Source organism: Streptomyces sp. RKAG293, assembly GCF_023701745.1.
Classification (GTDB): domain Bacteria; phylum Actinomycetota; class Actinomycetes; order Streptomycetales; family Streptomycetaceae; genus Actinacidiphila.
In genome coordinates this window covers 7871225-8101910 of the sequence record NZ_JAJOZB010000001.1, presented here as the reverse complement: position 1 = coordinate 8101910, position 230686 = coordinate 7871225, and the positions used below count along the sequence as shown (strand labels likewise).

Below are 230686 nucleotides of genomic sequence, written 5' to 3'. Positions count from 1 at the left end.
GGCCACGTTCCCCTACCTCGGCCAGTTGTCCCCGGAACCGGCCGTCAAGAGCACTCCGGACGGGGAGCGTATCCCGCTGTTCCGGCCCGATCTCGACGCGGTGCTGGCGGCCGACCCGCCGCTGACCGCGGTGCTGGAGACCCGACGGTCCACCCGTACCTACGCGGAGGAGCCGCTCAATGAACGACAGTTGGGCGAGTTCCTCTACCGGATAGCGCGGATCCGTTCGCTGTACAGCAGTATCGGTCTGGAGCCCGCCTCCTATCCCGCCAGTAGCCGGCCCTATCCAAGCGGCGGATCGGCCTATGAGCTGGAGTGCTACATCACGCTCAGCCGCTGCGCGGGACTGGCGCCCGGCAATTACTACTACGACCCCTACGGCCACTGTCTCGTACAGCTGGACGACCCGTCGAACTCAGCCGCCGAACTCCTGGCGCATGCGAGCGCCGCCGCGGGTATGACCACGACACCCCAGGTCCTCATCACCATCACCGCGCGCTTCCGCAGGCTGTCCTGGAAATACAGCGGTATGTGGTACGCCCTCGCGCTCAAGCACGTGGGCGTGGTCCAGCAGACGATGTGCCTGGTGGCCACGGCGATGCGGCTCGCTCCGCTGCCGCTGGGCAGCGGCGACATCGAAACGTCCGCCCAGGCGTTCGGTCTTGACTGGCGCGAGGAATCGAGTATCGGCGAGCTGCTGCTCGGCCCGCTGGCACCGGACGACACCACCGCCGCGGCAGAAAGTGCCATGGGCTACCCGGTCAATGACAGCGATTGGGGCGACAGATGCGCGGCAACAGCAATTCAAGTTCATCCCGTAGCGAGTAGTCTTCCGGCACGGCCTGGTGCTCAGCACGATGACCGCTGATCCATTGCTGCAGGGGAGACAAGTAATGGTCGGTGCACGGGGGCAGGTAGAACACGATCTGTCAGGTGGCGACATTCCTGTGCCCCGGCTCGGCCGGGTCATCGTCGCGCTGACGACGTTCGGTTATCTGGCGCTGGCGATATCGAGCATGTTGGGACGGCATGTCGCGACGCGTGACATCGCGTTGGGGATCCCGATACTGATCCTGCTGTTCCTGCTGCAGAATCTGCACTCGCTGCCCAATCGCGGTGGCGCCAGACCCCGTTACTGGATCTGGACGCTGTCCGCGCAGGGCCTGCTCACCTACATCCCCTTCCTGATCTTCAAGGAGAGCTGGGTGGGGATGCCCGGCTTCTTCTCCGGATCCCTCCTGCTCTGGATACCCGGCGCCGCCGGATGGATCAGCGCGGGAACGGTGTCGGTCACGCTGTTCCTGATCGAGAAACAGCTCGGCGCCGATTCGTTCACCTCCTTCTACTACGGCTGCGGCGCCGCGATCATCGGCCTGTCGATCTTCGGGCTGACCCGGCTGGTGGACCTGCTCGTCGAGGTGCAGCGGGCCCGCGCCGAACTCGCCCGGCTGGCGGTGGCGCAGGAGCGCGACCGGGTCGCGAGGGATCTGCACGATCTGCTCGGCTACAGCCTCTCCGCGATCACCCTCAAGGGAGAGCTCGTCTACCGGCTGGTGAACAGCCAGCCGGAGCGGGCCTGCGAGGAGATCTCCACGATGCTGGCCATCTCCCGTCAGGCACTGTCCGATGTGCGCATGGTCGCCAGCAGATACCGCGACATGTCGCTGGCCGCCGAGATAGCCGCCACCCGGGCCGTACTGGTCTCGGCCGACATCGCCACCGTGGTGACGGTCGACTGCGGGCCGCTGGAGGACCGGGTCAACACGGTGCTGTCCACCGTGCTGCGGGAGGGCGTGTCGAACCTGCTGCGGCACAGCAAGGCGCAGCACTGCGTCATCGAAGTGGTCCTGGACAAGGGCGTGGTGCGCCTGCGGCTGGAGAACGACGGGCTCAACAGCTCGCCGCCGGTCGCGACCCGGCGGGACGGCCGAGGGCTCGACAACCTCTGCACGAGGCTCGGTGAACTGGGCGGCACGCTCAACGCCGCGGCGGCCGAGGACGGCTGGTTCCGGCTGGTCGCGCTGGTACCGCTGGCCGGCGCGGCGGCGTAGCAGACCGACGGTCCGGTACGCGCGGCGGCCGGCGGGGCGGTCCACCCGCCGCCCCAGCGTCCGGTCGTTACAGCCAGCCCGCGTCGCGGGCGATCCTGATGGCGTCGACCTTGTTACGCGCGTTGAGCTTGGCGAGGATGGTCGTCAGATAGTTGCGCACCGTGCCGACCGACAGGAACAGCCGGGCGGCTATCTCCACCGCCTCCGCGCCGTTGGCGGTCAGCCGCAGGACCTCGACCTCGCGCCGGGTGAGCGGGTTCTCGCCGGTGTCCCAGGCCGCCAGGGCGAGATGGGAGTCGATCACCCGCTCCCCCGCGCGCACACTGCGGATCGCCTGGGCCAGCTTGGCCGGCGGCGCGTCCTTGAGGATGAATCCGGAGACATGCGCGTCCAGGGCCCGGCGGAGGTTGCCGGGTCTGCCGAGGCTCGTGAGGATCAACGTCCGGCAGGACGGCATCTGCTGATGCAGTTCCGCGGCGGCGGTCAGACCGTCGATGCCCGGAAGATCGATGTCGATCACCGCTACATCGGGGCGCATCCGGACGGACGTCGGCACGATCTCGTCCCCGGACTCCACCTCGGCAATGACCTTGATGTCGACCTCGAGGTTCAGCAGGGCGACCAGCGCACCGCGGACCATGTGCATGTCCTCCGCGAGGAGAACGTGAATCATGCGTCGCGCCTCCCGGCTCCCAACTGCCCACTTCCGGGTGACAGGATCGCAGATTTGGCCACGTTCAGCACACGGATGAGCAGATTACGTGGAGGGCAGGTGCCCAAGAGCGCAGGATATGACGTCCGGACCATGACGAGGAGTTGGCCGGGACCGGCCGGGAACCGGCTCAGCCGTGCCGCACCAGACGCTTCAGGTCCGGATCGACCACCTCGTGCAGCGGCCGCAGCCGGTCGGCGAGGAACAACTGCCGCATGGCGGCGCGCTGCAGCTTGCCGCTGGTGGTCCTGCGCACGGTCCCGGGCCTGACCAGCACCACGTTGCGCACCGGCATCGCGAACTCCCGCGACACCTTCTGCTGCACCTGCGACACCAGGCCGGGCAGGTCGGCGTCGAAGGTGCGCCCGGACCGTACCTCCTGGACCACCACCACGTGCTCGCGGTCGGAGTCGACGGCGAAGACCACCGTCGAGCTGAACAGGGCGCTCACCCGCTGCACGGTGCGCTCCACGTCCTGCGGGTACAGATTGCGCCCGGCGACGATCATGACGTCCTTCAGCCGCCCGGTGACGAACAGCTCGCCGTCGCGCACCACTCCGAGGTCCCCGGTGCGCAGGAAGCCGCTCTCCCCGCTCGCGGTGACCGCCTGGAAGGCGTACGAGGTCTCGGCGGGCCGGTTCCAGTACCCCTGCGCGACGCTGTCGCCACGGATCCAGATCTCGCCTATGGCGCCGGGCATCTTCACCCGGCCGCTCTCCGGGTCGACGATCCGCAGGTCGAAGTCCCGGACCAGACCGGAGCCGACCAGGGTACGGACGGGCCGGCCGGGCGTGGGGTCCTCCAGCCGGTGGCGCTCCAGCGCGGCGGCGTCCACCGGGAGTTGGGGCGCCCGGCTGCCGGGGATGCCGCCGGACACCAGCAGCGTCGCCTCCGCCATCCCGTAGCAGGGGTAGAGCGCCGAGGGGTCGAGACCGGCGGGCCTGAACTTCTCGGCGAAGGCGCAGAGCGTCTCGGCCCGCACCGGCTCGGCCCCGTTGACGGCGTTCTCCCAGCGGGAGAGGTCCAGTTCGGCGACCTGCTCGTCGGTGACGCGCTGCACGCACAGCTCGTAGGCGAAGTTGGGGCCGCCGCCGGTGGTGATCCCGTACTCGGAGACCATCTGCAGCCAGCGCACGGGACGCCGTACGAAACTCATCGCCGGCATGATCACGCCCTGTGCGCCCAGCCACAGCGGGTGCAGCAGATGGCCGACCAGGCCCATGTCGTGGTGGAAGGGCAGCCAGCCGCCGATCCGGGACCGGGCGCCGGTGCCCATCGCCCGCTGGATCGCCCGCTGGTTGGCGAGCAGATTGCGGTGCGAGATCATCACGCCCTTGGGCTCGCTGGTGGAGCCCGAGGTGTACTGCAGGAAGGCCAGGTCGTCCAGCGAGAGGTCCGGGCGCCGCCAGTCGTCCGGGTCGGCCGGCGCGATGGCGTCGGCGGGCAGCGCGTCGGTCGCCAGGCACACCACGTCGCCGTGGCCTGCCTCGGCCAGCAGCTGGGAGATGACCGGCGCGTGGCGGGAGTCGGTGAGCGCGAACGACGCGGCGGAGTCCTTGACGATGCCGACGACGCGTTCGATGTGCCGGCGGGTGCCGCCGGGCGGCGGGGCGGGCACCGCGACCGCTCCGGCGTACAGACAACCGAGGAAGCAGGCGATGAACAGCGGACCCTGGTCCTGCAGTATCAACACCCGCTTGCCGGCCGCGTTGTGGTCCTGCAGCCAGGCGCCCAGCCGCCGGGCCTCCCGGTCGAGCCGGCCGTAGGAGATCCGGTCGACCTTCGCGGCCCCGTCCCTGGCCTCCCCGATGAAGGCGAAGGCCTCTTGGCCGGTCCGCGCCTCGGCCTGCTGCCGCACTAACTCTGCGAAGTCCGCTTGTCCAGACAAGGCTGCTCCCCCGTTGGCGTCGCCGTACGGGGTCAGAATGGGCGCGTCGCCTCAAACTCGCCTCGAACCTGAGTGGTCAGGAGCGTTCGAACCCGTGCACAAGGCCCAGCTGGCGGGCCGCCTCGCGTTCGAAGGAGCTCAGCGGGACATCCGGACGGAGGGCCTCCGGGTGCCCGGCGACGGGACCGCCGAAACTCGGCACCGGCTGGCGCTGCTGCTGCCGTCCCAGCCCCGCGGTGCGGCCCGACGGGTAGAGGTACGGGGTGATGGGCACGTAGAACGTCCCGTAGGTCACCAACGCCCGGTAGACCGGGCCCAGGAAGTAGGTGACAGACCACTTGGCGAGCTGGCTCATCTAAGGCCTCCGTGGGATTCCGCGCCTCTGTCCGGCGCTGCGTCCATGGTGTCCGCGACCGCTCAAGGACGACTCCAGCACGAGTCATGGAAGTTCTGATCCGCTGCCACCGGATTTCCTTGACGGGACGTCGACCGGATCACGAGCCCCGCGGCGGACGCTCGGCCGGGGCGCGCTCCGGCGCTCCACCGCCCCCGAGGAGTGTCACTGTGACCACCTACCCGCCGCCCCGGCCGTCCGCGACGCAGGTGCCACCGGCCTACCAGGAACTCCGCGCGGGCTGCCCGGTCGCCCGGGTCACCCTGCCCAGCGGCGACCCGGGGTATCTGGTGAGCCGTTACGAGGACGTCCGTGAAGTGCTCGGCGGCGCCGACTTCAGCCGTGCGGCCACCGTCCTCCCGCAGGCCCCGAAACTGACCGCGATGCCGTTCGACGCGGGTGGCCTGTTCACCCTGGACCCGCCCGAGCACACCCGGCTGCGGGCCCTGGTCACCGCCGAGTTCACCGCGGGCCGGGTGCGCGCGCTGCGGCCGCGGATCGAGCAGGCCGCCGAGCGGCTCGTCGACGGGATGATCACCGCGGGTGAGGGCGTCGACCTCATCGGCGCCTACGCGTTCCCGCTGCCCGCCTTCGTCATCTGCGAGCTGCTGGGCGTGCCCTACGAGGACCGGGACCGCTTCCGCGGCTGGTCCGACGCGCTGCTGTCGCTCACCGCGCACTCCCCCGAGGTGATGCGGGCCAACCGTGACGAACTGGTGGGGTATCTCGCGGACCTGGTCGGCGCCAAGCGCCGCGAGCCCGGCGACGATCTGCTCAGCGCGCTGGTGCAGGCGCACGACGAGCACGGCAGCCTCAGTCATCTGGAACTGCTCACGATGGCGATGACGCTGCTGGTCGCCGGGCACGAGACGACCGCCGGAATGATCGGCACCTGCGTGTTCACCCTGCTGCGCGAGCCGGACGGCTTCGCGACGCTGCTGCGCCGGCCCGCCTCCGTGGTGGAGGAGCTGCTGCGCCACAACCCGATGGGCGACGGCGGCCCGCTGCGGGTGACCCTGCGCGACACCGAGGTCGCGGGCGTGCCGATCCCCGCCAACAGCGCCGTCATCGCCTCGATCTGCTCCGCCAACCGCGACGAGCGGGTCTTCCCGGACGCGGACACCTTCCACCCCGGCCGGCCCGGCCCGTCGCATCTGGCGTTCGGTCACGGCGTCCACCACTGCCTGGGCGCGCCGCTGGCCCGCGCCGAACTGGAGATCGCGCTGACGACGCTGGCGCGCGCGCTGCCGAAGCTGCGGCTGGCCGTTCCCGAGCAGGACATCACGATGCACACCGGACTGCTGGTGAACCGGCTGACGGCGCTGCCGGTCACCTGGTGACGTGGCCGGCCGCGTCCCGCGGTCCGTAACCGCAGGCGCGGTCCCAGCCGATGTGCCCGAGCCAGGCGAGACCCGCGACGGCGAGGCGGCGGCGCCCGGTGAGCGCCGCCGCCGTCAGCAGGACGGCCGGGACCGCGGGCGAGTGCAGCAGGTTGTACGGGCGCACCGCGTAGGACGGCATCCGGTGCCAGGTGGGCGCGCCGGCGATGCCGATCAGCAGGGCGGTGTCCGGCGCCACCGCGCAGAACCACAGCACCTTGTCGCGTGTCCCGCCCAGCGCCACCGCCCCGCCCAGCGCGCTCAGGCCCACCGCCAGGCTGACCGCCCGCCCGGCCGGGTGGCGGTGCGCCCAGGTGGCGGGAGCGCCGCTCCAGTGGGCGGGGGCGGGTGCCCGGTCCGGGACGCGGCCCCGCGAGGCGGTGGGCGCGACCGGCGGGACGGTTCCGCTGCCGGGGTTCGGGGGCATCAGGCGGCTTCCGGTACCGCGCCGGGCGCCGCCGGTGCGGCGGCGGCGAGCGCGGCCCCCAGCAGTAGTCCGCGGGTGTGGTCGAGATGGGCGGGCGCACCGTGCACGTCGTCGAGGACCGTCACCTCGCCCGGGACGGCCGCCCTCCGGAGCACGGCGGCCTCGCCCAGCGGCACGATCTCGTCGCGCAGGGCGGCGATGTAGTGGACGGGGATCCGCAGCGCACCGAGCTCCTGGTCGGTGAGGCCCCAGCCGCGGGTGTACCCGAAGACGAGGGACGGCGGGACGCCGGTGGTGTGGGCCAGCGCCGCGAGGGTGGTGCGGGGCACCTGGCGCTGCCAGGCCTCGTCCTCGAAGAACAGCCGCAGCGGGGCACCGACGGTGGCCACACAGGCCAGCCGGGAGTCCACCAGGGCGCAGCGCAGCGCGAGATGGCCGCCGAAGCTGAGCGCGATGGCAGCGGTGCGGCTGACATCGGCGCGGCCGGACAGCGCGTCGAGGATCGCGGAGAGCATGCGCGGGGAGCGCGGTCCGTACGGCACGGTGTTCTCGCCCACGCCGGGCAGTTCGGTGACGGCGAGCGCGACGCCGAACGCCTCGGCGTGCACCAGCAGCGGCGCCCACTGCTCCTTGACGCTGACGATGCCGCCCATGACGACGATCAGCGGTTTCGGGTCGGTGGCCGACAGCCCGGCGGTCCAGCAGACGGCGGTGCCGTCCTCGAGCGGGACCTCCAGCCGCTCGATGCCGGCGTTCTGTTCCGCGCGCCAGGTGTCGAACGCCGCGACACAGCGGCGCTGGGCCTCCTGGCGGGGCGCGTCCCCGGGGTAGGGGAAGCGGGCCATCGCGTAGTGGCGGGAGGCCTCCAGGTGCAGTCCCTGGCCGGCCAGCCGGTCGCCCTCCGCGCACCAGACGCGTCCCCAGGAGCGCGGACGGTCGCCCCACGGCTCGGTGATCCGGGCCAGCAGCTCCTGGGCGGCGCCGGGTTCGATGCCCTGGGCCTGTGCGTGCAGCAGGGACAGCCCGCGCAGTTCCTCCAGGCCGATGGCGTCGTCGGCACCGAGCCGTGTGGTCATGTCCGTGCCTCCTGCTCGTGCTCGTCGTGGTCCTCGCGCCGTGCGCCGCGGGCCCGTTCGGCCCGCTGGTCGGCGAAGTACGCCGGCTCCAGCATCCGGGCGCGCAGCCGGGCGGAGCCGTCGAGCGCCCGGTAGACGCCGCGGCGCACCGCCACGGCGGCCGGGGCCGACCAGGTGAAGATCCGCTCCTGGCGCAGTTGCAGCCGCCGGGAGCGGGCCACCTCGCGGGACCGCTGTCGCTGGAACTGTGCCGTGGCGCGGTCGAGTCCGGCTGGTTCCCCGCTGTGGAGCGCGGCGGCGGCCAGCGGCGCGAGGGCTGCCGCGTCGGCGAGGGCGTGGTTGACGCCCTGCCCGAGGACGGGCGACAGGGTGTGCGCGGCGTCGCCGATCAGTACGGCGCCCGGCGCCGACCAGTGCGGCACGGTGGTGCTGAAGATGTCCAGCAGCGCGGTGTCGGACCAGTCCCGCAGCGTCTGCCGGGCGGGCGCCGCCAGTTCGGGGGCGAGCTCGCCGAGCCGCTCGTGCAGCGCGTCCAGTCCTGACCTGCGCAGTTCGCGCAGCCCGCCCTTGGGGATGTTGAGGCCGACCCGGACGGTGCCGCCGGAGTCGGGGAGCAGCAGGGCGTGCCGGTCGCCGCGGATCCGGATCCGGTAGGCCGCGTCCGTCCACTCGACGGGGCGCGGCAGCCGCATCCAGATCACGTCCCGGTCCAGCGGCCGCACGTGGGCGTCGAGTTCGGCGAGTTGGCGGATCTTTCCGTAGCGGCCGTCCGCGCCGACGGTGAGCCGGGCGCGGATCTCGCACTCCGCCCCGCCGGGCCCGGCGGCCCGCACGCCGGCGGTCCTGCCGTCCGTGGACAGCAGGCCCTTGGCGGTCCAGCCGCGCAGCATCCGGAAGCCGTCCTGGCGCTCCGCCGCGGCCTCGATCTCGGCGAGCAGCAGGGACTGCGGGATCTCCAGCGGGAAGCGGTACGGATAGGGGAAGGACTCGAAGCCGACGTCGAGTACGGTCCTGCCGCCGTCGGCGACCTCCAGCCGGCGCACCGGCAGGGCGATGGCGCGCAGCGGTTCCAGGACGCCGCAGCGGTCCAGCAGCCGGACGCCGTCCGGGGACAGCGACTCGCCGCGGAAGTCGCGGCGGCCGCCGGCGGAGCGTTCCAGCACGGTCGTGCGCACCCCGAGCCGGACCAGTGCGAGGGCCAGCGCGAGTCCGGCCGGCCCGCCGCCGACCACGACCACGTCGGTCCCGGCGGGCGGCGGGGCGGTCATGCCGCCACTCCGGCTCCGGTCAGCGGCACGTCCGTCGCGGCGGTGGCCTCGGCGGCCGGCTGCGGCGCCTCGGCCGGCTGGTGCAGCAGCGCGGTGACCAGGCCATCGTCGAGCATGGTGCCGGCCCGGGTGTCGTCGGTGTCGCCGAATCCCGCGTCGTACAGCGCCCAGCTGGCGGTGTAGCGGCCTTCGACGCGGCAGGTGCCGAACGCCCACTCCTCACCGGTGCCGGGCGAGCCGTCCGGTCTGAGCACTTGGACCGGATGCCCGCTGGGGCCGAAGCCGAACTCGTTGAACCGGAACCGCATGCCCTGGCCGATGGCCTTGCTGTACGCCTCCTTCAGCGTCCACAGCCGCACCATCTCCTGGTTGCGGTCGCTCTCCCTGACCTGGGACAGCATGGTGCGCTCGTACGGGGTGCACACCTGCCGTTCGATGCCGGAGACCAGCATGGAGCGGTCCTCCAACTCGGCGTCCACCCCGATCCAGCCGCGCCGGGTGATGCCGACCAGCAGCAGTTCCTCGGTGTGGCTGAGGCTGATGTCGATCTGGTCGCAGCCGCGCAGATAGGGGCGGCCGCCGGGCTTGTAGGCCAGCTCCACGGTGGCGGGCGGGGCCTGGATCGCCTGTGCCGCCACGTGTTTGAGCAGCAGCCGGGAGGCGGCGAAGCGCTCCCGCACATGGTGGTGGCGCATCGCCTGGTAGCGGTGCCAGTCCCGGCCGAGCACCGGGCGCAGCTCCGGGTCGTCGAGGTTCTCGGGCACCCAGTCCGACAGCAGGGCGTGGACCATGACGCTGCCGCGCTCGTTCAGCGCCTCAACCACGCGGTGCCACGGGCCTTCCGGACTGGTCACCCTGATGGGCCGGCCGATCACCGGAACGGCGTTGGGGGGCGTCCCACCCCCCGGGAAGAGCGGCATCGCATGCCTCCAGGAGTAGTGCCAGGTCGTCCAGTACGTCGGCGGCCGCCGCGCCGTCGAGCACGCGGTGGTCGAAGGTCAGACCCAGGCGCAGCACCGGCGCCACGGCGACTCGCGTCGCACGGGCCACCGGAACCTCGGCGATCCGGCCCGCGGTCAGGGTGACCGCGGTACCACCGTAGGAGTGGAAGGTGTCCACCCTGCGGTGGCCGAGAGAGCTGACCGCCACGGTCCCGAGCAGCTCGGCCCGGCGGGCCCGGCTGCTCACGGCCGTCCGGAAGGCGAGGTGCCCGAGCGGCGGGGGCAGCCGGCCGAGCCGGCGCACCCCCTCCGCTCCGGGCAGGTCCTCGGCGGCTCCGTTCCGGTGGCGGTCGACGAGTTGCTGGATTCCGGCCAGGTCCAGCCGGTCCACGTCGGGCAGCACCGCCACCCGCACCGCGCGCCGGCCCTCGTCGGCGGTTCCGCTGTCGAGGGCCAGCTTCGCGTGCACCCGTTCGTAGCGCAGGGTGCGCGGCACGATCCCGCCGGCCGTCGTCGCGTTGGCCTCCGGGTGGTCGGCCAGTACCCGGCCGGCGGCGTACAGCAGATAGCTCACGACGGAGTACCGGCGGCCCTCGGCACGGGCCGCGGCCCGGTGTGCCTGAACGCCGGTCATGTCGATGTCGGCGCCCAGGTGTACGGGGGCGGCGGCGCGGGCCCACCGCAGGAAGTACCGGGTGTGGCGGCGGGCACGGTCGGATCGCGCGGTGTCCTGGCGGGTCGCGGCCCGGCCGGTCCCGGCCTGACCCGAGGCGGCCTGGGGCGTCACAGCCCCGCCGCCAGCGCGTGGATCTCGGCGAGGCTGCCGGCCGTGACGAGCTCGGCGACCGGCAGCGGCCGGCCGGCCTCCTCCTCCAGTACCGCGACGAGCCGGAACAGCAGCAGCGAGTCCCAGCCCGGGAGCGCGTCCAGCGGTGCCCCGGCGTCCTCCGGGCGCAGGAACAGGCCCAGTTCCCGGTTGAGCAGGGTGATCATGTCCTCGACTCCTGTCACTGTGCCTCCTCCTTCATTCGGTTGTGCCGCACGGTCCTCATGACGCCTCCAGGGCGAAGCCGGCCGATATCCACCGGCTGGACTCGACGCAGGCGCACAGCGCCCGCGCGCCCGGGGTCAGCAGCGGCAGCAGTTGTTCCAGCTGGCTCATGACGAGGGCGTTCCCGGTGTTCCCGGTGTCGGCGACGCAGGAGATCTCGACGGCCTTCTCGACCCCGAGCCGCTCGCGGAGCGCCGCGGTGATCCGCCGGGTCATCAGACCGCCGAGCTGCGGGGGCAGCAGATAGCCGAGTTCGGACGCGGACCAGCCGAGGGTGTCCAGCAGATCGGTGCAGACCCGCTGCGCCAGTTCCGGGACCAGGCACTCGACGGCCTTGTAGTCCTCGGAGACCGGCGGCAGCGCGCTGTCACGGTCGGCCGCGCCGTACCACTCGACGTGCTGGCCCGGCGGCTGGCCGGGCAGAGCGAGTCGGTTCCCGAGCCCGTGGAAGGCGGCGCTGCCGGGGGCCGGGGCGGCGCTCACCACGGCGGCGCCCGCGCCGTCGCCGAAGATCACGTAGTTGACGAGCTGGGCGGGCGGCATCCGGCGGAAGTCCTGCTCCAGATCCAGGTGTTTGGCGCAGACGTCCCCGCCGAGCACCAGTCCGTACGGCCCGCCGCCGGACCCGGCGGGTTCCTGGGCGAGCAGCGCCTCGGCGAGGGTGAACGCCTGGACGGCGCCGGAGCAGCCCGACTGGAGCTGATAGGCGGGGATGCCGGCGGCGCCCAGCCGGTCCGCGACGACGGCGGCCGTGGTGGGCATCAGGGAGTCCGGGGTCGCGGTGGCCAGCACCACGAAGGAGAGGTCGCGCACGGTCAGTCCGGCCCGCTCCAGACCGCGGACGGCGGCCTGTTCGCACAGGTCGGCCAGCAGGCAGCCGACGCCGCCCGCGAGGTCCACGGCGAAGTGCCGGGTCCGGGTGCCGATGAACATCTCCACCCACTCGGCGGACAGCCCGAGCCGCCCGGCCAGCGCGTCGTTGCCGATCGCCGGGCCGGGCAGCGCGGTGGCCGCCGCGAGCAGGTGCATGCCGGGCTCCGGGGGCGGGCGCCCGGTCATCAGGCGGGGACCCGGGCGAGCTGCTCACGCAGATAGCCGATGAGGGTTGTGACCGAGACCAGGCTCGACATCATCTCCGGGATCGACAGCTCACCCAGCGCCGGTACCGCCTCCTCCAGCCGGTACTTGAGCTCCATGAACATCACCGAGTCGAAGCCCAAATCGTCGTAGAACCGGTCGTCGTCGCGCAGGGTGCCCTCCTCGGCGCCGGTGATCCCGGCGACCGTCTCGCGCACCGCCTCGGCGAGCCCGCCGCCGTCGTGCTCGGGCGCCCGCGGGCCGGAGTCGGCGCGCACCAGCGACAGGACCGGGCTCCCCGGTTCACCGGCCGGCGCCGCCGCGGGCCTGGGGGGCTCGTGCCAGAACCGGGCCGTGGTGTCGAAGCTCTGCGGTGCGAGCCGGGCGTGGACCTGGTCCTCGGGACGGTAGAGCCGCTCCCAGCGGATGTCGACGCCGGCGGTGTAGAGCGCGGCGGCCGCCTCGGCCGCGGTCAGCGCGCCGCTCTGGGCGTCGCGGACCACCGAGATCCCGGGCAGCGCGCTGCCACCGGGCAGCCGCCGGGCGAGCGGCAGCAGGACGGGCTTGGGGCCGAGTTCGACGAGGTGCGTGACGCCGGAGCCGAGCAGCGCGGCGGCGGCGTCGGCGAACTTGACGGTGCCGGTGATGTGCTCGCACCAGTAGTCGGCGTCGAGCGGCCGGCCGGCGAGCAGTCCGCCGCGGACGGTGGAGAAGAACGGCAGTCGCGGCTCTCCCGCGGTGATCCGGTCGGCCGTCGTGCGGAAGCCGGGCAGCACCGGGTCCATCAGGACCGAGTGGAAGGCGTGCGAGACCTTCAGCGGGGTGCAGCCGACGCCGCGCGCGCCGAGCTGGTCGCGGATCCTGCCGATGGCCGTCAGATCACCCGACAGCACGGACGCGGCGGCGCCGTTGGCGGCGCCCAGGCCCACCAGCGGTTCGCTCGCGAGGACTTCGCGCAGGTCGTCGGGGTGTGCCCGCACCGCGAGCATCCCGCCGCCCTCCGGCAGCGCCTCCATGGCGGTGCCGCGGGCCGCGACGAGCGCCGCGGCGTCCTCCAGGCCGAGCGCGCCCGCGGTGACGGCCGCCGCGAACTCGCCGATGCTGTGCCCCAGTACGGCGCCGGGCCGCACTCCCAGCTCCTCCAGGTAGCCGGCCAGCGCGTACTGCACGGCGAAGACGGCGGGCTGGGTCCAGCCGGTGCGGTGCACCCGTTCGTCGCGGTCGAGCAGCAGTTCGGTGATCGATCCGCCGAGGTGCGGTTCCAGGGCCAGGGAAGCCTCGTCGAGGTGGCGCCGGTAGAGCGGCGACTCGCGGTACAGCCGGCTGGTCATCCCCGGGTACTGGGCGCCCTGGCCGGTGTAGAGGAACGCCACGACCGGGGGTTCCGGCGGTTCCGGCACCCCCTCCCCCGCCTCCGCGGCGGCGTCGAGCGCGGCGGCGAGCCCGGCGGTGTCCTCGGCGGGGATCGCGATCCGGTACGCCATGCCGGTACGGGTCAGGTTGCTGGTCCAGCACAGCGGGGTGACCGGCTCCTGGGCGCGCGCCGCGAGCGAGCGGGCCTGGACGACGAGGTTGCGGCGCAGCGCCTCGGCGTTGGGCGCGGTCAGGGTGAAGACCCCGGGGTGCTCGCCGTCTTCGGCGTCCCGGTCCTGCGGGACGGGAGGAGCGGTCGGGCGGGGTGCGGAGGACAGCACCACATGGGCGTTGCTGCCGCCCATGCCGAAGCTGGAGACGGCGGCGAGCATCTCGCCCTCGGGCAGCGGCAGCGGTTCGGTCAGCAGCCGCAGGCCGTGCGCCGCCAGGTCGAGTCCCGGGTGCTCGCCGCCCGCGGTCCTGACCGGCGGGACCAGCCGGTGCTCCAGCGCCAGCACGGCCTTGATCAGGCCCGCGATGCCCGCCGCGCCCTCGGCGTGGCCGATGTTGCCCTTGACCGAACTGATCGCGCACGGTTCCGGCCGCAGTCCGCCGTACACGTCGCCGAGCGCGCGGGCCTCGATGAGGTCACCGACGGGGGTGCCGGTGCCGTGCGCCTCGACCCAGCCGATCCGCTGCGGCTCGACCCCGGCCCGCCGGCAGGCGGCCTGGATGACCTCGCGCTGGGCGCGCCGGGACGGGGCCATGATGCCGTTGCTGCGGCCGTCCTGGTTGACGGCGCTGCCCAGCAGCAGCGCCCGGACCGGCCGGCCCGCTGCGCGGGCGCCCGCCAGTCGCTGCAGGACCACCGCGCCGACGCCCTCGGCCCGGCCGATGCCGTTGGCCTGCGCGCCGAAGGGCTTGCAGCGGCCGTCCGGGGCGGCGAGCCCGGACTGCCCGTAGATCTCGTCGAGGACGTCGGACATCACCAGGTTGACCCCGCAGGCCAAGGCGATGTCGCATTCGCCGGACAGCAGCGCGCCCATCGCGAGGTGCACGGCGATCAGCGCGGAGGAGCAGGCGGAGTCGACGGTGAGGCTGGGGCCGCGCAGGTCCAGCTGGTACGAGAGCCGGTTGGCGAGGATCGCCCGGCCGGCGCCGGTGCCGGTGCGCGGGGTGATCGCCGCGTCGTCGGCCAGCCGCAGCCGGGACCAGTCGTCGGCCATGGCGCCCACGTAGATGCCGGTGCCGCTGCCGGCCAGGTCCCTGGGGTTGACGCCGGCGTCCTCCAGTGCGCGCCAGGCGGTCTGCAGCAGCAGTCGCTGCTGGGGGTCCATGGCGGCGGCCTCGGCGCGGCCGATGCCGAAGAAGGCGTGGTCGAACGCGTCGGCGTCGTCGATGAATCCGCCGTCGGGCCGGGCCGCGGGCCCGCTCGCCCGCCGGGTGTCCCCGACCCGGCGGGAGGCGGGTCTCGGCCCGACCCCGTCGGCTCCGGCGGCGAGCAGGTCCCAGTACGCCCCCGGGTCGGGGGCCCCTGGGAAGCGGCAGTCCAGGCCGAGAACGGCGATCGGGTTCACCGCGGTCCACCTCCCGGGGTGTTCCGCGGCCGGCCCGCCGTCCCGGGGGTGTCGCGGGGGTCGCTCGGGTCGCCGCCCGCCTGGTTCCCGCCGATCGGTTCGCCGTAGGGGGCCTGCGTCAGCGGGCCGGTGGCGCTGCGGGCGGATTCGGAGGCCAGATAGCGGGCGAGGGACTGCACCGTGGGGTGGTCCCAGGCCACCGTCGGCTCCAGGTAGAGGCCGAATGCGTCCTCGATGTCACCGAAGATGCTCAGCGCGGCGACCGAGTCGATGCCGTACTCCGCGAAGGGCACGCTGATGTCGATGTCCGCCGGGGGGCGCCGCAGGTACTGGCCGAGCTTCTCCAGGAGCCACCCGCGGAACTCCCGCTCCTGGACGGCGCTGCCGGGAACCACCATGTCCGACTCCTCTTGTGTCTCGGTGCCGCTCAACCGGCCAGGGGGCTGTCGTAGAGGTCGTAGCTGCGTTCGCCGTGGTAGCGGTCCAGGACCTCGCCGAGCAGCCAGTCCACCTCGTCCCGGGTGCGTTCCGGGACGGGCAGCCCCAGCCGCCGGGCGATCCGGGCGAGCGCGGCCGTCGGCCAGGCCGGGTCGGCCAGGAACGGCGAGCCGCCCCCCAGTTGTTCGCGCCATACGTTCAGGACGGCGGATCCCGCGAGCACCAGGGCGTACCGGTCGGCGAGCGCGTAGGCGTGCGGGCTGGCCAGTACGGTGCGGTCCTCGGGCGGCATCTCCGTGCACTCGCCCTGCAGTTCGCGCAGTTCCTCGACGAGCGAGCGGACGAGTTCGATCAGCGCGGCCGCGTCCGTCCCCCCGCTGCCGGTGGCGCGCAGCCAGTCGTACCCGGTCACCAGGGAGGCGGCGAGCGCGTCGCCGTCCGCCGCGAGCGACAGCCGGCTCGTGTCGAGCGGCGGCAGCCCCTCCCAGCTGCGGAACAGCGAGGCGGGGGCGGGTTCGCCGGCGAACCACGACTTGCGGGCCAGCCGCGGCAGTTGCGGGATGATGGTGGCCTGGCAGGCGGCGGTCCCGGCGTGTCCGAGGCTGGTCATCGGCAGGTCGCGTACGTGCTTCTGGAAGATGCCGTACTCGCCGTTGCGCACGTAGAAGTTGGCGCCCAGCACGATCGAGAGGTCGTAGGTGGCGTCCTGGAGGAACTTGGGCACCAGGTACTTCACCACCGCCGCGTACACGCTGGTCTGGCCGGGCAGCAGATGGACCGCCCGGGTGGCGGCCAGCGCGAGGGAGTCGCAGATCAGCAGGTCGGTGAAGGCGCCCGCCACGGTGGACCGGGCGTGCGGGATCTCCAGTACGGAACGTCCGTACAGCTGCCGGTCCACGGCGAAGCCGACGACGGTGCGCAGCGCCGTGTCGGCACCGGCCAGCACCATCGCGGGGATGGCGCTGCGGGTGATCTGGAAGGACCGCAGGGCGATCTCCACGCCTTCGCCGAGACCGCCGACGAGCGCGTCGCCGGGCAGCGGGCAGTCGCGGAAGTGGAAGCCGCCGATCTCGCAGCCCTTCACCCCGACCGTGCGGTAGCGCGGCAGGTGCTCGAACCGGTCGGCGGGCAGCACGCCCTTGTCGACGAGCAGCACCGAGTGGCTGCGGGCGCCGGCCTCCTTCGCGGTGCGGCTGAACAGCACGAGGGCCTCGGCGCGCCCGGCGTTGTTGATCACTTCCTTGCGGCCGTCCAGCCGGAAGCCGGTTCCGTCGGGGAGTGCGGTGAACTCGTTGCGGACGAAGTCGTTGCCGTGGGCCAGCTCGTGGTAGGCGATGGCCAGCCGGCCGCCGCCCATCAGCAGGTCGGCGGTCCAGCGGCGCTGCTCCGGCGTGCCGGCCGCCCACACCGCGACCGCGGCGAGGAAGGACGTCACGCCGTAGCCCAGCGCCAGTGAGGCGTCCCGGCGGAAGACCGGGCGCAGCACGCGGGCGAGGGTGTCCACCCGGGCGAGCCGCCCGCCGAGTTCCACCGGCACGAACTCGTGGTTGAGGCCGAAGCCGGTGAGCGCGTCCTCCGCGGAGGGGAGGAGTTCGCTGCGGTCGTCGGCGGCGAGCAGCGCGTCGTGCCCGAAGGGGTTGTCCGGGTCGCGGGGGTCGCCGAGCAGTTGCTCCAGTTCGGCGACCCTGGCCTGGATGGCGACTTCCGCCGGGTCCACCGACCGGAGCCCGGCCGGCTGCGCCGGCGCGGCGTCCGGGACGGGACCCGGCTGCGGGCGGGAGCTGTTGTCCTTCAGCATGATGGCGGTCCCTCGGCTATCGGGCAGGGCAGCAACGAGAAGAGACTGCCGTCCTGGTACTGCTGGGTCAGCTGTGTGTAGAGCCGCTCGAACAGCGGGTCCTCCGCGGCGCCCGCGGCCGGGCGCGCCTCCAGGCGGGCCAGCAGCCGGTTCAGTACGGCTTCGAGCCACAGACCGTCCTGCCAGAGCCCGCCGGTCCCGCCCGCCTCGGCCTCACGGTGGCTGTGCAACCACAGGCCCAGGCAGGCGGCCCCGGCGAAGCAGAGCCCGTACTTGCGTGCGTCGGTGAAGCTCTCGGGTGACGCGGCCGCCACCGTTTCCATCCGGCGGGCGATCCTGCGGTGCAGCGCGTCGGCCGCCACCCGCAGTTCCGCGGCGCACCGGGCGGCGCCGCCGAGCGCCGGGTCGAGCAGCGCCGCGTCCGCCAGCCGTGTCACGGAGGCGGGCAGGGTGCCCAGGACGCTGCTGCCGTAGCGGGAGAGCAGGGTGAGCCGCTCCGGGTCGAACGGCGGCAGCGGCCGGCTCAGGTTGAACAGGGTGCCCAGCCGCGGGCGGTGGTCCAGCGGTCCGAGGTAGTTGCGGGCCAGGGAACGGAACTGCGCCACCAGCGAGTACTGGTTGACGAGGGTGTTGCCGTCGAAGATGCCGACGATGCGGTGGTCGCGGGCCACCTTCTGGAAGCTGCCGTGCGCGAACTCGCCCGACAGGAACGACCGTGCGCCCAGCAGGGATCCCAGCGAGGCGACCTGTCCGTCGATGATGGTCGGCACGAGGTACTTGGCGACGGCGGAGGTGACGCTCAGCTCGCTCGGCAGGGCGTGGATGCTGCGGGTCGCGACCGTGCTCAGCGCCTCGCAGACCAGCAGGTCGGCGTAGGCCTCGGCCAGGGTGCGCCGGGTGAGCGGGAGTTCGGTCAGCCGTCGGCCGTAGAGCACCCGCTCACTGGCGAACTCCATGGCCAGCCGCAGCGCGTGGTCGGCCGCGCCGAGTGAGAGCGACGGGCAGAGCGTACGGGTGAGCTGGAGCGACTTGAGGAGCAGCTCCGCACCGCCGCCGGCCCCGCCGACCACCGCCTCCGGTCCCACCACGGCGTCCTGGATGACGACGCCGCTGATGTCCGCGCCGCGGATGCCGTGGGTGGGCACCTTGGGCAGGCAGCGGTAGGTCTCCTCGGGCAGTTCCTCCTTGTCGAGGAGGAGCAGGGTGAAGCCGCGCGGGCCGCCGACGGGCGACGTACGGGCGAGCAGGCTGAGCAGCCGGCCGCGGGTGGCGTTGTTGATCAGCCACTTCTCACCGTTGACGCGGTAGCCGGGGCCGACCGGCTCCGCGGTGAGCTCGCCCGCCATGATGTCGCTGCCGTGGGTGCGCTCCGTCAGCCCGAGCGAGACCCGGGCACCGGCCTTGACCAGCGCACCGAGCCGGACCGCCGCCGCGTGGTCGCCGGAGACCCACACCGACACCGAGCCGAGGAAGGTCTTGCCGTGTCCGACGGCGACCGTCAGATCGCGCCGGGCCAGCATCCGGATGAGCTGCTGCAGGTCCTCGAAGCCGGTGAGGACCCCGCCGTAGTCGGCGGGCACGTAGTAGTCGGCGAGGCCCCAGGCGTCGAGGGCGGCACACGCCTCGTCGGGGAACTCCTCGGCGTCGTCCAGCCGGACGGCCTCCTGGTAGGAGAAGACGGTGGCCGGGTCGCCCGGGTCCCCCAGCTCCCGGTCGAAGCGGGCCGCCAGCTCCCAGGACGAATGGCTCAGGTGCGGGACCGCCGGGGCGCCTTCCCCGGCACCGGCGCGCCGCAGGACCGTCACCATGGCCGCCGTCCCGGCTTGTGGAACGTCGCGCGTACGTTCACAGCAGGTTCCTTTCGGGTCACTCCGGGCGATGCGTCCGAGGATGTGTACCGGCCCTCGAATCCAGCTCAAGGGGGCGTCCACGCTGTGGGTTGATGAGAAGAATTCAGCCCGCCGTTACCGGCCGGTCGCCGGTGCCGCCCGGACTTCTGCGGCACGCTGGAGGGAAGGGAACCGCGCGGGACGTCCACCGAGGATCCGCGGGCGGCTCGCGGCGGACAGCCGGCCGCGCCGACCGGGCGGATACGTGGACACGCTGAGGAGGCGTCGCCATGCCCATGCTCGTCATCGAGGGCACGTACCGGATCACCGGAGCCCGTCCCGACGGGGACTCCATCCGCTTCTATCCCACCGATCCGGCCCACTGGGACCTGGTCGAGGGCAAGCACCGGGTGCAGCGCAACGCGACGGGCGGCGCGCAGCTGCGGCTGGACGCGATCGACGCGCTGGAGACGCACTACATACCGGCGCATGGCCATGAGCTGCACCAGCCGGCGCCGTACGCCGACCAGGCCGCCGGAGAGCTGCTGTCCTGGCTGGGCTTCACCGGGGTCACCCGCGACGGCCGCGGCACCGTGAGCGCGGCGGAGCCGGCGCAGCTGCCCGGCTATCTCCTCACCCGCGGCGCCGATCTGTACGGGCGGTGCGTGGCCCTGGTCGGCAAGGGCGCGGCGCCGGGCACCAGCGGGGGGCGGATCCGGGTGGAGGCAGCGTTGCTGGAGGAGACGGCCAACTTCCACCAGCTCGCGGAGGGCCTGGCCTATCCGACGTACTACCGGAACCTGTACGTGGATCTGCGCCGGGCGCTGACCGCGGCGGTGGACGCGGCCCGTTCCAAGGGCGTCGGGCTGTGGTCGCTGGACGTCACCCAGACGGGGGCGCGGATCGACGGCCTGGAATCGATCACGGCGGAGGCCGTGATCATGCCGAAGCTGTTCCGGCGGCTGGCGGACTACCTGGCGCTGGGCGCGGGAGACCCGTCGCTGGCCGGTTTCGCCGCGTTCCTGGACCAGCGGGGCGACCGGGTGCTGATCGTGTCCCGCGGCCAGTACACCGGCTTCGAGACGGTGGTGGAGGTCTCCGGCCAGACGGTGCGGATGAACCGTCCGCCCGAGGACCTGGTCTTCGACGAGGGCTGAGGCGTTCCGCTCCGCGGCGGGGCCCTGTCCGGCCCGGTCCCCCGCCGCATCCCGGTACCAGCCGTCACACCCCGCTTCCGGCCGTCACACCCCCGTCAACCGCGGGATCCGTCCGACCAGCTCGGCCCACTCCGCGTCGATCTGCCCCGGTACCATCCGCCCGGCCGACCGCCACTGGTCGGCCAGGGCGGCGTACACCGGGACGTCCGAGCCGTGCGGAATCGTTCCACCCCGGGTGACGCGCCAGGCGGCTCCGTCGTTCGCGCCGCCGCTGTCCCGGGTCCATTCCGTCGTTCCCATGACAGGACCAACGAGGCCCACCCGCCGATCGCCACTGCACCCGGTCACCCCATCACCCGGATGAGTGAAGTCGCCGGAATATCCGATCGGCACACCCCGTTATGCGCACCATGAGCACTGTCGAGCTGACCAAGGACAACTTCGACGAGGTCGTGACCAAGAACGATTTCGTCCTCATCGACTTCTGGGCCGCTTGGTGCGGCCCGTGCCGGATGTTCGCCCCGGTCTACGAGAAGGCCGCCGAGTCCAATCCGGACCTGGTCTTCGCGAAGGTGGACACCGAGGCGCAGCCGGAGCTGGCCGCCTCGTTCGACATCCAGTCGATCCCGACGCTGATGATCGTCCGTGACCGCGTCGCCGTCTTCGCCCAGCCGGGCGCGCTGCCGGCCGCGGCCCTGGACGATGTGATCGGCCAGGCGCGCGCGCTGGACATGGACGAGGTCCGCAAGTCCGTCGAGCAGGCCCAGCAGGGTTCCTGACCCAGCGCCCCCGACCGCTCGCCCCGGCCTCCGCCGCTGAGCGCCCCCTCCACATCTGACGACTAGTCAGTTATGGTGCGGCTTGCTGTCCAACGGACGGGAGGCGGCGATGGGGAGCACGCACACGGCGGGGGCCGCAGACACCCCGGACACCGGCTCCGCGGCCGGCACCACGGTCGCGGAGCTGGTGCGCGCACGGTGGAAGGACCACCGGCCGGGCCTGAAGTACCGGGATCTGGTCCTCACCCATCACGAGGCCGCCGCCGCGTCGGCGGCGCGCGCCGCGCTGCTGCGTGATCTGCTGCCGCCCGGAGCGCAGCCGCATGTCGGCGTCCTGCTGGACAACGTCCCTGAGTACCCGCTGTGGCTGGGCGCCGCCGCGCTCGCCGGCGCCACCGTGGTCGGCGTCAACCCGACCCGGCGCGGCCCGGAGCTGGCCCGCGACATCGCCCACACCGAGTGCGCCCTGCTGGTCACCGAACGCGCCCACCTCCCGCTGCTCGACGGCCTCGACCTGGGGCCGTCGCTCTCCCGCGACCGCGTCCTCGTCGTCGACGACCCCGCGTACGACGCGCTGCTCGCCCCCTACGCGGGCGCCGAGCCGGAACCCGCGCCGGAGGTCACGCCCGGCACCCGGATGCTGCTGTACTTCACCTCCGGCTCGACCGGCGCCCCCAAAGCGGTGATCTGTTCCCAGGGCCGACTCGCCCATGCCGGGCGAGCCCTGGTCGACTTCCTGGACGTGGTGCCCGAGGACGTCCACTACATCTGCATGCCGCTGTTCCACGGCAACGCCGTCATGGCCAACTGGGCCCCGGCGCTGACCGGCGGCGCCGCCGTCGCCCTGCGCCGGAAGTTCTCCGCCTCCGGTTTCCTGCCCGACATACGGGCCTACGGGGCCACGTACTTCACCTACGTGGGCCGCGCCGTGCAGTTCCTGCTCGCGACCCCCGAACGCCCCGACGACCGCGACCACCCGCTGCGGCACGGCTTCGGCACCGAGGCCGGGGCCGTCGACGCCACCCGCTTCGCGGCCCGCTTCGGCACCCCGCTCATCGAGGGGTACGGCTCCTCCGAGGGCGGCGCCGCCATCCAGCGCTCCCCCGGCACACCGCCCGGCGCCATCGGCCGCGCCGCCCCCGGCGCGGACCTCGCCGTCGTGGACCCGGACACCGGCCGGGAACGCCCGCCCGCCCGCTTCGACGCCGACGGCCGGCTGCTCAACGGCGACGAGGCCATCGGCGAGCTGGTCAACCGCGGCCGGAGCACGTTCGAGGGCTACTGGAAGAACGAACAGGCCGTCGCCGACCGGCTGCGCGGCGACTGGTACTGGACCGGCGATCTGTTCTTCCGCGACACCGGGGGCTTCTTCCACTTCGCCGGGCGCAGCGACGACCGGCTGCGCGTCGACAGCGAGAACCTGGCCGCCGCGGTCATCGAGAACATCCTGGCCCGCTTCCCCCACGCGGCCTCGGCGGCCGTCTACGCCGTCCCGGACCCGGTGGCGGGCGACCAGGTCATGGCGACCCTCGCCCTGCACGAGGGCGCCGCCTTCGACCCGGCCGCGTTCGCCGCCTTCCTCGCCGCCCAGCCGGATCTGGGGACGAAGATGCCGCCGCGCTTCGTGCGCGTGACCGAGCGGATGCCGGTCACCGCCACCAACAAGGTCCACCGGGTCGGCCTGCGCCGTACGGGCTTCCGGTGCGCGGATCCGGTCTGGTGGTCCCCGCCGGAGGCGGGCCCCTGCGGCGCGGCGTACCGGCCCTTCACCGCGGCGGACCTGCGGGCGCTGCTCGACCGGTACCGCGCCCAGCACCGCGACGCGCTCCTGGACCGCTGACCGGCGGCCTTGCGCACGGCCCGTTGTCAGTGCCCCGCTCTACGCTCGACCCGTGACCACTCCTCTCCCCTCCGCGCCACGCGTCGCCGTCGCACCCGACCCCGTGGGGCACGGTGGGCGGCTGCTGGCGCTGGACGAGGAGGGCGTACCGGCCGGGTCCGCCGAGCGCGTGGCCGATCTCGCCGCGGCCATCGCCGCCCGCGAGGCGTCCGGCGGGCCGCGCTGGGTGTGGGCGGCGACCGAGGACCTGTACCCCCGGCTGCTCGACCGGCTGCCGGTACGGCCAGGCCGCTGCCATGACCTGAAGCTCGTCGAAACGCTGCTGCTCGGCCGGGACGGCCGGCACGGACAGCCGCGCTCGCTCGGCGCCGCCTGGGCGCGGCTGAAGGATCTGCCGGTCCCCGAGGACGCCCGGGAAGGCGCGGCCGACGACCAGCCGGTGCTCTTCGCGGCCGACCGGCACCACCTGCCGCAGGACGCCGATCCGCTGACGGCCGTCGTCGCCGTCCACGCCGAGCAGCAGCGCCGGCTCCAGGAGGGTGAACACCCGGGCCGGATGCGGCTGCTGTGCGCCGCCGAGTCCGCCGGATCGCTGGCCGCCGCCGAGATGGGCCGCGGCGGACTGCCGTGGAGCGCCGCCGTGCACGACGAACTGCTGACCGGTCTGCTGGGCCCCCGCCCGGCGGGCGGCGCCCGGCCCAAACTGCTGGGCGAGCTCGCCGTCCAGGTCCAGGAGGCGCTCGGCAGCCCGGTCAACCCGGACTCCCCCGCGCAGGTGCTGCCCGCCTTCGCCCGGGTCGGCGTCCAGCTGCCGTCGACCCGCTCGCATGTGCTGCGCGAGGTCGAGCATCCGGCGGCGGCCCTGCTGCTGCGCTACAAGGAACTGTCCAGGATCCACGCCGCCCACGGCTGGGCCTGGCGCGAGGCCTGGGTGCGCGGCGGCCGGTTCCGCGCCGAGTACGTCGTCGGCGGGGTGGTCTCCGGCCGCTGGGCGACGCGTGGCGGCGGCGCCCTGCAGATCCCCCGGCTGCTGCGGTCCGCGGTCGTCGCCGACCCCGGCCACCGACTGGTCGTCGCCGATGCCGGCCAGCTGGAGCCGCGGGTGCTCGCCGCGATGTCGGCCGACACCGGTCTGGCCGCCGCGGCGGCCGAGGGCGATCTCTACGCGGGCATCGCACGCACCGCGTTCGGCGGTGACCGCAGCCGCGCCAAGATCGGGCTGCTGGCCGCCATGTACGGGCAGACCAGCGGTGAGGCGGGGCAGCTGCTCGCGATTCTCCGCCGCCGTTTCCCCGACGCGATGGGCCTCGTCGAGTCCGCCGCCCGCATCGGTGAAGGCGGCGGCGTGGTCCGCTCCCGGCTGGGCCGTACCTCCCCGACGCCGTCCTCCGGCTGGCTGGACACGGACGACGCCGACCTGGGTTCCGGATCCGGCGCGGGATCGGGTTCCGACGACGGCTCCTCGCCGGACCGGCGGGCCGCCCGTTCCTGGGGGCGCTTCACCCGCAACTTCATCATCCAGGCCAGCGCCTCCGACTGGGCCCTGGCCATGCTCGCCGCCACCCGGCGCCGGCTCGCCGCGGTCGGCCCCGAGCCGCAGCTGGTCTTCTTCCAGCACGACGAGATCATCGTGCACACCCCGACCGACCTCGCGGGCGCCGTCGAGGCCGCCGTCGCCGCGGCGGGCGAGGAGGCCCGCCGCCTGGTCTTCGGTGACACCCCGGTCCGCTTCCCGCTGGAGACGAACGTCGTGGAGTGCTACGCCGACGCCAAGTAGCTTCGCGACACGACGACTCGGCTCGTTCCGATCGCCTACGCGGTTACCGCGGCCGCACCGGCCGGGGCAGGCCGATCGGGTTCGGGAACGGCAGCACCTTGCCGGCCAGGACGCGGTCCACCACCGGGGCCAGATCGCGGAACAGCGCCTGCACGCGGTCGCCGGACAGCGGGCGCAGCAGACGGCCGGCCAGCCGGTCGGTGTCGTCCTCGATGGACCGGCGCTCGTCGCGTCCGCGTTCGGTGAGGACACCGTCCGACCCGAGCAGTCCGCGTTCGCGCAGCCGGGCACCGGCGCCGGCCCATTCCTCCGCCGTCCAACCGCGGTCCTGCCGGATCGAGTCGGCGGGCACCCGGCCGTCGGCGGCCGCGAGGAGCAGTGCCTCACAGCCGTCGAGGCCGTGGTCGGCGAGTACGGCCAGATGCGCGTCACCACGGAACTCACGCAGTGAGGTGGTCAGTTGCCACACCTGCTGCACGGGGTCGGCCCGGTCGGGGAGGTCCCGGTTGGCGGCGAACACCGGCCGGGCGAGTGCGGGTGCGTCCGCCACCATCGCGCGCAGCGGACCGGTCAGCCGCTCCGCCCGTCGCTCCAGTTCCGGATCGAGCGCCCGCAGGGCGGCGGCCGAGCGTTCGGCCCGCAGGTCGAGTGCCCGCTCGGGGGTGGTGATGTCCCAGGACGCGGGCAGCGCGCGGGCGACCGGTCCGGGGGCGAACACACCGAACGCGGCGGTCACCACCGACGGCTGAGCACGGCCCAGCGGGGCGGACCGGGTGGCGAAGTACCCCATCCAGTAGCCCTTGAGACCCAGCGAGCGCCCCATCTCGCGGCACTGCGCGTCGAAGTAGACCACCGCGTGCAGTGGTTCCGTGCGCAGCCACAAAGTCCGTGCCATCGACTCCATGGCCGCACAGGTTACGTGAGCGGTCCGTCAGTTGTCGGACGCGGCATCGGATGCGGCATCGGATTCCGCCGCGTTCGCCGCGGACTCCGCGTCGCCGACGACCTTGTCGAGGTGCGAGAGCTGCGACCCGGACGGATTCGGCGTGGTGGCCGAGCCGTCGTCGGCGCCGCCGCCCTTGCCACCGCAGCCGGTGGCGAGCGCGGCGCAGAGCAGCATGGTCGCGGTGACCGCGGCCGCCCGGTATCTCATGGTCACTTGGACGTTCCGTTGTTGTTGGCCTGGCACCAGACGAGGACGGCCTTCAGATCCTTCTGCCGCTGCTGCAGCGTCGGCACGAGCGACTTGCGGAAGGTCAGCCGGTCGTTGAGAAGGGTCTCGATCTCGGTGTGGCCCGCCGACTTGGCGTTGGCGACGCGCTGGGTGAGCCGGGCGACGGATCCCTTCGTACCGGCGTTCCCGTTGAGCCGGGCGAGCGCCTTGTCGATCCGCGCGTCGGCCTTGGGGGCGCGCTTGCAGACCGCCTTGGCGCCGTCCCCGGTCGGGGGCGCGGACGGCGTGGCGGCCGCGCTTCCCGCCGCGCCGAGCAGCGCGGCGACGGCCGCGCACGCGGCGATCGCCGTCCGGGTGGTGCGAGTGGTGCGCATGGTGTCCTCCTCGACGGACCGGGCAGGGTGCCCGGCCGCGGGACGACGCTAGGAGGGGTCTTTGTGGAAACCTTGTGGGGCCTGACCGGGCACCGTCCCGGTCCCTGGTCCCGTCCCTGGTCCCGTTCCCGTGGCCGTTCCCGTGGCCGTTCCCGTGGCTGTTTCGGCGGTCAACCAGTCCCTGCGAGACGGGAGTCCGGAGTCCGGCCGGCCGGTCACGGCCAGCGGGAGCCGTACCTCGAACCGTGCCCCCCGGGCGGCACGGCCGTCTCCGGCCGGCCGGTCCAGAATCCTGATCGTGCCCCGGTGCAGGGCGATCTGCTGCGCGACGAGCGTCAGACCGAGGCCGGAACCGGGACTGTCCGGACCGCGCTGGAAGCGTTCGAAGACCCGCTGCCGGAACTCCGGCGGCACACCGGGCCCGTCGTCGTCCACGGTGAGCACGACGAACGGACCGGCGACGTCACCCGGCCCGCGCCCCTCCTCCCCGGAGCGCACCGTCACGCCGACGGCGCCGCCTCCGTGCGTCAGCGCGTTCACGATCAGGTTGTCGACCGCCGAGCGCAGCCCCGGTTCCCACCCGTGGACCAGGAGCCCGGGCCCGCTCCGCACGGTCAGCGCCGTGCCCGGCCGGCTGCCGTGCAGCGCGGCGGCGGACGACTCCACCACCTCGGCGAGATCGACGGGCCCGAAGGCGTCGGCCTCCACGAGATCGCCCTGCGCCAGCGCCCGCAGCATCACCAGCAGGCCGAGCAGCCGGGCGTGCTCCCGGCTCAGGTCCGCCACGATCTCGGCCCGTTCCGCGGGGTCGAGACCGGGGTGGCCGCCCAGCACGTCCAGGTTGATCCGCATGCTCATCAGCGGGGTCCGCAGTTCGTGCGAGGCCGCGGCGGAGAAGGAGCGGGCCGTGGCGAGCGCCTCGGCGGTGCGCGCGGCCTGTTCGTCGTAGCGGGACAGCACCGTCCGCAGCGTCAGCGCCAGGTCGTCGACCTCCGCGATCCTGGACGGTTCGTGGTCGAGCCGGGCCGCGCTGGTCCCCGGGTCGAGGCCGGCGGCCCGCCGCTGGAGCCGGCGCAGCGGGCGTACGGCGGCAGTGGCGGCGAGCCAGGTGACGGCCGCGGCCAGCGGCGCGCCCAGCAGCGCCACCATCACCACCCGCCGCCGTACGAGCTGGATCTGCGACTGGCTCGCGGTGTCCGGCGAGAAGATCCACAGCGTGCCGGTCGCCGCCGGGCGCTTGGAGACCACCGGCACCGACAGCACCCGCCAGCTCCGCTGCCCGTCGCGGACGGTGACCGGCCGGCGGGCGTCGGGGGGCAGCGTGAAGGACGCGCCGGGCTGCGGCCCGCCGGTCACGGTGCCGTCCGGGCCGATGAGCCGGATGCCGACGTCCAGCGCCGAGGTGAACAGCCGCTTCTCCTTGGCCTGCTCGGCGGCGGCCGACCGGTCCGCCGCGGTGACCCGCAGCAGGTTGCGGGCGTCCTGCGCCATCGCCGCCGCGCGTTCCCGCAGATGGGCGTCGGCCTGGGCGTGCAGATCGTTCGCGACCAGCCGCACCAGCAGCCAGCCGGACGCGAGCACGAGGAGCGGAACGAGCACGCCGACGGCGATCGCGATCCGCGTCGACAGCCGCATGCTCATCGCGCGCCCTCGGCCGGGCTGTCGCGCAGCACGAAGCCGACACCGCGCACCGTGTGCACGATCCTCGGCCGGCCGCCGGCCTCCAGTTTGCGGCGCAGATAGCTGACGAAGGTGTCGACGGCGTCGGTCCGCACCTCGAAGTCGTAGCCCCAGACCCGGTCGAGCAGCTGGTCGCGGGTGAGTACGATCCCCGTGTTGCGGGCCAGGGTCTCCAGCAGCTCGAACTCCCGGCGGGTGAGGTGCAGCTCGGCGCCGTCCAGGTGTGCGGTGCGGGCCGCCGGGTCGAGCAGCAGGCCGCCGGCGCGCACGGTGTCCGTCCGCCGCGGTGGGCGGCGGCGCAGCAGCGCGTGCAGCCGCAGCACCAGCTCGTCGAGGGCGAACGGCTTGACGAGGTAGTCGTCGCCGCCCGCCTGCAGCCCGGCGACCCGGTCGGCGACCTCGTCCAGCGCCGAGAGCATCAGCACCGGTATGTCGTTGCCGTCCTCGCGCAGTGTCCGGCACACCTCGATCCCGCTGATGTCGGGCATGGAGATGTCCAGCACCACCACGTCCGGCGGGTCGTCGCGCAGCCCGGCGAGCGCCGCCCGCCCGCCGTCCGCCTCGGTGACGCGGAAGCCGTCCAGGCGCAGGCCGCGGCCCAGCGAGCGGCGGATCGCCGCATCGTCGTCGACGACGAGGACCCGCCCCCGACCTGCTGGATCGACCCGTGGTTCCACCATGGGACCGCACCATACTCCCGGCCGCTGTGACCCTCGGCCGCGGCTGGGGCCGGTTCGGAGCAGGGGCTCAGAGCACGCGGCGCCGCATGAGGGCGGCCAGCACCAGGACGCCGGGGATCAGCGGCAGCCAGACCGTCACGAGCCGGTAGCCGAGGACGGCCGACGTGGCCACGACGGCCGAGGCGCCGGCGGTCACCAGGGTGAAGGCGAGGGCGGCGTCGAGCGAGCCGAGGCCGCCGGGGGCGGGCAGCCAGGCCGCGGCGGTGCTCGCGAAGAGGTACGCGAGGACGACTCCGCTGACCGGCACGGGCGCGTTCAGCGCCTGGATCACCGCCACGAGCACGGTGGCGTGCATCACCGGGAAGGCGAGCGATCCGCCCCACAGGGCCGCGACCCGTGCCGACTTGCAGTGCAGGGCCCGCACATCGACCACCATCGTGCCGAAGAAGGTGCGCACCCGGTCCCTGACCCGGCCGGCGAGGAGCAGCAGCAGCGCGCCGGCCACGGCGCAGCCCGCCACCACCGACACGATGAGGACGGGGTGGGCGGGGCCGGCCGGAGTGACCCGGTCGACCTTGAGGGCGTGCGGGAAGACGGCGAGCAGTATCAGCAGCATGCCCACCCGTACCACCGCGGCGGCGACCGCGCGCACCCCGAGCGCGGCGGCCGAGCGGCCTGGCGGCAGCCCGCGGCGCAGCAGGAACCTCAGGTTGACGGCGTTGCCGCCGACTCCGGCGGGCAGCAGGTGGTTGGCGGCGGACGCGGCGAACTGGGTGGCGAGCAACCGCCCCGGCGGCAGCGACTCCACCACCGCGCCCTGCTGGGCGGTGGCCGAGCAGATCCAGGTCATGACGGCGGCGGCGGCCGCGACGGCCAGCCACTGGCGGTCGGCGGCGCCGAGCTGGTCGGCGCTGGAGTCGATCAGCGACCAACGGCGGCCCGCGAGCACCGCGAGGGCGAGTACGGGGATCAGGACGGCCATGGAGCGCACCGAGGTCCGCTGCCACCCGCCCTGCCACTTGACCCGTTCAGCCTGGGCAAGCGTCATGGCCCCTCCTCGGTACAGGTGGTCTCGATACAGCGACAATGCGGTTACGGCGATGCGGCGATCCGCCCAGCGTAAGCGTGTCCCGGCACCCGGTCTCCCGCACGACCGGCTGCCGGGCGGGCTGTGCGCGTTCCCGCCACTGGGTCAATTCATGCCCCGCACACGGAAAGAGCGGGGGTCCGCGGGTCGAACACTCCGTGAAGGAGTACTCCCGCTCCCACCGCCAAAGGGGTGACGCACCTGCGGAAACGCAAAGCCGGGCGGGGCCCCCTGCTCCCCGCCCGGCGGTCTGCGACCGGTGACCTCGCGGCCCCGGGTTCTGGTTCTGGTTCCGGCTCTGCTACTTCAGCTCGATCTGGAAGACCTTGTCCGCGCCGTCGGCGGCGTTGCCGTTGTTGTCGCAGTTGGTCGTGGAGAGCCACAGCGCGCTCTTGCCGGGGATCTTCTCGACGGTCCGCAGCCGGCCGTACTGGTTGACGTAGTACGCGGCCGGGGTGCCCGCGGTGGTCCCGCTGACCGGGATGCGCCACAGCCGCTGGCCCTTCAGCGCCGCCATGTAGATGGCACCGTCGGAGTAGGCGATGTCACTGGGCGACGCCTGGGCGACCGGCCACTGGGCCTTCGGGTTCGTCATGCCGGAGGTGGAGCACTTGCCCTCGCAGGTGGGCCAGCCGTAGTTGGCGCCCGGGGTGATCAGGTTCAGTTCGTCGTACTGGGAGTTGCCGAACTCGGCCTCCCACAGCCGGCCCTGCGGGTCCCAGGTGATGCCCTGCGGGTTGCGGTGGCCGTAGGAGTAGATGAGCGTCCCGAACGGGTTGCCCGGGGCGGCCTTGCCCGCGGTGGTCATCCGCAGGATCTTGCCGTTGAGGGAGTTCTTGTCCTGCGCGAGGTCCGGGGTCTGGGCCTCGCCCGTGGTGGCGTAGAGGTAGCCGTCGGGGCCGAACTTCAGGCGCCCGCCGTTGTGGTACTTGCTCTTCTTGATGCCGCCGACGAGCTGGGTGTAGCCGCTCAGCGTCGAGCCGTCGTAGGTCATCCGGACGATCCGGTTGCCCTCCGAGGCGGTGTGCATGATGTAGACGTAGTGGTCGCTGCTCCAGTTGGGCGAGACCGCGATACCGAGCAGGCCGCCCTCGCCGTCGGTGGTGACCGCGTTCGGCACGGTGCCGATCTGGGTCCGCGCGCCGGCCTGGGTGAGCTTGAAGACCTTGAACGAGTCGCGTTCGGTGATGAGCGCGGAGCCGTCGGGCAGCCAGCTCATGCCCCACGGGATCGTCCAGCCGGTGGAGACGGTCTTGATGCTGGAGGGGGTCTTGTCGCTGCCGCTGTCGGGCAGGGTCTTCGCCGTGACCTGGTTGCTGGCCGGCGAGACGTTGCCCGCCGCGTCCTTGGCCTTGACGGTGAAGGTGTACGAGGTGTCCGCGGCGAGTCCGGTGACCGTGGCGGTGGTGCCGGTGACGTCGGGGAGGATGACCTCCGTGCCGTTGTAGACGTCGTACCCGGTCACGCCCGTGTCGTCGGTGGCGGCCGTCCACTTGAGCGAGGCGCTGCCGGAGGTCGTCCCGGTGACGGCCAGCCCGCCGGGCGCGGTGGGCGGCGTGGTGTCCGAGCTGGGCGGCGTGGTGACGGTGGCCAGGTTGCTGGCCGGGGAGACGTTGCCCGCGGCGTCCCGTGCGAAGACGGTGAAGCGGTAGGCGGTGTTGGGGGTCAGCCCGGTGACGTTCTTGGTGGTGGCGGTGCCGGCCGCCTCCGCGATCTTGTTGCCGTCGTGGTAGATGTCGTACGCGGTGACGCCCGTGTCGTCCGTCGAGGCGTTCCAGGCGAGCGCGGCGCTGGTCGGCGTCGAGCCGGTGGAGTGCAGGCTGCCCGGGGTGGTGGGGGGCTGGGTGTCGGCGCTGCCGCCGCCGAAGACCTGGAACTCCTGCAGCGAGTAGCCCATCGTGGGCCGGCAGCGCACGGAGCCGGTGGCGCGGACGTAGCGGGCCGTTCCGCTGACCGCGAGGTCGTCGGTGCCGCCGTCGCCCGTGGTGGTGGAGTAGACGCTCTTCCAGGTGGTGCCATCGGTCGAGAACTCGACCTTGTACGACGTGGCGCAGGACAGGTCCCAGACCAGCTTGACCGAGCTGATGGCGGCCGCCGTGCCCAGATCGACCTTGATCCACTGGGGGTCGACATTCTTGACGCTCGCCCAGCGGGTCGCGGTGTCGCCGTCGAACGCGAGCTTCGCGGCGTATCCGGTGCCGCCGTCGGACGACGAGGTGGCGGGCTTGCCCTGGCTGAGCAGCACGGGAGCGGCACTGCCTGTTCCGGCGACGGCCACGAGCAGTCCTGCGGCGGTGGCCGTGACCGCTCCGGTGGCGATCAGGGCTCTCGGGGTGAATCGGCGAGGGGTGGGGGGCCTCGGCATTGCGCGTCCTCCTACGGAATCCGTGCTCGGCCCAGTACTTGATCATGACATGACAAGTCACAGTCGAACTGCGGCGGATGGGCCGAACCTCTACCGCACAGGACGGTAAAGAAACCTTCCAATTGCGTCAATAGATCGGACCAGTTGAGCCCGATTGTTCGATGAACCGAGGGGAGTTCGTTACGCGTGCGGACAGCCCCGATGACACATCGGACCTTCCGGGAGAGCGCTCCCCCAGCCGGCCGGCTGGACGGGGCTTTGAAGACAGGGCCTTAGCTTGTCGTTTAACGTCCTGCCCTCGAACAGGTGGTGTCTGTGCCCGGCCGTAGGGTGCGGGCATGATTGAGACCTTCGACATTCACACGCGGCTATCTGAAGCGTTGCCAAGCCGTGCGGAAGCGTGGCAATTCGTCGCCGACTTCGCGGCTTACTGGCAGCAGCCGCTCCAGCCGGGGGACGGTTGGAGCGTGGCGGAGGTGGAAGCAGCCGAGCGGCGCCTGGGCTTGGTTCTGCCCGCGGCGCTTCGTGAGGCTTACCTGCTTCTCGGGCGCCGGACTGACCTCACCAGCAATCACGACACCCTGCTCAAGCCTGACGAGTTGCATGTCGTCGACGGCGCTCTCGTGTACCGGGTGGAGAATCAGGGCGCCACCTCCTGGGGCGTCCTGCTGTTGGACCTGGACGATGACGATCCTGGCACCGTGATGCGTTCGGATCTCGCCGACAAGTCGCAGGAGCGATGGGATTCCTGGGAGTCGAGCTTGACGGTGGCCTGTGTCGAGATGGTCATGTCCGAGGCGGTGCTGTTCGCGAGCGGGTTCACCGACTTCCTGGACGTGGACGCCGAGGAGGCCGGCGTGGTGGGGCAGTTCCGGAAGCTTCCGGCTGTGGGACGCGACGTGCGATGGTTCGCCGACGCTGATGTCCTGATCCGCGAGCTGGACGGCTTCTGCCTGAATGTCCGGGCCCGGACAGAGGAGGCCCTGGACCAGTTGCGTGAGTCGGTGCCTGGGGACTGGCTGGAAGGCTGATCGTTCGAACGGCACCTGGGGGCTTTGGCAGCGTCACCCGCATGGGGGTTCGCTGGACGCCGGGGCGGCCTTCGCATGATCCTGAACTCAACTACGAGGAACAGGATTCGACGCGGAGGCCGCATTGCCGAGTCTGCTCCACCAGGACGTCCGACAGGACGCGTTCGCGAAACTGTCACGCTTCCGGGGTGAGTTCTACGACTGTCTCCCCAGTCGGAGTGACGCACTGTTCGAGCTGGCGGACGCACTGCTATGCACGGACGGACCGGTCAAGACCCTGGTGGACCTGTCGCTGGCGCCGGAGCACCGGCGCGGACACGGCTCCCTATACGCCGCCCTGAACATCGGTGACGTCGACGTGGACCGGCTGCGACAACTGCTGGCCGGGCTGCCGTTGCCACGGGCGGCCGACGGCCGCTTGGTCCTGGCGGTGGACGTCAGCCCGTGGCTGCGACCGGACGCCGCCACCGCGCCGGACCGCTCGTTCTGCCACACCTACGGGCGCGGTAAGGACGAGCACCGGATGATCCCGGGCTGGCCCTACTCGATCGTCGTCGCCCTGGAGACCGGCAGGACCTCGTGGACTGCACCCCTGGACGCGGTCCGCCTGGAACCCGGCGCCGATGTCTGCGAAGTCACGGTCACCCAGCTCCGCCGGGTCGTGGAGGAACTGGTCGCCGCCGGGCAGTGGCGGCAGGGCGACCCGAAGGTCCTGGTGGTCATGGACGCCGGCTACGAAGCCCCACGGATCGCGCACCTGCTGGCCGACCTGCCTCTGGAGGTCCTGGGGCGGATGCGTTCGGACCGGGTGATGCGCCGGTCGACCCCGCCGCGGGTTTACGTCCCGACCGGCGGTCGGCCGCCCAAGCATGGGACTGAGTTCGTCTTCGGCCAGCCCGACACCTGGGGCCAGGAGCACGCGGCGACCGTCACCGAGACACGCCTCTACGGGAAGGCCACCGCCCGGGCCTGGGACCGACTCCATCCCCGCCTCACGAAGCGGGCGGCCTGGCTCGACCACGACGGCGAACTGCCGCTCATCGAGGGAACCGTCATCCGCCTGGCGGTCGAGAAGCTCCCCAGCGGTGGCGTGAACAAGCCGGTCTGGCTGTGGTGGTCGGGTACCGGCGCCACGAGCGCGGACGTCGACCGCTGCTGGCAGTCGTTCCTGCGCCGTTTCGACATCGAGCACAACTTCCGGTTCTGGAGGCAGACCCTGGGCTGGACGAAGCCGCGTCTGCGCAGTCCCGAGGCCGCCGACCGCTGGACCTGGATCGTCATCGCCGCCCACACTCAGCTCCGCCTCGCCCGATCCTTGGCCGAAGACCTCCGCCGCCCCTGGGAGAAACGGACCGAACCGAATCGGCTCACCCCTGCCCGGGTCCGCCGCGGGTTTCGGAACCTCCGGTCCGCATGCCCATCGCCAGCGCGTGCACCCAAACCAACCCGACCCGGACCAGGACGCCCTCCCGGCTCGAAGAACAGCAGCCCAGCAACCCGCCACGACGTCGGAAAGGTCCTTGCGACCGGCGAACCGCACCAACGACCGGCCCACCATAAGAAAGGGGACCAAGCCCCGACGAACAGGATGAGCAACCAGCAGATCCGGCGGGACGGCCAGGTCGGGGCCCGGCGCCCTGGACCAGCAACCCAGATGGAAGGATCTTGCCGACAGTTCTGCGCGAGGAGGCAAAGTGGACGACCGCTCGAAGCATGACCACTCAGGGTGGGGCGAGGTCGTGCTCGCGGCTCGCGAGCGCGCCCGCGCTCGGCAGGCCCTCATGGTCGAGCGCTTCGGTCTGTCGGGTGATGTGCAGTACCAGTGGTCGATGGACGACGCGCAGATGACGTGGTCGCGCGATGGGAAGGTGTTCCTCACTGGCCGGCTCACGATGATCGGCAGCGTCAGCCTCGCCCAGCAGTCCTGGCTGTGGTCGTGGGCGAACGAGTCACTGCCGCAGGCAGTCCTGGGTGACATCGAGCGGGTCCGGCAGTTCGGCGAGGAGAACGACTACCCCGTCCTGCCGTGGCCAGGCTTCAACTACGACCCCGAACTCGTTGCCGAGGCTCGGATGGTCGCGGCATCCGTGCTCGACGCCGAGGGGCTGTGGGCGGAGTCCACGGACGACGTGCAGCTCCACTTCCTGGTCCACGACTTGGTACTCAGCGCTGAAGGACGGTGACGGGCACCCAGGCGCCAGGGCTGCCGATGCTGGCCGTCGGAGGTTAAACGGCAAGCTTAGGCGGGCCGCGGGAGTTCCGTGGCGAAGAGCTCCTGGACGCGGATCCAGGCGTCGTCCGCGGCCTCCTTGCGGTACGAGTCCCGGACGTCGCAGAAGAACCCGTGCGCGATCCCGGGGTAGACGGTCATCTCGTGCCGGACGCCGGCCTCCGCCAGCCGGGCGGCGATGGCAGCGCGGTCCGCGGCGGGCACGGCGTGGTCCTCGTCGCCGACGAAGAAGGCCAGCCGGCCGCCGTGCTCGGCGATGCCCTCGGTGAGCCCGAGGGTCGGCTCCGGGCGGCCGAGTCCGATGTCCGAACCGGCGAGCCAGCCGGCGTAGAAGACCGCGGTCGCGGCGAGATCGAACTGCGTGGCGGCCAGATAGGCGAGATGGCCGCCGAAGCTGAAGCCGATCATCCCGACGGACGGGGCACCGGGTTCCGCGCCCCGCAGATGGTCCACGGCCGCGCGGATGTCCTCGACGGCCTCCTCGCGGGTGAGCCCGCCGCTGAGTTCGAGCCCCTTGCGGCGGCCGTCCGGGTCGTCGGTGAAGTCGATGCCCGTGCCGGCCCGGTGGTAGAAGTCCGGAACGATGACGGTGTAGCCGAGACGGGCGATCCGCTCCGCGACATCACGGATGTGCGCGGTGAGCCCGAAGATCTCGAAGGCGACGACCACGCCCGGATAGCTGCCGGGGGCCTGTGGCCGGACCAGGTGGGCGGCCATGGAGCCGTCGCCGGACGGGATGGTGATGTTTTCCTTGACGATCTCGAATGCCATGATCGAAGCCTAGAACGGGCACTCGGATCCCGACCAATAGCCGCAGTCGCAGCGGGACATCGGATATCCGATCCCAGCGGGGCCGGTCGCGACGGCCCGCCTGCTCGCCGCACCTCAGGGCCACCTCGGGGCCACCTCGGGGCCACCTCGGGGCCACCTCAGGGCCGGGTCACCAGCCGGTGAACGCCTCGTAGGCCGGCCCCAGCACCTCGGTCAGATTGCGGCCGCGGACGGTGATCGCCGGCCGGCCGAGCAGCAGCAGCGCCGAGTCCGCCGGCTCACGCCGCGGTACGGCGGGGGGCAGCTCCTTCAGCAGTTCCTCGCGGGTGCGCCCGCGCCAGGTCAGGACCAGATACGGATCGGCGTCGAACGCGTCGGCCAGGCTCCGCAGCACCGCGCTGAGATGGGCGCAGGGCAGCGCCCAGTCGGGGCACGAGCACTCCATCGCGAGATCCTGGGTCCGCGCCGGGAAGAGCCGGAGGCCGGCCCTGGCGAACAGGTCCTCCGCGTCGGGAGCCAGTTCGTTGTCGAGCAGCCGCGCCCGGCAGTCGGGGTCGGCGCCGACGGCCCGCGCCGCGCGGGTCCACTGCGCCGGAGTGAACTCCGTCAGCCCGATCCGCACGTCGTAGCGCGCCTGCCCTTCCCTGATCCGGGCCGTCACGGCGCCGGCCGCCACCTCCAGCCCGGTCACCCCGGCGGCGGGCGGGCCCGGCGGCACGGTCGCACCGATGGACTCCAACCGGTCGGCGAACCGCTGGGACCAGGAACGCGCCCTGCCGGGAAGCCCCGGCCGCGCCGTCATTCGCTCACCGCGTCGGCGCCGAGACCGACCAGGTCGTACAGCGCGTCGGTCGACAGCTCCGTCAGCCAGTTCTCGCCGGAGCCGACGGCGGCCCTGGCCACGGTCCGCTTCGCCTCGATCATCGCGTCGATGCGTTCCTCCACGGTGCCCACGCACACGAACTTGCGGACCTGGACGTCACGGCGCTGTCCGATCCGGAACGCCCGGTCGGTGGCCTGCTCCTCGACCGCCGGGTTCCACCACCGGTCGACATGGATGACCTGGTTGGCGGCGGTCAGATTGAGCCCGGTGCCGCCGGCCTTGAGGGAGAGCAGGAACACCGAGGGGCCGTCCGGGTCCTGGAAGCGTTCGATCATCTCGTCGCGGGCCCGCTGGGGCACCCCGCCGTGCAGGAACAGGACGTCGGTGTCCAGCCGCTCGGCCAGGTGCCCCTGCAGCAGCGAACCGAACTCGGCGAACTGCGTGAAGCACAGCGTCTTGTCGCCCTCGGAGAGTGCCTCCTCCAGCGTCTCCTCCAGCCGGGCGACCTTCCCCGAGCGCCCCGCCAGTGGTGAGCCGTCGTGCGCGAACTGCGCGGGGTGGTTGCACACCTGCTTGAGCTTGCCGAGCGACGCCAGCACCAGGCCCTTGCGTTCGATGCCGCGGCTCTCCTTGATCTGCTCCAGCAGATCGGTCACGACCGCCTGGTACAGCGCCGCCTGTTCCGCGGTGAGATTGCACAGCACCGTCATCTCCTGCTTGGCGGGCAGGTCCCGTGCGATGGCCGGATCGCTCTTCAGCCGCCGCAGGACGAACGGCCGGGTGCGCTGCTGCAGCGCCTGCGCGGCGGCCTCGCTGCCGTCGCGCTCGATGGGGACGGCGTACCGCTCCTTGAAGCGGATCGCGGAACCGAACAGGCCGGGGTTGGCGAAGTCCAGGATGGCGTGCAGTTCGGCCAGCCGGTTCTCCACCGGGGTGCCGGTGAGGGCGATGCGGTGGTCGGCGGTCAGTTCGCGGACCGCCCGGTACTGACGGGTGGCGGAGTTCTTGACGTGCTGCGCCTCGTCGATGATGACGCGCCGCCAGGCGGTCTGTGTGAGCGCCTCGGTGTCGCGCTGCACCAGCCCGTACGTGGTGATCACCAGGTCGGCGCCGGCGACCGCTTCCCGCAGCTCGGCGCCGGACAGCCGGCCGGCCCCGTGGTGGACGTAGACCCGCAGCATCGGGGCGAACCTGGCGGTCTCGCGCCGCCAATTGCCGACCAGCGACATCGGGCAGACCAGCAGCGTCGGCCGGATCCCGGCCGGGTGATCCGTCCGATCCGCGTGCTCCGCGTGCTCCACCTGCTCCGCGTGCTCGACCGCGAGGAGCGCCAGTGCCTGGGCGGTCTTGCCGAGCCCCATGTCGTCGGCGAGGACGGCGCCGAGCCCCAGCTCCGACAGGAACTTGAGCCAGGCCAGCCCCCGTTCCTGGTACGGGCGCAGCGTCGCGCCGAATCCGGCGGGCACCGCCACCGGGCGCAGCCGCTGGTCGGCGCGGCCGGAGAGCAGGTCGCCGAGCCGGCCGTCGGCGCTGACGGCGGCGACGGGCAGGCCGCCCGCCGTGGCGTCCGGGTCGAGCGCGATCCGCAGGATCCGCCCGGAGTCCGTGGCGCCGCTGCCGTCGCGTTCCAGGAAGGCGAGAGCGGCGGCGATCGTGTCCGGGTCGACCTCGGTCCACTGGCCCCGGATCCGGATCAGCGGCTGCTTGGCGGCGGCCAGCTCGGCGAGCTCCGCGGGGGTCAGCGGCTGGTCGCCGAGCGCGGCCTGCCAGCGGAACGCGACGATGGCGTCCTGGTCGGCCAGGCTGCCGATGTCCACGGCTCCGGGCTGCGGGGTGCGCGCGGTCAGGGTCATGCCGAGCTTCTGGGGGCGCTGCCACCAGGTGGGGAGCAGGACGCCGAAACCCGCGTCGGCCAGTGCGGGAGCGGCGTCCCGGAGGAAGCCGAGGGCTCCGGTCCGGTCCAGTGCCAGCCCGGCGGGCCGGTTGCCGCGCAGCGCGCGCCGCACCTCGGGGTAGGCGCGGCCGGCCCGGTCGAGGCCGGACAACAGCGCCTCCTGGGGGCGGGCGGTCTTGCGTTCCAGGGCGCTGAGCGCGGGACCCTCGCTCCAGACGTCGTCGGCGTGGACCATGAGCGACGGCTCGTCGGTGGCCTGCAGCAGGAAGTCCAGCCGCCAGTTGTCGTCGGAGGGGTGACCGCGCGGGTCGGCGGGGTCCGGGCCCACCGGTTCCACCAGCCGGAAGCAGACGCGCAGCGGGCCGTGGACGGGCGGCTCCGACCGGTGCCAGGCCGTGAGCCGCTCCTCCAGTTCCGCCAGCTCGTCGGGGTCGGCGCCCTCCACGCGGCCGGTCGGCGAGGTGAGGGCCCGCAGCCACAGCTCGGTGGCCGTCGTGGCGGGGCGCCGGCCGCGCGCGGTGCTCAGCAGTTCGGGTTCGTCGTCGAGGACCGCGCGGGCCTCACGGTCGGTGAGGACGTCGAGCAGGTCGGTGAGGATCGTGGCGGCGGCACGGCCGTCGGGCCGGCCGTCGTGGTGCTCGGCGCGGCACTCCTGCGGCGCGGCGGCGGCGAGCTCGCCGGCCTCCTGCCAGCCGGCGTCGTCGCGGACCGGGCGCCAGCGGGCGTACGGCGTGCCGGCCTCGCTGACCAGCACGGGCAGCAGCCTGCCCCGTCCGACCGTGCGCCAGGCCAGGTCGTGGGCGGCGATCAGCCAGCGCAGCGCGGCACCGTAGGGCGCCTCGGGCAGTCCCGCGGTCGACAGCTCGCCCAGCAGCAGTGCGGCCTCCGCGGGCTCGAAGAGCAGCGAGGGGACGGTCCACGGTGCGACGGGCACGCCCCTGACGGCGGTGGGACCGCCGAGTTCCGGCGAGGCCTGCGGTGCGCCGTCGCGGGTGGGCAGCAGCAGACCGGTCGGGCCTTCATGGGCCCGGCCAGCGAGCCAGCCGAGCGCGGGCCCGCCGTCGCCGAGCAGCTCGGCGACGGCGGATCCGGGGACGGCGTACGGGTGGCCCGGCGCGGGGACGGGCGGCTGCCGGGAGTCCTCGGCCCACAGGGCGAGCCGCTGATCCGCTCTCCACAGTGCGTGCAGAGCGAACACGGTGCGGCCTCTTCCTGCTGGGCGTGTGCTGACACCCGGAAGCCTACGTGCAGGTCAGCCGGTGGGAACGGTCCACTGCTGGTTGGCACCGCCGGCGCAGTCCCAGATCTGCAGCCGGGTCCCGTTGGCGGAGCTCATCCCGGTGGCGTCCAGGCATCTGCCGGACACCGGATTGACCAGTGTTCCGCCGCTGCCGGGCTGCCACTGCTGGGCGCCGGTGCCGTTACAGTCGTACAGCTGGGCCTTGGTGCCGTTGGCGGTGCCGCCGGCGGCCAGGTCCAGGCACTTGCCGAGCGCCTTGTAGGTGCCGGCGGAGGCGGTCCACTGCTGGGCGGCGCTGCCGTTGCAGTCGTAGAGCTGGACGGCGGTGCCGTTGGCGCTGCTGCCCGCGGCGACGTCCGCGCACTTGCCGCCGAAGCCGGTGATCGGTCCGGTGGAACCGCCGCCGCCGTTGCCGGGGGTCCCGGTCCAGGTGAAGGTCGCCGAGGCGCCGGCGGGCAGGGTGTACGCGAAGGACTGGTTGCCCCAGTTGACGCGGACGGGCTGGGCACTGCCGGTGTCGTTGTACGCGATGAGCGCCTTCGAGCCGTCCGGGTTGCGCCAGGCGACGTTGGGCACCGAGGTGTTGGCGGTCGAGGCGATCCGGTAGGCGCCGGGCTTCACGAACTTGGTGAGGTGGCCCATCGTGTAGTACTCGACGGTGTAGTCGACCTGTCCGCTGCGGCTGTCGCCGTTGTGCACGGTGACCAGGCCGGTGCAGGTGCCGCAGCCGCCGTTGTGCGGTCCCATGTTCTGGTCGACGGCCAGACTCCACTTGACCCAGCTCTGGCCCCAGTTGCGGGTGTAGTCGATCAGGTTGTGCATGTCCTCCTTCTGCTGGTCGGCGATCCAGGTGCCGCCGGAGTGCTCGGTGTCGAAGGCCTTCACGGTGGGGTACCTGTTGTGGACGGTGGTCTGCTGGGCGACGTCGCCGCCGTAGCCGTGCCAGGCCATGCCGCCGAAGTTCGGGTCGTTGCGGATCGCCGCGTCGTCGAGGGTCGGGGCCGCGAAGGCGTCGTACTGGTCCCAGTTCCAGTCCAGGGCCAGCACCTTGGTGGAGAGCCCGGCGGTGTGCAGGGCGGGCAGCAGGTTGTTCTTGGTGAAGGACGCCAGACCGGAGCCGTTCCACTGCATGGACGGATAGCCCCCGCAGCAGGTGGGCTCGTTCTGCGCCGAGATGTAGTCCACCGGTACACCGGCCGCCTGGTAGGCCTGCAGGTACTTCGCGAAGTACTGGGCGTAGGCGCCGTAGTACTGCGCCTGCAGCCAGCCCAGGCTCATGCTGCCGTTGTCCTTCATCCAGGCCGGCGCGCTCCAGGGCACGCCCATCACCTTGACGGCTGGGTTGAGCTGGCGGGCCTGCTTGGTCAGGGGCAGGACGTCGGCCAGGTCGTGGGCTATGGAGAAGTGCGCGAGGCTCGCGTCGGTCTGCCCGCTGGGCATGTCGTCGAAGGTGTAGTTGCTGCGCGCCAGGTCGGAGGCGCCCATGGGGTTGCGCAGGAAGTCGATGCCGATGCCGTTGACCGGGTCGAAGAGCTTCTTCATCACCGCGTCGCGGGTGGCGGCGCTGAGCGCTCCGCTGGAGTTCATCAGCCAGGCGGCGGTGTCGGTGAACGACGCGCCCGCGCCCTCGAACTGCTGGTAGCGGGTGTTCTCGTCGACGGTGACGGACTGGCCGGAACCGCTGCCTGCGGTGAAGGCGATCGGCTCCTGCTGTTCGAGCCCCTTGACGACGTTGCGGCCGCCCGCGTCGGAAGTGGTGGTCAGCCACACCTGGACGCTCTCGCCCGCCGCGTGCGCGGTGAGCGGGGTGGCCAGCATCGGGGTGACGACGGCGACGGCCGCTGCCAGCAGTCCGGTGACGGCGCGGCGGAGTCCGGTGCGGTGGAGTCCGGTGCGGTGAAAGCTGGTACTGCCCGTGTGGGGACGGGTGAGTGAGCGCATGGGTCCGGTTGCCTTTCTACGGCACTTGCCCTGGTGCGTGACTTAATTCAGACCTTGATTTACTGCTTAGTTCGAGGCGTGAGTTAACTCGTGCGATTTGGGCGCGTCAAGACTTCGCGCAGGAACGGCCGCTTCCGTGGCGCGGACGGCGCGAGGACCGCGCGCGGCCGCCACGAAGAGCGGACGCCACGAAGAGACGAAGCCGGCGCTTTCGAACTGACGTACCGTCATGAGACGGTGCCCCATGACCACATCGACGACGATTTCCCCGCTGCACGGCAGGACCGCTCTCGTCACCGGCGCTTCCCGGGGCATCGGCCTGGCCGTCGCGCACGCCCTGGCCGGGGCGGGCGCCGCGGTCCTCCTCACCGCCCGCGACCCGGAAGGGCTGCGCGCCGCCGTCCTGGAGATACACGCGCTAGGCGGCCGGGCCACCGGCCTGGCCGGATCGGTGGGCGATCCCGCGCACCTGGAGGCGTGTGTCGATCTCGCGGTCGAGGAGCTAGGCGGGGTGGACATCCTGGTCAACAATGCCGGCACCAACACCCCCTTCGGCCCGCTCGTCGACGTCGACCCGGACGCCTGGCGGCACGCCTTCGCCGTCAATGTGGACGGGCCCCTGCGGCTGGTCCAGTGCGCGTGGCGGGCCTGGATGCGCGAGCACGGCGGCACGGTGGTGAACATCTGCACCGAGGGCGCCCACGGCGTCGGCCCCAACATCGGCGCCTACGGCACCAGCAAGGCCGCCCTGCTCCACCTCACCCGCCAGCTCGCCGGCGAACTCGCCCCGACCGTCCGGGTCAACGCGGTCTCCCCCGGCCTGGTCCGCACGGAGATGGCCCGTTTCGTCTGGGAGGGCGCCGAGCCGCAGATCGCCGCCGGGCTGCCCATGGGCCGGATCGGCGAACCGGACGACGTCGCGCGCGCCGTCCTGTGGCTGGTCTCCGACGACGCCGGCTGGGTCACCGGAACGGATCTGGTGATCGACGGCGGCACCCGCGTCCGCGGCGCGCGCACCGGCGCCGGCGCCGCGTACACCGTCCACGAGCGGCTGCGCACGCACGGCGGCTGATCTCCGACGGCTCATCCGGCGGCCGCTGACCGGCCGGTGGCTGACGTGTCGGCGGCCGACCTGCGCGCGGCTGACGTGTCGGCGGCGGGCGTGCCTGCGGCTGAACTGCTTGGAGGCTGACCCGCCGGCGGCTGACCTGCCGGCGCCCGGCCGTGGCGGGCTGTGGCAGGCCGTGGCAGGCCGTGCCCGGTCAGCGCAGGACGCAGTCCCCGCACAGTCCGCCGCCCGGGACCCGGTAGTAGAGGCAGCAACTGCGGCGTACGAAGCTGACGTCCGCGGTGTCCAGCGTTCCGGTTCCGTTCAGTGGCGGCTCCTGGAGGAGCCGCGCGGTGAGGTCCAGGGCGCTGCGCGCCTCCGCCGCCCGGCCCCGTGCAATGCACCAGGTGTGCAGCACCCGAAGGGAACCGGCCAGCGCGGAGCCGGCGTTCCCCCACAACAGCCCGCCGGAGACCGGGCAGGCCTCGCGGGTCGCGCGGTGCAGCGGGACCAGGTGGCCGGCCAGCACCGTTCCGGCCAGTTGAGCGGCGAGGTCGCCTGAGTCGGGAAGGGCCGACGGGTGCGGCAGCCAGAGGTCGTTCGGGGCACTGAGCGCCGGGTTCCACCACAGCCGGTCGGCGGCCAGATCGGGGACCCGGCCCGCCAGGACGGCCGCGCCCAGGGCCACCGACCACAGCCGGGCGGCCAGCCCCTGGAAGGCGAGGGAGGCGCCCACCCGGAGCTCCGGAGTGCCCAGCCGCCCGGCGACGTCCGCCGCCCGCTCACGGAGGGGATGCGGCGCGGGTGCGCTGTCCGTTCCTCCTACCCCGACCGTGGCGTAGAGGTCGGCGAGCGGCCGGTAGCCGTGCGCGCGGGGGCCGTCGTCCGTACTGCTTCCGCCGTCCCCACCGGTCTCCCCGAGCCCGGTCCTGACGGCGAAGAACGGCCCCACTTCCGCGACATCCCGCAGCGTCCTGTCCATGAACCGATCATGACGTACCCGCCGCACCGCGAACCGACCGGACATGAGGCCCTATTGCCGGGACACCGGCCAATCCCGACAATGCTCATGACAATGCCGAAAGAACTTCGGTCTGGAGAGGACCCCCCACATGAAACGACCTCTCGTCGGTGTCCTGGCTGCCCTGCTGCTCGGCGGCGCGGCTCTCACAGGCACCGGTGCGGCGTCCGCATCGGCCACAAGCCGGGATGCGGCGCCCGCACACACCGCGAAGGCGGCCGTCACGGTCAACTTCGCAGGCACCGTGGCGCTCAGCAACTGTTCGGGTTCGGTCGTGAAGATGCCGGCCTCGGTGCCGACCGACCCCGCGATCGTCATGTCGAACGGGCACTGCCTGTCCGGCGGCTTCCTGGATCCGGGCGAGTCCATCGTCAACGTGGCGTCCAGCCGTACGTTCAGCCTGCTCAACTCGGCCGGGACCAAGGTCGCCACGCTGCGGGCCACCAAGGTCGCCTACGCGACCATGACGGACACCGACATCTCGCTCTACCAGCTGAACACCACGTACGCGCAGATCCAGTCGAGCTACGGCATCGCGGCGCTCGAGCTCTCGGCCACCCACCCCGTCGCCGGGACCGCGATCAAGGTGGTGTCCGGCTACTGGAAGCGGATCTACAGCTGCAACATCGACACCTTCGTCTACCGGCTGCACGAGGACAGCTGGATCTGGAAGGACTCGGTCCGCTACACCCCGTCGTGCAACACCATCGGCGGCACCTCGGGCTCCCCGGTGATCGACGTGGCGACCGGCAAGGTCGTCGCCATCAACAACACGGGGAACGAGGACGGCGGACGCTGCACCCTCGACAACCCGTGCGAGGTCGACCAGAACGGCAACATCACCGTGCACCAGGGCATCAACTACGCGGAGGAGACGTATCTGATCACCCAGTGCGTCGGCGCGGGCAACAAGATCAACCTCAGTCTGCCGGGATGCACCCTGCCCAAGCCGTGATCTGAGGCAGCCCCGGAAAAGAACGCCGCTCCCCGGACCTGGGATCCGGGGAGCGGCCGCCGGGCACTCGTGACCGGCGGCCGGGCGCACTCGTGACCGGTCCGGGCGCACTCGTGACCGGTCCGGGCGCACTCGTGACCGGTCTGCCGGGGCCGCTCGTGACCGGCCGTCCGGAGCCGCTCGTGACCGGCCCGCCTGGCGCTACGCGTCGAACCAGCTCAGCAGTTCGGCGTGGTCAGCGGCCGTGAGCGGGTCGGGCGACCACCCCGGGTTCCGGTCCTTGTCGACCAGCGCGGCCCGCACGCCCTCAAGGAAGTCATGGGCACGGGCGGTACGGCAGGCCAGCCGCAGCTCCCGGTCCAGACACGCACCGAGGTCGGACCCGGCGCCGTGCCGCAGCAGCTCGAAGGTGACGAACAGGCTCGTCGGCGACATGCGCCGCAGGACGGCCAGCGTCTCGGCCGCCCAGTCGCCGCCCTCCGCCGCCAGCCGTTCGAAGACCTCCGGCAGTTCGGGGGCCGAGAAGCAGCGGTCGATTGCGTCGAGGTGTGCGCCGATCTCGGAGGCCGGCGCCGTCACCGCGAACCGCTCGAGTACCGCGGCCGGCTCCCCGCCGCCGGTCAGCGCCTCCTCCAGCGCGGGCAGCTCACTGGAGTGCACGTAGTGCGTGGCGAGTGAGCAGCCGACCGCCGCCGCGCCCGCTATCCGGGCGCCCGTCAGCCCCAGGTACCGGCCGACGGAGCCGGGCAGCCGGGGCAGGAAGTGGCTCGCCCCGATGTCGGGGAAGAACCCGATGGCGGTCTCGGGCATGGCCAGCGCCGCCCGCTCGGTCACCACCCGCGCCGTGCCGTGCACGGAGATCCCGAGGCCGCCGCCGAGCGCGAAGCCGTCGATGAGCGCGGTGTACGGCTTGGGAAAGGCCGCGATCAGCGCGTTCAGCCCGTACTCCGCGGCGAAGTACTCCCGCACGGCCGCGTGATCGCCGCGCAGGCTCGCCGCCCGGATCGTGCGGATGTCGCCGCCGGCGCAGAACGCCTTCGGCGAGGTGCTGCGGACGACGACCGATCGGACGCCGTCGTCGTCCCGCCAGGTCTCGAGGGCCTCGGTCATCGCCCGGACCATGGTCAGATCGAGCGCGTTGAGCGCCTCGGGCCGGTCCAGGGCGATGACGCCGGTGCCGTTGGCGACGTGCGTCTGCACGGGGAGGTACATGGTGCCGGTGCTCCGTGGGTTCTCCGCGACCGCGTCGCCGCGTCCGCTTCTGCCGTTCTTCGGTGATCCTCAGTCCACCCCGACAATACGCAGCACCAGCGCACCGCCGAGCAGGGTCACCAGGGCGGTGGCCACGTACAGGCCCGGATAGCCGCCGAGGTGGGCGACGATCGGCGCGGCGACGGCGGGGGCCAGCACCTGCGGGCCCGAGTTGGCGATGTTGATGACGCCGAGGTCCTTCGCCCGGTCGGCGGCGGACGGCAGCACCTGGGTGATCAGCGCCTGGTCGACGGCGAGGTAGATGCCGAACCCGGCGCCCAGGACCGCGGCGGCGATCATCACGGCCGTCCAGGTGTGGGCGACCGCCAGCAGCAGGGCGGCCACCGCCATGATGACGCTGCACACGACCACGAACACCTTGCGTCTGCCGATGCGGTCCGACGCGATGCCCGCGGGGATCGCGGTGAGGGTCGCGGAGACGGTGTAGATGACGGTCAGCACCAGCACGCCGGTGTCCGGGTCCGGGTGGTGCACCTCGTCGGTGAGGTAGAAGAGCAGATAGAGCGTGCCCAGCGCGTTGCCGAGGTTGATCAGGAACCGGGTGAGCCACGCCCAGCCGAAGTCCGGGTGGGCGCGCGGATCGACCCACAGGCCGCTCAGCAGCGCGCGCGGACGGAAGGCGGGGCGCAGCGCGCGCGGCAGGACGGGCTCCCGGAAGCAGAGCACGTACGGCAGGGCCAGCGCGACGGCCAGCAGCGCCGTCAGCAGATACCCGGGTCCGACGCCGGAGACGGCCGTGGTCACCAGCAGCGCGCCCAGCACCAGGCCGAGCGACTGCATGATCCCCGTCCAGCCGGAGACCGCGGCACGCTGCCCGACCGGCACCTGGTCCGCCACCGGCGCCGTGACCCCGGCGAGCATCGCGTTCAGACCGCTCTGCGCCAGGCACCAGCCGGCGACGATGCCGGGCAGCGTGTGCTGCGCCGAGGTGACCAGCAGCCCGGCGGCGCCGGCGAGGGCGCCGCCGACGATCCAGGGCCGACGGCGGCCCCAGCGCCCGGTCGTACGGTCCGACAGCGCGCCGGCCAGCGGATTGACGACGACGGCGACGAGCGCGCCGGCACCGGTCACCCACGCGAGGTTCGCCGCCTTGTGCGCCTCGTCGAGGTGTTCCAGCTGCAGGGGCAGCAGGATCTGGATCGGGGTGAAGAACGCCATGAACACCGCGAGGCTGGCCAGGCTCAACGCGGCGGTCCAGCCGGGCCGCACCCGGGCGGTGGGTTCCTCGAGCGCGGCCGGCGGACGTGCGGTCACGGCGCGCATGGGCTCTCCTCAGTTCAGCAGAACATGAGGACTGCTCATGTTGGCGCGAGTGTAGCCACGCCACCCCGCGCCGCCAAGACTTCTCACCCGCCGCCGGCTCCGGTTCCAGCGCCAGCGCCAGGTCGGGCCCAGGCTCCGGCGTCTCGATGGGCGGCGATCAGGGCGCGGTGGGTGCGGGTGGCTGTGCCGCAGCCGCTGCCCCTGCCCCTGCCCCTGCCCCTGCCGGAAGCTGCAACGGCTTGCCGCCCGCGTTGAGGCACGACACGGGTAGCTGGGGACCGGGTCGGAGTGGTTTCCGGATGGCCGGTACGCGTGAGCCCGTGGGCGAGCCAGTCGGGCGGCGGAGCGGGCTCGATGGCCGCGGCCGTTGGCCTGGGGTCTATCGCGGACGACCGTTTCCGATAGACCTGCCCCTGCCCATGACCGCGCGCCACAGGCGTCGCATCCGCCTGAACCGCCGCGCCTCCCGCTGGACGACGGCGAGGTTGTTCACCACCATGCCCTCGAACGCCGTGCCCTGGCTGCCCTGGTCGCCGAGTTCCCGGAAGATGACGGCGGCCCGGGTGAGGACGTCGACGGCCTCCTCGAGCTGCCGCACCTCCCGCAGGACGAGGCCGAGGTTGTTCAACGCCATACCCTCGCCCTGCCGGTCGCCGAGTTCCCGGCAGATGGCGGCGGCCCGGGTGTGGGCGTCGACGGCCTCCTCGAACCGCCGTACCTCCCGCAGGACGAGGCCGAGGTTGTTCAACGCCGTGCCCTCGCTGTCCCCTTCGCCGAGTTCCCGGCAGATGGTCAGGTCCTGGGTGTGGGCCTCGATTGCCTCCTCGAACCGCCCCGCCTCCCGTAGGACGAGGCCGAGGTTGTTCAACGCCATGCCCTCGCTGTGCCGGTCGCCGAGTTCCCGGTGGATGCCGGCGGCCCGGGTGTGGGCGTCGACGGCCTCCTCGAACCGGCGCGCCTGCAGCAGACCGCAGCCGAGGTTGTTCAACGCCCGGCCCTCGCCGTGCCGGTCACCGAGGTCCCGGCAGATGGCCAGGTCCCGGGTATCGGCTTCGAGTGCCTCCTCGAACCGCCGCACCTCCCGCAGGACGAGGCCGAGGTTGTTCAACGCCGCGCCCTCGCGCTGCTGGTTTCCGAGTTCCCGGTGGATGGTGGCGGCCCGGGTGTGGGCGTCGACGGCCTCCTCGAACCGGCGCGCCTGCATCAGACCACTACCGAGGTTGTTCAACGCCCGGCCCTCGCCGTCCCGGTCACCGAGCTCGCGTGCGGCGGTGAGGGCGTGCTGTCCGGTGGTGATCGCATCGTCGGAGTACCGGCCCTGGTTCAGGAAGACGGCCAGGTGTTCGGTCAGGGACATGGCGATGCGGGGGCGTGCGGTGGCGACGGCGAGGGTGACGGCGGCGACGAGATTGAGCCGCTCGCCGTCCAGCCAGGCCAGCGCCGCCATTCGGCCCGGGAACCGCTCGGGCAGCGAATCGCCGGGCAGTGCGCACAGGTGATCGTCCGCGGCGCCTGCGGTCGTCCGGTAGTACTCCAAGAGACGGTCGAAGGCCTCCTCCTGGTCATTGACGCCGATGTGCCGGTCGGCGAGTTCTCTCGCGTACAGGCGCAGCAGGTCGTGCATGCGCCACCGCTGCTCCCCCACCGGTTCGATCAGGTGGGCCTGGGCGAGCTTGACCACCAGCGACCGGCTCTGCCCCACCGATACCGCCGTCAGGACTGCCGCAGCTTCGAGGGAGACCTGTGCGGTCGGATTCAGCGACAGCAACCGGAACAGCTGTGCCTGTTCCGGCGGCAGCCGGCGGTAGGACAGTTCGAACGAGGCCCGTACGGCCAGCGTCTGTTCATCGTCGCTGTAGGACAGGGCAAGCCGGGCTTGTTCGTCCTTCAGCTCGCCGGCCAGATCGGCCAGGGAACGCTCCGATTCCACCATCAGGTTCGCAGCGGTGATCTGCAGGGCCAGGGGCAGGAACCCGCAGCGCTCGGCCAGCTGTGCCAACGCCTCAGGCTCCCGTGCGGGGCGCGGATCGCCGCGGTTCGCCGCAATGAGCGAGCTCTTGATCATATTGGCGGCGTCGGCGGCTTGCAGCACCGTGAGGTCGATCAACGAGGCGGGCAGCGAGGCCAGCGTGTGCCGGCTGGTGACCAGGACGCGATGCCGGTGCCCGCCCGGCAACAAGGGCTCCACCTGTGCGGCGCTGGAGGCACTGTCCAGTACCAGCAGGACCGGCCCGCGGTCGGCGACACGGGCGGCCAGCTGCGACCGGTACACCGCGGCCTGTTCCTCCGGATCGACCGGCAAGTCCGCGTCAGCCCCGCACAGGGCACGCAACAGGGCGCCCAGCGCCTGCCCGGCCGTGACCTTCCCGACGGGATCGTAGCCGCGTAGATCCAAGAAGAGATGACCGCCCGGGAACCAACCGAGCTCAACGGCCCGGTTCGCAGCGTGCAGGGCCAGGGTGGTCTTCCCCACCCCGGGCAGTCCCGCGATCGCCGACACCACGACCGCCAAACCGCCCTCATTGCCCGGGTCGAGCAGGTCGAGCAGCTCCTGGATCTCGTCGTCGCGACCGATCAGCGTGCCATGTACCGCGGGCAGTGAGTGCAACGCCCTCGGAGCCGGACCATGCACCGGCAGGTAGACGTTCTGGTCTCCGGCAACCTGGGTGATCACTGCGTGGTCGAACGCCTCCGCGTGCTGCTCGACGCGGCCAGGGCCGCCTTCACAGTCGGCCGTCAACTCCCCTGCCCCATCGTGTTCTGGTCCCCGGCGACCTGCGTGACCTGTGCATCGCCGGACGCCTCAGCGTCCTGCTCGATGTGGTCGGGAGTGGTGTTGCCGCTGGTAGTACCGATGGGCGCGTTCTGGTTGCCGCCGACCTGGGCGGCTCGTGCGCGATCGGACACTCTCGCCCGCTGCGCGACCCGCCTGCCCGGCGACTCCGGCGCCGACGGCTCCTCCCGTCCTGCCCACCAGCTGGTAGCCACCCCGACCGCACCGGCCCCCACCGTGGCGAAGGCCGTCGCCACCACCCACCGATCGGCCTCCCCCGCCGGCATCCACCCGAACGAAACCGTCCGGCCCAGCCACAGGCACAACCCGAAGGCAACCACCACAGCAGCCACCGCTGACACCCACCGCACCGAACGCAACATCCGGACCCCCTCACCCTGAGACGTGCATCCCAGCGTTCCACCCGAGACCGGTTGATAACCCGAAACTTCAGGAATACCGGCCCGCGGCAACACCTCAGCCGACCGCCCAACCACCGGTACAGCACAGCAACGAGACGTGCTGAACCGCTGCCGATGGCCTCGGCAACGGTCGAACACCCCGTCTCCACGCCCCACTGCCCGCACAGCCATCGGCACCCTGTTCCCACCGCGCCCATCGGCCTGGGTCGATCCTGACGAGCGCTGTGGTCGCCGGAGCGCCCAACTACCCAGCCCAGTGCGCCCGATGGGCGGCGATCGTGTCGCGGTACCAGGCGTACGAAGCCTTCGGCGTGCGGCGCAGCGTCTCGAAGTCGACGTGGACCAGACCGAAGCGCTGGCTGAATCCTTCCGCCCATTCATAATTGTCAAGCAAGGACCAGGTGAAGTAGCCGCGGACGTCCACTCCCTCCGCGACGGCGGCGGCGAGTGCGTCGAGGTGGCCGGCGAGGTAGTCGATGCGGGGCTGGTCGACGACGGTGCCGTCCGGCGCCGGGGCGTCCTCGACCGAGCAGCCGTTCTCGGTGATCGTGATCGGCGGCAGCGCCGTCCCATACCTCTGGCGCAGGCCGACCAGGAGTTCGCGGAGGCCGTCGGGGACGACCGGCCAGCCGAAGGCCGTGCGAGGAACCCCTTCGATCTCAGCTTCGGTGAAGGGGAGCTCCGGGCCTGTGGGGGCGCCGATCCGGGTCGGGTTGTAGTAGTTGACGCCAAGGCCGTCCAAGGGTGCCGCAGCGATCAGCTCGAGGTCGCCGTCCCGGACGCTGCCCCCGAGGTCAGGTGCAACACCGAATGCGCCGAGGTCGGGGTAGCGGCCGAGCAGCAGCGGGTCGAGGAAGAGGCGGTTGTGCAGTGCGTCGTACGCGGCAGCAGCCGCCGTGTCGGCGTCGCCGTCACTCGCCGGCCGGACCGGGGTGAGATTGTTCGCGATCATCACCTGCCCGCCCCGCTCGCGCAGCGCCGTCGCGGCGAGGCCGTGTCCGAGCAACTGGTGATGAGCGGCCGGCAGCGCATCGAGCATCAGGGTGCGGCCGGGGGCATGGATGCCCAGTGCGTAGCCGAACACCATATGGATGAAGGGCTCGTTGAGCGTGATCCAGGCCGGAACACGGTCGCCGAGGCGGTCGGCGACCAGGCCCGCGTACTCGGCGAAGCGATAGGCGGTGTCGCGGGCGAGCCAGCCGCCCGCTTCCTCGAGGGCCTGCGGGAGGTCCCAGTGGAAGAGAGTGGGCAGCGGAGCGATCCCGGCGGCGAGCAGGTCGTCCACCAACCGGTCGTAGAAGTCGAGCCCGGCCAGGTTGACCGAGCCGGCCCCTGTCGGCTGCACCCGGGGCCACGCGATCGAGAAGCGGTATCCGTCCAGGCCGAGGCCGCGCATCAACGCGATGTCCTCAGCATGGCGGTGGTAGTGGTCACAGGCGATTCGTCCGGTATCGCCGTTCTTGACAGCGCCAGGACGGGCGCCGAAGACGTCCCAGATGGAGAGCCCGCGCCCGTCCTCCTCGACGGCCCCTTCGATCTGATAGGCGGCGGTGGAGACACCCCAACGGAAGTCTTCGTGCAGGTCAAGACGATTCGCCATGTCCAGTCCCCTCCCATTTCTCAATATGAGCCTTGCTCATGTTAGCAATCGCGGCGCGGCGAGTAGAGCCCGGTCCGGCCGGCCGGACCCCGACCACGGCGGCGCGTCCACCCCAGAAGGGACGACGTTCGCATGTCGGCAACCACTCCTCCCCGCCCCCGCTCCCGCCGTCATCGGCGTTCCGGTCCGTTGCCGCTGGCCGGGGCCCTGCTCGCCGCCACGGCCGGGACGGTCGCCCTGGCTGCTCCGGCGTCCGCCGCCGCGGCGTGCGGCGCCCCCGTCGTGACGTCCACCACCACGGTCACCTGCACCGCGGGAGGCCCGAGCTGCGGTACTCCCCTTTCATCGGGACCATCCGGTCCTGTCGTCGGCGGCACGCGGGGAAGCGGTCAGGTACTCAGGCGGGTCGGTGAAAGTGCGGCTCATGGTGCCGCCGGCTCGGGCCGGGCTCCAGGATGTCGGCGACCCGTCCGGTTGGGGAGGGGCACCGGGCCCCGGGCCGGCGTTCCGCGTCCGCACGCCTGGACGGCGACTTCAGAGCGGGGCGACGTCAGCTTCCCTACGAGGTGCGTCTGCCGGGTGGGAATCGGCGTCGAACAGTTCCTTCTCCACGTGGTCCAGGCACAGGCGTACCGCGCCGAGTGCGACGGCCTCGTCGCCCAGCGTCGAGGTGACCACCCGCGGGGGGAAGGGGCACTGCGGCTCCAGGTGTCCGCGGACCGGGTCGAGGAGTGCCGCGCCGGCCTGGGAGATTCCGCCGCCGAGAACGACGAGTTCGGGGTCGACGGAGAGGACCATGGCCGCCAGGCCGTCCGCCATGCCCCGGGCGAAGTTTTCGACCAGCGCGCTCGCCCGCCGGTCCTTGCCCGAGGCGGCGGCGAAGATCCGCTCGACCTGTTCCGCCGTGCCGCCGTTGGGCGGGTCGTAGGACAGCAGTTGCCGGTAGGCGTCGACCCAGTTGAGGACTGACAGCGTGCCGATCTCGCCCGCGGCCCCGTGCCGACCGCGGTGCGGTCGTCCGCCGATCAGTACGGCTGCGCCCATGCGGTAGCCGGCGTGCAGGTAGACCACGTCGTCGACGCCCCGGGCCGCGCCCCACCAGTGCTCGGCCAACGCGGCCAGGTTCATGTCGTTCTCCACCCCGGTCCAGGTCCTGGTTCCGTCGCGGGCGAGGGTGCCGAAGAACCGCCGGGCCCGGTCGCCGAGGGGCAGGCCGTTCCACTCCGGCATGACCGTGGGGGCGAACGCCTTCCCTTCGGCATCGACCACCCCCGGAGTGCCGACCACGACGGCGAGCAGGCTGGGGTGGCCTTCCCCTGGAGCGGCCGCCAGGGCGCCGGTGACGGTCTTGCGTGCCACCGCAAGGCGCTCCTCGGCGCTGAAGTCGGGTTGGACCGTCGCCCGGCAGCTGGCGACGACGGTGCCGGAGAGGTCCGTGAGGAGCGTCAGCACCTTGTGTGCCCCGATGTCGAGGCCCGCCACATAGGCGGCTTCGGCGCGGAAGCGCACGCGCCGGGCCGGGCGGCCGGGCCGGCGGGGGCCGGTCTGATCGATGTGCGCCTCGGCGGCCCAGCCCTGGGCGAGCAGTTCGTTGATGGCTTCCTCGCAGGTAGGGCGGGAGACACCGGCGGCCTTGGCGAGGGCGGAGATGGTGAACGAGCTTCCGGCATGCAGTGCCCGCAGGACCGCGACGGAGTTGATCCTGCGCAGGTAGGACGAGTCCCCTCGCATGTTCTTCACAGCTGCAGCCCCAGTCATTCGCCGGCCCCGACCGAGCCTGGGTCAATATTATGAGTGGCTGCGTAACAAGAGCAAGCGGCTCGCCGAAAATGGGCCTGATATCCCAAAATTCCCCGTGTTGCAGCCGTTGACACCGCCTGTTCCGCATGGGTTACTTCCCCCGTCAGCAGATTATGAAGCGAGTCTGCCTATCTAAACGAACCGCCTGGCGCGGCCAGGCCAGGGAGGAACCCACTGTGCGAAGAACTGTGGTGCGCGGCGCCGTCGCACTGGCTGCGGCGACAGCCCTTGTCGGCTGTGCGGCAGGCGGAAGCAGCAGCTCCGGCGGCCAGGCCTCCGGGAAGGGGAAGGCCACTCTCACCTTCCTCACCTTCGAGACCCCGAACCTCAACGCCGCCTACTGGAAGGCGGCCATCGCCCGGGCCTCGGCCAAGGTGCCGGGCGTGACGATCAAGATGGTGGTGTCCCCGAACACGGACCGCACCGGATACGCCAAGCAGCTCGACGCCTCCGGCCAGCTCCCGGACATCATGATCGCGGTCAACCCCCAGGGGTTCGCCCAGGCCGGCAAGTTCGCGCCGTTCACCGCGGGCGAGCTGCAGGACTTCGTCTCCCCCGACTCCAACGCGATCAACGGCAAGGTCTACCAACTGCCGTACAACACGCAGCCCGAGCCGTTGGTCTACTACAACAAGGCCGACTTCGCCGCCGCAGGCATCACCGCTCCGCCCAAGACCTACGCCGATCTGCTCGCGGACGCCAAGGCGCTCAAGGCCAAGGGGATCAACCCGTTCGTGGTGGGCGGAGGCGGGGCGGACACCTGGGCCGACATGTTCCCGCTGATCGCCGCGGTGGGCACCGACGTCTACGCCGACAACCCGAAGTGGCTCGGCAAGCGGGTGGACGGCTCGGCCAAGTTCACCGATCCGGTCTTCACCAACTCGGTGGCGAAGGTCGCCGCGCTGAGCCAGGCCGGCTATATCGATCCGGTCGGTCTGTCGCGCTCCTACGCCGACGACGAACAGGCGTTCCGCGACCACAAGGGCGCGATGTACCCCATGGGCTCGTGGTTCGCGGCCTCCGCCGACGCCAAGAAGCCGGGCTTCGACGTCGGAGTCTTCGCCTGGCCCAGCGACTCGGGCAAGCTCGTCCTCCCCGCCTACACCGGCGGCGGCCTGTCCGTCTCATCCAAGGCCCCCGATGTGGCGCTGGCCAAGAAGTGGGCGCTGGCGTTCATGGAGGACAAGCAGAACCTCGACGCCTCGGTGCGAGCCGACGGCTCGATCATCGCGCTCAAGGGCTACACCCCGCCCTCCAACATGGGGCCCGTCTACAACGCGACGTACGCGCTGTACCAGCAGGCCGTGGCCGCGGGCGCCGTGGTCGACGCCTTCTCGATCGAGGGCGGCGACATCGCCCTGCCGCCGGGGGTCGCCGACAAGGCCGCCATCGGCGTGCAGGACCTGATGACCGGCAAGAAGACGGCCGCCCAGTTCTCGTCCTTCCTGGACCAGCAATGGGCCAAGGCCAAGCAGTAGCCCCCGGACCGCGGGTCCGGAGCCGCATCCCGCCTCCGGTGCGGTTCCGGGCCCGCGACACAACTATCGGAAAGGGGGTCGCTGTGAAGCCCCAGCCAGAACCGCCGGGTGCCCGCAGAATCCGCCCGGCCGCCGTCCTGCGCGGCATCGGCACCTTCACTCTCTTCGGCGCACCCGGCATCATCCTGTACACCGTGTTCGTCCTGGTGCCGGCAGCGATGACCGTCTACTACAGCCTCACCAACAACAACCCGTTCAACCCGCCCACCCGATTCGTCGGCCTGCAGAACTACGTCCAGCTGGCCAAGGACGACGACTTCCTGCGGGCGCTGCGGAACACGGCACTGGTCACCGTCATCGTCACCTTCGCGGCCAACGCCGGGGGCCTGCTGATCGCTCAGCTCCTCGACCGCCGCGGCTGGCTCTACAACGCCCTGCGCGGGGTCTTCTTCACCCCCGTCATCCTCAGCTCGGTCGTGGTCAGCGTGATCTGGCAGTCCATCCTGTCCGACGACGGCCTGCTCAACTCCACACTGCGCGGTCTCGGGGTGGCCCACCCGCCCGGCTGGTTCTCCGATCCAGGCCTGGCCCTGTACACCCTGGCCTGGATCATCACCTGGCAGATGCTCGGCTTCTGCGTCGTGGTCTACCTCGCCGGCCTGCAGGGCGTGCCCACCGAACTCCACGAGGCCGCCTCCATCGACGGCGCTGACGGGATCGCCCGCTTCCGCCACGTGACCTGGCCCATGCTCGCCCCCGCCGTCACCATCAACACCGTGATGCTGCTGATCACCGGCTTCAAGGTCTACGACCAGGTCCAGGTCATCACCAACGGCGGCCCCGGCAACGGCACCACGACCACCATCGCCTTCAACGTCGTGCAGACCGCGTTCACCGGCAACCACATCGGCTACGCCTCGGCCATGGCCACGGTGATGCTCCTGCTGGTCTGCGGAGTGTCGGTCGTCGTCCTGCGGCTGCTCCAACGCAGAGAGGTGTCGATGTGAACCAGGCCGTACAGCCACGCACCACCGCGCGACGCACCATCGCACGACGCCCCCCGCGGCAGCCCGCCCACCGCCCCCGCAGCGAAGCGGCCGGGACCTCGGGCAGCTGGCTCCGGCCGCTGGTCGCCGTGTTCACCGGAGCCGCCTTCTTCCTGCCGCTCTACCTCATCCTGGTCAATGTCTTCAAGCGCGGGCCGGACATCGTCCCGCACCCGGCCGGTCTCCCGGCGCCGCCGACCCTCGCGAACATCTCCGCGGTCCTCTCCCGGCCGGACCACCTCTTCTGGTACGGGCTGATCAACAGCGCGGAGATCACCGCCATCTCGGTCACCGCCACCACCGCGATCTCCGCCATGCTCGGCCACTACCTGGCCCGCTCCCGCAGCCCCTGGGCCAAAGCCACCCTGGTCGGCATGCTCTGTGGGCTGATGATCCCCTCCGCCGTCATCCTCACCCCCATCACCCAGGTACTGAACGCGCTGGGCCTGATGACCACCGTCCTCGGACTCATCCTGGTCAACATCGGCTACTACGTGCCGTTCGGCGTCTTCGTCTTCATGGGCTTCGTCAAAACCATCCCCCTGGAGCTGGAGGAGGCCGCCCAACTGGACGGCGCCGGCCGCCTGCGGACGTTCTGGCAGATCGTCTTCCCCCTGCTGCGCCCGGCCTCCGCCAGCGTCATGATCTTCCTCGGGGTCTGGGTGTGGAACGACTTCCTCAACCCGCTGATCATCCTGGGCCCGGCGAACGGCACGACCGTCACCGTCGGCATCTACCGGGCGATCGGGGAGCACCAGAGCGACTTCGGTGCCGTCTTCGCGCTGATGTTCCTGGCCACCCTGCCGGTTCTGGTCATGTACCTCGCCTTCCAGAAGCACTTCGTCAAGGGCCTCACGGGGGAGCGACCAAGGGATGACCGCCGCTGCCCGCCCCACCCAGCAGACAGGAACGCCCGTGCACCCCGCGCGACTCTCCAGCGGCTTCATCAGCGGCACGCTCACCGAACCCGCCGGACGCCCGCTCACCATCGCCGTCCTGGGCGCCGGCGCCCGCGGCAGCGCCTACGCGGACCTCGCCGCCGAACGACCGGCCAAGGCCCGGATCGTGGCGGTGGCCGAACCCCGGGAAACGGTACGCGAGGCGTTCTCCGCCCGGCACCGGATCCCCCGGCAGGGCCGTTTCGCGACCTGGCAGGAGTTCGCCGAGCGGCCGAGAATGGCCGACATCGCAGTCGTCTCGCTGCTGGACGCCGACCACGTCGCGGCCACCACCGCGCTGGCCGACCTCGGCTACCAGCTCCTGCTGGAAAAGCCCATGGCCACCAACGAAGCCGACTGCGAAGCCATCGCCGAGGCCGCCCGCCGCAACAACACCGCGATGGCCGTCACTCACGTGATGCGCTACACGCCGTACACCGTCGCCCTCAAGCAGGCCCTGCGGGAGGGAGTCATCGGCGACATCGTCTCCGTCCAGCACCTGGAGCCGATCGGCTACTACCACTTCGCCCACTCCTTCGTGCGCGGCAACTGGCGCCGCCAGGACGGGTCGACGTTCCTGCTCATGGCCAAGTCATGCCACGACATCGACTGGCTCAGCGACATCATCGGGCTCCCCGTGCGCCGGGTCTCCTCGTTCGGCAGCCTCACCCACTTCCGCCCGGAACAGGCACCGCCGGGCGCAACCGAACGCTGCGTCAGCTGCCCGGTCGAGCAGGCCTGCGCCTACTCGGCCAAGCGCCTCTACCAGGACGGGCTTCGCCACGGCGGGACCAAGAGGTACTTCACCCGGATCATCAGCACCGGCGAACCCACCGAGGACGCCGTGAACGCCGCGCTCGCCGACGGGCCCTACGGGCGCTGCGTCTACCACTCGGACAACGACGTGGTCGACCACCAGGTGGTCAACCTCGAATACCAGGGCGGCGTCACGGCGTCCTTCACCCTCACCGCCTTCACCCCGGTGCAGAACCGCCATACGAAGATCTTCGGAACCCGCGGCCAGATCACCGGCGACGGCCGCTTCATCGAGATCTATGACTTCCGCACCGAACGCACCACCGTCATCGACGCCTCCCTGGACGGCTCCTCCGCCGCCGAGGGACACGCCGGCGGTGACGAGGCGATGTTCAACGCCTACCTCGATGCCCTGCACAGCGGCCGCGGCGAACTGATCGTGTCCGGCATCGACGCCAGCCTCGCCAGCCACCGCGTCGTCTTCGCCGCGGAACGCTCCAGGACCACCGGGACCGTCGTCGAGCTCTGAGCCTCACCGCCGCACCATTCCCCCGGTTGTCGCGTCCCGGCACCGCACAGGTCCGCTCCGCCTGCGCGGGCGCGGCCGCGGTGCAGCCACCCCATGCCCGAACGGAAGGGTTCTCATGCCGTCCCTCGTCGCCCACGACTCCTCGCGCCGACTGTGGGTCCTGTCCGGGGCCTCGTCCTGCTACGTCCTGCACCTGGACGAGGAGGACCGCCTGCGCAGCCCGCACTGGGGGCCGCAGCTCACCCTGGAGCAGGCCTCCACCCTGCTGGACCGCCCGCCGCCCGGATACCGGGCGTTCGAGGACCCCGCCGACGGAACGCTCGACCTGAGCGACGCCGGCGCCATGCTCTTCGGCCACGCCGGGCTTCAGATCCGGTTCGCCGACGGCACCCGCGATCTCGAACTGCGCTTTGCGGACCACCGGGTGACCGACCGCGAGGACGGCGCGGAGCTGGCGCTGAGCTTCACCGACCGGCATTACCCGCTCACGGTCGAAGTCCGCTTCCGGGTCCGCTCCGACACCGAGGTGATGGAGCGCCGACTGGTGCTGCGCCACACCGGGACCGCTGGGGACGATCCGATCGAGGTCGTCCGCGCCCACTCGGCGACCTGGGTACTGCCACGGCTCGACGACTACCGGCTCAGCCATGTGCACGGCCAGTGGGCCGCCGAGACCCAGCTGCACCGGACCGCACTCGCCTACGGCGAGACGCTGCTGAGCAGCCGCCGGGGCATCACGAGCCACCAGGCCAACCCCTGGGTGATGATCGACGACGGAACCACCGCCGAGGAACACGGTGCGGTCTACAGCTGCGCGCTGGCCTGGAGCGGCAGCTGGGAGCTGACGGTGCAACGGCTGCCCACCGAGCGCGTCACCGTGTCGGCGGGCGCCGGGCATGCGCCGACCGTCCGCCGGCTGGACCTGGGAGCGGAGCTGGTGACCCCGTACTGTGCGGCCGCCTACACCGAGGGCGGGTTCGGCGCCGCCAGCCGGGTGTGGCACCACTACCAGCTGGCGCACGTACTGCCGCACCCCGAGGAGGTCCGGCCGGTCCTGTACAACTCGTGGGAGGCCACCGAGTTCGACCTCAGCATGGCGGGCCAGTCGCTGCTCGCGGAGCGGGCCGCGGCACTCGGTGTGGAGTTGTTCGTCATGGACGACGGGTGGTTCGGCGCCCGCACCCATGACGCGGCCGGACTGGGTGACTGGGACCCCAACCCGGACCGCTTCCCCGATGGCCTCAAACCGCTCATCGCGAAGGTGCACAGCCTCGGCATGCGCTTCGGCATCTGGGTGGAACCGGAGATGGTCAACCCCGACAGCGACCTCTACCGGGCGCACCCGGACTGGGTACTGCACCAACCGCACCGGCGCCGGACCGAGCACCGCAACCAACTGGTACTCAACCTGGCCCGCCCCGACGTGGCCCACTGGCTGCACGACCGGATGAACCGGCTGCTGGCCGAGAACGCCGTCGACTTCGTCAAGTGGGACATGAACCGGCCCGTCACCGAGGCCGGCTGGCCCGACGCGGGTCCCGATCCGGAACGGCTCTGGCTGGACCACACCCGCAACCTGTATGCCGTCCTGGACCGGCTGCGGGCCGACCACCCGGACGTCCGGTTCGAGGCCTGCAGCGGTGGCGGCGGCCGCCTGGACCTCGGCATCCTGGCCCGCACCGACCAGGTGTGGACCTCCGACAACACCGACGCGCGAGACCGCCTCACCATCCAGCACGGCTTCTCCCAGCTCTACCCCGCACGGGTCATGGGCACCTGGGTCACCGACAGCCCCAACCCGCTGACCAAGCGCCGGATACCACTGGCCTTCCGGTTCCACGTCGCGATGGCGGGCGTACTGGCCATCGGCGGCGACCTCGCGCGGTGGAGCGAGGCCGAACTCACCCGGGCAGGCGAACTGGTCCGCGACTACCAGGAGATCCGGCCACTGGTGCAGCACGGACTGCAGTTCCGCCTGCGCCCGCCGGGCGGGGACCTCGGCGGCATCCAGTACGTCGACGCGGGCGGAAGTGCCACGGCCGTGCTGGCCTTCCGCTGCTCCGCACACCTGGCACAACCGGACCGACCGCTGCCGCTGCGCGGACTGGACCCGGCGGCCCGGTACCGCGACGCGGCCAGCGGGGAGTCGCACCACGGCGCCGTCCTGCTGACCCACGGGCTCCCCCTGGCGCTCCCGCCTGAGGACTACGCGAGCCGGATGGTGCATCTGCTCCGCGAGGCGTGACCCTCCCGTCCCGTGGAGTCCCGGCGCCCTGCCGCCCTCGCGGCGCCGCCGCCGCACCTGCCTCACCCCCACCTTGCAGCGCCACTTCAGGCGTCCTTTCCGGAGGTGCCCCGAAATGACAGCGGTCACAGACGACCGGCTTCCTGCCCGGCGTCGCGGCGATCCGGCCGTCCAGGAACCGCACCGGGCACCACAGCACACCGCGCAGAGCACATCCGCCGGTTCGCCACCATCTGGAACACCACCGGCGTCAAGGCGATGTCCTTCGACGGACTGGAGTCCGCCTCCGATGCCGGCTGGGGCCAGTACGGCATGGCCCGCCTGGTGAACGGGACCTTCGCGCAGCAGCACGCCAAGGACGGCTTCCTCTCCGAGACCAACGTTCCCGCAGGCACCCCCGACACGGATCGCAACGACAGAAGGCAAGCCGAGCCGCCCCCGGACTCCGGTCTGCTGCTCGCCAGGTGAGGCGGGCGGCAGACCGGAGGGAGCTGGCACCGTCGTGCACAGGCTCTAGTGAGTCGTCCAAGCCTGGTTGGTGAAGCCGTTGCAGGCCCAGAGCTGCACCCTGGCCCCGTTGGCCGGGATCTGCGTGGCGTCCCCGTCCAGACACTGGCCACCGTTGACGTTGGTCAGCGTGGAGCCGTGCCAGGCCCAGGTCTGGTTGGTGAAGCCGTTGCACGCCCAGAGCTGCACCCTGGCCCCGTTGGCCGGGATCTGGGTGACGTCCCCGTCCAGGCACTCGTTGCCGTCGGCGTTCTGGATGGTGTAGAAGCCAGTCGGCCGCCCGACAGCGGGCGTCCAGAGCCAGGTCTGATTGCTCCGGCCGTTACAGGCCCACAATTGCACCCTGGCCCCGTTGGCCGGGACCTGGGTGGCGTCCCCGTCCAGACACTGGCCGCCCTTGTTGTTGGTCATGGTCAGCCGGAAGACCTGATGAGGCTGCACCACGACAGCAGAGCCGCTCCGCACTGTCGGGATCTGCGCCACCGACGTCACATCGACCACACGCGGTCCGGCCGAGGCGGTGTCGGTGCCGGCCGACGCGGCGCCGGACGTCACCAGTCCGGTGGCGGCCGAGGCCGCCAGCACCGCGAACAGGAATCGCTTACGCATGTCATTTCCCCCGTCCCCGGGCGAACCCGGGACCACGTTCCGCCGCCCTGTGCCGCGGAACACCGGCAGCCAGACCGCCTCCCGTTCCCCGGGTGGTGCCGGACCGCGGGTAACAGCGTCAGACGCCAGGAACGGTCTGTCGACGTCTGTTCCACTCAGCGGACCCGGGTACGCGATACATGACCCCAACCGGTTGCCGATCGCCGATCGCGAACGGGATCCGGCAGAGTGGCCCCCATGCAGGAACAGACTCAGGACGCCGCCCCCGTCGCCGGACCAGCCACCGCGCCAGCCGCAGCCCCCACCACCGCCACCGGCCCCGGCCCCGCGTCCACCGCCGTCCGCCGCAATCCGGTGCAGCGGCGCAGCGCCGAGCGCGTCGAGCGCATCCTCAGCGCCTGCGCCGTCCTGCTGGACGAGGTCGGTTACACCGCGCTCACGACCAAGGAGGTGGCCCGCCGGGCGGAGGTGCCGATCGGTACCCTCTACCAGTTCTTTCCCGGCAAGGACGGGCTGCTCGGCGCGCTCGCCACCCGCAATCTGGAGCGCTACACCGACCGGCTGTCCCGGCGGATCGCGGCCGAGTCCCCCCGTGACATCGGCACCCTGGTGGATCTGGCCGTCGAGGAGTTCGTCGCGATGCGGCGGGCGGTGCCGGGATTCGGGGTCGTCGACTTCGGCGCCGTGGGCCGCGAGGACCCCACCGCCCGGCATCTGCTCGACACCGAGATCGACAACAACACCGCGGTCGCCGACCGGCTGTGGGCCCTCACCGGCGGGCTGCTGGACCCCGCCGCCTCCCGGCTGGCCGGCCGGGTCGCCCTGGAGTGCGCCGACGCCGTACTGCGGCTGGCCTTCCGCACCGACCCGGACGGCGACCCGGCGCTGATCGCCGAGTGCAAGCGGGTGCTGCGCCGCTATCTCGGCAGTCGGACGGATTGAGTCCGCACCGGACACGTCGCAGGCCACGCTGCTAGGGTCGGCGTGAGCCGTGACTGGCGCTTGGATGGGACCGACCATCGGGGAGCGGCTCCGTCTCCTGACGATGTGCTGCCGCGCGCCTGGGCCCTTCCCTTCTCGTCCCGGAGGCCCCGCATGGCCGCAGAACCGTCGTCCTTCAGCATCAAGCCCGGCGAATCGACCGAATCCACCGCCTTCCGCAGCGCGCTGGACGTCATCCGGGCCGTCGAGCCGCGCGTCGCGGACGCCATCGGCGCCGAGATCGAGGACCAGCGCGCCCAGCTCAAGCTCATCGCCAGCGAGAACTACGCCTCCCCCGCCGTCCTGCTGACCATGGGCAACTGGTTCAGCGACAAGTACGCCGAGGGCACGGTCGGCCGCCGCTTCTACGCGGGCTGCCGCAATGTCGACACCGTCGAGGCGCTCGCCGCCGAGCACGCCCGCGAGCTGTTCGGCGCGGCACACGCCTACGTGCAGCCGCACTCCGGCATCGACGCCAACCTGGTCGCCTTCTGGTCCGTGCTCGCCCAGCGGGTGGAGAGCCCGGCGCTGGAGCGGGCCAAGGTCCGGCACGTCAACGACCTGACCGAGCAGGACTGGGCGGCGCTGCGCCGCGAGCTCGGGGACCAGCGGATGCTCGGTATGGCGCTCGACGCGGGCGGCCACCTCACCCACGGCTTCCGCCCCAACATCTCGGGCAAGATGTTCGACCAGCGCAGCTACGGCACCGATCCGGCGACCGGCCTGCTGGACTACGCCGCGCTGCGCGAGACCGCGCGCGAGTTCCGCCCGCTCATCCTGGTCGCCGGCTACTCCGCCTATCCGCGGTTGGTCAACTTCCGCATCATGCGGGAGATCGCCGAAGAGGTCGGCGCGACGCTGATGGTCGACATGGCGCACTTCGCCGGCTTGGTCGCGGGCAAGGTGCTCACCGGCGACTTCGACCCGGTGCCGCACGCCAACATCGTCACGACCACCACTCACAAGTCGCTGCGCGGGCCGCGCGGCGGCATGGTCCTGTGCGACGCCGAACTGGCCGAGCACGTCGACCGCGGCTGCCCCATGGTGCTCGGCGGCCCGCTGCCGCACGTGATGGCCGCCAAGGCCGTGGCACTCGCCGAGGCGCGCAGGCCCGACTTCCGCGACTACGCGCAGCGCATCGTCGACAACGCGTCCGCGCTGGCCGAGGGGCTGCTGCGGCGCGGCGTCTCCCTCGTCACCGGCGGCACCGACAACCACCTGGTGCTCGCCGACGTCTCCGGGTACGGGCTCACCGGCCGCCAGGCCGAGTCGGCACTGCTGGATGCCGGCATCGTCACCAACCGCAACTCGGTACCGCAGGACCCGAACGGCGCCTGGTACACGTCCGGGGTCCGCATCGGCACCCCGGCGCTCACCACGCGCGGGCTCGGTGTGCAGGAGATGGATGAGATCGCGGGCCTGATCGACACGGTGCTGGCCAACACCCGCCCCGGCACGACCGCCAACGGCGCTCCGTCCAAGGCGAGCCATGTGCTCGACGCCGCCGTGGCCGACCAGGTCGCCGGGCGCTCCGCCGACCTGCTGGCCGGGTTCCCGCTCTACCCGGGCGTCGACCTGAGTCAGACCTGAGTCAGAGCTGAACCAGCCCTGACGCACGGAGGCCCGCCCCCTGGAATCCGGGGGCGGGCCTCGTCTTCACTCACTTCACTTCACCGCGTTGCCGCCGTGATCGCCGCAGCCGTCCTGCCTGCTGCTATCGGGCTATCGGGCGAACTTCCGGCTGATCGCGTTGTAGACGCCCTGTGCCTCGGGGCCCAGGTGCGGGCCGGCCAGCCAGGTGTCGTTGGACGGGCCGATCGACGTGTTCGACACCAGCGCCGTCTTGCCGTTCGGCATGGTGGCGAACCAGCCGCCGCCCGAGGAACCACCGGTCATCGTGCAGCCGACCCGGTACTCGGTCGGCATGCTCGCGCCCATCGACAGCCGGCCGGGCTTGCCGATGCAGTCGAACATCCGCGCACCGTCGTACGGCGGCGCCTGCGGGTAGCCCCAGGCGCCGATGCCGCTGAAGAGCGTCGGCGACGGGGCACCGAACCACACCGGCAGCGAAGCACCGACGGTCTCCTGCAGGGACTTGCCGCCGCCGTTCTCCGGCTTGACGTGCAGCACCGCGAAGTCGTACGGCGAACCGCCGCCGCCCGAGTGGGTGCCGGTGGCGATCCACTGCGAGGACGTCTGCACCCAGTCGGCCCACCAGGCGCCGTACGGGGTGATGTTGCGCTGCGGGGAGCTGTCGACGCGGGAGGCGGACAGCCCGTTGTCGTTGTACGACGGGACGAAGATGATGTTGCGGTACCAGCCGCCCCTGGAGCCGCTGTGAACGCAGTGGCCGGCTGTCCAGACGAGGTTCGACTTGCCCGGGTGCGCCGGGTCGTCGACGACGGTGCCGGAGCAGACCTTGGGGCCGTCGGGGCTGTCGAAGAAGATCTTGCCGACCGGTGCCGCGTGCTGGTGGTACGGGTGGGCGACCTCCTTGGCCGCCACCGGGCGCGGAGCGGGGTCGGTGGTCCCCTGGTCCGAGCCGAAGTTCGACTGGACGGTGTTCTGGTTCTCCTTCGCCCCGGACATCCGGGACGGCTTCCAGAGGTCCTTGATGACCGGGTTGGCGAAGTCGGCCGCCTCACGCGCCCACTTGTCCCAGTTCTTCCAGTCGCCCTGCTGCCACTTCTGCAAGTCCTTGATGCTGGTGGGCAGACCGTTCGGAAGTTTGGCGTCGGAACCGGTGTCGGCCTTGGCCGAGGTACTGGCAGCCGCGGTCGGCTTCGCCGCCGCGTCGCTGTCGTCCGGGCCGCACGCGGTGGCGGTGAGCGCGAGCAGCGCGGTCACCGCCGCCGCGGCTCGGGCGGACCGTCGTATGAATGGCATTGAGTTGTTCCCCCATGTACGTGCATGTACGTGCTTTTGTACGTTTCTTGTCATGCCCCCATCCGGGGCGGCCTCCACTATGCCGTTTTCCCGACGGAGTTGGATCACCGGCCCCTCGTTGTCGCAGAACCGTTTCATGGAGCGGACGGGATCTTCACGCCCCGTAGACCGGCTGCGGGAGCTCGGAGTCGGCCAGCAGCTTCAGGGCGGTCTCGCCCGCCTCCGCCGGCGTCCAACGGGCGCCCTTGTCCGCCGTCGGTCCCGGCCGCCAGCCCTCCATGACGGTGATCCGGCCCGCCTCGGTCTCGAAGACCCGTCCGGTGACGGCGGCGGAGGCCGCGGAACCGAGCCAGACGACCAGCGGGGAGACGTTCTCCGGCGCCATGGCGTCGAAGGCGTCGCCCTCTGGCGCGGCCATGGTCCCGGCGAAGGTCCGCTCGGTCATCCGGGTGCGGGCGGCGGGCGCGATGGCGTTGACGCGGACGCCGTAACGGGCCATCTCGGCGGAGGCGACGAGCGTCAGACCGATGATCCCGGCCTTCGCCGCCGAGTAGTTGCCCTGCCCGACGCTGCCCAGCAGCCCTGCCCCGGAACTGGTGTTGACCACCCGGGCATCCGGCGTACGGCCCGCCTTGGCCTCAGCACGCCAGTGCGCGGCGGCATGCTTCAGCGGCAGGAAATGTCCTTTGAGATGGACGCGCAGCACCGCGTCCCAGTCGTCCTCGTCGAGGTTGACGAGCATCCGGTCGCGCAGGAACCCGGCGTTGTTGACGAGGGTGTCGAGCCGGCCGAACGTGTCGATCGCGGTGGCGACCAGAGCCGCGGCCCCGGCCGTGGTGGCGATGTCGTCGCCGTTGGCGACCGCTTCGCCGCCCAGCGCGCGGATCTCGTCGACGACCTGCTGGGCAGGACCCGCCGAGCCCCCGGCGCCGTCGAGACCGACCCCGAGGTCGTTCACGACGACTCGCGCGCCCTCGGCGGCGAAGGCGAGCGCATGGGCGCGCCCGAGACCGCGGCCCGCACCGGTGATGACGGCGACCCGGCCCTCGCAGATTCCGGCTTCGGTCATGTCAGCTCTCCTTGTTCACGGTTGACGGAGACGGGGACGTTGAAGGTGCTGGTGAAGGTGCCGGCGACGGCGACGGCGACGGCGAGGCAGTGTCCGGATCGCGGTTGGCGGTGGCGGCGTCGAGGAAAGCCGGGCGCTCGCCGCCGCCGTGCACGAGCAGGCTCGCCCCGGTGATGTACGCGGCGCGGTCCGAGGCGAGGAAGACACAGGCGTCCCCCACCTCGCCGGGCTCGGCCAGCCGCCCGGCGGGCACGGTCCGGCCGACGGCCGCGATGCCGGCGTCGTCCCCGTAGTGCAGATGGGACAGCTCCGTGCGGACCATGCCGAGCACCAGGGTGTTGACGCGTACGTCCGGGGCCCATTCGACGGCCATGGACCGCGCGAGGCTGTCCAGGCCCGCCTTGGCGGCGCCGTAGGCGGCGGTCCCGGGTGACGGCCGGCCGCCGCTGACGCTGCCGATCATGAGGATCGAGCCGCCGGTCCGCTGACCGCGCATCACCTCGTAAGCGGCCAGTGACGCGGTCAGCGGGGTGGTGAGGTTGAGTTCGAGGACCCGGGCGTGCCGGGCTGCGCCGCCGTCGGCGAGCAGCCGGAACGGCGTCCCGCCGGCATTGTTGACCAGGGTGTCGAGCCGCCCGCAGTCATCCTTCACCTGCGCGAAGAACGCGTCGACGGAGCCGGGGTCCCGCAGGTCGAGGGGGACGAACCGGGCCGTGCGGCCGTCCGCCGCGACGGGTTCGTCAGGGGGGCGGCGCGCGCAGACCACCACCTCCGCGCCCGCCTCCAGGAAGGCGCGGGCGATCCCCGCGCCGACGCCTCTCGTGCCGCCGGTGACGACGGCGACGCGTCCGGACAGATCGACGGTGACCGTCAACTGGCACCTCCCGCAGCGCTCGTTCCGCTGCTACCTTCTACCTAACAAATGTTTGGTGGAAAGGTAGCTGATCCTCATCATGGGTGTCTCCACCTCGGCCCCGCAAGACGGAATCGCCGTCATCACCGTCGACTTCCCACCCGTCAACGCCCTCCCCGTACAGGGGTGGTTCGACCTGGCCGACGCGCTGCGCGCGGCCGGCGCCGATCCGGCCGTCCGCTGTGTCGTGCTCACCGCCGCGGGCCGCGGCTTCAACGCGGGCGTCGACATCAAGGAGATGCAGCGCACGCCCGGACACCAGGCGCTGGTCGGCGCCAACCGCGGCTGCGCCGAGGCGTTCGGCGCCGTCTACGACTGCGAGGTACCGGTCATCGCCGCCGTGCACGGCTTCTGCCTGGGCGGCGGCATCGGCCTGGTGGGCAACGCCGACGCCATCGTGGCCAGCGACGACGCGACGTTCGGACTGCCGGAACTGGACCGCGGGGCACTCGGAGCCGCCACCCACCTGTCCCGGCTCGTCCCGCAGCACCTCATGCGCGCCCTGTACTTCACCTCCCGCACCGCGACCGCCCAGGAGCTGTACCGGCACGGCTCGGTGTGGGAGGTCGTGCCGCGCGAGAAGGTGCTGGACGCGGCGCTCGCGCTGGCCCGCGAAATGGCGGCCAAGGACGGCGAGTTGCTGCGGCTGGCCAAGGCCGCGATCAACGGCATCGACCCGGTGGACGTCCGCCGCAGCTACCGCTTCGAGCAGGGCTTCACCTTCGAGGCCAACCTCAGCGGGCTCGCCGACCGGCACCGGGACGCGTTCGTGTCGACGAAATCAGCGAACTCGGAGCAGCAGGAGAAGCCGGAGCAGCCGGAGCAGATCACCACCCCCGGGCAACCGGTGAAGGAGGAGCGGTGAGTACGGACAAGACCATGACCGCCGAGCAGGTCGTCGGCCGGCTGGAGAGCGGGATGACCCTCGGCATCGGCGGCTGGGGGTCGCGCCGCAAGCCGATGGCGCTGATCCGGGCGCTGCTCCGCTCGGACGTCACGGACCTGACCGTGGTCTCCTACGGCGGCCCCGACGTCGGACTGCTGGCCGCGGCCGGGAAGATCCGCAAACTGGTCGCCGCCTTCACCACCCTGGACTCGATCCCGCTGGAACCGCACTTCCGGGCCGGCCGTGAGAGCGCCGCCTTCGAGATGACGGAGCTGGACGAGGCGATGTTCATGTGGGGGCTGACCGCCGCCGTCCACCGGCTGCCCTTCATGCCGATCCGGGCCGGGCTCGGCTCGGACATCATGCGGGTCAACCCCGGCCTGCGGACGGTCGTCTCCCCGTACGAGGACGGCGAGGAGCTGGTGGCCGTGCCCGCCCTCCGGCTCGACGCGGCGCTCGTGCACCTGAACCGGGCCGACGCCTTCGGCAACGGCCAGTACCTGGGCCCCGACCCGTACTTCGACGACCTGTTCTGCGAGGCGGCCGACGCCGCGTACGTCAGCTGCGAACGCATCGTCGGCAGCGCCGAGCTGCTGGAGGCGGGCGCGCCGCAGACACTGCTGGTGAAGCGGCATTCGGTCACCGGCGTCGTCGAGACCCCGAACGGCGCGCACTTCACCTCCTGCGCCCCGGACTACGACCGGGACGAGGCGTTCCAGAGCGCGTACGCCAAGGCCGCCGCCGACCCCGCGGCCTGGCGGGAGTTCACCGAACGCTTCCTGTCCGGCGACGAGGACACCTACCAGGCCGCAGTGGCGGCGTTCGCGAAGGAGGGCGCATGACCGCGAAGGACACCTCGGGTGTGACCCGCGCCGAGTACTGCGTGGTGGCGTGTGCCGAGGCCTGGCGCGGGGACGGCGAGATCCTCGCCAGCCCGATGGGCACCGTGCCGGCGATCGGCGCCCGGCTGGCGAAGCTCACCTTCTCGCCCGATCTGCTGCTCACCGACGGCGAGGCGATGCTGATCGGCGACGTCCCGGCGATCGGGGGCGCGTCGGAGCTGATCGAGGGCTGGCTGCCGTACCGCCAGCACCTGGCGATGGTCACCGGCGGCAAGCGGCACGTGATGATGGGCGCCAGCCAGGTGGACCGGTTCGGCAATCAGAACATCTCCTGCATCGGCGACTGGGAACAGCCCAAGCGCCAGCTGCTGGGGTCCCGGGGCGCACCCGTCAACACCCTCAACAATCCGACCAGTTACTGGGTGCCGAGGCACTCGTCCCGGGTCTTCGTCGCGCGTGTCGACATGGTCAGCGGCGTCGGCTACGACCGCGCGGCGGCGGCCGGGAAGACCGCGACCCGGTTCCACGAGATCCGCCGGGTCATCTCCGACCTCGCCGTCTTCGATTTCGACACCCCGGACCGGTCGATGCGGATCCGCTCCCTGCACCCGGGGGTATCGGCGGAACAGGTGCAGGACGCCACCGGCTTCCCGCTCGTGATCCCCGCCGATGTCCCGTTCACCCGTGAGCCGACGGACGCCGAACTGCGGCTGATCCGCGAGGTGATCGACCCCCGTGGCCTGCGGGACCGCGAGGTACGGGCATGAGCGAGCCGCCCGACGAGACCGCCGCGTCGTTCGAGACCCCCGCGTCGTTCGACACCCGGGGCTCGTTCGACACCCCGGCCTCGTTCGAGACCCCGCTGACCAAGCTGGTCGGTGTGCGGTACCCGATCGTGCAGACCGGTATGGGCTGGGTGGCCGGCCCCCGGCTGGTGTCCGCCACCGCGAACGCCGGGGCGCTGGGCATACTCGCCTCCGCCACCATGACGACGGAGCAACTCCGTTCCGCTGTAAGGGAGGTCCGGTCGCGGACCGACGCGCCGTTCGGCGTCAATCTGCGGGCGGACGCGGGCGACGCACAGGAGCGGGTCGGGATCCTGATCGAGGAGGGGGTGCGGGTCGCGTCCTTCGCCCTCGCGCCGTCCCGGGACCTGATCGCCCGCCTCAAGGACGCGGGGGTGGTCGTCATCCCGTCCATCGGGGCCCGCCGCCACGCGGAGAAGGTCGAGGCGTGGGGCGCCGACGCCGTTCTGGTGCAGGGCGGCGAGGGCGGCGGCCACACCGGGAACGTCGCGACGACGGTGCTGCTCCCGCAGGTGGTCGATGCCGTCAGCATCCCCGTGATCGCGGCGGGCGGTTTCTTCGACGGCCGCGGGCTCGTCGCCGCGCTGGCGTACGGGGCGGCCGGGATCGCGATGGGCACCCGCTTCCTGCTCACCTCGGACAGCACGGTCCCGGACGCGGTGAAGGCCCGCTACCTGGCGGCGTCGGTCAAGGACGTCACCGTCACCACCAAGGTCGACGGCCTGCCGCACCGGATGCTGCGCTCGGAACTGGTCGACGCCCTGGAGCGCTCGGGCCGGCCCGCCGCCCTGCTGCGCGCCCTGCGGCACGCGGCGGCGTTCAAGCACGATTCCGGGCTCGGCTGGCGGCAGATGATCCGCGACGGTCTCGCGATGAAACACGGCAAGGAGCTGACCTGGAGCCAGGTGCTGCTGGCGGCCAACACCCCGATGATGCTCAAGGCGTCGATGGTCGAGGGCCGTACCGACCTCGGGGTGATGGCCTCGGGCCAGGTCGCGGGGCTGATCGAGGACCTGCCGTCGTGCGCGGAACTCGTCGGCAGGATCATGGCGGAGGCCTGGGCGGCGCTCGGCGCGCTCCCCCGGGAGCCGGTGCGGTAGGGCCACGGGGACCACGAGGCCCAGGGACCCGTCAGGCGTCCTGGGCCAGCCAGTCGTCGATCGCCGCCCGCAGCCGCGCCTTGGTGCCGTCCGGCGCGAACGAGGCGTCCACTCCGGCGCGGGCCAGTTCGGCCAGCACCTCGTCGTCGTAGCCGAAGGCGTCGCGGACGAGTTCGTACTCGCGGGCCAGTGACACGTTGATCATCGACGGGATGTCGGTGCTGAGCGTGACGAACAGCCCGGCCGCGCGCATCCGCTCCAGCGGGTGCGCGCGCAGCGACGCCGCGAAGCCGAGGGCGACGTTCGACGACGGGCACACCTCGAGCGGGATCCGCCGCTCCCGCACCTCGGCGACGAGTGCCTCGTCGTCCAGGATCCGGATGCTGTGTCCGATCCGCTCGGCTCCCCCGGTGTCCAGGGCGGCGCGGATGCTCTCCGGACCGCAGGCCTCGCCCGCGTGGTGCACGATGTGCAGTCCGGCCTTGCGGGCGGCGACGAAGACCTCCGCGAACGGTTCGACGGGGTGCGCCTCGTCACCCGCGACCCCGATGCCCACCACGCCGGCCCCGGTGTGGCGTTCGGCGAGTTCCAGGGTGCGCCAGGCGCGCTCCACCGAACGGCGGCGGGAGTGGTCGAGCAGCACCCGGCACTCGATGCCGAACGCCTCCTGTCCCGCGGCCAGCCCTGCCAGCACGCTCACCAGCGGCATGTCGAGATCGCCGAGCCGTTCCCCGTGGCCCGCGGCGGTGAAGGACACCTCCGCGTAGCGGCTGCCGCTGGCCGCCTCGTCCTCGCAGAACTCGTAGGCGATCCGGTGGAAGTCCGCCGGCCGGCGGAGGCACGACCGGACCAGGTCGTTCTGCGCGAAGAAGTCCGCGAAGCTCTCGAAGGCGTGTCCGCCGTCCACCAGATGCGCGGGGATCTCCACACCGTTCGCGGCGCCGATCTCCGCCAGGGTCGGCCACCGCACGGTGCTTTCCAGGTGAACGTGCAGATGGGCCTTGGGCAGCGCGCGCAGGTCACGCGGCGCGGCGGAGGTCGACGTCATACCGGGAGCCTGCCACCGGGGCCGGAAGCCGTCGAACGAATTGCCCGGCCCCGGCCCCGTTCCGGAACGGGCGCTACAGCCGCTCGATGATGGTGACGTTCGCCTGGCCGCCGCCCTCGCACATGGTCTGCAGGCCGTACCGGCCGCCGGTGCGCTCCAGCTCGTGGAGCAGCGTCGTCATCAGCTTGGTGCCGGTGGCACCGAGCGGGTGGCCCAGGGCGATGGCGCCCCCGTTGACGTTGACCTTCCCGGGGTCGGTGCCGGTCTCCTTGAGCCAGGCGAGCACGACGGGGGCGAAGGCCTCGTTGATCTCCACCAGGTCGATGTCGTCCATGGACAGCCCGGTCTTCTTCAGCGCGTACGCGGTCGCGGGGATGGGCGCGGACAGCATCCGGATCGGGTCCTCGCCGCGGCAGGACAGATGGTGGATCCGGGCCCGCGGCGTCAGACCGTGCTCGGCGACCGCGCGCTCGGAGGCGATCAGCAGCGCCGAGGCGCCGTCGGAGACCTGCGAGGAGACGGCGGCGGTGATCCTGCCGCCCTCGACCACCGGTTTGAGGGCCGCCATCTTCTCCAGGCTGGTGTCCCGGCGCGGTCCCTCGTCGGTGGTCACCTCGCCGTACGCGACGAGTTCACGGTCGAACCGGCCCTCGTCGATGGCGCGCAGCGCCCGCTGGTGGGAGCGCAGTGCCAGCTCCTCCATCGCCTCGCGGGTGATGCCCCACTTGTCGGCGATCAGCTCGGCGCCGTGGAACTGGTTGACGGGCTGGTCTCCGTAGCGGGCCCGCCAGCCCTCGGAGCCGGCGAACGGGCCCTCGGTGAGACCGAGCGGGTCGGCGGCCTGCCGGCTGGCGAAGGCGATCGGGATCATCGACATGTTCTGGGTGCCGCCCGCGACCACCAGGTCGCTGGTGCCGGAGAGCACCGCCTGGGCGGCGAAGTGCACGGCCTGCTGGGAGGAGCCGCACTGCCGGTCGACGGTCACCCCCGGCACCTCCTCGGGAAGGCCCGCCGCCAGCCAGGCCGTCCTGGCGATGTCGCCGGCCTGCGGGCCGACGGTGTCCAGGCAGCCGAACACCACGTCCTCGACCGCCGCCGGGTCGGCTCCCGAACGCTCCATGAGCGCCTTGAGGACATGCGCGCCGAGGTCGGCGGGGTGCACGGCGGACAGTCCGCCCTTGCGCCTGCCGATCGGGGTGCGGACCGCTTCGACGATGTAGGCCTCGGCCATGACTACTCCTCGGTGTCCTTCTCGAATGTCGCTTTGTCCATGTCGGTTGTCCAGATCGGTCGCCCCGGTAGGCCGTCCCCGTCAGCTCCGGACGGCCACACCGTCCAGCACCATCGACAGGTACTGCCGGGCGATCTCCTCCGGGCTGTGCTGTCCGCCCGGCCGGTACCAGGAGGCCGCGACCCAGACGGTGTCGCGGACGAACCGGTAGGTGAGCCGTACGTCGAGGTCGGCGCGGAAGACTCCGGCGGCCACCCCGCGCTCCAGCGTCCCCAGCCAGGCCCGTTCGAACTTCACCTGCGAGTCGGCGAGATAGCCGAAGCGCGGCTGGGCGGCCAGGTGCCTGGCTTCCTTCTGGTAGATCGCCACCGCCGCCCGGTGCCGGTCGATCTCCTTGAAGGACTGCGTGACCAGGGCCTCGATGGTCTCCCTGGGCCCGAGGCCGGCGGCCAGCACCTCGTCGTACCCGGCCCACAGTTCGTTGAGGAAGGTCGAGAGGATCTCGTCGACCATCGATTCCTTGGAGTCGAAGTGGTAGTAGAGGCTGCCCGCGAGCATGCCCGCCTCGTCCGCGATCCGCCGGACGGTCGTCGCGTTGTAGCCCTGCGCGGCGAACACCTCGGCCGCGGTCGCCAGGAGTTCGCCGCGGCGCTCGGGGGCGGCGGTCATCGTCGTCTTCTTGCTCTTGCTGCTCTGGCTGCTTTTCGGCACCGGATCATTCTCGCCTCACGCGTGCTGGCTGCTGGCCGACACGGTCTCGCCGGTCAGGTACGAGGAGTAGCCGCTGGCCAGGAAGACGATCACGTTGGCGATCTCCCACGGTTCGGCGTACCGCCCGTAGGCCTCCCGCTCGGTCAGTTCGGCGAGCAGTTCGGGGGTGGTGACCTTCGCGAGGTGCGGGTGCATGGCCAGGCTGGGCGAGACCGCGTTGACCCTGACCCCGTACGCGGCCGCCTCGACGGCGGCGCAGCGGGTGAGCGCCATGACGCCCGCCTTGGCGGCGGCGTAGTGCGCCTGCCCCGCCTGGGCGCGCCAGCCCACCACGGAGGCGTTGTTGACGATGACGCCGCCGCTGCCTGCCCGCCGCATCCGGCGCAGTGCGGCACGGGTGCAGCGGAACGTGCCGCCGAGGGTGACGTCGAGGACCTTGGACCACTGCTCGTCCGTCATGTCGACGAGCTCGGTGGTCCCGCCGAGGCCCGCGTTGTTGACGAGGATGTCGAGCCGTCCGTGCCGCTCCTCGGCGAGGTCGAACAGCGCGCTGACGTCGTCCTCGCTGGTCACGTCGCAGGCCAGGCCGGCCACCCGGTCCGCGCCGAACTCCGCTGCCAGCGCCTCGGCGGACTCCTTGATCCGGCGGGGGTGCGCGTCGCCGATGACGATGCTCGCCCCCTCCTCCAGCAGCCGGCGCGCGGTGGCGCCGCCGATGCCGGCGCCCGCCGCCGCTGTGACGACGGCGGTGCGCCCGGCCAGGAGGTCGTGCCCCTGCGGATAGGGGGCGGGGTACCCAGGTTCGCGGTCATACGCGGAACTCCTCCTCGACGGCTGACGGGGCGTACGTTAATCTACCAAACACTTGTTAGGGAAGGCTCGTCAGGGGAGGACGGAATCCGATGGACCTCGACTTCACGCCCGGGGAGGACGCGTTCCGGGCCGAGGCCCGCGCCTGGCTCGCCGCGCACGTTCCCGCCACCGCGCTGCCCTCACTGGAGACCGCCGAGGGCTTCGCCGCCCACCGCGCATGGGAGCGCGAGCTGTCGGACGCCCGCTGGTCGGTGGTGTCCTGGCCCGAAGAGTACGGCGGCCGGGGCGCCTCGATCCTGCGCTGGCTGGTCTTCGAGGAGGAGTACTACGCGGCGAACGCGCCCGGCCGCGTCAGCCAGAACGGCATCAACCTGCTCGCCCCGACCCTCTTCGAGCACGGCACCGACGAGCAGCGCGCCCGCATCCTGCCCGCCATGGCGAGCGGCGCGACGATCTGGGCGCAGGCCTGGTCGGAACCGGAAGCGGGCAGCGACCTGGCCTCACTGCGCTCCACCGCCACCCGCGCCGACGGCGGCTGGCTGCTGAACGGCCAGAAGACCTGGTCGTCCCGCGCCGCCTTCGCCGACCGCGCGTTCGGCCTCTTCCGCAGCGACCCGGCGGCGGACCGGCCGCACCGCGGACTGACGTACCTGATGTTCGCCCTGGACGCGCCGGGCGTGACGGTACGGCCCATCGGACGGCTCGACGGCAAGCCCGCCTTCGCCGAGCTCTTCCTGGACGACGTCTTCGTCCCCGACGAGGACGTCATCGGCGCGCCCGGCCAGGGCTGGCGCGTCGCGATGAGCACGGCGGGCAACGAGCGCGGCCTCACCCTGCGCAGCCCCGGCCGCTTCCTGGCCGCCACCGACCGGCTGACCGCCCTGTGGCGGGAGCGGGCGGACCCCCGGGACACGGCGCTGCGCGACCGGGTCGCCGACGCGGTGATCGGCGCCCGCGCCTACCAGCTCTTCACCTTCGGCAACGCCTCCCGGCTCGCGGAGGGCGGGGACATCGGCGCCGAGTCCAGCCTCAACAAGGTCTTCTGGTCCGAACTCGACATCCGGCTCCACGAGACCGCCCTCGACCTGCTCGGCGCCGACGGCGAGCTCACCGACGGGGACGGCGGCGACGGCGGGTGGGCGGAGGGATACGTCTTCGCCCTCGCCGGACCCATCTACGCCGGCACCAACGAGATCCAGCGCGACATCATCGCCGAGCGGCTGCTCGGCCTCCCGAAGGGACGCCGGTGATGCGGTTCCTGCTCGACGCGGAACAGACCGCCTTCGTCCGCACCCTGGACCAGCTGCTGGCCGCGGCGGACCCCCGGCCGCCGTCCGCGCCTGGTCGGCGGGCGACCACGGCCCGGGCCGCGCCCTGTGGGAGCGTCTCGCCGGGACCGGCGTCTTCGCCCTGGCGGTGCCCGAGGAGTACGACGGCCTCGGACCGCTCCCCGTCGAAATCGCCGCCGCTTTCGTGGAGCTGGGCCGGCACGCGGTACCGGGGCCGCTGGCGGAGACCGTCGCCGTCTGCGCTCTCCTGCGGAGCCTCGGGGACCGCGGTCCGGCGAAGGAGTGGCTGCCGCGCATCGCCTCCGGCGAGGTGCTCGTGACGCTGGCGCCGGCGCCGGCCGGCTCGTACGCCCTGGACGCGGATGCCGCTGACGCGGTCTTCCATGTCGTGGCGGACGGCCTCGCCGTCGCGGTCGCGGCCGGCCACGGGCCGGTCCGCGCCTCGCTCGACCCCGCGCGCCGGCTCGCCCGCCCCACAGGGGGCGAACCGCTCGTCACCGGCCCCGCGGTACGGGACGCTGTGCGCCAGGCGGCCGACTGGGCCTCCTTCGCGACCGCCGCCCAGTCCCTGGGCACCGGCCTCGCCCTGATGGAACGGACGGTGGCCTACGTAAAGCAGCGCACCCAGTTCGGCACCGCCATCGGCGGCTTCCAAGCCGTCAAGCACCAGCTCGCGAACGCCCTCCTCGGTCTGGAGTTCGCCCGTCCCCTCCTTTACGGCGCGGCGGTGGCGCTGGCCGGCGGCTCGCCGGGCGCGGGCCGCGACATCGCCGCCGCCAAGGTCGCCTGCGGCGAGGCGGCGTACGCGGCGGCCCGCGTGGCGCTGCAGCTGCACGGGGCGATCGGCTACACCTCCGAGTACGACCTGTCGTTGTGGATCGGCAAGGCGACGGCGCTGCGCACTGCGTGGGGCACACCGTCGGAGTGCCGGGCGCGGGTGCTTTCGGGGTAGGCCGCCGATCCCGGCCCCCTCGCCGCCGTTCGAACGCTTAGGCGCCATTGCCCGCCCACCCCCGCGTCTGCTGTGATCCTCTGGTTGCAACCTGTTACCAACCGGATTGACCAGGGGGAGATATGAAACTGCGTCAGCTGTTCGTTTCACTGGTGGCGGGAGCGTTGCTCGCCACCACCGCCGGCGCCGCCGCTGCCACCACCGAGCCGGCGAACGCCGGCACCGCACGGACCGAGTGCTCGGCGTCCTTCTTCGCAGGAGACCCGCGGCTCGGCCCGGAGGTACTGCCCACCAGGGGCGCCGTGGGGAACGAGCTGTTCCTGTACCAGCGCACCGGCGGGCTGTCCGAGCAGGCGTTCCTGTCGACGTACAACACCGGAACCAGTTGGATCTACCCGCCTCAGAACGGCTACGTCATCGGCCCCGACGGCCGGCCCGTCGAGTGGCACCAGACCCTGGTCCCCGGCCAGGACATCGACCGGTTCGGCAGTGAGTACGGCTCCTTCCTCGCACCCGAGGGCCTGCCGTACGCCAACCGCTCCATCCCGCCGCAGAGCCTGGACGGCACTCCCGCGGCCGGTTGCAACTACCACGACTACCGCGTCCTCAAGCCCTTCACCGTCGACGCGGGACCGATCGCGCCCTGGTTCGCACAGCCCGGCTACGGCCTGCAGTACCAGCTGGACGCGGCCCTCGTGCCCGGCTCCCCCACCGCCCTCAACGTCATGTGGCTAGTGGCCAACGGCTATCTGCAGCGGCTTGTCTAGGGCGCGGGCATACCGGACACCGAGGGTGATAGTTCCCTACTGACGGTAGCCAATGCGGTGCTGTACAGGAGTGTTCCGGCGTGGACAGATGTCGCGCCGGCGGAAATCGGAAGATCCGGCAGAGGCGCCGAAGGGCGTCACCGGTGATCAACACTCAGTGACCGCTGCCGCGATGAACTCAGCAGATGGCCCCGCCGGGCATCATCAGCCGCCTACCGGGCGGTACTCCACGACGGCCGTCCGGAAGAAAGCGAACCGGCTGGGAGGACCGTAGGGGCCTGCGAGGGGCCATACTGGGGGTAATGACGAAATCAGCCGTGACCCGCCGCCACCTGCCCGCCAGCCCCTTCCGGATTCCGGTCGCCCCTCCCGTCGAGAACTTCGAGGTGGGTGACCGGGTAACGCATGACGTCTATGGACTCGGCCGAATCATCGGTGTCGAGGACGAGGTCGCCGTGCTTGCCGACTTCGGATCCCGCCAGGTACGGATCATCAAGCCGTACTCGAAGGTAACGAAGCTCTGAGGTTCCTGGCCGCGCCCCCGCAAGGACGCGGCCAGGATTCTCCCCGCCCGCCGCCCTGAGCCCAAGGGACCTCAGGGCCGGCTCGAACTCCGGCATGCCCGCGCCCGGCGCGGGACGCCGGCCAGCATCCCGGCTCCGGTCCACCGGGCCGCCGCACCATCTCTCCATGCTCCAACTCCCCACCGTTCAGACGTGTTCCAGGCCTGTGAAGTTCCCCGGCTCCGGCACGAATCTCAGGACTTCCACCGTCCGTGGGGTCGGTTCAGCGCGCCAGTGCGGCGCCGTCGCCCATGGCGATCACCGGGTGGCTCCGCGGGTCGAGTGCGCGCAGCAGGTCGACCATGTGTGCTGCGGAGAGGCTGACGCAGCCGTGCGTCGGGCCGCCGTGGTCGACGTGGATCCAGATGCCGCCGCCGCGGCTCTTGCCCAGTGGCTGTCTGCTGTCCAGCGGGGACGCGCCCGGCACGCGGTTGTAGTCGATGGCGATGACGTAGTCGAAGGACCCGCCCAGCGCTTCGCCGCGGAATCCGGTGCCGCCCGCGGTGAAGCCCTGGGAGCGGTGGTACGGCAGCCTGCTGCCCGGGTCGGGCTTGAAGCCGCCGGCGTCGCTGAGCGTGAAGATCCCCACGGGGCTGTGCAGATCGCCCTCGTGGTGCGTGCCGGTCCAGCCGCGCAGGGCGTTGTGCGCGGGCCAGGCGGCTCCCGCCCGCCAACGGCCGTCGGCGGCCCGGGTCCACAGGGTGACGGTGGAGTCGGAGGAGTCCTTCGCCCGGCCCGAGGCGAGCAGTACCTGGTGGGAGGCGGCGGGGATCGCCGCGAGGGTGGCGGGGCCCAGACCGGGGATCCGGTCGGTCTCCCGGCCGGCGGGCGCGTTGTCCTGGGCGGCGTCCGCCACGGTCGCCGACGGGGGCCCGGCGCCGGTCCTGACGACGGCGGGGACCGCGGCCGCCCGGTCCTGCGACCGGGGGCCGATGACCGGGGCGATCGGCCCGATGGAACCGATCCCGAACCAGGCCGCCGCGGTGGCCAGCGACAACACCGCCGTCACTCCCGCCAGGGCGGCCGTCCGGCCGGAAGCGCGACGCCGGGACCGGTGCCGCGCGCGGTGGCGGCCATGGCTGGATCGCGTTTCGGGCACTGTGACGGGCCTCATGGGCAGCGATACTCGCAAAGTCCGGGGCCGCTGGGGGCCTCCGGGCCGACATCCGTCCCAGATGTCCCGACCCGTCCCTCACCCCGCCGGGCCGGAAACTGATGAACAATCGAAGGATGGACGAGTCCCCGCAGCACGACAGCGCCCTGCCCGACGAACGCGACCGGGACCCGTCGGGGCGGGCCCGCAACGCACGGCCGCGCGACGGACTCGGCCGGCCCCTGCCCTACGGGGCGCCCGGCGTGGAGCGGCAGCCCGAGGGGGTGCCGCGCTCCCCCGGGCAGTCGCTGGCCGAGGCCCAGCGACTCTTCGACGCCGGGCTGCCGTTCCACGCCCATGAGGTGCTGGAGGACGCGTGGAAGGCCGCCGACGAGCCGCAGCGCGCGCTGTGGCGCGCCTTGGCCCAGCTCGCCGTGGGGCTCACGCACGCGCTGCGCGGCAACGCGTCGGGCGCGGCGACCCTGTTGCGCAGGGGTGCCGACGGCATCGCCCCCTACCGGGACGCCGCGCCGTACGGGATCGACATCCCGGGCCTCGCCGGCTGGGCCCGGGAGCTGGCGGACCGTCCCGGTGCCGCGCAGGGCGCCCCGGCTCCTCGGCTGGTGGTGGAAGGAGGCGCGTAACGCGTTTGAGCGCCCGGCCCAAGTACAGATGTAAGGCATCGCTCATCTGTTCAAGGAGTCGTCCGTGCAAGCAGAGCATTCGATACCGCCACCCCGCCGCGCTGCCGGCACTTCTCAGAACGCTCACACAGCGCTCTCACAGGACTCTCACACTGGCTCGGAATGATCAGGACGACCGGGGCGACGAGAGAGGGCCCGCCGTATGAAAAAGCGTCCGCAGCCCATGTACGGAGCAGCCGGCCGTACCCTGTCCCGTCTGCTGGGCAGGACCGGTGTCCTGATCGTGGCCTGGCTGACCGTCACGGTCGCGGGGACCGGAGTGGTCGTCGCGACGGGCGAGTCGCAGTTCGCGGCCTCCGAAGCGGTGAGCGGGCCCGGTGTTTTCGCCGGGATCCCCGGGGTTTCGAACACCGTGCACGCGACAGCGAGTGTCAAGCAGGTCGGCGCGCTCTTCGACGGCGGGCTGTCCGGCGGCCACTACTGCACGGCGAGCGTGGTGCAGAGCGCCGGGAAGAACGTCGTGGTGACCGCGGCGCACTGTCTCAGCGGCGGTACCGGCGGCACGGTCTTCGTCCCCGGTTACCACGACGGCGAGGCGCCGTACGGCGTCTGGCCGCTGGAGAGCGTGACGCTCGCCCCGGGCTGGACGAGCGGCGCGGACCAGGATCTCGACGTGGCGTTCGCCGAGGTGGCGCCGCTGAACGGGCGTGAGGTCCAGGACGTGGTCGGCGGCTACACGATCGGCACCAGCGGGAGCGGTGAGAACGACGGGACGACGGCCACCACCGTACGGATCACCGGCTACCCGTCCACCGCGGACGCACCGCTCACCTGCTACAACGACGCCACGGCGTACACCGCCGAGCAACTGCGGATCGCCTGCACCGACTACAGCGGCGGGACCAGCGGGAGCCCCTGGGTCACCGGCCTGGACCCGGACACCGGTACGGGGACCATCATCGGGGTGATCGGCGGCTACGAGGAGGGCGGCGACACCCCCGACGTCTCGTACAGCCCGGCGTTCGACAGTGCGATCGGGTCCCTCTACGAACAGGCCGTCGCGGCCGCGGCCTAGAGCGCACTGGTGTGGACGTCCCGCGTTGGACGCCGGCTCCGGGACCCGGAACCGGCCACGGGTCCCGGAGCCGGCGCTGTCAGACGACGGGCTTGAGGGCGGCGCCCGCCAGCATGGGGGCGCCCGCGCCCAGCCCGTCGACGTCCGCGTCCGCGTCGGGCCGCCACACGGTCACCGGGGTGACACCGGGATCGATGAGCTGGAAGCCCTCGAAGAGCGCGGTGAACTGCTCGGTGCTGCGCCAGATGACCTCGCTGACGGCGCCGCCGTAGGACTTGGCGACGTTCGGCGCGGCCTGCGGCACCTCGTCGGCGCCCGCGTGCGAGAGCACCAGGTAGCTGCCGGGCACCAGACGGTCGGTGAACTGCCGGATGAGCGCGAGCGGGTCGTTCTCCTCGGGCACGAAGTGCAGTACGGCGCCGAGGATCAGCCCCACCGGCTGGTCGAAGTCGATGAGCCGCGCGGTGTCGGGCGCCTCGAAGATGTCCTTCGGCTTGTACAGGTCGCCCTGGAAGATCGCGGCGCGCGGTTCACCGGCGAGGATCGCCCGGCCGTGCGCGACGGCGACGGGGTCGATGTCGGTGTAGACCACCTTGCTGTCGGGCGCGGCCGCGAAGACGGCGTCGTGCACGTTGTGCTCGGCGGGGATGCCGGATCCGACGTCCAGGAACTGCCGGATGCCGAGCCCGGCCAGCTCCCGGCCCGCCCTGCGGAGGAACGCCCTGTTGGCCCGGAAGGTCTTCGGAAGCGCGGGATTGGCCTCCTCCACCTGCCGGGCGACAGCGCGGTCGACCTCGAAGTTGTGGGTGCCGCCGACCCAGTAGTCGTAGACCCGCGCGATGCTCGGTGTCTCGATGTCCACGTCGGCCGGTGCCCAGCTCGGTCGCTCCACGTCGCTTCCTCTTTCCGTTGTGTCGGGGGCGTATGTCGGGTGAGGCGTTGGATCGGTCGGCGCGCGGGTCAGCCGTGCAGCACGGGCAGTTCCTCGAGACCGCGCATCATCAGGCTGAAACGCCAGCGCAGTTCGCCGGGCGGGACGGCGAGGCTCAGCCCGGGGAAGCGGGCGAAGAGCCGGCTCAGTACGATCTGCCCTTCGAGCCGGGCCAGCGGGGCGCCCAGGCAGTGGTGGATGCCGTGGCCGAAGGCGAGGCCCGCGGTGGCGCGGCGGGTGATGTCGAGCTCGTCGGGCTCCTCGTAGTGCGAGGGGTCGCGGCCGGCGGCGCCGATCGAGATCGTGACGAACTCCCCTTCGGGGATGAGGACTCCGCCGACGTCCACCGGTTCTGTGGTGTAGCGCCAGGTCGCGTTGGTGACCGGTCCCTCGAAACGCAGCAGTTCCTCGACGGCGTTCGGCCACAGGGAGCTGTCGGCGGCGAGCTTCGCGCGCTGGTCCGGGTGGGTGAGCAGCGCGTATGTGCCGTTGCCGATGAGGTTGACGGTGGTCTCGTGGCCGGCGACCAGCAGCAGGAACGCCATGGCCATCAGTTCGTTCTCGTTGAGCTGGTCGTCGTCCTCGCCGGCGTTCACCAGGTCGGTGATCATGTCGTCGGCCGGGTTGGCGCGCTTCTCGGCGATCAGTGCCCGCAGGTAGTCGACCATCGCGACGCTGGCGTCGCGCACCTCGTCGGTGCCGACGCCGGAGACCAGCAGGTTGGACCAGCGCCGGAACTCCGCGCGGTCGTCCGGCGGCACTCCCAGCAGCCAGCAGATCACCGTGAACGGGACGGGGAAGGCCAGTGCGTCCATGAGGTCGGTGCGGTCCTGGAGCGCGATGGCGTCCAGGAGTTCGTCGACGAGTTCCACGATCCGCGGGGTCAGCGCCTCGACGCGGCGGGTGGTGAACGCCCGACCCACCAGGCGGCGCAACCTGGTGTGGTCGGGCTGATCGCTGTCGAGCATGTGCTCGCTGAGTTCATGGGCGAACTGCCGGCGTGAGCCGGCCTCCTTGAGGAACTCCTGGCGCTTCTCCTCGTCGATGAAGTTGCGCGGTATGAGTTCCTGGCCCTTGCGCATGTCCTTGCTCAGCCGGGGGTCGGCGAGCAGCGCCCTGGCGTCCTCGTAGCGGGTGACCAGCCACGTCCGCAGTCCGTTGGGGGTGGCGACGGGCTGGGCCGGGGCCTGTCCGCGCAGATCGGCGAGCGCGGTGTGCGGCTCCTGGAAGAAGTCCGGCGTGAACAGTTCGATCACGCTGGTCGGTGATTCCGTCCGATCCACGACGCGGTTCCCCTCTTCGGCTCTTCGGCGTTCCTGGCGTGGGCGTAGCGGCCCGGCATGGGCTCATCGGCCTGGCTCCACCATCAGGGGTCGGTTTCGAGCGCCGCTCGCGCCGGGCTGTAGCGCGGCCGTGCCTCCGGCGGCGCGCGAGTGCCCTGCCTCCCGTGGCCGCGGGTGGCAGGGCACTCGGTAGGTGGGGAACGGTGGTTCAGTGGTGGTCGGCGCCTTCCTTCTGTTCGGCGGGCGCTTCGTTGTTCCAGGTGCGCAGGGGGATGTTCTTGAGGAGCACGGAGAGCACCAGTCCCAGCGCAAGCACCGCGGCCGCGGTGACGAAGACCGGGGTGAGGGAGGCGGCGTACGCCTGTTCCACGGCCCGCCGTACCGGGGCGCCGAGCTTCTTGAGGACGTCCGCGTCCGACAGCGAGTTGTTGTCGGTGCCGCCGAGCGCGCCGGCCGGGACGCGTTGGGTGAGTTCGTCGGTGAGGCGGTTGTAGAAGATCGCCGCGAAGACGGAGATGCCGAGCGAGGCGCCGAGCATCCGACTGAACGAGACGGTCGCCGAGACCGCTCCGATGTCGTCGCGGGGGGCGGTGTTCTGCGCGGCCATGGTGAGCACCGACATGTTGAGGCCCGCGGCGATGCCGAGCAGCAGCATGTAGCCGGTGGCCATGACGCGCGAGGTGTCCGCGTCCATGGTGGCGAGCAGCAGGGCGGAGACGATGCCGATGGCCATGCTCGCCGCCGGGTACCACTTGTAGTTGCCGGTGCGGTGGATGATCCGCGCGCTGATCATCGAGGAGGCGACCAGTCCCAGCATCATGGGCAGCAGGATCACCCCGGACATGGTCGCGCTGGCGCCGGTGACCACTTGCAGGAAGAGCGCGAGGAAGTTCACCGAGCCGACGAAGACGAAGCCCGCGACGACGCTGACGACCGCGGAGATGCTGAACGTCGAGTCCCGGAACAGATGGAGCGGGATGACGGGTTCCGGCGCGCGTTTCTCGACGAGGACGAAGAGCGCCACCGCGACCACGATCACCACGGCCAGACCGAGGATCGTCGTCGAGGCCCAGGCGTAGCGCACGCCGGCCCAGCTGGTGAGCAGGGTGAGGGCGACGATGGCGGCGCTGAGCAGCAGGAAGCCGGTGTAGTCGATCTGCGGGCGGCGCGGCCGGACGGGCAGCCGGAGGAAGACGGCCACCAGGGCGAAGGCGAGGGCGCCGACCGGCAGGTTGATGTAGAAGACCCAGCGCCAGCCGAGCGCGTCGGTCAGCACACCGCCGATGGGCGGGCCGGCGAGCGCGGCGCCGGCGAACGCGATGGAGAAGTAGCCGTAGTAGCGGGCTCCTTCGCGCGGGCTGAAGAGCTCACCGATGACGGAGAGCACGGAGACGAACAGACCGCCGGCGCCGATGCCCTGCACCACCCGGAAGGCGAGCAGTTGCTCGATCGACTGGGCCCAGCCGCAGGCCGCGGAGCCCACGAGGAAGATGCCGATCGCGACGAGGAACACGCCTTTGCGGCCGAACAGGTCGCCGAGTTTGCCGTAGAGCGGGGTCGTGACGCTGCTGGCGATGATGTACGCCGTCGCCACCCAGGCGAAGACGTTGAGACCGCCGAGGTCCCCGACGACGCGGGGCAGCGCCGTGGCCATGATCTGGGCGTCCAGCAGGGCCAGGAAGACCGCGGTCAGGCAGCCGAACATGATGAGACCGGTGCGGGGTGGCGGACCGGGGGTACCGGCCGGCGGGGGGCCGGACTCGTTCTCGGTGTCGTTCACGGGTGTGCCCTTTCCTGGGGCGTGGCCCCGGTGGCCGGCCCTTCCACGGGGGAGGTCGGGCCGGCCGCCGGACTCCCGGCCCGGTGCCCGCCGCGGCGGCCGTGAGCTGCCGCGGGGCACCGGTCGGGGAGCTTCAAGAGTGTCGCGGGACGAGGGTTACGGGATGAGGACGACCTTGCCCAACTGGGAGCGGGCCTCCATGAGCTCGTGCGCGCGAACGGCGTCCTCCAGAGGGAGCCGCTCGTGGATGACGGGCTTGACCTTGCCGGTGCTGATCATGTCGAGCAGGTCGCGCTGGCCCGCGGCGATGACCTCGGGCTTGTAGTAGAGCAGCGCGTACAGGGCGAAGCCCGCGATGGTCTTCATCCGGCTCAGCGCCAGGACGTTGATCTCCGGGACGTTGCCCGCGGCCGATCCGTAGAAGACCAGCCGGCCGAAGGTGGCGGTCAGCCGGACGCTCTTGAGGAGGATGTCGCCGCCGACCGTCTCCATGACGACGTCGGCGCCCTTACCGTCGGTGGCGGCCTTGACCTGCTCCTCCCAGTCGTCGTCCGTGTAGTTGATCGTGACGTCGGCGCCCAGACCGCGGACGAAGTCCAGCTTGGCCTGGCTGCTGGCGGTGGCGATCACCTTGCCGGCGCCCATCGCCTTGGCGATCTGCACCGCGAGATGGCCGACGCCGCCGGCGGCGGCGTCGATCAGGACGGTCTCACCGGGCTTGAGCTGGCCGGCCTCCTTGAGCGCGTGGTACGCGGTCTGGGCGGGGCTCGGCAGGGCGGTCGCCTCGGCGGCGTCCAGGCTGTCCGGGATCTTGATGAGCCAGTCGGCCCGGGTGGTGCAGAAGTCGGCGTAGGCACCGGTGTCGACGTCGCCGACCACCCGGTCGCCGATCTTCACGTTCGTGACGCCCTCGCCGAGCGCCTCGACGGTGCCGGCGACGTCGCCGCCGGGTGCACCGGGCAGTTCGGCGTGGCCGCCGATCGGGACGCCCTGCCGGCGCTGGACCTCGGCGAAGGTGACGCCGATGGCCTCGGCGCGGATGAGCACCTCTCCCGGGCCGGGCTGCGGCTTATCGGCCTCTTCGACACGCAGAACCTTGGGGGCTCCGTGTTCGTAGTGGCGGACGATTCGCATGGTGTTCTCCCAACTAGGAAGTCTTGACGAGTCACGGGCGTCTGCCGGCGACTCCGCCCAGGAAAGCGACTGCAATTACATGCTCTCACGCACATGTATGCGTGTCCACAAGATATCCGCGGCTGCGCGGAGTCGTACGGCGCCCTGGTCCCGGAGCCGTTCCACGCCGTCGCGGCGCACGGGTCACGTGCACCCAACGGTCCCATCCGGGCCTTGAATTCACCTGGACCGGGCCTGGACCGGAACGGCGCAGGAACGCTCCCGGCATACGTGACGGCACACACGTGTTTTCGCGCAGGCACGTGCTGTCCGCAACCTTCACCAGCGCCTAGCATGGAGGGATGACCTCCGAGAGCGGAACCAAGAAGGCGCAGGCCGGAGCGCTGCTGGACGCCGTGGGTCCGGCCTTCTCCCGGTTGCGGCGCACCGCGCTGCTGGATGTCGAGAACCCGGTCTCCCGCAAGGACATGACCAGGACCCTGGTGCTCGCCATCGTCGAGGACCCGGCCGACGTCCCCGGCCAGGAGACCACCGTCGGGGTGGTCGCCGAACGCCTCGCGGTGGACCCGTCGGTCGCGAGCCGGATGGTGTCCGACTGCATCGCGACGGGGTATCTGATCCGTGCCGCCTCGCAGCTCGACGGCCGGCGCACGATCCTGCAGCTCACCCCCGAGGGCATCGAGATGCTCGCGCGGTTCCGCCGGCACCAGCGTGAGGCGTTCGAACACATCACCCGCGAGTGGAGCGAGCACGAGCGGCTGGACTTCGCCCGCCTGCTGATCAAGTACGTGGACGCCGTCGCCGATCTGCGCCCGCCCACCCGGTAACGGCCCGCCGGACAGCCGGCGGGCGCGCCCTGTCACGGGGTCGGCAGCCCGGCCTGTTCCAGCGCCAGATAGTCGACGACCTCCCAGTGCTCCGCCACCTTGCCGCCCGCGATACGGAACTGGTCGCAGGTGCGCATGACCAGTTCCCGGTCCGAGGGGCCGCCGCCGCTCCAGGCGCCGGTCAGCGTTCCGCGCCACACCACGAAGACCATCACCCGGTCGCCGTCGGCCACGATGTGCTCGACCGTGGTCGTCAGGTCCGGGAACGCGGCGATGTTGTCCGCGAAGTACGCCTTGAAGGCGTCGAGTCCGGCCGGGACCTGGTCCGTCTTGAGATTGTGGTGCGCGTAGTTCTGGTGGTAGTAGGTCTCGGCGAGGTCCAGCCGGTGCTCACTGAACACGACGCGGTACGCGCCCAGCACCAGCTCCGCGTTGGCCACCTCCAGATCGCTGTGCGGCCCCACCAGGCCGGGGCCGGCCGGCTGGCCGCCCTCCCCGGGCCCGATCCCCAGCGGCACCAGCACCGACTGGTCCACCACGGCCCAGTGCTCCGCCACCTTTCCGCCGTCGAGGCGGAAGAGTTCCGCGGTGTGCAGGGTCCCCGTGGCCCCGGTCCGGGTGCGGCCCCGCCAGGTCACGAAGAGCATGACCCGGTCGTTGTCCGGCACCAGGTTCTCGACCGCCACCTCCAGGTCGTCGAACTCCGCCGCGATCACCCGCCAGAAGCCGGCCAGGCCTCCGGGCAGTGCCCCGATCAGCGGATCGTGCTCGACGTAGCCGGGACGGATCCGCTCCGCGGCCTCGTCGAACCGGTGCCCGGCCAGGATCTCCTCGAAGAGTTCCCGGACCACCTCGGCGTTCCCCACCCTTGCCGGCGTCGAGCCGACTATGTATCCGACTGTCATGGCTTCCCTGTCTCCCCCGTGACCGGTTGAACCCAGTGGTGGTGCTCAGGTCTTCAGCTCGTAGGTGGACCAGGACGAGTCGGCCGCGAAGCCGAGCTTCCCGTTGAGCGCGACGATCGCCGCGTTCTCCCTCTCGTTCCATGCCTGGACCAGGAAGAGCCGCTGGTTCTCGCGTGCCGCCCAGGCGGTCGCGAAGGCCTTGGTCAGCGTGCCGATGCCGCGGCGGCGGTGGTCCGGCAGGACCAGCACCTCACCGGCGTCGGCCATCGGACTGTCGCGGACGTAGAGGGTGCTGTAGCCGACGACCGCTCCGGTGCCGTTCTCGACGGCCGCCGCGGTGTACTGGCGGTGGCCGGTGCGGACCGCCTCCTCCTCGCGGGCGCGCACATCGGCCGCGGTCGGCGCCGTGATCCTGGCCTGCCCGTTGACCTGAACGTCGAGTTCGCCCCAGGCCCGCGCGTAGGAGTCCACGAGGTTGTCGGGGCAGCCGCCGAGCCAGTACGCGAGGTGGTAGCCGGGCACCTTCCCGTCGGCGTATCCGTCCAGCCGCGCCCGGACCGCGTCGTCGAGCCGCAGCCGGTTGCGCAGATTGGTGACGGTGCGCCGGGCACCGACCGCGCCGGCGAAGCTCTCCGACGCGTCGGTGTGCGGGGCGTCCAGCAGCAGCCGGGAGCGGCCTCGGTCGGCGAGTTCGCTCCGGGCGGCCTCGATGAGCAGCCGGCCGGCGCCGCGGCGCCGGAATCCCGGGAAGACCCACAGGGATCCGTGGCCGGCGTCGGCGGACTCCGCCAGATCCAGGCCGAGTTTGAGGGAGCCGGCGGCCGTCCCGCCGTCGAAGACGGCCAGCACCAGTCGGTCGGTGCCGTGTCTGCGCTGCAGAAGCCGGGCCAGCAACGCCTCGGTGACCGGCGGGTCTTCAGGAAGTTCGAGGCTCATCGTCTCCCGGAAACCGGGGAGGAGAGCGGCGATGGTGGCCGGGTCGTCCCCGTCCAGGCTGCGGATTTCCATACCAATTATTTACCCAGGCACTGCCATCGTTTTAATCGAGTCCCACTCGAACGCGAAGTGGGGCCCGGACCTCCGGACCCCACTCGTTCACTGCGTCCCGCCGGCCGCGGTCACTCCACGGCGACGGAGATGGCCTGCACCGGGCAGACCCGTACCGCCTCGTGCACCTTCGGGTCCCCGGCCCCGTCCTCGCTGCCCGGGATGACTCCGCTGACCCCCTCGTCGTCCTGCTCGAAGACGCCGGGGGCGGTCATGGTGCACAACGCGGCCCCCACACACCGCTCACTGTCGACGCTGACACGCATGGCAGGCCTCCCTCACCAGGTCACCGGAAGATCTTCCACCCCTTGCAGGACGAAGGCGGGCTTGACCTGCACCTCGCTCGCGGGGATCGCCAGCCGCAGGTTCGGCAGCCGGGAGAACAGCCGGTTCAGCGCGATCTCCATCTCGGCCCGCGCCAGGTTCTGCCCGATGCACTGGTGGATGCCGAAGCCGAACGCGACATGCCGGCCGGCCGCCCGCCGGATGTCCAGCTGGTCGGCGTTCTCGAACGCCGACGGGTCGCGGTTCATCAGCATGTTGGAGACGATGACGCCGTCGCCCGCCTTGATGAGCTGCCCGCCCACCTCGATGTCCTCCGTCGCCACCCGCGGCAGGGTGTCGCCGATGGACGTGAACCGGAACAGCTCGTCGACCGCGCCCGGCATCAGCGCCGGGTCGGCACGCAACGCGGCCAGCTGCTCGGGGTGTTCGAGCAGCGTGAGCACGCTGATGCCGATCATGTTCGCGGTCGTCTCATGGCCCGACACCAGCAGCACCGTGGCGATCATCGCCAACTCGTTGCGGTCCACCGCGCCTTCGAGCAACCGCTGGGTGATCAGCTCGTCCAGCAGCCCGTCCCGCGGATCGGCCTCCCGCTCACCGATCAGGTCGTACAGGTACTTCAGGATGTCCCCGAAGGCCTGCTGGGCCTGCGCGGCCTGCTCGTCGCCCGACGAGGAGAGCACATGCCGCGAGCGTTCCGCGAAGTAGTCGTGGTCCTCGTACGGGATGCCCAGCAGCAGGCAGATCGCCTTCGACGGCAGCGGCAGCGCGAAATCCGTCACCAGGTTCGCGGACGAGCCTTTCGCCGTCATGTTGTCGATGAGCGTGTCCGCGATCTTCTCGATCTCCGGCCGCAGCGCGTTGATCCGCCGGATGCCGAAGCCCGGGATGGACATCCGCCGCTGCCGGGCGTGCTCCGGGTCGTCCACGCCGATCAGCGGGGTCGCCCGCTGGCGCTGCGCCTCGATGCGCGGTGCCATGAGCGGGAAGTCGGGATTGCGGACATCGACGGACAGCCGGGGGTCGGGCAGCAGTGCCCGGCCCTCGGTGTTCCCCGCCACGACCCAGGCCGTCCGCCCGTCGAACAGCGTCACGCGGGCCAGCGGCCCCTGCTCCCGCAACTGCTCGTAGCCCTCCGGCGGCTGGTAGGGGCAGGTGCGCTGCATCGGGTAAGCGGGGGCCTCCGGCTCGATCTGCCGGGTATCGGCTTCCGCCATGGTCTACCTCCTGTGTGTGGGGCCTGGTGGCCGAATTGCGGACTGAAAGGCGGCAGGTGCCCCGAGGCGGCTCAGGATCCGCCGGTGACCCTGACGGCCTGGCCGTTGATGTTCCCGTTGGCGGCCGAGCCGAGGAACACGATCGCGTTGGCGACGTCCTCCGGCGTGGAGAGGTGCTGGGAGGCGAGGGTCTTGGCCTTCGCCTCCAGCATCGGAGCGGGGGCGTTGCGCAGGACGTTCTCGGTGAGGGTCTGGCCCGGGACGACCATGTTCACCAGGATGTTCTCCGGCCCCAGGTCCCAGGCCAGGCTGCGGAGCAGCCCGTACAGACCGGACTTGGCCGCGCCGTAGGCCCCGCCGCCGACCATGCCGGCGTCGGCCAGCCCCGCGCCGAGCATCACCACCCGGCCCCAGTCACGGCCGCGCATCGCGGGAAGCGCGGCCTGCAGCGTGTGGTAGACGGCGTCGACGGAGGTCCGCAGCACTTCCTGCCACTGCTTGACCGGGACGTCCTCGAAAGCGGGCATCGGCCGGCCGGGGCGGGGAATGGCGTCCCCCCACACGACGGCGTTGTTCACCAGCACGTCGATGCCGCCCCAGGCGGACACGACGTGGTCGACGGCCTCCCGGATCACCCGCTCCTCGTTGAGGTCGTAGCGGACGATCATCGGGGTGCCGCCCTCGGCGGTGACCTGGGCCGCCGTCTCCTCGGCGCCGGCCAGGTTCGAGTAGTAGGTGATCGCGACCCGGGCGCCCTCCGCGCCGAAGGCCCGCGCCGTCGCGCGTCCGATCCCCGAGGAGGCCCCGGTCACCAGCACTACCTTGTCGCGCAGATCCGTCTTCATCCGGGACAACCCGCTTTCGTGGTCAGGTCAACGGCGGTGGTACTGCAGCGCGTCCCGCGAGTGGCGCTCGAGCCCGAGCATCGGGCCTGCGCCTCGAATCACGGTCAACTGCGGGCGGGGGGACGGCGCCCGGCGGGCTGCACGACGGTTCGACCGCTCCTCAAGACCGCCCTGTCAGCGTCCTGTCCGACCGCCCGCGGGGGTGGAGCGGAGCCCTGAGCGGGCGCCCGGACAGATGGAGGAGAGCTGCGATGAGCGAAGCGAGCGGACGACTGGTCGGCACCTGGACCACCGAACTCGACAACGACGGCGAGCCCACCTTCGGGCTGGTCTCCTTCTCCGCCGACGGCGGTGTCACCTCGACCCAGACCAACACCAAGAACATCGGCCTGGGCAACTGGGCCGTCACCGGTGAGGACACCTTCGAGTACAACTTCCACATCCTCGCGACCGACGAGGCGGGCAAGCTCGTCGGCGAGGCGCACATCAACGTCGAGGGCGAGTTCGTCTCCGACACGCGCTGGGAGGGGCTCGGCGGCGCGTCGTTCTACGACCCGCAGGGCAACCGGCAGCGCGGCCACGGCGGTTCGAAGGTCGTCGCCGTGAAGTTCGGCATCGACAAGTAGCCGGAACGGAACCGAGCTCAGCCCCTGTCCCGTGCGAGCACCGGCGCGCGCGGCGCCGAGCGGTCCGCTGTCTCCCTGCACCGTTCCCGGGAGGAACGAACTTTGGCCACCGAACAGACTCTGCTCCGCGCCGCCCCCGGCTCCGCCGTATGGGAAGGACTTCGCTCCCTGCTGCGCGGCGACGTCGTCCTTCCCTCCGACACCGGCTACGACCTCGCGCGGCAGTTGCAGAACAAGGAGTACGACGTCATCGGTCCGCAGGCCGTCGCCTACTGCGAATCGCCGTACGATCTGCGCGCCTGTGTGCGCTTCGCCCAGGAGCACGACCTGCCGCTGCACACCCGCAGCGGCGGCCACAGCTTCAACGGCTGGTCCACGGGCCCCGGTCTGGTCGTCGACCTGTCCCGGATCAACCATGTGCTGGTCTGCAACGGCTCGGTGCGGCTGGGCGCCGGCACCCAGTCGGTGGACGCGCTCGACACGCTGAAGTCGACGGGCACCCAGCTCATCACCGGCACCTTCCCCACGGTGAGCGCGGGCGGATTCCTGTCCGGCGGCGGACTCGGCTGGCAGACCCGCAAGTTCGGCGTCGGCAGCGACCGGGTCGTCTCGGCGCGGGTGCTGCTGGCCGACGGCCGGGTGATCCGCTGCTCCGACACCCATGACCCGGACCTGTACTGGGCGGTGCGCGGCGGCGGGGGCGGCAACTTCGGGATCGTGGTGGACTTCGACGTCCGCCCGATCGAGGCGCCGCTGCTGGTCGGCTACGACACCATGTGGGACTTCGGCCAGGCAGCGGACGTCCTGACCTCCTGGCAGGAGTGGTGCGCGAGCGCCCCGAACGACCTGGGTTCGTCGCTCGTCGTGCTGCCGCAGATGTTCAGCCCGCACGACGCTCCGATCATCAACGTCTGGGGCGCCTATCACGGCCCGAAGGACGAACTGGAGACCCTGCTCGACGAGCTGGCCGAGCGGGTGGGCGTCCGGCCGGTGAAGCGGACCGTGGGCGAACCCCTGCCGTACAGCGAGGTCATGCACGAGCGGCTGTGCGACGACAAGTCCGTCGCCCAGTGCCACCGCACCGGACACAACCCGCTGGCGATCGGCCACCGGCACCCCTTCACCCGGCAGAGCTACGCGCTCACCGACCGGCCGGTGACCAGGGACGAGGCCGCCCGGCTGCTCGACGCCTGGGACCCCCGGCGGGACAACGAGCGGTATCTGCTGTGCATCGCCCTCGGCGGGGTGGCCAACGAGGTCGGCAGGACCGACACCGCGTATGTGCACCGCGACGCCCGGTTCCTGACGGGCTACCAGATGGCGGTCCGCGAGGACGTGCCGGCGCCGGAGACGGTCGCGGACATCACCGCCTGGGCGGACAACGCCTCGGCGGCGCTCGCTCCCATCTCCAGCGGCTCGTACATCAACTTCCCCAGCTCCCGGACACCGGCCGACTGGGGCGCCGCGTACTACGGCGAGAACCACCCCCGGCTGCTCGACATCAAGCGGCAGTACGACCCGGACGACTTCTTCCGGCATTCGCAGAGCATCGGGAGCTGAGATGACCCTGGACAACGACCACACGGCCGACCCGAGCACGACCTCGCGGAGTCCCAGCAGCTGGGATCTGCAGGGCAAGCGCATTCTCGTCACCGGCGGATCGCGCGGCATCGGGCGCGGCATCGTGCTCGCCGCGGCGCGGGCCGGAGCGCAGGTCATCACCTGCTACCGGCAGCCCGGTGACGCGGTCACCACACTGGAGGCGGAACTCGCGGCCACCGGCGGAAAGCACCTCGTGCTGCGCGCCGACGCCACCCAGGCGTCGGACATCGAGGAGATCGCCGACGCCTGCGAGGCCCGCTTCGGCGGTCTCGACGCGGTGGTGAACAACGCCGGCACCTACGTCCCGACCCCGTACGCCGATCTGGACGCGGCGCAGTGGGCCGCCACGGTGGACGGCAACCTCACCGCGGCACACCTCGTCATCCACCGCTCGCTCGGCCTGCTGGCCCCCGGCTCCTCGATCGTCAACATCGGGTCCACGGTGGCGTTCATCGGCATCGACGGCGGAGTGCACTACACCGCCGTCAAGGCGGCCCTGGTCGGTATGACCCGCTCCCTGGCCCGCGAGCTCGGGCCCCGGGGCATCCGGGTCAACACCCTGTCGCCCGGCCGGATCGACACCGAGGCGATGGACGACCTCCCCCCGCAGGTCGCCGCGTTCCAGCGGAAGATGTTCTCCTCCTTCACCGCGCTGGGCCGGCTCGGCCGCGTCGAGGAGATCGCCGGGTCGGTGCTGTTCCTGCTGAGCGATCACTCGACGTACATCACGGGTCAGAACATCCACGTCGACGGCTGCGTGTGAGCCCCGTCGGCACTGCGGAGGGACAGGGAACGTGGGAATCGCGCTGACAGGCAGAAAAGTCCTGGTCACCGGTGGCAGCCGGGGCATCGGCCGCGGCATCGTGCTGGCGGCCGCGGCCGCCGGGGCCGATGTGATCACCTGCTACCGGCAGGAGGGGGAGGCGGTCGAGTCCCTCGTCAAGGCGCTGGCCGAGACCGGTGGCGACCACCATGTGCTGCGGGCCGACGTCGGCGAGATCGCCGAGATCGACCGGCTGGTGGGCGAGGCCAAGGACCGCTTCGGCCGGCTCGACGGCGTCGTCAACAACGCCGGTGTCATCAGTCATGTCCCCTTCGGTGAACTCCCCGCCGAGGAGTGGTCCCGGGTCCTCAACTCGCATGTGACGGCGGCGTACCGGGTGATCCAGCAGTCGCTGCCGCTCTTCGGTGAGGGCGCCTCCGTGGTCAACATCGGCGCACGCGGGGCGGCGGCGGGCATCCCGCTGCGGGCGCACTACACGGCGGCGAAGGCCGCGATGATCGGGCTGTCCCGTTCGCTGGCGGTGGAGCTGGGTCCGCGCGGCATCCGCGTCAACGTCGTGGCGCCCGGCATCATCGAGACCGAGGCCTTCGCGGCGATGCCGCAGGAACGGGCCGACGGGATGCGGCAGATGTACTCGAAGAAGACCGCGCTCGGCCGGCTGGGCACCGTCCCGGAACTCGCGGGCCCGGTGCTCTTCCTGCTCAGCGATCTCTCCTCGTACCTCACCGGGGAGACGCTCAACGTCGACGGCGGCATCTGACCGCGGACACCGCACGGACGACGAGGCCCCTGCCGGTGCCCGGGGAAGGGCCGGCGGGGGCCTCGCGTTTCCTGGGCGGACGGGGGCGCGCCGCCCGGACTCCCCCGTCCGTCCGACGGTGCGCCCCCGCACCGCACAGGCTGCTACGTGCCCCGCCGTAGCGCGAGCGTTTGTGCCAGGATTCGATGAGGTTCAAAGGGTGAGCGGGCCGCAGGGGCCCCGGGGGAGAGCATGATCCGACTGGCAGTGGACTCCACCGGGCTGGCCAGGTCCCGGTTCGCCGTCTCACCGCTGATCGAGGCGGCCGGCACCCTGATGCCGTGGGGGGTGCGGGGAGAACTGAGCGCGGATCCCTGGGTGTACCGGGCCCGGCGGCTGCTGCGCCGGGAGGACCTGCCGCTGCTGACCGCGCTCGCGGTGGACCGGGCCGGTTATCTGCCGGACTTCCTGACCCCGTACCCGAGCGTCCCCTCCCCCGACGTCGCCGACGAGTTGGAGCAGGTGCGCACCACGCCGCCGGAGCGGGTCGTCGCCGAAATGGAGGCGGTGCGGGTCGGCCGCCCGACGAACGGGCTGGCGGGACGGGAACTGCCGGACGTGGTGCGCGAGACGCTGGCCCGTGGCGGCCGGTATCTGGCCGAGCGCGCCGCGGACGAGCTGGGCCGCTACTGGGAGAGCGGCTTCGCGGCGCACTGGCCACAGGCCCGGGCGGTGCTGGAGGCCGAGGTCGACCGGCGGGCCCTGACCCTGGCCCGCTACGGCGCCGCCCGGCTCTTCGACTCGCTGCACCCGTCGATCCGCTGGGACGGCGGAGCCCTCCGCGTCGACAGCCACCTCGACGTGGCGCTGCCCGTGCCGATGGTGCTGCTCGTGCCGTCCCTGGTGGCCTACGCGATCGGTGTCTCCATCGACCCGGTCCGGGGGGTGCCGCTCCGGCCGCCGGCGCTGATCTACCCGGCGCGGCCACCGGCGGCGGACGCGGCGCCGCCCAGCGCCGATCTGGCCCGGCTGCTGGGCCCGACCCGCGCCGATCTGCTCGCCTCGCTCGACCGGCCGGCGACCACCACGGCGCTGGCCTCCACCCGCTTCCTCAGTCCCGCGACGGTCTCGTACCACCTGGGCGTGCTGCGCCGGGCCGGGCTGGTCAGCAGCACGCGGTCGGGCCGGGAGGTGCTGTATCTGCGAACCCCGCAGGGCGGGCGGCTGCTGTCCTCCCCGCCGGGGTAGCGGCCCCTGTCTCAGCCCTGCTCGGCCGGTGCGGTCAGCAGTCCCAGGGCGATCAGGTCGTCGACGGGTTCGTGGACGCTGCAGGAGCCGACGGACGTGAAGGCGGAGCGCACCCGCGCGACGCCCTCGGCGCCGAGCCGTTCGACGCGGTCACGGACCGTGCCGGCCGCCCGCTCGGCGAGCAGCGCCGCCACCGTGTCGCTGCCGGCCCCGTCCAGGGCCGCATCGGTGGCCAGCAGGACGTTGAGGAACCCGTGGTGCTCGAAGCCCGTCGCGGGGTCGGTGTGCCGCAGGGCGTGGTGCAATCCCGCGGTGCACTTGAAGGCCAGTCCGCGGCTCGCGCAGGTGATGATCGCCCCGGCCAGTTCCGCCTCGCCGGGGAACGCCGCGGCGGCGGTGCCGCCGGTGCGCAGTTTGGCGTGGTGCCGGCCGGCCGCGAGGGCGTCGGCCACGTCCGGGCCGAGGGCGCCGCGCGGTACCTCCACATGGGCGGTGACGTCCGCGGGCAGCTCGCGGTCCAGGACGGTGAGCGCCGCACCGGTCGCGGCGCCGTCGGGCAGCGCGATCTCCACGGCCGCGAGACGGGCGGCGGAGACCTTCGCGAGCAGGTCCAGCGCGGGCAGCAGGGCCGGGGTGCCGCCGGGCACGGTCAGGCCGATGCCGATGACGTCGTCGCCGGGGAGCGCCGCGATGGCGGCCGCGAGTTCGCCGAGCCTGGGGGCCGGGAAGACGAAGGGGCCGACGAGGTCCGCGAACCAGGCCGTCCGGTAGCCGAGGTGCGCGGGCAGCGCCCGCGGCAGCGGTACGTCCCCGGGCGGGAACAGTGCGGCGTCGTCGATCAGTCCGGACCAGGCGGTGTTCATGAAGCGGCCTTCCCTTGGGGTGGCGCTGCCGCCACCCGCGTGGAGGGGACCGGTTCGCCCGGTCCCCTCCACGGATCTCAGCGGGTCAGCTCACCTTTCGTCAATCCTTCAGGAGATTGAAGTTGCTGGTGGTGACCGCTCCCTTCTTGATCTTCACGGTGGTGGTGGTCGGCTGGTAGCCGTCCTTGGCGATGATCAGGGTGAGCGGGTTGTTGCGGACGTCGAGCCACAGGGCGTACGTACCGTCCGTGCCCGTCTTGAGCGTGTAGTGCGTCGCCCAGGTGTTGATCTGGACGGTGGCGCCCGCCAGCGGCGTGCCGGCGCCGGTCACCGTACCGGTGATCTTGCCCCAGGTGGCCGGGGGCTTGACGGTGAACGTGACGCCTATCGGGTCCAGCCGGTAGGGCGTGTCACTGGTCAGCGCCAGCGAGGCGTGGAACGTGCCGGGCTGGGTGACCTCCGGAACCGACGCGTCGAGCGTGACGGTGAACGAGACCGTCGCGCCGGCCGCCACGGTCAGCTTGTCCGTGCTCTCGCTCAGCCAGCTGACGTCGGCGCTGTCCGACTGGTCGTAGCCGGGCAGCAGCTCGGCCGTCTTGACGGGCGTCTGGCCCGCCAGGCCGCCGATCGCGTAGAAGCCCGGTCCCGCGCCGCCGCGGTAGACCGACGCGTTGGCGTTGGGCAGTGCGGTCCAGGTGTTGTCGGCCGGGTTGTAGGCCCACGCCTGGTTGGTGATGGCCGCACCGCTGTTGATGGCGCCGCCGGCGATCAGCAGCAGGCCGTTGGCGGAGGTGTACGACGTGCCCCACTGGTCGGTGGGCTGGTCGGCGATCGGCGACCAGGCGTCGGTGGCCGGGTCGTAGACGTAGCCGTGTTTGACGGTGCCCGCGTCGGTGGTCCCGCCGGAGCAGTACAGCTTGCCGCTGATGGCGCCGCACGCCTCCCAGGCGATGGCCTCCGGGTAGGCGGCCGCGGCGGACCAGCTGTTGGACGCCGCGTTGTAGACCGACACGTCGGTGGTGCCGCAGGCGGTCGCGGTGCAGCCGCCGACGACGTACAGCTTGTCGTTGACGACGGCGCTGCCCGAGCCGGCGTACGGCTTGGGGGTCGCCGCGCCGGTGGACCAGGTGTTGGCCGCGGTGTCGTAGATCTCCAGCTTGGCGTCCGGAGCGCCGGAGGCTCCCCAGCCGCCCGCGACGTAGAACTTGCCGCCGATGACCCCGTGGGCGGGTGCCTCACGGGTGTCGGCCGCGGAGGCCTTCTTGGTCCAGGTGCCCGCGGTCGTGTCGTAGGCGTACAGGTCGCTGGTGTCCGCGGCCCCGGTGAAGCCGAAGCCCGAGTAGACGGTGCCGTTGGCGACGCCCACCACGTTGTCACCGGCCGTGACCGGCAGGTCGGCGATCGACTGCCAGGCGGTGCCGGCCGCGTTCTGCGCGGCGGGGGTGGCGCGCTTGCCCTTGTCCGCCTTCAGGGACAGCTTGGTGGTGCCGCTCTTCACGAGGTTCAGCGGGGCTCCGCCGGTCTTCGCGATGACGAAGTCGCCCGCGGTCTCGCCGACGTTCAGGGTGGCGGGAGCGGTGCCGGTGTTCTTCACCGTCACCTTCTGGGTGGCGGTGCCGCCCCAGGCGGCCGTCTTGGTGATGGCGCCGGGAGTGACCTGGAGCCGGCCCGCCTTGAGGGCGAGGTCGGCGCGGACGGTGCCGTCCGGCGGCACGTTGGCGGTGGCACTGGCCTTGGAGTAGCCGGCGGCCGCTGCCGCGAACGGGTGCTTGCCGGTCAGGTGCGAGAACACCCAGTAGAAGCCGTCACCGAGTGCCGCGTCGTCCGGGGTCGCCGCGGTCGTGGTCTTCTCCGCGGGGGCGTCGGCGCTGGTGACCGTCGCACCGTTGACGCCGGTGTGGGTGTTGGCGTCCGTCACGTTGCCGACCACCAGGCCGCCGGGGACCGGGTCGTAGGACCGCTGGCCGACGAAGACGTTGTCCAGCTCCCACCAGTAGGCCCAGGTGCCGGAGTAGTGGAAGCGCAGCCGGACGTCGCTCTTGCCCGCGTAGGCGGTCAGCGGCAGGTCCACGTGCTGGGGACCGAGGAGCGAGGTGGTCGTCTGGTGCCACAGCGTGGTCCAGGTGGTCCCGCCGTCGGCGCTGACGTCCACGTCGGCGGTCGAGTTGGAGTAGCCCTTGTACTCGGTGTCGAAGCCGACCACCGGGGTGGTCTTCCCGGTCAGGTCGAACGACGGGGAGAGCAGCTGGCTGTCCTGGTGCTTGCCGCTGCCGATGTGGTCGCTGTCGATGATGGCGAAGCCGCCGGTGCCACCGGTCTTGTTGGTGCGCTTGCCGGCGTCGTCGAAGCCCCAGCCGCCGGTGGTGCCGTCGGCGTTGGTGACGCTCCAGTCCGCGGGCGTGGTGGTGGAGGAGTCGAACGGCTCGGTCGCGCCGTTCAGGTGGACGGCGTAGCCGGGAGCCTGCGCGGCGATCGCGTCGACCGGGACGGCGACGTTCACGGTCTGGTCGGCGGTGCCGACCGCGACGACCTTGTCCACCGCCTGGTAACCGGTGTAGGCCGCGGTGACGTGCAGGGTGTACGAGACGCCCTGCGGGAGCGTCAGGTGGTAGGCGCCGGTGGCCGGGTCGGTGAACACCGGGCCGCCCGGTACTCCGTCCACGGTGATCTTCGCGTAGAGCGGCCAGCCGTGCCCGGATCCGTCGGCGACCTTGCCGGAGACGGTCTGGCGCGGCACGGAGTCCAGCGCGAACGACTGGGTGACCGTACCGCCGTCGGCCAGCACGACCGAGGCGACGGTCTTCGTGGCGTAGCCGTAGGCGCTCGCCGACACGTCGTAGCTGCCCGGCGGGATGTCGAGCTGGTAGGCGCCGGCGGCGTCGCTGACCGCGCTGTGGTCGCCTGCCTTGACCTGCGCTCCGGCCAGTGGCGCGCCGGTGGCGTGGTCGGTGACCGTACCCGAGATCACGCCGTGCGGTCCGCTGCGGAAGGCGTCGAGGCCCTTCGGGGTGCCGAGGCCGGTCGGGCCGTCGTAGCCGGTGCCCGCGGTGCACAGGTAGGCCGGCGTGCAGGTGCCGTTGATGCCCGTGGTCACGTCGTTGAGCGAACCGGGCTTCGCGTACGGGTACGCGTTCGGGTAGGTGCCGGCGCCGGGGGTGCCGGCCGCGGCGTACACGCCCGCGATGATCGGCGAGGCGGCGCTGGTTCCGCCGTACACCGACCAGCCGGAGGCTCCGTAGGTCTGGTAGACCGCGACACCGGTCAGCGGGTCGGAGACCGCGGAGACGTCCGCCACCGCGCGCTTGGCGCAGGGCGTGTCCGTCTGGAAGGCCGGCTTGGGCTCGTAGAGCGAGCACCCGGAACCGGGGCCGCCGTACGAGTTGTGCCAGACCGACTCGGTCCAGCCACGGCCGCTGCCCGCGTCCCTGGCCAGCGCGGTTCCGCCGACGGAGGTCACGTACTGGGAGGCCGCCGGGTAGCTGACGCCGTAGTCGCTGTCACCCGACGAGGCCACGATGGCCACGCCCGGGTGGTTGTAGTACGGGTCCATCGCCGTGGTCTCCGACGCGTCCTCGCCGCTGCCGGGCGTGGAGTCGTAGCCCGTGCCGTACGAGTTGGAGACGTACTTGGCGCCGAGTGCGACCGCCTGGTCCACCGCCGCGCCGAGGTTCTCGAAGCTGGGGTCGTCGGCCTCGACCAGCAGGATGTGGGCGTTGGGGGCGGCCGCGGACACCATGTCGACGTCCAGCGAGATCTCACCCGCCCAGCCGGGGTCGGGGGCCGGGTAGTCGGTGCCACCGCGCTGGCTGACCTTCTTGAAGCAGCCGTTTGCGGTCGTGCAGGCCGGGAGTCCGTACTGCGCCCGGTAGACCGTGAGGTCGGCCTCCGCGGTGGGGTTGTCGTAGGCGTCGACGATGGCCACGGTCTGGCCGGCTCCACCGTCGGCCGGCAGCGCGTAGGCGCTCTGCAGGTCCCCGGGGCCGAAGCCGTTCGGGGTCGCCGCGTTGATCCCGACGGTGCCGCGCAGGTCGGTGCGGCGCAGCGCGAAGCAGCTGAACTGACCGGGCTTGGCGGCGCCGCACTGGGCCGTGACATCGGGCCGGGCGGCGGAGGGGGCGGCCGACGCCGGTGCGGCGGCGGGCAGTTGGAGGCCGAGCAGGGCGACGGTGGCAGAGGCGGCGGCGGCGATGACCGACGCCACGCCTCTGCGTCTTCCGGGCCGCCGCTGTATGGGTATACGCAAAGCAGGACTCCTGGAATCTGACCGGAGCCGGCCGGTACAGGGGTCGACCGGCCGACGGCGGATCCAATGGACCGCTTGCGTATACCTACGCCTCAGCCGTATCAGCGGAACGTGACAAGGTTGTCGGATACCTGACAGTCATCGACCCGGCATTCGGCGTCACGTTCCTGTCAATCGGACGCCGCGGCTCCGTCTGCGACTCCGTTCGGGGATCCGTTCGCCGTAGAGCCGGCGGCACCGCCCACCCCGGCGCCCTTCGCCGCGCCGCCCGGCTCGTCGAGCCAACCGTGCCGGGCCGCGTGCCAGACGAGTTGGACGCGGTTCTCCACGCCCGCCGCGCGCTCCATCACCGCGAGATGACGCTGGACCGTACGGACGGCGACCCCGAGAGCGCGGGCCATCGCCTGGTCCGTGCTGCCGTTCACCAGCATCGCCAGGATCCGCAACTGAACGGCGCTGCGCCCGCCGGAGCCCCGCTCCCGCAACGGCGTACTCGACGCCCACACCGCCTCGAAGAGCGCGAGGAGAGCGTCCAGCAGACCGCTGGGGCGCACCAACAGCATCGCCGGGCCGGGAACTTCGACCTCCGGAGCCAGCGGCAGCAGGGCCAGCGACCGGTCGGCTATGCAGAGCCGCATCGGCAGGCTCTGCGCCACCCGGACCTCCTCGCAGGCCGTCCGCCTGCCGCCCGCGCCGCCCAGGGCGCCGGGGGTCTCCAGCGCCGTCCGGTCGCGCACCACCCGGTGGCGGACGCCCTCGTCGAGCCGCTCCGCCGCGTCCAGCGGGTCGTGCCACTCCCCGTCCGCGGGAAAGGGACCGCGGACGAAGGAGGCGACCTCGGTCCGCGCGGAGCGCCGCAGTTGCTCGGCCCACAGCCCCGCGGCGCCGTAGCCCTCCACGACCTGGACGATCTCCTCGGAGCGATACCCCTCGTGCACCCGCTGGTACTCCACCGCCAGCCGGTCCAGTAACTCCCGTCCCTGCCGCAGCTGTTCCTGGGTACGGGCCACCAGTGGCAGCAGTCCGACCCGCGGTGGCGCCGGATACCAGCGCCCGTCACCGCCGGACCGGGCCAGCCCGCGCGCCCCGAGCTCCGCGCAGACCGCCTCGGCCCGCGTCACCGGCACCCCGAGGTCCCGGGCCAGCCCGGCCGCCGCCACACCGCGCGTGGCCACCAGTAACCGGTAGGCCCGGTCCGCATCGGCGCTCAACCCCAGGGCCTCAAACGGACGTTCGGTCATGATCGGGCACACTAGCCGGAGTCGGCTCGCGGATCCCCCGGAATGCGGGTATGTCACACAGCTGATACGTAGCGTGACGTGTAGGGCCGCCCCCACACCGACACCACTTACGGGCCCGCGCGCGGTGGCCCTTGTCGCCCGCCGCCGGGCTACGCGGTGGCCTGCGCGGTCGAGCTCAGGGCGTGCGGGCCGCGCACGGTCGCACTGCCGGGGACCGGCTCGGACGGATCCGCGCCCAGCGCCACGATCCTGTTGCCCTCGCCCACATGCACGATCTTCGGCTTCAGAGCGCGCGCCTCGGCGTCGTCGACCTGGGCGTAGCTGATCAGGATGACCAGATCACCGGGGTGCACCAGATGCGCCGCGGCACCGTTGATCCCGATCACACCCGACCCGCGCTCGCCCTCGATGACGTACGTCTCCAGCCGGGCGCCGTTGTCGATGTCGACGATGTGAACCAGCTCACCCGGCAGAAGGTCGGCCGCCTCCATGAGGTCGGCGTCGATCGTCACCGAACCGACGTAGTGCAGATCGGCCTCGGTCACCCGGGCACGGTGGATCTTGGACTTAAACATGGTACGCAACATCGAGGCACTCCTGGAGCTAGGCTCCCTGCCTGCGTCTATGCAGGTCAAGGGCAGTTTTCCTACGGTACAACGAGTGGTTCATCAGGCGAGTCAAAGATCATCCGCAGATGACCGGCATCCGTCCCGCCACGACGGGACAAGCTTACGCAACCCCCATCCGGGACCCGATCGAGGCCACCCACGACTCGAGCCCACCGCTCCCCGACCATGCCCCCGGCCCCGGACAGGCGCAGCTCGGGCTGAAATGCGCACTTCCTGTGCGCCGGCGACGCCGTCCCCCGCATCCAGTTGGGAGGATCGCCGGCCCCGTCCTGCATCATGAAGCTCTGGCCCTTGTACGCGAGCCCCACGGTCGTGGAACCCGTACTCGGCTTCGTGTGGATACGGACACCGTCCCCCGTGAACCGGCAGATCACAGCTTGTGGCGACATCGTCGTCCGGTGAGCCGCAGTGACCTGGAGGGAACCGTCCGGAGCAGCGGCACCGGCCGGAGAAGCCAGCGCTCCGCCGAGCAGTACGGTGGAAACCGTGGCCAGGAGTACCTTCGTGCGCAACGACATGCAGTGCCCTTGTCTCGTGGTGTTCGGGGTTGGCGGGATGTCCGATGAGCCGCGATGTGAACGGGTCCGCCCCCGGGGGATGTCGTCCCGGGACGTCCCGGACCGGCACCCACGAAGTCCCCACCCGTTACCGCCTGTTGCCAGAATCGCTCGTGCCGTCGACGGCAACAACGCCTTTCGAGCACAGTGGTAGACCGCAGGTCAGCTGCGGGGAGCACCTACGTCGGCGTCATCATCACCAGATCCCGCACGGCCGGTGTCTGACGCGAGCGATGAGTTTCAGGACCCTCGCCGGTATGTACTGGTGGGCCTGTCGCAGGCCAGGAGGAATCCCAACACCAGGAGCGAACCATGACCGTGACCCGATCGCACGACGAAGCCGCAATCAAGGGCGTGTTGGAGGGCGTCTACCAGGCATGGGACGCCGGCGACGCCGATGCCTTCGTCGCGGACTACAGGGACGACGCCACCGCGATCCTGCCCGGCTCCTACCGCAGGTCCAAGGAGGTCGTCCGCGAGAACATGGCCGTCGGCTTCGCGTCCTACCTCAAGGGCAGCACGAGCATCGACAAGCTGGACAGCATCCGCTTCCTGGGCGAGAGTGCCGCGGTCGTGGTGAGCCAGACCGGCATCAAATTCCCGGGCGAGAGTGAGGTCCCCGCCGAGCGCGTCGTGTACGCGACCTGGGTGCTCGAGAAGCGTGCCGGCGCCTGGCTGGTCGTGGCCTATCACAACAGTCCGGCCGTCGTGCCGAGCTGACACATGACCCCCGCGGGTTCGCGCTGAGCACACTGCGCTCCGTCCGGTCGGGACGGGGCGCAGTCTGCCGCCAGGAGGAATGAGGCGTTCGGCAGCAGCCGCCAGCTACGTTGCGGGGCCGCTACGAATCTGCCCCGGTCAACTCCTCCGGCAACCCGAAGGCAGCGAACACCTCGGCGTCCTGGAAGACCGTGTTGCGGCTGATCCCGGCCGACGTGACGGTGAACACCTGCAGGGTGTGCAGGTGGTAGCCGCCGCCGTCGACCCGCCAGTAGGCCGCCAGCGCGGGCTGGCCGTTGGCGACGGTCCGCACCATCCGCCAGTCCTTGCACATCGAGAAGACCCAGTCCATGAACGTGCCGTAGTGCTCGCGGCCGATGAACCAGTTGACCATCGGCGGCATCTCCAGCAGCACGTCGTGGGTCAGCAGTTGCTTGATCGCGGCCACGTCGGCGCGCTCGAAGGCCTCGACGAACCGGTCGATCCGCGCGCGCACTTCCTGCTCGGACGGTTCGGCGACCTCGTCCTCGGGGACTCCGGCCGCGCGCAGTTGCCCCCGGGCGCGCTGCAGAGCGCTGTTGACCGCCGCCGTCGACATGCCGAGGATCTCGGCCGACTCCGCTGCGGAGAAGTCCAGAACGTCGCGCAGGATCAGCGTTGCCCGCTGACGGGCCGACAGGTGCTGGACCGCCGCGACGAACGCAAGCCGCAGCGAGCCGCGGTCCACCGCGGCCTTCACCGGGTCCGCCCCGAGCAGCGCGTCCGGCAGGGGCTGCAGCCAGGTCACCTCACCGCGCACCAACGGCGAGGACGGATCCTCGCTCCGGGCCACCAGGCCCGACGGCAGGGGACGCCTGCCCCGGCCCTCGAGCGCGGTCAGGCAGGCATTCGTCGCGATGCGGTACAACCACGTGCGGACCGACGCCCGATCCTGGTCGTACCGGTCCCGGGCCCGCCACGCCCGCAGGTAGGTCTCCTGGACCAGGTCTTCGGCATCATGGACCGATCCCAGCATCCGATAGCAGTGCGCCAGGAGTTCCGACCGGTACGCGTTGATCCGCTGGTCGAAATCCTCTGCTACGCGCGCCATCGTCCCCCGCCTCTCCGGTGCCACAGCTGCAGCGACCCTACCGCCATGGCAGGGCGGGGTTGCCGCGGTCAGGCGGCGTCGAGTTCGGGGAAGACGACTTCGTCGAGGACCAGGTTGACGGCCACGGCGACCGGGACGGCGACGAGTGCTCCGATGATCCCGAGCAGTGCTCCTCCGGCGAGGACCGCGACCACGGTGACGAGGGGGTGGACGTCGACCGCGTAACGCATCGCCCGGGGCATGATCAGGTAGTCCTCCAGCAGGCGGAAGGCGATGTAGAAACCCGCGGTGGCGACCGCGACCGGCCAGGACACCGAGAGCGCCACCAGGCTCACGACCACTCCCGCAATCGTTGAGCCGACCATCGGGATCATGTCCATCACCGCGGTGAACACTCCCAGTGCCGCCGCGTACGGGACGCTCATCGGTGCGCACCACGCGAACGTGGCCACTCCGGCAATCGCGGAGGTGGCCACGTTGCCGAGCATGAACCGGCCGATGCGCACCAGGATCTCCTCGGTGATCTCCTGGGTGCGGGCGCGGCGGCTGCCGGGGACCAGCTGGTAGAAGAAGCCCTTGATGGCAGGCATGCTGGCCATGAAGTACACCGTCAGGGTCACGACGACGGCAGTCGCGGTGAGGGCGCTGACGACGTACAGGCCGGCGCCCAACAGGCCGCCGAAGATGCTGGATCCGCCGCCGGAGCCGATCTGGGTCTTGGCCTTGTCCGTGAGGTGGTAGCGGTCCTCCAAGCGGCCCAGGGTCGATTGGTGGTCGTGCAACTGCTGCAGCCAGCCCGGCACCGCATGGATGAGCGCTTCCACTTCGGTGACCACCGGGGGGACGACCACGGCGAGCAGGCCCGCCACGATCAGGAGCAACACGGCGCACACGATCAGCACCGCCCGCCCGCGCCGGTGCCCGCGCGCCACCAGCCACCCGACCAAGGGTTCCAGGCTGACCGCCAGCAGGAACGCCAGCACCACCAGCAGCAGCACCTGACTGGCCCGGAGCACCGCCTGCGCGACCTGCCACGCCAGGAACGCCCCCAGCGTGAAGGTGAATCCGGCGACGAACCAGGACCTGCGCCGCATGCCCCGCACTTTCGGGGCCGCCGGCCCCGAAAGTCCTGGTGCTGGTGGTATTTCGACTGGGTCCTGCGCGGGCCCGGATATCGACGACATGATCTGCCCTCTGCTTTCTGCAACCCGCGGGGCATCGTCATCACCGCAGGGCGGTCCCCGGCGGTCTGCCACACACCCACCGCGAAGACATCACGGCCAATCGGTCAACTTCCCCCTCGGCACCCTTCCAGACGTGCGGCGAAAGGCCCGCCTCGCGCGATGCGGGGCGGGCCTGGGTGATCTCGCCGGGGCGGGCCTGCGTGATCTCGCGGCTCCGGGAGCGGAATCAGGTGGTGGCCTCCGCGAGCATTCCTTGCCGCAGGCGCTCCAGGACCTTGGTCAGGAGTCTGCTGACGTGCATCTGGGAGATGCCGAGCTCGACGCCGATCTGCGCCTGGGTCATCTCGTCGCCGAAACGCATCTGCAGAATGCGCAGGTCGCGCTCACCGAGCTGGGCCATCAACGGCTTCAGAACGTGCAGGTCCTCAACACCTTGCAGGGCGGGGTCGAGGTCCCCGAGCCGGTCGACCAGACCACCGCTGTGGTCGTCGTCCTCGGTGGTCGTCATCTCCAGGGATCCGGCGGTGTAGCCGTTGCTGGCCACCAGGCCCTCGATGACCTCCTCGGTGGTCAGACCCAGGAGCTCGGCGAGCTCCGCAGTGGTCGGGGCGCGGTCCAGGCGGGTCGCGAGTTCCTCGGTCGCCTTGGCCAGCTCCAGACGCAGTTCCTGCAAGCGGCGCGGCACATGCACGGCCCAGCTGGTGTCCCGGAAGAAGCGCTTGATCTCCCCGGTGATGTACGGGATCGCGAAGGTGGTGAACTCCACCTCACGCGACAGGTCGAACCGGTCGATCGCCTTGATCAACCCGATCGTGCCGACCTGCAGGATGTCCTCGGACGGCTCGGGCCGGTTACGGAAGCGGCGGGCGGCGAACTTCACCAACGACATGTTCAACTCGATGAGGGTGTTCCGCGCGTACTGATGGTCGCGCGTACCCTCCTCCAGTTCCTGCAGCCGGTCGAAGAAGATCTTCGACAGATCCCGGGCGTCCTTCGGAGCGACCTTCCCGGCATCCTCCACCCAGGGCAGGTCCGCCACCGTCGCGACGTGGGTGGTCGGGGAGACTATCGCTGCGGATGCAGTGGCCATGAGATGACTCCGGGTTCGGTGGCTGCCTGACGTGCTGAGGCTGCGGATACCCGATACCGCCCTAGTCATTCCCGTCGCACGCCGAACATCTGTTCCGAGATGCATGCGGCACGTGGCGCGCACGGACGCCAACGGCCGTACTGCGCCATTCTGAAGGCGACTGGCCATGGCTGAAGACACAGCGGGGTGCGGCCGGCCCAACGGTCAGCCCTCGTGGCTCTGCAGGAGTTCTTTGACCTTCGCGATGGCGAATCCCCAGCCCTGCTGGACGGTCGGCTTTCCGGGGACGGCGACTTCCTGGGGGTTGGTCAGTACATCGAGGAGGACCGGCCCCGGGGTCGCGAAGGCTCGGCGGACGCTATCGGTGAGGGTGTCGGGGTCGGTGACGCGAATGCCGGTCAGTCCGAGGGCGGTGGCCACCGCGGCGAAATCGGGGTTGTCGAGTTCGGTGCCGAACTCGGCGAGGCCGGCCTGTTCCTGTTCGAGCTTGACCATGCCCAAGCGGCGGTTGTCGAAGACGACGAGCTTCACCGGCAACTGGTAGGTCTTGATGGTCATGAGGTCACCGAGCAGCATGCTCAGTCCGCCGTCGCCGCAGAACGCCACGACCTGACGGCCCGGAGCCCACAGCTGTGCGCCCATCGCCTGGGGCATGGCGTTGGCCATGGAGCCGAGGTTGTAGGAGCCGATCAGCCGGCGGTCACCGTGCATGGTCACGAAGCGGGACAGCCACACGGTGGCCATACCCGTGTCGGAGGTGAAGATCGCGTCGTCGTCGGCGCAGGCGTCAACCGCGGCCGCCAGGGCTTCGGGCCGGATGTCGTGGTCGGGGTTGTCCAGGGCGCTGCGCAGGCGTCCGGTCCAGCGCTTGGTGTCGTGGGCGGGTTCGGCCAGGCGCTGCTGGCCGGTGCGCCAGCCGGCGAAGTGCTCGCGGGCGGTGTCGAGGTGCGCACGGTCGGGTTTGGCGTCCAGGCGGGGCAGGAGGGCGCGCAGGGTGGCTCCGGTGTCGCCGGCCAGGCCTGCGTCGATGGGCACCCGCCGCCCGAGGTTCTGTTCCTGGGTGTCGATCTGGACGACGCGGCAGCCGGTGGGGTACCAGTCGCGGTAGGGGAAGTCGGTGCCGAGCATGAGCAGGGTGTCGCACTCGTCCAGAGCGCCGGCGGCAGCCGGGTTGCCGATCAGGCCCGTCTGCCCGACCTGGTAGGGGTTGTCGCCCTCGAAGCCCTCCTTGGCCTTGAGGGTGAGCACCATCGGCGCGCCGAGGTGCTCCGCCAGGGCCAGGACTTCCTCGCGGGCGTCGCGGGCGCCGCGTCCCACCAGCAGGGTCACCTTGGACGCCGCGTTGATGATCTCGGCCGCCTGCAGGATGCCGGGCTCGTCGGGGCGGGTGAGCTGGCGGGTCCGGGGGAAGCGGGCGGGACGTTCCTGCGTCAGCTCCTGATCGCCCAGATCGCCGGGCACGGTCAGGACCGCCACCCCGCCGTGGCCGATCGCGGCGCGTACGGCGGCCTCGAGCAGGCGGGGCATCTGGTCGGGTGAGGTGACAGTGGCACGGTAGACGGCGACGTCGCGGAACAGCAGGTCGTTGTCGACCTCCTGGAAGTAGTCGCTGCCCATTTCGGCCAGCGGTACCTGTCCGGCGATGGCCAGCACCGGGGTGCGGCTCTTCGCGGCGTCGTAGAGGCCGTTGAGCAGGTGGATCGCGCCAGGGCCGACGGTTCCCATGCACACCCCCAGGTTCCCGGAAAGCTGGGACCGGGCGCTCGCGGCGAACGCGGCGGCCTCCTCGTGGCGGCACCCCACCCACTCCAGACCATCAGTGGTGCGGATGGCGTCGGTCAGCGGATTCAGCGCGTCGCCGACCACGCCGAAGACGTGACCGACCTCCAGCTCCTGCAAGGCGTCGATGATCACACGGGCCACAGTGCGTGCCACGGGAAGGTCCTCCGGTTCGTCAGGCGGTCGAGCAGGGAAGGGAGCGGGCAGGAAAGCGGGCGGGCCGGGCAGGGTGCCGGCAAAGCCGGCCGGTTCAGACGGTGAAGCGGTCGGGGTCCGCGGCTTTCCAGTCCGCCGCCCAGGACTCCGGCGCCTGGTGGATCAACTCGCCCGGTGCCAGGGGCGGGTACAGCTCGGTGTACGAGCGGATGGTGACGGGGTCGATGCGGCGGCGCAGCATGTGCGGCGCCAGGTCGGAGGGTTCGTCCACGCCCATCGAGGCCATGATCTGCAGGGCGCTCTTGACGGTGGCTTCCTGGAAGCGCTGGACCCGCCGCGACTTGTCGCCGACGTCCAGAGCCCGGGCCCGGCGCGGGTCCTGGGTGGTCACCCCGACGGGGCAGGTGTTGGTGTGGCACCGCTGGGCCTGGATGCAGCCCACCGCGAACATCATCGCCCGGGCGGCGTTGGTGTAGTCGGCCCCCTGAAGGAGGCGCTTGACCAGGTCACTGCCGGTGGCGACCTTTCCACTGGCCCCGATCTTGATCCGGTCCCGCAGGCCCGTACCCAGGAGGGCCTGGTGCACGGTGGTCAGACCGTCCGTCAGGGGCATACCCAGGTTGTCGGCGAACTCCAGGGGTGCGGCCCCGGTCCCGCCCTCGGCACCGTCGACGATGATGAAGTCCGGGGTGACCCCCTCGTCCAGCATCGCCTTGCACACCGCCAGGAACTGGCTTCGGGAGCCGACGCACAGCTTGAAGCCGGTCGGCTTGCCGCCGGAGAGCTCCCGCATCCTCGCCACGAAGGCCACCAGTTCACGCGGGGTGGAGAAGACCTGGTGGTAGGGCGGGGAGATCACGGTCTTCCCCTGCGGAACACCGCGGACCTGGGCTATCTCCGCGTTGACCTTGGCGCCGGGCAGCACCCCGCCGATTCCGGGCTTGGCACCCTGGCTCAGCTTCAGGGACACGCACCGCACCTGTTCGTGCGCGGCCTTGTCCGCGAACATCGCCGGGTCGAAGCCGCCCTGGTCGGTGCGGCAGCCGAAGTACCCGGTACCGATCTCCCAGACCAGGTCTCCGCCCGGCCGCAGGTGGTACTCCGACAGGCCGCCCTCACCGGTGTCGTGGGCGAAGCCGCCCAGCGCGGCGCCGGTGTTCAACGCGAGGATCGCGTTCGACGACAGTGAGCCGAAGCTCATCGCGGAGACGTTCAGCAACGCCATGTCATAGGGCTGACCGCAGTCCGGGCCGCCGACCCGCACCCGCGGCACATCCGTACGCACCGGGTGCGGGGCCATCGACGGGACCAGGAACTCGCTTCCCGCCGCGTACAGGTCCTGCTCCGTGCCGAAGGGCTCCTCGGCGTCGGTGCCCTTGGCGCGCTCGTAGACGATGCTGCGGGTGTCCCGGTCGAAGGGCCGGCCGTCCACGTTGCGTTCCACGAAGTACTGCTGCAGCTCAGGGCGGATGCCCTCCAGGGCGAACCGCAGATGACCCAGCACCGGATAGTTCCGCAGCACCGAATGCCGCCGCTGCACCAGATCCCACACCGCGAGCACCAGCAAAGCCGTCAGTGGTCCCCCGGCAAACCACCACCACGGCGAGATCACCAGCGCCAAAGCGGCACCGGCGACAGCGACACAACCCAGCAACGCGACCCACAGCATCCTCAGCACACCACGCGCCTACCCCGATCGCGCAGATCAAGCGGTTCCTGTGGGGCTGCTTCCGAGCCGGCCGAGTTCACCCCTGTACAGGCCAGGAACCGTCGGGTGGCCTGGGCCGGGCCCTGCCTGATGGAGGGCGGCGTGGATCAGTCGGCGCTGACGGCGGATGCGCTGGGCGAGGCGGTCACCGGCACGCCCAGCGCACTGGCCGGGCGGGGCGGGAGGGCTCTCTGCCGCCCTGAGCAGGTCGGGCCGCGGACGACGACTGGGTGACAGCGGCGGGGCAGGCGCCCGGGGTCCCCAGATGGATCGTCACGTGCTGATAGGGAGGTGAGGTGGGCGGGCCCGGGTGGCGAAGCCCGGACCCGCCCACCACCTCGGAGCACCCCGCGATGACCGTCAGGAGCGACGTGCTCTGGATGACGCTGCGATCAGCGGCCGAGGGCCTTTATGAGTTCGGCCTTGCGCATGGAGGAACGACCCTCGATGCGGCGACGCCGGGCTTCCGCGTACAGCTGGTCGTAGGTGCGGCTGGCCGGCCCCGTGCGGGAGCTCAGGCTGCTGCGCCGCGCCGCGGGGGTGTTCTTGTGCGTGGCGCGGGAGAGCGTGCGCGCCGCCGCTACCGGAGCGCGATTCTTGCTGACCGCGCGGGTGGTGACCTTCTTGGCGCGCGGTGCGCTCGCGCCGCGCTTGGTCGAGCCGGCCTTGATGCGCTCGTTCTGCCGTTTCCCCTTGGCGGTGGAACCCTGCGGCATGTCTGCCTCCTGAATATCGCGTGTGGTCGGTGCCGCTCGGTTCTGTCCGGCGGTCCCCGCCGATCGTCGCGTCCGTGGATGAGCCCGGCATCCTGAGTGACGCCATTCGGGGTCACGCCGCGAGCATGGACTGTGCCGCGACCAGCTCCCTGGGGAGCCACGACGCCGGCCTTCTGGCCGTCGTTGGCCGGTCCGACGGGTGGGATGCGGATGTCCTCCGTCTCCGCCATCGCGGCGAAGAACCCGGACAGTCGACGGACGCAGGCGCCGGGATGCCTGGTCGCCACGGCCGGCCGGGGCCACGGTCGGCGGGGGTGGGCGCGCACAGGAGTTTCGCGGGCCGGGGCACCTTGGTGAAGCGGCCGGTGTGGTAGGTCCCGGCAACCGCGCCGGAGCGCGAGCGGCGGGGTGAGCCTCTCAACGTAAGGTCGGTGCCGTACGCGGGATTGCCGAAGCCCTGGTTCGGGCACCGAGGAGCCGTCGATGCCGGACCAGGATGTGCTGCGCTCCGCGCGCCTGGCTGGTTACGGGACCGCGAGCACTCAGCTCTCCTTGCTGAGCGACCACCGGCTCGGGGAGGTCGTGGCAGCCGCCACCCCGCTCGGGTCGGGCATCGGCGGCAGGTCGGCAGAGCTGGACATCAACGGAACGCGCGTCTTCATGAAGCGGATCCCTTTGACGGACACCGAATTGCGCCCGGAGAACGTGCGGTCGACGGCGAACGTCTTCGGACTGCCGATGTTCTACCAGTACGGGGTGGGCTCGGCCGGGTTCGGTGCCTGGCGGGAGCTTGCCGTGCACACCATGACCACGAACTGGGTTCTGGGTGACGAGTACGCGGGATTCCCCCTGATGTACCACTGGCGGGTTCTGCCCGACTCCCCTCCCGAAGGATTCACCGACGAGTTCGGGGGCCTGGAGGGGGCCGTCGCGCACTGGGCGGGATCACCCGCCGTTCGTGACCGGCTGGAGGCCGTCGGCCAGGCCTCGTGCAGCCTGGTGGTCTTCCTGGAGCACGTGCCGCACACCCTCGCCGGCTGGCTCGCCGACCACCGCGAAACCGCCGTTCCGGAAGGCGGGGACGGCTCGCCCTTCCGCTGGGTGGAGGAAGCCCTGATGAGCGGAGCTGCCTTCATGAGTTCTCGCGGACTTGTCCACTTCGATGCTCACTTCGACAACATCCTGACCGATGGACGCCAGCTCTACTTCGCTGACTTCGGCCTTGCCCTGAGCTCCCGCTTCGACCTTTCGGTGGTCGAGTCCGACTTCCTCTCGGACCACCTCTCGTACGACCGCTGCTACACCGCGAGCCACCTGCTCCAATACCACTTGCTCGACGGCGTGCGCGGTGAATCGGAACGCGAAGCCTTCCTGCGCGACTGGATCGCGGGCCGGCGACCTGGCGGCATCCCGCCTGAGCTCACGGCCATCATCGACCGGCACGCACGCCCTACCGTCCTCGTGGACTCCTTCTTCCGCCGTCTGCTCACCGAGAGCAAGCAGACGCCGTTCCCGGCCGCGGAGATCGAACGGCAGTTGGGCGCCGGCGCCACGATTCCGAGCTGATCCACGACCTCCCCTCGACGGTCCTGCCCGCGTTCACAACCCGAAGACAGCGACTTTCCGGGATACCCGCTGGTCATCGCTCCGCTTCAACATCTGTCGAAAATTCTGAGCCATTTATCGTTATTCGCCGAGCTTCTCCCGGTCCCCGTTCGCACTGCGTGCACAACTCTTGACATGCAGGAAACACAGGGAGAACCATCGCGGTGTAACGGGAGAGCGCTCTCTCACGCGTGATGGCTCACCCGTGAGGACGCACCCGCATGTCGCTGCCCGCATCGCGTCGTCCGGCCACCGCACGGCCGGACGGCCACCGAGTCCTGCCCCCGCACGTGGAAACAGGAGAGTCGCTCATGCTCGCACCCCCCACCGGTCCACCGGCGCCGAGACCGACGGCGCCGGTGAACCTGCGCAACACGGCCGTGGCGGTCATCACGGCGCTGATCGCCTCGCTGCTCCTCTTCATCCCCTCGCACTCCGCGCACGCGGCCGGCACCCTCCTGTCGCAGGGGAAGACCGCGACGGCGTCCTCCACCGAGAACGGCGGCACCCCCGCCGCGGCCGCGGTCGACGGCAACACCGGCACCCGCTGGTCCAGCGCCGCCGCCGACCCGCAGTGGCTCCAGGTCGACCTCGGCGCCACCGCGACCATCAGCCAGATAGCCCTCAACTGGGAGACGGCGTCGGCCAAGGCCTTCAAGATCCAGGTCTCCGACAACGGCACGACCTGGACCGACGCGTACTCCACCACGACGGGCCCCGGCGGTAATCAGACGCTGGACGTCAACGCCTCCGGGCGCTACGTCCGGATGTACGGCACCGTCCGCGCCACCGGCTACGGCTACTCGCTCTGGGAGTTCCAGGTCTACGGCACCACCGGTGGCACCACGCCGCCCACCGGCGGCACCCTGCTCTCGCAGGGCAAGGCCGCTACGGCGTCGTCCACCGAGAACGCGGGCACGCCCGCCGCTTCCGCGGTCGACGGCAACACCGGCACCCGGTGGTCCAGTGCCGCAACCGACCCCCAGTGGCTCCAGGTCGACCTCGGCGCCACCGCCACCATCAGCTCCGTCACCCTCAACTGGGAAGCGGCGTACGCCAAGGCCTTCAAGGTCCAGACGTCCGACAACGCGTCGACATGGACCGATGTCTACTCCACCACGACGGGCCCCGGCGGCAACCAGACGCTCGATGTGACCGGCACCGGGCGCTACGTCCGGGTGTACGGCACCGCCCGCGCGACCGCATACGGCTACTCGCTCTGGGAGTTCCAGGTGTACGGCACCCCGGGCGGCACCGACCCCGGTGGTCCGATCGAGGGCGGCGGCGACCTCGGTCCCAACGTGAAGGTCTTCGACCCGTCCACCCCGAACATCCAGGGCACCCTGGACCAGATCTTCACGCAGCAGGAGTCGGCGCAGTTCGGCACCGGCCGCTACCAGCTGTTCTTCAAGCCGGGCACGTACAGCGGACTGAACGCGCAGATCGGCTTCTACACCTCGATCTCGGGTCTCGGCCTCAACCCCGACGACACCCGGATCAACGGTGACATCACCGTCGACGCCGGCTGGATGGCGGGCAACGCCACCCAGAACTTCTGGCGTTCCGCGGAGAACCTGGCGATCACGCCGTCCAACGGCACCGACCGGTGGGCGGTCGCGCAGGCCGCGCCCTTCCGCCGGATCCACGTCAAGGGCGGTCTGAATCTGGCGCCCGCGAGCTACGGCTGGGCGAGCGGCGGCTACATCGCCGACAGCAAGATCGACGGCACCGTCGGCCCGTACTCGCAGCAGCAGTGGTACACCCGCGACAGCTCGGTCGGCGGCTGGACCAACGGCGTCTGGAACATGGTGTTCTCGGGTGTCCAGGGCGCTCCGGCGCAGGGCTTCCCGAACCCCGTGTACACGACGCTCGCCACCACCCCGGTGTCGCGTGAGAAGCCGTACATGTACCTGGACGGCAACGAGTACAAGGTCTTCGTCCCGTCCAAGCGCGTCAACGCCGTCGGTACGTCCTGGCCGAACACGCCGGGCACCTCGCTTCCGCTGAGCCGGTTCTACGTGGCGAAGCCGGGGGTCTCCGCGGCGACCATCAACGCGGCACTCGCCCAGGGCCTCAACCTGCTCTTCACGCCCGGCATTTACCACGTCGACCAGGCGATCAACGTGACCCGCGCGGACACCGTCGTGCTCGGTCTCGGCCTGGCCACCATCGTTCCGGACAACGGCGTGGCGGCGGTCAAGGTCGCCGACGTCGACGGCGTCAAGCTGGCCGGCTTCCTGATCGACGCCGGTACGGTCAACTCTCCGGTGCTGCTGCAGATCGGCCCGGCCGGATCCTCCGCAGGACACGCCGCCGATCCCACGTCCATGCAGGACGTGTTCGTGCGGATCGGTGGCGCGGGCCCCGGCCAGGCGACCACCGCGGTCGAGGTGAACAGCAACGACACGATCATCGACCACACCTGGCTGTGGCGCGCCGACCACGGCGCGGGCGTCGGCTGGAACACCAACCCGTCCGACTACGGGCTGAAGGTCAACGGCGCCAATGTGCTGGCGACCGGACTCTTCGTCGAGCACTTCAAGAAGTACGACGTAGAGTGGAGCGGCGAGAACGGCAGGACGATCTTCTTCCAGAACGAGATCGCCTACGACCCGCCGAACCAGGCCGCCATCCAGAACGGCAGTGTCAGGGGCTTCGCCGCCTACAAGGTCGACGACAACGTCACGACGCATGAGGGCTGGGGCCTGGGCAGTTACTGCAACTTCACGGCGGATCCGACGATCGTGCAGGAGCACGGTTTCGAGGCACCGAACAAGCCGGGCGTGAAGTTCCACGACCTGCTGGTGGTGTCGCTCGGCGGCATGGGCCAGTACGCCCACGTCATCAACGACGTCGGGTCGCCGACGTCGGGCACCTCGACGGTGCCGTCCACGGTGACGTCGTACCCGTAACCCGCCGAGTCCCGTAACCCGCTGAGTACCGGAAACCCGCTGTACCTGGAACCCGCTGACGGCGGGAGGACGGGGCACGGGGCGGCCCGGAAGTGGGCCGCCCCGTGTCACAGCAGAAGGAGAGCGCTCTCCCCCCTGCGTCCCAGCAGGCGCTCAGAGGGTCCGCAGCAGTTGTTCGGCGCCGGCGACCGCGAGGAGACCGGCGCCCAGCAGCCACATGGCCACCCGGGTCCGGCCCTTGCGGCTCAGCTCGATGACCACACCGCACACGATCAGCGCCGCCCCGTACACGCCGACGACCAGGACCGACGGCTGGTCACCGAGCCGCACCACCAGCACGGCCGCCGCGACGGCCATGAAGAACGCGGCGACGACGATGCGGATCCGGCGCGCCTGCCGGGGAGTCAGCGGCCGATGACGGAAGTCGCGGATCAGGGCGAGCCGCTCCCGCGGTGTCGCGTCCTGCCATCGCGGGCCGAGCTGCTGGCTGTCGAGTTCTTCATCGCCGGTTGTGGTCACGGGCTGAGCCTAGGGCCTGAAACGTGGCCCGCGGCCACTTCACCGACCAGTCCGGTCAGGACGCGGCGTGACGCCCGCATCAGATCGGCGACATCCCCGGCAGACAGGGAGTAGACGACGGTGTCCTTCTCACGGGTCGAGGTGACGATCCCCGACCGGCGCAGGATCGCGAGCTGCTGCGAGAGGTTGGAGCGCTCCACCTCGATCGCGGCCAGCAGCTCACGGACCGGCATCGGCCCGTCCTGCAGCAGCTCCAGGACCCGGATGCGGACCGGGTGCCCCAGCATCCGGAAGAGCTCCGCCTTCGCCTGGTACAGCGGAACCGGCACGGCCCTCACGTCCTCTCGCCCCCGTCGGCCGCGGGGAGCTCCACACCGTGGAGCCTGGCCAGCCCCAGCGATTCCTCCAGCGCGTCGAGGGCCCCGGAGATCGCCCCGTACTCGCCGGCGTCCACCGCTGCCGCCAGGGCGGCACGCGCTTCTGCCACCTGCCCACGGACCGCCTCGGGTGTCATCTCCGTCATCGCACCTCCCGCATGCCGCCCCCCTTGATGAGGACATGATGTACGGAAGTGAAGAATTCTTCAATTCACCCGGCCAGGCCGGTTCGCGCTCGCCGCGATGGAGCACTCTCCCCCGTTCTCACGTGATGACGGCACCGCCGCATCCACCCCCCTGCAGAGAGCGCTCTCACCGATTGGAGATGCCATGACCGACAGTCCCGGCACCACCCGGCCCGGCCGGAGGCCCCATCGACACCCCTGGCGGTCCCTCGTCCTGCCCCTGGTCGCCGCGCTGGTGGCGGCCCTTTCCCTGACCGTGGCCGGAGCGCCCGCGCAAGCGGCCGACGCGCTGCTGTCGCAGGGAAAGCCGGTGACGGCGTCGTCCACGGAGAACGCCGGCACCCCCGCTTCCGCGGCCGTCGACGGCAACGCCGGGACCCGTTGGTCCAGCGCCGCCGCCGATCCGCAGTGGCTGCGGGTCGATCTCGGCGCGACCGCCACGATCAGCAAGGTCGTGCTCAACTGGGAGACCGCGTACGGCTCCGCGTACCAGATCCAGACGTCGCCGGACGGCACCGACTGGACCACGGTGTACTCGACCACCACCGGCGCGGGCGGCACCGAGACCCTGAACGTCACCGGCGGCGGCCGGTACGTGCGGATCAACGGGACCGCCCGGCACACCCAGTACGGCTACTCCCTGTGGGAGTTCCAGGTCTACGGCACCACCGGCCCCACCACTCCCACCTGCGGCACCGCCAACGCCGCACTGAACCAGCCGGCGACCGCGTCCTCCACCGAGAACGCCGGCACCCCCGCCACCGCCGCGGTGGACGGCAACGCCGGGACCCGCTGGTCCAGCGCCGCCGCCGACCCCCAGTGGCTCCGGGTCGACCTCGGCACCAGCCAGAGCATCTGCGGAGTGCAGCTGAGCTGGGAGGCCGCCTACGCCAAGGCGTACCAGATCCAGACCTCGGCGGACGGCACCAACTGGACCACGATCCACTCCACCACCACGGGACCCGGCGCGACCGAACTGATCACGCTGTCGGGAACCGGCCGCTACATCCGCGTGTACGGCACCCAGCGCGCCACCGCGTACGGGTACTCGCTCTGGGAGTTCCAGGTCTTCACCACCGGCGGCGGCACGCAGCCGCCCCAGGACGGCGCGGTGCTGCTCTCGTACAACAAGCCGGCCACCGCCTCGACCTACCAGAACGCCAACAGCTGCACCGGCTGCACCCCGGCCAGAGCCCTCGACGAGGACCCGGCCACCCGGTGGGCGACCAGCGACACCGACGGCTGGGTCGACCCCGGCTGGATCGCCGTCGACCTGGGCGCGACCGCGCACATCACCAAGGTCGTCCTCCAGTGGGACCCGGCCTACGCCACCGCCTACCAGATACAGGTCTCGCCCGACGGCGCCAACTGGACGAGCATCTACTCCACCACCACCGGCAAGGGCTTCAAGGAGACCCTGACCGTCGACGGCAACGGCCGCTATGTGCGGATGTACGGCACCGCGCGCAGCAGCAGCTACGGCTACTCGCTGTGGACCTTCGACGTCTACGGCACCGGCGGCAGCCCCACGCCGCCGCCCGCCCTGCCGCCGAACCCCGGCAACCCCGAACACCTGGTGTGGAGCGACGAGTTCAACGGCGCCGCGGGCACCCGGCCGGACACCGGCAAGTGGACCCAGGACGTCGGCAACGGGCAGAACGGCGAGCTGGAGTACTACACCAACGGTGACAACACCGCGATGGACGGCGCGGGCAACCTCGTCATCGAAGCGCGCAAGGAGGCCAACGGCCAGTACACCTCCGGCCGGATCAACACCTCGGACCACTTCGACTTCACCTACGGCCATGTCGAGGCGCGGATCAAGGTGAGCGGCACGCAGGGCCTGTGGCCCGCGTTCTGGATGCTCGGGTCCAACTTCAAGACCGGCACGCCGTGGCCGAATTCCGGTGAGATCGACATCATGGAGCATGTCGGCAAGGTCGCGGACTCCGTCTACTCCACGCTGCACGCCCCGGCCTACAACGGCGGAAACGGCTACGGCTCGCCGTACACCCTCGCGGGCAGCGACTTCGCCTCGGCCTTCCACACCTACGCCGTGGACTGGGACTCCACCCACATGACGTTCTCGGTGGACGGCCACGCCTTCTTCACCGCGGACAAGGCGGTGGTGGAGTCGACGAGGGGTCCGTGGGTGTACGACCACCCCTTCTACATCATCCTCAACAACGCGGTCGGCGGTGACTGGCCCGGGCCTCCCGACGCCACGACCGTCCTCCCGCAGAAGATGCAGATCGACTACGTGCGCGTCTCCCAGTAGTCGGCCACCGGTACGCCCGCGCGGGCGCCGGCTGCTGGTAGGGCCCCGTCCGCAGCCGGACGGGGCCCTACCGGCAGTTCGGCATGCATCGTTGGAAAGAAGGTCCACGCAGGACGCAACGATGGGTGCCGGATGGCGAGTTCCAGGCCGGACACATTTTGGAAATGCGGGAACCGAACGCTTGTCGGCGCCGCGCAGCGCGTATATAACGTTGTAAAGCCGAGTGGCGGGAGAGCCTCCTCAGCCGCCGGATCACCGGTATCGGCGCACGTCACCTCGCTGTCCGGGCACCGCGTTCCCCTCGCGCGGCGGTCCGCCGGCGTGCGCGCCCCGCAGAACTCCAGGACCGGACCACGTACTGCTCGGCGGCACCGCCGTCGTACCCAAGGAGTGTCGTGAGCATGACCACCCAGAGATCCCGCACCCTCGCCGCCGCCTGTGTACTCGTCGTGATGGCCGGCCTGGCGACCGCCGGCTGCTCGAAGCAGGAGACGACCGACCAGGCCACCGGCGACACCGGCGCGGGAGCGCAGACCGTCGCGCCGACCACCGCCGCCGCGGGCACGGGCTGCACGCTGCAGAGCTACGGCGCCACCAAGCTGGACCTCAAGAACGCGGTGGTCGGCTTCTCCCAGTCCGAGAAGGAGGCCAACCCCTTCCGGATCGCGGAGACCCAGTCGATCAAGGAGGAGGCCGCCAACCTCGGCGTCAAGAAGCTGCTCACCACCAACGCCCAGTCCCAGCTGCCCAAGCAGATCAGCGACATCCAGGACATGCTCTCCCAGGGCGCCCAGCTGCTCATCGTCGCGCCGCTCAACTCCGACGGGCTGGAGCCGGCGCTGCAGGCCGCGGCGGCCAAGCACGTCCCGGTCATCACCATCGACCGCAAGCTCAACGCCACCGCCTGCAAGGACTATGTGGCCTTCCTCGGCTCCAACTTCGTCGAGCAGGGCAAGCGCGCGGCCGACGCGATGATCAAGGCGACCGGTGGCAAGGGCAAGGTGGCGATCCTGCTCGGCGCGTCGGGGAACAACGTCACCACCGACCGCACCAAGGGCTTCGTCGACCAGCTCAAGGCGCAGGCGCCCGGCCTGGAGATCGTCGCCCAGCAGACCGGCGAGTTCGCCCGCGACAAGGGCCAGCAGGTGATGGAGCAACTCATCCAGTCCAAGCCGGACATCACCGCCGTCTACGCCGAGAACGACGAGATGGGCCTCGGCGCGGTCACCGCGCTCAAGGGCGCGAACAAGAAGCCGGGCAAGGACATCAAGATCGTGTCGGTGGACGGCACCCGCAACGCCGTCCAGGCGCTGGTCAACGGCGAGTACAACGCCGTCATCGAGTCCAACCCGCGCTTCGGGCCGCTGGCGTTCGCCACCGCCCAGAAGTTCTTCGGCGGCGAGGGCATCCCGGAGAACGTGATCATCTCCGACCGGGCGTACGACGACAGCAACGCCAAGGCGTCGCTGGGCGGGGCCTACTGACCGGGCCCCGGCCGTGCACCGGGCCGCCCCCGCACCGGCGCGGGCGGCCCTGACCCCACCAGCTCTCCCCCGGAAGGCCACGACCATGGCACCATCCGAAGCCGTCGAGGCGGCGTCCGCGCCGGCCGGCACCGCGGAACCACCCGGCTCCCCGGCCGTGTTGGAGGCCGTCGGCGTCAGCAAACGCTTCCCCGGCGTGGTGGCGCTCGACAAGGTGTCCTTCGCCCTGCGAGCCGGTGAGATCCACGCGCTGGTCGGCGAGAACGGCGCCGGCAAGTCGACGCTGATCAAGCTGCTCACCGGCGTCCACCGCCCGGACGGCGGAGAGTTGCGGCTCGGCGACGCCCCGGTCTCGTTCCACCGCCCCTACGAGGCGCAGCAGGCGGGGATCTCGACCATCTACCAGGAGGTCAACCTCGTCCCGCTGATGAGTGTGGCCCGCAACATCTTCCTCGGCCGCGAGCCGAAGAACCGGTTCGGCCTGATCGACTTCCCCCGGATGCACCGCGAGGCCGCCGAGCTGCTGACCGGCTTCGGCGTCAGCGCCGATCCGCGCCGGCCGCTGCACACGCTCGGCGTCGGCACCCAGCAGATGGTGGCCCTGGCGCGGGCGGTGTCCGTGCGGGCCCGGGTGGTCGTGATGGACGAGCCCACGTCCTCGCTCGAACCCCGCGAGGTCGAGACGCTCTTCCGGGTGATCGGCAAGCTGCACGACCGGGGCATCGCGATCGTCTACGTCAGCCACCGGCTGGACGAGCTGTACCGGATCTGCGACCGCGTCACGGTTCTGCGGGACGGCAGGCACGTGCACACCGGCGAGCTGCGCGACCTCGACCGGATGCGGCTGGTGTCGATGATGCTCGGCCGCGAGATCGCGGAGGTCCGCCGGCACGGCACCACCGGTTTCGGCGAAGGGCACCGGGCCGAGCGCCGGCCCGTGCTCACCGCCACCGGACTGACCAGTGGGCAGGTACTGCGGGACGTCGGCCTGGAACTGCATCCGGGCGAGGTGCTCGGGCTGGGCGGACTGCTGGGCTCCGGCCGCAGCGAGACCGCCAAGGCCGTCGCCGGGGCGCTGGCGCTGGACGGCGGCGAGATCAGCGTCGGCGGCCGCACCCTGCGCCGGCTCACCCCCGCCGCGGCGATCAGGGCCGGCATCAGCCTGCTGCCCGAGGACCGCAAGGCGGAGGGCATCGTCCCCGGTCTGTCGGTCCGGGAGAACATCGTGCTCGCCGCGCTGCCCCGGCTCTCGCGCGCCGGGATCGTCTCGCGCGGGCGGCAGGACCGCATCGTCGAGGTATTCATGAAGCGGCTCCGGATCAAGGCGTCCAGCCCGGAGCAGAAGGTCGGCGAACTGTCCGGCGGCAACCAGCAGAAGGTGCTGCTGGCCCGCTGGCTCTGCCTGGAGCCCAAGGTCCTGCTGCTCGACGAGCCCACCCGGGGCATCGACGTGGGCGCCAAGGCCGAGGTGCAGGCGCTGATCGACGACCTCGCGCAGGAGGGGCTGGCCGTACTGCTGATCTCCTCCGACATCGAGGAGCTCATCGAGGGCTCCGACCGCATCCTCGTCCTGCGCGGCGGCGCGGTGGCCGGTGAACTGACCGGCGACCGGGTCGAGGAGAGCGAACTCCTCGCCGTCCTGGCCGATGAGACCGCTGATGAGACGGCCGACGGGACGAAGGAATCCGTGGCCCCCGAAGAACCCGCGGCCCCCAAGGAGGACCGGCGATGACCGACGTCCCGATCACCCTCGCCGCCCGCGGGCTCGACAGGTCCCGGGTCGCCGGGCTGCTCCAGCGGTACGGCGTCTACGGCGCCGTCGCCGCGCTCCTGCTCTTCAACGCGGTCTTCACCGACCACTTCCTGACCGTCGACAATCTGCGCACCCAGCTCGTCCAGGTCTCCCCCGTCGTCATCGTCGCGCTCGGCATGGCGCTGGTCATCGGCACCGAAGGCGTCGATCTGTCGGTCGGCTCCACGATGGCGCTGGCCAGCGCGCTGCTGCCGCTCTACCTCGGCTACGGTCTGGCCCCGGCGCTGCTGCTCGCGCTGTTCGCCGGCGTCGTGGTCGGCCTGGTGAACGGCTCGCTGGTCGCGCTCGTGGGACTGCAGCCCATCGTCGCCACCCTCGCGCTCTTCGTCGGCGGCCGCGGTCTGGCGCTGGTCATCGCGGACGGACAGCTCAAACAGATCCAGAACCGCGACCTGTTGGGCCTGGGAACCGACAGCCTGCTCGGCATCCCGCTGGTCGTCCTGATCGCCGGAGTGCTCGCCGTCGTCATCGCGTTCCTCGTCCAGCGCACCACCTTCGGGCGGCAGCTCGTCGCGGTCGGCGGCAACCGGGCCGCCGCCGCGCTGGCCGGTCTGCCCGTCAAACGCGTGCTGATCGGTGTATACGTGCTGTGCGGTGTCCTGGCGGCGCTGGCCGGCGTCCTCGCCACCGCGCGGCTGACCGCCAGCGATCCCTCCGCGCTCGGCAACCTGATGGAGCTGTCCGCCATCACCGCCGTGGTCGTCGGCGGCACCCCGCTGACCGGTGGTTCGGTGCGGGTCCTGGGCACGGTGACGGGCGCCCTGCTGATGCAGCTGCTGCACGCCACCCTGGTCACCCACAACCTGCACGACTCCACCGCCCAGATGGCCCAGGCGGCCATCATCCTCGTCGCCGTCTATGTCGCCCGGGAGCGTCGATCCCGATGAAGTCCCTCGTCAAAGCCACCTCCGCACCCACCGTTCCCCGTCAGGCGGTCCCGGCGTACACCGCCCGCCCGACCGGCCGGCAGCGCGCGGCCGAACTGCTGCAGCGCCAGGGCGTCCTCGCGGTCCTGCTGCTCGTGGTCCTCGTCTCCTCGTTCGTCTTCCCGTCCTTCGCGAGCCTGGACAACGCGCGCGGGGTGACGGTCCAGGCGTCCTTCCTGTCGATCGTCGCCCTCGGGATGACGCTGGTGATCATCTCCGGCGGCATCGACCTGTCCGTCGGTTCCGTCTTCGCGCTCGGCGGGGTGCTCGCGGCCTGGGCCTCGCAGTGGGGCGTGCTGCCCGCGCTCCTGGTGCCGCTCGCCGTCTGCGGGGCGATCGGGGCGGTGAACGGCCTGCTCGTCGCACGGGCCGGCATGGCACCGTTCATCGTGACGCTGGCCTCGCTGCTCGGCGCGCGCGGACTGCTGCTCGCCCTCACGCACGAAGGCGCCACCACCTATCTGGTGCCGCGCGGCTCGGCCTTCGCCGAACTGGGCGGCGGCAGCCTCGGAGGCTTCGGATACCCGGTGTTCATCGCGCTGGCGCTGTTCGCGGCCGGCGGTCTGGTGCTGCAGCGCACCTCGTTCGGCCAGACCCTGTTCGCGGTCGGCGGCAGCAGCGACGCCGCCACGTTGATGGGTCTGCCGGTGGCCAGGACGAAGGTCCTGGTGTACGTGCTGAGCGGGCTGCTGGCCGGGCTCGCGGGCGCGCTCAACGCCGCCCGGCTCTCCTCGGGCGTCACCATCATCGGCGTGGGGATGGAACTCGACGCCATCGCCGCCGTCGTGATCGGCGGCACGCTGCTGGTCGGCGGCGCGGGCTCGGTCTCCGGCACCCTGTGGGGCGTCCTGCTGCTGGCGGTGATCCAGAATCTGATCAACCAGATCGGCTCGCTGAACTCCTCCTACCAGTCGGTGGTCAGCGGCGGCTTCCTGATCCTCGTGGTGGTCGCCCAGCGCTATCTGTCCGCGGCCCGCCGCAGTACCTGAACCGTCCGGCTCCGCCGCAGGTCGTGGACCGGGCGGAGCCGGACACAGCACACTGGGGCCGGAAACCGCCGGGTCTCAACAGCCGGGCCCGACAGCCCGGATCTCGACAGCTCGGCCGAAGGAAGGACATTCGTGGGCGCCAGCCTCAAGGACGTCGCGCAGCTGGCGGGCGTTTCCATCAAGACCGTCTCGAACGTGGTCAACAACTATCCGCACGTCACCCCCGGAATGCGCGCGAAGGTGCAACGGGCCATCGACGAGCTCGGCTACCGTCCCAACCTCACCGCCCGGCATCTGCGCAAGGGCCGCACCGGAATCATCGCGCTCGCCGTCCCCGAGCTGGGCAACCCGTACTTCGCGGAACTCGCGGGCGCCGTCGTCGACGCCGCCGCCCGGCACGACTACACCGTCCTGCTCGACCACACGGCGGGGGAACGGCAGAAGGAGATCCTGGTCTCGCAGGGCTTCCGCGCCCATGTCATCGACGGCCTGATCCTCAGCCCCATCGAGCTGGAGGCCGCCGACCTGCTGGGCCGGACCGACGACGCCCCGCTGGTGCTGCTCGGCGAGCGCGAGTACGACGCGCCCTACGACCAGATCGCCATCGACAACGTCTCCGCCGCGCGCACCGCCGTACGCCATCTCACCGGGCTCGGGCACCGGCGGATCGCGTTCCTCGGCGCCCGCAGGGAGAGCGCCAGGCAGCCCGCCCATCTGCGGCTGCGCGGCTGGCGGGAGGAGCTGACCGCCGCCGGACTGCCCTGCGACGACTCGCTGGTGGCCGCCACCGACGGCTACGGCCGGGTCGACGGCGCCGCCGCCATGAACGCCCTGCTGGACCGCGGGGAGCGGCCCGACGCCGTCTTCGCGTACAACGACCTGATCGCGATCGGCGCGATGCGCGCGCTGACCGACCGCGGGCTGCGGGTACCGGACGATGTGGCCGTGGTCGGCTTCGACGACATCGAGGAGGGGCGGTTCTCGACCATCGCCCTCACCACAGTCTCCCCGGACAAGCAGGCCATCGCCCGGCTGGCGGTCGAACGGGTGGTGGCCCGGCTCGCGGGCGCCCCCGACCTGGTGCCGGAGCGGATCCAGCCCGGCTACACGCTGGTGGCCAGGGAGTCCACCGCCCGCCGCCCCGGCTGACCGCGGTCGCCCTTCCCGGGCACCGCCTGCCGCGTAACCGTCCTGGCACCACACTCTTCCCGAGGACTCACCATGCCCCGACCCGCAGCGCACCGTGAACCGTTCGGCGTCACCCCGGACGGCCGGGCCGTCGACCGCTGGACGCTGCGGTCGACGACCGGAGTCACCGCCGAGGTCCTCAGCTACGGGGGCATCCTGCACGCCCTCACGGTCCCGGACCGCGCGGGCCACAGCCGTTCCGTCGTCCTGGCGTTGTCGGACCTGGAGAGTTACGCCGCACCGAACCCGTATGTCGGCGCCCTGGTCGGACGCTACGCCAACCGCATCGCGGGCGGCCGGTTCACCCTCGACGGGCAGGAACACCACATACCGGCCAACGACCACGGGCACGCCCTGCACGGCGGCCCCGAGGGTTTCAACAGCCGGGTGTGGCAGGCGGAACCGGTCGGAGACGGCGCCGACGTACGGCTGACGCTGTGCAGCCCCGACGGCGACATGGGGTTCCCCGGTGAGCTGACGGTGACGGCGACCTACGCGCTCGACGACCGGGGCACGCTCTCCGTCACCTTCGAAGCCGTCACCGACCGGCCGACGGTCATCAACCTCACCCATCACGCCTACTTCAATCTGGCGGGAGCGGGAGTGGGGGCTGGGGCGGGAGTGGGCGTGGGTGTGGAGGCCGGGGCGGAATCGGGCGCTGTGCTGGACCACTGGCTGAGCGTCGGCGCGGACCGCTATCTCCCGGTGTCGGCGGACGCGATCCCGCTCGGACCGGCCCGGGAAGTGACCGGCACACCCTTCGACTTCACCGCACCGCGCCGGCTGGGCGACGGCCTGGCGAGCGACGATCCGCAGCTGAAGGACGCCGACGGATACGACCACTGCTGGGTCCTGCGCCCGCCGGAGGGTCCTGACGGTCTGCGGTCCGCCGCCCAGTTGCGGGATCCCGGGTCAGGACGGGAACTCCAGGTCTGGACGACCGAGCCCGGCCTCCAGGTCTATACGTCCAACCACCTCGACGGCTCGCTCAGCGACGCCGAAGGCAATCGCCATGAACGGCACGGCGCCGTCTGCCTGGAGACCCAGCACTTCCCCGACTCGCCGAACCGGCCGGCCTACCCCACGACCGTGCTACGACCCGGCACCGCTTTCCGCAGCCGCACCGAGTTCCGCTTCCCGCACCTGCGCTGAGTCTTGGTGGGTGGTCCCGTGGGGCGGCGGGTGCGCCGCCCCACGGGGCCGGTCGGGAATGCCGATCCGGTCAGGACGCGGTACAGGTCAGCGTGGGCGATGTGTTGGTGCCGCTCCAGGTGCCCTGGATTCCGAAGGAGGTCGACGCGCCGGGAGCGATCGCGCCGTTGTACGCGAGGTTCGCGGCGCTCACCCCCGTACCGGACTGCTGGACGGCCGCGTTCCAGAAGCTCGACACGTGCTGCCCGTCGGGCCAGGTCCAGTTGACCGTCCAGGACTTACTGGGAGCTGTCCCCGAATTGGTGACGGTGACAGTGGCGTTGAAGCCCGGTGTCCACTGGCTGTCGACATGCCAGCCCGCCACGCACCCGGAGCCACCACCACCCCCGCCGGGGGCCGTGGTGGCGGTGACGGCACCGGACGCGGGCGAGGCATTCCCGGCCGCGTCATGGGCCTTGACGGTGTAGACGTACGCGGTCGACGGGGTCAGACCCGTGTCGGTGTAGGTGGTACCGGTGCTGCTGCCGGCCAGTGCGCCGCCACGGTAGACGTCGTAGCCGGTGACGCCCACGTTGTCGGTGGCCGCGCCCCAGGACAGGGAAGCGGTGGTGCTGGTGGTGCCGGTGACCGCGAGGTTCGGGGGCGCGCCCGGCGGCTGGGTGTCGCCGCCTCCACCGCCGGAGCCGAACGAGGGCGCCTTGATGCTGCTCAGATAGGCGTCCTTGGCGGTGTTGACGGTGGTCCAGTCGTCGTTGAGTATCCCGCCGGTGTCACCGGAGTTGGGGTTCCAGGACCAGAACGTCCACTGGAAGGTGTCGCCTCCGTACTGGGCCGTGGGGCGCAGATACTGCACGAGCGTCCTGAGCCAGGTCTGGTCCACGGAGGACTGCAGGGTGGTGCCGAACTCCCCCAGCCAGACCGGGGCGGTGTTCTGCTGGAAGAGATAGCCCCAGTTCTTGTTCCAGATGCCCGCCATGTTGTTGGGGAAGGTGGGGTCGCTGAACCAGGTCTGGGCGAAGACGCTGGTCGCGTAGTCGTGTGCGGAGTACACCAGCCGGTTGGCGATGTTCAGCCGGACCGGGTTCTGGCCGGCGCCCTGCAGGTTGCCACCCCACCAGTACGAGTCGCCGTTGTAGGTCTGGATGCCCTCGACGAAGACGAGGAGGGACGGGTTGGCGGCGAGCACCGCGTTCCCGCCGCGCTCGGCCGCCAGCCGCCAGTCGACGGAGGTGTCGCCGCAGCCCCAGCAGGCCGGGTCGTGCGGTTCGTTGTGCAGATCGATGCCGATGACGGCGGGGTTGCCCCGGTAGCGGGTCGCCAGCGCGGTGAGGTCGCCGATCCAGGTCGACTCGGGGACCGCTGCCGTGTACCAGAGCGCCGACTGGGCGCTGGAGTCGGGACGGTGCCGGTCCAGGATGACCTTGAGGCCGATCGTCCCGGCATAGTTGACGATCTTGTCCATCACCTGAAGCGACGTCAGGCCCGGGAGATCGGCGTTCATCCCGCCGGAGGTGTTGATGCCGTTCGGGACGGTGCCCTTGAAGATGTCGTCGCTGTACGGCAGCCGGATCGTGTTGTAGCCCAGCGACTTCATCTGGTCGATCATGCTCTTGTAGTCGCGCGACCAGAGGCCGTGCGGCACGTAGTTGGCGGTCTCGAACCCGAACCAGTTCACTCCGGCGATCCGGACCGGCTGGTTGGCCGCGTCCAGGATCTGCCGTCCGCTGGTGTGCCAGTAGCCCGCTCCGACGGCGGATGCGTTGGCCACGGCTGCGGCGGGCTCGGTACGGGCGGGTAAGGCGGTGTCGGCGGCCTGCGCGCCCTGGGTTCCGGCGAGCGGGATGAGCAGCGCGGCCATGACCGCGACGGCGGTGCCGGCCGTGCGCAGTCGGCGCAAGAGATGGAGCACGTCCCTGTTCCTCTCTGACGGTTCAGCTCGGATGGTGCGGCTCTGGTGGTGCGGCTCTGGTGGTGCGGCTCTGATCATTCGCTCGTGGGAGCGCTTCCACTTTTCCCGGAACATCACCTCCGCAATACACGTCGAGGGACTGGCCAGAAGCAGGGATCTGCGGCACGATTCCTTCAGTTTTCATAGCCACGAACGACCACCACGGCCCCGCGCCATAGAAGCGACGCACGCAGGCGGCGTCAAGATGCCGAGCAGTGTTCATCTCTTGAACGAACATTCCCGATGCGAATCGAAGAGGAAGTGGGCACAATGAACCGAACATCTTTGGGAGCGCTCCCATATCTCCGTCGCTGGGCCACGTTTCTGACCGCCACAGCGGCCGCCACCGCGACCGCGTTCTGCGTCCTGCCCACCCCGGCCGCAGGCGCCACCACCACGACCAACGACCACTCGCTCCCGGCCGCCACCCGCTTTCTACACCGACCTCGACAGCAAGGCGGCGCACCAGGCGGTGGCCGACCTCAGGGCGCACGACTACGCCGGCGCCCTGTCCATGGCGAAGCTGGCCTCCTGGCCGGTGGCACAGTGGTTCAACGGCACGAGCACGCCTCAACAGACCACCGCCGACATGACGAACCTGCAGGCCAGAGCGGCGCTGCAGCACCAGGTGCCGGTGGCGGTGGCCTACAACGTGCCGGGCCGCGACTGCTCCCAGTACTCAGCGGGCGGCGCATCGAACTCCGCCGAGTACACAGCGTGGATCGACGCCCTCGCCCGCGGCATCGGCGGCCACCGCACCGTCGTCGTCCGGGAGCCGGACGGTCTGGCGCTGAGCCCGGCGTACTGCGGCGGCACCGCCGCTCAGCAGGCGGACCGGATCGCCGAGATCCGTGGCGCCGTGCAACGGCTGGAGCGACAGCCCGGCGCGGTCGTCTACCTCGACGCCGGGCACAGCGCCTGGCAGAACGTGGGCGTGATGGCCGGGTTGCTGGTCGAGGGCGGCATCGCCCAGGCGCAGGGCCTCTTCCTGAACGTCTCCAACTACCAGACCGACGCGGACCTGATCCGTTACGGCACCCAGGTCGCGCAGTGCACCTGGTACCTGCGCAACGTCCCCGGTGCGGCAGCCGGCGACTGCGCGAACCAGTACTGGCCGGCCGCCGACGCGGACGCCTGGTACGCGAACCATGTGCCCGCGGATGCCGTGCTCCCGCACTTCGTGATCGACAGCAGCCGCAACGGCCGGGGTCCGTGGACCCCGGCCGCCGACTACAGCGATCCGCAGACCTGGTGCAACCCTCCGGGACGCGGGCTGGGCACGCGGCCCACCGCCGCCACCGGAGTCCCGCTGCTCGACGCGTCTCTGTGGATCAAAGTCCCCGGGGAGTCCGACGGCAGTTGCACGCGCGGCACTTCGGGACCGACCGATCCGGAGTACGGCATCACCGACCCGGCCGCCGGCGTCTGGTGGGCGGACCAGGCCCACGGGCTCGCCGATCGCGCCCGGCCGGCCCTGACGTGGAACCTGGGCCGGCCGTAAGCCGGTACGCGGTGCGGCACACCTGACCGGACCGCACCGCGTACCTCCCCACACCCGGCCACCACACGCGCCACCCCGTCCAACCGGGGTGGCGCTGCGCTTTACATCGTTAAATGACAACGATGGACCTCTCCACCCCCACGCCGATGGTAAAGCTCCAGGCAGCACCGGTGCCGCGCCCTTGCCACGGGCACAACAACCCCTTTACCGCAGTGGCCGATTGCTGCCGGAGGTCTGGACAGTGACTTGGCGGCGTGCTGTCATTCCGCTGGGCATGGCATTTCCAACGTTAGAAGAACTGCTGCCAACGCCCCTTGATCCAGAAGGGCTTGCACAGCACGACGACGGACCCGGCACGGCCCACCCCCACGAAGGAGCCGCTCTGATGAAACGTCCACCCGGCACCGGGCACCCGCCCTGGAGGCGCCGGCTCGTCTCCGCGTTCGCGGTACTGGCGCTCGCCGCCGGCGCGCTGGCCGCCCTCGGTCCGGCGCCGGCCAGTGCCGCCGCCTGGTCGCCGAAGCCCTCCCCCATGACCACCCCCTGGACGAACCAGGTTCCGGTCGACAACCCGCTGCCCGAGTACCCCCGCCCCCAGCTCACCCGGCCCGACTGGGCCAATCTCAACGGCATCTGGGACTTCGCCGTCACCGGCCGCGACGCCGCCCAGCCCGCGACGTTCACCGAGCAGATCCGCGTCCCGTTCGTCGCCGAGTCCGCGCTGTCGGGCATCCAGCGCAAGATCACCCAGAACGACAAGCTCTGGTACAAGCGCACCTTCACCGTCCCCGCCACCTGGAACGGCCGCCGCGTACAGCTCAACTTCGGCGCCTCCGACTGGCAGACGACGGTGTGGGTCAACGGCCGCCAGGCCGGGACGGCGCACAAGGGCGGCTACGACGGCTTCGGTTACGACATCACCTCACTGCTGACCGGCGGTTCCAACACCGTCGTGGTCTCGGTCTACGACCCGACCCAGACCGGCGGCCAAGCCGTCGGCAAGCAGCGGATCAACGATGTCGCACCGCACCCGGGCGGCGGGATCTTCTACACCGCCGCCTCCGGGATCTGGCAGACCGTCTGGCTGGAGCCCGTCGCCGCCGCGCACATCACCCGCGTGGACATGACCCCGAACCTGGCGAACAACACGCTGCGCGTCACCGTCAGGGGTGACGGCATCAGCGGCCAGAGCGCCAGGATCACCGTCTCCACCGGAGGCACCACGGTCGGCACCGCGACCGGACCCGTCGGCACGGAGTTCTCCGTCTCCGTGCCCAACGCGCATCGGTGGAGCCCGGACGACCCGTTCCTGTACGACGTGCGCGCCGATCTCACCAGCGGCGGCGCGACCGTCGACTCGGTCGGCAGCTACACCGGGATGCGGTCGATCGCGGTCGCCAAGGTCGACAACATCATGCGGCCCGTCCTGAACGGCACGTTCGTCTTCCAGAGCGGCACGCTCGACCAGGGCTTCTGGCCCGACGGCATCTACACCGCGCCGACCGACGCCGCGCTCAGGTCCGATCTGCAGGCGCACAAGGACCTGGGCTTCAACATGGTCCGCAAGCACATCAAGGTCGAACCGCAGCGCTGGTTCTACTGGGCCGACCGGCTCGGGCTGCTGGTGTGGCAGGACATGCCCGCCATGGACACGGGCAAGTCACCGGACAGCGCGGCCCGCGCCCAGTGGGAGACCGAGTTCCACGCGGTCATCGACCAGCACCGCAGCTCCCCCGCGCTGATCCAGTGGGTGGACCAGAACGAGGGCTGGGGCCAGTACGACCAGGCCCGTATCGCCAACGACGTCAAGGCCTACGACCCGTCCCGCCTCGTCGACAACATGAGCGGTGTCAACTGCTGCGGCTCCGTCGACGGCGGCAACGGGGACGTCGTCGACAACCACAACTACGTCGGTCCTGGCAACACCGCTCCGAGCCCCACCCGCGCCGCCGTGCTGGGTGAGTACGGCGGGCTCGGCTTCAAGGTGGCGGGCCACGAGTGGTATCCGGGCGGCGGGTTCAGCTACGAGGACCAGCCGAGCCTGGCGGCCCTCAACAACCGGTTCACCGGACTGCTCGACGCCATCCGCCTCAACCAGTTGCCCGCCGGTCTCTCCGCGTCGGTCTACACCGAGATCACCGACGTCGAGAACGAGGTCAACGGCCTGCTCACCTATGACCGTCAGGTCATGAAGGTCGACGCGGCCCGGGTGAAGGCCGCCAACCGGGCTCTGATCAACGCCTCCCTCAACCCGCCGCCACCGGTCGTCCTCCCCGTCGGCCAGTACAAGTCCCTGCGGGTCACCACACCGGGCTTCACCAACCGGTATCTGCGCCACTCCGACGCGCTGGCGTACACGGAGGTCGTCGACGGCAACAGCGGCGCGGTGCTGAAGAGCGACGCGACCTGGAAGATCGTCACCGGCCTCGCCAACAGCGCCTGCTACTCCTTCGAGTCCCGCAACTTCCCCGGCGAGTTCCTCCGCCACCAGAACTTCCGGGTCCGGCGGGATCCCGACGACGGATCGGCGCTCTTCAAGGCCGACGCCACCTTCTGCGCCGTCCAGGGCTACGGCGGCGTCCGGTTCTCGGCCGCCAACTACCCGGGGAGCTACATCCGGCACATCAACGCCGAGGTCTGGCTGGCCACTCCGGGCGGCGGTCACACCTGGGACAACCCGGCCACCTTCACCGAGGACACCACTTGGTCCGTCGATTCACCGTGGGCGCCGTGAACTGAGCACGACGCCGGCCCACGGGACGCCCTGACCGGCGGCTGGACGGGGTTCCGCCTCCCTCCTCGCCCCTCCAGCCGCCACCCGGCGCCCCGCATGTGACCCACCGCACACGGAAATCCGGGCAGCCCGGGGATTGCACGGACCGCCGCCGCCCTCTCCACCGGCACAGGGACAAGGGACAACACACGGAAGGCGGTCCCATGCCGGTCCAGAGGACACCCGGAGCCCGCACACCGCGGACGGCGGGAACAGCGACACCACGGGCAACGGCCGGGGAGACGACGTCCCCCGGCCCTACCCTCCCGTTCCGGGAGTGCGCCACCACCACGTCCTGGTCGACGGCGTCCGGCTGCACTACGCCGAGGCCGGCGACCCGGGCGCACCGCCGGTGCAGTTCGTCCACGGCTTCCCCCAGCACTGGTACACCTGGCGGCACCTGCTGCCGGGGCTGGCCGGTGAGTACCGGCTCATCTGCCTGGACATGCCCGGCTTCGGCTGGTCGGAGGCGTCACCCGGCGGCTACGGCACGGACCGGCGGGCGGCGGACCTCGTCGCGGTGCTGGACGCGCTCGGGCTGGAGCGGGTGCGGCTGCTCGCCCATGACTGGGGTGCCTGGGCGGGGTTCCTCGCCTGCGCCCGGTCTCCGGAACGCTTCAGCCACTTCCTCGCGCTGAACATGGTCCACCCCTGGCCCACCCGCCGGAACACCCTCCGGCACGCCTGGCGCTTCTGGTACACCGTGCTGCTGGAGTGGCCGCCGCTCGGCCGCCAGGTCCTGCGGCGCTGGCCGGCGTTCACCCGCTACCTGCTGCGACGCGGGGTGGCCGACCGCTCGGCCTGGCGCGCGGGCGAGATCGAGGAGTTCGCCACCGCGGCCCGGCAGCCGCGGAGCGCGCGAGCCGGTGAGGGGATCCACCGCGCGTTCGTGGCGCACGACATCGCGGCCCTGCGCCGCAAGGAGTTCCACTCCCTGCGGCTGACCGTCCCGACCTTGATCCTGGCGGGCGAGCGCGATGTGGTCATCCCGCCAGGACTGCTGGCGGGCGGTGAGCTCTTCGCCGACACGCTGGCCGTCGAGGTGCTCCCGGGCTGCGGGCACTGCCCGCAGCACGAGCGGCCGGAGCTGGTCGTGGCGGCGGCCAGGCGTTTGTTCGCGAGCTGAGTTGATGCGACGCTCTGCCGCAGACAGTGCGAAGGGGAGCCGATCCGATGAACGAAACGCGATGAACGATGCCCCATGAACGACGCCCGGTGAACGGCGACGCCGACTGGCCGCAGGCCGGTCTCGATCCGCTGCGGCGTCTGCGGGTGGTCGCGGGGGCCTCGAAACACGCCCTGTTCGTCGAGCACCACTTCGACGCCGCCCCGGACCAGGTGTGGGCGGTGGCCGCCGACCTCGAGGGCGAACTGCCGCACCTCATCCCCGGCCTGCGCTCGTTCACCGCCGAACGGGCCGCGGATCGGGGGTCGGACGATGATCAGCGGTTCAACGACCGGCTGTCCGACGAGCGGCTGTCCTTCCGGGCGGTGAGTGTTCTCGGCCACCGGGAGCGGTTCGAGGTCGTGCTGCGGCCGGGCTGGTGTCTAATGCAGAGCCGATTGCTGGCCGGTGGCATGGCCGCGGTGCCCGACGGGTCGGGCACCCGGTTCGCCTTCTTCAGCGCCTACCGCTCCCCGGCCGGCGCCGCCCTCCAGTGGCTGCGCCGGCCCGGGGCTCGGGCGCGCGGCGCCGCCCTGATGGCCGCGCTGCAGCGGCGGATCGGCGCACGGTCACTTCCCGGCGCCGCCCCAGGCGCCGCGGAATGACCTCCTGGCCCGGAACAGCCGGGATCTGACGGTTCCCAGCGGGACCGCGAGCACCCGCGCCACTTCCTGTTCATCCAGCCCTTCGACATGCCGCAGCATCAGAACGGCGCGGTGCTCGGGCGACAGTCTCCGCAGCACGTCGCCGATGTCCTGAGCGAGTTCCGGATCGCCCGGCGCGGGCAGTTCTGACAGCTCCGCCGGGACCGTTCGCTGCCGCTGCTTCGCGAGGCGCACGGCCTCGCGGACGGCGATCACCCGCACTCAGCCGAAGAACGCCGCGGGCTCCTTCAACTTCCGGATGTGGCGGAAGACCGCGATCAGCGTCTCCTGGGCCGCGTCGTCCCCGTCCTCCAGGGCCACCGGGCCGCAGATGCGGCCGACGTACGGGTGAGGACGGTGAGCAGTTCGTCCATCGCCAGCCGGTCGCCGCGCTGCGCACCCGCCACCAGCCGGGCCAACGCGGCCGGATCCCGCTCCCCCGCACGGCTTTCGCCGGCTTCCTCCGCCACTGCGCCCCCATCGGCCGGGGCCGGCTCCAACACCGGCTCCGAGCTGTCCCGCGAGGGCCGTTCCCGTGGCGTTCAAGGGCTACCGCGCACGTCAACCACCCTTCCGGCGGGCCGGGATGATGCCGCCGGGCCTCACACGATGCCCGGGCCGGCGTCCGATCCCGACCGCGCTCCGCGCCGGTGGACGGCCCAGCTCTGGATCTCCGCGGCCGAGACCGCCTCGATCGCCTCCACCAGCACCCGGCGGGCGTCGGCGTCCCGTTCGTCCTCCGGCAGCAGCCGGTACCGCTCGACGGCCGGGCGCAGCCGCGACCAGGACTCGGCGGCCAGCACGTAGCGCTCGGTGTGGTTGAAGACCTGGCGGAACCCGCCGATGAACACGGCGATGCCCGCCACGGTCGCCGTGACGGCGGCGGGCGCCTGGATTCCGGCCGCGACCACCGTGGCGGAGCCCGCCGACAGCGCGCCCAGTTCGGTGGTCCAGTGCCATCTGCGAGCGCCGTCGCGAGTGCGCGCGTACCAGTCCAAGTCCGTGAGGGCATAGGCCAGTACGGGGTCGTCGGGGGCCGGTGGCGGGGCGGGAGTCCGTCTGCGTATCAACACGCGAACATGTTGCCCCGCGATCGGGGCAGACGGAACGCATCAGGGAAGACCGTTGTCCGAAGTGGCACCCGGGAACCCCTCGCACCTGGGCTGCGTCCCTTTCGGTGCGGAGGGAACGCGGGTTCGCCCCGCGGAAGTGGTACGTCGAAAGGAAGGCACGCACCATGGGCATTATCGCCTGGATCGTCCTCGGACTCATCGCCGGGGTCATCGCCAAGGTTCTGCTGCCCGGACGTGATCCCGGCGGCATCATCATCACCACGCTGATCGGTATCGCGGGCGCGTTCGTCGGTGGCTGGCTCTCCGCCCGTCTCCTCGACAAGCCCGTCGGGGACCATTTCTTCGACCTGGCCACGTGGGGTGCGGCCATCGGCGGCTCGCTGGTCCTGCTGATCCTCTACCGGATATTCTTCGGCGACTCGCGCGCACGCCGCTGACCGCGCGGCGCTGACCCGCGCAGTACCCGCAGCAGCGGCCGGCCGCCGTCAGCCCGTCTCCTCGCGGTAGGCGGCGGCCTCTTCCAGGTCCAGTCGGCGCAGCAGCGTCCGGAGCATCTCGTCATCGATGCGCCGGGCGTCGCGCAGTTCCACGAACACCTCACGTTCGGCCCCGATCATCCGTCGGGCGAGCCGCCGGTACGTGCCGTCCGCGGACTCCCCGGTGGCCTCGTTGACCGCGCCCAGCCGCTCCCACACGGCGTTGCGCCGCCGGTCCATGACGGTGCGCAGTCGGTCGGCGAGCGGCTGCGGCAGGTCGTTCCGCCCCTCGGCGAGCAGTTCGGTGAGCAGACGTTCCGCGGCGGCCGAGGCCTCGCTCTGGGCCTGTGCCTCGGCGAGCGTCTCGGCGCGGACGTCGGGGGACGGGATCTTCAGCCAGCGGATCAGCGGTGGCAGGGTGAGGCCCTGGACGACCAGGGTGGCGATCACGGTGGTGAACGTCAGGAAGAGCACCAGGTTGCGGGCGGGGAAGGCCTCGCCGTCGTCCATCGTCAGCGGGATCGAGAACGCGATGGCGAGCGAGACGACGCCGCGCATCCCGGCCCAGCCGACGATGACGGGCCCGGTCCAGTTCGTGTCGGGTTCGCGCTCCCGGATGCGGGACGAGAGCTTGCGGGGCAGGAAGGTCGCGGGGAAGACCCAGGCGAAGCGGGCGGCCACCACGACGATGAAGACCGCGAACGCGTACCAGATGGCCTCCCCCACCCCGTATTCGCCGAGCCCGCCGAGCACCACGCGCAACTGCAGCCCGATGAGGGCGAAGACCGTCGACTCCAGGATGAAGCCGACCATCTTCCACACCGCCGCCTCCTGGAGCCTGGTCGCGAAGTCGACCTGCCAGGAGCGGTGTCCCAGGTAGAGCCCGACGACCACGACGGCGAGCACGCCCGACGCCCCGACGCGCTCGGCCGCGGCGTAGGCCACGAACGGGATGAGCAGCGACAGGGTGTTCTGGAGCAGCGGTTCCTTCAGATGGGTGCGCAGCCAGTGCAGCGGCACCATGAGGATGAGGCCGACGACGACACCGCCCGCCGCGGCGACGGCGAATTCCCTGATGCCCTCGCCCCAGGTGGCTCCCTCTCCCACGACGGCGGCCAGGGCGACCTTGTACGCGGTGATCGCGGTCGCGTCGTTCACCAGTGACTCGCCCTGCAGGATCGTGGTGATCCGGTTGGGCAGCTTGAGGCGCCGCGCGATGGCGGTGGCGGCGACCGCGTCGGGCGGGGCGATCACGGCGCCCAGCACCAGGGCGGCGGTCAGCGGCAGGTCGGGCACCACCAGGTAGGCGACGTATCCGACGGCGATCGTCGCGAACAGCACATAGCCGACGGAGAGCAGCGCGACCGGCCGCGCGTTGGCCCGCAGATCGAGGTAGGAGCTGTCGAGGGCGGCCGTGTGCAGGAGCGGCGGCAGCAGCAGCGGCAGCACGATCTCCGGGTCGAGGGTGTAGTCGGGGATGCCCGGCACATACGACGCGAGCAGCCCGGCGGCGACCAGCAGCAGCGGCGCGGGCACGGGCGTGCGGCGAGCCGCGGCCGCGATCACCGCACTGCACGCGATCAACATCAGCAGTGGCATGGCATCCATCAGCTTCGGCCCGTTCCCATCTCGTTCTCGTTCTTCGAATGCTCGTCACTCGCTCTAACCTGGCAATCATGAGCGAGTGCCCGCATGTTCCCGACCTGCCGCGCCTCGAGCCGGCTCCGCTGAGCGACACCTGCCTGGAGTGCCTGGCCGTGGGCAGCCATCCGGTGCAGCTCAGGCTATGTCTCGTCTGTGGCCATGTCGGCTGCTGCGACTCGTCGCCGTACCGGCATGCCACGGGGCATTTCGAGGAGACCGGGCATCCGGTGATGCGGAGCTTCGAGCCGGGCGAGAGCTGGAGCTGGTGCTTCGTCGATCTGCACCTGGTCTGATTCCCGGCATCCGGCGCTGAGGCGGGGTGCGCCGCAGGACAGCCGCGGGACAGCAGACAGCAGCAGGCCCGGCAGGTTCGCACGGGGGTGGCGGCCTGCCGGGCCTGTGGAACAACGGTAGCGAGGACACCAGAGAAAATTCGACGTCTGGCCCGTAACCCGTGCTGCGGATACACGACACGGCGCAGGCACGCATTAATCCCGCGGATCGCGCGCCGAAATGTCCTCGCCAACCGGTTGGCCGAATCCTGCCGGTGACATTCGGGGTCTGTCAACGAGTGGAGCCATCGACGGCGTCCTGCCCCACGCGGCACACAAGCCGCGCACAGCAAGGGATTCCGTACCGATGGAGAGGAACTCCATGTCGAAACTCCACTTCGGCCGGGGCGTACTGGGCCTGACGGCCGCGCTCGCGGCGGGCGCGACCCTCTTGGCCGGGCCCGCCACCGCCGCCACGACCGCCCCCTCCCCCGCACCGCACTCGGCGCCGGGGGTCCCTACCGGGCACGCCGCCACCCAGGCCGCCCTCGACGGAACCGTCACCGCGGGCGCTCCCGGTGTACAGGCCAAGGCGCAGGTGGGCGGTGACACCTGGTTCGGTGCGGCCGGCACCGCGGATCTGGCGTCAGGGCGTCCGTTCCGGCCCGGTGACGAGTTCCGGATCGGCAGCATCACCAAGTCGTTCGTCGCGACGGTGCTGCTGCAACTGGAGGCCGAGAAGAAGCTGAGCCTGGACGACACGATGGACCGGCTGCTGCCGGGCGTGATCCAGGGGAACGGCAACGACGGCCGGCACATCACGCTCCGTCAGGTGCTCAACCACACCAGCGGGCTCTACAACTACACGGAAGACCCGGCGATCCGGACCCGGATGGGCGGTCAGGGATTCCTCGACCACCGCTACGAGACGTACCGGCCGCAGCAGATCGTCGCGATCGCCCTCTCCCATCCGCCGAATTTCGCACCGGGCACGTCCTGGAGCTACTCCAACACCAATTACATAGTCGCCGGCATGGTGGTGCGGAAAGTGACCGGCCATTCCTACGCCCAGGAGATCGAACGGCGCATCCTGCGGCCGCTGGGTCTGCGCTCGACGAGCGTGCCCGGCACCTCGCCCACGATTCCCGGCCGCCACGGCCGCGCCTATTCGGTGCTCTTCGCCCAGACTCCCGACCGGCTCTACGACGTCACCGAGTTCAACCCTTCGCTGGCCGGCTCGGCGGGCGAGATGATCTCCACCACCGCGGATCTGAACCGCTTCTTCAGCGCTCTTCTGCGCGGGCGGCTGCTCCCGGCCCAGCAGCTCGACGAGATGCTGACCACCGTGTCGACCGGCCCGGACACCCCCGACCTCCGGTACGGCCTGGCCATGATGTCCGTGCGGCTGCCCTGCGGGGTGACCGTCTGGGGCCATGACGGCGGGATCTTCGGTTCCTCCTCGTCCGCCACCACCACCCGCGACGGCCGGCACAGCCTCTCCTCCAACATCAACGCCGACTGGGTCGAGAGCCCGGTCTCTCCCGTGGTGGCGGAGTTCTGCCCGTCCTCTCCCGCCCACGACACCGCATCCCCGACCACCGCAGCACCCGCCGGCGCGTTCCGGACCACCGTGGCCCGGACCACGGGCTTCTGACCGCACCGCCGGTCGTGGTCCCGGTCCGGTCACCGCCACGCGAGGGCGGGACCGGGGCCGGGGCCGTTCCGGCGGGTCGGGGCGGGTGCGGGCTCCGGCTGCGACCTGCGGATTCCGCCCCTACGCTCGGTCCATGGACACGCCTGCGGCCCACCCAGGACGGCTCGGCTCCGTGGTCATGGACGGCGAGCTCCCGCGCCGCGAAGACCTCGGCATCGTCTTCGACGAGCTCGACCACCAGATGGCCACCCAGGCGTATCTGTGGGCGCTGCCCCTGGTCTCGTACGCGCAGTGGCAGCGGGTGCACACCGAGGAGTTCGGGGCGGGCCCCAGCGATCTGGTGCACTACGAGAGCTATCGCGACCGGCTGGGCCTGATCACCGCCAACGCCACCACTCCCTACATCCTCGGCTTCATCGACCTCGGCATCACCGGACCGCTCGTGGTGGACCTGCCGGCCGGGCCCACGGCGGGCGGTGTGTCCGACTTCTGGCAGCGCGAGATCGGTGCGATGGGTGAGATGGGCCCCGACCAGGGCGAGGGCGGGCGCTATCTCATCGTCCCGCCAGGCCAGGACGTGCCCGACGATGCCGACGGCTACCACGTCCTCACCGCGACCGGCATGAACGTGATGTTCGGCTTCCGCACCCTGGGAACCGACGCGGCGCAGGCCCAGCGGCTGGTGGACGCCGTACGGCTCTACCCCTACGCGCACCGCGACGCGCCCCCGCCGACCAAGGTGCTCTCGCCGGCCGGCCGGACGTGGTCCGGGGTCCAGCCGAAGGGGCTGGAGTACTGGGAGCGGCTGCACGAGATCTACCAGTCCGAGGTCGTCGACGAACGCGACCGCTTCTTCCTCGCCATGCTCCGGCAGCTGGGCATCGAGCAGGACAAGCTCTTCACCCCGGACGAGCGGATGACGCGCATTCTCACCGAGGCCGCGGCGGCCGGCGAGCTGATGGCGCAGGCGAACGCGTTCGCCAAGCGGTTCCCCGGCTCCCGCTACTGGCCCGACCGGCAGTGGGACCTCGTCCTCATGCTCGACCGCTCCGATCAACGCGCCGCCGGCTACGACCAGCTGCTGGAGCGGACGGCCTGGTTCTACGAGGCGGTCAGCTTCTCCGCGGCCATGAAGAGCCGGACCCCCGGGCTCGGACAGGCCTATCTGGGCACCTACACCGACATGGACGGCCGCTGGCTCGACGGCGCCCGCCGGTACACCCTCCGTGTGCCCGCCGACCCGCCCGCGAAGCTGTTCTGGTCCGCGACGGTCTACTCCGCCGACACCCGCTGTCTGATCGACAACCCGCAGGAGCGCGGCGACCGCGGATCGCGCGACCCCGAGCTCGAGTACAACGAGGACGGATCGGTCGACCTGCACTTCGGACCGGAGGCCCCGGCAGGCAGGGAATCCAACTGGGTGCAGACCGTCCCCGGCCGCCACTGGTTCTGCTACTTCCGCCTCTACGGCCCCCTGGAGCCGTACTTCGACCACAGCTGGAAGCTCGACGACATCCACCCCGCCTGAGATCACTCTCCGAGCTCCCTGCCTGAGGCCCTCGCCCCCGCCCCGGGTCATCGGCCGACCGCCGGGACCGGCACCACGGGCGCCGGAACAGCGGCCCTGCTGTGGTTCCGCACCAGCAGGCAGGCGAGGGCGCCCGCCAGCACCGCCGTGATCGGCAGGACCGCGGTGACGTGCAGGGTGGCGATGAAGGCGTCGGCGTACGTCCTGCCCGCGTGGAGCTCCGCGGCGAGCCGGCTCTGGAGCAGGCCGCCGACGGTCGCCGCCCCGATGACGGAGCCGATCTGACGGATCGTGTTGTTGACGCCGGAAGCCGCTCCGGCGAGCCGGGGATCGACATTGCGCATCGCCTCGGTGGACATCGGGGCGATCACGCAGCCGACGCCGAGGCCCGTGACGATCGTCGCCGGGACGAACGCGTACCAGGGGCTGGCGGGGCCGGCGATGAGCACGATCGAGAGCATCCCCGCCGCGTACATCACCAGACCCGCCATCAGCAGGTATTTGCCGCCGATGCGGTCCGAGAGCCGCCCCGCGAACGGTCCCACCACCATCGACACCACCGAGGAGGGGGCCAGCACCAGACCCGCCTTGACGGCGCTCAGGTGCAGCACCGACTGCAGATAGAGGTTGAAGGGCAGCACCAGGCCGATCATCGCCATCGACACCAGTCCGACGAGCACGGTCAGCACGGTGAAGTTGCGGTCGCGGAAGAGAGCGAACGGCACCAGCGGCTCACGGTCCTGGTGGCGGCGCTGGTGCAGCACAAAGGCCACGGTCAGTGCGACTCCGGCGGCCAGCAGCGCCCAGATGCCCGTAGCCCAGTGGTAGTGCTCGCCCTCCTGGAGGCCGAACGCCAGCGAGAACAGCGCCGCGGTGGCGATCAGAACACCGGTCAGGTCGAAGCGATGACCCCGCCCGGAGCGGATGTCGGGCACGACGAGGAAGGTCAGCGCGAGGGCGGCCACCCCGATGGGCACGTTGACCAGGAAGATCCAGCGCCAGCCGACCGTGGAGACCAGGACTCCGCCCAGCGTCGGTCCCGACAGGGTGGCCAGACCGGCGACGGTGCCCCAGATCCCCATCGCGGTACCGCGCCGTGCGGCGGGGAAGACCGAGACGATCAGGGTCATCGTCTGAGGTATCAGCAGGGCCGCGCCCACCCCCTGGACGGCTCGGGCCGCGATCAGCGCCCCGGCGTTCGGCGCCAGCCCGCAGGCGATGCTGGCCAGGGTGAAGACCGCGAGTCCCGCCGCGAACAGATTGCGCGGTCCCCGCAGGTCGCCGAGCCGGCCTGCGGTGATCAGGAGGACCGCCAGGACCAGGGCGTAGCCGCTGACCACCCAGAGCGTCAGGTCGAGGGAGGCGCCGAGCCCGTCGATCATCTCCGGGATGGCGATGTTCACGATCGTCAGGTCCAGCAGTGTCATGAAGAAACCGAGGGAGAGCGTCAGGAGGACCGCCCAGGGGTTCCCGTGCCACTTGCGCATGATCGAAGGCCTTCCGTCCGTCCACGGCCCGGTGTCCCCCGCGCCCTGCCCCGACCATATTCCATCTTTTTCGATGCATCAAGAGCAATGCATCAAGAAAGATGTATCGATGGCGATGTATCTTGGGCGCATGAACGGAGTCGAGCTGTTCCTGCTGGGACGCACCCTGATGAAGATCGGCGAGGAGGCCATGCCGGAACCGGCGGGCGGCGGCACCCACCCCGGCAGCGTCCGCTCGGTGCTCGTCGTGGCGAGCGACATCGCCACCCATCCGGACAGCGCCATCGGCGAGATCGCCGCGCGCACCGGCCTGCCGCAGAGCCAGGTCTCCAACGCCGTGGCGCGACTGAAGGAGGCGGGCTCGGTGGTCACCTCGGCCGACCCGGCCGACCGCCGCCGCCTGCTCGTCCGCCAGGCGCCCGAGATCTCGGCCCGGGTGGAGCAGGTCCGGGCCACGACGATCGAGAGCGCGCTCATCGCGATGCTCGGCGCCGACGACCCGCGCCGCGTTCAGGAGGTCACCGACGCCCTGGACGTACTGGCCCGGCACTTGAACCCGCAGATGACCGGCCGGCCGAAGGAGTAGCGGGTCGGGCACCCCCGCTCCCTCGCGACATCAACGTGGATCATCGGAGGCGGGATCGGCGCGTCGCAACGTCAGCGCGTCGCAACGTCAGCGCGTCGCGACGTCAGCCCGCGTCGCGACGTCAGCCCGCGTCGACCTCGTCCGCGGCGTCCGGCCGGCGGAACTCCGCCAGGGCTTCGGTGAGCCACTCGATCCAGAACGTCTCCAGCCCGATCCCGGCGCGCAGCACCAGATGCCGCAGCCGGTCCTCTCCACTCGGGTTCCCGGCGGCGAAGTCGCGCTCCTCGATCGCCGTGTAATCGGCCAACTGCCGCCGGTGGTCAGCGAGATGGCGTTCCAGCTCGGGTTCGAGGCCGTCCCGGCCGACGACCGCCGCCGCGCGCAGGCGCAGCAGCAGGGCGTCGCGGATCGGCTTGGGGTCCTGACTGGTGGCCACCCAGGTGGTCAGTTCCGCACGGCCCGCGGGCAGTACCTCGTACTCGCGCTTCTGGCCCCGGGACGGCGACTGGGCGAGCGCGTGGATGAGGCCGCCCTGCTCCAGCTTTCCCAGCTCGCGGTAGATCTGCTGGTGGGTGGCGGACCAGAAGAAGCCGATCGAGCGGTCGAACCGACGCGTCAGCTCCAGCCCCGAGGACGGCTTCTCCAGCAGGGCGGTGAGGATGGCGTGCGGCAGCGACATGGTCTTACGACACCTCTCTGGGACCCGGTCGTCCGGCCGGGGCGTCCCGGCCGGACGATGGACGTACTGGGAGGCATCCTAGGATCGGCGCCGCCGGCGCACCGCCGTCAGAGCGCCGCCGCCAGCTCGGTGCCCTGACGGATGGCGCGCTTCGCGTCGAGTTCCGCGGCGACGTCGGCGCCGCCGATGAGGTGCGCCGAGTGCCCCGCCTCGCGCAGCGCCTCGTACAGGTCGCGGCGCGGCTCCTGGCCGGTGCAGAGAACGACGGTGTCGACGCCGAGGACCTCGCTCCTGCCGTCGACCGTCACATGGAGGCCGGCGTCGTCGATGCGGTGGTAGGTGGCGCCGGCGACCATCGTGACGCCGCGGTGCCGCAGTTCGGTGCGGTGGATCCAGCCGGTCGTCTTGCCCAGCCCCGCGCCGACCTTGCTCTCCTTGCGCTGCAACAGGTGCAGGCTGCGCGGCGAGGTCGCCCGCTGGGGCTTCCGCACTCCGCCCCGCGTCTCGTAGCCGGGGTCGATCCCCCACTGGCGGAAGAACGCCTCGGGGTCGAGGCTCGCCGAGTCGCCGCCGTCGCTGAGGAACTCCGCCACGTCGAAGCCGATGCCGCCGGCCCCGAGGATGGCGACGGACTGCCCGACGTGTGCCCCGTCGCGCAGCACGTCCAGGTAGCTGAGGACGCTGGGGTGGCCGACTCCCTCGATGTCGGGTGTACGGGGGACGACGCCGGTGGCGAGCACGATCTCGTCGAACCCTTCGGCGGTGAGGGTGTCGACGGTGACGGTGGTCTTCAGCCGGACGTCGACGCCGTGGAGCTCCAGCTGCTCGCGGTAGTAGCGCAGCGTCTCGTTGAACTCCTCCTTGCCCGGGACCTTGCGGGCGATGTTGAGCTGTCCGCCGATCTCGGTGGCGCCGTCGAAGAGGGTGACCGAGTGCCCGCGTTCGGCCGCCGAAACCGCGAAGGCGAGTCCGGCCGGCCCGGCGCCGACCACCCCGACGCTCTTGCGGAGCCTGGTCGGCCGGAGAATCAGCTCGGTCTCGTTGCAGGCGCGGGGGTTCACCAGGCAGGACGTGATCTTCCCGCTGAACGTGTGGTCCAGGCAGGCCTGGTTGCACCCGATGCAGGTGTTGATGGTGGCGGACCGCCCGCGCCGGGCCTTGGCGACGAAGTCGGGGTCGGCCAGCAGCGGGCGGGCCAGCGAGACCATGTCCGCGCAGCCCTCCGCGAGCAACTGCTCGGCCAGTTCCGGGGTGTTGATGCGGTTGCTGGTCACCAGGGGGATGCCCACGGAGCCCATGACCTTCTTCGTCACCCAGGTGAAGGCGCCGCGCGGCACGGACGTCGCGATGGTCGGGATCCGCGCTTCGTGCCATCCGATGCCGGTGTTGATGATGGTCGCGCCGGCCGCCTCGATCTCCTGGGCGAGGGTGATCACTTCCGCGAGGGTGGATCCGCCCGGTATGAGGTCGAGCATCGAGAGCCGGTAGATGAGGATGAAGTCCGGGCCGACCCGCTCGCGGACCCGGCGCACGATCTCGACCGGGAAGCGGATCCGGTTCCGGTACTCGCCGCCCCAGCGGTCCTGCCGCTGGTTGGTGGGCGCCGCGATGAACTCGTTGAGCAGGTATCCCTCGGACCCCATGATCTCGACGCCGTCGTAGCCGGCGAGCTGCGCGAGCGCGGCCGCCCGTACGAAGTCCTCGACGGTCTGCTCGACCTCGTCATCGGTCAGCGCGTGCGGGGTGAAGCCGCTGATGGGCGCCTGGAGGGCGCTCGGCGCGACGAGATCGGCGTGGTGCGCGTACCGGCCGAAGTGCAGGATCTGCATCGCGATCTTCGCGCCCTCGCGGTGCACGGCCGCGGTGACCGCGGTGTGCTGCTCCGCCTCGGCCTCCGTCGTCAGCTTGGCGCCGCCCTCGTACGGGCGCCCCGCGTCGTTGGGAGCGATCCCGCCGGTGACCATGAGGCCGACGCCGCCCCGGGCGCGGGTGGCGTAGAACTCGGCCATCCGCTCGAAGCCGCGGGGCGCCTCCTCCAGACCGACGTGCATCGAACCCATCAGCACCCGGTTGGGCAGGGTGGTGAAGCCCAGGTCCAGCGGGCTCAGCAGGTGGGGGTAGTCGCTCATCAGGGGGCCTCCTCGCGCGAACTCGTAGCGCAAGTTCTAGACGAGTCGAGCCGATTATGCAACAAGTTGCATAGACGGGGGCGGCCACCGCGTGGGCCACGAGGTCTAGGCGGGAGCGTCCTCCGTCCGCTCCGGCAGTGCGGCGCGGGCCTGCCGGACCAGGGCGCGGGCCGCCGGGCCGGCCGGCCCCTCCGTGCGCCAGGCGAGCGCGAGGCGCCCGCGAAGCTTCGGCCGGCTCAGGTTCACGGCGTGCAGTTCACCGGGGTAGGAACGGGCGAGGGACTCGGGCAGGATCGCCACGCCCAGCCCCCGGATGGCGAACTGCGCGAGGACGGTGGGATCCCCCGCCTCGAACGCGATCCGCGGCCGGAAGCCCGCCGCGGCGCAGGCGTGGTCGACCACGGTGCGCAGCCCGGTGCCGCGTGGCAGGCACATCAGGGGACGGCCGGCGAGGGCGTCGAGTGCGATCGAGGTCCGGGCCGCCAGCGGATCACCGGGGGCCACGGCGACGACGAACGGCTCGTCGACGACGACCTGCACCCCGATCCCCGGCGGGAGCTCGCCCGCCAGGCTGACGACCGCCACGTCCAGCCGCCCGGTGAGCAGCGCGTGGAGCAGATTGTCCGAGGTGTCCTCGATGAGGCCGATCTCCACCGCCGGGTGGCCGTGATGGAAGTCGGCCAGCAGCCCGGCCACGTCGACGGCCTGCCCGAGCGAGGTCACGGTGCCGACCGCGACATGCCCGCGGACCAGCCCGGTCAGCTCCTCGACGGCCTGCCGGGCGCCGACGACCGCGGCGAGCGCCGCCCGCGCGTACGGCAGCACCGCGGCGCCCACTTCGGTGGGCCGGACGGTGCGGCCCGAGCGGTCCAGCAGGTCCTGCCCCAGCTCGCGTTCCAGCTGCCGGATCTGGGCGCTCACCCCGGGCTGCGCCACATGGAGCTTGGCCGCGGCCTTGGTGAAACTCGCCTCTTCGGTGACCGTCACGAGGTATTCCAGCTGGCGCAGTTCCATAACCCGGAACGCTAGCAGTCGCACCTTCCAGTCCGATGGCTTATGGGCTCAACCGACAAGAAGATGCGTCTGGACAAAAATAATCGTCGGTGAGAGTGTGGAGCCATGTTGGACGTGACAGTGATCGAGGACCCGGCGGCAGCCGAGGTCTCGCTTGCGCCGATAAGGGCCCGGCTGCTCGCCGAACTGATGGAGCCCGCCTCGGCGACCATGCTGGCCGCCCGGGTCGGCCTGCCCCGGCAGAAGGTGAACTACCACCTCAAGGCGCTGGAGCGGCACGGCCTGATCGAGCTGGTCGATGAGCGCAGGAAAGGCAACGTGACGGAGCGGCTGATGCGCGCGACGGCCGCGTCGTACGTCATCTCCCCGCTCGCGCTGGCCGCGGTGCAACCCGACCCGGCCCGCTCCCGTGACCAGCTCTCCGCCCGCTGGCTGCTCGCGGTCGCCGCGCGCCTGGTGCGCGACGTCGGCACGCTGCTCACCGGCGCGGCCAAGGCCCGCCGGCCGCTCGCGACGTTCGCACTGGACGGCGAGGTGCGCTTCGCCTCCGCCGCCGACCGGGCGGCGTTCATCGAGGAACTGGCGGCCGGCGTCGGCGCGCTGGTCCTCAAGTACCACGACGCGTCGGCGGAGGGCGGCCGCGACCACCGTGTGGTCGTCGCCGTCCACCCCACCGTCAAGATGCCGCCGGCCGGCCCGGCCGAGCCGCTGCCCGCCGCGGACGTATCACCCACTGACAAGCCCGTATAAGGAGTCACCATGTCCAAGGAATTCGAGATCGTCCGGGAGTTCGAGGTCCAGGCGACCCCCGAGCAGGTCTGGGAAGCGCTCACCGAGGGGACGGCCGGCTGGCTATGGCCGATGGAGTACGAGCACCGCGAGGGCGGCGCGGCCCCGTTCGGCGGCACCGTGACCGCCTGGGATCCGCCGCACCGGCTCACCGGCCGGATGGAGACCCCGGAGGGCGCGGAGAACCAGACGTTCAATCAGCTGGACCACGTCATCGAACCGCGCGAGGGCGGCCGCGCCTGGGTGCGCTATGTGCACAGCGGCATCTTCGTGGACGACTGGGACAACCAGTACGACGGCGCCGACAAGCACACCGACTTCTATCTGCACACCCTGCGGCAGTACCTGGAGCACTTCCCCGGACTGACCCCGGTCTACGCCGCCGTCGAGGGCCCGGCGGCGTCCGGCGCGCCCGATGCGTTCACCGTGCTCGGGCGGGCGCTGGGGCTGCCCGACGACGCGGCGGCGGGCACCGCGGTCCGGGTCGGGCTGCCCGGCCCGGACGCGGTCGACGCCGTGCTCGACTACCGCAACCAGTACTTCATCGGACTGCGCACCGCCGACTCGCTGTACCGCTTCTTCGGCAGGAACGCCTTCGGCGGAACGGTCGGTGTCGTGGTGCACCGGTTCGGCACCGGCCAGGACGCCGACGCCGAACCGGGCGTGAAGAGGACCGAGGCCGCCTGGCAGAACTGGATCGACGGAGTGTTCGCCTGACGGTCCGCGGTGAACGCGCTGGAACGCGCCGTCAGCAGGCCCTCAGGACCCCTCTCAGGACCCGTAGACCTGGAACTCGGCGACCTGTCCGGCCGGCCACCCCGTGTTGGCGGTGAAGCTGAGCCGCAGGTACCGGACGGTCGCGGTGGCCGGGAAGGTGATGGTGGCCTTGTTGCCGGTGGCCGGGTCGAAGGTGTGGCCGGCCGGGCCGGCCACCGTGGTGAAGTTCGAGCCGTCGGTACTGCCCAGGACGGAGAGCGTCTGGGTCCTGGTCCCCCAGGCGGTGGCCGGCGGCACGGACAGAACGACCCGCTTGGTGCCGGTCGCGGCACCGAGATCGACCTGCAGCCACTGCGGGAACGCGTTGTTGGCGCTCTCCCAGTAGCTGTTCGCGTCACCGTCGACGGCGTTGCCCGAGCCGTAGCCCTGTGTGTGGCTGCTCTCCGACGTCGGCCGGTGCAGCGCGAGGTTGGTGTCGACGGGCGGGGGCCCGCCGCCGGTGACCGGGGCGGTCGGGCGGACCGGGGTCAGCGCGAGCTGCCCCTTGAGCATTCTGCCGCCGTCGGCCGTGAGCCGCAGATAGTAGTCCGCCGAGCAGGCCGTCCCGTCCTCGTCCAGCCCCAGCAGGCCGGAGCCGACCGGGACGGCCGCCGACGTCTCCGCCGTCTTGGCGATCTGGTTGCCCTCGTTGTACTCGTCGAACATCGAGATGTAGATGCCCTGGGCGCCCGCCCGGACCACGTTGTAGAACTGCCGCCACATGAAGTCGCCGTGCGCCCGCTGGCGTCCGCCGACGTCGCCGGGGAGCACGCACGGCTGGTAGTCGATGCCGTGAGCGTTGCAGTCGGCCTGGTCGGGCACGGTGCACAGGTCGTAGAAGTGGTCGGAGTCGCCCGCGTTGCCGATGCGGCCCACCATCCACGGGGAGAGCATGTGGAAGGCGTGGTAGACGTCGAGGTAACCGGGTTTTGAGTCGTTGACGCCGGTGCGCCAGTACGTCGGCACGCCGCCCATGACGTAACAGCCCTGGCCCTTGAACCAGTTGACGACGTCGAGGCAGGCCGCCGGAGACCAGGGGTGGTTGTCGTCGGCGAAGCCGAAGCCCCAGATGCCCACGACCGGCTTGCCGTTCTGCCGCGCGTACGCGGCTGAGGACGTGAGCGCCGACATCTTGGCGGTCCAGTCGGCCTTGATCTCGGGCTGCATGTTCGCCCAGCCGCTGACGTCGTACATGACGTAGAACTTGCGGTCGTTGGCCTCCGCCGCGGTTCTGACCTTCCCGGCCATCGCGTCGCGGGTCGCGCCCTCGCCGCCGTTCGGGTTGAACCGCTGCAGGGCGGCGGTGTCGCAGCCGTTCTGCCGCATCGACAGGAAGTGGGCGTCGACCGTCTGCTGGTCGTAGGAGGAGAAGAGCGTCGCGGGCTGCCCGTTGCCGAGGTTGCCGTAGGCGGTCCGGTAGGCGCCCGTGTAGTCCCGCATGTCGGGCCATGCCCTGATCGCGTTGTTGGACGGGGACGGCGGCTGGGACCAGTTCTGGCTCCAGTGCCACCAGCCGTTGATGGGAGCCCCGTCGCCGGGGGCGGCGAACCAGCCCTGATAGCCGACGGTGATCTTCCCGACCACGTCTCCTGGAGGGCTCGCGGCCACGGCCGCCGCCCCGAGTGTCCCGGTGGCCGGCAGGGCGCCGAGGGCGACTCCCGCCGTCACCGATCCGATGAACACCCGGCGTGAGATTCCCATGTGGACTCCTCCCGTTGTGCACGGTTGCGCGCCGTTGACCGGTCAGCGGCAGATCGTAGCCACGGCGAAACACCGACGCAATAGAGCGCGCTCGATGAGCAATATATGTGAAGAGATCTGCAAATTAGGCCCACTTGCAGCTCGCAATGGGTGGAGTCCGGCATTCCATCCGCCGAACATCCCCCGACCGCCCCACAGTTCCCTGCCGGACCAGTCGGTTCCGGACACCCACAAGCCGATCTTGCGGGGGCGTAGACGTGGCTGTAGCACGTCTGTAACACTCTGCTAACTCAACGCAAATTCATTGCAGAGTGATGTTCATTCCTCACCGTTTTCCGCAACTTCGACGGCGAGAGCGTGGCCGTGGCCTCACTCGCCCCCCACTCCTGACACTCCGGACGAGAGATAGAGGAACGCAGTGAGATCGAAGCGGATACCCAAGCTGGTCGCGGGCTCGCTCGCGGCCAGTCTGATGCTTCTCGGCGGGCCGGTGCTCCGGGCCGCGGCGGCCGAGGCCGCCCCCAACGCCGCGGCGGGGAAGACGGCCTCGGCCAGCGCCTCCAGCGGCGGCGGCACGGCCGGAAACCTCAACGACGGTGACCAGTCCACGTACTGGGAGGGCAGCGGCAGCGCCCTCCCGCAATGGGCGCAGGTCGACCTCGGGCGCAGCAGGACCATCGACCAGGTCACCCTGAAGGTCCCGGCGGGCTGGTCGAGCCGCACCCAGACGCTCGCCGTGCAGGGCAGCGCGGACGGCACGAGTTACGAGACGATCGTCGGCTCCGCCAAGTACGTCTTCGCTCCCGGCTCGGGCAACGCCGTGAAGATCAGGTTCCCGGCGGCCAACACCCGCTTCGTCCGGGTCGCCGTCACGGCGAACACCGCCAAGCCGGCCGCTCAGATCTCCGAACTGCAGGTCTCCGAGGCGGCGGCCTCGACCGTCAACCTCGCCATCTCCAAGACCATCACGGCGAGCAGCTCCAACTCCCCCTACGTGGCGGGCAACGCCAACGACAGCAACCAGGCCAGCTACTGGGAGAGCAACAACAACTCCTTCCCGCAGTGGATCCAGGCCGACCTCGGCGCCACCGTCGGCGTGAACCAGCTGGTGCTGAAGCTGCCGGCCGGGTGGGAGACCAGGACCCAGACGCTGTCGGTACAGGGCAGCACCAACGGCTCGTCCTTCACCGACATCGCGGCTTCCAAGGGCTATGTCTTCAATCCCTCCGCCGGCAACACGGTGACGGTCGACTTCAACACGATCAACACCCGGTACGTACGGCTGAACATCACCGCCAACACCGCCTGGCCCGCTGCCCAGCTGTCCGAGTTCGAGCTCTACGGACCGACGACGGGTGACACACAGGCGCCGACCGCGCCGGCCGGCCTGGCCTACACACAGCCGGCGTCCGGCCAGATCAAGCTGACCTGGAACGCCTCGACGGACAACGTCGGCGTCACCGGCTACGACGTGTACGCCAACAACGTGCTGCGCACCAGCGTGGCCGGAAACGTCCTCACCTACACCGACAGCCAGCCCGACTCCGCGACCGTGGCCTACTACGTCAAGGCCAGGGACGCGGCCGGCAACGAGTCGGGCAACAGCAACACCGTCACCCGCACGGGGACCGGTGGCGGCGGCTCGAACCTGGCGGTCGGCAAGGACATCACCGCCTCGTCCACCATCCAGAACTTCGTCGCCACGAACGCGAACGACAACAACGTGGCGACCTACTGGGAGGCGAACGGCGGCAGCTACCCGAACACGCTGACCGTCGCCCTGGGTTCCAACGCCGACGCCAACTCGGTCGTGGTGAAGCTCAACCCCGACGGCGCCTGGTCCACGCGTACCCAGACCATCCAGGTCCTCGGGCGTGAGCAGAGCTCCTCGTCCTTCACCAGCCTGACCTCACCGACCGTCTACACGTTCAACCCGGCCTCAGGCAACACGGTGACGATCCCGGTCAGCGGACGGGTCGCGGACGTCCAGCTCAAGATCACGTCCAACTCCGGGGCGGGCGGCGGCCAGGTCGCCGAGTTCCAGGTGATCGGCACGCCGGCTCCCAACCCGGACCTGACGGTGTCGGCGCTCACCGCCTCGCCCGCCTCGCCGGTCGAGACGGACCCGATCACGCTCTCCGCGACGGTCAAGAACATCGGTCCCGCGGCCGCCGGCGCGACCAACGTCAACCTCTACCTCGGCACCACGCTCGCCGGCACCGCGCCGGTCGCGGCACTCGCGGCCGGGGCGTCCGCCACCGTCTCCGCCAACATCGGCGTACGCAACGCGGGCTCGTACCCGCTGAGCGCCAAGGTCGACGAGGCCAACGCCGTCATCGAGCAGAACGAGGCGAACAACAGTTTCAGCAGCCCGAGCCCGCTGGTCGTCACGCCGGTGGCCAGCTCGGACCTGATCGCGTCGCCCGTCAGCTGGACCCCGGGCAACCCGGCGGCCGGCAACACGGTGACCTTCTCGGTGGCCATCAAGAACCAGGGCACCGTGGCCTCCGCGAGCGGCGCCCACGGCATCACCCTGACGGTCACCGACACCACGTCCGGGTCCGTCGTCAAGACCCTGACCGGCGCCTACAACGGGACGATCGCGGCCGGCGCCACGGCGAGCCCGGTCAACCTGGGCACCTGGACGGCCGGCAACGGCAAGTACAGCGTCAAGACCGTCCTGGCCAACGACGCCAACGAGCTGCCGGTCAAGCAGGCCAACAACACCAGCACCCAGTCGCTCTTCGTCGGACGCGGCGCCAACATGCCGTACGACATGTACGAGGCCGAGGACGGCGTCCTCGGCGGCGGCGCGGCCGTCGTCGGACCGAACCGGACCGTGGGCGACGTCGCGGGCGAGGCGTCGGGCCGTAAGGCCGTCACCCTCAACTCGACTGGCGCCTCCGTCGAGTTCACCACCAAGGCGAGCACCAACACCCTGGTCACCCGCTTCTCCATCCCGGACGCCGCGGGCGGCGACGGCATCAACTCCACCCTGGACATCTACGTCAACGGCAGCTTCCTCAAGGCCATCGACCTGACGTCCAAGTACGCCTGGCTGTACGGGAACGAGACCGGTCCCGGCAACTCGCCCGGCGCCGGCGGCCCGCGGCACATCTACGACGAGGCCAACATCATGCTCGGGACGACCGTCCCGGCCGGAGCGAAGATCAAGCTCCAGAAGGACGCCGCCAACACCACCACCTACGCGATCGACTTCATCAACCTCGAGCAGGCCACGGCGATCGCCAACCCCGACCCCGCCAAGTACACGGTGCCGGCGGGCGTCACCCACCAGGACGTCCAGAACGCGCTCGACAAGGTCCGGATGGACACCACGGGCACCCTGGTCGGCGTCTACCTGCCCCCGGGCGAGTACCAGACGGCCAGCAAGTTCCAGGTGTACGGCAAGGCCGTGAAGGTGGTCGGCGCCGGCCCCTGGTTCACCCGCTTCAACGCGCCCTCGACCCAGGCCAACACCGACATCGGTTTCCGCGCGGAGGCCACCGCGAACGGCTCCTCGTTCTCCGGCTTCGCCTACTTCGGGAACTACACCTCGCGCATCGACGGTCCGGGCAAGGTGTTCGACTTCTCCAACGTCGCCAACATCTCCATCGACAACGTCTGGAACGAGCACACGGTGTGCCTGTACTGGGGCGCCAACACCGACAACATCTCCATCACCAACAGCCGTATCCGTGACACGTTCGCCGACGGCATCAACATGACGAACGGCAGCACGGACAACCACCTCAACAACATCGAGGCCAGGTCGACGGGCGACGACAGCTTCGCGCTCTTCTCCGCCATCGACGCCGGCGGAGCGGACGAGAAGAACAACGTCTTCGAGAACCTGACGTCGATCCTGACCTGGCGCGCCGCCGGTGTCGCGGTCTACGGCGGCTTCGCCAACACCTTCCGGAACATCTACATCGCCGACACCCTGGTCTACTCGGGCATCACGATCAGCTCGCTGGACTTCGGTTACCCGATGAACGGCTTCGGCACCGACCCGACCAACCTGCAGAACATCTCGATCGTGCGGGCCGGCGGGCACTTCTGGGGCAGTCAGGTCTTCCCGGCCATCTGGGTCTTCTCGGCCTCGAAGATCTTCCAGGGCATCCGCGTCAGTGATGTGGACATCGTGGATCCGACCTACAGCGGCATCATGTTCCAGACGAACTATGTCGGCGGACAGCCGCAGTTCCCGGTGAAGGACACCATCTTCACCAACATCTCCATCACCGGTGCCCACAAGAGCGGCGACGCCTTCGACGCCAAGTCCGGCTACGGCATCTGGGCCAATGAACTGCCCGAGCCCGGCCAGGGCCCGGCCGTCGGCACCGTCACCTTCAACAACCTCCGGATGAGCGACAACTTCCAGAACATCAAGAACACCACCTCGACCTTCACCATCGTCCAGAACCCGTAAGGAGTAGAGAGCCGGTCAGCTGGACGCGAGTGCCGCCGGGAGTCCTGACGCTCCCGGCGGCACTCGCGTGTCCGGGTGGGGAGGATGCGGCGATCCGGCCGCGGAGCCGCGGACTCCGGGGTGACAATGCTGTGATCCACTCTCGAAGGAGCTGACCATGTCGTACCCGGAGCCCCGCTACCTCGGGGACAAGGGCGAGATCAACGCGGTGTTCCGGCCCTCGGACACCGAGGCGGACCTGACCTCCCCCTCGGGGAACCGCACCCACTACCTCGCGACCCACGCCACCACCGGAGGTGAGTTCGGGCTCTACAAGGTCGACATGGGGCCGAAGTCGCCCGGGCCGAGCACTCACTTCCACAAGTCGATCTCGGAGTCCTTCTTCGTGCTCTCCGGCGAAGTGGGCCTGTACAACGGTGAGAAGTGGATCACCGCGGGCGCCGGTGACTTCCTGTACGTCCCGGTCGGCGGGCTGCACGCCTTCAAGAACGACTCCGACGAGCCCTCGTCCATGCTGCTGCTCTTCGCCCCCGGCGCTCCGCGCGAGGAGTACTTCGAGCGGGTCGCGGAGATGGCGCGGCGCGGCGGCCAGGAGTTCGCGGACTTCCTGGTCCGGCACGACAGCTTCTTCGTCGACCAGGAGGAGCCCGCCCGGTAGGGCGTGTCTTCAAAGTCGCGTCCGGCCCTGGGGTCAGAGGGATTCGAGGCGCCGCTCCGCCGAGTCGCGGGCCGTGTCCCTGCGGTCGTAGACCTCGCAGACCGGGTGCCGGTCCGGCGTCATGGAGTGGTCCACCTCCCAGAGGCTGATCTCCTCGCCGCCCGGGAGCAGGAACGCGTGCTCGTACAGGGTCCAGCCGGCGCAGCGCTCCTCGATCATCCTGCTGTTGTTGCCCGCGAACGCTATGTCGTGGCCGACGGCGGAGAGCACCCGCAGGCGGACCGTTTCGCCGGGGAGGTCGGGGTTGACCGCCCGGCGCAGCAGCCGCACCGCGTGGTCGGCGGAGTCGGCCGCCTCGTACCTCCGCCGGCGGCGCGTGACGGACGGGGCGAAGTGTAGATCGGGCCGGCTTTCCTGCGGGTCCCCGAGTGCGCGGCTGTGCTCCAGGTCGCCGAACCGGATGTCCACCGCCAGCTCGGCCGAGAGCAGCGCCGGCTCGTCCGCGAACACCTCGTGGACCAGGTGTTCGCGGGGGCCGGTGTCGTGCTCCAGTTCCCAGAGGACGGGCGTCGTGCCGTCCGGCAGCAGGAAGACATGGCGCAGGGTGCGGCGGCTGAGCAGCCGGCCGGGCTCCCTGCTGTAGCGGTTCGAGACCAGCTCGGTGCGGTGCACGATGGCGGTGCGCAGCCGCGCGAGCAGTGCCGCGGTGACCGGTGCCGGCCGCCGCGCGCGGGCAAGCAACCCGTCGAGGTGGTCGGACGGGGTCCGGTCGTTGAAGTCGTCTCGCGGCATGGTGGGTTCCGGGTAGGTCATGTGGCCCTCTTGATGATCACGTCCCTGCCGTTCAGGCGCTCAGAGTAGTGGTCCGTACACACTCTGTGCCAGTGGTTGTGCGATGTTCGTGCCGGCCCCGGAGAAGGTCGTGGTCGGAGCCCGCGGCGCCCACCGGATGACGCCGGGTCAGGGCACTTCGTGACTGGGCCGATCGTGGGCCGTCGCGGGCGGGCGGGTGTTTCTCCCCGCCGTTGCGGTTAGGCCGACCGGCGAAGGGTTAAAGCGTATTAAATTACTCATAACGTGACTGTTCCGGCGTGACGCGATCCGCAGGGAACGGCCGGGAGAAGGAGCGTCATGACGCAAGGGGCGGGCGGACAGATCACGGACCTCCACGAAACGGCGGAGCACGGTGACATCGCCGGTGACGACGTGGCCGGGAACGGTGGCAGGCGACGGCGTCTGCTGCCGTGGAAGCACCGGCGGGATCTGACGCCCGCCCAGCTGCGCCGGAGACAGGCCGTCACCCGGGGCGGCCTCGCCGTCGGGCTGGTGTGCGTCGGCACGGTGGGCTGGTCGGTGGGGCAGGCCCTCACCTACCCGGGCAAGGACAGCGTGATGGCGCGGCTCGCCGAATGGAGCCGCGACCACCGGTTGGGCGTGGTCGTCGACAAGCTGGAGGACCTCCAGTACCAGCTCGACCCGCCGGAGGTCGGCGGCACCCTGCCGCCCGACGCGCTGGCCCGTATGAAGGCGACCACTCCCGCGACCGTCCACCAGCCCGGGCTGCCGCTGCGCGAGCCCATGGAGCCCGTCGTCAGCCCGGGGCTGCCCGGCGAGGGCGTCTGGCGCGCGGTCGCCAGCTCCCACGGGCTGCCGATCGTGCAGGCGACCTATGTGCGCCCCGACGACGCGCACACCTCGTACCAGGCGGCGATCGCCTGGATCAGCGCGAAGCACGCGCGCTTCCAGCTCCACCCGGGCTTCCGCGAGCCGGGCGGCACCTTCTCCGTTCCGCCGACCATTCCCCCTGGCCAGCGGACCGGACTCGTCGCGACCTGGAACGGTGGCTTCCGGGTCACCGACGGCGGGTCCAACGGCGGCTTCTACCTCAACGGCAGGACCGCCGGTGAGCTGCGGGACGGCGCCGCCTCCGAGGTCCTCTACCGCGACGGCTCCATCAGGATCGGAGTGTGGGGCCGCGACGTCTCCATGACTCCGGATGTCGTCGGCGTCCGGCAGTGCCTGGAGCTGATGGTCGACAGCGGGCAGGTCGTACCGGACATCGGCAACGACGCCAAGTGGGGCGTCACCGACCAGAGCAGGATGTACGTGGAGCGGTCCGGTGTCGGGGTCACCTCCTCGGGCGACATCATCATGGTCGTCGGACAGGCGCTGACCGCCCGCACGCTGGCGGATCTGATGCAGCGGGCCGGCGCCGTCCGCGCCATGCCACTGGACATGAACCGCGCCTGGCCCTCCTTCATGGCCTACAACGGCAGCCGCGACCCGGCCAACCCCACCCCCACCAATCTCCTCGACTTCGAAAACCCGGCGGACCGCTACTACGTCAAGGCGACGCGTGACTTCGTGGCCGTCTACGGCAGGTAGTTCACGCCGTTCTGCCCCGCGCGGCCCCGCGTCAGCGGGCTGCCGATGCCTCCTCGTCCCCGTCGGCCGGCAGCCCGCCGGCGCGGATGACCTCGGCATACCATCGCGCGCTGTCCTTCAGGGTGCGCTGCTGGCTGGCGAAGTCGACGTGCACAATGCCGAAACGCTTGCTGTATCCGTACGCCCACTCGAAGTTGTCCAGCAGCGACCAGAGGAAGAAGCCGCGGATGTCCGCGCCTTCCGCGATGGCCCGGTGGACGGCGGCGAGGTGGGCGCTCAGATAGGAGATGCGCTCGGGGTCGTGGACGTCGCCCGACGGGTCCCGGTAGTCGTCGTACGCGGCGCCGTTCTCCGTGATGAGGATGGGCACGTCGGGCAGTTCCGCGCGCAGCCGGGTGAGGATCTCGTGCAGCCCGCTCGCGTCCACCGGCCAGTCCATGGCGGTACGCGGGCCCGGGGCGGCCACGAACCGGGCGTGCTTCTCGGCCCCCGGCCAGGCCGACGGGATGGCGCTGGTGCCGGCGGCGACGACGGTGGGGGTGTAGTAGTTCAGGCCGAGCGAGTCGAGCGGCCGGGAGATCGCGGCGAGGTCACCGTCGCGTACGAAGTGCCAGTCGGTGAGCGCGGCCGTGTCGTCGAGCAGGTCCTGGGGGTAGCTACCGTGGAACACCGGGCCGAGGAAGACCCGGTTGGCGAGCGCGTCGATACGGCGTGCCGCGTCCAGGTCGGCCACCGACCGGGTCAGCGGCCGGACCGCGGCGAGGTTGAGCGTGAGGGAGACCTCCGCCGTCGGCGGCAGCAGGTCCCGCAGTACTCCGACGGCCCGGCCGTGCGCGAGGTTCAGGTGGTGCGCGGCGCGCAGCGCGGCGGTGGGCTCGGCGCGGCCCGGCGCGTGCACGCCCTCCGCGTACCCCAGGAAGGCGCTGCACCAGGGCTCGTTGAGGGTCGTCCAGGTCGGCACCCGGTCGCCGAGGGCGCCTGCGACGATCGCCGTGTAGTCGGCGAACCGCTCGGCGGTCTCGCGGACCGGCCAGCCGCCCGCGTCCTCCAGCTCCTGCGGCAGGTCCCAGTGGTAGAGCGTCAGGACGGGCCGGATGCCCTTGCCCAGCAGCTCGTCGACGAGGGAGCGGTAGAAGTCCAGGCCCTTCTGCAGGGCGGGGCCGCGCCCGGTCGGCTGGACGCGCGGCCACGACACCGACAGCCGGTAGTCGGTCAGGCCGAGGCCGGACATCAGGGCGACGTCCTCCGGCATCCGGTGGAAGTGGTCGGCGGCGATGTCACCGGTGTCGCCGTTGCGGACCCTGCCGGGGGTGTGGCTGAAGGTGTCCCAGATGGACGGGGTGCGGCCGTCCTCCCGGGCCGCGCCTTCGATCTGGTAGGCGGCGGTGGCCGCGCCCCATCGGAAACCCGGAGGGAAGGTGAGGGCGGTGGCGGCTTCCGGGCGCGCGTCGATGGCGGTCATCAGGAAAATCTCCCAACACGGTCGTGAGGATTCGGGGTGGTGACACGGAGCGGAGCAGGGAGCAGCGGCGGTGGGCGGCTCACCCCTTGACGGCGCCGTGCATGATGCCGCCGACGATCTGCCGTCCCAGCAGCCCGAAGACCAGCAGTACGGGGAGGGTGCCGAGCAGCGTGCCGGCCATGATCACCGACTGGTCGTGCACGTATCCGCCGCCCAGCTGGCGCAGCGCGACCTGCACGGTGGGCTCCTGGGAGGTGAGGGCGATGACCGGCCAGAAGAACTCGTTCCAGGAGGCCATGAAGGTCAGCATGCCGAGCACCGCCATCCCGGGCCGGGCGATGGGCACGACGATGCTCCAGAAGATCCGCGCGGTGGACGCGCCGTCCACCCGGCCGGCCTCGATGAGCTCGTCCGGCAGCGCCTGCACCAGGTACTGCCGCATGAAGAACACCCCGAACGCCGAGACGAGGCCGGGCAGGATCACCGCCTGCAGCTGGTTGATCCAGTGCAACTTGGCGATCAGCATGAACAGCGGGATGACGCCCAGCTGCGGCGGGATCATCATCGTGCCGACGGTGATCGCGAGCAGCGGGTTGCGGCCCCGGAAGCGCAGCTTGGCGAAGGCGAAACCGGCGAGCGTCGAGCACAGCACGGTCCCTACCGTCACCGATCCCGACACGATGAAGGAGTTGAGCAGCGCCTTGCCGATGTCCGCCTGGTCCAGCACCTGCTGGAAGTTGTGCATCAGGTTCGGCCCCGGCAGCAACGAGGGCGGGCTCTGGGCCAGTTCGGCGTTGGACCGGGTCGCCGCGACGATGGTCCAGTAGAACGGGAAGGCGGAGAGCAGCGCGGCGACGATGAGGATCGCGTAGGCGAGCCGGCCCGCGTGGTGCTGGCGGCCGGCGCCGGTGGACCGGTGGCGCCGTGCGAGCCCGCGCCGTCCGGCGGCCGGGCGGTCCTGGTCGTCCTCGGAACCTGGGCGGCGCGCGGGTGCGGCGAGTGAGGTCATCGGCCGGCCTCCTTACGGGTGCGCCGGCGGGCGACGGCGGCGTTGACGCTGACCAGCAGCAGGATGAGGACGAACATGATCCAGGCGATGGCGGCGGCGCGGCCGAGGTGGAAGTAGCCCCAGCCCTGCTCGTACATGTAGAGGCCCAGCGTCTGGTACTGGTGCGAGATACCGCCGGAGATGCTGCCCTCGAACAGCAGCGGCTCGCCGAACAGCTGTGTCGCGCCGATCGTCGAGACGACGACGGTGAACAGGATGGTCGGACGCAGCCCGGGCAGCGTCACATGCAGGAACTGCCGCCAGCGCGACGCCCCGTCGATCTGCGCGGCCTCGTACAGCTCACCGGGGATGGACTGCATGCCCGCGAGATAGATGAGCGCGTTGTAGCCGGTCCAGCGCCAGGTGACGATGGTGGACACGGCGATCTGCGAGGCCACCGTGCCGGACTGCCAGTCGACCGGCGAGAAGCCGACCAGTCCGAGAGCCCAGTTGATCAGACCGAAGTCGCGACCGAAGAGCTGGGCGAAGACCAGGGTCGCCGCCGCGACGGACGTCGCGTACGGCAGCAGCACCGCGACCCGCAGGAACGTCCGGCCGCGCAACTTGTAGTTGAGGAGATGAGCCAGGCCCAGGGCCATCAGCAGCTGCGGCACGGTGGAGAGGACGCCGATGCTGAAGGTGTTGCGCAGCGCGGTCCAGAAGTAGCTGTCGCTCAGCAGCGCGGTGTAGTTGTCGAGGCCGCGCCACTCCATCTGGTCCGGGGTCTGCAGCTCGACCCGGTACAGCGAGACATACGCGGTGTAGATCAGCGGGAAGAGCCCGAAGGCGGCGAAGAGGGTGAAGAACGGGGCTATGTAGACATACGGCGACACCCCGCGCAGCAGCCGGGTGCGACGCTCGGCGCGGGGCCGTGGCGGGGGTGCCGTCAGGGCGGGCGGCGTATCGACGGACACGGTCATGTGCCAGGCCTTCGTATCGGGGACGGTGCTGTCGTACCGGGGAGCGGGTGACGGCGACGGGGTGGTGGTGCGCCGGGTCCGGGCGCGGGTGTGGGGAGGTGGATGCGCCCGGACCCGGCACGTCGGGCCGTCCGGGTCAGCCGAGGGCGTTCTTCACGCCCTTCTGCGCGTGGCTCCAGGCCTCGTCGGACGAGGTGCCCTTGCGCTCGACCTCACCCAGGGCGTTGGTGATCTGGGTGTTCACATCGTTGTCGCGCAGCCCCGGCACCTGGACCGGCGCCTGCTCGGCTGCCGTGCCGAAGACCGTGCCGATGGGCGCGTTGCTGAAGTAGGGGTCCTTCACGTCCTTCACCAGGTCGATCGCACCGAGGTTGGAGGGGAAGCTGCCCTGCTTGGTGAAGAGCTTGGCCTGCTGCTCCTTGGCGGTGATCCACTTGATGAAGTCGAAGGCCTCCTTGGTGTGCTTGGCGCCCTTGGGGATCGACAGGTACGAGCCGCCCCAGTTGCCCGCGCCGCCCGGCAGGGCCGCGACGTCCCACTTGCCCTTGCCCGCGTCGGCGGCCTGGCCCTTGATGTAGCCCAGCATCCAGGCGGGGCAGGCGATGGTCGCGAAGGAGCCGCTGCTGAAGGCCTGGTTCCACTCGGGGGCCCACTGGGCGAGCTTGGCGCTCAGACCGTCCTGCGCGGCCTTGACCGAGGCGTTCCAGGCCGCCTTCACAGCGGGGTTGGAGTCGTAGATCAGCTTGCCGGACGCGTCGTAGTAGCGCTCCTTCTGCTGTCCGACCATCACCGAGTAGAGGCTGGCGATGCTGTCCATCCAGTGGCTCTTGGCCGGTGCCTTGGCGGCGTACTGCTTGCCCAGCGCGAGATAGCCGTCCCAGGTCGCCCACTGCTTGGCGAGCTCGACCCGGTCGGTGGGCAGCCCGGCGGCCTTGAACAGGTCGGAGCGGTAGCAGAGCGCCTCGGGTCCGGTGTCGGTACCGAGACCCAGCACCCGCCCGTCGGGGGCGGTCGCGGCCGACCACTTGGACTGCGAGAACTGCGCCTGCAGGTCCTTGGCGCCGAGAGCGCCCAGATCCTCGAACTTGTCGGCCTGCTGCCGGGTCACCGAGGCGATCCTGCCGACCTCGACCCCCTGCACGTCGGCGAGGCCGCCACCGCCGGCGAGACGGGTCTGCAGCGCCTTCCAGTAGTCGGCCTCGTTCTCGGTGTCGCTCTCCTTGATCGTCACATTGGGGTGGAGCTTCTGGTACTCGGCGTAGAGGCCGGCCTCCTTGTAGCCGAAGGTGCCGAAGAGGTCGACGGTGAGCGTGACCTTGCCCCCGTCGGCGCCGTCCGCGGAACTGCTCCCCGACGAGCTGGATCCACAGGCAGCGAGCAGTGCCCCGGCCAGTGCGACCGCCCCGAATCGAATGGCGACGTGTCTGGCGGCTCGGGCAACGGGCATGGAAGCCTCCCATGGCTTCAGGACGGACGTGATGTCTTGAGAGCGCTCTCAAGCAATGGCCAGGAGAGTGCCCGGACATCGGGTCGGCGTCAAGAGTTGAAGCGGAAATGCCTCGCGGCGGCGCGGCGGAAATTCTTGACGGGTCGTCAGAACGGCGGTCCGAATCACCTGCCCGAGGCGCTCCGACGGGGCGGTCGGCCGCGCCGGGTCGTGGGCCGCGGGCCCCGGAGGGCCGCGCGGATCCGCCACAGCCGGCGACGGACGCGCCCGTCGGAGCGGCTTCCCGCGGTCGGCCGCGGAGATCCGCGCCGGAGACGGTCGGCGTCAGGCGGCGTCCCCGGTCGAACGACCCAGGTCAGGCGCCGTCGCTCGGGGTGGGTGCGGCAGCAGGGCGCTCGGGGGTGTCGTACGTGTCGTGCGTGTCAGGGACGGCGGGCTGCCGGGGCTCGGACTCCGGCGCGGCGGCACGGGCGACTGCGGCGCGGGTGACTTCGGCGCGGGTGACTTCGGCGCGCAGCATGGCGTTCAGGGCCGTGAAAGGGTCGATGGGCATGGGGGTCCTCCGGGACGAGAAGTGGGGTGTGCGTGCGGAGCGGAGCGGGGCCGGGAAGGGCCCCTGGACCGGTCAGCAGCGCAGAACCACACAGCTCAGCCCCAGGAGGCCGGCTCCCGGGCGCCCGTCGCCCGGCACGGGGTCACGGCGCGGCAGCACGGCCGGGGCCGGACGGATACCGCCGCGGGTCGCGTCGCGTACCGCACGCGACGACTCAGCGGCCCGCTGGGCCCGGGCCGCCCGTACGGTGGTGGCCGCCTCGTCCGGGTGCTCGTCGCCCGGGGTGGACAGCGGCTCCGAGACCGCTGTCGTGGACCGGGCTCCCTGGTCGGCCATCAGCTCCGGTGACAGCGCCCCGCCCAGCAGCAGGACCAGCGTGAGGAGCGCCAGCAGGACGCCCAGGGCAGCGTCGCGCCCGCTGCGGCGCTGAGCGCGGCGGCACGGGAAGACGGCACCCATGGATCGGACCTCCTGGACACGGGTCCTATCCGCATTCGGTCCGCCGATCACCGGGAAGCGGCCCGCGTCCCCCGCTTGGCCTGCGGTTTCATTCGAACCGGTGAGCCGTGGCACACACCGGGTGACGGGCCCGTGCCCATGCCGATACCCACGCGGAACGCTCCACGTGGGATGCTGGTGGGAGACGGCCGCCCTTTCAGGCCGCGATCGCCACCGTCTGGTCCGTTCCGGGTGGCCCCGTTTTGCGAAACCCGACGAAGGTGCCATGACCACGCTGTTCTCCAACCCTGATCCCTCGATGCCGGTCGCGGCCCACACCTCGCCGATCCCGTCGACCGACCCCTTCCAGCAGGCCGACCTGGGTGACGAGCCCGACGATCTGGACGAGGACGAGGAAGAGACCGCTCCCCCGGCACCGCCGGCCCAGGCCCGGCCCCGGCGTACGCCCAGGGCCGCCGCCAGGCGGTAGTCCGCTCGAAGAACCGTTGGTCCGCCGGCCGCTCGGAGCCGGGGACCGGTCGGCACGGTGTCCGGCGCGCCCGCGGAACCTACGGAGTGTCAGACCCACACGGCAGACTGTGCACATGGACGCCGAAGACGACGAACTCGCCATCCTGCAAGCCCTGCACGCGCACGCCCGTGCCGAGGACGAGGATCCGGGCCTGGTCGAGGACCTGATCGACCTCGTGCGGGGCTTCGGCTCGCTCGATGCCGCCGCCGAGGCGTCGGAGCAGGCCGAGCGCCATACGGACACCCAGGCCCGGGAGCTGTCCGCGACGATCGACCTGTGGTGCAACCTGCCCGACGCCGACCGCAGCAGGCACCGGTAGCGGCGTGAACCCAGGGGACGGGCCTCCTGCCGGGCCCGCTCGGGACATGCGTCGGCCCCACACCCGAGGGGGATGGGCGCGGGGCCGACGGAGCCGGGGCAGCGCCCTCACAAACGCTGCCCGGCGGGGGCACGCCCGGGAACCAGTCGGGCGGTGCGGGTCTGCGCGCGGCCCGGCCGGTGTCCACGACGGACGGGGGAAGACCGCCGGGATGTCGGTACGGGCCGCGCAGTTCCATGGTGGGGCCGCGGGCCCTCCTGCCCAACCCGCACTCTCCCCCTGACTGCTGCCCGCCCGACCCCTGATCATTCCCGGGGAGCGACGGGGCCTCTGGCGTGTCCCCATCCTGATGGAAACTTCAGTCATGGTCCCCGGGTCGCACCCTCCAGTCCGTTCGACGCAGGGTCCACGAGCGACGTCCGGACCTCGCTGCAACGCGAGAATTGGCGGTGCTCGCGGCATGGCCGGTCCGTACGAGGCGGCGCGATGTCGCTGAAGTTCCGGTCAGGAAAGGGAGCCGGGTCACGGGCAGGGACCGGTAGGGTCTGGCCTGTGGCTGACCGTCGAACAGCAATCCTGGAAGCCGCCACACGCGTCATCGCGCGACGTGGCGTGCGTGGCCTGCGCGTGGAAGAACTCGCGACCGAGGCGGGGGTGTCGACCTCGCTGATCTACTACCACTTCACCGACCGCGCCGGAGTCCTCCGCCGGACGCTGGAGTTCATCAGCGAGCGCGCCGAGCGCTACACCACCGACCGGGCGGCGGACGCCCAACCCCTCGATCCGCGTGAGGAGTTGCGGCAGACCCTGCTGCTGGAGTTCCAGGACACCCCCGCCGTACGGGAGAACAGCACCGCCTGGGGTGAGTTGCGGGCCAGCGCCGTCTTCGACCCCGAGCTGCGCGAGGACCTCGCCAAGGCCACGCTGGAGTGGGTGCAGGAGATCGCCGAGCTGCTCGGCCGCGCCCGCCCCTCCGGCACCGCCACCGGCTACGCCGCGTCCGCCGAGCGGCTGACCGCGCTCCTGGAGGGCCTCAGCGTCCGCTGGCTGAGCGGCTCGCTCCCGCTGGCGCACGCGCGCGAGCTCATGGCGTCCGCCATCGACGCGGAACTGCGCGAATGACGCGAATGACGCGAAATAACGGTACCGGCGGCGGGCGGTGGCCGGAAAGGTCGGGACCGGGCAACCAATTCAGGTCGCGCTGCGTTCGCTCGCTTCCCTGATCTCCCGCCCGGTGAGGCGGTCGGCCGCGTTCCCCGCCGCACCGGCCGTCGCTTCCCCGCGGCGGCCGGCTCGCAGCAGGTCGCGCCACTGCTCGCTGCTCAGACTGCCCGGCTCGGTCGTCGCGATGAAGTTCTCGACGAGCGCCAGGAAGCGGATGGGATCGGTGTGGAACGGGAAGTGGCCCGCCCCTTCGAAGACCTCCAGCCGGCTGCCGGGCATCGCGCTGTGCGCGTCATGGGCGTGCCTTACCGGCAGCACGCTGTCCCGCGATCCCCACAGCAGCATGGTGGGCATGCCCCGCACCAGATAACAGCGGTCCAGCATGGTGACCACCTGGCCCCGCCAGTCGACCACCGCCCGCAGGGTCCTGATGAAGGCGCTGCGGGACGTCGCGTCGGGCAGGGCGTCGACCAGGTTGAGCAGATCGGGCGCGTCCTGGCCCAGATCGGTGTCCAGGAACTTCATCAACTGGACGAAGGCGCGGGTCTGCAGGCCCATGGTGGGCAGCTTGAGCAGCGAGAGCATCAGGTCCGCTCCCGGCAGCGAGACCGCGCGCAGCACGGGGTTGACCTCCCTGCCCACCCCACCGGTGCTGACCAGCACCAGCCGCTCCGTGCGCTCGGGGAACTGGTACGCGAACTGCATCGCCACCCCGCCGCCGAGGGAGTGGCCGATCAGGGTGGCCCGCTCGATGCCGAGGACACCGAGCAGATCCCGCATGCCGTTCGCGTAGGCGGCCACCGAGTAGTCGGCGCGGGGCTTGTCCGAGGCGCCGTGGCCGAGCAGGTCCGGGGCGATGACCGTGTTGTGGCGGGCCAGGCCGGGGATGAGGTCCGCCCAGGTGGCGGAGGAGTCGCCGATGCCGTGGATGAGCAGGATGGCCGGGCCCTCCCCGGCGATCCGGTAGGCCCTGCGGTAGCCGTGCACGACGTGATGGCGCAGTTCGACGTCCGGGAGGGACACCGGGCGGAGTCTGCCCTCACGGGGACTCGGCCTGGGGGTTCCGCTCATGGGCCCGCCTCCCTGTTCACCGTGCGCTCAGGTACGCGCCGACCAGGCGTACCGCATCTGCACCGAGCCTAGGAACGCCCGCCGCCCGCGGGGTTTCCGGAAGGTTTCCCCGCCGCAACAACGCCCGCTCCCTCGGAGAGGGCCGGGGAAGAGCGGATCATCCGGCAGCGGCCCGTTCGACGAGTTGCAGCGCGAGCGGGTCGGCGGCGTAGACGATCCGCACGATGCCGTCGGCGTGCCGGTCCGCGCTCGCGGCGACGCCGAAGACGTCGCGCAGCACCGCCGGGGTGAGCACGTCCAGTACGGGGCCGGCCGCGACCACGGCGCCCTGCTGGAGGACGACGAGGTGGTCGCAGAGCCGGACGGCGAGGTCCAGGTCGTGCAGGACGGCCAGCGTGGTGGTGCCGATGGCGCGGATCAGGGAGAGCAGTTCGAAGCGGGCGCGGATGTCGAGGTGGTTGGTCAGTTCGTCGAGGACGAGCAGGTGCGGACGCTGGGCCAGCGCGCGGGCCAGCAGCACCCGTTGCCGTTCGCCGCCGGAGAGCGAGGCGAAGTCACGGTCGGCCAGCGGGCGCGCGCCGCACTGGTCCAGCGCACGGTCGACCGCCTCGTGGTCCTCGGGGCCGTCCCGGCCGAGCAGTCCGTGGTGCGGTGTGCGGCCGAGCGCCACGATCTCCCGGACGCACAGCCCCGTCGCGTGGCCGACGTCCTGGAGGACCGCGGCGGTGCGGCGGGCGGCGGCGCGGGCGGGGAGCGTCCAGATGTCGTCCCCGTCGACCCGTACCGCCCCGCCCTCCGGCCGCAGTGAGCGGTAGACGGCGCGCAGCAGCGTGGACTTGCCGCTGCCGTTGGGCCCGACGAGTCCGACGATCTCGCCAGGCCCCACCTCCAGGCACACGTCCCGCAGGATGGGCCGGCGGTCCAGGGTGATGTCGAGCTGGTCGACGCTGAGTCTCATACGGAATCCAAGCTCTTGTTCCGGCGCAGCAGCCACAGGAAGAACGGTGCGCCGAAGAGGGCGGTGAGGATGCCGAGCGGCAGTTCGTTGGGCCGGTCCAGGGTGCGGGACAGGAGATCGACGACGACGAGGTAGATCGCACCGGTCACCGCGGCGAGCGGGAGCAGTCTGCGGTGGTCGGCGCCGACGGCGAGCCGCACCAGGTGAGGGATCATCAGGCCGACGAAGCCGATGCCGCCCGCGACCGCGATGATGGTGCCGGTCAGCAGCGAGGACAGCACCAGCAGCGCGGCCCGCAGCCGGTGCACCTCCACCCCGAGCGCGGTCGCTGACTCGTCCCCGGCCAGCAGCGCGTTCAGCTGCCGCCCGTACAGCGCGAGGACCACGGTCGTCCCGAGCACCGCGCCGCTCACCAGCGGCAGTTGGCTCCACTGCGCCCCGGCGACGCTGCCGAGCATCCAGAACATCACCGAGCGCAGCTCGTTGGGGGTGGCCCGCAACTGCAGATAGCTGGTGGCCGCGAGGAACAGATAGCCGATGGCGACACCGGACAGGACCAGCCGGGTGGGCGCCAGCCGGCCGCCGCGCTGTCCGAGGAGGAAGACGAGCGCGACGGCCGCGACGGCCCCGGCGAACGCCGCCGAGGAGACGCCGAGGCCGCCGAGGGCGCCGGTGGTCAGTGTCATGACCAGTACGGCGCCCAGTGACGCCCCGGAGGAGACCCCCAGGACATAGGGGTCGGCCAGCGGGTTGGCGACGACCGCCTGCAGCACGACTCCGGCGACGGCGAGGCCGCCGCCCGCGAGCGCGGCGAGCACTACCCGGGGGATGCGGAAGTTCCAGACGATCTGGTCCTGAACGGGATCGCCGGCGTAGGTGCCGCCGCCCAGGTGGGCGAGGACGATGTGCCAGATGTCCCCGAGGGGCACGTTCACGGCCCCGATGCCGACGGCCACCATCATCACCAGGACGAGCAGCGCGAGGAGGACGGGCAGGAGCACCAGGACGGACAGCGGGGAGCGGGGGCTGAGTGCGCGTGGGGTCATCTGCGGCGCGTCAGAGGGCGTCGGGGTGCAGCATCCGGGCGATGCGCTCGACGGCGAGGTCGTTGCTGGGCCCGAGATAGATGGAGTCCGACAGGACGGTGTATCTCTTGTCCCGGGCGGCGTTCCACTGCGGGAACTGCGCGAACAGCTTGCGCGCGTAGGCGTCGGGATCCGGGTCGTGGTAGCTGACGACGACGAGCGCGTCCACCTGCGCGGCGGCGACCTTCTCCTTGCTCAGGTCGGCGAAGGAGTTGCTGGTGACGGAGGCGAACGCGTTGGTTCCCGCGGCCTTGGCGAGGATGTCGTTCCAGATGCCGACCCCCGCGATCGAGCTGAACTCGTTCGCGCCCATCGACATGTTGGAGAAGATCACCATCACCTTCGACGGCTGCGCGGTGCCGGCCGACGCCTTGAGCTTGGTGGTGACCTTGGCGCTGATGGCGGCGATGCGCGCGCGGGAGTCCGCGATCAGCTTCTCGGCGCGGGCGCTGACGCCGAAGATCCTGCCGAGGTCGCGCAGCATCGAGTAGCTGTCGTCGATGGACGGCGGGCCCTTGACGGAGCTGGCGTCGTCGCAGCCCTTGACCGGCAGGTAGGTGTGCGCGCCGATCGACGCGAGGTCCTTGCGGGTGGCGTAGCCGTTCTTGGGGTCGAAGCCGAACCCGGTGGTGGACAGCACGAAGTCCGGGCGGAGGTTGAGCATCGCCTCGCGCGGGATGTCCTGGATGTCGTTGAGCTTCACTCCCCCGGTGGGCAGCTTCGCGATGGCCTGGACACGCCCTGGCACCTCCGACATGCCGTAGGACTGGGCGTTGGCGACGATGCGGTCACCGAGCCCGAGCGCGAGCATCGAGGACACCTCGGCGACGGACGCGCCGTTCATGACGACGACGCGGCTCGGCGCCTTGGTGTACGTGGTGGTCTGCCCGCAGTCGGTGACGGTGACGGGATAGCCGGGCCCCGGTGGTTCCGCTTTCCCCGCGGTCGCCGCCGTCCCTGCCGAGGTGCCACAGGCGGCGGTGGCCAGACAGAGTGCTCCGACCGCGAATGCGGCGGTTTGCCGTTTCCATGACATGCGGGCTCCTCAGGGTGGTGCGGACTCCGCTTCAGTAGTCGGAGCGGAGTCCGCCCGGGTTCCCGGATGCCGTGAATCAGATCTTCCGGATCAGCGGCGGGTCTGTCGGGGGATGCGGTTCCGCCAGTGAACGGGCGGCGGCAGCGCCCCTGTCGCGACGCAGCGCTCCAGGTATGTGAAGACCAGCGCCCGGTCGATGGGCGGGCAGGAGATCCCGCTGCCGTCGAGCTCGCGCAGCAGGTTGTCGGCGACGACCCGGCCGAGCCCCAGCTCGGGTTCCGCGCTCTCGGCCACCGTGTCGTCGTCACCGTTCCAGGAGTCGAAGAACGCCAGGGTGGTGGCGGCGACATCGGCGGCGCGGGGCAGTTCCGCCCGCCACCTCGCGAGGGGCATGCGCTCCACCGGATAGCCGAACTCCCGTGTCCAGGAGTAGACGTCGGCCAGCCGGACGGTCGGCACCGGCGCGTAGTTGTACACCGGCCGCCCGGCCGGAGCGGTCGGCGTCACGGCGGAGGACAGCCGTACGACGGCCTGGGCCACGTAGTCGACCGGCGTCCAGACCTCGGCCTCGAACAGGTCGGGCACGATGCCGGCCGGGATTCCGGCGCGCAGCACGCTCCACAGGAAGTCGCGCTCGTTGACGTAGCCGGTGCCGGCCGCGCCGACGACCCGGCCGAGCCGGTGCACGGTGACGGGCAGCCCGCGTTCCGCGGCCTGTTCGACCAGCCGCTCCGAGGCCCACTTGGACTGCTGGTAGCCGTGGACGAGGCCCGGGTGCGGGGGCAGGAACGTCTCCGCGACCTCGGGGCTCGCTCCGGCGGGCGGCGCGACGGACAGCGTGGAGACGAGATGGAACGGTGTCGAACGGGCCGCCGCCATCCGCAACAGCTGCCGGGTGGACTCCACGTTGGGCCCGCGCAGGCTGGCGTACTCGCGCATGATGCTGACGGTCGCGGCGTTGTGGTAGATCGCGTCACAGCCCGCCGCCAGTTCCGCGAACCGTGCCTCGGTGAGGCCGAGGAGTGGGCGGGCGAGATCGCCCGGCTCGGCGCTGACGCGGCGCTCGGATCCGGGCGGCAGGGTGAGTGCCTGCTCCGCGAGGGCCCGGCGGATCCGGTCCTCGGCCGCCACCCGGTCCTCGGCCCGCACCAGGCAGACGACGTCCGCGTCGGTGGCCGTCAGCAGTTCGGTGAGCAGCTGGGCCCCCACGAAGCCGGTCGCCCCGGTGAGCAGCACCCGGCGCGGCGGCGCTACGGCCACGGCGGCGGGCCCTGGGGTGGGCCCGTCGACGGGATGGACGGTGATGTCGGCGTCGAGGACGGAGTCGGCGAGTACGGCGTCCGGCACCGCCCCGTCCTGCTCGGCGCCGGTTTCGCCCGGACCGCGCTGGTCGTCCAGATGACGGGCGAGTTCGGCGGCCGTGGGGTATGTGAAGAGCCAGGCGACGCGTACATCGGTCTCGAGCTCCACACCGAGCCGGTTGGCGACCTGGATCGCCTGCAGGGACTGGGCGCCGAGGTCGAAGAAGTCGTCCTGCGGGGCGATGTCCGCGGTGCCCAGGATCCGCGCCCAGGCGGCGATGATGACCTGTTCCGTACGGTTGGCGGTCGCGTCGGCGACCACGTCGGCGGCCGGCGGGGCGGGCTCCGCGACGGCCGGTGCCGCGAGCGCGTTGCGGTCGATCTTGCCCGCGCCGGTGCGGGGCAGCCGGTCGGTGAAGACGACGGCGGACGGGATCATCGCGGCGGGCAGGGTCGCCCGCAGATGCTCACGGACCTCGGCGGCGGCCGGTACCGGCGGGTCGGCGACGACATGCGCGACCAACCGGCGCGTACCGTCCGGCAGCACCTGCCCGACGACCGCTGCCTCCCGTATCCCCTGATGCGTGAGCAGGACGGTCTCGACCTCGGCGGGCTGCACCCGGTGGCCACTGATCTTGAACTCGCCGTCGGCCCGCCCCACGAACCGGAGCTGGCCGTCCGCTCCGAGCCGTACGAGGTCGCCGGTCCGGTACGCACGCGGTCGGTCGGGCAGCTCCGGCAGCGGCTGGAACCGGGAGTCGTCGGCGCCCGCGCCGCCCCGGTAGCCGCGGGCGAGCGCGTCGCCGACGAGATACAGCTCGCCGGTGGTGGAATCCGTGCTTCCGCCGTTCGCCGCCGACGTGACGACGACCGCCCTCGTGCCGGGCAGCGGACGGCCGATCGGGACGTCCCCGCGCGCCAGTTCCGGCGCGTGCAGCTCCGCCACGGTGGCCACGACGGTCGTCTCCGTCGGCCCGTAGGTGTTGAACAGCCGCACCGAGGACCCGACGGCGTCGCGCCAGCGGTCCACCCGCTCCGGCAGCGCCGCCTCGCCGCCGATGATGACGGTGCGCAACCCGGGCGGCAGGTCCGCGGCCCCGGTCGAGACCGCGTACGCCAGCTCGTGCCAGTACGCCGTCGGCAGGTCGAGAACGGTGATCCCCAGCCGATCGCACGACCGGGTCAGCACCGGAACGGACTCGGTCATCGCGTCGGTGCGCACCACGAGCGCGGCGCCGGCGCAGAGCGTCAGGAAGATCTCCTCCACGCTGGCGTCGAAGTGCAGCGGCGCGAACTGCAGGACGCGGTCGTCCGCGCCGATCCCGTACCGGCCGGTCGCCCCCGCCACGAAGTGGGCCAGCGCGGCATGGCTGATCTCCACGCCCTTGGGCCGGCCGGTGGAGCCGGAGGTGTGGATGACGTAGGCGAGCCGGTGCGGGTCGGGGTCCGGCGCGGCAGCGGTGGAACCCCCGGTGTCCACTCCGTCCAGCAGCAGCTGCGGCAGGCCGCCGCCCGTGAACCGGTCGGCGTACCGCGCCGTCGTGATGACGGCCCGCGCCCCGGACTCGGCGCACAGCGTCTCGATCCGCGCGGCCGGAGCGCCGGGGTCCACCGGGCAGTAGGCGGCGCCCGCGAGGAGGACTCCGAGGATGGCGGTGATCGCCTCGATGCCGCGGGGCAGCGCGACGATCACCAGGTCTCCGGGAGCGGTGCCCGAACCGGCCAGCCGGCCGGCCACACCGTGCGCGGCGGCCAGCAGTCCGGCGTAGCTGAGGGTGGCGCCGTCGAACTCGACGGCGGTCGCGTCCCCGCGGGTGGCGGCGTGCTCGGCGATCAGGTCGAGGACGGGACGCGCGGGGTGGGGCAGCGGCCCCCCGTCGAGGGTCACCGCGGTCCTGGCGGGCCGGGTGGTCCGGCGGGTGCCCGGTTCGCCCAACGGGCGGTCCGGTGCGGCCGTCGCCTCGTTCAGCAGAGCCAGCACCGCGTACTGGTGCCGGGCGAGTTCGGGCTCGCTGTACAGCTCCGGGTGCGCGTCGAAGGCGAACCGCAGGCCCGCGCCCTCGGCCCGGTCGTAGACGTTGACGGACAGGTCGTCGACCGGCCCCGCCGACACGTTGTGGACGGTGCTGCGGTGCCCGGCGAAGCGCAGGTCGTACTCGAACGGCATGATGTTGACGCCGGGGCCCGACAGACGGCGCTTGCCGCCGACCAGCTTGAGTTCCCGGCGCAGGTGCTCGTACCGGTAGCGCTGGTGCGGCAGCCCGGCGCGCAGCTCCGCCGAGACGCGGCCGGCCAGGTCGCGCAGCGTGTCGCCGTCGCCGACCGCGATCCGCAGCGGCAGGACGTTGCGGACCATGCACGGCACCCGTAGCGACACCGAGCCGAGCCGGCCCATCGCGGGCAGGCTCAGCACCACTTCGGGCTCGCCCGACACCTGGCCGAGGTATCCGGCGGTGACCGCGAGTATCACGTCGGACCAGGTGACGGAGAGCTCACGGGCGACCGCGCGCAGCGTTTCGGTCTCCGTCGCGCCGAGGTCGGTCACCCGGCGCCGGAAGGTTCGGGCGGGCAGTGCGGAACGGTCGGCGAGGCTGGGTACCGGCGGGCGGTCCGCGAACCGCCGGGTCCAGTAGGCCCCGTCGGTCGCGCGCCGCTTCGACGCCAGATAGGTCCGGTCCTCCTCGAAGACCGACTCCAGGGTGCCGAAGCCGCTCTCCCCCAGCGGTGTGCCCTGGGCCAGTGCCGTGTAGACGTCCGCGACCCGGCGGGCGACGAGCGACAGGCCGAACCCGTCGAGCGCGATGTGGTGCACGCGGTGGTACCAGAGGAACTCCGCCGGTCCGGTCTGCAGCAGCGCGTGCCCGAAGACGGGGTCGTGGGCGAGATCCCCCGGGCGGGCCAGGTCGCGGTTCATCCAGGCGTTGGCGGCGGCCCGCGGGTCCGGCTCGGCGGTCAGGTCCGCGGTGTGCAGGCGCCAGTCCACGGCCGGCACCGCGATCTCCCACGGCCGGCCGTCCACCTCGACGAACCGAACGTTGAGCGCCTCGACCTCGCCGACGACATGGTGCAGGGCCTTGTCGAACGCCGCCACGTCCACCGGCCCGTGGATCTGTACGTATTCGGCGGTGTTGTACGCGGGGCTCTCCACGTCGAGCTGATGGCCCGTCCAAATGCCCTCTTGCGCGGTGAGCAGGGCCCGGCGGCCACCGGGCGCGGTGCGGTGGTCAGGCGTCGGCACGTGCGCCTCCGGACTGCCGGTCCGACAGCAGCTGCCACCACTGGGCGAACGAGGTGCGCTCCGCCAGTTCGACGAAGCTGACCTCGGACCCGGCCGCGCGCCAGCGCTCGGCGAGGGTGACGATGCGCAGCGAGTCCAGGCCGGCGTAGAGCGGGTTCTCCTCCAGGTCGACCTCGTCGGGCTGCTGGTGGAGGAACTCGGCCAGATCGGCACGGAAGTCCGCGAGAGTCAGGGGTGTTGAGGGCGTCAGGGGCTCAGGCACAGTCATGTGGTCTCTCTCGAAGTCACGCGGGGTGTCGCGGGCGCCGGGGTCAGTTGACCTTGCGCCCGGCGTCGTCCCAGAAGCGGTCACGCAGCTCCCGGCGCAGGATCTTGCCGCTCGGATTGCGGGGCACGTGGTCGATGAACTCATAGGTGGCGGGCAGCTTGAACGCGGCCAGCCGTTCCACCAGGAAGCGGTGCAGATCCCGGGGCTTCGGCGGCTCCTGGCCCGGGACGGCGACGACGAAGGCCCGGACGCTCTCGCCCCAGCGCTCGTCCGGCGCTCCGACGATCACCGCTTCCGCGACACCCGGGTGTGCTTCCAGCGCCGACTCGATCTCGGCCGGGTAGACGTTCTCGCCGGCCACGATGACGGCGTCCTTGATGCGGTCGCTGATGAAGACATAGCCCTCGTCGTCCAGGTACCCGGCGTCCCCGGTGTGCACCCAGCCGTCGACGAGCGTCTCGCGGGTCTTGTCGGGCAGGCCCCAGTACTCCAGCATCCGGGCCGGAGTGGCCAGGCACACCTCGCCGACGGCGCCGGGCGGCAGCGGTTCGCCCTTGTCGTCGATCACCTTGCAGCCGACACCCGGGTACGGCCGTCCGGCTGCCTTCATCCGTGCCCCGCCGGGCACATGGGCAGCGGGCGGCAGACACACGGCCGTGTTGCCGGTCTCGGTCAGACCGTAGATCTGGGCGAAGTCGCTGCCGAACATCGCCAGACTCTCCTCCAGCAGCGCCTCGGAGATCGGCGAACCGCCGTAGACGATCTTCCGGAGGGTGCCGAAGTCCCCCGGTGCCACTCCGGGTTCCGCGAGGATCATGCGCAGCATCGCGGGCACCACGCAGGCGGTGGTGATGCCGAGGTCGCGGATGAGGGCGACGGCGTCGGGTGCGGAGAAGGCGCGCATCGCCACCACCGTGACCCCGGCGTTGAAGTTCTGGGTGGCCCACCACAGGCCGCCGACGTGGAAACCCGGTATGCCGACCAGGGCGATGTCGCCGGTCCGCCAGTCGATCCAGTCCAGACCCTCGCCGGCCAGCGCGTCCCGGACGGCGAAGAAGCTGCGGTGCGCGAGGACGACTCCCTTGGGCAGTCCGGTGGTTCCGCTGGTGTAGAGCTGGGCGATGGCGTCGTCAGGGCCCGATCCGGGGTGCAGATCGGTGTCCGGCCGCGCGTCCTTCCAGAACCGGTACTCCGGCCGGTCACCGTCGGGAGTACCGCCGAGCAGGACCACCGTTCCCGGCGGATCGGTCGGCATCCGGTCGACGACCGGGGTGAACTCACTCTCCAGAAAGAGCAGTTCACTCGCCGAATCCTGAAGGATGTGACTCACCTCGGGAGCGGTGAGCCGCCAGTTGACCGGCACCAGTACCGTCTCGCTCTTGGCGCACGCGAAGAGGATCACGTAGTAGTGCTCGGACTCCCGGCCGAGGTACGCGACCCGCGCTCCCGGCGCGAGTCCCGCGGACCGGATCGCGTGGGCGACGCGGTTGCTCTCCCGGTGCAGCTCGCCGTAGGTGAGCGTACGGTCCTCGCAGCGTACGGCCGGGGTCTCCGGCCGCTGGGCGGCGTGGAAGGCCGCGGTGTCCCACAGCGTCCGCAGGAACGGGTAGTACGGGCGTTCGTCGTCCTGCGGACGACCCACGGTGCTCACAGCCACTGTCCTTTCTGGGGCCGCGCGCCGCCGCTGGACAGGACGGCGGCGCGCGGCGGTTTCAGGGGGCCTTCAGGACGCGCCGACGGCGGCTTCGTCGAAGGCGTTGACGAAGGCGAGCTTCACCTCGCCGTCGCAGCGGCCGCCCGCCGCGTCCCAGTACCGGTAGGAGGTGTCCGCGATGATCAGCGGAGCGCCGCCGCCGGGTGAGCGCCGGTCCACCGCGAGGAACTCGAACTCCCCCGAGAAGGCACGGGCGTTGATGGGACGGCGGAAACTCCCGCCGAACCGGGCGATGAGGATGTCGGGCAGCTGGTGCCGCCAGTAGTCCTCCAGCGTCCAGGAGCTGAATTCCGCCAGCAGTCCCTCCTTGACCGACTTAGCGACCACGTAATACATCATCTGGTTGTAACTGATGTTCACCTCGACCGCGTTGAGGTGCCCGGTGTCGTCGATGTAGCAGGACTCGTCGATGGAGAATTCACATACGGCCGACACCCGGCCGTTGTCCGCGGTGACCTCGGCGGACCGGAGATATAGGCAATTCGCCTTGTAAGGCCGCAGTACCTGCGACAGGAGTTCGGTGTCGGTGGCGTAGACGGTCATGGCGCTACGCCGCCGGGGACTCGGTGTCGTAGAGCTTGCGCTCGTCGTGCACCGTGACGCGGAAGGAGACGGTCGGCTCCGGAGTGGCGGTGTGCAGGGCACGGTGTATCAGGCTGCGGTTGTCCCAGACCAGCAGGTCGCCCTGCTCGAAACTCTGCAGGTGGATGCCGGGGTGGGTGAACTCGTCGTCGAGCTGCCCGGTGGACTCGAACAGCCGGCGCAGCAGTGTCTCGTCGAGCGGCACGCCGTTCGCGTCCTCGAGACCGACGGTGAATCCCTCGCTGAGGTACAACACCGTCTCGCCGGTGAACGGGTGGGTGAAGGTGGTGGGCTTCACCACCGGCGGGGTCTTGGTCTCGACCTCCTCCAGGATTTCGGAGATGGGCCGGTACACGTCGTGCGGCCGGATCTTGAAGTACTTCCGTACGGAATGCCGTGCGTAGGTGCCCTCGATGTCCTGCTTCAGATCCTCGGGCAGCGCCTCGTACGCCCGGCCCATGTCGATGAAATAGGTTCCGCGGCTCTTCTGCGGAATCACCTGCGGGTAGATGAGGGTGAGTCCGAACGGGTCCGGCATGAACATGTAGTCGGCGTGCCAGAACTTTCCGGTCTTCGGTACCCCGATCTGCTTTCCGTCCTTGGGGACGTTCGAGGAGACGAATATCTCCTCGACCTCGGGGTGCTGGTACATGGGCTCGTAGTACGTCTCGGGACGGCCCAGCCGCTTGCCGAGTTCGAGGAACTGTTTGGGCGACAGGTCCTGGCCCTTCAGCACCGCGATCTTGCGGGCGTAGACGGTCTGCTTGAGCGTCGCGATGTCCTCGTCGGAGGCGGCGGCGTGGTCGAAGCCCTCGATGCTCGCACCGAGCGTCTTGCCGGCCTGCGGAGTGATCTTCATGGGGTCAGCCCTTCGGGTGGTGGGTGGTCGAGGTGCTGACCGGGCCGTCGAGCTTGGCGTCGATCAGCCGTACGGCCTCGTCGAGGGTGAGGTCGCCGCGGAGTTCGTTGTCCGCCACCTCGATGCCGAGGTCACGCTCCAGGCGCATGCTGATCTCGACCATCGTCAGCGAGTCGACGTCGAGTTCGGCGAACGACGCCTCGGGGCGGACCCGTTCCGGGTCCGCGTCGTGCAGCTTCGCGATGATCGCGACCAACTGCTCGTAGGTGGTGCTCATGTGGGCTGTCTCCTCCGTTGTCCTTCGGGTACCGGAAGCGGTGAGGTCGGGCCACCGCAGCACGCAGGAGCCCCAGGTGAGGCCGCCTCCGAACGCGGTGAGCAGGATGCGCTGGCCCGGCTGGACGGCCTGCTGGGCGGCGGCGTCGGCGAGGGCGAGCGGTATCGAGGCGGCGCCGGTGTTGCCGACGGACTCGATGTTGGACACACAGGCGGTCCTGGCGAGGCCGAGCTCATCCGCCACCGAGTGCAGGATCCGCAGATTGGCCTGGTGGGGCACGAAGTGGTCGACGTCCTCGACCTTCCAGTCGGCGCGCTCCAGCACCGCGCGCGCCGAACCGGCCATACGGGTCACGGCGTGCCGGTAGACCTCCCGTCCGCGCATCGCGAAGTGCTGGTCCGCGCGAGTGGCGTCGCCTGCGCGCTGCCGGGAGCCGCCGGCCGCGACGATGATGAGTTCCTCGCCGGCGCCGTCACTGCCGAGGTCGAAGTGGGTCACGGCGCCGAGCTCGTCGGCGTGCCCGGCCCGCAGCACCACCGCCCCCGCACCGTCGCCGAAGATGATCGCGTTCGCCCGGTCGTCGGGGTCCACGATGGCGGAGTACGTGTCCGCGCCGATCAGCAGCACCCGGCGCGCGACGCCGGCCGCGATGAGCCCGGCCGCGGACGCCAGCCCGTAGACGAAACCGGTGCACACCGCGCCGACGTCGAACGCGGCGACACCGTTCAGACCGAGCCGGTCGGCGACGACGGGCGCGGTGGCCGGGCAGGAGCGGTCCGGTGTGGTGGTGGCGACGATCACCGCGTCCACCGACTCGATGCCGGCCGACTCCAGCGCACGGCGGCCCGCCTCGACCGCCAGGTCGGAGGTGGCCTGCCCGGGGTCCGCGAAGTGCCGCCGGCCGATGCCGGTACGGGTTCTGATCCAGGCATCGGTGGTGTCCAGCCGCTGCGACAGTTCCTCGTTGGTGACGACCCGGGGCGGCAGCCACCCGGCGAGTCCGCAGACGACGGCGACGGGCCGGGACCCGTCGCGCCGGTGGGCCGGGTGGGTCGGATCGGTGGGATCGGTGACGGTGTTCGGCAGGGTCGGAGCGTTCGGGCTGAGCACGACGGTTCTCCTCGGTATGCGTGCACTTGCGCGGCCACGGGGGCCGGGAGGAAATCGGAGGCGGCAGGGCGGCGGGCGGCACTCGGCAACGCCACGCGTGACCGGGGTCAGGGAGCCGGAGGGGCGGGAGGGGCCGGAGGTAAGGGGCCCGGCACTCTGCGGAAGGCCAGCAGCACCACGGTGCCCAGACAGATGCCGGCCGCGATCACGTACACGGCCGTACGGATGTCGCCCAGCAGGGCGAGCCGCAGCGCGTCGCCGGTGAGCCCGCCGTGCCGGCCGGTGTCGGCGACGGCCACCAGCACCGCGAGGCCGACCGCACCACCGACCTGGAGGGTCGTGGACGCGAGACCGGACGCGACGCCCTGGTCCCCGGGCGCGACCCCGGTGGCCGCCGCGATCCACATGGCGGTCCAGCCGGCGCCCTGCCCGGCGCTCAGCAGCACGATCCCCGGCAGCACCCGCACGTACGAGCCGTCGGCGGTCAGACCCAGAGCGAGCAGCGCGGCACCGGCGGCGCCCAGCAGCAGTGCTCCCAGCAGGGTCTTCGTCATCCCGATCGCGCCGACGGCCAGCTCACCCGCCTTGGTGCCGGCCGCGACCACGAGCGCCGGTACGAGGAAGGCGAGTCCGGTCTCGAGGGCGCTGTAGCCGCGGACCGTCTGGAAGTACAGCGTCAGGAAGTACGGCAGTGAGCTGAAGGTGGCGCTGAACACCGCGGTCAGCACCATGGCGGCGACCAGGCTCGGGTGGGCGAACAGCCGGGCCGGGGTGAGCGGATCGCGGGTGCGGGTCTCGATGACCGCGAAGGCCGCGAGCAGGGCGACGGAGGCCACCGAGCAGCCGAGGACGGAGAGGCTGGTCCAGCCGGCCTCGGGCGCGTGCACCAGAACGAAGACCAGCAGGGTGATGCCGCCGGTCGCCGCGAGCGCGCCGGCCACGTCGAACTCCCGCCGCTGACCCCGCACTTCGTCAGCGGGGAACAGCATCCAGCCCGCCACGGCGATCGCCCCGGCCAGCGGCACGTTGACGTAGAAGACCGACGGCCAGCCGAACGCGTCGACGAGCACTCCGCCGAGCAGGGAGCCGAAGCAGAGTCCGCCCGCGCCCGCGGCGCCCCAGACGGCGAGCGCCCGGTTGCGGGCCGGTCCCTCGCTGAACAGCGTATTGATCAAAGAGAGAGTGGCGGGAAACAGCAGGGCCCCGCCGATGCCCTGGACGGCGCGGACGGCCACCAGGACGGTGGCGGATCCGGCCAGTCCGCCGACGAGCGAGGAGCCGGCGTACAGCAGCGCGGCGACGACGAAGACCCGGCGGCGGCCGACCAGGTCCGTGGTGCGGCCGCCCAGCAGCAGGAATCCGGCGGTGGCGACGACGTAGGCGCTGACCACCCACTGGAGGTCCTGGGCCGAGAAGCCGAGACCGCTGCCGATGCTCGGGAGCGCGACGTAGACGACGTTGAAGTCGAGAGCGATGACGAGCTGGGCGGTGGCCAGGACGAACAAGGACAGTCCGAGACGTTGGCGCGATGGAGCGGGTGGTGCCTTCAGTGCAGACATGCTCGGACGTTCCCCCTTGGAATCCGCCCCTGGTCGTATGCCCGTCATACGCCGGAAGCGGCGGCCCGTCCTGGATCCTGACCGAGGTCCAGGAACGCGGCAAACGCCGTGCATTCGTTTTGGACTGTCCTGACGTCCTGTTGCGAATGCGGCTTCCTTATGATCCGGAGGATCCGCCGTTTCGGAGCAAGGGGATGTGCCGCCGATATCTGGCCAAAATAATGGGCACTCCGGGAGGCGATGTCAACCCGGTCCGCTGACCAAACCTGCTATTTTTGGCCATTCCCGAGACCTTGTACGGCACAGGAGATGGCGAATTCCGACCGTAACTCCCGTGACGCCGTCTCGTTCTCACCACACCGGCCTTCAACAGGTGTTTAACAGTAGTCGGATGACGGAGCCGTTCAGTTCCCGGGCCCTTCGATATTTTTCATCACACCTTACTGAGTTGCCGATCGGGCTACCAGCCCCGTACAGCATGCAAACATTAGGGAGTGGCATTGACTCCCGTGGCAGAAACCCGCGCTCCCTCGCGTTCCGCCAGCTCCTGGCGTATATCCAGGGCCGCGCCACCACCGGCCCTGCTCGGATTCCTGGTGTTGTTGGCCGTGTTGATGGCGGGCTCGTTCGCGGTCGGCCGGGCGGCCGGTCCCGTCTCCCCCGGAATCCACCGGACGGGCAATGACGCACCGGGTGTTCCGGGCGATCCCTCGTCGGATTCCGGGCCGGGATCCGGGCCCGGTTCCGAGCCGGGCGCGCCGGCGGAACCGGACAGCGACGGCGGCGGGATGCCGGGCATGGGCGGCATGGGGTCGCAGGGGCCCGAGCTCCCGGCGGCCGGACGATGACGGCCACCGGTCCGGTCACCACGGACCTCGTCGTCGGCGGTATGACGTGCGCGGCCTGCGTCGGCCGGGTGGAGAAGAAGCTCGCCAGGCTCCCTGACGTGACCGCCAGCGTGAATCTGGCCACCGGCCGAGCCCGGGTCACCCACCCGCCGGAGATGCCCGCCGAGCAGCTGATTTCAGCCGTCGAGCAGGCCGGGTACACCGCCGAACTCCCACGGCCCCCCGCACCGGCCGGCACCGGAACCACCGGGGCGGCCGACGGCGCCGGGACCGATGGCGCCACGGCCCGTGACGCCGACCGGGACCGGTTGCTCGGCACCGCGGCGCTCGCGCTCCCCGTCATGCTGCTGTCCATGGTCCCGGCCTGGCAGTTCAACCACTGGCAGTGGCTGTGTTTCACCCTCGCCGCACCCGTCGCCGTATGGGGGGCCTGGCCCTTCCACCGGCTGGCCCTGCGGGGGCTGCGGCACTCGGCGGCCACCATGGACACACTGGTGTCCGTGGGGGTGGCCGCGTCCTTCCTCTGGTCCGTGTACGCGCTGTTCCTCGGCGGGGCCGGCGAACAGAACATGCGGATGCCGTTCAACTGGCTGCCGACGGCGGGCGACGGAGTCGCCCATGTGTACCTGGAGGCGGCGGTCGGCGTTCCGCTGTTCGTACTGACCGGGCGCTATCTGGAGGCACACGCGCGGCGCGGCACCGGCTCGGCGCTCCGCGCGCTGGCGGAACTCGGCGCCAAGGACGTCGAGTTGCGGGACCGCAACGGACCCGGCGGTCCACGGATACCGATCGCCGAGCTGCGGGTGGGCCAGGAGTTCCTCGTCCGGCCCGGGGAGAAGGTCGCCACCGACGGTGTCGTGGTGGAGGGCAGTTCCGCGCTCGATCTCTCCCTGGTCACCGGTGAGAGCACACCGGTGGAGGTCGGGCCGGGCACCACGGTGGTGGGCGCGGCGGTCAACTCCGGCGGACTGCTGGTGGTGCGGGCGACCGCCGTCGGCGCTGACACCCAACTCGACCGGATCACCCGTCTGGTGACCGACGCCCAGGCGGGCAAGGCCCGTATCCAGCGGCTCGCGGACTCCGTCGCGGGCGTGTTCGTCCCCGCCATCGTGACGGTCGCCGCCACCGTGCTCAGCTTCTGGCTGGGAGCGGGGGCCGGCGCGGAGGCCGCCGTGACCGCGGCCGTCGCCGTACTGGTCGTGGCCTGCCCGTGCGCGCTCGGCCTCGCCACCCCCACCGCCTTTCTCGCCGCCACCGGTCGCGGTGCCCAACTGGGCATCCTGATCCGCGAGCCCGAGGCACTGGAGCGGCTGCGCCGGGTGGACACCGTCGTGTTCGACAAGACCGGCACGCTCACCACCGGCCGGATGACCCTCGTCGAGACCACGACCGTTCCCGAAGGGCCGGCCGCGGCCGAGGTGCTGCGGCTGGCCGGCGCGGCGGAGCACGGCTCTGAGCACCCCATCGGGCGGGCGGTGGCCGCCGCCGCGCGCCGCCGCGCCGGAGAGGGCACCGCTCTCCCCGGGGCCGAGGACTTCCGGGCGCTGCCCGGCGTCGGTGTGTCCGGCCGGGTCGAGGGACGGGAGGTCCGGGTGATCGGCCCCCGCGACCGATCCGCTCTCCCCGGTGTCCTGCGGCAGGCGCTCGACCGGGCGGAGCACGCCGCGCACACCGCCGTCGTCGTGGAGCTGGACGGCCGGGCGGTCGCCGTGCTGGCCGTCGGCGACACCGTCCGCCCTTCCAGCTATCGCGCCGTGCGCCATCTGCGGGAGCTGGGCATCGAATCCGTCCTGCTGACCGGTGACGGCCCCGCAGCGGCCAAGGCGGTCGCCGAGCAGGCCGGCATCACTCAAGTGCACGCGGGTGTCCTCCCGCAGGGCAAGGCGGAGATCATCACCGAACTGCAGGCTGCCGGGCGGCGGGTGGCGATGGTCGGTGACGGCGTCAACGACGCCGCGGCGCTGGCCGTCGCCGACCTCGGGATGGCGATGGGCGCGGGCACCGACGTGGCGATCGGCGCGGCCGACATCACGCTCGTCCGCGAGGACATGGAGGCGGTCGTGGAAGCGGTCCGGCTCACCCGCCGCACCCTGCGCACGATCCGCGCCAACCTCGGCTGGGCGTTCGGGTACAACCTCCTCACCGTGCCGCTCGCGGCCACCGGCTGGCTCGACCCGATGTTCGCGGCGCTGGCGATGTCGGCCAGCTCGGTGCTCGTCGTCGGCAACAGCCTGCGGCTGCTCGCTCCTTCGGCCGGCGGCGGACCCGGCCCGGGTTCCGGGCCGGGAGGCGGCGGGCGGTCCGGGCGTACGCCGGGCCGGCGGCAGGGCGGCGAACGGTCCCTGGCGGGTGCGCGATGAGTACGCCGATCCGCGACGACGACCGGCCCGCTTCCGGCACGGACGGCATCGTCCTGGAGGTGCCAGGTGCGGTGCGCGCCGCCCTGGTCCCGGTGGCCACCTGCGTGGCCGTGCTGGCGCTGCTCACCGCCTATACGACGACGGGCGCGGCCGGTGAACCCCCGGCCCGCATCACCGTCACCGACGCCCGGCTCTTCCGGCCCACCAACACCGAGGCGACCGCGGCCTTCTTCACCCTCCGCAACTCCGGCGGCACCGACGACATCCTGCTGTCGGTGGACTCCCCGGTCCTGGGGCCGGCGATGCTCACCCGCACGGTCGTCCGCGACGGAGCCGGCCGGATGACGCCCGCGGGCCCGGTCGCGGTGCCCGCGCACCGCATCGTGACCATGGATCCGGCCGGGCTCGACGTCATGATCCAGCGCCCGCCGCGACTGCCGCTGGGCGAGCGGGTGCCGTTCGTCCTGCGCTTCCGGGACAGCGGGGTCATACGCGTCGAGGCCGTGGTCGTCCGTCCGGGAGCCTGACCCCGGACGGACGACGGCCTGTCAGCCCCCGGTCATCCCTCCCCCATCAGCTTCCGGATCTCGGTGATGAGGGCGACGAGCGCCGCCCGCTCCGGGACCGTGGTGTCGGGGTGCCAGAGGTCGATCAGCAGGGCGGTGCGCGGCCGGGTGCCGCGGTTCCACGCCTCGTGCTCGAAGGAGTAGTCGAACAGCAGGCACTTGCCCTCCTCCCAGCTCCTGGTCTCACCGGCGACCGTGATGCCGCAGCCCTCCGGGATGTCCACGGCGAGGTGCAGATTGATGCTGAAGTTCCACAGGTCGTGGTGCGGGGCGATCGACGCGCCGGGCAACAGCGTGGAGAAGTGGCTCTCCAGGAGCGGGCAGATCTTCCCGGTGTCGACCGCGTACTCCTCGAGCACCCCGAACGCCGTCGGCACGACGTCCGCCGACTCCCGCACCAGGTCTCCCCTGCGGTACAGATACAGCGCCTGCCAGTCCTCCTGGCGCGTCAGGTAGTGCTCGTAGTCCGAGAACGCGGCCCGGCGCTCGGACCAGGCCTCCGCCAGCTCGCTTCGTATGGCGGAGTGCGCGGCTTCGAGAGCGTGCACCACGGGGGCCAGCTCCTGGTGTTCGTACGGGTCGTGCCACGGGCGCTGCGAGATCCCGGGCATGATCCACTTGGCGCCCTTCTGCAGCGGGTGCCGGTCCTGCCGCCCCGGCTCCAGCATCTGCTCGACGCGCTCGATGGCTTCCGCCCCGTACTGCTCCCGCAGTGCGGCGAAGGCCTTCTCCATCTCGGGGGTCATGCGTGGCTCCAGACGTGCTGCTGAGTGATGTGGGGTGGACGGACGGGGTACTCGGCGGTCTCGTGCCCACGGTCGGGGTGCTCCGTGGCGTGCTGCCGGTGTGCGGCTCCCGGGCGCGGCGCCGTTTCCGCCGCCTTCAGCAGGACGACCAGGTCGTCGCGGGCGCGGGCGACGCGGGACCGTACGGTGCCGATCGGGCAGCCGGCCGTGGAGGCGGCCTCGGCGTAGGACAGGCCGAGCAACTGGGTGAGGACGAACGCCTCCCGGCGTGGCGCCTGCAGGGTGTCGAGCAGTTCGAGCATCGCCACGCCCTCCTCGAAGCCCGGCACCCCGACGGGCTGGGTTCCCTCGGCGGCGCTGCGCCAGTCGACGGCGTCGGAGATCCGGGGCCGGGCGGCGGCGTGCCGGTAGCGGTCGATGACGGCCCGGCGGGCGATCGACAGCAGCCAGGTCCGCGCGCCCGAACGGCCGGCGAACCGCGGCAGGCCGCCCAGCGCCCTCAGGAACGTGTCCTGGGTCAGGTCGTCGGCGCCGTGCACATCGCCGCTCAGATGGGCGGTGAACCGCCAGACGTCGCTGTACGTCGCCTGTACGAAACGCTCGACCGCCGCTGGATCACCGCCGCGCGCGGCGAGCGCCCACTCGGTGACCTGTTCGTCGTCCTTGCGAGCCGACGGCCTCGGGGCGCCCCTCACCAGGGCATGAGTCATCAGGGCATGAGTCATCGCAAAAGGTCCTTCTCGTGCTGCACGGCCGCACCACGGCGTGAAGCGGCCGTCGGCGAACGGCATCTCAGGACCGGCGGTGTCCGTCCGGACGGGCCCGGTCCGTGTCCCCCGGCCGCGGTCGGCGGGCGGTGGGAGAGATCCGTGTGGTCAGGGACCGGCCTGCGCGACGGCGCCGGCCGTGGGCGCGGCGGCGTACGGGCAGGCGGGTGCTCCGCCCGTCACCCGGGCGCGCGGCATTGGTCGGCCGGGCGCGCCGGGGACGAGCGGTGTCAGCAGTGCCGGACGGCTGCTGGTGGGCCCCTGCGGGACAGGACGTGGTGCAGCAGAACGCCGCGCAGCGCGTGCGCGGGAGCGTCGTCGGCGGTACGGCGCGGGCACGGCCGGCCGTCGTCCTGAACGGTGCGGAAGAAGCGGCACAGCACGCGCCAGACGCGTCGCAACGGGGCGGCCACCAGGGCCGACAGGGCCCGTCCGAGACGGAAGGCGCCCGCCTCACCGCGCCACAGCCACAGTCCGCAGACCACGGCGGCGAGCAGGTGGGCGAGGAACATCGTGGTGGAGTCGTGGCCGCCGGACGACATGCCCATGAGGTCGGAGTCGGCGATCGGGTGACCGGCGGAACCGGACATACCCATGCCCATGTTCATGCTCATGTCCATGTCGCCGATGCGCATGACCGCGGACATCGCGGCGGAGCCGCTGTGCATGCCCGGCATGTCGTGGGACATGAGGCCGGCCGTTCCCCGGCCGAGTGGCTGGGTGAGCCCGAACAGGGTGTGCAGGCCGAGTTGGGCCAGGACGGTGGATCCGGTGACGACCAGAACGCCGCGTTCCCGCCCGGCCAGCCACCAGGCGGCCGAGGCCGTACCGGAGAAGGCCGCGCAGAGCGACCACCACGGAACGGGGACGCCGGAGGCCCAGGAGTGCCCGAGCGCTGCCATCAGCACGCAGACGGCCGCGAACATCGCGCCTCGTGCGGTGCGGGACGCCGGCCCGGTGGTCATGCGGCCATCGTGCCACCCCGGCCCGCCCGATGGGAGCGATATGGCCCCGGACCTGACCGTTTGTGATGTACGTGATGAGAATCCGGCGGGTTCGGCGGTCTCCGGCCCGGGTGGTGCGGGACCGGGGCGTCCCTCTTGGTTTCGGTGCCGGTGAGTGCGAGCATGTCGCTCGCCCGCGAGTGATCGCGGTTGGCGGAGTGTTCACCGTGGTTCCATCCAACGGTCACGGCGGGTTCTCCACCACCTGAGGAGACTGTCAGCGCATCCGCACTGCCACGGACGACCCTGGAGGCCGGCCTCTCATGACCGCCATCGACCGCCGACGATTCATGCAGCTGGCCGGTGGCACCGCCGCCGCCTCCATGCTGTCGAACAGCATCGCCCGAGCCGCGGAGATCCCGGCGAACCGCCGCACCGGCTCGCTGCGCGACGTCGAGCACATCGTCGTCCTGATGCAGGAGAACCGATCCTTCGACCACTACTTCGGTACGCTGCGCGGCACCCGCGGGTTCGGTGACCCCCGGCCGGTGGTGCTGCCCAGCGGCAAGACGGTCTTCCACCAGTCCGACGGCACTAAGGACGTCCTGCCCTTCCACCCGGAGGCGGACAATCTCGGCCTGCAGTTCCTCCAGGACCTCAACCACGACTGGAACGGCGGCCACGCCGCCTTCAACCAGGGCAAGTACGACCGCTGGGTGCCGGCCAAGACCGCGACGACGATGGCCTACCTGACGCGCGAGGACATCCCCTTCCACTACGCGCTGGCCGACACGTTCACCATCTGCGACGCGTACCACTGCTCGCTGCTCGGCCCCACGGACCCCAACCGCTACTACATGTGGACCGGCTTCGTCGGCAACGACGGCACCGGCGGCGGACCCGTCATCACCAACGCCGAGGCCGGCTACTCCTGGACGACGTACCCCGAGCGCCTGGAGAAGGCCGGGGTCTCCTGGAAGATCTACCAGGACGTGGGCGACGGCCTCGACGCGGCCGGCGGCTGGGGCTGGATCGAGGACGCCTACCGGGGCAACTACGGCGACAACTCGCTGCTCTACTTCGACCAGTACCGCAACGCGAAGCCGGGCGACCCGCTCTACGACAAGGCCCGCACCGGCACCGACGCCAAGGCGGGCGAGGGCTTCTTCGACATTCTCAAGGCCGACGTGGCGGCCGACCGGCTGCCCGCGGTCTCCTGGATCGCGGCGCCCGAGGCCTTCACCGAGCACCCGAACTGGCCGGTCAACTACGGCGCCTGGTACATCTCCCAGGTGCTCGACGCGCTGACCTCCAACCCCGAGGTGTGGAGCAAGACCGCGGTCTTCATCACCTACGACGAGAACGACGGCTTCTTCGACCACGCCGTGCCGCCGTACCCGCCGTCCTCCCCGGCGCAGGGGAAGTCGACGGTGGACATCACGGGCGAGCTGTTCACGCCCACCGGAACCGACCACAGCGTGCCCGGCGCCTACGGCCTGGGACAGCGGGTCCCGATGTTCGTGGTGTCCCCGTGGAGCAAGGGCGGCTGGGTCAACTCCCAGGTCTTCGACCACACCTCGATCATCCGGTTCATCGAGCAGCGCTTCGGCGTCCACGAGCCCAACATCTCGCCCTGGCGCCGGGCGGTCTGCGGCGACCTCACCACCGCGTTCCAGTTCGGCAGGACCGACACCAGGGTCCCGTCGCTCCCCGACACCGCCGGCTACGTCCCGCCGGACCGCGACCGGCACCCCGACTACGTGCCGGTGCCCCCGGCCAACCCGGTGCTGCCGAAGCAGGAACCCGGTCTGCGCCCGGCCCGCGCGCTGCCGTACGACCTGGCCGCCGACGCCGGGGTCGACGTCAAGGGCCACCGGCTGAAGATCGACTTCGCCAACCACGGCAAGGCCGGCGCGAACCTGTACGTCACCTCCGCCACCGCCGCGGACGGCCCGTGGACGTACACCGTCGAGGCGGGACGGCGGCTGTCCGACAGCCTGGCCATCGCTCCTGCGGGGCACAGCGCCTACGACGTCACCGTGCACGGACCCAACGGCTTCCTGCGGCAGTTCGCGGGCCACGCCGGCAGCCGGGGCCCCGAGGTCACCGCGGCCCATGACCGGAGCAGCGGCCAGGTGCGGCTGGTGCTCAGCAATCCGGGCACCACGACCGTCAAGCTCACCGTCAAGGACGGGTACGGGCACGAGCGCCCGGCCACGTACCGGCTGCGGCCCGGCGCGCGCGCCGTCCACATCGCGCACCCGCGGCACAGCCACGACTGGTACGACCTGACGGTCCGCTCCGACCAGGACGGCGCCTTCCTGCGCCGGCTGGCCGGCCATGTCGAGACCGGCAAGCCCGGTATGAGCGACCCGGCGATCGCCACTCGCTGAGCCGCGTCCGGCCGTTCCTTCGTCCCTCCTCCGCTAGACGGGCAGGGCCGGCCTGACGAGCGCCGGGTCCTGGCGGAGGATCGACTGCTGGAGCCGGGCCAGTTCATGGCCCGGCTCCACTCCCAGTTCGTCGACGAGCATCTCCCGGGTCGTTCTGAACAGGGCGAGCGCCTCGGCCTGCCGGCCCGAGCGGTAGAGCGCCAGCATGAGGCCGGCGCGCGGCCCCTCCCGGAGCGGGCATTCGCGGATGACGCCCTTCAGCAGGGCGACGGCCTCCTCGTTCCGGCCGAGCGCCAGGGCGGCCGTCGCCTGGTACTCGGTCGCGGACGTCCGCAGCTCCTCCAGCCTCGCGATCTCCGCGGCGAGCGGTTCGTGTTCGGCGAGACCGGCCATCGCGGGGCCGCGCCACAGCCGCAGCGCCCTGGTCAGACAGCGGTACGCCTCCATGGCGCGACCCACCTCCAGCAGCGACCGGCCCTCCGACACGAGCCGCGCGAACCGGACTCCGTCGACCTGTTCGTCGGGAGCGTGCAGGGAGTACCCGCCGGGAACGCTGCGCACCAGGCGCACCGATCCGTCGGGCGGCCCCGGTTCCAGGAGTTTCCTGAACCGCGAGACATAGCTCTGAAGACTGTTGACGGCGCTGGGCGGCGCCTCGTCCCCCCATACGCAGTCGATGAGCCGGGGCACCGGAACGAACGTGTTGCGGTGCATCAACAAAGCTGCCACGACAGCCTGTTGTCTACGCCCTCCCGGGCTGATCGAACGGTTTTCGTCGGCGATGGTGACAGGTCCGAGTAAGCGGAACTCCATGGTCTCCCCCCAGACCGATGGTGCGTCTTTCACGGTCATTGTTTAACACGCGCATCTCATGGATGAGAAGTAGGCCTGCTACGCACCTTGCACGCAGGTTGCACGAATTCTGCAAGGTCGCCCGAGGACTGTGTCTTTACCGGCTCCACGGTGGAGCCGACGGGGGTGATGCACATGTCCGCAGATCCATTGACGGCGCAAACGCTACAAGGAGATCCGGACGCGGTCATGCGGACCGCGGCCGGGCAGGTCGGTGTCCACGAGGGCCGTGATCACGGCGACTGGAACAACATCCAGCGGTACAGCGACGAGGTCCCCGGCCTGGAGTGGTCGCAGGGGCAGCCCTGGTGCGCGACGTTCGTCTCCTGGGTGGCGTTGCGCGCCGGCGCGGCCGCCCTGTTCCCGCGTACCGCGGCGTGCGCCACGGGCGTCGCGTGGTTCAGGGAGCGCCAGCGCTTCTCGGAGTATCCGGCGGTGGGAGCCCAGGTCTTCTACGGTGCCGGCGGTTCCGAGCACACGGGCGTGGTGGAGCGGTTCGATGCCACGCGCATCTACACGATCGAGGGCAACACCAACGTGAACGGCTCGGCCGAGGGCGACGGGGTCTACCGGCGGGTGCGCGAACGCGCCTCGCCCCGGGTGTACGGCTACGGCTACCCGAAGTACCCGGGCGGCATCGATTCCGCCGATCCGGCCTGGCCCCGTCCGGCGCCCACCCCGCACCCGCCCGCCCTGGAGCCGTTCCCCGGCACGCAGTGGTTCCACACCGCGCCGCACAGCCCGATCATCACGGCGATGGGCCGCCGGCTGGTGGCCGAAGGAGTGGCGCTGTACAGCCAGGGGCCGGGCCCGCGGTGGACCGATACCGACCGGCGTTCGTACGCGAAGTTCCAGCTGAAGATCGGTTATCGGGGTTCGGACGCCGACGGCTGGCCCGGTCCGGTTTCCTGGGTGAAACTGCGCGTGCCGAATACCTGACCTTTCGCCCGGAATTCCCTCTTCGAATTTCCGTCCCACGTACACGAGTTCGCATTCCAGCGGCATCGGGGTAACTCCGCATCGAAAGCCTTTTCGGTGTCCGGGTGGGATTCCCTAACCGACGTCGATGCCGTAGTCCCGGACCAGTGCTTCCAGCCCGCCCTCGTATCCCTTGCCGCCGATGACGAACTCCCAGTCGCCGCTGGCCCGGCGGCGGAAGGAGCCGAGGATCAACGCGGTCTCACCGGCCCGGCCGTCGGAGACCTCCAGCCGGTCGAGTTCGGCTCCCGATCCGTCCGACAGCCGGATGAAGGAGTCGGTGAAGCCGGCGAGGTCGGCGTGCGGATTGATCTCGGGGTCGATCGACACCGCCAGCACGAGCCGGTCCGCGCTCGGGGGAAGGGCGTCGAAGGCCACCCGGACGGCGGCTTTGTCCCGGGCGGGCCGGGACACCGCGCGCACCGCTCCGTCGGGTGTCTGCGCGTTGTTGAAGAAGACGAAGTGGTCGTCGCTCAGCGCGCGGTTCCCCCGGCAGACGAGCGCGCACACGTCCAGCGCGACACCCCCCGACCAGGACATCCCCAGCAGGTTGTACTCGGTGTCGGGGACGGCCGCCGCGGCCGGTGGAGTGGTCCGCTGGGCCGGCACCGCCGGGCCACCGCCGAGCCGGCCGCGCAGCCCGTGGCGGCCCAGCAGGTCGACGAGTTCCGGGCCGGAGATCAGCGTCAGCGGTTTGCCGCTGGCGAAGGTGTAGGAGCCGGGGCCGTAGCCCGAGGTCGTCACCAGGACGCCCTTGATCGCGCCCGCTCCCTGCACCGTTCCGAACAGATCGCGTACGGCGGTGGGCGGCACGGTGTGGCGGTAGCGCTTCACCTGCACGATGATCGTGCCGCCGCTGATGGGGTCGGGGTCCAGCGCCTCGACGTCGACTCCGCCGTCGTTGGAGCGCTGCGTCATGACCGCCTGCATGCCGCGGGCCCGGAACAGCTCGGCCACCAGCGACTCGAACTCGATCGGGTCCATCTCGAACAGGTCCGGGTCCTCGCCTCCCCCGTGCGAGACCGTGCCCCGGCCCAGGTCGCCCGGCACCGCACCGGGCCGCACCACGGTGCGCTGGTCGGGGCGCGCGGACAGCTTGCCGCCCAGGCCGTCGACGAGACAGTCCACCGCACTGACCTGGACGAGGTTCAGCCGCTCGAAGACCTGGCGGTCCGCCGCGACCGTGGCGAGGAAGAGCTGGGCCCGCAGCCCGGTCGAGGGGTCGTGGTCGTCCACGAAGCCGTTCAGCGTGACCGAGTCCAGGGTGCCGAACTCGTCCGCCGCGAACAGTTCGCGCAGCGCCAGCAGCACGCACTGCGCCACCACGTCCCGGTAGACGGCCCGGCGCTGCCCCACCGGCCTGGCCGTCTCCTTGTCCTGGTCCGCGCCGGGCATGTACCGCACCAGCTTGGCCTCCGGAACGATGTCGTAGCCCGGGAGCTCCCAGTTCAGCACGAGGCGGCGGGCGGGCGCGTCGTAGGCGCACGACACCTGGCGCGGGAATCCCTCCGGCCAGGCCGTGGAGGCGTACAGCGCCGCGGAGAAGTACTCCACCACCGTCTCCGGGTCCCCCGGCGCATACCGCTGACGTTCTCCGCGATACCGGCGTTGTGGCGGCGGATCTCCGCGAGCTGGGCGGCCCGCCAGGCGTCGTACTGCCGGCCGTGCGAGGTGAGTTGCTGCTGCCGCTGCGCCTCGGCGGTCTGCGCGGCCGCCAGGTCGTGCTCGTACCGGGCCTGCGCCTCTTCCTGCGCCCGCCGGCCGGAGCCGAAACCCCAGCCGGACTGCGGGCGGTAGGCACTCTGCTGCGGCACCGGGACGGGGACGGCGAGCCGGCCGGGGGCGAACGGCTCCAGCTGTTCGGACCGCAGCAGGGCCGAGGTGCGGAACGCCGGGGCCCGGCAGCCCGTCGCGAGCAGCCGGGTCAACGACTCGACCCGCGTGTCGAGTTCCTCGGTGCGCCTTCTGGCGTCCGCCTCGCGGCGCTGCCGGTACGCGGCCTGCTGTTCCCGGTTGCTGCGGGCGAGTTCCCGTTCGGCGTAGCGCTGTTCCCGCTGGTGCGCTTCCAACTGGCGCTGCCGCTGACGCTGCGCCTCGGCCCACACGCCCATCGACCGGTTGGAGCGACTACTCATCCGGGCACACGCCCTCCCCCGGGTCGCTTCACGGACCCGGAACTGTGCACTGGCACACCCACCAGCTGTACGGCATTTCGCGGTGATCCGACTCTAGTCGGCGTCCGGCCGGTTGATACCTGTTCAGGTCGATTCCGGGTCGGGACCGCGATGGAAACGGCCGTCGAGGAAGAGCAGCGGCGCGCCGGGTTCCGCGTGGTGGTCGAGCACCTCTCCGATGAGGACGAGATGGTCCCCGGCGGGGACGATGCGGTCGCGGCGGCAGATCAGGGTGCCGATCGTGCCGTCGAGGAGCGGTACCCCGTAGGGTCCCGGCCGGGTGGCGAGGCGTTCGAAGCGGTCGCCGGGGCCGGCGAAGCGGGCCGCCAGTTCGCGCTGGCCGGCGGCGAGCAGGTGCACGGCGAAGTGCGGGGCGGCGGTGAAGGCGGCCCGGTGGTTGGACGCGCGGTTGAGGCACCACAGGACCAGCGGCGGGTCGAGTGACAGGGAGGTGAAGGAGTTGACCGTCAGTCCGGCCGGGCGCCCCCGGCGGACGGTGGTGACGACCGCCACGCCGGTGGCGAAGCGGCCGAGCACCGACCGCAGCGGCCGCTGCCGCTCGCGTACCGCCTCGTCCGCCGTCACCGCTCCGTCCGCGCTCATCGCGCGGCTGCCGCCTTGCGCCGGCAGGTGTCCAGCGCCTCGGTGATGTCGGAGTCGTCCGGTGCCAGCCCGGCGGCGATCTCCAGGTCGGCGAGGGCCTCTTCCCAGTGGCCGGTGTCCTGGTGGACGAAGGCGCGGTTGTAGCGCAGCGCGGGGTCGTCCGGCTGCAGTTCCACGGCGTGGCCGAGGTCGAGGGCCGCGGTGTCCAGTTCGCCCATGTCGTAGGCGAGGGCGGCGCGTCCCGACAGTGCCGTGATCATGTCCGGGTCGGCGGCGAGCGCACGGTCGAAGGCGGCCCGGGACTCCTCGAACTCCTCGCGCTCCGCGTGCACCTGGCCCAGGACCGCGTGCAGATAGGGGTTGTCGGGCTCGTGGCCGAGGCCGGTGTTGGCGTCCTGCTCGGCCGCGTCCAGCTCGCCCGCCTCCAGCAGCAGACCGGCCCGGTTGACGTACGCGTCGACGAATTCCGGGACGAGTTCGATGACATAGCCGAAGTCGGCGAGTGCGCCCTCGGTGTCGCCCTCGTTGAGCCGGAGGTCGCCGCGGTTGTAGTAGATCTCCGGGAACGGCGGGGAGAGCCGCATGGCCCTCGCGTAGTCCTCGAACGCCTCCTCGGGCCGGCCCAGCCGGCGCAGGATGTTGCCGCGTTCCAGGTAGTGCTCGGCGTGGTTGGGGTCCTCCCGGATGACGATCGCGTAGTCCGCGAGGGCCTCCTGGATGCGGCCGAGGCTGAGGTAGACCCGGGCCCTGTTGTTCTTGAGCACCGAGCGGTGCAGGACGTGCTCGTCCGGGCCGAGCAGCTCGTCGAGGCTGCTGATCGCCTCGTCGACCAGCCGCAGCGCCTCGGTCGGCTCACCGAGGTTGACCTCCACCAGGGCCAGGCCGTTCTTGTAGAAGGCGCTCTGGAAGGCCCGGTCGCCGCGGTTCTCGATGAGTGACGCGGTGGCGATGGCGGAGTTCAGCCAGGCCTTGGCCTTGAACTCGTCGCGGTCCTCGGGGTCGTTGTGCCGGGTGTAGAGCATGGCCGTGTTGTAGGCGGCGGCCATGTGGACGGCGGGCTTGACGGAGTTCAGCCGGGCCTGGTCGTCCAGCTTCTCGGCCTCGTAGGTGCGGCCGAGGATGGAGAGGGAGAGCGTCACGCCCTTGGTGAAGGCCCACCAGCGGTCGTGTTCCGTCCTGGGGTCGACGAGCGCCAGTCCGCGCCGGCCGTAGTCGACGCACGCCTCGTAGAAACCGTTGCACAGGCTGTGGTCCATGGCGTGGAAGACCGCGGGCACTCCCGCGCCGCCGGGATCGGAGCCGTGCTCCAGGTGGTGGGCGATGGCGCCGAGCCGGAGCGACTCCTCGTCCCGTTCGGCGAGTTCGGCGGCGCGCCGGTCGTGCAGCAGCGCCCGCGCCGCGGGGTCGAGTGCCTCGTAGGCCGCGAGCGGCGCCGGCTCGTCGGTGGTGCAGTCCGTGGCGACATAGGCCCAGGCGTCGGCGGGCCCGTCCGCCGCGGCGGACGGGTGGACTTCGGTGACCTGGGCGCGGGCGGCGAGGACGGCGAGCAGGGCCTCGTCGGCGGGTCCGGTGCCGCCGCTGCGGACGACGACGGTCAGGTGCGTGGGGTCGATCCGGCGGACCAGTGCGGTGAGGAACTCCAGGTCGGTGGCCTCGGCCCGGTCGGCGTTCTCCACGACGAGGACGCGCGGCCCGTCGGCGGCCAGACCGTCGCGGACGAACTCCACCAGGCCGTTGGAGATGCGCGTGGTGCGTAGCCGGGCGTAGTAGCGGGTGCGCTCGGCCGGGAGCGCCATGGAGGTCAGCGTCTCGCGGGAGTTGGGGACGACGGAGCGGAGGTCCGGCGCGGCGGAGAGCAGTTCGATGTCGTAGCGCTCGACCAGCTTCCGGTCGCGGAGCAGGACGTCGGGCACCATGGCGCGTACGAGGGTCCCGGCGGCGGTGTACGGTCCGCGCAGTCCGCGGTGCGCGTTCACGACCATGACCGGTCCGGCCGGCAGGCCGAGCCGTTCCATGGCGGCCTCGCGGTCCCGGACCAGCCCGCCGCGGACCCAGTGGTGAGTGGGGACAACCTCGTTCATGCGGACTGCTCCTCTGCGTCGCGTCGTACGGCGTTCCGGTGGGCTGCGGCCGGGTTCCGGCCGCGGTTGGTGCGGGCGCGGTTGGTGCGGGCGCGGTCCGGTCGGGCCGCCCATGCTTCGGGCCGTGGTTCAGCCGGCGGTGGCGGGGGTGCGGCGGCGGTAGCCGCGGACGGCGAGGATGCCCGCGAGGATCAGCTCGCCGAAGTTGAGGATCAGGAAGACCGTCACGTCCAGGACGTTCAGCGGCGAGATGTCGGAGAAGAGCTTCCTGACGGCCATCTCGGTGATCCGGATCGCGGCGGGGACGACGGCGGTGACGAGCAGTCCGGTGAGAACCGCGTAGCCGGTGACCATCAGCCAGACGTACCAGCGGGCGACCTCACGGTCGCGCGGGGTCCAGGTCTCCGCGTCCACGATCTTGTCGCGCCGCCCGATCAGGCCGTAGAGCCGGTTCTGCAGCATGCCCTTGGCGACGGTCTGCAGATCGTTGCAGCCCAGCACCGTGGTGGCGAGGTAGTACAGATCGGTGCGCAGGAAGAAGTAGAACTGCCAGGCGAACCGGAGCAGGGTGCCGAAGGCCATCGCGAGCAGGAAGCGGCCCAGGAATCCGGCGAAGCCGTCGGAGCCGGCCAGGGGCACCGCGGCGAGCGTCAGCCCGGTGACGACCAGGACGTCGACGAGCATGCCCGCGAGCATCGGCAGGTAGCGCTTGCGCCGGGGTACGGCGACGAGTCCGTCCAGCTTGGTCAGGAAGACGACGTAGTAGAAGCGCCGGCCGATGCTGAGGGAGGAGTTGAGGCCCAGTCTGCGTCCGGCCAGTGCGTGGTAGGACTCGTGCAGCAGGATCCACGGCGCCTGGCCGAGGACGTTGCCGAGGGCGAGCGCCACCAGGGACGAGCTGGTGAAGAAGATGTTGTGGTAGGTCGGGACCACGGCCGGTTCACGGAACATGGCGACGATGCCGGCGATGAACAGCAGTCCGTACAGCACCCAGGCCACGGGAGAGAAGAGCGCCCGGCCGAGCCGCTGCCAGCGCACCGCGCCCGCCTCGGCGACCTCCTCGCCGTCCGGCACGAGCAGTTCGAAGGCCTCGAGGACTTCGAGGAATTCCACCATGTCGACGGTCTCGCCGTACTGGGTGTTGTACCAGCGGGCGGCGTCGTTCGGGGTCTCCCCGGTCTCCAGGCGGCGCAGCAGCGCGGCGCCGTCGGCGGGGAAGAGGCCGTAGGAATCGATGTCGGCCCGTCCCACGGTGACCTCGTCGCCTTCCTCGAGGAAGGTCAGCGGGTACAGCCTCAGGGGTCGGTCGAGGTCCACTGCCGCGGCGTCCATCACTACCTCACTGTCGCTGGTCCGCAGAAGTGCCGGTCCGGGCCGCGGACACCGTGGCCCGGACCGGCTGGAGCTCCGCGAGCCGCGGCGGACCGGTCTCGACCGGCTCGCCGCGGCTCGGAAGTGATGGGTCAGGCGAGGACGGGCGTGCCACCGCAGTAGCAGGACGTCGCGGCGGAGGTCAGACGGACGGTGCCGGCCTTGCGGACAACGATCTTCTTCATGTTGTGCTCCTTTTCGGTGATGTGACGCATCACCGGACGCGGTCGCGTCCGGCGCTCCCGGCAGCCGGGAGGGTCTGTGTGGCGCAAAGGAACAGAGACTGATGTGAATGAGTTTTGCTCCCTCATTCATCTCCGCTGACAGGCTGGCACGCGTCCCCCCGGCCGTCAACAGTCGGACACGGCGTACATCTGACAGGACGACGGATCGGATGTCAGGCCAACAATCGCTGGTTTCAAGCCAGTTGGGGATGCCTGTGCGACCCGGCGAACATGCACCCGGTCTCCACAGCCAAGGCGGTCAGAACCGGCGGGTCACCAACTAAGATGCGTGAGACGCAGAGCGGACCCCACCCGCGCTTACCACAGGCGATACGCAGGGCACTCGACCAAGGGAGGTATGCGGTGCCTGATCCGATGTCCGGCACCCCGACGCTCGCGGACAAGATCGACCGGCTGTTCGACGTCGTCCGCGGCCCGGACCACACGCCGTACACCCACGAGGAAGTGGCGCGGGCGTGCCGCGAGGCCACCGGGGAGAGCTTTTCAGCCACTTATTTGTGGCAACTGCGCACGGGCCGAAGGGACAATCCGACCAAACGTCACCTTGAAGCACTGGCTCAATTCTTCCAGGTGCCGCCGATGTATTTCTTCGACGACCAACAGAGCGCTCAGATCGCGCAGGAGCTCCAGCTCCTCGGGGCGCTGCGGGACGCAGGAGTACGCGAGGTGGCGTTGCGCGCGGTCAACCTGTCGCCCGAGGGCCTCGGCACCATCAGCGACATGATCGAAGTCATTGCCCGCAGAGAGGCGGGATTGCGCCGCGCCGACTGATATCCACTGGTCCACCCCTGGGCATAGGATCGCTCATCGCTCATATCGCTCATGAGCGGTTGCTGATCGTTGTGCGGTGCCTTGCCCGGGGAGGGTCTTATGGGGGACTACGCGGAACAGCAGAACAAAATGTTGTGGCGGCGATGTCGGCGAACCGTGGCGGCACTGCCACTGCCACGGCCGTTCGACGCCACCCGCTTCACCGACGCACTGGCGGAACAGCGGGGCCGGCCCCTGGTGCTGGTGCCCTTGCCTCCACACGCGTGCACACCCTGCGGCATGCTGGTGACCACCGACCGGGCCGACTACATCGGCTATCCGACCAGCACCAGCGCCCTGCATCAACAGCACATACTGCTGCACGAGGTGGGACACCTCGTCTGCGGCCACACCGGCGTCGCGCACCTGGGCTCCTCCGCGTCCCGGGTGCTGCTGCCGCATCTGTCGGGCGAGCTGGTCCGGCGGGTCCTGGGGCGCAGCGTCTACTCCGACGCCCAGGAGCAGGAGGCCGAACTCATCGCCTCGCTCGCCCTGCACCGGCCGGCCCGCAAGGTCAGGCGCTCACGTGACGCCTGGTTCCCCGCGGAGGGCAGCCTCGACATCGCCGAGGCGTTCGCCCGGCTCGGGCCGATCGTCGGACTCGCCGGCGCCGCCCCGATCCGGACCACCGCGGTCGTCGGCCCCTTGCGCACCCTTCCCGGTCGGACGTTTCCCGGTCCGGGGACCGTTAGGTGACCGACGCGGTCGCCTTGACCGGCTGCGTGATCGTCCTGGCGGGCGTCTGCTGGAAGCTCCTCACCACCCGGGGCGCTCCGACCGGCACTCCCGTACGCCATCTGTTCGGCTGCGCGGTGTCCATGGGGAGCGCGCTCGCCGTCCTCGCCCCGGCGACGACCCGGCTGGCGGGCCGGGCGGGGCCGTTAGCGCTGTGGACCGCGCCCGCGGGACAGTGCTGCAATCTGGCGGCGATGGCGTTCCTCGCGCTGGTCGCGCGCTCGGCGGGGACCGGGCCGCACAGCCGTACGGCGGTCCGCCGGCAGCTCACCGGCACGTCGGTGGTCATGGTCGCCAGCCTGGTCACGTATCTCTGTGCCGGGGTGACCCGCGACGGCCGGGACCTGGTCGCGGCCACCGGGCGCGAGGGGTTCCTGGCGGCGTACAACACCCTGCTCACCCTGCACACCGCCTGGTGCCTGGCGGTGTTCGTCGTGCTGATCCACCGCTGCACCCGGTACGTCCGTTCGCGGCTGCTGCGCGGCGGGCTCGGGCTGATCACCGCGAGCGCGGCCCTGGGGCTGCTGTGGACGGTGTGGAGTCTGGGCGATGTGCTCTCCGCGCTGGGATCCGGCCGTGAGGACGGCTGTGAGAGCACGGTCTCGGCGCTGGCCGGCATGGTCTGTCTGGCACTGGGGCTGGGCGGGACGATGTCCTCCGCGTGGGGGCCGCCCCTGGCGGCCCGCGTCCGGCGGGGACTGGTCCGGCTGCGGGCCTGGCACGGCTACCGCTGGATCGGCCCGCCCTGGAGCGCGGCGCACGACGCGGCCGCCGAGTTACGGGACCGGCTGCCGAACGGGCGGGCGCTGCCCACCCCGGCCGGCTGGCTGCGGGCCTGGCACGGCTACCGGCGGATCGGTCCGCTGTGGACCGCGATGCACGCCGCGCTGCCGGAGATCGCACTGGCCGGGCCCGCTCTGCGGCTCGGCCGCATCCTGCCGCTCGGCGCCCAGTTCGCGCTGTACCGCCGCATCATCGAGATCCGGGACGGGCACCTGGCGCTGCGCCCGTACTTCCATCCTGAGGTCGCGGCCTGGACCGCCGAGGCGGAGGGCTCTGGCCTCGACGCGGCCTCGGAACGGCTGGCGCCCATCGTGGAGGCGGCGACCATCGCCGCGGCTCTGGAGGCCGCCCGCTCGGGACGCATATCCACCCCGGGCGGTTGTGAGGGGTACGTACCGCCGAAGGTCCGGGCGAGCGTCGAGGCCGAGACGGCCTGGCTCATGCAGGTCTCGGACGCCTTCATCGGCTCCCCCGCCGTCGAACGGGTCCGCTGCCGGGTCAGGGCCGGCCTGGTCGACGGCCGCGCGGCCGACGGATTCCCGGCCACCGGCGGCCCGGTGACGGCCCGCGCGGCGTTACAGGACCGGGGTGTGTCCATGCCCCCGGACTGAGACAACTCCCCTGGACCGAGACGGCTCCCCGGACTGCGAGGCCCCCGGACCGAGGGGACTCCCCGGGACCCGCCGTTCAGCGCGGGTCGCCGGGGCGCGGCGGCTCCTCCCGTCCGCTCTCCGGTTTGCCCGCGGCGGCGCCGACACCGGCCCGGAGAACCGGGTCGGGTTCGCCGCGGCGTACGGATCCGGGGGCGCGGCGGGTCGGGCGGTGCGGCCTGAGCTCGGTTGAACTGAGCTGCCAGGGCACGCTGATGACCATGACACCGGGAGTGAAGAGCAGCCGGCTCTTGAGCCACAGCGCGGACTGGTTGTGCAGCCCGTTCTCCCACCAGTGCCCGACGACGTACTCGGGGATGAACACGCTGACGATGTCGCGCGGGCTGGCGCGGTTCAGCGACCGTACATATCCCACGACCGGCCGGGTGATCTCCCGGTAGGGCGACGCCAGGGTCTTGAGCGGCACCTGCATGTCGAAGGTGTCCCACGCGGTCTGCAGCGCCTTCGTCTCGTCGCGGTCGACGTCGACGGTGAGGGCTTCGAGGGTGTCGGGGCGGCAGGCGCGGGCGTAGGCCAGGGCCCGCAGCGTCGGTTTGTGGATCTTGGAGACCAGCACGATGGCGTGCACCCGGGCCGGCAGCGCCAGCTCCTCCGCCGGTTCGGTGACCGCGAGCTCGGCGGCGGTTCTGTCGTAGTGCCGCCGGATGGCGCGCATGTTCACCCACAGGACCACCGCGGCGATCACCGCCAGATACGCGCCCTCGGTGAACTTGGTGATCAGCACGATCACCAGCACCAGACCGGTGACGAACGCCCCGACGCCGTTGATCACCCGTGCCGTCCGGTGCCGGCGGCGCTGGGCCCGATCGGTCTCGGTGCGCAGGGCACGGTTCCAGTGCCGGACCATCCCGGTCTGGGAGAGCGTGAACGAAGTGAAGACGCCCAGGATGTACAGGTGGATGAGGTTGGTGACCGACGCGTGGAACGCCCACAGCAGGGCGCCGGCGACGACGGCCAGTGCGACGATGCCGTTGGAGAACGCGAGCCGGTCGCCGCGGGTGTGGAGCTGACGGGGCAGGTAGCGGTGCTGTGCCAGGATCGACGACAGCAACGGGAAGCCGTTGAAGGCGGTGTTGGCGGCCAGGACCAGTACCAGGGCGGTGGCAGCCTGGATGAAGAAGAAGCCGAAGCTGTGGTCACCGCCGAAGATCGCGGAAGCCAGCTGGGCGATGACGGTGCGCTGCGGAGTGGTCGCGCAGTCGCCCGTGATGCCGGTCAGCCGGCAGGTGTCGTCGGTGATGTGGACGTCCGAGATCATCGCGAGCGCGGTGATGCCGGAGAACATCACCACCGCGATCGCTCCCATCGCGGTCATCGTGGAGGCCGCGTTACGGGACTTGGGCTTGCGGAACGCCGGCACACCGTTCGAGATCGCCTCGACACCGGTGAGGGCGGTGCAGCCGCTGGAGAACGCCCGCAGCCCCAGCATCAGCAGCGCGAACCCCGCGAGGTTGGTGTCGCCCGGCTCCGGGGTGATGCCGTACGCGGCGGACTCCGCCACCGGGGCGTCGCCCACCAGCCAGCGGAACAGCCCCGTCGCGCACATGATCAGCACGCCCGCGATGAACAGATAGGTGGGAGCGGCGAACGCCCGCCCCGACTCCCGTGTCCCCCGCAGGTTGATCGCCGCCAGCAGCGCGACGAAGGCGACCGCCATCACGGTCCGGTACTCGTTGACGGACGGGATCGCGGAGATGATGTTGTCGACGCCGGAGGCGACGGAGACCGCGACCGTCATCACGTAGTCGACGAGCAGCGACGCGGCCACCACGAGCCCGGCGGACGGGCCCAGGTTGGTCGCGACCACCTCGTACGACCCGCCACCGGACGGGTAGGCGTGCACGACCTGCCGGTAGGACAGCACCACGACGGCCATCAGGCCGACGACCGCCATCCCCACCCACGTCGTCAGGTGCAGATACGCCAGCCCGCCGAGGGTGAGCACCAGCAGGATCTCCTGCGTGGCGTACGCGACCGACGACAGCGGGTCCGACGCGAAGATCGGCAGCGCCAGCCGCTTCGGCAGCAGCGTCTCCTGCAACCCCTCACTCGGCAACGCCGGGCCGATCACCAACCGTTTGACCGCATCCACGATTCTCGCCACGCGGGTGAGCGTAAGGGCAGGCCAGGAGTCTGGATCAGCGCCGCGCGGCGGCTCCGGCCCCCGTGGTCCGGGCGGCCCAGTGCCCCCGCGCCGCGGCGCGCCCGGCTCGCGACGGAAGGTCAGCGGCGCCGGCGCAGCGGGGTCGCGCGCCGCGGACTCACGATCTGGAGGGCGAGGGAGGCGGGCGGTTCGGTCTCGCCGGGGCCGCCCGAGGCCACCCAGGCGAGGATGTCGTCGGTGGAGCCGTCGTCGGTGGCGAAGCCGATCCATACGGCCCGGCCGCCCTTGCGGCGTCCTTCGGCGGACGGCTGGACGACCACGATGTTCGCCTGGTCGCACGGGCCCAGACAGTCGGTGGTGCGCAGCGCGAGCCGGCCGCCGGAGTCCGCGGCCGCGGCGCTCAGCCGGTCCAACTGCCGCTGGTGGTCGGTGCCCGGGTGCTTGCTCGCATTGCCGCAACAGCACCCCCGGCACACCACCAGGGTGCAGGGCCGTGCCGCGTACGGCGTGGGAAAGGGGGCGGTCACGCGGACTCCTTCGGCTCCGTGCCGGGTCCCGGCACGGCGCGGCGCGACCGACAGCCCGCCGGGGCGGGCCCCGGCGGGCTGTCGGTCGTGTCGGGTGGGCGTCGGTCGGTGTCAGCCGGCGGAGGCGGCCGTCCGTGCCGCCGTCTTGCTCTCGCTGTTCGCCTCCGCGGCCTCGCTCTTGGCGGGCCGGGGGGTGAGTACGCGCTCGGCGAGGTAGCCGAACGTCAGGGCGAAGGCGGTCCACAGGGTGAGTTGGATGGCCACGGCCGCAAGGCGGAACTGCCACAGGAGCGTGGCGGAGAAGTCCGCGGGCACTTCGTTGATCGCGGGCAGGAAGGCGTAGGCCAGCCCGATGGCGACCAGATACGCGACACCGGCCACGACACTGGCGTACCAGGCGGTCAGTCGCGGTGCCAGGCGCTTGCCGAGGATGACGGCGGCCACCGCGAGCAGCACGCTCAGCGCGATCATGAGGAAGTACAGGGTGGTGCGTTTACCGATGGTCTCCGGGTCGCCGATCGACGGCGGGTTGGCCGGATACTTCAGGAACGGCACCACGTAGACGGTGAGCAGCGCCGCGCCCGAGATGAGCGCGGCGGTCGCCCGCGGGGTGAAGCGGCCGACGCGTCCCAGGGCGAAGCAGAACGCGAGGGCCGCGATCCCGCCCAGCGAGACGCCGAAGATCAGAACGCCGGTCGCCAGTCCCGCGGTGGACTGCAGGGAGCGGCTGACGATCTCCATCTCGTGTTCGTGGGAGTGGGAGTCCTCGAAGGCGATCGCCGCGTCGACCCTCGGTTCGCCCATGAGATAGGCGACGACGAGGGCGAGCAGACCGGCGACGAGCCCGGCGAGCATCCCCCGGACCAGCAGGGAGCGCACAGTGGTGGAGTTCATTGGAGCGGCTTCCGATCAGTGGCAGGGGAAGCCGAGCAGGTGGCGTCCGTCGTGGACCCACTCGTGAACGTCCGATCCGGCGACCAGGGACGTGGCGCCCTGCTCCGCACCGACGAAGTACAGCAGAACGAGCGCGAGCATGCCGAAGAAGACCGCCCAGGGCAGGATCGCCTTCAGCGGCAGCGGGGTGATGGGTAGAGCCGGACTGGCGGCCGCGGGTGCAGCGGACTGGGCCATGGCAGTGCCTCCTCGGGAACACGCGTCCCACTTGGTGGTGCTGTTGACGAAGGTGCCGGGTCTGACTTACCGGGGTGAGCCGGTTTCACAGTGGCGCGACCGTGCCGGATTTTCACCGTGCTTCCGTCACACCGTCGTCGGGTCGGGCTGAACCGTACCGTGAAGCGACACCCGCGGCCAAGGGCGTGCACAAAGGCGATACGCGCCAACCTGCGACGATGTGTTCCACTGCGGGGCCGGTGTGACAAGGGAGGGGTAGCGGGGATGACGGTGCGTGTGTTCTTGGTCTCGTCGGCGGAGAGCGAGGCCTTCGAGGAGGCACGGTTCGACGACGGAACCAGCCCGCTGACCGACGCCGGAGCACGCCGGGCGCGCGCGGGCGCGGCCGAACTGCCGGGCGCGACCGCGTACTTGACCGCCGCGTCGGAACGCTGCCGGCGGACCGCGGAGCTCCTCGGCGTCACCGCAGGGGAGCAGCCGGCCTTGCGAAACTGGGACATGGGCCGCTGGCGGGGGCTCCGGCTGGACGAGGTGTCGGCCGCGGAGCCGGCGGCGGTGGCCGGCTGGCTGTCGGACCCCGCCGCGGCCCCACACGGCGGCGAATCGCTGGCGGAGCTCTGCGAGCGGGTCGGCGGCTGGCTGGACGGCGGGGCGCCGGACGGCGGGCGGGTGCTCGCGGTCGTGGAGCCCGCGGTCGTACGGGCGGCGGTCGTGCACGCCGTCGGCCTGCCGCCGCAGGCGTTCTGGCGCCTGGACGTCCTGCCGCTGACGGTCACCGAGCTCGTCGGCCGCGCCGGACGGTGGAACCTGCGGTGCGGGCGGCCGTTGGCGGGGTGACCGGCGCGCACGCACCGCGGGTCGCGGTCGTCAGGGGTTGAGTCGTCCTTGAGCCGTCAGGACTCGAGTCGTCAGGGCCTGCGTCGTCAGGGGCTGATCAGACGCCGTAGCGCAGCGAGATCGTGTCACCGACGTTCACGACGGTGGCCCGGGTCGCGGTGGCCGCCGCTGCGCCGTCGATGCCGACCTTCCAGGTGTTGCTGCCCGCGTTCGTCACACCGTTGACCTCGGTGACGGTCCCGGTGCCGGAGGTCGGCGTCCTGCTGGTCACGCAGCCGCCGGGGGTGGAGGACGCGAGCGCGGCGTCGAGGACCGCGCCGAGGGTCGAGGTGGTCCCGGTGGGCGTGATGGTCACCGAGCAGACCTTGAGCGCGCCGGCGCCGGTGTCGACGATCAGCGCGAGCTTGCTGGCGGTTCCGCTGGTGAAGGTCGTGGTGCCGACCCACTTCGGGGCGCCGACCGTGAGCGGGGTCGGCGGCACGGCCGTGAAGCCGGCCCCGCCGACGGCGCGCAGGGCGTCGATGGAGGAGTAGGCGGTCGGGGAGGTGTCGGCCGGCTGGTACTTGAAGCCGCCGCCGGGGTTGAACTGGTTGGCGAGGAGGAAGTCGATGGGCGTCTTGCCCGCCGGCGTGGTGAAGTCGGAGCCCTGGGCGTTGAATCCGCAGGCGTTGAGGCCCGAGACGGCCCAGCCGTTGGAGTCGGTGTTGGCGCCGAACATGGCGTTGAACGCGCCGGTGGCGTTGACCAGCTTGCTCTTGAGGAAGTTCTTGCCCGCCACGACGGCCGCGTCGGTGTTCGCGACGCCGCTGACGCACAGCGACGCGATCGCGGCGCCGGTCATGTCGATGTCGCTGGCCGCCGCGAGCTGGGTCGGGTTGCCGGCGGCCTGGCTGAAGTTCCAGCCACCGTCGTTGTGTTCGTTGGCGCGCACCACGGTGATCGACGCGTTGAGCAGGCTCTGCGGCACGCGCTGGACGCCGGCCTGCGTCCTGGCGCCGCCGAGGGCGAGCAGCCCGAAGACCGTGCCGTTGAAGTTGGCGGGCGGACCGTAGGAGCCGGGTGAGGCGGTCTGCCAGTAGGAGACGACGTCGGCTATCAGGTTGCGTCCGACGGCGACGCGGGCCGGGTCGATGCCCGCCGCGTTGGCGTTGAGGGCGGCGCGCTGGTAGTCGGTGGCGACCGGTGAGGCGCTGGGCCAGGACGGGGCCGAGAGCTGGTTGCGGTAGACGGTGCGCGCGTTCTTGGTGACGTCGCCGCCGGGCGTGACGTCGACGGCGGCGGTGCCGGCGGCGGCCAGCGCGCTGAACGCCCACTCGTTGGAGAGACCGCCCGGCGTGACGTAGCTGCCGTCGGCGGCCTGCAGCGACTTGAGGTAGTTGACCCCGTTGGTCTTCGAGGTGGCGATCTGCGCCGGGGTGGAGGTCGCCTCGGAGGGCGTCGAGGCGAGCAGGAGCGCCCCGACCGCCAGCGGCAGGCCGAGGGCGACGGTACGGCGTGACCGTCTGCCGAAGCGGGAGAGCGGGCCGGACGAGAAGGTGCCGGACGAGAGAGGGCCGGACATGTGTGGACTCCTTGGGTGGAGAGCGCCGAACGCGCCCCGCACCGAGGTGTCTGCACCCACCGCCGCCGGGGCGGCCGCCGCCCGATCGCGTGGACAGGCTTCCGCTGTGCTGCGACACCGGCGGGTACTCGGGCTCGGAGCGGTGATCACCGCCCACACCGTTGCGCGTCAGCCCTGGAGTCGCACCAGGTTCCCCCACGCGGTATCACCGTGACGGTAGCGCACCGGAAACGCGCCGGCGGCCTGTCGCCGTACGTGATTCACCGGACACGAGCGGGCGTTGACCGGCCATGCGCCATCATGGTCTGATAAACCGCTTTACAACTTCAGACGCTTCAGAAGCCAGGGGAAGCCCGGTCGAATTCCGGCACTGACCCGCAACCGTAGATCCGCCGAAAGGCGGATGAGTCGGACTACCTGCACTGAAGCCGCATCATCACGAGCGCCGTCGAGGTCTACGGCGCGGATATCGCGGTGCCCCCTGGTCGCCCGGGGAGTGCCCGGCCTCCGTGCTCAGGCTTCCCGCCGGCCGACAGGGGAGCCACCGATGAACACCCACGCGGATCCGCGCGGACGCGGACGACAGGGCCTCGTGTCCCTGATCGTGTCCGCCTTCCTGGTACTGGCCACCGCCGGCGTCACGCTCGTGTCGTCCGGTTCGCCGGCCAGTGCCGACCCGGTCGGCGACTGCACGGCGACGAGCGGCGCGATCGTCGCGGTGGACTTCGGCCACTGGGGCGGCTCCGTCGTCCGCGGCTGCGACGCCCACCCCACCACCGGGATGAACCTGCTGCACAACGCCGGGTTCAGCACCACGGGCACGGTCCACGACGGACCCGGCTTCATCTGCCGCATCGGCACGGCCGGCTTCCACGGCGGGGACCAGTATCCGACGGCCGCGGAGGAGGGCTGCCGGACGACTCCGCTGCCCTCCGCCTACTGGTCGTACTGGATCGCCCCTCCGGGCCAGGACACCTGGACGTACAGCCCGCTGGGCGCGCTCGGCGATGTGCCGAAGGACGGCGAGGTAGAGGCCTGGGTGTTCGGCGCCACCGACGTCGGCGGCACCAGCGGACAGCCCGCGTTCACCCCGGACTCCGTCCGCGCGAAGAACCCCGGCGGCGGCACCCCGACCACCACGCCCCCCACCACCACTCCCACCACCTCGCCGTCGGGCTCGAACCCGCCGGCCGCCGAGGGTGCGGCCGCCGGAGCGCAGTGGCTCGTCGAGCACCTCACCGACGGCGACCACGTCCAGAACGAGGCCGCCGGCGAGATCGACTACGCACGGACCGTGGACACCGCGATCGCGCTGGCCGCTGCGGGCGGCCAGGATCCGGCACTGACCCGGATCGTCGCCTTCCTGTCCGCGCACGTCACCGAGTACGCGTACGCCGACGGCCCGGCGGTCCCGCCGCGCCCCGGCGCGATAGCCGGCCTCGCGCTGATCGCCGAGATCACCGGCGCCGATCCGCAGGCCTTCGGCGGGCACAACCTCCTCACCGCGCTGACGGACAACGTCTGCACCGCCGCCGGGAGCCTCGGCAACTGCTCGGCCGCGGGCGACTTCTACGGGGCGTACTCCCCGACCACCGACGCCCTCGCCGTCCTGGCGCTGGCGCGCGGCGGGGTCACACCCCCGGCCGTCTCCGTGGCCCGGGTGGAGCAGATGCAGTGCACCAACGGCGGCTTCGCCGGCTCCATGATCCTCCCCGGCGAGCGCTGCGACGCGGAGCCCGGCACCACCGGCAGCGTGATCGTGGCACTGGCCAGGGCGTCGGGCGCGGACGCGCCGGCGGTCGCCAAGGCGGGTGCGTACCTGCTCGGCGCACAGCAGGCCGACGGCGGCTGGATCCCGTACGAGGGCGCTCCGGGCGCCGAGACCATCAGCACCGCGTTCGACACGCAGGCGCTGACCGTCCTCGGCCCGAAGGACCGGGCCGCCGCGGCGCGGAACTGGATCTCCGGCCGGCACACCGCCGACGGCGGCTTCAGCACCGACGCGACCGCCACCGAGGCGGATCTGTTCGCGACGACGCAGGCCGTCATCGCCCTGTCCGGCGCGAACCTCGGCACCCTGCACCACGATCCGGCGGGCACCTCCCCGCCGACGAGCCCGCCGACCACGGCTCCGCCGGGCACCTCCCCCGACCTGGTCAAGGGCGTGGCGTACCTGGTCGCACCGGCGCGGCTGATCGACGGCCACTACTACGAGGCGTTCGCCGGTTCCGGGTTCGCCGACTTCGGGCTCACCATCGACGGCGCCTACGCGCTGGCGGCGGCCGGCGGCAACGACGCCGCGCTCCTCAAGGTCGTGGACTTCATCGACCGGCAGGGCAAGGACGGCTCCGGCCGGACCGTCAACGACTGGACCGGTATCGGGACGGAGTACGCCGGCGGCGGCTCCCTCGGCAAGGAGGCCCTGCTGGCCGAGGCGACCGGCCGTGACCCGCGGACGTTCGGCGGCCACGACCTGATCGCCGCGCTGGACAGGGCCGTCTGCGCGAAGGCCTCCGGCGGCACCGACCGCAGCTGCGCGGCCGCGGGCAACTACACCTACGCCACGTCGGTCTTCTCGCAGTCGCTCGGGATCATCGCGCAGCTGCGGGCCGGCGACAAGGTGAACGCGGCCACGCCGATCACGTACCTGGAGAGCCTGCAGAACACCAAGGGCGCCTGGCCGAGCCTGATCCCGGCCACCGGCGACTCCGATGTGGACAGCACCGCGATGGCGGTCATGGCCCTGTCGATGGTCCCCGGTGACGCCGCCGCGGACGCGGTCGCCAAGGGCATCGCCTGGATCGCCACCCAGCAGAAGGCGGACGGCGGGTTCCCCGGAGCGGCCGGCGACTCCACCAACTCGGCGGCCCTGGCGATCCAGGCGCTGCGGCTGGGCAAGGGCTCCTCCACGCCTCCCGCCGCCGACGCGCTCACCTTCCTTTCGAAGCGGCAGAACAAGGACGGCGGCTTCGACGTCGCCGCGGAGGGCCAGAAGGGCTCGGATCTGCGGGCCTCGACGCAGGCGGTCGGCGGCGCCACCGGCATCTCCTTCGGCAGCCTGCTGCGGGATCTGAGCAAGGTCCCCAGCCCGAGCCCCACCCCGTCCACCAGCGCTCCGGCCACCGGTACCGCCGGGGCCAACGGCGGCACCGACGCGGGCGGTTCGGATGACCCGTCGCCGGGACAGGGCGGGCTGGCCTCGACCGGACTCGACGCACAGCGGCTCACGCTGCTGACACTGATGCTGCTGCTGGCCGGGAGCGGAGCCGTCGTCATGGCCCGCCGCCGCCGTTCCACGGCCGAGGGGAGTCACCGCTGATGCGCCACGTCATCCGGTTCCACCGGACGGACCGACCGGGCCGACCGGGCCGCCTCGGCCGTCTGCTGGGCGCCCTGGGCCTGACCCTCGCCGTCGCGCTCGCCGGGGTCGGGGTCTCCGCGGCCCCGGCGGCGGCGACCGCGCTGCCGATCGGGCAGTGCACCACGTCCTCCGGCGTGATCCTCGCCGTCGACTTCAGCCACTGGGGCGGGCCGCTGCTGCGCTCCTGCGGAACGACGCCCACCACCGGTTACACCCTGCTGAACCAGGGCGGCTGGCAGACGACCGGCACCGGACACGACGGTCCCGCGTTCATCTGCCGGATCGGGTACAGCGGTTACCAGGGCGGCACCCGCTACCCGACGCCGTCGCAGGACTCCTGCGTGCTCACCCCGCCGGCCAGCGCCTACTGGTCCTACTGGCACGCCGACCCCGGCCGGAACACCTGGTCGTACAGCCAGCTCGGCGCGATGAGCTACCACCCGGTGGCCGGCAGCGTGGATCTGTGGATCTTCGGTGGCACGGACATCGGCGGCACCCAGGGCCGTCCGACGTTCTCGCCGGACTCCGTCCGGGCCCACAACACTTCCCCGGCCGGCACCGCGACCAAGCCGCCGGCACCGTCCGGCGGCCAGGCGCCGCCGGCCACCCAGCCGGCAGGCCGGCCGCCCAACGGCGGTGGCGGCGGCGGTACGACGACCGCCCCCGGCGGCGCGCCGAGCGGCGCCCCCGCGCGCGGCGCGCCCGGATCCCCGGCCGCCGGCACGCCGACGGGCCCGGCCACGTCCGCCGGGACCGCCGCTCCCACCGGTCCGTCCTCCGCCGGTGCGACCCCGTCGGGCAGGGCCCCGCGGATGGTCGACGCCGAACCGACGGCGGCGGCCGGGCACTCGACGGGTTCGGTGGTGCCGGGCGTCATCACGGGGGCACTCGTGGTGCTGCTCGGCGGGACGACGGTGATCGTCGCCCGGCGTCGCCGACGAGCGCGATGAGCGGGGTCCCGCTCTCCGTGGAACCGTCCTCCGGCTCCGCCCCGCGCCGCGCGCCGGGCGGGGCCGGCCGTCGGCTGCCGCGCCTGCTGCACCCGGTGGCGTGGTGGATCTGGGCGATCGGGCTGGCCACCGCGGTCAGCAGGACCACCAATCCGCTGCTGCTCCTGCTGGTGCTGGCGGTGCTGGGTTTCGTGGTCACCGCCCGGCGCACCGAAGCGCCCTGGGCGCGGGGCTTCAAGTACTACCTGTGGCTGGCGCTGACGGTGGTCGCGATCCGGGTGGTGTTCCGCTGTGTCTTCGCGAGCGGCATCACCCCCGCCGACCACCTGCTGTTCTCGCTCCCCCACATCCCGACCCCCGCCTGGTACGCCGGGATCCAGATCGGCGGCCCGGTCTCGCTGGAGGCCACGCTGTCCGCGGCCACGGACGGCCTGCGGCTCGCGTGTCTGCTGTGCTGCATCGGGGCCGCGAACACCCTGGCCAACCCGAAACGGGCGCTGCGGGTGCTGCCGGGCGCGCTGTACGAGCTCGGGGTGGCGGTGACCGTGTCGATCAGCGTCGCCCCCCAACTCGTCGACAGCGTCCAGCGGGTGAGCCGGGCCCGGCGGCTGCGGGCCGGCCGGGCCAAGGGGTTCCGGGCGCTGCGCGGTATCGCCATTCCGGTGCTGGAGGACGCCCTGGAGCGTTCTCTGCACCTGGCGGCGGCCATGGACTCCCGGGGCTACGGCCGCGCCGGCACGGCGACCCGCGCTTCGCGCCGGGCCACCGGGGCGCTGATGCTGCTGGGCATGTGCGGGCTGTGCGCGGGCGTCTACGGGCTGCTCGACGGGACCGCGCCGAAGGCGCTGGGGCTGCCCGCACTGCTCGTCGGCTCCCTGCTGTGCTGCGCGGGCCTGGCACTGGGCGGCCGGCGGGTGCGGCGGACGAGCTACCGGCCCGACCCCTGGCGGCTCGCGGAATGGATCGTCGCGGGCTGCGGTCTGGCCTCCGCCGTCCTGCTGTTCACCACCGCCGGCTACAGCGCGGCCGAACTCAATCCGTCCCTCTACCCGTTGAGCTGGCCGACGCTGCCGGCCGTCCCCGCGGTCGCGGTCCTGATCGCCGGCGTCGCCGGGGTCGCGGCGCCACCGCCCGGCCGCGCCCCGGCCGGCCCCCGGACGACCGCCGCCGCCACGGAGCCGTCCCGGCGGACCGACCGTGCCACTCCTACCGAGGTGACCCTGTGATCCGCTTCGACCAGGTCAGCGTCACGTACGACGGCGCGCCCGCCCCTGTCCTGCGGGAGGTGGACCTGCGGATCGAGGAGGGTGAACTCTGCCTCGTCGTCGGGCGGACGGGTGCGGGCAAGTCCACGCTGCTCGGCACCGTCAACGGCCTCGTGCCGCACTTCACCGGCGGCACCCTGGCCGGCCGGGTGACCGTCGGGGGCCGGGACACCGCGCACTTTCCGCCGCGTGAACTGGCGGACGTCGTCGGCGTCGTCGGGCAGGACCCGCTGGCCGGGTTCGTCACCGACACCGTCGAGGAGGAACTCGCCTACGCGATGGAGCAGTTGGCGGTCCCGGCGAACGTGATGCGCAAGCGGGTCGAGGAGACCCTGGATCTGCTGGGGCTCGCCGAGCTGCGGCACCGGGCCCTGCACGAGCTGTCCGGCGGCCAGCAGCAGCGGGTCGCGATCGGATCGGTGCTGACCGCGCACCCCCGCATCCTGGTGCTGGACGAGCCCACGTCCGCGCTCGACCCCACCGCGGCGGAGGAGGTGCTGGCCGCGATCACCCGGCTGGTGCACGATCTGGGCGTCACCGTCGTGCTGGCCGAACACCGGCTGGAGCGCGTGGTGCAGTACGCGGACCGGGTCCTGCACCTGGCGGGCGACGGCACCGTCTCCGACGGGCTGCCCGCCGCGATGTTCCGCACCACCATCGTGGCGCCGCCCGTCGTGGAGCTGGGCCGGCTGGTGGACTGGCGGCCGCTGCCGCTGTCCGTACGGGACGCCCGCCGGGCCGCCGGGCCGCTGCGCGAGCGCTTGGACGGGATCACGGTCCCGCCGGCGAGATCGTCCGCGCCCGCGGGGTCGGGGGAAAGTCCCGCGCTCACCGCGCGCGGCGTCGTGGTGCGGTACGGCGACGTGGTGGCCGTCCGCGAGGTCGATCTGGACCTGCTGACCGGCCAGGTCACCGCTCTGATGGGACGCAACGGCTCCGGCAAGTCGTCCCTGCTGTGGGCGCTGCAGGGCTCGGGTCCCCGGCAGGGCGGCACCGTGGACGTCGCGGAGGCCCCGGCCGGCCGGGACACCGCGCCCGGCCGGCGCACCGGGTCCGGCAAGCGGGGACGCGACCCCAAGCACGTGTCCGCGGCGGCCGCACGGCGGCTGGTGGGGCTGGTCCCGCAGACGCCGACGGATCTGCTCTATCTGGAGTCGGTGGCCGGTGAACTGGCCCAGGCCGACCGTGAGTCTGCGGGCGCGTCCGTGCTGACCGCCCGTGAGCTGCTGGACCGGCTCGCGCCGGGCATCGCGGACGACACGCACCCCCGGGACCTGTCGGAGGGGCAGAAGCTCTCCCTCGTGCTGGCGATCCAGCTGACGGCCGCGCCCCGGATCGTACTCCTGGACGAGCCCACCCGGGGCCTCGACTACCAGGCCAAGAAGGCCCTGACGGGCATCGTGGACGCGCTGGCGGCCGAGGGGCGCAGCGTCGTGATCTCCACGCACGACGTGGAGTTCGTGGCGGCCGCCGCCGACCGGGTGGTGGTGCTCGCGGAGGGCGAGATCGTCGCGGACGGTCCGACCACCGAGGTGATCGTCGCGTCCCCGGCCTTCGCGCCGCAGACGGCGAAGATCCTCGCCCCGCTGGAGTACCTCACCGTGGGCCAGGTCGACGCGGCCCTCGCCGGTCCCGCGGTGACCTCGTGACGGCCGGCCCGCTGACCGCGGGCCCGCGGGCGGGCCGCCGCCGGGTCGCGGTCCGGATGCCCGCGCGGGCCGTCGTGGTCGTCACGCTGGCCGCCTTCGTCGGCCTGGTCGCGTTCCTGTGGCCGTTCGTCGTCGCGCCGGGGAAGTTCGGCTCCTCCTACGCCCCGCCGCTGATCTTCGGTGTGCTGCTGGTGCTGGTGCTGGCCGTGGTGCTCTCCGAGATCGCCGACGGCGGCATCAACTCCAAGGCGCTGGCGATGCTCGGGGTCCTGTCGGCCGTCAATGCCGCCCTGCGCCCGCTGGGCGCCGGTACGGCCGGCGTCGAGACCGTCTTCTTCGTCCTGGTGCTGGCCGGGCGGGTCTTCGGCCCCGGTTTCGGTTTCACCCTCGGCTGCACCTCGCTGTTCGCGTCGGCCCTGATCACCGGTGGTGTCGGGCCGTGGATGCCGTACCAGATGTTCGGCTGCGCCTTCGTGGGCATGCTCGCCGGGCTGCTGCCGAAGGCCGGCCGGCGCGTCGAGGTCCTGCTGCTCGCCGGGTACGGGGCACTGTCCGGCTATCTCTTCGGCTTCCTGCTGAACCTGTCGTTCTGGCCGTTCTCGGTCGACCCCAACAGCTCGATCGCCTATCTGCCGGGGCTGCCGTTCACCGAGCAGTGGCACCGCTACCTGGCCTTCGACCTCGCCACGTCGCTGGGCTGGGACACCGGCCGGGCCGTCACCAACTTCCTCTGCATCCTGGTCGCGGGACCCGCCGTCCTCACCACGTTCCGGCGCACCGCCCGGCGGGCCAACTTCGAGGCGCCGGTCCGCTTCGATCCGGTGGCGGACGACGGGGAGCGCTGAGACGCCAGGGACAGCGGAGGCCGCCCGGGTAATGGCTCCGCAAAGTTATCGGCTCCCAGGTAAAGCCGTCGGCAGTAATCCGCCAACACGCTTGTCCTGCTCATGATGTACGGATGTGATCACGGCAGCCGCCCAGCGCGGCCCGACTCCACACAAGGAGGATCCATGCCCAGAGTTCGTCCGCGGCAGCGTGCCGTGGTCGCAGCGGCCGGGGCCACCGCCCTCACGGCCGCAGCGCTCATATCCGCCCCGCTGTCAGGGGCCGCCACCGCGGCACCCGCCGCCAAGGCCCCGGTGGCCAGGGTGGTACCGGCCGTTGAAGGGCACCAGCTGGTCCGCGCCGCCGACGGCCCGCTCAGCATCGAGCAGTGCCAGGCCAAGTGGGGGATCAACTGCTACACCCCGACCCAGTACCGGCAGGCGTACGACCTGAACCCGCTGTACCGGGCCGGCATCACCGGCAAGGGCCGCACCATCGTCATCGTGGACTCCTTCGGTTCTCCGACGATCCAGCACGACCTGGACGTGTACAGCCACCAGTTCGGCATCAAGAGCGCTCCGGTGCAGGTGGTCAAGTGGGGCAACGTCCCGCCGTGGGACGCCACCAACCCGGACATGACCGGCTGGGCGGGCGAGTCCACGCTGGACGTGGAGATGGCGCACGCCGTGGCGCCGGACGCGAAGATCATCCTGGTGGAGACGGCGGTCGCCGAGACCGAGGGCGTCGTCGGCCTGCCGGAGATGATGGACGCCGAGAAGTCACTGATCGACCGCGGCATCGGCGATGTCATCTCGCAGAGCTTCGGGGCGACCGAGAACACCTTCCCCGGCTTCGAGCAGGGCGACTTCTCGAGCATCGAGAAGCTGCGGTACGCGTTCAAGGACGCGGCCAGGCACGGGGTGACCGTGCTGGGGTCCTCCGGTGACAGCGGTGCCACGGACTACATCGAGGACGGCAGCGCCGACTACCCCTACCAGGTCAACTCCTGGCCGTCGTCGGACCCGCTGGTCACTTCGATCGGCGGCACCCAGCTGCACCTGAACGACGCGGGCAACCGCACCGCGCCGGACAGTGTCTACAACGACTACGGCGCCGGCGGCGGCGGCCGGTCCCACGTCTTCGGCCGCCCCGCGTACCAGAACGGGGTGAAGGGCATCGTCGGCGACCACCGCGGCACGCCGGACATCTCGATGGCCGCGGCGGTCGACGGGGGCGCCTGGGTGTACTCCAGTTACGACCCGACGTCGGTCGGCTGGGGCGTCAACGGCGGTACGAGCGAGGCGAGTCCGCTCTTCGCGGGCATCGTGGCGCTGGCCGATCAGCTCGCCGGCCACCGGGTGGGCGACATCCACAGCGCGCTGTACACGCTGTCGAAGCAGGCCCCGCACAGCCCGTTCACCGGCGTCGTGGACGTCGCGGACGGTACGAACAACACCTATGACGGTGTTCCCGGCTATACCGCGGTCAAGGGCTACGACATGGCGACCGGCGTCGGCACCCTCGACGCGGCCCGCTTCGTCCCGGCTCTGGCACTGCAGAGCTGGCTGCACCACTGACCGAACGGCACTTTCCGGCCGCCGTCGTACCTCCGGGTACGGCGGCGGCCGTCCGCATGCCGTGCCGGACAGCGGGCAGCCGCCCGGTGAATGCCGTGGCGTGCGGGCCTCCGAGCTGGGACGCTGGCCGGGGGCGTGCGGATCCGGGGCCCTGAGCACCGCGAGGAAGGCGGCACGCATCATGTCCTCCACGCTGCGGGAGGTCCGGCTGGCCGATGCCTTCCTCGCTCTCTCCCAGGACCTCGACGACCGTCAGGACGGCGTCGGGCTCCTGCAGCGACTGGCCGACCACACCGTGGACCTGTTGGACCTCGACGCCGCCACCGTTCTCGCGCAGGGCCAGGGCCCGGCCGGTGACCACTCCCTGCACACCGCGGCATCCGCCGCCGACCCGGCCGGCACCGAGGCGGTGGGCCGGCTGGCACGGATCCAGCTCGACCAGGGCCAGGGGCCCGGCCACGACGTCCTGCGGTCCGGGACACGGCTGGCCGAGACACCGCTGAGCCGGCCCGTGCACCGCATCCGCTGGCCGCACTTCACCGGGCAGGCGCTGGCCTGCAAGTTCACCACACTCGCGGTGATCCCGCTGCGCCGCGCGGACCGCACCCAGGGCGCCGTGGCACTGTTCCACCGGCGGGCCGGCACGCTGACGCCCGCCGTCCTGGACCTCGGCCAGTCGCTCGCCGAAGCGGCCGCCATCACGCTCCGGCACCGCAGCGCCCTGGCCGAACAGCAGGCACGGATCGGCCAGCTGCACAACGCGCTCGACAGCCGCATCGTGATCGAGCAGGCGAAGGGCATCCTCGCCGAACGCCACCACTGCAGCCCCGACGACGCCTTCGCCCTCCTGCGCCGGCACGCGCGCAGCCATCAGCTGCGGCTGGCCGAACTCGCCGAGCGCATCATCAACGAACCGGCGGGGCCGGAACCCGGACAGTGAGGGGCGCCGGCCGCGGTCACCCCGCTCTCGCGTTCACCCCGCCGCGGTCACCCCGCCGCGGTCACTCGACGGGCACCGCGTTGATGTCGACCCCGAGCGGGGCGGGCGTGCGGGCGCCGAGCCAGCCCATCGCCGCGATCTGCACCCCGGCCTGGAAGCGGCTGCGGGCATCCACACGGGTCATGAGGTCCGCCATCATGCGACGGATCGTGCGCAGCGAGACGCCCAGCCGCTGCGCGGCACGTTCGTCGGTGAGACCGCACGCGAGCAGCCGCAGCAACTGCCGTTCCTGGACGGTGAGTCCGGCGGGATCCCGGGTCGGCGTCTCGCCGAGCGCCCGCGCCTGGTCCCACACCTGCTCGAACAGCGCCCGCAGCGCCGCGATGACACCGGGGCTGTGCAGCAGCACCGCGCCCTTGCGCGGGTCCTCGGGATCGACGGGGACGACGGCCGTCCGGCCGTCGACGATGATCATGCGCAGTGGCAGGGTGGGCGTGGTGCGGACGCTGCCGCCCAGTTCGCTGAGCCACCGCGCGTACTGCACCGTCGCCGGGTCGTTGCGCACGCTGTCGAGGTAGACGGTCCGCATCCGTACACCGCGGTCCAGCGTCTCCTGGTCGAGGTCGCGGCTGGCCTCCATGACATGGGCCGGCTGCGGTCCGCCGGGAGCGAAGGAGAGCACCTCCCCCGCCGCGTCCGCCGCCAACTCCTCTAGCCGGACCCGCACTTCACTCAGGTCGCAGAGGATCTCGACACCGGAGGAGCTGCTGGCCGGCCGCGTCGTCGCGAACTCGGTGATCAGACTGGCCATCGCGTTGCGACTGCGGTCCATCTCGTTCTGCCTGCGCTGTGCCTCCGCTTCCTGCCGTGCGAGCATGGCGGCGAGCCCCAGCTCCGGATTGACGGCACGCCAGCGCCCGGTCGGTCCTGCCGGGCGGACCAGCGCGAGGTCGGCGAGCTGGTCCAGCGAACCGCGTATGGCTTCCACCGACTGCTCCAGCAGGTCGGCCACGTCGGGGATGTCCAACTCGGGATGCATGAGCATCGTCCGATAGACCCCCTCGGCCACCGCATCAAGAACTAGCCGTTCTCCCACCTGGTACCCCCCGAGCTCCCCTGGGTGGTCAGACTGCGACGCACCCGCCCGTGACAAAAACGCCGTCGAGGAACACCCCGCTGAAGGTGTTCGACGATCGACTCAGGGCGTCAGCGTAGCGGTGCAGCAACCTTAGGTGAGGGCTTCGGAAGCTCCGATTCTGCGGAAAACGCGTGGCCGGGCGGGGTGCGCGGACATATCGATCGCGAACGGGCCACGGGCGCGCGGTAAAGACGCAGTTCAGAACGTTGTAAGGGGAACCCTTTCTACCGGTCCCGCAACCCCTGTCCACCGCCGGTGTCACCTTCCTGCCATGCGCCATTGACGGCCTGCTGTACGGAGGTTGGCGCGGGCATGTGTGACAGATGATGTTCATGGGGTGGCAGTGATGCCAGGGATGGTTGAGACGTCACGGCTGTTCGAACGGCCCGGCCGGTGGCCGGAGCTGGCCCGAGGGTGCCAGTGCAGCTTGGTGACAGCTCCGGCTACTGACAGCCGGGGCAGCCGGGGGCCACTCTCATGGTGTCGGAAGAACGGCACGGCAGCCGGACCTTCCGAAGCGCGGAACACCAGCACCACCCACCGGTTTCACACCGGTTCTGCCATGACCCCGGCGGGAGTCCGGGATCCCCACGAACGGAAGGCTCGGGCATTCCTATGCGCAAGCTCGCGGTATCCATCGCCTCTGTCGCTGTCATCCTCGGTGCGTCCGTCTCCGTGGGGAGCTCACTGGGCGCCGCGTCCCCCGCCACCGCTCCCGCCCACTCCGTCAGCGTCGTCGCCGACGGCCCCACGCCGGCTCCGACGCCCACCCCGGCGCCCACCCACCCGCCGGTCGAGCCCGACCCGACGCACCCGGACACCTGGGGCTGGGGCTGAGCAGCGGTTCGTATCCGGGGACGAAGGGAGTACGGGGAACATGACCACGGCACTCGACCGACCGCAGGACCTCCCGCCCACCCTGACCATGGCGGCCGCGACGACCGCGGTGACCACGACCACCAGCATCCTGCTCGCCGACGGGCACCACCTCTTCCGTTCGGGTCTGAGCGCGCTGCTCGACCGCGAACCGGACCTCACCGTCCGCTCCGAGGCGTGCGACGCGGAGAGCGCCGTGGCCCAGGCCACCGGGGACCGGCCCGACATCGCGGTCATCGATCTCGAGGTGCCGGGAGCCGGCGGACTGCGGACGGCCGAACTGATCCGGTCGCTCTCCCCGCGCACGGCCGTCCTGCTGCTCGGTGCGGCGCCCCGGGCCGAGGAGGTGCAGCGCGCCTACGCCGACGGTGTGCACGGCATGCTCCGCAAGGACGTACGGCCCGAGCGGCTCATCAGCACCGTCCGCGAACTCGCCGCGGGACGACGGGTCTTCGACCCGGAACTGGTGCTGGTGGCGATCCGGCCGGGGCCGGACACACCGACCCGCCGGGAACTGGCGGTCCTGCGGCTGGTCGCCGCCGGCAGCACCATCGGCGAGGTCGCCGACCAGCTGTCGCTGTCCCCGGGGACGGTGCGCAACTACGTCTCGTCGGCCATCGCCAGGACCGGCGCCAGGAACCGCTGCGACGCCATACGGATCGCCCGCGAGAACGACTGGCTGTAGGTCGCGTCGCCGCGGTCCCGCGCTCAGCCCTGCTCCCGCATCGTGTCGACGATGTCGCAGAAGCCCTGGGGCAGACTGCCGGAACCCGATGCCGGGCGGCTGCCGATCAGGAACTCCCCCACCGAGGACTCCGACGTCCAGTCCAGACCCAGGGCGCGCGCCGCCGCGTCGGTGTCACCCGAACCGAGCCCGCACGGTGCCAGGCCCATCGCCGTCGCCACCAGGTACAGGGTCTGGTAGAGCACTCCCACATGCTTGAGCGTCAGCGCGTACGCGATCTGGCTGTACTTCCACGACAGCCGGCCGAACCGCGAGGTCACCGTCAGCAGCACCTGCGGGTCCACCGTGCAGTTGGTCGCCCGCCAGGCCGCCGTCAGCAGTTCCCTGAACGCCGCCTCGTCAGCCGCGCCGTGCCAACGGCGCGGCTGCAGTCGGTGGGCGGCGGCGTCGTAGCGGTAGACCCCGGTGGGCAGCCCCTCGCAGGCGGCGACCGACAGATAGATCTCCAGCTCGCCGGTGGCGCCGCCGGCCGGGTAGGGGCGGTCGATCGCGTCGTACGAGTTCGGGGAGGACGGGTCGCGCGGGATCACCTGCCGGACCCGGGCCGCCCGGTAGAGCAGTTCGGCGATCTGCTCCAGCGTCACCGGGGTCTCCGCGTAGGTACGGATCGACCGGCGCCCTTCCAGCACCTCGGTGAGCCGCGGGTCCCGGGCCGTCACCTCGTCCCAGTCCGGCACCGGCAGGTCGATGCCCGGCTCGTCCTCGTTGCTCCCGGCGCCCGGCAGGGCCGGCGGGTGCGGTACGTCCTGGTGGGCGAAGACGCCACCGCTGGTGTAGTCGTGCCGGCCGGCCCTGCTGCGGGAGTGGAAGAGCAGGTCGTGGAAGTCCCACAGCGGCGGGTCCGCGGCCGGGAGCGCGGGCGCGGCGCCCACCGATGCGCCCGCGGCGGGCTCCATGAAACCGGTCCCCGCCAGCAGGGCGGCCAGCGCGGCCCCCGACTGCTCGGGCAGTCCGGCCAGCGCGGCGGCCTCGGCCACGGTGCGCGGCGTGGTCAGCGCCGCGACGAACGCCGCCGCCGCGGGCTGATGGAGCGTCACCCGGTAGGGTGCCAGCGGGGATTCCATGACGCAGCCCTGGCCGATCGTGCCCCCGCCGCCGTCGGCCGGTCCGTCGGGCAGTCTGCGCAGATACGCGAACCGGGAGAGCACCACGGCGGTGCTGCCGAGGTCCGGTGCGCCGGGCGTGGCCGCCGAGCGGGCGATCGGCACGGCGGTGGCGAGCGGTCCGGTCAGCGGGTCGTCGAGGATGCTGGTCACCAGATAGGGGAACCGGCCCAGCAGGCTCAGCAGCCGGCCGGCCTCGCGGTCCCCGGCCAGCGCGTCGGCGTCGACCGGGCCGGCGCCCAGCGCCAGCAGCCGTTGCACGGTCGGCGCGCCGAGCGCGTGGACGCGCTGACGGCCCCAGGGGTGGGTGAGTTCGACGTCGTCGCCCTCCGCCGCCACCTTCACGTCCTGGCGGAGCGTCAGCATCCGCCGCACCCGGGACAGTTCGGCGTCAGCGGTGGTCAGCGGCTGTTCTGTGATGGTCATGGCGCGCCTTCCGTCCTGCGGTCAGATGAAGATGGCGGTCGGGTTGAGGTCGGCTTCCGCGGTGGGCGCGGCCTTCCAACCCAGCCGCACGGGAACGTCGTAGAGCCGGCCGGGCGCGAACCGGGCCCAGAAGTGCCGCATCCCGGGGACGATCACCTTGGCGACGGGCAGGCCCACGTCGGGACGGGTCTGGTCCAGGACGAGCATCTCCATGCCGTGGTCCGCCACCAGGCGCTGCACCGTCTCGAGGTCCGTGCGCAGATCGTCGGCGGCCAGCGGGTCCCAGCGGCCGGCAGCTGCGGGAGCGTGGCCGTCGAGGGGCCGGAGGTACGGCTGGTTGGCCAGCGTCGCGCTCTTCCACCAGGCCTTCTGCTCGTGGTCGGCGCCCGAGTACGCCGTCTCGCCGGGACCGGCGTCGGCCACCGGTGACAGGAACTGGTTCATCTCGGTGAGGGCCCGGGTCAGTGCGATGTGCGGGTCGAGGTGGGCGCCGAAGGCGATCAGGATGTCCTCGGCCGGCTTGTCGGTCCGCCGGGAGAACGCGCCGACCACCGGGATCCCGAAGTCGGCCGTCAGGTCCAGGGCCCACATCTCACGGTTCAGGCCCGCGTACACCTCGCGCATCCGGTCGATGTACGGGTCGCCGAAGGAGTCCAGGTCGACGGCCGGGCGCTGGACGCGGTTGTACCACCACAGGGCGACGGCGTCGCGTTCCACCAGCTCCAGGAAGCCCTGCAGCGTCGCGTCCTCGAACGAGGTGCCCGCGGCGGCCCCGTTGGAGTCGCCCATGGCGAAGAACGGGCCGTTGTGCCGGTAGCCGTAGTACAGCGACATGGTGGGCAGCCAGCGAGTGCGCTCCGACGTCAGCGACCAGGCGGGCGACCACTCGATGACCGCGTCGTCGCGGAACCGCTCGGGCACGGTGTTGAACATCGACTTCTTGGCGTTCCACAGCTCCCGCTCGCCGAACTGCCGGTCGCTGAAGAGCAGGCTGGTGGACGGGTGCACGGCCTGCTCGCCGAGCTGCTCGTAGCTCGCGGTGCGGCGGGCCTCGTCGCCCTGGAAGACCCCGGAGTAGCGCTCCATCGCCTCACCCATCGCGCTCGCCCGCGCCTGCGAGTCCGTCCGCCCCTTGCCGCAGCTGATGCTGCGCAGACCGGTACGGAGCTGGCGCAGGTCGCCGACCTGGCGGGCGAGGTTCTGACCGGCGACGTAGACCCGCAGACCGCCGGGCGTCCGTTCCGCCGGCACCAGGGTCGTCACCACACCGGTGACCGGGCTGAGCTGCGGCCGGTACTTCAGCAGCATGTCCTCGGGCGAGGCGGACCGGTGGCCGCCGTCGGCGGTGAACGCCTTGGCCCGGCTCTCGAACCGCACCGGTGCCAGCTGGCGGCGCTCCATGGTCGCGGCGTCGCCGCAGGACGGGCACTGCGGCCGGCGCACCAGCTCATGGCGTTCGGCCTCGGCGAGCACGGTGTCGAACGTCAGCACCTGGGCCTTCTCCGGGCGGACGCCCGCGGCCCACTTGGCCGCTTCCAGCGCGGCGAGCTGCACCCCGAGGGCGGCCGTGGGCGCCAGGTGCGCCCCGACGGTCGGTACCGGCTGGTCCCTGCCCAGCCGGTGCTGGAGGTAGCTGAGCGACTGCCGGTTGGCGGAGAGCCGGTGCGCGAGGCACTCCCAGCAGCCGGTTCCCGTGCCGGGCGCTCCGGCCGGGGCGCCGGCGGTCACCGGTGTGTCCGGGACGAAGACCGGTCCCGCCCAGACGATCGAACCGACCGGCCGGGCGAGCATCCACGGGGTGCCGGAGGCGAGGGCGGCCGCGTTCCGGCCCGCAAGGCCGGGGTTGAGGTAGTCGTCGGTCAGCGCGACGACGAGGTCGGCGCCCTCGCCGTCCGCGGGCGGCGCGTCCGCCGGTGCGAGCGCCACGTGCGCGGCGCCGGCCGCGAGCAGTGCCGCGACGAACGGCTCCGGTGCCACCTTCCCGTAGACCTCCACCCGCACCCGGGCGTCCCGCAGCGCGGTGACGGCCGTGTCGCCGTCGAGGCCGGCCATCTCGAAGAATCCGGCGGCGGCCGGGTCGGTTGCCGGGTCGGAGGCGGCGGCCCAGCCACCGGCGACGAGTTGGTCCAGAGCGGTGGTGACCCGGTCGGCGGGCACCGCGGGCGCCAGCTCCGCACCGATCTCGTGGGCGCTCCTGGTGCCGTCCAGGAGCGGCGCCAGCCGTTCGGCCAGCGAGCCGTTGACGACGCAGACGCCGCGCTCGGACACCAGGTAGACGGCTTCGCCGTCGACGACGTAGGGGGTGTAGTGCCGCTTGAAGCCGATGCCGGGCGTCGGCCGGGTACTGGTCATGGTGACTCCGTAGTCCACGTCGTTAGCGAAGGGTGGCGAGCGGGGCGGTGGCCGGGTCGACCAGCCGCAGCAGGAGGAGGCCGACGGCGGCGCCGCCGTCCAGCGCGCCGAGGTTGACGCGGTCGTCGGCGGCGCGGTCCCCGAACCAGCTGCCGGTGGCGTGGTGGCGCCGCAGCAGTTCGGCGACGAGGACGCCGGCCGCTTCCCGGCCGTCGAAGAACGGTCCCGGCACCAGCGTCTCGGCGGTGCTGCCGGCGCGGTCGTCGTCCAGGGTGTGCAGCAGTCCGGCCTCGGCCGAGGTCAGTGCCTCGCCCGCGGCGGCGACCAGTTCGCGGGTGCCGAGCGCCGCGATCTCGGCGGCGGTGACGGGTGGGGTGAGCCCGGCGAGGTCGCCGGGGTGGACGGCGCCGGTGCCCAGCGAGACGGCGGTGTCCAGGCAGGCCAGCCGCCCGCCGCGGGCGGTCGTCGTGAACCGGTGCGCGCGCAGCAGCGCACGGGCGGCGTCGGGATCGGCCAGCAGGCCGGGCGCTTCCGCGACGGTGCGGGCGAGGGCCGCGGCGATGCTGTCGGCGCCGGTCGGCACCAGGTCGAGGAAGGTCGCCGGGGTGGTGAAGCGGCCGGCCGGGGCGTCGCCCGCAAGGGCTCGCCGGGCGGCCTCGGCGAGGTCGCGGATCGCCGCGTCGGCGTCGGTGGCCGCGCCCGTCGTGCCGGCGCCCATGGAGCGGCGCAGCCGCAGCAGGTTCAGCAGCAGTCCGGCCGCGCCCAACGGGCTGTCCTGGTACGGGAGCCGGTCGGCGTCGCGGGCCGAGGACCGGCCGGCGGGCGCCGCCGCGAGGGCCGCGGCTCCCGGGACCAGCGCCCGCGCCACGTCGAGGAAGGCGGGCTCGGCGAGGGATTCGGCGCCGCGGGCCAGTGCGTGGATGAGGGAGCCGGGCCCGGCGAGACCGCCGGGCACCGGGACCCCGGAGGCCAGCCGGGTGTCACGGGCGAAGCCGAAGGAGGCCGGGTGGCGCGGGTCGATGAGGGCGGCCGCGGCCCAGAGCGTCTCGTGCGCCGCCTGCCGGAAGCGCGGCGACCCGGTCGCCGACCACAGTTCGGCAAGGAAGAGCGCCACGCCGACACCACTGGTGACGAGGTCGACACCGCTGAGCACCTCGACCTGCCGCAGCCCGGTCGCGGGGTACCAGCTCAGCCCGATCCAGCCGCCGCCCGCGGCGGTGCGCTGCCGGTCGGCGAGCATCCGGTCGCCCAGCCGCACGGCGTGGTCGAGGAGTTCACCGGACGTCGGTACGGAGAGCGGGGCGGTCCTCGGGGAGGCGGTGGTGGCCGGCGGGAGCTGCGTCCCGGACCGTGCCGCGTCGATGCAGCCGGAGAGCACGGCGGTGTGCAGATCCAGGTCGAAGCGGTCGAGTTCGGCGATGCGGGCGTGCAGCCGGTCCCAGGCGGTGCTCTGGAAGTGGCCGGGGATCTCGTGGCCCTGGGCGGTGAACACCGAGGACGACGTGGTCAGCGAGCGGAAGAACGGGATGTCCAGGACGCGGTAGGAGTCGAGTTCGCTGAGCACCACCTCCAGCAGGTCGCCGCGTGCGCTGTCGCCGGCGCGGGCGGCCACGGCGCCGCGCAGGGCGCCGGCGATCACGGTCTCGCGGGTGGCGCCGTCGGACAGGGCGAGCGGGCTCGTCGAGGTCCGCAGGATCTTGTAGCCGTCCCAGGTGTGCCGCCAGATGTAGCGCACCCAGACGCCCTTGAAGCCGGCCAGCGGGCCGTCGGGGGACGCCAGCCGGTCACGCATCCCGGCGAGTGTGCGGTGCATGTCGCGGTAGCCCGCGACGACCTCGTCCGCGTACTCCCACGGGTCGGCCTTCTCGCCGTCGTGCACCGGCCGGTACGGCGGCAGCGGCAGGGCGGGCTTGCCGGGTTCGATCTCCAGGTCGTCGGCGCGCGACAGGCAGCCGATGTCCACCACCGGGCGGTCCTTGGACGGCACCCACGGCTGTACGGCCATGGCCGTGCGCACGACGGTCGACTCCAGGACGTCCAGCAGTCCGCCCTGGCCGGCCGGCAGCGCCGGCGGGGTCTGGACCCGCGGGTAGAGCAGGCACTCCAGATCCGTGATGACCGGGTACTCGCCGCTGGCCAGCAGGTTGTCGGACCACAGGTCGCGGCCTTCGAGCAGCTGCACCAGCCGGACGGTCATCCCGAGCCTGCGGTAGAAGCGGGCGAAGCCCTCGCGGTCGGTGCAGGGCAGCGCGGGAACGAGCTCCTCCCAGCCGTACGCGTCGCCGTGGTCGGGCTCGTGCTCGGTCACCGGGTCGGCGGCGGGACCGGTCGCGGCGCCGTCGTCCGGTGCGCCGTGGTCGCTGCGCACCAGCACGGTGCGGACGTGGAGTCCGGGTGACAGGCCCGCGGCGTTGAGGTCGCGCACCAGGTCCATGTAGGCGGTGGCGTGCCGCAGGTCCTTCGGCTTGTAGACGACGCCCTGGCCGTCCGCGAAGTGCAGCAGCGCGACGGACCGGCCGCCCGCGTGGCGGTCGCCCGCGTCACCGTGCACGGCGGCCAGCGCGCCCGGGTCGGCGCCGTCCCAGAGGCGGGTGCGCAGCAGTTCCCGGTCGGAGGCGAGCCGGGCGAACATCTCGGTGTAGACGTGCTGCCAGTGGCGGCAGGCGGTGCCGACGAGGAAGGCGAGCGCGGGCAGCCGCTCCAGCCGGGCCAGCCAGCCCTCCTGCGAGGCGTCGGGGCCGCCCTGCGCGTCCCAGTCACCGCCGCCGGGGTGCGCGGACGACGACTGGACCTCGTAACGCATCGGCAGGTCCAGCGCCTCGGTCAGCCGCCGCACCAGGGTCTCCGCCAGGTCGGCCCGCGCGGAGTCGAGCACCTGGACGCCGAGCACGGACGCGGTGTCCGCGGCCCCTGTGAGGTCGTAGGGCAGCAGGGCGCCGGCAGCGGTACGGAAGGACGCGGTGATCGCACCCGGTGCGACGGTCTCGCTGGTGGGGGCGGCGGGCTGGGCGCGCAGGAAGCCGATGAGGGCGTGCGCCCAGTCCGGCACGACGGACGGGTCGCGCAGCGCGACCGGCCGCAGGCCGTCGCCGAGTTCACGGCCGGTGGCCGCCAGGTGGTCGAGCAGCACCCCGGCCGACGCCGGGTCGCCCGCCGCCCGCCGGAGCCAGCCCGCGACGGCGGTGGAGCGGCTGTGCTGTTCGTCCTCGGCGGCGGCGAAGACGGGTGGTCTGGCGCCGTCCGGCGTGCCGTCGGCGGTGGTCGAGGCCGCCGCGCGCTCCGGGAAGGAGGCGGCCAGGGCGATCACGGCACGCAGCCGGTCGTCGCCGCGCGGGACGCCGGGCAGGAGCGTGCCGTCTCCCGCCGGGGACCCGGCGGCCGTTCCCGGCACGGCGGGGGTGGTGAGCCAGGCCTGCAGGTCGAGCGTCATCTCAGATCTCCTGGGGTCGGACGAGGCGGGTGAACAGGGGGTCGTGGTCGAGCAGTTCGTCGTAGGTCCCCGAGGCGGTGACCCGCCCGGCGTCCAGGACGTGGATACGGTCCGCCCGGCGGATGGTGCTGAGCCGGTGGGCGATGACGATGCGGGTGCGGTCGAGGGCGGCCACGGCGTCGGCGACGTGGGCCTGGGTGGCGTTGTCGAGGGCGGACGTCGCCTCGTCGAGCAGCAGCACGGCGGGGCGCCTGACCAGCGCGCGGGCGAGCAGGATGCGCTGGATCTGACCGCCCGAGAAGCCCTGGGCGTCCTCACCGATGCGGGTGCCCAGGCCGAGCGGCAGGGCCCGGAGTTCGGCGGCGATGCCGGCCTGTTCCGCGGCGGCCCAGACGTCGTCCTCGCTGACGTCGGGGTCGGTGCCGGCCAGGTTCTCCAGCAGGTTTCCGCGCAGCGTCCGCCCGTTCTGCAGGACGGTGCCCAACTGGCCGCACACCAGGCGCAGATCGAGGGCGGCGAGGTCCTGTCCGTCGTGCCGCACGGTTCCGGACTCGGGGATGTCGAAGCCCAGGATCAGCCGGATCAGGGTCGACTTGCCGGCGCCCGAGGGTCCGACGACGGCGACGAACTCGCCCTCCTCGGCCCGCAGGCTGACCCGGTCGAGGGCCGGTACCGCCGCTCCCGGGTAGCGGAAGGTCACCTCTTCGAGGGCGACCGCGCCACCGAGCACGCCGGGGTCGCGGCGGTGCGGTCCCGAGGCGGGGACGGCGGGCGCCGCGAGCACCGGCCGCAGCCGGTCCAGCACCGGTGCGATGCCGTACGCGGTGGCCGCCGCGTGGGTCAGCTGGCCGAGTGCCAGCGCCACCTGTCCGGCCGCGATACCGGCCGCCATCAGATGTCCGGCGGAGACGCTCCCGGCGCCCCCGGCGGCGGCCGCCGCCAGCAGCACGGCGAGCAGCAGGGGTTGCAGGGCGGCGGTGACGGCGCCCGAGGCGGCGTCGGCGCGCATCGCGGCGGCGTCGGCGCGCTTCTGCCGG

At 71.5% G+C, this 230686-nt stretch carries 184 protein-coding genes, 6 pseudogenes and 3 riboswitches (2 of these 193 cut by a window edge); of the genes and pseudogenes, 80 read left to right on the top strand and 110 right to left on the bottom strand.

Features of this window, described 5'->3' with window-relative positions; genetic code table 11:
• Nucleotides 1–868, top strand: the 3' portion of a protein-coding gene (locus tag LNW72_RS41815) for a SagB family peptide dehydrogenase (RefSeq protein WP_250979179.1). The gene continues 764 nt to the left of window position 1, outside the view; 868 of the gene's 1632 nt are visible here — the last part of the coding sequence; the start codon falls outside the window, past its left edge; its stop codon occupies nt 866–868.
• Between the two features lie 79 nt (nt 869–947).
• Nucleotides 948–2051: a histidine kinase gene (locus LNW72_RS35715; protein ID WP_250979178.1), complete on the top strand. Its 1104-nt coding sequence runs from the start codon at nt 948–950 to the stop codon at nt 2049–2051.
• Nucleotides 2052–2118: 67 nt separating this feature from the next.
• Here the strand turns inward: LNW72_RS35715 and LNW72_RS35710 are convergent, their stop codons facing one another.
• The 3 genes from LNW72_RS35710 to LNW72_RS35700 all read right to left on the bottom strand — a co-directional run bounded on the left by LNW72_RS35710 (nt 2119) and on the right by LNW72_RS35700 (nt 5006).
• Nucleotides 2119–2724 (bottom strand): response regulator transcription factor, encoded by a 606-nt coding sequence (locus tag LNW72_RS35710; protein ID WP_250979177.1) that lies wholly within the window; start codon nt 2722–2724, stop codon nt 2119–2121.
• Nucleotides 2725–2893: 169 nt separating this feature from the next.
• Nucleotides 2894–4651, bottom strand: coding sequence for a fatty acyl-AMP ligase (locus tag LNW72_RS35705; RefSeq protein WP_250979176.1), 1758 nt, complete (start codon nt 4649–4651; stop codon nt 2894–2896).
• 76 nt (nt 4652–4727) lie between these two features.
• Nucleotides 4728–5006 (bottom strand): DUF6059 family protein, encoded by a 279-nt coding sequence (locus tag LNW72_RS35700; RefSeq protein WP_250979175.1) that lies wholly within the window; start codon nt 5004–5006, stop codon nt 4728–4730.
• 209 nt (nt 5007–5215) lie between these two features.
• Between LNW72_RS35700 and LNW72_RS41810 the strand changes: the two genes are divergently transcribed.
• Nucleotides 5216–6385, top strand: coding sequence for a cytochrome P450 (locus LNW72_RS41810; RefSeq protein WP_250979174.1), 1170 nt, complete (start codon nt 5216–5218; stop codon nt 6383–6385).
• Here the strand turns inward: LNW72_RS41810 and LNW72_RS35690 are convergent.
• The 11 genes from LNW72_RS35690 to LNW72_RS35640 are packed head-to-tail and all read right to left on the bottom strand — an operon-like array spanning nt 6375 to nt 19238.
• A complete protein-coding gene (locus LNW72_RS35690; RefSeq protein ID WP_250979173.1) occupies nt 6375–6851 on the bottom strand; it encodes a DUF4260 family protein in 477 nt (158 codons plus the stop codon). The two genes, LNW72_RS41810 and LNW72_RS35690, sit on opposite strands and share 11 nt — an antisense overlap.
• Nucleotides 6851–7927 (bottom strand): alpha/beta hydrolase, encoded by a 1077-nt coding sequence (locus LNW72_RS35685; protein ID WP_250979172.1) that lies wholly within the window; start codon nt 7925–7927, stop codon nt 6851–6853. Before LNW72_RS35685 ends, LNW72_RS35690 begins: the two co-directional genes overlap by 1 nt.
• Nucleotides 7924–9195 (bottom strand): FAD-dependent monooxygenase, encoded by a 1272-nt coding sequence (locus LNW72_RS35680; RefSeq protein WP_250979171.1) that lies wholly within the window; start codon nt 9193–9195, stop codon nt 7924–7926. Before LNW72_RS35680 ends, LNW72_RS35685 begins: the two co-directional genes overlap by 4 nt.
• Entirely contained in the window at nt 9192–10019 is an 828-nt protein-coding gene (locus tag LNW72_RS35675; protein WP_250979170.1) for a 4'-phosphopantetheinyl transferase superfamily protein, read from the bottom strand. Before LNW72_RS35675 ends, LNW72_RS35680 begins: the two co-directional genes overlap by 4 nt.
• Nucleotides 10012–10923 carry a 2-oxo acid dehydrogenase subunit E2 gene (locus tag LNW72_RS35670; protein WP_250979169.1) on the bottom strand — a complete coding sequence of 304 codons (912 nt, stop codon included), beginning with the start codon at nt 10921–10923 and terminating at the stop codon, nt 10012–10014. Before LNW72_RS35670 ends, LNW72_RS35675 begins: the two co-directional genes overlap by 8 nt.
• Complete coding sequence (locus LNW72_RS35665; RefSeq protein WP_250979168.1) at nt 10920–11147, bottom strand: phosphopantetheine-binding protein; 228 nt, start codon at nt 11145–11147, stop codon at nt 10920–10922. Before LNW72_RS35665 ends, LNW72_RS35670 begins: the two co-directional genes overlap by 4 nt.
• A 37-nt stretch (nt 11148–11184) precedes the next feature.
• Nucleotides 11185–12216: a 3-oxoacyl-ACP synthase III family protein gene (locus LNW72_RS35660; protein ID WP_250979167.1), complete on the bottom strand. Its 1032-nt coding sequence runs from the start codon at nt 12214–12216 to the stop codon at nt 11185–11187.
• A 29-nt stretch (nt 12217–12245) separates the two neighbouring features.
• Nucleotides 12246–15194 carry a type I polyketide synthase gene (locus LNW72_RS35655; RefSeq protein ID WP_250979166.1) on the bottom strand — a complete coding sequence of 983 codons (2949 nt, stop codon included), beginning with the start codon at nt 15192–15194 and terminating at the stop codon, nt 12246–12248.
• Nucleotides 15191–15592 carry an acyl carrier protein gene (locus LNW72_RS41805; protein WP_308402081.1) on the bottom strand — a complete coding sequence of 134 codons (402 nt, stop codon included), beginning with the start codon at nt 15590–15592 and terminating at the stop codon, nt 15191–15193. Before LNW72_RS41805 ends, LNW72_RS35655 begins: the two co-directional genes overlap by 4 nt.
• A gap of 29 nt (nt 15593–15621) precedes the next feature.
• A complete protein-coding gene (locus LNW72_RS35645) occupies nt 15622–17430 on the bottom strand; it encodes an acyl-CoA dehydrogenase (protein WP_250979165.1) in 1809 nt (602 codons plus the stop codon).
• Entirely contained in the window at nt 17424–19238 is a 1815-nt protein-coding gene (locus LNW72_RS35640; RefSeq protein ID WP_250979164.1) for an acyl-CoA dehydrogenase family protein, read from the bottom strand. Before LNW72_RS35640 ends, LNW72_RS35645 begins: the two co-directional genes overlap by 7 nt.
• Nucleotides 19239–19549: 311 nt before the next feature.
• Here LNW72_RS35640 and LNW72_RS35635 point away from each other — a divergent pair, with 311 nt between their 5' ends.
• Nucleotides 19550–20416: a thermonuclease family protein gene (locus tag LNW72_RS35635; RefSeq protein WP_250979163.1), complete on the top strand. Its 867-nt coding sequence runs from the start codon at nt 19550–19552 to the stop codon at nt 20414–20416.
• 84 nt (nt 20417–20500) lie between these two features.
• On the opposite strand, the gene LNW72_RS35630 is transcribed toward LNW72_RS35635, so the two are convergent.
• Complete coding sequence (locus LNW72_RS35630; RefSeq protein ID WP_250979162.1) at nt 20501–20716, bottom strand: hypothetical protein; 216 nt, start codon at nt 20714–20716, stop codon at nt 20501–20503.
• A 110-nt stretch (nt 20717–20826) separates the two neighbouring features.
• Between LNW72_RS35630 and trxA the strand changes: the two genes are divergently transcribed.
• The 3 genes from trxA to LNW72_RS35615 all read left to right on the top strand — a co-directional run bounded on the left by trxA (nt 20827) and on the right by LNW72_RS35615 (nt 24812).
• Nucleotides 20827–21195, top strand: a complete 369-nt coding sequence (gene trxA, locus LNW72_RS35625) for a thioredoxin (protein ID WP_250979161.1) — start codon at nt 20827–20829, stop codon at nt 21193–21195.
• A 109-nt stretch (nt 21196–21304) separates the two neighbouring features.
• Nucleotides 21305–23035 (top strand): AMP-binding protein, encoded by a 1731-nt coding sequence (locus LNW72_RS35620; protein ID WP_250979160.1) that lies wholly within the window; start codon nt 21305–21307, stop codon nt 23033–23035.
• A gap of 52 nt (nt 23036–23087) precedes the next feature.
• Nucleotides 23088–24812 carry a bifunctional 3'-5' exonuclease/DNA polymerase gene (locus LNW72_RS35615; protein ID WP_250979159.1) on the top strand — a complete coding sequence of 575 codons (1725 nt, stop codon included), beginning with the start codon at nt 23088–23090 and terminating at the stop codon, nt 24810–24812.
• Between the two features lie 43 nt (nt 24813–24855).
• Here the strand turns inward: LNW72_RS35615 and LNW72_RS35610 are convergent, their stop codons facing one another.
• From LNW72_RS35610 to LNW72_RS35580, 7 genes are all read right to left on the bottom strand, one after another.
• On the bottom strand, nt 24856–25707 hold the full coding sequence (locus tag LNW72_RS35610) for a hypothetical protein (RefSeq protein WP_250979158.1): 852 nt from the start codon (nt 25705–25707) through the stop codon (nt 24856–24858).
• A gap of 36 nt (nt 25708–25743) precedes the next feature.
• Nucleotides 25744–25971 (bottom strand): hypothetical protein, encoded by a 228-nt coding sequence (locus tag LNW72_RS35605; RefSeq protein ID WP_250979157.1) that lies wholly within the window; start codon nt 25969–25971, stop codon nt 25744–25746.
• Nucleotides 25968–26360, bottom strand: a complete 393-nt coding sequence (locus LNW72_RS35600) for a hypothetical protein (RefSeq protein ID WP_250979156.1) — start codon at nt 26358–26360, stop codon at nt 25968–25970. The genes LNW72_RS35605 and LNW72_RS35600 overlap by 4 nt, the downstream gene beginning before the upstream one ends.
• 48 nt (nt 26361–26408) lie before the next feature.
• A complete protein-coding gene (locus LNW72_RS35595; protein ID WP_250979155.1) occupies nt 26409–28001 on the bottom strand; it encodes a HAMP domain-containing sensor histidine kinase in 1593 nt (530 codons plus the stop codon).
• The gene (locus LNW72_RS35590) at nt 27998–28720 is read right to left on the bottom strand and encodes a response regulator transcription factor (protein ID WP_250979154.1); all 723 of its coding nucleotides are present in this window, start codon (nt 28718–28720) and stop codon (nt 27998–28000) included. The genes LNW72_RS35595 and LNW72_RS35590 overlap by 4 nt, the downstream gene beginning before the upstream one ends.
• A 67-nt stretch (nt 28721–28787) precedes the next feature.
• The gene (locus LNW72_RS35585) at nt 28788–29768 is read right to left on the bottom strand and encodes a lysylphosphatidylglycerol synthase transmembrane domain-containing protein (protein WP_250979153.1); all 981 of its coding nucleotides are present in this window, start codon (nt 29766–29768) and stop codon (nt 28788–28790) included.
• A gap of 340 nt (nt 29769–30108) precedes the next feature.
• A complete protein-coding gene (locus tag LNW72_RS35580; RefSeq protein WP_250979152.1) occupies nt 30109–32172 on the bottom strand; it encodes a PQQ-dependent sugar dehydrogenase in 2064 nt (687 codons plus the stop codon).
• A 338-nt stretch (nt 32173–32510) separates the two neighbouring features.
• On the opposite strand from LNW72_RS35580, the gene LNW72_RS35575 reads away from it, so the two are divergent.
• From LNW72_RS35575 to LNW72_RS35565, 3 genes and pseudogenes are all read left to right on the top strand, one after another.
• Nucleotides 32511–33203 carry an SMI1/KNR4 family protein gene (locus LNW72_RS35575; protein WP_250979151.1) on the top strand — a complete coding sequence of 231 codons (693 nt, stop codon included), beginning with the start codon at nt 32511–32513 and terminating at the stop codon, nt 33201–33203.
• 124 nt (nt 33204–33327) lie between these two features.
• Nucleotides 33328–34795, top strand: a pseudogene (locus tag LNW72_RS35570) (NF041680 family putative transposase).
• A 102-nt stretch (nt 34796–34897) separates the two neighbouring features.
• Complete coding sequence (locus tag LNW72_RS35565) at nt 34898–35386, top strand: DUF6882 domain-containing protein (protein WP_250979149.1); 489 nt, start codon at nt 34898–34900, stop codon at nt 35384–35386.
• Between the two features lie 56 nt (nt 35387–35442).
• Here the strand turns inward: LNW72_RS35565 and LNW72_RS35560 are convergent, their stop codons facing one another.
• The 4 genes from LNW72_RS35560 to LNW72_RS35545 all read right to left on the bottom strand — a co-directional run bounded on the left by LNW72_RS35560 (nt 35443) and on the right by LNW72_RS35545 (nt 42102).
• Nucleotides 35443–36204 (bottom strand): dienelactone hydrolase family protein, encoded by a 762-nt coding sequence (locus tag LNW72_RS35560; RefSeq protein ID WP_250979148.1) that lies wholly within the window; start codon nt 36202–36204, stop codon nt 35443–35445.
• A gap of 169 nt (nt 36205–36373) precedes the next feature.
• Nucleotides 36374–37006 (bottom strand): hypothetical protein, encoded by a 633-nt coding sequence (locus LNW72_RS35555; RefSeq protein ID WP_250979147.1) that lies wholly within the window; start codon nt 37004–37006, stop codon nt 36374–36376.
• Nucleotides 37003–40119 carry a DEAD/DEAH box helicase gene (locus tag LNW72_RS35550; RefSeq protein ID WP_250979146.1) on the bottom strand — a complete coding sequence of 1039 codons (3117 nt, stop codon included), beginning with the start codon at nt 40117–40119 and terminating at the stop codon, nt 37003–37005. The genes LNW72_RS35555 and LNW72_RS35550 overlap by 4 nt, the downstream gene beginning before the upstream one ends.
• Before the next feature lie 54 nt (nt 40120–40173).
• A complete protein-coding gene (locus tag LNW72_RS35545) occupies nt 40174–42102 on the bottom strand; it encodes an RICIN domain-containing protein (protein WP_374117372.1) in 1929 nt (642 codons plus the stop codon).
• 244 nt (nt 42103–42346) lie between these two features.
• On the opposite strand from LNW72_RS35545, the gene LNW72_RS35540 reads away from it, so the two are divergent.
• Complete coding sequence (locus LNW72_RS35540) at nt 42347–43174, top strand: SDR family oxidoreductase (RefSeq protein WP_250979145.1); 828 nt, start codon at nt 42347–42349, stop codon at nt 43172–43174.
• Between the two features lie 190 nt (nt 43175–43364).
• On the opposite strand, the gene LNW72_RS35535 is transcribed toward LNW72_RS35540, so the two are convergent.
• On the bottom strand, nt 43365–44132 hold the full coding sequence (locus tag LNW72_RS35535; RefSeq protein WP_250979144.1) for a (2Fe-2S)-binding protein: 768 nt from the start codon (nt 44130–44132) through the stop codon (nt 43365–43367).
• Nucleotides 44133–44262: 130 nt separating this feature from the next.
• Between LNW72_RS35535 and LNW72_RS35530 the strand changes: the two genes are divergently transcribed.
• Nucleotides 44263–45126, top strand: coding sequence for a serine protease (locus LNW72_RS35530; protein WP_250979143.1), 864 nt, complete (start codon nt 44263–44265; stop codon nt 45124–45126).
• A 201-nt stretch (nt 45127–45327) separates the two neighbouring features.
• Here the strand turns inward: LNW72_RS35530 and LNW72_RS35525 are convergent, their stop codons facing one another.
• The 6 genes from LNW72_RS35525 to LNW72_RS35495 all read right to left on the bottom strand — a co-directional run bounded on the left by LNW72_RS35525 (nt 45328) and on the right by LNW72_RS35495 (nt 54187).
• Complete coding sequence (locus LNW72_RS35525; RefSeq protein WP_250979142.1) at nt 45328–46338, bottom strand: enoyl-CoA hydratase/isomerase family protein; 1011 nt, start codon at nt 46336–46338, stop codon at nt 45328–45330.
• 69 nt (nt 46339–46407) lie between these two features.
• Nucleotides 46408–47661: an MFS transporter gene (locus LNW72_RS35520; protein WP_250979141.1), complete on the bottom strand. Its 1254-nt coding sequence runs from the start codon at nt 47659–47661 to the stop codon at nt 46408–46410.
• 379 nt (nt 47662–48040) lie between these two features.
• Nucleotides 48041–50401, bottom strand: coding sequence for a tetratricopeptide repeat protein (locus LNW72_RS35515; RefSeq protein WP_250979140.1), 2361 nt, complete (start codon nt 50399–50401; stop codon nt 48041–48043).
• Nucleotides 50398–50568: a hypothetical protein gene (locus LNW72_RS35510; RefSeq protein WP_250979139.1), complete on the bottom strand. Its 171-nt coding sequence runs from the start codon at nt 50566–50568 to the stop codon at nt 50398–50400. Before LNW72_RS35510 ends, LNW72_RS35515 begins: the two co-directional genes overlap by 4 nt.
• A 532-nt stretch (nt 50569–51100) precedes the next feature.
• Nucleotides 51101–52456 (bottom strand): GH1 family beta-glucosidase, encoded by a 1356-nt coding sequence (locus tag LNW72_RS35500; protein WP_250979138.1) that lies wholly within the window; start codon nt 52454–52456, stop codon nt 51101–51103.
• Between the two features lie 534 nt (nt 52457–52990).
• Nucleotides 52991–54187: an ROK family protein gene (locus LNW72_RS35495; RefSeq protein ID WP_250980436.1), complete on the bottom strand. Its 1197-nt coding sequence runs from the start codon at nt 54185–54187 to the stop codon at nt 52991–52993.
• A 245-nt stretch (nt 54188–54432) separates the two neighbouring features.
• Here LNW72_RS35495 and LNW72_RS35490 point away from each other — a divergent pair, with 245 nt between their 5' ends.
• The 6 genes and pseudogenes from LNW72_RS35490 to LNW72_RS35465 all read left to right on the top strand — a co-directional run bounded on the left by LNW72_RS35490 (nt 54433) and on the right by LNW72_RS35465 (nt 61716).
• Nucleotides 54433–55734 carry an ABC transporter substrate-binding protein gene (locus LNW72_RS35490; protein WP_250979137.1) on the top strand — a complete coding sequence of 434 codons (1302 nt, stop codon included), beginning with the start codon at nt 54433–54435 and terminating at the stop codon, nt 55732–55734.
• Nucleotides 55713–56741: a carbohydrate ABC transporter permease gene (locus LNW72_RS35485; RefSeq protein WP_374117371.1), complete on the top strand. Its 1029-nt coding sequence runs from the start codon at nt 55713–55715 to the stop codon at nt 56739–56741. The genes LNW72_RS35490 and LNW72_RS35485 overlap by 22 nt, the downstream gene beginning before the upstream one ends.
• A gap of 353 nt (nt 56742–57094) precedes the next feature.
• Nucleotides 57095–57574, top strand: a pseudogene (locus LNW72_RS35480) (carbohydrate ABC transporter permease); the annotation flags it as partial.
• A 79-nt stretch (nt 57575–57653) separates the two neighbouring features.
• Entirely contained in the window at nt 57654–59003 is a 1350-nt protein-coding gene (locus LNW72_RS35475; protein WP_250979135.1) for a Gfo/Idh/MocA family protein, read from the top strand.
• Nucleotides 59004–59118: 115 nt separating this feature from the next.
• The gene (locus LNW72_RS35470) at nt 59119–61248 is read left to right on the top strand and encodes an alpha-galactosidase (RefSeq protein ID WP_250979134.1); all 2130 of its coding nucleotides are present in this window, start codon (nt 59119–59121) and stop codon (nt 61246–61248) included.
• Between the two features lie 258 nt (nt 61249–61506).
• Nucleotides 61507–61716: a hypothetical protein gene (locus LNW72_RS35465; protein WP_250979133.1), complete on the top strand. Its 210-nt coding sequence runs from the start codon at nt 61507–61509 to the stop codon at nt 61714–61716.
• Nucleotides 61717–61761: 45 nt separating this feature from the next.
• Here LNW72_RS35465 and LNW72_RS35460 read toward each other — a convergent pair whose 3' ends face one another.
• Nucleotides 61762–62364 (bottom strand): RICIN domain-containing protein, encoded by a 603-nt coding sequence (locus LNW72_RS35460; RefSeq protein ID WP_250979132.1) that lies wholly within the window; start codon nt 62362–62364, stop codon nt 61762–61764.
• Nucleotides 62365–62601: 237 nt separating this feature from the next.
• On the opposite strand from LNW72_RS35460, the gene LNW72_RS35455 reads away from it, so the two are divergent.
• The gene (locus tag LNW72_RS35455; RefSeq protein WP_250979131.1) at nt 62602–63306 is read left to right on the top strand and encodes a TetR/AcrR family transcriptional regulator; all 705 of its coding nucleotides are present in this window, start codon (nt 62602–62604) and stop codon (nt 63304–63306) included.
• A gap of 39 nt (nt 63307–63345) precedes the next feature.
• A riboswitch (ZMP/ZTP riboswitch) is annotated at nt 63346–63438 on the top strand.
• A gap of 21 nt (nt 63439–63459) precedes the next feature.
• Nucleotides 63460–64935 (top strand): glycine hydroxymethyltransferase, encoded by a 1476-nt coding sequence (locus LNW72_RS35450; protein WP_250979130.1) that lies wholly within the window; start codon nt 63460–63462, stop codon nt 64933–64935.
• A 132-nt stretch (nt 64936–65067) separates the two neighbouring features.
• Here LNW72_RS35450 and LNW72_RS35445 read toward each other — a convergent pair whose 3' ends face one another.
• From LNW72_RS35445 to LNW72_RS35435, 3 genes are all read right to left on the bottom strand, one after another.
• Entirely contained in the window at nt 65068–66231 is a 1164-nt protein-coding gene (locus tag LNW72_RS35445) for a hypothetical protein (protein WP_250979129.1), read from the bottom strand.
• Nucleotides 66232–66385: 154 nt separating this feature from the next.
• Complete coding sequence (locus LNW72_RS35440; protein ID WP_250979128.1) at nt 66386–67300, bottom strand: SDR family oxidoreductase; 915 nt, start codon at nt 67298–67300, stop codon at nt 66386–66388.
• Nucleotide 67301: 1 nt separating this feature from the next.
• On the bottom strand, nt 67302–68174 hold the full coding sequence (locus tag LNW72_RS35435; RefSeq protein WP_250979127.1) for an SDR family oxidoreductase: 873 nt from the start codon (nt 68172–68174) through the stop codon (nt 67302–67304).
• Nucleotides 68175–68253: 79 nt separating this feature from the next.
• Here LNW72_RS35435 and LNW72_RS35430 point away from each other — a divergent pair, with 79 nt between their 5' ends.
• The 4 genes from LNW72_RS35430 to LNW72_RS35415 are packed head-to-tail and all read left to right on the top strand — an operon-like array spanning nt 68254 to nt 71847.
• Nucleotides 68254–69078: an enoyl-CoA hydratase family protein gene (locus LNW72_RS35430; protein WP_250979126.1), complete on the top strand. Its 825-nt coding sequence runs from the start codon at nt 68254–68256 to the stop codon at nt 69076–69078.
• A gap of 14 nt (nt 69079–69092) precedes the next feature.
• Nucleotides 69093–69941, top strand: coding sequence for a CoA-transferase (locus LNW72_RS35425; protein ID WP_250980435.1), 849 nt, complete (start codon nt 69093–69095; stop codon nt 69939–69941).
• Entirely contained in the window at nt 69938–70708 is a 771-nt protein-coding gene (locus LNW72_RS35420; protein ID WP_250979125.1) for a CoA-transferase, read from the top strand. Before LNW72_RS35425 ends, LNW72_RS35420 begins: the two co-directional genes overlap by 4 nt.
• Nucleotides 70705–71847, top strand: coding sequence for a nitronate monooxygenase (locus LNW72_RS35415; RefSeq protein WP_250979124.1), 1143 nt, complete (start codon nt 70705–70707; stop codon nt 71845–71847). The genes LNW72_RS35420 and LNW72_RS35415 overlap by 4 nt, the downstream gene beginning before the upstream one ends.
• A 31-nt stretch (nt 71848–71878) precedes the next feature.
• On the opposite strand, the gene add is transcribed toward LNW72_RS35415, so the two are convergent.
• The 4 genes and pseudogenes from add to LNW72_RS35395 form a co-directional block, all read right to left on the bottom strand.
• A complete protein-coding gene (add, locus tag LNW72_RS35410; protein WP_250979123.1) occupies nt 71879–72895 on the bottom strand; it encodes an adenosine deaminase in 1017 nt (338 codons plus the stop codon).
• Nucleotides 72896–72968: 73 nt separating this feature from the next.
• Entirely contained in the window at nt 72969–74126 is a 1158-nt protein-coding gene (locus LNW72_RS35405; protein WP_250979122.1) for an acetyl-CoA C-acetyltransferase, read from the bottom strand.
• 81 nt (nt 74127–74207) lie between these two features.
• Nucleotides 74208–74795 (bottom strand): TetR/AcrR family transcriptional regulator, encoded by a 588-nt coding sequence (locus LNW72_RS35400; protein ID WP_138354248.1) that lies wholly within the window; start codon nt 74793–74795, stop codon nt 74208–74210.
• Between the two features lie 57 nt (nt 74796–74852).
• A pseudogene (locus LNW72_RS35395) lies at nt 74853–75623 on the bottom strand (SDR family oxidoreductase); the annotation flags it as partial.
• Between the two features lie 116 nt (nt 75624–75739).
• On the opposite strand from LNW72_RS35395, the gene LNW72_RS35390 reads away from it, so the two are divergent.
• The 4 genes and pseudogenes from LNW72_RS35390 (at nt 75740) to LNW72_RS35375 (ending at nt 79182) form a co-directional block, all read left to right on the top strand.
• A complete protein-coding gene (locus LNW72_RS35390) occupies nt 75740–76900 on the top strand; it encodes an acyl-CoA dehydrogenase family protein (protein ID WP_250979121.1) in 1161 nt (386 codons plus the stop codon).
• Nucleotides 76900–77891, top strand: a pseudogene (locus LNW72_RS35385) (acyl-CoA dehydrogenase family protein). The gene LNW72_RS35390 and the pseudogene LNW72_RS35385 overlap by 1 nt, the downstream one beginning before the upstream one ends.
• A 122-nt stretch (nt 77892–78013) precedes the next feature.
• Nucleotides 78014–78658 carry a TNT domain-containing protein gene (locus LNW72_RS35380; RefSeq protein ID WP_250979120.1) on the top strand — a complete coding sequence of 215 codons (645 nt, stop codon included), beginning with the start codon at nt 78014–78016 and terminating at the stop codon, nt 78656–78658.
• 302 nt (nt 78659–78960) lie between these two features.
• Nucleotides 78961–79182 (top strand): hypothetical protein, encoded by a 222-nt coding sequence (locus LNW72_RS35375; protein WP_138354203.1) that lies wholly within the window; start codon nt 78961–78963, stop codon nt 79180–79182.
• A 262-nt stretch (nt 79183–79444) separates the two neighbouring features.
• Here LNW72_RS35375 and LNW72_RS35370 read toward each other — a convergent pair whose 3' ends face one another.
• A complete protein-coding gene (locus tag LNW72_RS35370) occupies nt 79445–80230 on the bottom strand; it encodes a L,D-transpeptidase family protein (protein ID WP_250979119.1) in 786 nt (261 codons plus the stop codon).
• A gap of 221 nt (nt 80231–80451) precedes the next feature.
• Between LNW72_RS35370 and LNW72_RS35365 the strand changes: the two genes are divergently transcribed.
• Together LNW72_RS35365 and LNW72_RS35360 are read left to right on the top strand one after the other, a co-directional pair.
• Complete coding sequence (locus LNW72_RS35365; RefSeq protein ID WP_250979118.1) at nt 80452–80958, top strand: DUF309 domain-containing protein; 507 nt, start codon at nt 80452–80454, stop codon at nt 80956–80958.
• A gap of 202 nt (nt 80959–81160) precedes the next feature.
• Nucleotides 81161–82033, top strand: a complete 873-nt coding sequence (locus LNW72_RS35360) for a trypsin-like serine protease (protein WP_250979117.1) — start codon at nt 81161–81163, stop codon at nt 82031–82033.
• A gap of 79 nt (nt 82034–82112) precedes the next feature.
• On the opposite strand, the gene LNW72_RS35355 is transcribed toward LNW72_RS35360, so the two are convergent.
• The 4 genes from LNW72_RS35355 to LNW72_RS35340 all read right to left on the bottom strand — a co-directional run bounded on the left by LNW72_RS35355 (nt 82113) and on the right by LNW72_RS35340 (nt 87161).
• On the bottom strand, nt 82113–82925 hold the full coding sequence (locus LNW72_RS35355) for an SAM-dependent methyltransferase (RefSeq protein WP_250979116.1): 813 nt from the start codon (nt 82923–82925) through the stop codon (nt 82113–82115).
• 68 nt (nt 82926–82993) lie between these two features.
• Nucleotides 82994–84247: a cytochrome P450 gene (locus LNW72_RS35350; RefSeq protein WP_250979115.1), complete on the bottom strand. Its 1254-nt coding sequence runs from the start codon at nt 84245–84247 to the stop codon at nt 82994–82996.
• Nucleotides 84248–84455: 208 nt separating this feature from the next.
• Nucleotides 84456–86027: an MDR family MFS transporter gene (locus tag LNW72_RS35345; RefSeq protein ID WP_250979114.1), complete on the bottom strand. Its 1572-nt coding sequence runs from the start codon at nt 86025–86027 to the stop codon at nt 84456–84458.
• 156 nt (nt 86028–86183) lie between these two features.
• Nucleotides 86184–87161: an NADPH:quinone oxidoreductase family protein gene (locus LNW72_RS35340; RefSeq protein ID WP_250979113.1), complete on the bottom strand. Its 978-nt coding sequence runs from the start codon at nt 87159–87161 to the stop codon at nt 86184–86186.
• Between the two features lie 341 nt (nt 87162–87502).
• Between LNW72_RS35340 and LNW72_RS35335 the strand changes: the two genes are divergently transcribed.
• The gene (locus LNW72_RS35335; RefSeq protein WP_250979112.1) at nt 87503–87988 is read left to right on the top strand and encodes a MarR family winged helix-turn-helix transcriptional regulator; all 486 of its coding nucleotides are present in this window, start codon (nt 87503–87505) and stop codon (nt 87986–87988) included.
• A 32-nt stretch (nt 87989–88020) separates the two neighbouring features.
• Here LNW72_RS35335 and LNW72_RS35330 read toward each other — a convergent pair whose 3' ends face one another.
• From LNW72_RS35330 to LNW72_RS35310, 5 genes are all read right to left on the bottom strand, one after another.
• On the bottom strand, nt 88021–88893 hold the full coding sequence (locus LNW72_RS35330; protein WP_250979111.1) for an ester cyclase family protein: 873 nt from the start codon (nt 88891–88893) through the stop codon (nt 88021–88023).
• A gap of 45 nt (nt 88894–88938) precedes the next feature.
• A complete protein-coding gene (locus LNW72_RS35325; protein WP_250979110.1) occupies nt 88939–89901 on the bottom strand; it encodes a GNAT family N-acetyltransferase in 963 nt (320 codons plus the stop codon).
• A 110-nt stretch (nt 89902–90011) separates the two neighbouring features.
• The gene (locus LNW72_RS35320; protein ID WP_250979109.1) at nt 90012–90206 is read right to left on the bottom strand and encodes a ferredoxin; all 195 of its coding nucleotides are present in this window, start codon (nt 90204–90206) and stop codon (nt 90012–90014) included.
• 12 nt (nt 90207–90218) lie between these two features.
• Nucleotides 90219–91442, bottom strand: coding sequence for a cytochrome P450 (locus LNW72_RS35315; RefSeq protein ID WP_250979108.1), 1224 nt, complete (start codon nt 91440–91442; stop codon nt 90219–90221).
• 71 nt (nt 91443–91513) lie between these two features.
• A complete protein-coding gene (locus LNW72_RS35310) occupies nt 91514–92287 on the bottom strand; it encodes an SDR family oxidoreductase (protein WP_250979107.1) in 774 nt (257 codons plus the stop codon).
• A 251-nt stretch (nt 92288–92538) separates the two neighbouring features.
• Between LNW72_RS35310 and LNW72_RS35305 the strand changes: the two genes are divergently transcribed.
• The 5 genes from LNW72_RS35305 (at nt 92539) to LNW72_RS35285 (ending at nt 97286) form a co-directional block, all read left to right on the top strand.
• Nucleotides 92539–92913: a hypothetical protein gene (locus LNW72_RS35305; RefSeq protein ID WP_250979106.1), complete on the top strand. Its 375-nt coding sequence runs from the start codon at nt 92539–92541 to the stop codon at nt 92911–92913.
• A gap of 102 nt (nt 92914–93015) precedes the next feature.
• Nucleotides 93016–94473 carry an FAD-binding oxidoreductase gene (locus LNW72_RS35300; protein ID WP_250979105.1) on the top strand — a complete coding sequence of 486 codons (1458 nt, stop codon included), beginning with the start codon at nt 93016–93018 and terminating at the stop codon, nt 94471–94473.
• 1 nt (nt 94474) lies between these two features.
• A complete protein-coding gene (locus LNW72_RS35295; protein ID WP_250979104.1) occupies nt 94475–95278 on the top strand; it encodes an SDR family oxidoreductase in 804 nt (267 codons plus the stop codon).
• Between the two features lie 31 nt (nt 95279–95309).
• Complete coding sequence (locus LNW72_RS35290; protein ID WP_250979103.1) at nt 95310–96059, top strand: SDR family oxidoreductase; 750 nt, start codon at nt 95310–95312, stop codon at nt 96057–96059.
• 231 nt (nt 96060–96290) lie between these two features.
• Nucleotides 96291–97286 (top strand): winged helix-turn-helix domain-containing protein, encoded by a 996-nt coding sequence (locus tag LNW72_RS35285; RefSeq protein WP_250979102.1) that lies wholly within the window; start codon nt 96291–96293, stop codon nt 97284–97286.
• A gap of 11 nt (nt 97287–97297) precedes the next feature.
• On the opposite strand, the gene LNW72_RS35280 is transcribed toward LNW72_RS35285, so the two are convergent.
• The 4 genes from LNW72_RS35280 to panD form a co-directional block, all read right to left on the bottom strand.
• Entirely contained in the window at nt 97298–98149 is an 852-nt protein-coding gene (locus tag LNW72_RS35280) for a hypothetical protein (protein WP_250979101.1), read from the bottom strand.
• A 100-nt stretch (nt 98150–98249) separates the two neighbouring features.
• The gene (locus LNW72_RS35275) at nt 98250–102350 is read right to left on the bottom strand and encodes a carboxypeptidase regulatory-like domain-containing protein (RefSeq protein ID WP_250979100.1); all 4101 of its coding nucleotides are present in this window, start codon (nt 102348–102350) and stop codon (nt 98250–98252) included.
• A gap of 212 nt (nt 102351–102562) precedes the next feature.
• On the bottom strand, nt 102563–103633 hold the full coding sequence (locus LNW72_RS35270) for a LuxR C-terminal-related transcriptional regulator (RefSeq protein ID WP_250979099.1): 1071 nt from the start codon (nt 103631–103633) through the stop codon (nt 102563–102565).
• Between the two features lie 149 nt (nt 103634–103782).
• Nucleotides 103783–104220: an aspartate 1-decarboxylase gene (gene panD, locus LNW72_RS35265; protein WP_250979098.1), complete on the bottom strand. Its 438-nt coding sequence runs from the start codon at nt 104218–104220 to the stop codon at nt 103783–103785.
• A 911-nt stretch (nt 104221–105131) separates the two neighbouring features.
• Between panD and LNW72_RS35260 the strand changes: the two genes are divergently transcribed.
• Nucleotides 105132–105539 (top strand): SgcJ/EcaC family oxidoreductase, encoded by a 408-nt coding sequence (locus tag LNW72_RS35260; protein ID WP_250979097.1) that lies wholly within the window; start codon nt 105132–105134, stop codon nt 105537–105539.
• Between the two features lie 121 nt (nt 105540–105660).
• On the opposite strand, the gene LNW72_RS35255 is transcribed toward LNW72_RS35260, so the two are convergent.
• From LNW72_RS35255 to LNW72_RS35230, 6 genes are all read right to left on the bottom strand, one after another.
• Nucleotides 105661–106629, bottom strand: coding sequence for a sigma-70 family RNA polymerase sigma factor (locus LNW72_RS35255; protein WP_250979096.1), 969 nt, complete (start codon nt 106627–106629; stop codon nt 105661–105663).
• A 68-nt stretch (nt 106630–106697) separates the two neighbouring features.
• Entirely contained in the window at nt 106698–107723 is a 1026-nt protein-coding gene (locus tag LNW72_RS35250) for an AI-2E family transporter (protein WP_250979095.1), read from the bottom strand.
• 316 nt (nt 107724–108039) lie between these two features.
• Nucleotides 108040–108903, bottom strand: a complete 864-nt coding sequence (locus LNW72_RS35245; RefSeq protein ID WP_250979094.1) for an RNA polymerase sigma factor SigF — start codon at nt 108901–108903, stop codon at nt 108040–108042.
• Between the two features lie 204 nt (nt 108904–109107).
• The gene (locus LNW72_RS35240; protein WP_250979093.1) at nt 109108–110838 is read right to left on the bottom strand and encodes a thiamine pyrophosphate-dependent enzyme; all 1731 of its coding nucleotides are present in this window, start codon (nt 110836–110838) and stop codon (nt 109108–109110) included.
• Between the two features lie 94 nt (nt 110839–110932).
• Entirely contained in the window at nt 110933–112507 is a 1575-nt protein-coding gene (locus LNW72_RS35235; protein ID WP_250980433.1) for an FMN-binding glutamate synthase family protein, read from the bottom strand.
• 431 nt (nt 112508–112938) lie between these two features.
• On the bottom strand, nt 112939–113262 hold the full coding sequence (locus LNW72_RS35230; protein WP_250979092.1) for a plasmid stabilization protein: 324 nt from the start codon (nt 113260–113262) through the stop codon (nt 112939–112941).
• Nucleotides 113263–113745: 483 nt separating this feature from the next.
• Here LNW72_RS35230 and LNW72_RS35225 point away from each other — a divergent pair, with 483 nt between their 5' ends.
• Together LNW72_RS35225 and LNW72_RS35220 are read left to right on the top strand one after the other, a co-directional pair.
• On the top strand, nt 113746–114828 hold the full coding sequence (locus tag LNW72_RS35225; protein WP_250979091.1) for a protein kinase family protein: 1083 nt from the start codon (nt 113746–113748) through the stop codon (nt 114826–114828).
• Between the two features lie 350 nt (nt 114829–115178).
• On the top strand, nt 115179–117779 hold the full coding sequence (locus LNW72_RS35220; RefSeq protein WP_250979090.1) for a discoidin domain-containing protein: 2601 nt from the start codon (nt 115179–115181) through the stop codon (nt 117777–117779).
• 153 nt (nt 117780–117932) lie between these two features.
• Here the strand turns inward: LNW72_RS35220 and LNW72_RS35215 are convergent, their stop codons facing one another.
• The 3 genes from LNW72_RS35215 to LNW72_RS35205 are packed head-to-tail and all read right to left on the bottom strand — an operon-like array spanning nt 117933 to nt 118821.
• Nucleotides 117933–118298, bottom strand: coding sequence for a hypothetical protein (locus tag LNW72_RS35215; RefSeq protein ID WP_250979089.1), 366 nt, complete (start codon nt 118296–118298; stop codon nt 117933–117935).
• Nucleotides 118295–118627: a metalloregulator ArsR/SmtB family transcription factor gene (locus tag LNW72_RS35210; RefSeq protein ID WP_250979088.1), complete on the bottom strand. Its 333-nt coding sequence runs from the start codon at nt 118625–118627 to the stop codon at nt 118295–118297. The genes LNW72_RS35215 and LNW72_RS35210 overlap by 4 nt, the downstream gene beginning before the upstream one ends.
• 5 nt (nt 118628–118632) lie before the next feature.
• Nucleotides 118633–118821, bottom strand: coding sequence for a hypothetical protein (locus LNW72_RS35205; protein WP_250979087.1), 189 nt, complete (start codon nt 118819–118821; stop codon nt 118633–118635).
• 184 nt (nt 118822–119005) lie between these two features.
• Here LNW72_RS35205 and LNW72_RS35200 point away from each other — a divergent pair, with 184 nt between their 5' ends.
• The 7 genes from LNW72_RS35200 to LNW72_RS35170 all read left to right on the top strand — a co-directional run bounded on the left by LNW72_RS35200 (nt 119006) and on the right by LNW72_RS35170 (nt 128690).
• Nucleotides 119006–121138, top strand: a complete 2133-nt coding sequence (locus tag LNW72_RS35200) for a discoidin domain-containing protein (protein ID WP_250979086.1) — start codon at nt 119006–119008, stop codon at nt 121136–121138.
• A gap of 401 nt (nt 121139–121539) precedes the next feature.
• Nucleotides 121540–122622, top strand: coding sequence for an ABC transporter substrate-binding protein (locus tag LNW72_RS35195; protein WP_250979085.1), 1083 nt, complete (start codon nt 121540–121542; stop codon nt 122620–122622).
• Between the two features lie 85 nt (nt 122623–122707).
• Nucleotides 122708–124354 (top strand): sugar ABC transporter ATP-binding protein, encoded by a 1647-nt coding sequence (locus LNW72_RS35190; protein ID WP_250979084.1) that lies wholly within the window; start codon nt 122708–122710, stop codon nt 124352–124354.
• Nucleotides 124351–125322, top strand: a complete 972-nt coding sequence (locus LNW72_RS35185; protein ID WP_250979083.1) for an ABC transporter permease — start codon at nt 124351–124353, stop codon at nt 125320–125322. Before LNW72_RS35190 ends, LNW72_RS35185 begins: the two co-directional genes overlap by 4 nt.
• Entirely contained in the window at nt 125319–126350 is a 1032-nt protein-coding gene (locus tag LNW72_RS35180) for an ABC transporter permease (RefSeq protein ID WP_250979082.1), read from the top strand. The genes LNW72_RS35185 and LNW72_RS35180 overlap by 4 nt, the downstream gene beginning before the upstream one ends.
• A 132-nt stretch (nt 126351–126482) precedes the next feature.
• Nucleotides 126483–127499: a LacI family DNA-binding transcriptional regulator gene (locus LNW72_RS35175; protein WP_250979081.1), complete on the top strand. Its 1017-nt coding sequence runs from the start codon at nt 126483–126485 to the stop codon at nt 127497–127499.
• Between the two features lie 72 nt (nt 127500–127571).
• A complete protein-coding gene (locus tag LNW72_RS35170; protein ID WP_250979080.1) occupies nt 127572–128690 on the top strand; it encodes an aldose epimerase family protein in 1119 nt (372 codons plus the stop codon).
• Between the two features lie 70 nt (nt 128691–128760).
• On the opposite strand, the gene LNW72_RS35165 is transcribed toward LNW72_RS35170, so the two are convergent.
• Nucleotides 128761–130548: a cellulase family glycosylhydrolase gene (locus LNW72_RS35165; RefSeq protein WP_285371029.1), complete on the bottom strand. Its 1788-nt coding sequence runs from the start codon at nt 130546–130548 to the stop codon at nt 128761–128763.
• Between the two features lie 562 nt (nt 130549–131110).
• On the opposite strand from LNW72_RS35165, the gene LNW72_RS35160 reads away from it, so the two are divergent.
• The 4 genes from LNW72_RS35160 to LNW72_RS35145 all read left to right on the top strand — a co-directional run bounded on the left by LNW72_RS35160 (nt 131111) and on the right by LNW72_RS35145 (nt 136682).
• Nucleotides 131111–132139, top strand: coding sequence for a glycoside hydrolase family 6 protein (locus tag LNW72_RS35160; protein WP_250979078.1), 1029 nt, complete (start codon nt 131111–131113; stop codon nt 132137–132139).
• Nucleotides 132140–132524: 385 nt separating this feature from the next.
• Nucleotides 132525–134873 (top strand): AbfB domain-containing protein, encoded by a 2349-nt coding sequence (locus tag LNW72_RS35155; protein WP_250979077.1) that lies wholly within the window; start codon nt 132525–132527, stop codon nt 134871–134873.
• A gap of 316 nt (nt 134874–135189) precedes the next feature.
• Entirely contained in the window at nt 135190–136038 is an 849-nt protein-coding gene (locus LNW72_RS35150) for an alpha/beta fold hydrolase (RefSeq protein WP_250979076.1), read from the top strand.
• Between the two features lie 68 nt (nt 136039–136106).
• The gene (locus LNW72_RS35145; protein WP_250979075.1) at nt 136107–136682 is read left to right on the top strand and encodes a hypothetical protein; all 576 of its coding nucleotides are present in this window, start codon (nt 136107–136109) and stop codon (nt 136680–136682) included.
• Here the strand turns inward: LNW72_RS35145 and LNW72_RS41800 are convergent.
• Together LNW72_RS41800 and LNW72_RS35135 are read right to left on the bottom strand one after the other, a co-directional pair.
• Nucleotides 136647–136937 carry a sigma factor-like helix-turn-helix DNA-binding protein gene (locus LNW72_RS41800; protein WP_308402080.1) on the bottom strand — a complete coding sequence of 97 codons (291 nt, stop codon included), beginning with the start codon at nt 136935–136937 and terminating at the stop codon, nt 136647–136649. The two genes, LNW72_RS35145 and LNW72_RS41800, sit on opposite strands and share 36 nt — an antisense overlap.
• A 386-nt stretch (nt 136938–137323) precedes the next feature.
• The gene (locus LNW72_RS35135) at nt 137324–137794 is read right to left on the bottom strand and encodes an SLATT domain-containing protein (protein WP_244809593.1); all 471 of its coding nucleotides are present in this window, start codon (nt 137792–137794) and stop codon (nt 137324–137326) included.
• A gap of 164 nt (nt 137795–137958) precedes the next feature.
• Here LNW72_RS35135 and LNW72_RS35130 point away from each other — a divergent pair, with 164 nt between their 5' ends.
• Complete coding sequence (locus LNW72_RS35130) at nt 137959–138231, top strand: GlsB/YeaQ/YmgE family stress response membrane protein (protein ID WP_250979074.1); 273 nt, start codon at nt 137959–137961, stop codon at nt 138229–138231.
• 48 nt (nt 138232–138279) lie between these two features.
• Here LNW72_RS35130 and LNW72_RS35125 read toward each other — a convergent pair whose 3' ends face one another.
• On the bottom strand, nt 138280–139878 hold the full coding sequence (locus LNW72_RS35125; RefSeq protein WP_250979073.1) for a Na+/H+ antiporter: 1599 nt from the start codon (nt 139876–139878) through the stop codon (nt 138280–138282).
• Nucleotides 139879–139946: 68 nt separating this feature from the next.
• On the opposite strand from LNW72_RS35125, the gene LNW72_RS35120 reads away from it, so the two are divergent.
• From LNW72_RS35120 to LNW72_RS35110, 3 genes are all read left to right on the top strand, one after another.
• Nucleotides 139947–140207, top strand: coding sequence for a UBP-type zinc finger domain-containing protein (locus LNW72_RS35120; protein WP_138354227.1), 261 nt, complete (start codon nt 139947–139949; stop codon nt 140205–140207).
• A 361-nt stretch (nt 140208–140568) separates the two neighbouring features.
• Nucleotides 140569–141840 carry a serine hydrolase domain-containing protein gene (locus LNW72_RS35115; RefSeq protein ID WP_250979072.1) on the top strand — a complete coding sequence of 424 codons (1272 nt, stop codon included), beginning with the start codon at nt 140569–140571 and terminating at the stop codon, nt 141838–141840.
• Nucleotides 141841–141973: 133 nt separating this feature from the next.
• Nucleotides 141974–143368 (top strand): DUF1254 domain-containing protein, encoded by a 1395-nt coding sequence (locus LNW72_RS35110; RefSeq protein ID WP_250979071.1) that lies wholly within the window; start codon nt 141974–141976, stop codon nt 143366–143368.
• Nucleotides 143369–143415: 47 nt separating this feature from the next.
• Here LNW72_RS35110 and LNW72_RS35105 read toward each other — a convergent pair whose 3' ends face one another.
• Nucleotides 143416–144855 carry a DHA2 family efflux MFS transporter permease subunit gene (locus LNW72_RS35105; RefSeq protein WP_250979070.1) on the bottom strand — a complete coding sequence of 480 codons (1440 nt, stop codon included), beginning with the start codon at nt 144853–144855 and terminating at the stop codon, nt 143416–143418.
• Nucleotides 144856–144985: 130 nt separating this feature from the next.
• On the opposite strand from LNW72_RS35105, the gene LNW72_RS35100 reads away from it, so the two are divergent.
• Nucleotides 144986–145441 (top strand): MarR family transcriptional regulator, encoded by a 456-nt coding sequence (locus LNW72_RS35100; protein WP_250979069.1) that lies wholly within the window; start codon nt 144986–144988, stop codon nt 145439–145441.
• A 121-nt stretch (nt 145442–145562) separates the two neighbouring features.
• Here the strand turns inward: LNW72_RS35100 and LNW72_RS35095 are convergent, their stop codons facing one another.
• The 3 genes from LNW72_RS35095 to LNW72_RS35085 all read right to left on the bottom strand — a co-directional run bounded on the left by LNW72_RS35095 (nt 145563) and on the right by LNW72_RS35085 (nt 149263).
• Nucleotides 145563–146120, bottom strand: coding sequence for a PadR family transcriptional regulator (locus LNW72_RS35095; RefSeq protein ID WP_250979068.1), 558 nt, complete (start codon nt 146118–146120; stop codon nt 145563–145565).
• Nucleotides 146121–146227: 107 nt separating this feature from the next.
• Nucleotides 146228–148249, bottom strand: a complete 2022-nt coding sequence (locus LNW72_RS35090; RefSeq protein ID WP_250979067.1) for an NADPH-dependent 2,4-dienoyl-CoA reductase — start codon at nt 148247–148249, stop codon at nt 146228–146230.
• A 105-nt stretch (nt 148250–148354) separates the two neighbouring features.
• Nucleotides 148355–149263, bottom strand: a complete 909-nt coding sequence (locus tag LNW72_RS35085) for a LysR family transcriptional regulator (RefSeq protein ID WP_250979066.1) — start codon at nt 149261–149263, stop codon at nt 148355–148357.
• A gap of 105 nt (nt 149264–149368) precedes the next feature.
• Here LNW72_RS35085 and LNW72_RS35080 point away from each other — a divergent pair, with 105 nt between their 5' ends.
• Together LNW72_RS35080 and LNW72_RS35075 are read left to right on the top strand one after the other, a co-directional pair.
• Nucleotides 149369–150013, top strand: a complete 645-nt coding sequence (locus LNW72_RS35080; protein ID WP_250979065.1) for a helix-turn-helix domain-containing protein — start codon at nt 149369–149371, stop codon at nt 150011–150013.
• A gap of 9 nt (nt 150014–150022) precedes the next feature.
• Entirely contained in the window at nt 150023–150769 is a 747-nt protein-coding gene (locus LNW72_RS35075) for an SRPBCC domain-containing protein (RefSeq protein ID WP_250979064.1), read from the top strand.
• 54 nt (nt 150770–150823) lie between these two features.
• On the opposite strand, the gene LNW72_RS35070 is transcribed toward LNW72_RS35075, so the two are convergent.
• Nucleotides 150824–152509, bottom strand: coding sequence for a discoidin domain-containing protein (locus LNW72_RS35070; protein WP_250979063.1), 1686 nt, complete (start codon nt 152507–152509; stop codon nt 150824–150826).
• A 472-nt stretch (nt 152510–152981) separates the two neighbouring features.
• Here LNW72_RS35070 and LNW72_RS35065 point away from each other — a divergent pair, with 472 nt between their 5' ends.
• Both LNW72_RS35065 and LNW72_RS35060 read left to right on the top strand, forming a co-directional pair.
• Nucleotides 152982–156941 (top strand): discoidin domain-containing protein, encoded by a 3960-nt coding sequence (locus LNW72_RS35065; protein ID WP_285371028.1) that lies wholly within the window; start codon nt 152982–152984, stop codon nt 156939–156941.
• Nucleotides 156942–157098: 157 nt separating this feature from the next.
• Complete coding sequence (locus tag LNW72_RS35060) at nt 157099–157599, top strand: cupin domain-containing protein (RefSeq protein ID WP_250979061.1); 501 nt, start codon at nt 157099–157101, stop codon at nt 157597–157599.
• Nucleotides 157600–157632: 33 nt separating this feature from the next.
• Here LNW72_RS35060 and LNW72_RS35055 read toward each other — a convergent pair whose 3' ends face one another.
• Nucleotides 157633–158412 (bottom strand): DUF6227 family protein, encoded by a 780-nt coding sequence (locus LNW72_RS35055; RefSeq protein ID WP_250979060.1) that lies wholly within the window; start codon nt 158410–158412, stop codon nt 157633–157635.
• 318 nt (nt 158413–158730) lie between these two features.
• On the opposite strand from LNW72_RS35055, the gene LNW72_RS35050 reads away from it, so the two are divergent.
• Entirely contained in the window at nt 158731–159984 is a 1254-nt protein-coding gene (locus LNW72_RS35050) for a phosphodiester glycosidase family protein (RefSeq protein ID WP_250979059.1), read from the top strand.
• A gap of 31 nt (nt 159985–160015) precedes the next feature.
• Here LNW72_RS35050 and LNW72_RS35045 read toward each other — a convergent pair whose 3' ends face one another.
• The 6 genes from LNW72_RS35045 to LNW72_RS35020 all read right to left on the bottom strand — a co-directional run bounded on the left by LNW72_RS35045 (nt 160016) and on the right by LNW72_RS35020 (nt 165873).
• Nucleotides 160016–161446 (bottom strand): GH1 family beta-glucosidase, encoded by a 1431-nt coding sequence (locus tag LNW72_RS35045; RefSeq protein WP_250979058.1) that lies wholly within the window; start codon nt 161444–161446, stop codon nt 160016–160018.
• Between the two features lie 79 nt (nt 161447–161525).
• Nucleotides 161526–162455 (bottom strand): carbohydrate ABC transporter permease, encoded by a 930-nt coding sequence (locus tag LNW72_RS35040; protein ID WP_250979057.1) that lies wholly within the window; start codon nt 162453–162455, stop codon nt 161526–161528.
• The gene (locus LNW72_RS35035; RefSeq protein WP_250979056.1) at nt 162452–163414 is read right to left on the bottom strand and encodes a carbohydrate ABC transporter permease; all 963 of its coding nucleotides are present in this window, start codon (nt 163412–163414) and stop codon (nt 162452–162454) included. The genes LNW72_RS35040 and LNW72_RS35035 overlap by 4 nt, the downstream gene beginning before the upstream one ends.
• 136 nt (nt 163415–163550) lie before the next feature.
• Nucleotides 163551–164861 carry an ABC transporter substrate-binding protein gene (locus LNW72_RS35030; RefSeq protein ID WP_250979055.1) on the bottom strand — a complete coding sequence of 437 codons (1311 nt, stop codon included), beginning with the start codon at nt 164859–164861 and terminating at the stop codon, nt 163551–163553.
• A 355-nt stretch (nt 164862–165216) separates the two neighbouring features.
• The gene (locus tag LNW72_RS35025) at nt 165217–165414 is read right to left on the bottom strand and encodes a hypothetical protein (RefSeq protein WP_250979054.1); all 198 of its coding nucleotides are present in this window, start codon (nt 165412–165414) and stop codon (nt 165217–165219) included.
• Nucleotides 165415–165486: 72 nt separating this feature from the next.
• Nucleotides 165487–165873, bottom strand: a complete 387-nt coding sequence (locus LNW72_RS35020) for a hypothetical protein (protein ID WP_250979053.1) — start codon at nt 165871–165873, stop codon at nt 165487–165489.
• A 265-nt stretch (nt 165874–166138) separates the two neighbouring features.
• On the opposite strand from LNW72_RS35020, the gene LNW72_RS35015 reads away from it, so the two are divergent.
• From LNW72_RS35015 to LNW72_RS35005, 3 genes are all read left to right on the top strand, one after another.
• The gene (locus LNW72_RS35015; protein ID WP_250979052.1) at nt 166139–166342 is read left to right on the top strand and encodes a hypothetical protein; all 204 of its coding nucleotides are present in this window, start codon (nt 166139–166141) and stop codon (nt 166340–166342) included.
• A 115-nt stretch (nt 166343–166457) separates the two neighbouring features.
• Complete coding sequence (locus tag LNW72_RS35010) at nt 166458–166703, top strand: hypothetical protein (protein WP_250979051.1); 246 nt, start codon at nt 166458–166460, stop codon at nt 166701–166703.
• Between the two features lie 552 nt (nt 166704–167255).
• Nucleotides 167256–167825, top strand: coding sequence for a TetR/AcrR family transcriptional regulator (locus tag LNW72_RS35005; protein ID WP_250979050.1), 570 nt, complete (start codon nt 167256–167258; stop codon nt 167823–167825).
• A 69-nt stretch (nt 167826–167894) separates the two neighbouring features.
• Here LNW72_RS35005 and LNW72_RS35000 read toward each other — a convergent pair whose 3' ends face one another.
• From LNW72_RS35000 to LNW72_RS34945, 12 genes and pseudogenes are all read right to left on the bottom strand, one after another.
• Nucleotides 167895–168938, bottom strand: a complete 1044-nt coding sequence (locus LNW72_RS35000; protein WP_250979049.1) for an alpha/beta fold hydrolase — start codon at nt 168936–168938, stop codon at nt 167895–167897.
• Nucleotides 168939–169095: 157 nt separating this feature from the next.
• Nucleotides 169096–169896 (bottom strand): ABC transporter ATP-binding protein, encoded by an 801-nt coding sequence (locus LNW72_RS34995; RefSeq protein ID WP_250979048.1) that lies wholly within the window; start codon nt 169894–169896, stop codon nt 169096–169098.
• Entirely contained in the window at nt 169893–170858 is a 966-nt protein-coding gene (locus tag LNW72_RS34990; RefSeq protein ID WP_250980432.1) for an iron ABC transporter permease, read from the bottom strand. Before LNW72_RS34990 ends, LNW72_RS34995 begins: the two co-directional genes overlap by 4 nt.
• A gap of 94 nt (nt 170859–170952) precedes the next feature.
• Nucleotides 170953–172017, bottom strand: a complete 1065-nt coding sequence (locus tag LNW72_RS34985) for an ABC transporter substrate-binding protein (protein WP_250979047.1) — start codon at nt 172015–172017, stop codon at nt 170953–170955.
• Nucleotides 172018–172107: 90 nt separating this feature from the next.
• Nucleotides 172108–176556: an amino acid adenylation domain-containing protein gene (locus tag LNW72_RS34980; RefSeq protein ID WP_250979046.1), complete on the bottom strand. Its 4449-nt coding sequence runs from the start codon at nt 176554–176556 to the stop codon at nt 172108–172110.
• A complete protein-coding gene (locus tag LNW72_RS34975) occupies nt 176543–176824 on the bottom strand; it encodes a phosphopantetheine-binding protein (protein ID WP_250979045.1) in 282 nt (93 codons plus the stop codon). Before LNW72_RS34975 ends, LNW72_RS34980 begins: the two co-directional genes overlap by 14 nt.
• Before the next feature lie 43 nt (nt 176825–176867).
• Nucleotides 176868–178475 (bottom strand): long-chain-fatty-acid--CoA ligase, encoded by a 1608-nt coding sequence (locus LNW72_RS34970; protein WP_250979044.1) that lies wholly within the window; start codon nt 178473–178475, stop codon nt 176868–176870.
• Nucleotides 178476–178547: 72 nt separating this feature from the next.
• Entirely contained in the window at nt 178548–179081 is a 534-nt protein-coding gene (locus LNW72_RS34965) for an FcoT family thioesterase (RefSeq protein ID WP_250979043.1), read from the bottom strand.
• 4 nt (nt 179082–179085) lie between these two features.
• Nucleotides 179086–179979, bottom strand: a complete 894-nt coding sequence (locus LNW72_RS34960) for a TauD/TfdA family dioxygenase (RefSeq protein ID WP_250979042.1) — start codon at nt 179977–179979, stop codon at nt 179086–179088.
• 4 nt (nt 179980–179983) lie between these two features.
• Entirely contained in the window at nt 179984–180256 is a 273-nt protein-coding gene (locus tag LNW72_RS34955; RefSeq protein WP_250980431.1) for a phosphopantetheine-binding protein, read from the bottom strand.
• Nucleotides 180257–180295: 39 nt separating this feature from the next.
• Nucleotides 180296–181243, bottom strand: a pseudogene (locus tag LNW72_RS34950) (beta-ketoacyl-ACP synthase III); the annotation flags it as partial.
• A 230-nt stretch (nt 181244–181473) separates the two neighbouring features.
• Complete coding sequence (locus LNW72_RS34945) at nt 181474–182925, bottom strand: MFS transporter (protein WP_250979041.1); 1452 nt, start codon at nt 182923–182925, stop codon at nt 181474–181476.
• An 844-nt stretch (nt 182926–183769) separates the two neighbouring features.
• Between LNW72_RS34945 and LNW72_RS34940 the strand changes: the two genes are divergently transcribed.
• Entirely contained in the window at nt 183770–186133 is a 2364-nt protein-coding gene (locus LNW72_RS34940) for a heavy metal translocating P-type ATPase (protein WP_250979040.1), read from the top strand.
• Nucleotides 186130–186660 carry a copper chaperone PCu(A)C gene (locus LNW72_RS34935; protein ID WP_250979039.1) on the top strand — a complete coding sequence of 177 codons (531 nt, stop codon included), beginning with the start codon at nt 186130–186132 and terminating at the stop codon, nt 186658–186660. The genes LNW72_RS34940 and LNW72_RS34935 overlap by 4 nt, the downstream gene beginning before the upstream one ends.
• A gap of 32 nt (nt 186661–186692) precedes the next feature.
• Here LNW72_RS34935 and LNW72_RS34930 read toward each other — a convergent pair whose 3' ends face one another.
• The 3 genes from LNW72_RS34930 to LNW72_RS34920 all read right to left on the bottom strand — a co-directional run bounded on the left by LNW72_RS34930 (nt 186693) and on the right by LNW72_RS34920 (nt 189177).
• Nucleotides 186693–187445 (bottom strand): aspartyl/asparaginyl beta-hydroxylase domain-containing protein, encoded by a 753-nt coding sequence (locus LNW72_RS34930; protein WP_250979038.1) that lies wholly within the window; start codon nt 187443–187445, stop codon nt 186693–186695.
• The gene (locus tag LNW72_RS34925) at nt 187442–188170 is read right to left on the bottom strand and encodes a sigma-70 family RNA polymerase sigma factor (RefSeq protein WP_374117370.1); all 729 of its coding nucleotides are present in this window, start codon (nt 188168–188170) and stop codon (nt 187442–187444) included. Before LNW72_RS34925 ends, LNW72_RS34930 begins: the two co-directional genes overlap by 4 nt.
• A gap of 272 nt (nt 188171–188442) precedes the next feature.
• Nucleotides 188443–189177 carry a hypothetical protein gene (locus tag LNW72_RS34920; RefSeq protein ID WP_250979037.1) on the bottom strand — a complete coding sequence of 245 codons (735 nt, stop codon included), beginning with the start codon at nt 189175–189177 and terminating at the stop codon, nt 188443–188445.
• A 302-nt stretch (nt 189178–189479) separates the two neighbouring features.
• Between LNW72_RS34920 and LNW72_RS34915 the strand changes: the two genes are divergently transcribed.
• Nucleotides 189480–191549, top strand: coding sequence for a phosphocholine-specific phospholipase C (locus tag LNW72_RS34915; protein WP_250979036.1), 2070 nt, complete (start codon nt 189480–189482; stop codon nt 191547–191549).
• Nucleotides 191550–191582: 33 nt separating this feature from the next.
• Here the strand turns inward: LNW72_RS34915 and LNW72_RS34910 are convergent, their stop codons facing one another.
• Complete coding sequence (locus LNW72_RS34910) at nt 191583–192362, bottom strand: AfsR/SARP family transcriptional regulator (protein WP_285371024.1); 780 nt, start codon at nt 192360–192362, stop codon at nt 191583–191585.
• A 228-nt stretch (nt 192363–192590) separates the two neighbouring features.
• Here LNW72_RS34910 and LNW72_RS34905 point away from each other — a divergent pair, with 228 nt between their 5' ends.
• On the top strand, nt 192591–193340 hold the full coding sequence (locus LNW72_RS34905; RefSeq protein WP_308402078.1) for a peptidoglycan-binding protein: 750 nt from the start codon (nt 192591–192593) through the stop codon (nt 193338–193340).
• A gap of 114 nt (nt 193341–193454) precedes the next feature.
• Here the strand turns inward: LNW72_RS34905 and LNW72_RS34900 are convergent.
• From LNW72_RS34900 to LNW72_RS34885, 4 genes and pseudogenes are all read right to left on the bottom strand, one after another.
• Nucleotides 193455–195514: pseudogene (locus tag LNW72_RS34900) on the bottom strand (restriction endonuclease).
• A 123-nt stretch (nt 195515–195637) separates the two neighbouring features.
• Complete coding sequence (locus LNW72_RS34895; protein WP_250979033.1) at nt 195638–196156, bottom strand: flavin reductase family protein; 519 nt, start codon at nt 196154–196156, stop codon at nt 195638–195640.
• Nucleotides 196153–198237: a tetratricopeptide repeat protein gene (locus tag LNW72_RS34890; protein ID WP_250979032.1), complete on the bottom strand. Its 2085-nt coding sequence runs from the start codon at nt 198235–198237 to the stop codon at nt 196153–196155. The genes LNW72_RS34895 and LNW72_RS34890 overlap by 4 nt, the downstream gene beginning before the upstream one ends.
• 129 nt (nt 198238–198366) lie before the next feature.
• A complete protein-coding gene (locus tag LNW72_RS34885) occupies nt 198367–199569 on the bottom strand; it encodes a hypothetical protein (RefSeq protein WP_250979031.1) in 1203 nt (400 codons plus the stop codon).
• A gap of 638 nt (nt 199570–200207) precedes the next feature.
• On the opposite strand from LNW72_RS34885, the gene LNW72_RS34880 reads away from it, so the two are divergent.
• The 3 genes from LNW72_RS34880 to LNW72_RS34870 all read left to right on the top strand — a co-directional run bounded on the left by LNW72_RS34880 (nt 200208) and on the right by LNW72_RS34870 (nt 202792).
• Nucleotides 200208–200624, top strand: coding sequence for a helix-turn-helix domain-containing protein (locus LNW72_RS34880; RefSeq protein WP_138352587.1), 417 nt, complete (start codon nt 200208–200210; stop codon nt 200622–200624).
• A gap of 156 nt (nt 200625–200780) precedes the next feature.
• A complete protein-coding gene (locus LNW72_RS34875) occupies nt 200781–201359 on the top strand; it encodes a ParH-like protein (protein WP_250979030.1) in 579 nt (192 codons plus the stop codon).
• Complete coding sequence (locus tag LNW72_RS34870) at nt 201356–202792, top strand: MAB_1171c family putative transporter (protein ID WP_250979029.1); 1437 nt, start codon at nt 201356–201358, stop codon at nt 202790–202792. The genes LNW72_RS34875 and LNW72_RS34870 overlap by 4 nt, the downstream gene beginning before the upstream one ends.
• A gap of 76 nt (nt 202793–202868) precedes the next feature.
• On the opposite strand, the gene LNW72_RS34865 is transcribed toward LNW72_RS34870, so the two are convergent.
• From LNW72_RS34865 to LNW72_RS34850, 4 genes are all read right to left on the bottom strand, one after another.
• The gene (locus LNW72_RS34865; protein WP_250979028.1) at nt 202869–204956 is read right to left on the bottom strand and encodes an APC family permease; all 2088 of its coding nucleotides are present in this window, start codon (nt 204954–204956) and stop codon (nt 202869–202871) included.
• A 119-nt stretch (nt 204957–205075) separates the two neighbouring features.
• Nucleotides 205076–205483, bottom strand: coding sequence for a (2Fe-2S) ferredoxin domain-containing protein (locus LNW72_RS34860; RefSeq protein WP_138352546.1), 408 nt, complete (start codon nt 205481–205483; stop codon nt 205076–205078).
• Between the two features lie 111 nt (nt 205484–205594).
• Complete coding sequence (locus LNW72_RS34855) at nt 205595–206377, bottom strand: CbtA family protein (RefSeq protein ID WP_250979027.1); 783 nt, start codon at nt 206375–206377, stop codon at nt 205595–205597.
• Between the two features lie 15 nt (nt 206378–206392).
• Nucleotides 206393–206614, bottom strand: a complete 222-nt coding sequence (locus LNW72_RS34850) for a CbtB domain-containing protein (RefSeq protein ID WP_138352543.1) — start codon at nt 206612–206614, stop codon at nt 206393–206395.
• Between the two features lie 264 nt (nt 206615–206878).
• Here LNW72_RS34850 and LNW72_RS34845 point away from each other — a divergent pair, with 264 nt between their 5' ends.
• Nucleotides 206879–207451, top strand: a complete 573-nt coding sequence (locus LNW72_RS34845) for a histidine phosphatase family protein (RefSeq protein WP_250979026.1) — start codon at nt 206879–206881, stop codon at nt 207449–207451.
• A 97-nt stretch (nt 207452–207548) separates the two neighbouring features.
• Here the strand turns inward: LNW72_RS34845 and LNW72_RS34840 are convergent, their stop codons facing one another.
• Nucleotides 207549–209012: a hypothetical protein gene (locus tag LNW72_RS34840; RefSeq protein WP_250979025.1), complete on the bottom strand. Its 1464-nt coding sequence runs from the start codon at nt 209010–209012 to the stop codon at nt 207549–207551.
• A 101-nt stretch (nt 209013–209113) separates the two neighbouring features.
• A riboswitch (cobalamin riboswitch) is annotated at nt 209114–209256 on the bottom strand.
• Between the two features lie 67 nt (nt 209257–209323).
• Nucleotides 209324–209453, top strand: a riboswitch (cobalamin riboswitch).
• A 106-nt stretch (nt 209454–209559) separates the two neighbouring features.
• Here LNW72_RS34840 and LNW72_RS34835 point away from each other — a divergent pair.
• The 7 genes from LNW72_RS34835 to LNW72_RS34805 all read left to right on the top strand — a co-directional run bounded on the left by LNW72_RS34835 (nt 209560) and on the right by LNW72_RS34805 (nt 219579).
• Nucleotides 209560–212331, top strand: a complete 2772-nt coding sequence (locus LNW72_RS34835; RefSeq protein ID WP_250979024.1) for a prenyltransferase/squalene oxidase repeat-containing protein — start codon at nt 209560–209562, stop codon at nt 212329–212331.
• Nucleotides 212331–213323 (top strand): hypothetical protein, encoded by a 993-nt coding sequence (locus tag LNW72_RS34830; RefSeq protein WP_250979023.1) that lies wholly within the window; start codon nt 212331–212333, stop codon nt 213321–213323. The genes LNW72_RS34835 and LNW72_RS34830 overlap by 1 nt, the downstream gene beginning before the upstream one ends.
• Nucleotides 213320–214549, top strand: coding sequence for an energy-coupling factor transporter transmembrane component T (locus LNW72_RS34825; RefSeq protein WP_250979022.1), 1230 nt, complete (start codon nt 213320–213322; stop codon nt 214547–214549). The genes LNW72_RS34830 and LNW72_RS34825 overlap by 4 nt, the downstream gene beginning before the upstream one ends.
• Entirely contained in the window at nt 214546–216237 is a 1692-nt protein-coding gene (locus LNW72_RS34820; protein WP_250979021.1) for an ABC transporter ATP-binding protein, read from the top strand. Before LNW72_RS34825 ends, LNW72_RS34820 begins: the two co-directional genes overlap by 4 nt.
• A gap of 56 nt (nt 216238–216293) precedes the next feature.
• The gene (locus tag LNW72_RS34815; protein ID WP_250980429.1) at nt 216294–217082 is read left to right on the top strand and encodes an ECF transporter S component; all 789 of its coding nucleotides are present in this window, start codon (nt 216294–216296) and stop codon (nt 217080–217082) included.
• Between the two features lie 165 nt (nt 217083–217247).
• Nucleotides 217248–218639 carry a S53 family peptidase gene (locus LNW72_RS34810; protein WP_250979020.1) on the top strand — a complete coding sequence of 464 codons (1392 nt, stop codon included), beginning with the start codon at nt 217248–217250 and terminating at the stop codon, nt 218637–218639.
• A 181-nt stretch (nt 218640–218820) separates the two neighbouring features.
• Nucleotides 218821–219579, top strand: a complete 759-nt coding sequence (locus LNW72_RS34805; protein ID WP_250979019.1) for a GAF and ANTAR domain-containing protein — start codon at nt 218821–218823, stop codon at nt 219577–219579.
• A gap of 61 nt (nt 219580–219640) precedes the next feature.
• Here the strand turns inward: LNW72_RS34805 and LNW72_RS34800 are convergent, their stop codons facing one another.
• The gene (locus LNW72_RS34800; protein ID WP_239069621.1) at nt 219641–220618 is read right to left on the bottom strand and encodes a LuxR C-terminal-related transcriptional regulator; all 978 of its coding nucleotides are present in this window, start codon (nt 220616–220618) and stop codon (nt 219641–219643) included.
• A gap of 714 nt (nt 220619–221332) precedes the next feature.
• On the opposite strand from LNW72_RS34800, the gene LNW72_RS34795 reads away from it, so the two are divergent.
• Together LNW72_RS34795 and LNW72_RS34790 are read left to right on the top strand one after the other, a co-directional pair.
• Nucleotides 221333–221554, top strand: coding sequence for a hypothetical protein (locus tag LNW72_RS34795; protein WP_138352537.1), 222 nt, complete (start codon nt 221333–221335; stop codon nt 221552–221554).
• A 40-nt stretch (nt 221555–221594) separates the two neighbouring features.
• A complete protein-coding gene (locus LNW72_RS34790) occupies nt 221595–222278 on the top strand; it encodes a response regulator transcription factor (protein WP_250979018.1) in 684 nt (227 codons plus the stop codon).
• 23 nt (nt 222279–222301) lie between these two features.
• Here the strand turns inward: LNW72_RS34790 and LNW72_RS34785 are convergent, their stop codons facing one another.
• The 4 genes in view from LNW72_RS34785 to LNW72_RS34770 are tightly spaced (at most 22 nt apart) and all read right to left on the bottom strand, a layout consistent with a single transcriptional unit that may run on beyond the window.
• The gene (locus LNW72_RS34785) at nt 222302–223867 is read right to left on the bottom strand and encodes a SagB family peptide dehydrogenase (protein WP_250979017.1); all 1566 of its coding nucleotides are present in this window, start codon (nt 223865–223867) and stop codon (nt 222302–222304) included.
• Nucleotides 223868–223888: 21 nt separating this feature from the next.
• Nucleotides 223889–226219: a TOMM precursor leader peptide-binding protein gene (locus LNW72_RS34780; RefSeq protein ID WP_250979016.1), complete on the bottom strand. Its 2331-nt coding sequence runs from the start codon at nt 226217–226219 to the stop codon at nt 223889–223891.
• Between the two features lie 22 nt (nt 226220–226241).
• Entirely contained in the window at nt 226242–229649 is a 3408-nt protein-coding gene (locus LNW72_RS34775) for a type 2 lanthipeptide synthetase LanM (protein WP_250979015.1), read from the bottom strand.
• 1 nt (nt 229650) lies between these two features.
• A protein-coding gene (locus tag LNW72_RS34770) for an ATP-binding cassette domain-containing protein (RefSeq protein WP_250979014.1) crosses the window boundary here: on the bottom strand, nt 229651–230686 show its 3' end. Its footprint extends 1256 nt past the window's final position; only the last 1036 of its 2292 coding nucleotides appear in the window; its start codon lies off the right edge, out of view — the gene reads right to left on this strand; it ends in the stop codon at nt 229651–229653.

Excerpts from the sequence above, each read along its gene's own strand:
- LNW72_RS35710 (WP_250979177.1), bottom strand. The coding sequence starts at position 2,724 with ATGATTCACGTTCTCCTCGCGGAGGACATGCACATGGTCCGCGGTGCG.
- LNW72_RS35700 (WP_250979175.1), bottom strand. The coding sequence starts at position 5,006 with ATGAGCCAGCTCGCCAAGTGGTCTGTCACCTACTTCCTGGGCCCGGTC.
- LNW72_RS35690 (WP_250979173.1), bottom strand. The coding sequence starts at position 6,851 with ATGCCCCCGAACCCCGGCAGCGGAACCGTCCCGCCGGTCGCGCCCACC.
- LNW72_RS35685 (WP_250979172.1), bottom strand. The coding sequence starts at position 7,927 with ATGACCACACGGCTCGGTGCCGACGACGCCATCGGCCTGGAGGAACTG.
- LNW72_RS35680 (WP_250979171.1), bottom strand. The coding sequence starts at position 9,195 with ATGACCGCCCCGCCGCCCGCCGGGACCGACGTGGTCGTGGTCGGCGGC.
- LNW72_RS35660 (WP_250979167.1), bottom strand. The coding sequence starts at position 12,216 with ATGCACCTGCTCGCGGCGGCCACCGCGCTGCCCGGCCCGGCGATCGGC.
- LNW72_RS41805 (WP_308402081.1), bottom strand. The coding sequence starts at position 15,592 with ATGGTGGTTCCCGGCAGCGCCGTCCAGGAGCGGGAGTTCCGCGGGTGG.
- LNW72_RS35645 (WP_250979165.1), bottom strand. The coding sequence starts at position 17,430 with ATGCTGAAGGACAACAGCTCCCGCCCGCAGCCGGGTCCCGTCCCGGAC.
- LNW72_RS35640 (WP_250979164.1), bottom strand. The coding sequence starts at position 19,238 with ATGGTGACGGTCCTGCGGCGCGCCGGTGCCGGGGAAGGCGCCCCGGCG.
- LNW72_RS35635 (WP_250979163.1), top strand. The coding sequence starts at position 19,550 with ATGCCCATGCTCGTCATCGAGGGCACGTACCGGATCACCGGAGCCCGT.
- LNW72_RS35630 (WP_250979162.1), bottom strand. The coding sequence starts at position 20,716 with ATGGGAACGACGGAATGGACCCGGGACAGCGGCGGCGCGAACGACGGA.
- trxA (WP_250979161.1), top strand. The coding sequence starts at position 20,827 with ATGAGCACTGTCGAGCTGACCAAGGACAACTTCGACGAGGTCGTGACC.
- LNW72_RS35620 (WP_250979160.1), top strand. The coding sequence starts at position 21,305 with ATGGGGAGCACGCACACGGCGGGGGCCGCAGACACCCCGGACACCGGC.
- LNW72_RS35610 (WP_250979158.1), bottom strand. The coding sequence starts at position 25,707 with ATGGCACGGACTTTGTGGCTGCGCACGGAACCACTGCACGCGGTGGTC.
- LNW72_RS35600 (WP_250979156.1), bottom strand. The coding sequence starts at position 26,360 with ATGCGCACCACTCGCACCACCCGGACGGCGATCGCCGCGTGCGCGGCC.
- LNW72_RS35595 (WP_250979155.1), bottom strand. The coding sequence starts at position 28,001 with ATGAGCATGCGGCTGTCGACGCGGATCGCGATCGCCGTCGGCGTGCTC.
- LNW72_RS35590 (WP_250979154.1), bottom strand. The coding sequence starts at position 28,720 with ATGGTGGAACCACGGGTCGATCCAGCAGGTCGGGGGCGGGTCCTCGTC.
- LNW72_RS35585 (WP_250979153.1), bottom strand. The coding sequence starts at position 29,768 with ATGACGCTTGCCCAGGCTGAACGGGTCAAGTGGCAGGGCGGGTGGCAG.
- LNW72_RS35580 (WP_250979152.1), bottom strand. The coding sequence starts at position 32,172 with ATGCCGAGGCCCCCCACCCCTCGCCGATTCACCCCGAGAGCCCTGATC.
- LNW72_RS35575 (WP_250979151.1), top strand. The coding sequence starts at position 32,511 with ATGATTGAGACCTTCGACATTCACACGCGGCTATCTGAAGCGTTGCCA.
- LNW72_RS35560 (WP_250979148.1), bottom strand. The coding sequence starts at position 36,204 with ATGGCATTCGAGATCGTCAAGGAAAACATCACCATCCCGTCCGGCGAC.
- LNW72_RS35555 (WP_250979147.1), bottom strand. The coding sequence starts at position 37,006 with ATGACGGCGCGGCCGGGGCTTCCCGGCAGGGCGCGTTCCTGGTCCCAG.
- LNW72_RS35545 (WP_374117372.1), bottom strand. The coding sequence starts at position 42,102 with ATGCGCTCACTCACCCGTCCCCACACGGGCAGTACCAGCTTTCACCGC.
- LNW72_RS35540 (WP_250979145.1), top strand. The coding sequence starts at position 42,347 with ATGACCACATCGACGACGATTTCCCCGCTGCACGGCAGGACCGCTCTC.
- LNW72_RS35535 (WP_250979144.1), bottom strand. The coding sequence starts at position 44,132 with ATGGACAGGACGCTGCGGGATGTCGCGGAAGTGGGGCCGTTCTTCGCC.
- LNW72_RS35530 (WP_250979143.1), top strand. The coding sequence starts at position 44,263 with ATGAAACGACCTCTCGTCGGTGTCCTGGCTGCCCTGCTGCTCGGCGGC.
- LNW72_RS35525 (WP_250979142.1), bottom strand. The coding sequence starts at position 46,338 with ATGTACCTCCCCGTGCAGACGCACGTCGCCAACGGCACCGGCGTCATC.
- LNW72_RS35520 (WP_250979141.1), bottom strand. The coding sequence starts at position 47,661 with ATGCGCGCCGTGACCGCACGTCCGCCGGCCGCGCTCGAGGAACCCACC.
- LNW72_RS35500 (WP_250979138.1), bottom strand. The coding sequence starts at position 52,456 with ATGGCGAATCGTCTTGACCTGCACGAAGACTTCCGTTGGGGTGTCTCC.
- LNW72_RS35495 (WP_250980436.1), bottom strand. The coding sequence starts at position 54,187 with ATGCGAGGGGACTCGTCCTACCTGCGCAGGATCAACTCCGTCGCGGTC.
- LNW72_RS35485 (WP_374117371.1), top strand. The coding sequence starts at position 55,713 with ATGGGCCAAGGCCAAGCAGTAGCCCCCGGACCGCGGGTCCGGAGCCGC.
- LNW72_RS35475 (WP_250979135.1), top strand. The coding sequence starts at position 57,654 with ATGACCGCCGCTGCCCGCCCCACCCAGCAGACAGGAACGCCCGTGCAC.
- LNW72_RS35470 (WP_250979134.1), top strand. The coding sequence starts at position 59,119 with ATGCCGTCCCTCGTCGCCCACGACTCCTCGCGCCGACTGTGGGTCCTG.
- LNW72_RS35465 (WP_250979133.1), top strand. The coding sequence starts at position 61,507 with ATGTCCTTCGACGGACTGGAGTCCGCCTCCGATGCCGGCTGGGGCCAG.
- LNW72_RS35460 (WP_250979132.1), bottom strand. The coding sequence starts at position 62,364 with ATGCGTAAGCGATTCCTGTTCGCGGTGCTGGCGGCCTCGGCCGCCACC.
- LNW72_RS35455 (WP_250979131.1), top strand. The coding sequence starts at position 62,602 with ATGCAGGAACAGACTCAGGACGCCGCCCCCGTCGCCGGACCAGCCACC.
- LNW72_RS35450 (WP_250979130.1), top strand. The coding sequence starts at position 63,460 with ATGGCCGCAGAACCGTCGTCCTTCAGCATCAAGCCCGGCGAATCGACC.
- LNW72_RS35445 (WP_250979129.1), bottom strand. The coding sequence starts at position 66,231 with ATGCCATTCATACGACGGTCCGCCCGAGCCGCGGCGGCGGTGACCGCG.
- LNW72_RS35440 (WP_250979128.1), bottom strand. The coding sequence starts at position 67,300 with ATGACCGAAGCCGGAATCTGCGAGGGCCGGGTCGCCGTCATCACCGGT.
- LNW72_RS35430 (WP_250979126.1), top strand. The coding sequence starts at position 68,254 with ATGGGTGTCTCCACCTCGGCCCCGCAAGACGGAATCGCCGTCATCACC.
- LNW72_RS35425 (WP_250980435.1), top strand. The coding sequence starts at position 69,093 with ATGACCGCCGAGCAGGTCGTCGGCCGGCTGGAGAGCGGGATGACCCTC.
- LNW72_RS35420 (WP_250979125.1), top strand. The coding sequence starts at position 69,938 with ATGACCGCGAAGGACACCTCGGGTGTGACCCGCGCCGAGTACTGCGTG.
- LNW72_RS35415 (WP_250979124.1), top strand. The coding sequence starts at position 70,705 with ATGAGCGAGCCGCCCGACGAGACCGCCGCGTCGTTCGAGACCCCCGCG.
- add (WP_250979123.1), bottom strand. The coding sequence starts at position 72,895 with ATGACGTCGACCTCCGCCGCGCCGCGTGACCTGCGCGCGCTGCCCAAG.
- LNW72_RS35405 (WP_250979122.1), bottom strand. The coding sequence starts at position 74,126 with ATGGCCGAGGCCTACATCGTCGAAGCGGTCCGCACCCCGATCGGCAGG.
- LNW72_RS35400 (WP_138354248.1), bottom strand. The coding sequence starts at position 74,795 with ATGACCGCCGCCCCCGAGCGCCGCGGCGAACTCCTGGCGACCGCGGCC.
- LNW72_RS35390 (WP_250979121.1), top strand. The coding sequence starts at position 75,740 with ATGGACCTCGACTTCACGCCCGGGGAGGACGCGTTCCGGGCCGAGGCC.
- LNW72_RS35380 (WP_250979120.1), top strand. The coding sequence starts at position 78,014 with ATGAAACTGCGTCAGCTGTTCGTTTCACTGGTGGCGGGAGCGTTGCTC.
- LNW72_RS35375 (WP_138354203.1), top strand. The coding sequence starts at position 78,961 with ATGACGAAATCAGCCGTGACCCGCCGCCACCTGCCCGCCAGCCCCTTC.
- LNW72_RS35365 (WP_250979118.1), top strand. The coding sequence starts at position 80,452 with ATGGACGAGTCCCCGCAGCACGACAGCGCCCTGCCCGACGAACGCGAC.
- LNW72_RS35360 (WP_250979117.1), top strand. The coding sequence starts at position 81,161 with ATGAAAAAGCGTCCGCAGCCCATGTACGGAGCAGCCGGCCGTACCCTG.
- LNW72_RS35340 (WP_250979113.1), bottom strand. The coding sequence starts at position 87,161 with ATGCGAATCGTCCGCCACTACGAACACGGAGCCCCCAAGGTTCTGCGT.
- LNW72_RS35335 (WP_250979112.1), top strand. The coding sequence starts at position 87,503 with ATGACCTCCGAGAGCGGAACCAAGAAGGCGCAGGCCGGAGCGCTGCTG.
- LNW72_RS35330 (WP_250979111.1), bottom strand. The coding sequence starts at position 88,893 with ATGACAGTCGGATACATAGTCGGCTCGACGCCGGCAAGGGTGGGGAAC.
- LNW72_RS35325 (WP_250979110.1), bottom strand. The coding sequence starts at position 89,901 with ATGGAAATCCGCAGCCTGGACGGGGACGACCCGGCCACCATCGCCGCT.
- LNW72_RS35320 (WP_250979109.1), bottom strand. The coding sequence starts at position 90,206 with ATGCGTGTCAGCGTCGACAGTGAGCGGTGTGTGGGGGCCGCGTTGTGC.
- LNW72_RS35315 (WP_250979108.1), bottom strand. The coding sequence starts at position 91,442 with ATGGCGGAAGCCGATACCCGGCAGATCGAGCCGGAGGCCCCCGCTTAC.
- LNW72_RS35310 (WP_250979107.1), bottom strand. The coding sequence starts at position 92,287 with ATGAAGACGGATCTGCGCGACAAGGTAGTGCTGGTGACCGGGGCCTCC.
- LNW72_RS35305 (WP_250979106.1), top strand. The coding sequence starts at position 92,539 with ATGAGCGAAGCGAGCGGACGACTGGTCGGCACCTGGACCACCGAACTC.
- LNW72_RS35295 (WP_250979104.1), top strand. The coding sequence starts at position 94,475 with ATGACCCTGGACAACGACCACACGGCCGACCCGAGCACGACCTCGCGG.
- LNW72_RS35285 (WP_250979102.1), top strand. The coding sequence starts at position 96,291 with ATGATCCGACTGGCAGTGGACTCCACCGGGCTGGCCAGGTCCCGGTTC.
- LNW72_RS35280 (WP_250979101.1), bottom strand. The coding sequence starts at position 98,149 with ATGAACACCGCCTGGTCCGGACTGATCGACGACGCCGCACTGTTCCCG.
- LNW72_RS35270 (WP_250979099.1), bottom strand. The coding sequence starts at position 103,633 with ATGACCGAACGTCCGTTTGAGGCCCTGGGGTTGAGCGCCGATGCGGAC.
- panD (WP_250979098.1), bottom strand. The coding sequence starts at position 104,220 with ATGTTGCGTACCATGTTTAAGTCCAAGATCCACCGTGCCCGGGTGACC.
- LNW72_RS35260 (WP_250979097.1), top strand. The coding sequence starts at position 105,132 with ATGACCGTGACCCGATCGCACGACGAAGCCGCAATCAAGGGCGTGTTG.
- LNW72_RS35255 (WP_250979096.1), bottom strand. The coding sequence starts at position 106,629 with ATGGCGCGCGTAGCAGAGGATTTCGACCAGCGGATCAACGCGTACCGG.
- LNW72_RS35250 (WP_250979095.1), bottom strand. The coding sequence starts at position 107,723 with ATGCGGCGCAGGTCCTGGTTCGTCGCCGGATTCACCTTCACGCTGGGG.
- LNW72_RS35245 (WP_250979094.1), bottom strand. The coding sequence starts at position 108,903 with ATGGCCACTGCATCCGCAGCGATAGTCTCCCCGACCACCCACGTCGCG.
- LNW72_RS35235 (WP_250980433.1), bottom strand. The coding sequence starts at position 112,507 with ATGCTGTGGGTCGCGTTGCTGGGTTGTGTCGCTGTCGCCGGTGCCGCT.
- LNW72_RS35230 (WP_250979092.1), bottom strand. The coding sequence starts at position 113,262 with ATGCCGCAGGGTTCCACCGCCAAGGGGAAACGGCAGAACGAGCGCATC.
- LNW72_RS35225 (WP_250979091.1), top strand. The coding sequence starts at position 113,746 with ATGCCGGACCAGGATGTGCTGCGCTCCGCGCGCCTGGCTGGTTACGGG.
- LNW72_RS35220 (WP_250979090.1), top strand. The coding sequence starts at position 115,179 with ATGCTCGCACCCCCCACCGGTCCACCGGCGCCGAGACCGACGGCGCCG.
- LNW72_RS35205 (WP_250979087.1), bottom strand. The coding sequence starts at position 118,821 with ATGACGGAGATGACACCCGAGGCGGTCCGTGGGCAGGTGGCAGAAGCG.
- LNW72_RS35200 (WP_250979086.1), top strand. The coding sequence starts at position 119,006 with ATGACCGACAGTCCCGGCACCACCCGGCCCGGCCGGAGGCCCCATCGA.
- LNW72_RS35195 (WP_250979085.1), top strand. The coding sequence starts at position 121,540 with ATGACCACCCAGAGATCCCGCACCCTCGCCGCCGCCTGTGTACTCGTC.
- LNW72_RS35190 (WP_250979084.1), top strand. The coding sequence starts at position 122,708 with ATGGCACCATCCGAAGCCGTCGAGGCGGCGTCCGCGCCGGCCGGCACC.
- LNW72_RS35185 (WP_250979083.1), top strand. The coding sequence starts at position 124,351 with ATGACCGACGTCCCGATCACCCTCGCCGCCCGCGGGCTCGACAGGTCC.
- LNW72_RS35180 (WP_250979082.1), top strand. The coding sequence starts at position 125,319 with ATGAAGTCCCTCGTCAAAGCCACCTCCGCACCCACCGTTCCCCGTCAG.
- LNW72_RS35170 (WP_250979080.1), top strand. The coding sequence starts at position 127,572 with ATGCCCCGACCCGCAGCGCACCGTGAACCGTTCGGCGTCACCCCGGAC.
- LNW72_RS35165 (WP_285371029.1), bottom strand. The coding sequence starts at position 130,548 with ATGGCCGCGCTGCTCATCCCGCTCGCCGGAACCCAGGGCGCGCAGGCC.
- LNW72_RS35155 (WP_250979077.1), top strand. The coding sequence starts at position 132,525 with ATGAAACGTCCACCCGGCACCGGGCACCCGCCCTGGAGGCGCCGGCTC.
- LNW72_RS35145 (WP_250979075.1), top strand. The coding sequence starts at position 136,107 with ATGCCCCATGAACGACGCCCGGTGAACGGCGACGCCGACTGGCCGCAG.
- LNW72_RS35130 (WP_250979074.1), top strand. The coding sequence starts at position 137,959 with ATGGGCATTATCGCCTGGATCGTCCTCGGACTCATCGCCGGGGTCATC.
- LNW72_RS35125 (WP_250979073.1), bottom strand. The coding sequence starts at position 139,878 with ATGGATGCCATGCCACTGCTGATGTTGATCGCGTGCAGTGCGGTGATC.
- LNW72_RS35120 (WP_138354227.1), top strand. The coding sequence starts at position 139,947 with ATGAGCGAGTGCCCGCATGTTCCCGACCTGCCGCGCCTCGAGCCGGCT.
- LNW72_RS35115 (WP_250979072.1), top strand. The coding sequence starts at position 140,569 with ATGTCGAAACTCCACTTCGGCCGGGGCGTACTGGGCCTGACGGCCGCG.
- LNW72_RS35110 (WP_250979071.1), top strand. The coding sequence starts at position 141,974 with ATGGACACGCCTGCGGCCCACCCAGGACGGCTCGGCTCCGTGGTCATG.
- LNW72_RS35105 (WP_250979070.1), bottom strand. The coding sequence starts at position 144,855 with ATGCGCAAGTGGCACGGGAACCCCTGGGCGGTCCTCCTGACGCTCTCC.
- LNW72_RS35100 (WP_250979069.1), top strand. The coding sequence starts at position 144,986 with ATGAACGGAGTCGAGCTGTTCCTGCTGGGACGCACCCTGATGAAGATC.
- LNW72_RS35095 (WP_250979068.1), bottom strand. The coding sequence starts at position 146,120 with ATGTCGCTGCCGCACGCCATCCTCACCGCCCTGCTGGAGAAGCCGTCC.
- LNW72_RS35090 (WP_250979067.1), bottom strand. The coding sequence starts at position 148,249 with ATGAGCGACTACCCCCACCTGCTGAGCCCGCTGGACCTGGGCTTCACC.
- LNW72_RS35085 (WP_250979066.1), bottom strand. The coding sequence starts at position 149,263 with ATGGAACTGCGCCAGCTGGAATACCTCGTGACGGTCACCGAAGAGGCG.
- LNW72_RS35080 (WP_250979065.1), top strand. The coding sequence starts at position 149,369 with ATGTTGGACGTGACAGTGATCGAGGACCCGGCGGCAGCCGAGGTCTCG.
- LNW72_RS35075 (WP_250979064.1), top strand. The coding sequence starts at position 150,023 with ATGTCCAAGGAATTCGAGATCGTCCGGGAGTTCGAGGTCCAGGCGACC.
- LNW72_RS35070 (WP_250979063.1), bottom strand. The coding sequence starts at position 152,509 with ATGGGAATCTCACGCCGGGTGTTCATCGGATCGGTGACGGCGGGAGTC.
- LNW72_RS35065 (WP_285371028.1), top strand. The coding sequence starts at position 152,982 with ATGCTTCTCGGCGGGCCGGTGCTCCGGGCCGCGGCGGCCGAGGCCGCC.
- LNW72_RS35060 (WP_250979061.1), top strand. The coding sequence starts at position 157,099 with ATGTCGTACCCGGAGCCCCGCTACCTCGGGGACAAGGGCGAGATCAAC.
- LNW72_RS35055 (WP_250979060.1), bottom strand. The coding sequence starts at position 158,412 with ATGACCTACCCGGAACCCACCATGCCGCGAGACGACTTCAACGACCGG.
- LNW72_RS35050 (WP_250979059.1), top strand. The coding sequence starts at position 158,731 with ATGACGCAAGGGGCGGGCGGACAGATCACGGACCTCCACGAAACGGCG.
- LNW72_RS35045 (WP_250979058.1), bottom strand. The coding sequence starts at position 161,446 with ATGACCGCCATCGACGCGCGCCCGGAAGCCGCCACCGCCCTCACCTTC.
- LNW72_RS35040 (WP_250979057.1), bottom strand. The coding sequence starts at position 162,455 with ATGACCTCACTCGCCGCACCCGCGCGCCGCCCAGGTTCCGAGGACGAC.
- LNW72_RS35035 (WP_250979056.1), bottom strand. The coding sequence starts at position 163,414 with ATGACCGTGTCCGTCGATACGCCGCCCGCCCTGACGGCACCCCCGCCA.
- LNW72_RS35030 (WP_250979055.1), bottom strand. The coding sequence starts at position 164,861 with ATGCCCGTTGCCCGAGCCGCCAGACACGTCGCCATTCGATTCGGGGCG.
- LNW72_RS35025 (WP_250979054.1), bottom strand. The coding sequence starts at position 165,414 with ATGCCCATCGACCCTTTCACGGCCCTGAACGCCATGCTGCGCGCCGAA.
- LNW72_RS35020 (WP_250979053.1), bottom strand. The coding sequence starts at position 165,873 with ATGGGTGCCGTCTTCCCGTGCCGCCGCGCTCAGCGCCGCAGCGGGCGC.
- LNW72_RS35015 (WP_250979052.1), top strand. The coding sequence starts at position 166,139 with ATGACCACGCTGTTCTCCAACCCTGATCCCTCGATGCCGGTCGCGGCC.
- LNW72_RS35010 (WP_250979051.1), top strand. The coding sequence starts at position 166,458 with ATGGACGCCGAAGACGACGAACTCGCCATCCTGCAAGCCCTGCACGCG.
- LNW72_RS35000 (WP_250979049.1), bottom strand. The coding sequence starts at position 168,938 with ATGAGCGGAACCCCCAGGCCGAGTCCCCGTGAGGGCAGACTCCGCCCG.
- LNW72_RS34995 (WP_250979048.1), bottom strand. The coding sequence starts at position 169,896 with ATGAGACTCAGCGTCGACCAGCTCGACATCACCCTGGACCGCCGGCCC.
- LNW72_RS34990 (WP_250980432.1), bottom strand. The coding sequence starts at position 170,858 with ATGATGGTGGCCGTCGGCATCGGGGCCGTGAACGTGCCCCTCGGGGAC.
- LNW72_RS34985 (WP_250979047.1), bottom strand. The coding sequence starts at position 172,017 with ATGTCATGGAAACGGCAAACCGCCGCATTCGCGGTCGGAGCACTCTGT.
- LNW72_RS34975 (WP_250979045.1), bottom strand. The coding sequence starts at position 176,824 with ATGACTGTGCCTGAGCCCCTGACGCCCTCAACACCCCTGACTCTCGCG.
- LNW72_RS34965 (WP_250979043.1), bottom strand. The coding sequence starts at position 179,081 with ATGACCGTCTACGCCACCGACACCGAACTCCTGTCGCAGGTACTGCGG.
- LNW72_RS34960 (WP_250979042.1), bottom strand. The coding sequence starts at position 179,979 with ATGAAGATCACTCCGCAGGCCGGCAAGACGCTCGGTGCGAGCATCGAG.
- LNW72_RS34955 (WP_250980431.1), bottom strand. The coding sequence starts at position 180,256 with ATGAGCACCACCTACGAGCAGTTGGTCGCGATCATCGCGAAGCTGCAC.
- LNW72_RS34945 (WP_250979041.1), bottom strand. The coding sequence starts at position 182,925 with ATGTCTGCACTGAAGGCACCACCCGCTCCATCGCGCCAACGTCTCGGA.
- LNW72_RS34940 (WP_250979040.1), top strand. The coding sequence starts at position 183,770 with ATGACGGCCACCGGTCCGGTCACCACGGACCTCGTCGTCGGCGGTATG.
- LNW72_RS34935 (WP_250979039.1), top strand. The coding sequence starts at position 186,130 with ATGAGTACGCCGATCCGCGACGACGACCGGCCCGCTTCCGGCACGGAC.
- LNW72_RS34930 (WP_250979038.1), bottom strand. The coding sequence starts at position 187,445 with ATGACCCCCGAGATGGAGAAGGCCTTCGCCGCACTGCGGGAGCAGTAC.
- LNW72_RS34925 (WP_374117370.1), bottom strand. The coding sequence starts at position 188,170 with ATGACTCATGCCCTGATGACTCATGCCCTGGTGAGGGGCGCCCCGAGG.
- LNW72_RS34920 (WP_250979037.1), bottom strand. The coding sequence starts at position 189,177 with ATGACCACCGGGCCGGCGTCCCGCACCGCACGAGGCGCGATGTTCGCG.
- LNW72_RS34915 (WP_250979036.1), top strand. The coding sequence starts at position 189,480 with ATGACCGCCATCGACCGCCGACGATTCATGCAGCTGGCCGGTGGCACC.
- LNW72_RS34910 (WP_285371024.1), bottom strand. The coding sequence starts at position 192,362 with ATGGAGTTCCGCTTACTCGGACCTGTCACCATCGCCGACGAAAACCGT.
- LNW72_RS34905 (WP_308402078.1), top strand. The coding sequence starts at position 192,591 with ATGCGGACCGCGGCCGGGCAGGTCGGTGTCCACGAGGGCCGTGATCAC.
- LNW72_RS34895 (WP_250979033.1), bottom strand. The coding sequence starts at position 196,156 with ATGAGCGCGGACGGAGCGGTGACGGCGGACGAGGCGGTACGCGAGCGG.
- LNW72_RS34890 (WP_250979032.1), bottom strand. The coding sequence starts at position 198,237 with ATGAACGAGGTTGTCCCCACTCACCACTGGGTCCGCGGCGGGCTGGTC.
- LNW72_RS34885 (WP_250979031.1), bottom strand. The coding sequence starts at position 199,569 with ATGGACGCCGCGGCAGTGGACCTCGACCGACCCCTGAGGCTGTACCCG.
- LNW72_RS34880 (WP_138352587.1), top strand. The coding sequence starts at position 200,208 with ATGTCCGGCACCCCGACGCTCGCGGACAAGATCGACCGGCTGTTCGAC.
- LNW72_RS34855 (WP_250979027.1), bottom strand. The coding sequence starts at position 206,377 with ATGAACTCCACCACTGTGCGCTCCCTGCTGGTCCGGGGGATGCTCGCC.
- LNW72_RS34850 (WP_138352543.1), bottom strand. The coding sequence starts at position 206,614 with ATGGCCCAGTCCGCTGCACCCGCGGCCGCCAGTCCGGCTCTACCCATC.
- LNW72_RS34845 (WP_250979026.1), top strand. The coding sequence starts at position 206,879 with ATGACGGTGCGTGTGTTCTTGGTCTCGTCGGCGGAGAGCGAGGCCTTC.
- LNW72_RS34840 (WP_250979025.1), bottom strand. The coding sequence starts at position 209,012 with ATGTCCGGCCCTCTCTCGTCCGGCACCTTCTCGTCCGGCCCGCTCTCC.
- LNW72_RS34835 (WP_250979024.1), top strand. The coding sequence starts at position 209,560 with ATGAACACCCACGCGGATCCGCGCGGACGCGGACGACAGGGCCTCGTG.
- LNW72_RS34830 (WP_250979023.1), top strand. The coding sequence starts at position 212,331 with ATGCGCCACGTCATCCGGTTCCACCGGACGGACCGACCGGGCCGACCG.
- LNW72_RS34825 (WP_250979022.1), top strand. The coding sequence starts at position 213,320 with ATGAGCGGGGTCCCGCTCTCCGTGGAACCGTCCTCCGGCTCCGCCCCG.
- LNW72_RS34815 (WP_250980429.1), top strand. The coding sequence starts at position 216,294 with ATGCCCGCGCGGGCCGTCGTGGTCGTCACGCTGGCCGCCTTCGTCGGC.
- LNW72_RS34810 (WP_250979020.1), top strand. The coding sequence starts at position 217,248 with ATGCCCAGAGTTCGTCCGCGGCAGCGTGCCGTGGTCGCAGCGGCCGGG.
- LNW72_RS34805 (WP_250979019.1), top strand. The coding sequence starts at position 218,821 with ATGTCCTCCACGCTGCGGGAGGTCCGGCTGGCCGATGCCTTCCTCGCT.
- LNW72_RS34800 (WP_239069621.1), bottom strand. The coding sequence starts at position 220,618 with ATGCATCCCGAGTTGGACATCCCCGACGTGGCCGACCTGCTGGAGCAG.
- LNW72_RS34795 (WP_138352537.1), top strand. The coding sequence starts at position 221,333 with ATGCGCAAGCTCGCGGTATCCATCGCCTCTGTCGCTGTCATCCTCGGT.
- LNW72_RS34790 (WP_250979018.1), top strand. The coding sequence starts at position 221,595 with ATGACCACGGCACTCGACCGACCGCAGGACCTCCCGCCCACCCTGACC.
- LNW72_RS34785 (WP_250979017.1), bottom strand. The coding sequence starts at position 223,867 with ATGACCATCACAGAACAGCCGCTGACCACCGCTGACGCCGAACTGTCC.
- LNW72_RS34780 (WP_250979016.1), bottom strand. The coding sequence starts at position 226,219 with ATGACCAGTACCCGGCCGACGCCCGGCATCGGCTTCAAGCGGCACTAC.
- LNW72_RS34775 (WP_250979015.1), bottom strand. The coding sequence starts at position 229,649 with ATGACGCTCGACCTGCAGGCCTGGCTCACCACCCCCGCCGTGCCGGGA.